This window comes from Niveispirillum sp. BGYR6 (genome assembly GCF_027568365.1).
Classification (GTDB): Bacteria; Pseudomonadota; Alphaproteobacteria; order Azospirillales; family Azospirillaceae; genus Niveispirillum.
Genome location: NZ_JANLNL010000006.1, coordinates 1 through 230,686, shown reverse-complemented (window position 1 = coordinate 230,686; position 230,686 = coordinate 1). Strand labels below are relative to the sequence as shown.

The window sequence follows — 230,686 nt, the reverse complement described above, 5'->3', positions numbered from 1 at the left end:
TGTCCAATTAGTAAATAAAAAAAATTATAATACATGTAATTATGTCATTCTATATCGGCATATTTGTCATTATATACTGATATGCTTCGTAACAAAACATATATAAATCGCAAATATCGCTCACCAAAGATTGATGTAATATACGAAATTTTAGTGATAGGGTTTTGCTAAAATTTTCAGAAAGCCGGGTTTGTGTTGTGCGTGTTGTCGCTGGCTTCATTTCTGCCGTTAGGGGCGCCATCAATCCATAAAAAAGTGTATAGGTAGCAAAAAACCACCACTATGCAGATAATATGGTATATGCTAACACGATGATGAAGAGCCGTCGAACAGGGGCGACGGGTGAGATGTGGGTGGGCTGATGGCACGGGATGGGGTTTATGCTGACCATTCGGTCGGTATAGTGGGTCGTTTGTTCGTGACGTCCAACGCAAAGTTGCGCTTGTCCACGGCCATTTCGTCCACATTATGGGGGCTCGCTACTCTGGCCGGTGCCGGCTCGCCGGTACATGCGCAGAATATTCCTTTCACCTATGCCGTGGGCGGTACTTCCGGCGGTGGGGGCGGCAGCGAGAATTATGATATCGATGACGCCTATGGTAGCGCGGGTGGTGGCGGCGCGAACTTTGGCAAGCCGCAATTCACGTTTACCGGCTCGGCCAGCAATGCGACCTCGGCCGTGGTCATCAGCACGACCGGTGGTGCCGGTGGCGGGGGTGGCTACGGCTGGTCGGGAACGGGCTCGGGCACAGGCGGCGCGGGGGGCGGGGGCGGCTGGGGGGGCTACACCGTTGTCACCGCCAACAACGTTACAGCCAGCACCAGCAACGATACGATCTCCATCCAGTCCATCGGCGGCGTTGGTGGTGGCGGTGGTTACGGCAAAAGCCGCACGGATTCTGCCGATGGCGGCGGCGGCGGGACAGGTGGCGGCGCCGGTGCGATCAACCTCACGGTCACCAGTTCAACGCTGAATTCCGCTTCACAGCAAGGTATTTCGCTGTTCAGTGCCGGGGGTTATGGCGGTGTCGGTGGGTGGTCCTATTCCGCTTTCGACAATGCCACCGGTGGCACCGGCGGTGCGGGGGGCATCGGCAACTGGGTCCGCCTCACCATGAGCGAGTCCACCGTGACCGGCGGCACCGGCGGCGACAATAACGCCATTTTCATGCAATCGGCCGGTTGGACCGGTGGCGCGGGAGGCGCGGGCACAACCGACACCGCCAATGTCTGGGGCGGCACGGGCGGTGCGGGGGGGCAGTCGAGCGACTTCTGGATTACTTACGGTTCCATCAGCAATTCCACCGTCACCGGTGCCGGCAACGGCATCACGACCTTGAGCACAGCCGGCTGGGGCGGTTTCGGCGGTGAAGCTTCGACCGGCACGGCAAGAGCATACGGCGGTGCCAGCGCCACCGGCGGCGCGGCTGGATATGCAGGGCTGAACATTTCCGGCGATAGCACCATCACCGCCAACAATGGTCAGGCCATCATCATATCCTCGATCGGTGGATTATCTCAGGCTGCGGGAGCGGCCGACAGCGATGGTGACACCGCCTATGGCGGGGCCGGGGGCGCGGGTGGCGCGGGCGGAACCGCAAAGTTGACCCTCACAAACGCCACTGCGTTCGGCACCGCTGGCGGCGCCGTCATCACTTCTGTGGGGGGGGCGGGCGGCGGCGGTGGCTATGGCCGCAGTGGCGGCGGCCATGGCAATGGTGGTAGTGGCGGTGTCGGCGGTGCCGGTGGTGGCGCCTATGCCACCCTGTCCGGCAGCACCATCAATGGTGGCGCCGGCACGGCCTTATCGGTGACGTCGGCGGGTGCCGTTGGCGGCACCGGCGGGGGCGGCCACTCCGACGGGGACAGTTCTGACGGTGGCGCGGGCGGCACAGGCGGGGCGGGAAGCACTGTCGGTATCACCATTACCAACGTACAGATCGGGACCGGTGGTATCAAAACCGGGGGCAATGGCGTGGTCGCAGCCTCGCTCGGTGGCGGCGGCGGCGCAGGGGGAGAAGGTGATTCCACCACCGTCAATGCCACTGGCGGAAATGGCGGTACCGGTGGTGATTCAGCCGCTGTTACCATCGCCGTGTCCGGCGGGAATATCCAGCCCTGGGGCAGCGCGCTTGTGGCTCGCTCCAACGGTGGCGGTGGCGGCACTGGCGGTTACGGCTATGGCGGCATCTCCGATTCATGGGGGGGCACCGGCGGTGCCGGCGGCAACGGCGGTTCTGTCTCCGTGTCGATCAGCAATGGCGCCATCCTCTCCGCCAGCGCTGCCAGCGCGCCTGCGGTGGCCCTGTACGCCAATGGCGGCGCCGGTGGGACCGGTGGATCCGCGCGCTCCGATGCAACGGCGCAAGGGGGCGCCGGCGGCATCGGCGGCACTGGTGGTACCGCGGCTTTGGTGGTCGGAGCGGACGTCAACATCTCGACCGGCGGCGCGAATGCCGTGGGGGCCCTGGTGGCGGCGAATGGCGGCGCCGGCGGGGCGGGTGCGACGCCCGATGATGCCCTGAACGAGGTGGGCGGCGCCGGTGGTACCGGCGGTAGCGCCGCTTCGGGCACCGCGGCGAGTGTCAAGATCGCAAGCGGCGCCACCATCACCACTTCCGGCTTCGGCTCCACCGGCATCGTTGTGGAAAGCCTGGGCGGGGCGGGAGCCAGCGGTGGCAGCGTCGGCGGCTTTTTCTCTGGCGATGGGGGGGCCGGCAGTGCTGGTGGCACGTCCGGCTATGTCTATCTGAACAATGCCGGCAAGGTCGCCACCAGCGGGGCAGCCGCCATCGGGATAGTGGCTCAGTCCGTGGCGGGCGGTGGTGGCAACGGTGGCTCGTCCGATTCCGTGACGTCGCCCCTGGGGGGCAACGGTGCGGCGAGCGGGGATGCTGGTGGCGTCACGGCCATCACCAGCGGCAGTATTCAAACCACGGGCGGCTATGCGCACGGGATGTTGGTGCAGTCGGTGGGCGGCGGTGGCGGCAGCCTGCTGGGCGGCGCCGGCTCATCCATCTCGGTGGGCGGCACCTCCTCCACGGGCGGCAAGGGCGGCGGCGCCCAGGTCCTGGCGCGCAACGATGGCACAGTTACCACACAGGGCAATTTCTCCGATGGCATCCTCGCCCAGTCCATCGGCGGCGGGGGTGGTAATGGCGGTGGCGCGGGCGGCATCGGTTCCCTTGGTGGTCAGGGAGCGTCGGGCGGCAATGCGGACAACACAAAGGTATACAACAGCAACCTGATCACGACGAACGGCTCTAACTCCATCGGCATCGCGGCTCAATCGATCGGCGGCGGTGGCGGCCGCGGCGGCGGCGCGATGAGCGTCAGCATCGTTGCCGCCGCTGCTATCGGTGGGGGCGGGGGCGGGGGCGGCACCGGCGACTATGTCTTGGTCAAGAATTCCGGCGCTACGGCTTCGACCATCACTATTTCTACCGCGGGCGACTATTCCACTGGTGTGCTGGCCCAGTCGGTGGGCGGCGGCGGGGGGGCCGGTGGTAACGCCCTGGCGGCGGATATCGGTATCGCGGCCCTGTCCATCGGCGGCACCGGCGGCGGCGGCGGTAGTGCCGGCATCGTCAATGTGGCCAATAACGCTGGCATCAAGACGACGGGCGACCGTGCCGACGCGATCATCGCCCAGTCGGTGGGTGGGGGCGGCGGCACTGGTGGCAGCGCCCATTCGGCCAGCGCTGGTCTCTATTTCAGCGCTGCGGTGGCGCTGGGCGCTAATGGCGGCGGCGGCGGCATCGGCGACACGGTCACCGTCACTAATGCCGGCAGCATTGCCACCTCGGGCACCGACTCTTTCGGCATCATCGGTCAATCGGTAGGCGGTGGCGGCGGTCACGGCGGCTCCTCCTCGGCCAAGAGCATAGCCGTATCCGTTGACGCACCTGCGGCCTCGGTGTCCGCCAGTCTCGGCGGCTCTGGCGGTTCAGGGGATGTGGGGGGCAACACGACTGTCGATAATACGGGCTCCATCGCCACCACCGGCCTGGGCTCGACGGCGATCCTTGCCCAGTCGGTGGGCGGCGGCGGTGGCGTGGGTGGCGATTCCAGCGCCCTGTCAGTCGCGGGCTCGCCAGAAGGGGCGCTTAACGTTTCCGTGGCCCTCGGCGGCTCCGGCGGCAGCGGGGCCAGCGCCGGCACGGTCGCCGTCAGCAACTCCGGCACCATCACCACGGCCAACGACTTCGCCGACGGGGTGCAGGCCCAGTCCATTGGCGGCGGCGGGGGCAATGGCGGGATCGGCACCACCTCGGGCGCTGCCGCGACCATGCCGGGCGCGATCAGCGCCTCCATTTCTCTCGGCGGCGGTGGCTCCGGTGGTTCGGCTGGCAACGGCGCCGGTGTGAGTGTCACCAACGCCGGCGTCATCTCAACGCAAGGTGCAGGTGCGCGCGCTGTGTTCGTCCAGTCGGTGGGCGGCGGCGGTGGCAGCGCCGGCGGCGGCACGGCGAATTCCAACGGTGGCAAGGTGAGTGTCAGCGCCACACTCGGCGGAAGCGGTGGCGGGGGCGGCAATGGCGGCGCGGCCAGCATCACCAATCTGGGCACCTTGTCCACCTCTGGTGATGACGCGGATGCCGTGCTGGCCCAGTCGGTGGGTGGCGGTGGCGGTGTCGGCGGTAGCGCCAGCAGCACCACCAAAACCGGTTCGTCCAGTTTTTCCGGCATGATTCCCGGTAGTTCCAATGCCAGCTTCGGCCTCACAGCGAGCCTGGGCGGCTCCGGCGGCGCCGGCGGATATGGCGGCAGTGTCGCCGTGACATCCGGAACGGCTGGGGCCGGCGCCAGCATCACCACTACGGGCGATCACTCCTCTGCCATTTTCGCCCAGTCGGTCGGCGGCGGCGGCGGTAAAGGTGGGGCGGCGGCTGGCGCGGAGAGCGGTGGCAAGGTCGGCCTCACGTTCACCCTGGGCGCTACTGGCGGTGGTGGTGGCGATGGCGGTAACACCAAGGTGAACACCTACGGCACGGTGAGCACGAAGGGCACGGACTCGGTTGCTATTTTTGCCCAATCGGTGGGCGGCGGCGGCGGCAGTGCCGGTAACACCAACAGCGCGACCACGGCCCATATCGCCCTTGGCGGTGCCATCGGTTCCAGCGGCGGCGCCGGTGGCTCTGGCGGCAATGTAACGGTCGATACGTCTGGCACCGTCGCGACGGTCGGCGCTCTCTCCGACGCCATTCTCGCCCAGTCGGTGGGCGGTGGCGGCGGCTCCGGTAGCACGGCGGGCGCGGATGATCATGCCTCCGGCACGGAAGCAGTGTCGCTCTCCGTCAGCCTCGGCGGCTCCGGCGGTGTGGGGGGGCAGGGCGGCCAGGTGGTGGTCGATAACAGCGGGACGGTCTCCACGGCGGACGCCCATGCCAACGGTATTCTCGCCCAATCCATCGGCGGCGGCGGCGGCAAGGGTGGCGCGGTTTCCGCCAAGGGCGCCGGCGGCTCCTATAACATCAGCGCTTCGCTGGGGGGCTCCGGTGGCAGCGCCACGCAAGGCGGCGCCGTCACCGTCTCCAATTCCGGTGCGATCCAGATCACCGGCGATCAGGCCATGGGAATCCTCGCCCAATCGGTGGGTGGCGGCGGTGGCACGGCGGGTGGCTCCGCTAACACAGCCAATGGCGGTAAGGTGGGCGTCAGTTTGGGCCTCTCCGGCTCTGGCGGCACCGGCGGCGACGGTCAGCAGCTGCTGATCTATAATAGCGGGAGCATTCAAACCAGTGGCGCCGGCGGTATCGCCGTCCTCGCCCAGTCCATCGGCGGCGGCGGGGGCAATTCCGGCAGTGCGTCGGACAGCGCCTCCAGCAAGATCGGCGTCGGCGCCGCTCTCTCCGGCACGGGTGGCGGCGGTGGCAATGGCGGCACTGTCCAGGTTAATCTGAAGGCACCGAACAGCGGCGCCGCGCAGATCGGCACCACGGGAGCCCATGCAGACGCCATCCTGGCGCAATCCATCGGTGGTGGTGGCGGCAACGCTTCCTCTGCCTCCAGCACGGCAGCGGGTGCCGGCAACAAGGGGGGTGGTGTCGCACTCGGTATGGGTGGTGCCGGTGGTGCCGGCGGCTCTGGCCAGAACGTTACCGTCACCAATGGCGGCAATGGCACCGCAATGACCATGATCTCCACGTCCGGCCTGATGTCGAGCGCCATCGTCGCCCAGTCCATTGGCGGCGGCGGCGGGCGTGGCGGCGGATCGTCCAGCGCCACCGACGGATCGGGCGTGGCGGCGGTTTCGGCCACGCTGGGCGGTTCCGGTGGTTCCGGTGGTGATGGCGGTCAGGTCAGCCTCACCAATGGCGGACAAGTTAAGACTGCGGGCCAGCACGCCATCGGGCTGCTTGCCCAGTCCGTTGGTGGCGGCGGTGGCAACGCCAGCGTCGCCAGCACGGCAGCGAAAGACAGCAAGGCTGACGCCAATGTCTCCGCCACGCTGGGCGGCTCGGGCGGCTCCGGCGGCAATGGCGGCAGCGTAAGCGTCACGCACTCCTCCACGCTCGTCACGCAAGAGGCCGCCGCCGTCGGCATCATTGCCCAATCCGTGGGCGGAGGCGGCGGCAATGCCGCGGCGAGCCAGGCAACTGCGACCGGCGGCAAGGTGTCGGTGGCGCTGGGTCTCGGCGGCTCGGGCGGCGGCGGCGGCGATGGCGGTGACGTGCAGGTTGATCTTGCCGGCAGCGTCGGTACCTCGGGCGCTCACGCCATCGGTGTCATCGCGCAATCTGTGGGCGGCGGCGGTGGCACCGGCGGCAACGCCGACAATGCGGCGACGGGCCATATCGCCCTTGGCGGCGACCTTTCAGGCGGCGGTGGCCAGGGGGGTGTCGGCGGGGATGTCACGGTTTCGCTCGACCAGCAGCCGAATCTTAAGATCACCACCAGCGGCCCGTCAGCCGAAGGTGTCCTGGCGCAATCGATCGGCGGCGGCGGCGGCTCCGCTGGGTCCGGCGCCGGCAAGGCGGATGGCGCGAGCGGTAGCGACGTGGCGCTCACATTGGCGCTTGGCAGTACGGGCGGCAGCGGTGCGACCGGTGGCACAGTGACCATTCAAGATGTCGCCAATGGTGGAACAATCTCGACCAGTGGCAGTGAGTCGGCAGGTGTGGTCGCCCAGTCCATCGGCGGCGGCGGCGGCAGGGGCGGTGCCGCGGCTTCAGGCTCCACCGGTTCCTCCGCCGTCGCGCTGTCCGCTTCGTTGGGGGGCACGGGCGGTACAGGTGGCGCCGGCGGTGCGGTCAATGTGACCGTCGCCAACAGCATCGTTACCCAGGGCGGCGGGTCCGACGGCATTCTCGCTCAGTCCGTCGGCGGGGGCGGCGGCAATGCGGCACTCACCAATGCCATCGGCAAGAGCGACAAGAGTGACGTCTCTCTCTCTTTCGGGCTCGGTGGCTCCGGCGGCACGGGTGGTACGGGTGGCCAGGTAACCGTCACCCAGTCCGGCAACATCGCGACTGCTGGTGAGGGTGCGGAGGGGGTGGCGGCGCAATCCATCGGCGGCGGCGGCGGCCGAGCGTCGGCGGTGGCGGCGCAATCCAATGACGGAACCGTCAAGGGGGCGCTCGCCGTCGGCGGCAGCGGCGGCAGTGGCAATGCTGGTGGCGCGGTGACCGCAACCGTGAACGGGAAGATCTCCACGACCGGTGTCAATGCCGATGGCCTCTTCGCGCAATCTATTGGCGGCGGCGGTGGCAACATGCTGGCGGTGTCTGCCGCAAGCACTGGCGATGCGTCGCTCGGCCTCACCATGGGCGGCGCCGGTGGAAGCGGCAACGACGGCGGTGCGGTGAGCGCGACCGTCGCCCAGGGCGCGGTCATCTCCACCACCGGCCGCAACGCCCACGGTGCGCTGCTCCAGTCCATCGGCGGTGGCGGCGGCAAGGTAGCCTCGGCCTCTGCCGATGCCTTCAGCAGCTTCGCTTTTGGTGGCGCCACGTCCGGGGCTGGATCGAATGGCGGGAAGGTGACCCTGGATTTCTCGGGGGCCGTGAAAACCACGGGCGCCGGTGCCAATGGCATTTTCATCCAGTCCATCGGCGGCGGCGGCGGTATCGCTGGCGACATGGCGAGCACGCTGTTCGGCTCCGCTTCCACCAAACCGGAGACTACGGGTGGTAACGGTAGCGGCGGCGACATCACGGTTACCGTGACTGGCGGCGTCTCCACTACCGGGGCCAACGCGGCAGCAATCAACCTCCAGTCCGTCGGCGGCGGCGGCGGCGTGGTGCAGGCCGGCGCCACCAGCTTCGTCGGCAGCGCCGGCGGCGCCGGCAACTCGGGGGCCATTAATCTGGGCGTCTCCAGCACGATATCGGCCAGCGGCAATAATGCGCCGGGCATCTATGCGTTGAGTGCAGTGAGCGGTGCCGGCAGCGCCGGGCCGATTTCCATCAGCCTTCTCAACGGCGCGAACGTTACCGGCGGCCTCGGTGCCGCGGCGGGCATCATGCTGTCGGGCAGCGGCACCAACACCGTCACGCTGGCTTCCGGTGCAAGCCTTCAGGCACTGAACGGTACCGCCATCAGCGTCGCTGCCGGCAATGCCAGTGTTACCAATATGGGCACGATCACCGGCAATGTGAAGCTGGGAAGCGGGGTCAGCAGCTTTACCAACCAGATGGGTGGTCAGTTCAACAGCGGTACGGCCGTGGGGTTGGGCGGTGGCGTGTTGTCCAATGCCGGCACGCTGGCCCCGCTCGGCACCAGCCAGATTGGCACGATGAGCATCACCGGCAGTCTGAATTCGACCGGTACGCTGCAATTCGAACTGGATGCCAGCAGTAACAGGGCGGATCTCATCCAGACGTCCGGCTCGGTCAATGTCTCGGGCACGCTGTTTGGCAATGCGCTCACCATCGCGCCGAACACGTCCTTCACCGTGTTCTCCGCGGCGCAAGGGGTCAACTTCTCGGCTCAGACGACAAGCAATTCCCTCATCTATGGCTGGAAGGCCACGCTCGGCACGTCGGGGGCGAACCAGACGCTGATGCTGTCCCCGACAGCGAACTTCATGCCTAACGGCGTGAGCCTTTCGGCCAATGCCCAGTCTGCCGCCCAACATCTGCAGGCGACGTGGGCGTCTGGCGGATCGCCGTCTGCGAACAACCTGTTCAACTCGCTCCTCGGCGTGACATCGGCGACGGACTATCAGGCGGCACTCGCCGACTTGTCCCCGACACTGCTCTCCGCGTCGGCTTCGACGCGGACGTCCGAAAGCCGGGCGGTGCTGAACCGCACCATGAGTTGTCCTGTCTTCGCCGAAGGCACCATGCTCGTGGTGGAGGATGCGTGCAGCTGGGCGCGCGTGATCCTGGGCCGCACCACGCAGGCCAGCAGCTCCAAGGACACTGCTACGTTCCAGGCCGGGGTGCAAACGGAGGTGGCGCAGCAATGGTTTCTTGGTCTGTCGGCGGCCTATCAGAAGTCCTGGAGCAACGGCGATGGCAACAGCGGCAAAAGTTCTGGCAACGGTTTCGATATCAGCGCCGCGATCAAGCATCAGTATGGACCCTGGTTGTTCGCAGCGGCGGTGGATTTCGGCTGGATCGGTGACGATAGCTCCCGCACCATCGGTATCCTGGGGGCAAGCCCGTCCTCCTCGTCGGACACCTACAATGTCACTAGCCGCGTGCGCATAGCCCGCGACCTGCCGTTCAACGATTTCTACCTGCGGCCCTTTGTCGACCTGGATGTGTCCCACGTGAAAGTGCCCGGACATGAGGAGACCGGCTCCAGCGGCGCTGAACTCACGATCCATGGGACAAGCCAGACCACTGTCCTGGCGTCGCCATCCATCGAATGGGGCACGCGTTTCGTCCTGAGTGACAACACCGAATTGCGGTCCTTTGCGGGGCTGGGCGTCACCTTCTCCTCGAATGACAGATGGACCACGCCGGCCAGCCTGACCGGTGCGCCGCCCGGCACCAATACTTTCGATACTGTGACCTCCATGCCCGGCACCACAACCAATTTTAACCTCGGCCTGCAGGCAGTGATGGCAAAGACCTGGGAGATCAAGCTTGACTATGGCCTGGGTTTTGCCAACAACTACAAGTCGCAAGAGATCTTTGCTCGTTTGGCGGTTCATTTCTGATGGATACACATCCCACTGTAGAAGACGTGCCGGCACCATCGCCGGCACCGCTGAAAACGGACCTCACCTGCTCGCGGGGCTTCTCCCAGTGGCTTGCTCAGCATCAGGTGAGTATCGCGTTCTCTTCCTATCAGACAGGTCAACTTTTCCTGGTGGGACGAATGCCGGATGGTACGGTCTCATTCCACCAGCGCGATTTTGAGCGCGCCATGGGTTTGTGGCATGAGCCCGGGCGACTGTTCCTTGCCTCGCTTGTCCAGATTTGGCGGCTTGAGAATGTGCTGGCATCCCATGAACGGGCCAACGGGCATTTCGACGGCCTCTTCGTTCCCCGCACGGCGCGGATCACTGGTGATGTGGATGCCCATGAACTCGTGGTCGAGGCTAGCGGGCGCGTGGTGTTCGTCAACACCAAATTTTCCTGCCTCGCCACCTATAGCCTGTCCCACAGCTTCAAGCCCGTGTGGAAGCCGAAATTCATCTCCCGCCTTGCCGCCGAGGATCGCTGCCACCTGAACGGCCTTTGCCTTGAGGATGGTGTGGTCCGCTATGTCACGGCCGCGGGGCGTAGCGATGTGGTTGATGGCTGGCGTGAAAGCCGTGTGGGCGGCGGCCTTGTCATTCGCACGGACGACGATGTCGTGGTGGCTGACGGCTTCTCGATGCCACATTCGCCGCGGCTATATAATGGAGCACTCTGGGTATTGGATTCCGGGCGCGGCTATCTTGTGCGCATTGATCCCGCGACCGGGGCGAAGACCGACGTCGCTTTCTGCCCCGGCTTCATGCGTGGCCTCGCCTTCCATGATGGCCACGCCATCGTCACTTTATCTCTGCCGCGCAATCTAAGATTCAAGGGGATGCCGATTGAGGACGAGATTGCGCGACGCGGCGGTCAGCCGTGGTGCGGTGTGCATATCATCAATCTCGCCACCGGCGACGTGGTCGAATGGATTCGCCTGGAGGGCGGCATCCGCGAATTATTCGACGTGACGGTGATACCCGGCATCGCCTGCCCTATGGCAGCACCGTTGCAGGGGCCGGACCTTGCAAACCTCCTCACTATCGAGGCATCCGACCGTCAGCTGGATTGAACGATGACGTGCTCCCTCGGAATGTGTTCAGCGTAAAGCAGGGTCCTCCCCATGGGAGGATGACCATGAAAGGCCTAGCATAATATACCCAAGTGCCGAATAAATTCGGCAAAATGTTCAAACGCCGCAATGGTTTAGATATACCCAGTTCGGGGGTTCTCCCGTCACTTGGGTATACCAACGGCCATAATTCATGACCGTTGGTAATGCTGCGACTGCCGACGCGCCGCACATGCCGCTGGTATAATACCAACCCGCCGGATGGCAGCGCCCTCCAGATGAGTTCAGATTTCAGTGTCTTGAAGAACGTTTCCACCATTGCGTTGTCATAGCAATTTCCTTTGCCGCTCATGGAAATCTGCAGACCATGATTTTCAGGATTTTCTGATACTCTTCAGAACAATATTGGCTTCCTCTGTCCGAATGGTGGATCAAGCCGGGCTTTGGTCTGCGCGTGGCGATGGCGCGCTGCAAAGCTGTTATCGCCAGATCTTTCTTCATTCGGTCACTGACCGCCCAGCCGACCACCCGGCGGGAGTAGAGGTCAATGACCACGGCCCGATACAGCCAGCCTTCCGCCGTCCAAATGTACGAAATCACGCTTCAATTCTGCCGTGACCTTCCCCTGCTTAACTCGAACCATCAAAACCTCCATCAATCCCAAATTTTAGGATGATGGCTCTCCACTTTGCCAGGGCAAGTCCAATGCCGGGGATGATGTGCTGCATGGTGGTGCCGGTGATGATTGGTTGCTGGGCGGTGCCGACAATGACCTGATCGGTGGCGGTGAAGGCAATGATCGCGGCTTCGGTGGTACCGGCAACGATACTTTGTTCGGTGGGGACGGTCATGACTGGCTGTATGGTGGCAGCGGTGCCGATACCCTTTTGGCGGGCACGGGAGATGACACCGGCCTGGGGGATGGGAACGACCTGGACGTGGGCGGTACCGGGACCGACCTGATCTTTGCCGACGGTGGCAGGGACACGATCTGGGGCGGTGCAGGCCGTGACACCTTCGCCCTGGGCGCCACCTCTAGTGGTACGGTCATTGCCGATTTCGAAATCGGCATTGATCATCTGGCGCTCTACGATACCAGGGTAAATCTGGGTACTGTCATTGCCACGGCGCGCGTCGTGGAGGGCAGCACGCTGCTGGATATGGGGGATGGACAGATCGTCACCATCCTTGGCCGGACCGGCGATGTCGCCAGCTGGTTCTTGGTCCCTGGGGACGCATAAGCAATGGCCCCCCAGCCGCTATCTGGCAATTCCAGACGACGGCTGGGGGGGCAGGTCTGATCATAAAGTACACCGTACGCCTGAAGTCACGCTCTCTGTCACAGATCGCTCTTCTTGAGATGATATTTATGCTTCGTGTATTTATAGACGCGGCAGTCGCCGTCGCTATTCCCTTATCTGCTTCTTCATTTGCGCGAATTCTGCTGGCATATTGATACAATCTGCGGAAATCAACCTGCCCTCCCGGAAATAACGCAGGGCAAATTTCCGCTCTGCTGGGTTGCCGATCATCTCGATCTGATCCCATCCCATATTCAACCCGGCGCTTTGCAGCCGAAGGTCATATTGGTTGGACCAGAACCAGGGAACGGAGGGGCTGGGGGCCGGGGTGCCGCAAATCGTTGCAGCAGCAATACGGGCTTGCTCCATGGCGTTGGGGACTGATTCCAACCGCACCGGCCGATCTGTGTAGGGGGACGGAAAAAGGGCGCAGTCACCGACCGCCAGAATGGCAGGGTCATTGCTTGTGCAGGTGGCGTCAACACGCACCCCGTTGGGACAGTCGATCCCGGCTTCTGCCAGCGGTTCAATGTTCGGTGTGATGCCGATACCAGCAATGACGATATCGGCCGCCAATACCTCGCTGTCAGCCAGAACCACGCCGTTGATACGGCCGGCCACGGCCCTCAGCCCTGACAGTGCCGTTCCCAGCCGGATGGAAACCCCTTCGGCGCGGTGAATGTCGCGGTAGAAGTCGGAAATCGGTGGGGCTGTGACACGGGCCAGAAGGTGATCTTGTGCCTCCAGCACGGTGACATCGTGCCCCAGCCCCCGCAGTACGGCGGCTGTTTCCAGCCCGATATAGCCACCGCCCACCAGCACAACCCGTTTCATGCCGCCGGCCAGCGCATCCGACAGGGCGGCTACATCGTCAATCGTGCGGATGTAATGCAGACCGGCCGCATCTGCGCCCGGACAGGATAGCCGGCGGGCTCGGCCGCCGGCTGCCCATACCAGCCGTTCATAGGCGAGATGGCTGCCGTCAGCCAGGTGAACCCTTCCTGCGCTCCGATCCAGCGATAGAACCCGCACCCCGGTTCGCAGGTCAATTCCTTGAGAGCTGTAGAAATCCGGCTTGCGCAGTGTCAGTTGTGCCGCCGTCCGTTTCCCGGCAAGAAATTCCTTCGACAATGGTGGGCGTTCATAAGGGGTGTGCCTTTCGTCACCCAGCAGGATGACGGGTTTGCGATAGCCGCCCTGGCGCAGCGCCACAGCCACCTGCAGCCCCGCCTGCCCAGCGCCGACAATAATGGTTCCGGACATGTGATCTGTTTCCCCTTTAACGCGGTGCCATGCGGATGGCGCCATCCAGACGGATGGTCTCGCCATTGATCATGCTGTTGGCGATGATATGCAGGGCCAGGGCCGCATATTCATCCGGTTTGCCCAGGCGGGAGGGGAAGGGCACCTGTTTGCCCAGACTGTCCTGGGCATCCTGCGGCAGGCCCAGCAGCATCGGTGTCAGGAAGATGCCGGGCGCGATGGTGGCGACACGGATGCCGCTGCGCGCCAGTTCCCGCGCGGCGGGCAGGGTCAGGGCATGGACCCCACCCTTGGATGCGGCATAGGCGGCCTGGCCCACCTGCCCTTCGAACGCGGCGACGGAGGCGGTATTGATGATGACGCCGCGTTCACCATCATCAGTTACCGGGTCCAGTCCGGCCATGCCGGCGGCGGCCAGCCGCAGCATGTTGAAGCTGCCGATCAGGTTCACCTCAATCACGCGGCGGAACAGCTCCAGATCATGCGGACCGTCGCGGCCCAGGATCTTGGCCGGCGGGGCGATGCCGGCACAGTTGATGGCGATGCGGGCAGAGCCATGGCTGGCCGCCGCCTCTGCCACCGCCTGCGCGGCGCTGTCCGCGCTGGTGACGTCGCAGCGTATGGCGATACCGCCAATTTCCGCTGCCACCGCTGCCGCCGCATCCGGATTGATATCCAGCAGCGCCACCTTCACCCCACGCGCCGCCAGCGCGCGGGCGGTGGCCGCCCCCAGTCCGGACCCACCGCCGGAAATAAGGGCGGCTGTCTGTTCATTGATCTCCATGGCGTCTCCCCGGTTTCAGGCGGTAAAAAAATCGGCCCGTGCCTGACCCTGCGGATCATAGACAGGTTCCACCAGATCGACACGGTATTTGCGCGCGTCCGCCGCCGTCATGCCAGCCTTTTGCAGCAGCCCGACCATGGTGCTGTAGGCGGGGGCCGCGAAATGGGCGCGCAGGGCGGCCTCGTCGCGCCATTGCTCGAAGACATTTACCCGGGCGGGGTTCTTATGGTCGGCACCCCAGCTATATTCGACACAACCATCCTCGGCCAATGCCTCTTCAATCAAGGGATCGGCCTCGGCCAGGAATTGCGCGCGCAGAGCGGGGTCCACGTCCAGCGTGGCCATGATCACGATGGTCATGATTGCGGTCCTTGATGGATTTTATCATACCAAGGGGCATGGGATATGCCCCTTGGAGGCCGGCGACCGCCGGCCCGCGGGCACGTGCTCGCGCAAGCCCGAGCTGCCGGAGGCAGCGCCCGGCGATTGAGGGAACGGGTAAATACCAAGAGTCATGATCCATGGCTCTTGGTATCAGAGGCGGGGCGGCGGGGCAGCCGGATCATCGGTCAGATAATGATCGACCCAGCGGTGGAAATATTGGTTGCCGCGTTCATTGCGGCCAAAGGTGACATGGTCCAGCGCGCCGGATTCCAGCCCCTTCTGGATGGACAGGCCCAGCACATAATCTTCCTGGTTGGTCACATCGCCGAAGAAGCTGGCCATCATGGCCATCTTCTCCCGCTCCGCCTCGTCTGCCGGGGGGCGGGGGGTGGCATAGGTCAGGATGGTGCGGTTCTGTCCCGGCGTCGGCCCTGGCAGCAGCAGGGCGATCTGGGCGATTTCCGGCGCCACGAAGATCGACAGGTTGGGGAACAGGGTGCGGACGAAATCATAGCCATCATTCTGGTGCCGATGCCAGTCGGCCGGCGGCACATCGCGCAGCTTGCCGATGCTGCGCTGGGGGAAGCCGATGCGCAGATGCGGGCCGAACCCTTCGAAATGCATGATGTTGGAGAAGGTGCGCGGATGCACTGTCTCCGGATGGGCCGCCGCGAAATGATAGCCCTCCAGATAGCCATCATAGGCAATCTTCCAGTTGGCACCCTGGATATCCCGGTTGCCGCAGAAATGCCAACGGCCGAAATCCAGGCTTTCCAGATCGTCCAACATGCCGCCGAGATAGGATTTCACGTCCATCGCCAGCCCCGGTGTCAGGATGACGAAGATCATACCGGCCAGTTCCTGACAGGGGAGTTGTTTCAGCCGGTGGCAATCCTTCTCCACCTCCCCGAACTTAGCCTTTTCCGCCACGGCAAACAGCCGCCCGTCATTCTGGAAGGTCCAGGCGTGATAGGGGCAGACGAAACGGCTGGCCGTTCCCTGGCCGGCTTTGACCAGCGGTGCACCCCGATGGGTGCAGACATTCAGCATGGCGTGGACCTGCCCGTCGCGGTCGCGGGTGATCAGAACGGGGATGTCCATCACCTCCATCGCCTTGTAATCACCGGGGTTCGGCAGCTCGATCGACAGGGCCAGCATCAGCGGCAGCCGTTTGAAGATGCGCGCCATTTCAAGCTCAAAGCGGGCAGGGTCCAGATAGTCGCGGGCCGGCACCTTCAGGATGTCTGCGGCCTGATCGGTGGTTTGTGTCTCCACATAGGTGAGCATCGCTTCCACCGAGCGGTTGATCTGCTCCGCAAGCGCCGTCATCTCAACTCTCCCTATTGTGCAAAGCAGGTTGGCAGTGCGCGGACCAGGCCGCCCGAAAAACCACCTGCAATGATTTATGATTCATTCATCATCGTTATCATCCACGCCGGCCTTGTCAAGGCGGGTTTGATTGCGTTTCAGCGATTTTGCAGAAAAGCGAAAGGGCGGCCGGATGGCGCTTGACAGCCCCGGCCGGTTGGGTCGAAATAATGACTAATGAATCATAAATCGCATTAAGGTCGGTCAGGCGGGTTTGCTGGGCGGGGGGATTTTCCCCGTCCCTGGCCATGTCCGCCGACCGGCTGTTGCAAAACGGGAGGATTGAAATGGGTCGAATGCAGGGCAAGGTCGCCATTGTCACCGGTGCCGCTTCCAACCCCGGCCTGGGCTATGCCACGGCGTTGCGTCTGGCGGCCGAAGGGGCGCGGCTGGTGGTGACAGACCGGGAGGAGGCGGGGGCCGAGCTGTGCGCCGCCGCCATCCGGCAGGCGGGTGGGGCGGCCATCCATCTGCGCCATGATGTGGTGTCGGAGGAAGATTGGGCCCAGGTCATCAACGAGACCGAAAAGGCCTTCGGCCGGCTGGATGTGCTGGTCAACAATGCCGGCATCCACCTGACCAAAAGCCTGGATGACACCACGCCCAAGGAGTTCCAGCGGCAGTTGGATGTCAATCTGGTGGGTTCCTTCCTAGGGGTGAAGGCGGCCTTCCCGCTGCTGCGCCGGTCGGGGGCGGGATCGATCATCAATCTCTCTTCCATCGCCGGCACGCTGGGCATCCAGGGCCTGTCCGCCTATGCGGCGGCCAAGGGCGGGGTGCGGTCCATGACCAAGACCATCGCCATCGAAGGGGCCCCCGATCATATCCGCTGCAATTCCATCCATCCCGGCATGATCTGGACCAACATGATGATGCAGGCCTCTGTCAGCGCCGAAGCGGTGAAGGATGCGCTGCTGGCCGCCGTGCCGCTGCGGCGCATGGGGGAACCGGATGATATTGCCAATGCGGTGCTGTTCCTGGCCTCCGATGAAAGCCGGTATGTCACCGGCATCGAACTCTATGTCGATGGCGGCATGTGGGCGCAGTGATCGGGGGACAGCATGGTTGAGCGTGGATTGCAGGATGCCCGTACCCTGGTGACCGGTGCCCTGCGCGGGATCGGGCTGGCCACGGCGGTGCGGCTGGTGGCGGAAGGGGCGCAGGTGCTGGTGACCGACCTGTCCCCGCCCGATGATCCGCTGGTGGGGCAGGTGCTGGGCCGGCTGGGACCAGCCGCGACATACCTGCCCCTGGACGTCACCGCAGAGGCGGATTGGGAACGTGCGCGCGGCTGGGTGGAAAGCCGCTGGGGCAGCCTGGATGTGCTGGTCAATAATGCCGGAACCGATCTGGTGGGGCCGGTGGATCAGCTGGACCTGGCCGCCTGGCACCGGTTGATGCGCATCAATGTTGACAGCGTGTTCCTGGGCGTTCGCAGCTTCACGGCCGCTCTGGCGGCTGGTGGGGCCGGGCGGCGCGGCGGTGCCAGTGTGATCAATGTTGCCTCCATCATGGGGCTGGTCGGCTTTGCCGAGACTTCGGCCTATAATACCAGCAAGGGGGCGGTGCGCCTGTTCAGCAAGGCGGTCGCCATCGAATTTGCCCAGGCGGGCAAGCCTATCCGCGTCAATTCCATCCATCCCGGCTTTGTGGAAACGCCGCTGCTGCATATCGGGATGCAGCGCTGGGTCGATCAGGGCAAGGCGGCCCGGGCACAGGATCTGCTGGACGGGATCGCCGCCATGACGCCGGTGAAGCGTCTGGCCCAGCCGGAGGAAATTGCCGCCGCCATCGCCTTTCTGGCCAGCACCGACGCCAGTTATCTGACCGGCTCGGAACTGGTGGTGGATGGCGGCTGGACAGCGCAATAGGGGACAGCAGAGCATGAGCGACGAACTGAAAGGGGCCGTTGCCCTGGTGACCGGGGCGGGCGGCGGTATCGGCCGGGCCATCTGCACCGCCCTGTCGGCCGCCGGTGCGCATGTCGTGGCGGCCGACCGGCACTGGCCCGCCGCCGCCGCCCCGGTTGCCGGCGAACAGGTGGTGCTGGATGTCTGCGATCCGGATGGCTGGTCCCGGTTGATGCAGGATATCCGCCAGCGGCATGGGCGGCTGGATGTGCTGGTCAATAATGCCGGCATTTCACTGGTGGCCAGCATCGCGGAGACCAGCCTGGAGCAATGGCGCCGCTGTCAGGCGGTGAATGTGGAGGGAACGCTGCTGGGCATCCAGGCGGCCCTGCCATTGCTGCGCGATGCCGGGGCCGACCGTCCCGGCGGGGCCTCCATCATCAATATCTCCTCCGTCGGGGGCTTGCGCGGGGCACCATTCAACGCGGCCTATTGCACCTCCAAGGCTGCTGTGCTGATGCTCAGCAAATCGGCGGCGCTGGAATTTTGTGCGCTGGGCTATCCGATCCGGGTGAACTCCGTCCATCCGGGGGCGGTGGGCACCGCCATGATGCAGGATATCATCCACCGTTATGTGGAACTGGGGGCAATGGCATCGCTGGAACAGGCGACACAGGCGGTCAATGCCATGCACCCGATCGGCCGCCAAGCCACACCGGCGGAAATCGCCGCGGGGGTACTGTTCCTTGCCTCGCCGGCCTCCAGCTATATGGTCGGGTCGGAACTGGTGATTGATGGGGGCTATACCAGCCGGTGAGGGATCAGGGCGCGGCCGGAAAGTCCCGCGCCCATTCAGCCGCCGCCGGCCCGGTCAGCCATGTCACCGCATTGGCGATCAACCGGCGATAGGCGTGGTTGTTATAGGCTGAGGGGCCGTCCCCGCACTGAATATAGACCACGGGCGCGTTGCCCGCACGCTTGGCCCAGGCGATCAGATTGCTGCCCGGCGGATGCTGCCAGTCCTCATTGCAGAACATCCGCCCTTGCACGGCCAGATCGGCGGAATAGAAGTTCTCGCGGGTGAAGCCGTGGTCGCTGCGCAGCAGGGGCAGCTTGTCGCCTTCATCGATCTGAACCAGATACAGTTCATCGGTAATGTCAAAGCCGGTCCCCAGACCGGCCGTCACCGGATGGTCCGCCACCACCCGGATATGATGGTCAACATCATGGCGATAGCCACTGTCGTGCCGGCCGCGTGCCGGATCGGGGCTGTAATGAAACTGCCCGCCGATGATCTGGGCCCAGCGGTTCCAGGCCGGCCAGCCGGCCAGGGCGTGGTGCAGGAACAGCATTGGCTTTCCCTGTTCCAGCAATCGCTCCACGCCGTGTTTCATCAATGCCGGCGGTTCGACCTCCCGGACCGGCTGACCGGGATGGAACAGCAGGCCCGGCATATCATAGAAAACCAGACCGTCGAATTCGACCAGCCGCTCCGGCTCCATCAGATAGGGGGCGGCGGGATGTTCGACATGGGCCCAGGCAAAGCCGTCCAACGCATCGAACAGGGCGAAGAAAGCGGGCTGGTCGAACGGGTGGCCCCGCGTGACCAGCAGTATTTTCTTCGGCGCATCATACCGGATGACCATGCCTGCCACCCTTGGGTTCAGTTGGGCCAGTCCAATGCCAGCACGGTTTTCCCGACCGTTTCCCCCGCCATCAGGCGGCAGAAACTGTCCGGCGCGTGGGCGATGCCACGGGTGACATTCTCCAGCGCCACCAGCTTTCCATCTGCTGCCCATTGGTGCAGATCGTGCCGGGCCTGTGGCAGGCTGTCTGTGTGAGAGAACAGCAGAAAACCCCGCATGGTCAATTGCTTGGCCACCACCTGCCACAGATTGTGCACGGGCGTGGGGCTGGCTTGATTGTTATAGTCGGAAATCATGCCACAGCAGATGATGCGGCCGAAATCCCGCATGTTCGGCAGCAGCGCATCCAGGGTGCGCCCGCCGACATTATCGAAATAGACATCGACCCCGGTGGGGCAGGTATCGGCAATGGCGGCCCGCAGATCATCCACCGCGCGGTAATTGATGGCGGCGTGGAAGCCCAGCCGGTCGGTCAGGATCGCCGCCTTTTCCGCCGAACCGGCCAGCCCCACCACCCGGGCCCCGCGCAGCCGGGCGATTTGCCCCGCCACACTGCCCACCGCCCCGGCGGCGGCCGAGATGACCACGGTATCGCCCGCCTTGATCCGCCCGATATCATGCAGCCCGACATAGGCGGTCAATCCCGATGGTCCCAGCGCCCCGACATAATGCGACAGCGGGATGTCGGGGCTGACCGTCAGCCGTTCCAGCAGGATCGTCTCGGCCGACAGGATTGAATATTCTTCCCAATGGGTCAGGCCCCAGACGTAATCGCCGGGCGTGAACCCCGCCAGGTTGGATTGTTCCACCACACCCAGGGAGGGGCCGCGGATGACGCCGCCCAGGGGGATGGCCTGGAAGTAATTATCCTTGCCATCCAGCCAACCGCGAATGGCCGGCTCCATGGAGAAATAAAGGTTGCGCACCCGCATCTGGCCCGGCCCCGGTTCAGGAACCGGCGCTTCGATCAGGGCGAAATCATCCGGCTTGGGATGGCCCTGGGGATGGGCACGCAAGGTGATGCGTCGGTTGACATGCATGGAACGGGCTCCCCGCTTGCAAGAAAATATCCCGGCCAGCCGAGTGGGCTGGCCGGGGCCGGCATCAGAACTCGTACCCGAGCTGGATGCCGAAGGTCCGCGGCTCACGCCCGGAGGAGAAGGACCAGAGACCGGCGACGGTGAAGGCGGCGTTGGGGCCGCGATCATCGAACAGGTTGCGGCCATAGAGCGTGACCTTGGCCTTGTTGCCGCCGAGATCGAATTTCATCGTTGCCGAGGCATCGAACAGGTTCTGCGCGTCTGACCGCACGCGCGGATCGTTGGAGAGAACCTTGACATTGCCCGACGCATCCACCTGCGTCGGCCCCAGCGAAATCTGTTGATCATAGGGGGCGACGTAACGATAGCTGCCGCTGAAGACCAGATCGCCGGCATCCAGCGGCACCGTATATTCCGCCGTCAGGGAGCCGGTGACATCCGGTGAATAGATCATGTTCACGTCGGAATAATCGAACTTCACCAGCTTGCCGGCGGCATTGGGGGCGGTGGTGATGAAGCCGTCGAAATTGCTCTTTTGCAGACCCAACGAGGCCGTGACCTTGAAATCATGGGTGACGCGGGCCGTGACATCCAGTTCCAGCCCCTTGATCTTGGCCTTGCCGACATTGGTGACGATGGTTTCATTGCCGGTGCCGACGGTGGTGGGGATGGTGGTGTTCTGCTGCAGGTCGCTGTAATTGGACAGGTAGGCCGCCAGATTGACCTGCAGGCGGTTATTTAACAGCGCGCTTTTGAACCCCGCCTCGTAGCTGTCCACCGTTTCCGGGCCGAAGGGCGTGGTGGAGGAAAGCAGGGTCTGACCCCGGCTGGAGAAGCCGCCGGAACGATAGCCGCGCGACCAGGATGTATAGAGCATGTTGTTATCGTCCGGACGGTAATCCAGCACGATCTTGGGCGTGAATTTGCTGCCGCTATATTTTGAGTTGGGGTACTGGGCGGTGCCGATCCGGTTGATCTGCTGCTTCTGATCCTTCGTCCAGCGGCCACCGCCCGACAGGCGCCACTGGTCCGCGAACTTCCAATTGAAATCACCGAACAGGGCGTAGGATTTGGCGCGGCCGGTATTATACTGGTCAGCGCCCGGATTGACGGCGCCGAACAGCCGGGTCGCCTGGAACAGGTTGAACTTGCTTTCATAATAGAAGCCGCCGACCACATAGTCGAAACTGTCGGTCAGTTTGCCGGCACCCCGCAGTTCCTGGCTGAACTGCCAGTAATCCTGAATGCGGTTGGTATAGTAGAGATCGGCCGACGAGGCGTCGAAATCCTGCGTCTGCGCCTCGTCGGAGGTGCGGTAGCCGGTAACCGAGGTGAAATCGATCCCGTCCGTATCCAGGTTCATCTCCAGCGTTGCCGCCGGGGATTTATAGTTGGAATGGGCCGGGCTGTTGAAGACAGTGTACAGGTCATCCCTGGTATTGCGGTTGCATTCGCGCGCCGGCGCGAAGGAACAGAAGACCTCTCCGGTCTTGGAGATGTTGGAATTGACCGGATCGAAATCCTGCACCTGTTTTTCCAGGGTCAGCAGGGCTTCGAAATTCTCGGTCGGGGTCAGCAGGAAGCTGGCGCCGAAATTCTCGTTATTATTGCCGCCAACCCGCTTGCCGGTGATGCCGTTACGGTAATAGCCGTCACTTTCATTGTGGAAATAGAAGAACTTGGCGGCCAGCTTGTCCGGGATCAGGTTGGCGTTCAGGATGGCGCGTGTGGCCCAGGTATTGAACTTGCCATAGCTGACTTCCAGCTTGCCGCCATTCTCCCCCGTCGGGCGCGACCGGCGGATATTGATCACACCGCCGATGGTGTTGCGCCCGAACAGGGTGCCCTGCGGGCCGCGCAGCACCTCGATACTGTCAATATCGAAGAAATCCAGGAAGGCGCCGGTGCTGGTGCCGATGAAGATGCCATCCACGACGATGGCCACTGTCGGGTCAAAGGATTTCTCCACATCCGCAAAGGACAGGCCGCGGATGGAGACGTTGGCGGCGGCGGCACCGGAATTCTGCTGCGTGATCAACACATTGGGGGCCGACCCCATCAGGTCGCCGATATTCAGCGTCGCCTTGCTTTCCAACTGGGCGGGCGTGATGGCCGTGATGGCCAGCGGCGTCTCCTGCAGGGTTTCAGACCGGCGGCGGGCCGTGACGACAATTTCTTCCAGCGCGTCAACCTGGGTGCCGGATGCGTCCCCGGCGGCCTGCGCCAGGGCTGGCGGGGTGCTGGTGCCGGTCAGCACCAGGGCGGCAGCCGCCAGCAGGGTAGAACGCAAGGTGGGTGCGCAAGCCATGATCGATATCCTCCCTGTGGATGTCTTTTTTTGTGGGCTTGTTTGCAGCGACTCTTTGGGCGGGGCACCGGTTCCGGTGTGGCAGGCGCTTTGTGCATTCCCGCTTGGAATGATGATTTGTGAGTCATTAATCACTATATTCGTGCCCTGAACCGGCGTCAATCCACCTTCGCTTTTTCACCGCTGAATTCCCCGTCACCATAGGGTGAATTTAGAGTGGCGAATGGCGTGCCGGATGGCCGTCGGCGGGGCTTGACAGAAGGGTGAGGGTCCGCGTTAATGACTAACGAATCATAAATCATAACGATGGTTGTTGGGGGGCATGGTGCCCACCCGTTGCCATCCCTTCATGGAGGAACAGGTGACCCATACAGACGCAGCCGCCCGCAATCTGGCCACCACAGAGGCGCTCTATGCCGCCACAGCCACCGGAAATTGGCCTCTGGCCGAAACCATGCTGTGCGAGGATCTGGTGATTACCGAGGCCGAGACACTGCCCTTTGCCGGCACCTATACCGGCAAGGGGGCGCTGCGCGACCTGTATGCCAAGGTGCTGGGCACTTCGCTGGGCCAGGCCACCATCGCGGTGAAGAACAAGATGGCCGCCGGCAACAACGTCGTCTATCTGCTGGAACTGGTGCCACCGACCGGCGATCCGCTGGAACTGGTGGAAGTGTTTCATTTCGCCGATGACGGGCGTGTGTCTTTGATCAAGCCCTATTACTACAACAGTGCTGCCGTCACGGCCGCTGTCGCCGCTGCCCGTGGCTGAATGAAGCGGGGCGGCCCATCCGGTGCCGCCCCGCTTTGTTGAACCGGTCAATCCGCCAGATATTTATCCAACGTGGCGTGCAGGTGCCGCACGCGGATTTCCTGGTAATTGCCCAATTGCACCTCGCCATTCTTGGAACATTTCAGCCCGTCCTGGACGAAGGGCAGGTTTTCCATATCCTGCTGAAACACATCGCCCAGCACGCCCAGTTCCTTGGCATCGGTCCAAGGCTGGTCCGGCCCCAGGAAGTTCATTTCCACCGGCGGCGGTTTGGGCGCATCGGCCGGCAGGCGGACCAGGATACGCACCTCCATCAGCGTCTTGTCCTGATCGGGCCAGGGGCGCCAGCGATAGACGATATTGGGCATGAACCCGCCCCAGGGCGCGAAATTGGGGAAGACATTATAGACAAAGGCGTCCAGCAACTCGGCATCGGTCACATGGCTGTGATCATAGCCGCTGTCGGCCTGGTACTTCTCCCGATTGGCGGCGGCCATGGCGCGCCGCGCACTCATGCCGTCCGGCACCTGCACCGACATGTCGGTACCGCCGGCCCGGCCATTATATTTCAGGAATTCATCCACGATCCATTGCTGGGGTTTGCCCGTGGGATCGATATGCGGGGACATGACGGCAAAGGGCGTCAGCGCCGCATTCACATGGTCGCCATACGTGCTGTACTGGGTATTGGCATCGCCCGTGAAGGGCAGGATCTGGGGGTGTGTTTCGATCGTGTGCCAGGCCTCCATGAAGGCTTCGGCCACGGCCTTCCAATTGGCATTCACCACCTTGCCAACCCAGATGACGGTCGTGCATTCCTCATGCCGCCAGCGTTGGAAGAAGTCGGGCAGGGGGGCCAGATACTCTTCCAGGCTGGGGCCTTCTGCCGCTTCGCGGATGAAGATGTACCCCGCCCAGCGGCCGACCTGCGCCTCTGGCAGGGCCATCTTCTCCTCCTTCAGGTGTGGGAAGTCCCAGCGGCAGGGGATGTTCTTCAAACTGCCGTTGGTGTTCCAGGAAAAGCCGTGGAAGGGGCATTTGAACTCCGCCGCCGATCCGCTTTCCAGCCGCAGCTTGCGCCCGCGATGCAGGCAGACATTATGAAAGGCGCGGACGGAACCGTCGGGCTGACGGGTCACCAGATAGGAACGGCCGGCATTCTCATAGAGCGCGAAATCGCCGGGTTCGGGGAGGTCCTCCTCCCGTGCCGCGAACTGCCAGACGCGGGGCCACATCTTGTCCAGTTCGCGGCGGAAGAATTCCGGGCTGGTATAGCGCTCGGCCTTCAGCGGCTCGCTGCCCATATAGTGGTAATTTTCCTGGCGCAGAAAGTCGGGCACGGGCCGCGTGTCCGTATCCATCAGGTCGTTCCACGACGTGCCGGGGCAACGGGCCTCGCCGGGTTTGGGTTGGGACGCAAGATCATCTGGCACGGCAACCTCCCTGAACCTGTTTGATTTGTTTGACTGCGTGGGTCTCGGTGACTGACCGGAAAGTTTTATGGTGTTTCAATGTTTCACACGATTTGACTTTCAGTATCACCGTCACCCCGGCGAAGGCCGGGGTCCAGAATCACAGGCACCTTGCTCTCCGAAACTGGACCCCGGCCTTCGCCGGGGTGACGGTGAGGATACAGTAATGTGTTGATAATAAACAAAAACTCCAGACAGACCCTCAAACCCCGACCAGCCCCGCCGTCGTGCCGCCATCGGCCACCAGTTCGGCGCCATTGATCAACGACGCGTCGGCGCTGGCCAGGAAACTGACCAGGGCCGCCACCTCTTCCACCCGGCCCAGCCGGCCCAGGGGGGAGATATTGCCCAGATAGGCCAGCGAGGCATCAGGATCGGGCGTATCGGCCACGGCGCGGCGGATGATCGGCGTATCGATGATGCCCGGATGCACGGAGTTGCAGCGGATATTGGTCCGGGTCCGCGCACAATGCACCGCCACCGACTTGGCCAGCAGCCGCACCGCCCCCTTGGAGGTGGTGTAGGCGATGTTGCCGGGCAGGCCCACCAGACCATTGATCGACGAATTGATGATGATCGACCCGCCCGACCCGCCGGGATTGGCCTTCATCGCGGCGATGGCGTGCTGACAGGTCAGCATCGTGCCGGTGACATTGACGGACAGGATACGGTTCCAGGCGGCCATGCCGATGGTTTCGATGCTGCCATCCCCCGTCTCGATCCCGGCATTGGCAAAGGCAATGTCCAGCCGGCCGAACCGGTCCGCAATGGCCTGCATCAGGGCGGGCCAGGCGGCCTCGTCCGTTACATCATGGGCGTGGAAATGCGCACCGGTTTCCTGGCACACCGCTTCCGCCGCCACCGCGTTGGAGCCGGTGAAGATCACTTGCGCGCCATCATCCGTCAGGCGGCGGACCGCCGCCGCGCCGATGCCGGCGGTGCCGCCGGTGACCAGGGCCACCTTGCCATCAAGCCTTGCCACTCTCGCCTCCCTGTTCTGCCGCGATCTGTGCCGCGATGCGTTGGCGCAAAAGATCCTTGCGCACCTTGCCCGATGCCGTGCGGGGCAGGTCGGTCACCAGCTCCACCCGTTCGGGGAATTTCTGCCGTGCCAGCCCGGCGGCGGCAACATGGTGGGTGATGCTGGCCAGATCGGGCTGTTCGCCGGGCTGCGGCACAACATAGACACACACGGTTTCCCCCAGCCTTGCGTGCGGCATGGACACGGCCGCCACCTCCTGCACGGCCGGGTGCCGGTGCAGCACATCCTCGATATCCTTGGCCGACAGGTTCTCCCCGCCCCGGATGATCAGGTCTTTCTTGCGGCCGGTGATGACAATGGCGCCGGCTGGCGTCAGGTGGCCGATATCGCCGGTGCGGAAATAACCATCGGCATCCATGGCCTCCCGCGTCTGCCCTTCATCGGCATAACCCCTGAACAGGGAGGGGCCGCGCACCAGGATTTCCCCATCCTGGCCCCGGTCCAACGCCCGCCCCTCCTCATCCACGATGCGGATGTCATAATCAATGACCTTGCCGTCGGTGGCGGCGGCCATTTCCCGCTCATCCGCCCCCATGCAGCCCTGGGTGATCAGCGGGGCTTCGGTGCTGCCATAGACGCGGAAGGCGCGGCCCCGCTCAAACAGGGCATTGGCGCGGCGGATCAGGTCCGGCGGCACAGCCGCCCCGCCACAGGCGAAGATTTTCAAGGAGGGCAGGCGGGAGCCGGCGCGTTCCGCCGCTTCCAGCAATTCCTGGAGGAAAGGCGTGGCGCCGATGGTGATATTCACCCCATGCCGGTCGATTAGGGCCACCGCTTCATCCGCGTTCCAGCGTTCCATGAACAGGGTGCGCGTGCCATCGGTGAAGGGCAGCTCAATCCCGTTCGAATAGCCGGTAATATGGGTGACGGGCGATGGCATCAGCATCAGATCGCCGGGCTGGAGCCCCCAGTATCCCATGAAAATATGCGAGACGCGGGCGATGGAGCGATGGTCATGCATCACCGCCTTGGGCCGGCCCGTCGTGCCGGACGTGTACATGACCAGTTTCAGCGCATCGGGGGCCACGGTCGGCCAGTCGATCCGCCGGCCCCGCCCCGTCTGCATCAACCCTTCCAGTGTCAGCGCCGCCGTGCCCGCCCGCACCTGCACCACATGGCGCAGGTCGGGCAGCGCGGGGCGCAGCGCCGCCAGCATGGCCGTGTAGTCGAAGCCGCGATAGGTATCGGGGATGAAGATCAGCCGGCTTTTGCAGTCAGCCAGGATCAGCCCGACCTCCGCCCCGCGATAAATCGGCACGATGGGGTTGCAGACCAGGCCCAGCAGGCCGGCGGCCATATCCACCAGCACCGCCTCCATCCAGTTGGGCAATTGGAAGCTGATCACATCGCCGGGGCGCAGGCCCAGATCCCACAGGCCCACTGCCAGGGCTTCGGCATCCGTCAGCAGGCTGGCATAGGTGCCGGGATGCTGATCCTGGTTCAGGAAGGCGACGGTATCGGGTGCGCGCTCGGCATGGTGGCGGGCCAGCACGGCCAGGGGCTGCGCCGTCCAAAGGGTGGGTGCAGGGTCCAGCGCCGTCACCATCAGGCCTTCTCCCCATCAATGCCGGCAGCCGTCCAGCCGCCCAACCGGTCCAGATGCCAGCCGGCCGCGCCGAACAGCGTTTCCAGCAGCATCAGACGCCGATAGTAATGCCCGATGACATACTCTTCTGTCATGCCAATCCCGCCATGCAACTGTATGGATTGTTCGCCGATCAGGCGGGCGGCGGCGGCGTTGCGGGCCTTGGCGGCGGCGGTCAGGACGGGTGTTTCCGGGGCGCCAATGCTGGCCGCCCCGATGGCGGCCCAGGTGATGGCGGCGGCCTCTTGCGCGGCCAGCGTCATATCCACCATCCGGTGCTGCAGCACCTGAAAGCTGCCGATGCTGGTGCCGAATTGGGTGCGGGTTTTCAGATAGTCCAGGGTCAGGCGGTTTGCCGCCTGCATGGCGCCCACCGCCTCGGCACAGACGGCCAGGGCCGCCATCTGGTTCAGCCGATCCAACAAAGCCGCGTCCCCCCCCGGCAGCCGGTCCGCCTCCGCCACCTGCACCCTGTCCAGCGTCAGGTCGGAGACGGGCCGGTCATCGATGCTGCGCGCAGGGGCCAGGGTAACGCCGGGGGCCGTGGGGGACAGCAGGAACAGGGCCGGCTGTCCCGCCCGTTCCGCCTTGACGATGATCCGGTCTGCGGCAGCGCCGTAGAGCACGAAGCCACGCCGGCCGGACAGGCGGTAGCCGTCGCCGGTTGCCTCTGCGATCACGGGTGCTTCATCCTGGGCGGCGTTGTCCTGGGCGAAGGCCAGGATGGCCCGCCCCTCTGCGATGGCGGGCAGCCATTCCGCCTGCTGCGCCGCGCTGCCGCCGCCCGCCAGGGCACCCGCCGCCTGCACCAGCGTGGGCAGCAGCGGTTCCATCAGCAGGCCGTGACCGGCGGCGCGCATCAGCACGGCCAGTTCCGCCAGCCCGCCGCCGGACCCGCCCTGTTCCTCGGCAATGGCGATGCCCAGCCAGCCCAGCTCAGCGTATGTCGCCCATTCCGTGCGGCCGAAACCGTCATCGGATGTCAGGATGGCCGCGCGGCGGTCCGGGCCATAGGCATCCGCAACGAAGCGGTTGATGCTGTCGGCCAGCAGGCTGCGGTCTTCTTGGGTGAATGCCGACATGATGCTCCCTAGAGGCCGAGCACGGCCTTCGCCAGGATGTTGCGTTGGATCTCGTTGGCCCCGCCATAAATGGTGGTGGCCCGGTCATGCAGATGTTCGCGGATCATGCCGGGCGCACCGGGCAGCCCGACCGGCGGCGTCTGCCAGCCCGGTTCCAGCCCCTCCGTCTGATAGACCAGCCCCTTCACGGCCAGCGCATCGACCATGGCACCCGTGATGCCCTGGATCAGTTCCGATCCCATGATCTTCAGGGCGGAAACCTCCAGCCCGGGGGTGGAGCCGGCCTCCGCGGCGGCCAGATATTCGTTGCACACGGCCTCCAGCGCCAGCAGGCGGGCCCGCAACTCCCCCAGCCGCCGCCGCCAGTGCGGATCATCCGACAGGGGGCGGCCGCCATCACGGATATCGGCGAGCGTCTGGCGCAATTGCTGCAATAAGCGGGTGGATTTCCCCACCTCCGCCCCCAGCAGCCGTTCATTGTTCAGCAGGAACTTGGCATAGGTCCAGCCGCGCCCTTCCTCCCCCACCAGATTTTCGGCCGGCACCCGGACATCATCCAGGAACACCTCGTTCAGGTGGTGGCATTTATCGATGCTGATGATGGGGCGGACGGTAACGCCCGGCGTTTTCATGTCGATCAGCAGGAAGGAAATGCCGTTCTGCGGCTTGCCGTCGCTGGACGTGCGGACCAGGGTGAACATCATGTCGGCCCATTGCGCCATGGTGGTCCAGGTCTTCTGGCCATTCACGACATAATGGTCGCCATCGCGCACGGCCCGCGTCTTGATATTGGCCAGATCGGACCCGGCGCCGGGTTCGGAATAGCCCTGGCACCACCAGGTATCGGTGCTGCGGATGCCGGGCAGGTACCGATCCTTCTGTGCCTGGCTGCCAAAGGTGTAGATGACCGGCCCGGCATAGCACACGCCAAACGGGGTCAGCCAGGGGGCGCCGGCCTTGCTGGTTTCATCATCGAAAATGGCGCGTTGCAAAGGCGTCCAGTCCTGCCCGCCATATTGGCGCGGCCAATGACCGACGATCCAGCCCTTGTCGAACAGAATCTTCTGCCAGCGCACATAATCCGATTTAACCAGATGCTGGCCCGCCAGCACCTTGTCACGGATATCGCGGGGCAGGTGCGTGGCGCAGAATTGCTGCACATCCGCCCGGAACGCCTGGATGGCCGGGTCGCGCATGAGGTCGATCCCCAACATGGCCTTCCTCCAGTTATTGTTATGATTGATGAGTCATAAATCAGGTTAGATCGGGTGGCGGGCGTCGTCAATGGTTGCGAACAGCGACGGGGGAATTTTTATGTTGACTGATGAATCAAGGGTCAATCATCATTCCGCCTGTAACCCCTTGTCCCGTGCCGCGCCTGTGCAGGATGGTGCCATGTCTGTTGAAAATGCCGTTGCCGATCTGACCTATCACGACCTGCTGTCCGCCGATGATCTGCCCCTGGGGCAGATGCGGCTTTTCACCCTGGCGGGGGAGGAGGTGTTGGTGTGCCATGCGGCGGGCGGCTTTTTTGCCGTGCGCAACCGCTGCCCGCACGCGGAATCCCCGCTGGTGGGCGGGCGGTTGCGGCAGAACAGCATTTCCTGCCCGCTGCATGGCGCCCGCTTTGATCTGGCCAGCGGTGGCGCGCTGGGCGGCACCGGCTACCGCCCGCTGACCTGCTTCCCGGTGAGGGTGGAGAGCGGGCGGGTGCTGGTGGGGGTGAAAGGGTAGGCGGCGGTTAGAACGCCGCCCCCATCGCATCGCGCCCCGTGGCCCAGCGGATGCCCCGGCGCAGCAGCTCATAGAAAACCGGGCTTTGCCAGGAACAGCGCTCGTTATGGGGATATTCCTCCATCAACGGGCGCAAATCATGTTTGCCCCGGCAATGGCCCAGCACCAGATACAGCACCTGTCCCGGCCCATGGTCGCGCAGATACAGCACGGGATGGTCGGCCTCCGGCCAATCCTCCTGCACGAAGGGGGCGCAATTGCCGCCCCAGCGTGTGTGCAGCAGGGTGCGGTTGCCGGGGCTGACACTGCCCAGATACAGCTCATCCTCCACCCAGAAATTCTTCAGGCCACGGGTCAGCGGATGGGCGCTGTCCGTCACCTGGATTTCATAGCGGCAGATGGGCGGATGGGCACGGAACTGGCTGCCCAGCATGTCCGACAGGTCGGCATCCAGATCGGGGCAATCGATGCGCCCATCGTCGAGAAATTTGATCACCGAGTTGGTGCCGTGCAGGGCGAACCATTTGCCGCCCTTGGCCAGAAACCGGCGCAAGCCTGCCTGCTGTTCGGCCGTGGGCACAACGTCGCAGGTATAGGTGACCAGCACATCCGCCGCTTCGATCTCATCAATGCGGCTATAATCCGGCCCGACCTCCACCCTGATATCCTCATGCTCGGCCAGCAGCTTCAACAGCTCCAACCGGGCGAAATTGATGTCGTGATATTTGCCGCCGGCCACCAGATAGACGTCGATCCTGCTGGACATGTTTTCCCTCCCGCCGTGCTCAAAGCTGAACCCGCTTGGTGTAGCCGCCATCCACCACCAGATTGACGCCGGTGACCCAGCTTGCCGCCGGGCTGGACAGGAAGGTGACGCAGTTAGCTACTTCCTCTGGCGTGCCCAGCCGGCCCGACGGTTGGGCGGCGACGGTGGCGGCATACAGGTCGGGTGCGCCTTCCCTGATGCCTTCCCAGGCGCCGCCGGGAAATTCGATAGGGCCGGGGGAGACGACATTGACCCGGATGCCGCGCGGCAACAGCGTTTGCGAAAGCTGCTTGGCATGGACGATCAAGGCACCTTTCATGGCGTTATAGGCCATGGGCGCCATGAAGGTTTCCACGGCCGCCGTCGTGCCGGTGATGGTGATCGCCCCCTGGCCGGAGGCTTCCAGCGCCGGCAGGGCGGCATCAATGGCGCGCAGCGTGCCCAGCACGTCGATCTGATAGGCGTCGTGCCAGCTTTGCTCCCCGTTCAGGCTGCCGCCGGCCGACACGTTGGGGATCAGGATATCGATGCCGCCCAGGGCATCGGCCATCTGGGCGACCCAGTTCTTGACCGAATCCGCATCGGCCGCATCCATGGCCGCCCCCACCACCTTCACGCCCAGGCCCGACAGGTCGGCGATGGCAGCATCCACCTCATCCGCCTTGCGCGCACCAATGGCGATGGCGCAGCCCTCCCGCGCCAGCGCCTCGGCAATGCGGCGGCCGATGCCGCGTGTGGAACCGGTGATCAGCGCCCGGCGACCGCTCAACCGAAGGTCCATCGGAACTCCTCCCGTTTATCGATTGTTTGTGGTGGGGCAGGGTAAGGCCCCCAGCGGAATTGACAAGCACCCGCCTTCATCGTCATTATCATGACTGATGAATCAAAAGTCAACGCATCCACACGGGTGGCAGCGGTGACCTTATCCCCAGGCGGCAGACGAACGGAGGAACCATCATGGCGATGGAAGGCAGACCGCTTGCCGACAATGTCTTCACTTGGCCCAGCGATGATCCGGCCCTGATTGGTGGGGTTGATGCGCGTGGGCGCCTCCGTTTCCCCTTCATGGGCCGTCCGGGGGAGCGGCCGGTGGAGTTGGCGCGCGCGGGCGTGTTGTGGAGCTGGACGGTCCAGCGTTTCCTGCCCAAGCAGCCGCCCTATCTGGGACGGGAAAACAAGGCGGAATTCCAGCCGTTTGCGCTGGGCTATGTGGAATTGCCGGGACTGGTGCGGGTGGAAACAAGACTGGTGGATTGTGACCCGGTGGATTTGCGCATCGGGATGCCCATGCGCCTGACCATCCGCCCGTTGTTCCGCGATGAACAGGGGCAAGACCTGTTGATGTACGCGTTCCAACCGGTGGTTTGAGAATAAACAGGGGAGGGTTTTGCCATGTCGGATGTGGCGATTGTCGGCATCGGTATCCATCCATTCGGAAGGACACCGGATCGCACTGGTCTGGAACAGGGGGCCTTTGCGGTGCGTCAGGCACTGGCTGATGCCGGCATCACCTGGGGCGACGTGCAATTCGCCTATGGCGGCAGCCAGGATGGCGGCAATGCCGACACGATGGTGGAGGAACTGGGCCTGACCGGCCTGCAATTCATCAATGTTGCCAATGGCTGTGCCACGGGGGGCAGTGCGCTGATCTCCGCCTATGGCGCCATCCGGTCAGGGCAATATGATCTGGGGCTGGTTGTCGGCTTTGATAAGCATGAACAGGGATCATTCCGCGTGCGTCCGGCCGATTGGGGCCTGCCGGAATGGTATGGGGAGGTGGGGTTTGCCCTGACCACCCAATTCTTCGCCATGAAGATCCAGCGCTATATGGCGCTGCACGGCATTACCGATGATGCCCTGATCCGGGTGGCGGAAAAGGCCTTTGCCAATGGGGCGTTGAACCCGAACGCCTGGCGCCGCCGGGCATTGTCCTATGAGGAGATTGCCCAGTCGACGATGATCAGCGATCCGCTGCGGCAATATATGTTCTGTTCCCCCGGCGAAGGGGCGGTGGCCCTGATCCTGGCCAGCCCCAAGAAGGCGGCACAATTGACCCGTCATCCCGTCTGGCTGAAGGGTGCCGCCATGCGCACCCGCGGGGCCGGATCGTTTGAGGTGTTCAGCCCCAGCCTGTCGGTGGAAGATGGCGAAGGTGCCACCCCCATCGCCGCGCGGGCGGCCTTCACCATGGCCGGCATCGGGCCGGAAGACATCGACATTGCCCAGCTTCAGGATACCGAAAGCGGGGCGGAAATCATGCATATGGCCGAAAACGGCTTCTGCCGGGATGGCGAGCAGGAAAAATGGCTACGGGAAGGATGGACCCGGCTGGACGGAAAGCTGCCCGTCAATACCGATGGCGGCTGTCTGGCCAATGGGGAACCCATCGGGGCGTCGGGCCTGCGACAGGTTTATGAGACGGTGCTGCAATTGCGCGGGGATGCCGGCGCACGGCAGGTGCCGAAGAGGGTTAGCACTGGTTACACCCATGTTTATGGGGCACCGGGGGTTTCGGCGGTGACGATCCTGGCGCGGTAGAGTAGGGGAGCGCCGGTTCCAATGCAGCCAACCGTCACCCCGGCGCAGGCCGGGGTCCAGTTCGTGGAGCAATATGCCCTGCAATCCTGGACCCCGGCCTGCGCCGGGGTGACGGAGTAAACAGATAATATGTTGATAATAAAAAACGTTTAGGCGTTCCACAGCCCATAAACCGCGTCCCCCGGCGCGTGGCCGCCCCTGTGCTGCATCAGGGCGAAGACGCCCTGATCCCAGCAGACGGTGCGCGCTGGGCTGGCGTTCCAGTCCAGCAGATACTGGCGATGGCTGAATTTCCACAGGCCCTCCCGCCGCTCATACCGGTCCAGATAGCGGCCATAGAGGATGCTGTCCGTGTCCGCCCCCGCAGCGGCGGCGAGCGTCAGGCTGTAGATTTCCCCCACCGCCTGATCGCCGCGAATGTCAAACCATTCATTGCCGGCCATGTGGAAGGACCGGGCCAGCCCGCCCGTCGCCCCCACCGCCAACCCGCAGAATTCCGCCGCCGGGCCGGTGAAATAGCCGAAATCAACGGTGGCATCGGGGTGCCAGAGGCTACGCAACAGCGCCTCATCCGCCCGATCCACCGCCCGGTTATAGGCCATGTTCAGCTCATGCAGTGCCTGCTTGGCCAGCAGCGTGTCCAGATCATTCATGGGCTGTTTCCTTATCAGCTCAACAATCCCAGCGGCTGTTCCAGATGCTGGCGCAGGGCTGCCAGGAAGCGCGCACCCACCGCCCCATCGATGGCGCGGTGATCGCAGGAGAGTGTCACCGACATCACCGACCGGAACCGCAATCCGCCATCGCTGGCTTCCTGCGCTTCCCGCCTTGTCGCCCCCACCGCCAGAATGGCAGCCTGGGGCGGGGCGATGATGGCCTGGAAATCCCGGATACCGAACATGCCCAGGTTGGAAATGGCGAAGGTACCTTCGCTTAAATCCGCCTGGGTCAGCCGCCGGTCGCGGGCGCGGGCGGCCAGCGCTGCCGCCTCCGCTGCGATGCTGCGCAGCGGCTTGGCCCCGGCATCGCGCAGCACGGGCGTGACCAGCCCGCCCTCGATCGCCACGGCGATGGCGATGTTGGCCTGGGTGAAGCGGCGCATCCCCTCTTCGGTATATTGCACATTCACATCGGGCACATCGCCCAGCGCCAGGGCAGCGGCGCGGACGATGAAATCATTGACGGAGATTTTTGGCCCCACCATGGCGTTCAACTGACCGCGTAAGCCCAGCAGATCATCCATCAGGATATCGGCGGTCAGATAGAAATGCGGCACATCCCGCTTGGCTGCCGTCAAGGCTGTGGCAATGGCGCGGCGCATGGCGCTGTGCGGCAGCAGATCGCTGGCAGCGGTCGGCGCAGGGGCTGGCGGTGGGGAGGCTGCGGCGTTGCGTACATCCTCCTTCGTTGCGTGGCCCTTTGGCCCTGTCGGCGTCACGCTGGACAGTGGGATACCTAAATCCGCCGCCAGCTTGCGCGCCGCCGGTCCGGCGGGTGGGGTGGGGGCTGCTGCCGGGGCCAAGCCGCTGGCGGCGGCGTGGCGTTCCACATCGTCCACATTCACCCGCCCGTTCCGCCCAGTGCCGGACAGGCGGGACAGGTCAATGCCCAGCCGGTTGGCCAGCCGGATGGCGTGGGAGGTGGCATGGATCGACCGGTTGTCGATGGTCGCGGGTGGGGTGTTTGCTGGCGCTGATGCGGGATGGTTGGCCAGATAGGCCTCCACATCCTCCTGATTGATGCGGCCATTGCGCCCGGTACCGGTCAGGCGCGACAGGTCCACCCCATGCCGATTGGCGATGCGCCGGGCGATCGGGGTAGCCGATACCGTCTCGTTCCGGCGTTCCAGATCGGGGGCGCTGACGGCCACCGGCTCGGCAACAGCACGTGCCGGGGTGTCAACCTGGGCCGGTTCCGCCGCTGGCGCGGGGCCTTCCCCCCGGATGAAGCGGTCGATATCGGCATCCGTCACGCCCTCATCGGCGACGATGGCGATCAAGGCACCCACGGGCAGGGTCTGGCCCACGGGGGCGACGAGCCGGCGCACCGTGCCTTCCAGATCGGATTCCAGCGTGTTGACGATCTTGGCGGTTTCGATATCGACGATTTCCATGCCGCGGGAAAGGGTCTGACCCTCTGCCACATGCCAGTTGGAAATCGTCCCTTCCGACATTTCCAGGCCCCATTTGGGCATGATGATCGGGGTGATGGCGTTCATCGCGTCGTTCCCCCTTTATCAGCGGCTGCCAAGCACTTTGCGGATGGCGGCTTCAATCTTTTCCGGCGACGGCAGATAGGCGGCCTCCAGCTCCCGCGCAAACGGCACGGGCGTGTGCGGGGCCGTCACCTGGATGATCGGGGCTTTCAGATGGTGGAAGGCCTTTTCCGCCACCATGGCGGCGATATCAGCGGCGACGGAGCAGCGCGGCGGGCTTTCATCCACCACCACCAGCCGGCCCGTGGCCCGCACGCTTTCCAGAATGGTTTCCTCATCCAGCGGGCTGGTGGTGCGCGGGTCGATCAGGTCGCAACTGATCCCCTCGGCGGCCAGCTTATCGACCACACCAATGGCCAGCGGCACCATGCGGGCCAGGGCGACCACAGTGACATGTTCCCCCTCGCGCACCATCGCGGCCTCGCCAAAGGGGATGGTGTAATCCCCGTCCGGCACATCGCATTCATCCATATAGAGCGATTTATGCTCGAAGAAGATCACCGGATCATCGTCGCGGATGGCGGTCAGCAACAGGCCCTTGGCGTCATAGGCGTTGGACGGCACCACCACCTTCAATCCTGGAATGCCGGTCAGCATGGGATAGATCGTCTGCGAATGCTGGGCCGCCGCATTCATGCCGCCGCCGCAGGTCATGCGGATAACCAGCGGTGTGCGCGCCTTGCCGCCAAACATATAGCGGAACTTCGCCGCCTGATTCAGCAACTGGTCCAGGCAGACGCCGACGAAATCGGCAAACATGATCTCCGCCACCGGGCGCAGGCCGGTCAGTGCCGCCCCATTGGCAGCCCCGACGATACAGCTTTCACTGATCGGCGTGTCGATCACCCGGTCTTCGCCGAAGCGGGGCAGCAATCCCTTGGTCAGGCCGAAGACGCCGCCGGCCGCCTCCCGCTCACCGGAGGTGCCGCCGGCCCCGCCGGACACATCCTCCCCCAGCACGATCACGCGGGGGTCGCGTTCCATTTCAAGATGCAGGGCGTCATTGATCGCCTGGCGCATGGAAATTTTGGGCATGGGTCAGGCTCCCGCTCAATAGCTGATATAAACGTCGGTCAGGACGTCGGCGGCGGTGGGGGCAGGGGCGGCCACCGCTTCACGCACGGCGCGGTCGATCAGGTCGCGGACCTCGCCTTCCACCTGATCCAGATCGCTGCCGGGCAGCAATCCTGTTTCCGTCACCCGCTGGCGGAAGATTTTAAGGCTGTCCTTCTCCGCCCGCAGCCGCGCCACCTCGTCCTTGGCGCGGTAAAGCTGGGGGTCGCCTTCGAAATGGCCGAAGAAGCGGGTGCATTCGGCATAGACGGCGCAGGGGCCGCCGCCATTGCGCGACAGTTCCGTCGCCTGACGCATCGCCTCATAGACGGAAAAGAAATCATAGCCATCGGCCTGGAACACCGGCATCCCGAAGCCTTCGGTACGGCGCACCATATCCCGGCTGCCCACGGCATAGCTGAAGCCGGTATGTTCGCTATAGCCGTTATTCTCCAGCACGAAGATTTTCGGCACTTTCAGCACCACGGCCATGTTCATGGCCTCGAACACGGTGCCCTGGTTGCTGGCACCATCGCCACTGAACGACACGGCGACGCCGCCGGTCTTCAGCACCTTGGCGGTGATGGCGGCGCCCACGGCGATGGGCGGGCCGCCGCCGACAATGCCATTGGCCCCCAACATGCCCTTATCCAGGTCGGCAATATGCATGGAGCCACCCTTGCCCTTGCACAAGCCATCCTGTCGGCCATAGATTTCCTTCATCATGCCAATGACGTCACAGCCTTTGGCGATGCAATGACCGTGGCCGCGATGAGTGCTGATGATCTTGTCCTTTTCCGTCAGGTGTTCGCACACCCCGACGGCCACCGCCTCCTGCCCCGCATAAAGGTGGGTGAAGCCGGCAATGCCACCGCGCTGGATATCGACATGGATCCGTTCCTCAAACTCCCGGATCGTCACCATCTGGCGGTAGGCCCGCAGCATCTGCTCGCGGCTGATCTGCATGGAAATCTCCCTGTTGCGTCAGGCAGAAGGGGCGGCTTTTCCCGCCATTTCCCGCTGCCCCGGACCTTGCCCGGCGCCTGAGCCGGTGGTCCGATCCTCCCGAAGAATGATTTTTGATTCACTAGTCATTGTATCTTTCCGTTATCCTTCCGTCAACGCCACTTTCCGATATTCAACAGCCGTCTGGTGGGGCAACAGCCCGGATTGCAGCGCGCCCGCAACTGTGACAAAATGATTATAGAGTCATTAGTCATGTATGCTGATGGCGCCTCCCTCCCGGACAAAAGCAAGGTTTGCCCGTGCCGCCCAGGAAAGCGAAAGCCTCCGCCCCGTCGGATGAACAGGAACCGTCCCCCGGCCGCCGCCGGCGGTCGGAAGCGCAGGTCCAGAAGAATGAGGAGACGCGGATGCGGCTGTTGAACGCCGCCGCCCGCGTTATCGGCAAATATGGCTATGCCGGCTGTTCCATCGCCCGTGTCGCCGCCCGGGCCAAGGTGGCGCACGGCACCTTCTATCTGCATTTCAAATCACAGCAGGATCTGTTCGACCAGTTGCTGCCGGCCCTGGGGGCGGAGATGCTGGAAGTGATCGGCAAGGCGGTGCGCGACAGCAAAAGCCTGATCGAGCTGGAACATCGCGGGTTGGTGGCCAATTTCGATTATCTGGTGCAGCATCCCTATCTGCACCGGGTCACGTCAGAGGCGGAGCTTTACGCCCCTGTGGCCTATCGCCAATATTTTGAGGAACTGGCCAAGCCCTACAAGAAGTCGCTGCGCCGATCGATGGCGGCGCAGAGCCAGCCGGCCTTCAGTGAAGACCAGTTGGATGCCGTCATCTCCATGTTGCTGGGTGCCCGCTATCACCTGCTGACCCGGTTCTGTGTGGAGGGCAACAGCCTGAAACCGCTGACCCCGGAACTGACGCAAACCTATCTGCGCTTCGTCGCCGAAGGTTTGGGCGTGAAGCTGGACATGCCGGCAGAAGCGCCAGCGGCACCGGCGGCAGAGGTGGTGCCGCTGGCGCCGCGTCGTAAGCGCAAGGTGGCGGGGCAGGGGGACGATTAGAGTTTGTCAGGTTTACGCTGAATCACTCTCTACCGCCACCCCGGCGCAGGCCGGGGTGGCGGTAGAGAAGGGACGATCGGTTCAATCTAAACCTGACACACACTAACCCCCCGCCGCCCGTGCGATCGATGCCGCTATCTCCTCCTTTGTCGGGTTGCGGCGCAGGGTCAGCCCGCCATTGACCTGGAGATTCTGGCCGGTCATGAAGCACTCGTCTGACGCCAGGAACACAGCCGCCGCCGCGATATCCTCCGACGTGCCGATGCGGCCCAGCGGATATTCCGGCAGGAACGCCTCTGTCAGGCCTGGAATGGCCATATGGCCTGCCGTCATCGGCGTGGCGGTCAGGCCGGGGGAGATGGAATTGGCGCGGATGCCGCGCTGCCCGAATTCATGCGCCACGACGCGGATAATATGGTCGGTCCCGGCCTTGGCCCCCATATAGGCGGCATGGTCGTTCAGCATGATGGTGGCGGTGGCGGAACTGATCTGGATGATCGATCCGCCCCGGTCCATGGCACCGATCACCGCCTGATAGAACATGAACGGCCCCTTGAACTGAAGCGCGCTCATCTGGTCGAACTCTTCCTCCGTCGTCTCCAGAAACGGCTTCAGCAGGCCCCAGCCGGTGGCGTTCAGGGCGATATCGACATGGCCCAGCTTTTCCTTGGCAAAGGCGGCCAGGGCGAAAACCTGTTCCCGGTCGGTGATGTCGCAAAGGGCGGCATGGCCGCCGATCTCCCCGGCCAGCCGTTCCAACTCCTCCCGCTTGCGGCCGGCGACCACCACGGTGGCCCCTTCAGCGGCGAAGCGGCGGGCGATGACCTGGCCCATATTGTCCCGATTGGCGGCACCGACGACGATGGCACCCTTGCCGGCAATACGTCCCATCATGCCCCCCTTAAACCCAGTAACGCACAGAGAAGGTGCGGGATTTGAAGGCCCAGTGGCCGTCGATCTTCACCAGGATATCGTCATATTGGCCATGGGTGCGGCGGGCCACGCCTTCGCTGTCGGTATAGGATTCCGCCGTATACATGCGCGCCGTGGCCTGCTCGCCCTCCACCACGATGGAGCCGGGCAGTACCAGAAACACAATGTCGGGATAATGTTTCATCGCCGCCACCCAGGCATCAACGATGGTTTGCTTGCCCGAAAGCTGTTCCATCCCCGGCACATGCGGCAGGCACCAGAAACTGTCCTCCGCCCAGGTGGAGGCCCAATCCTCGGCATTGTGCTGGTTGACGGCATCCGCATAGATTTCATTCAGCTCGCGGATGGCCAGACGGTCTTCCACCGGTCCCGTGAACGGCATTGTTTCCTCCCAATTTCCATGGATCACGGGGCCGGTTTGGCCGGTCGTGATGACATATTGTTGATTTATGATTCGTTAGTCAGAATGAAGCGCGGGTCTTGGCTTGTCAAGTCCGGGCGGCTGGTGAAATCCGGCTTCCTTTTGCCCAGTAAAGCCCGCAACCCCTCAGCAAACTCGGCACCGTCAGCACGGGCGGTGAACTGGTCCTTTTCGGCCTGCAACTGCGCCAGGAAGGCGGCGGTCAGCGGCCCGCGCAGCAGGGCCTTGGCGGCGGCATGGGCACCCCGTGGGCCCGTGGCCAACCGTTGCGACAGGGCGTCCACCGTATTGGCCAGCGCATCGGCGGCCACCAGCTGATTGACAATGCCCAGCCGGTGGGCCTCCGCGGCGCTGAACCGGTCACCCAGCATCACCAGTTCGCTGGCCTGTTTCAGGCCGCAGAGATGGGGCAGGATCAGGGTGGCCCCGCCATCCGGCGTGGCCCCCAGATGGCAATAGGCCAGGGAAAAGCCGGCCCCCTCTGCGGCGATGGAAAAATCGCAGGCGGCCGCCAGCCCGATGCCGAAGCCGGCCACCGGCCCGTTGATGGCGGCGATCACCGGTTTCGGCATCCGCCATACCCGCTCCACCGCGCCATGGGCATGGTCGATCAGGCGGCTGAAATAGGCGCTGCGGGCGGCGGCCGGGCCGTCCAGCGTCTGGGCGAATTCCCGCACATCGCCGCCGGCCATGAAGGCGCGGCCAGCCCCCGTCAGCACGATGGCGCCCACCGTTTCATCCACTGCCAGCCGTGCCAGCGTCTGATCCAGGGTGCTGGCCAGCGCCATGTCCAGGGCGTTCAACGCATCGGGGCGGTTGAAGGTGACATGCGCCACGGCCCCCCGCTGTTCAACGCCGATCACATCTGCAATCGTCATGTCCCCTGCTCCTCCCTTTTGCCTTTGTCCACATGCACCAGACGGCACTTGACCTTAATCCCTGTCGATATGATTATGATCAATGAATCATAAGTCAATAAAGGAAGCGCCATGACCCTGATCCAGGTAACCGACCGTGATGGAACCCGGCACAGCCTTGACGCCCCCGATGGCGACAGCCTGATGGTGGCCCTGCGCAATGGCGGCCTGTCGGTGGAAGGTCTGTGCGGGGGGAATATGGCCTGCGGCACCTGCCATATCCATGTGCTGAATGCCAGGGAGGGTCAGTTGCCGCCAGTCAGCGCGGATGAGGCGGCCTTGCTGGCCGACCTGCCCGATACCATGCCGCAATCGCGTTTGGCCTGCCAGATTCCGGTCGGCCCGGTGCTGGAAGGCCTGTCCATCGTGGTGGCGCCGGATGACTGAACCGCCTTATTGGGCCGCCCCCGGTTGAACCGCGGCCCCTTCCGTTGCTATCATCGCCTTGAAATCAGCCTCGGCCGGCAGTCGTCCGGTGGCGAAGCAGGGTCAAGGAGTGGGGACGGTGGCGGTCAGCGCACAGGGGCGGAAACGGAAGCCATCTGCCGAGAAGGTGGAAAAGAATGAGGCCACGCGCCTGACTTTGATTGAGGCGGCGGCCAAGATCGTCGGGCGTTATGGCTATTCCGGCTGTTCCATCGCGCGGGTGACGGCCAAGGCCAAGGTGGCGCACGGCACCTTCTATCTGCATTTCAAATCACAACAGGAACTGTTCGACCTGCTGCTGCCCACCCTGGGGGCCCGCATGTTGGACAAGATCAGCGACGCCGTGCGCAACGCCACCTCCCTGCTGGAGGTGGAGCGGCGGGGGCTGGAGGCGAATTTCGCCTATCTGGTGGCCCATCCCTATATGTACCGCCTGATGATGGAGGCCGAGCTTTTCGCCCCCACCGCCTTCCGTGCCCATGTCGACATGCTGCTGGAACGCTATGTCCGGTCGCTGCGGCGCAGCCTGAAGGACCAGGAACCGCCGCTCTATAGCGAGGCGGAACTGGAACAGGTTGCCAGTATGCTGATGGGCGCGCGCTCCTATCTGCTGATGCGGTTCTGTGCGGTCGATGGCAAGATCCGGCCCCTGTCGCCGGAGATGCTGGATACCTATCTGCGCTTTGTCGCCAATGGCCTGAAGGCCGGGCCGCTGCCCCCGATGCTGGCCGTGCCGGAAGCGGTCGCACCAGCGGCAGAGGCAGCGCCCAAACCCGTCCGCCGCCGCCGGGTCACGGCGGTGACGGACGCATAGGGCATCAGCGCCGGCCCTCAATATAATCATTGATCATCTCGTGGAACCGGCGGACCCGCGCTTCCTGCCCGGTCAGATAGGCATCCTTGAAGCCACGGGAGCGCAGGCCCCGCTGCTGTCCCACGGCGATGGAGAGATCCTGATCGGCGACAAAGCCCAGGCTCTGATCGCCATGGCTGAAGATTTCATGTTCTGCCTCGGCCAGGGGGCGGGGGCCCACGGGGGTCATCGCCTCCGTCTGGCCCGGCACCACCGGCACCATGAACCAATGGTCGAACAGGCATTTCTCCGGATCGGTCGGGTGCGGCTGCGGCCGCAGCAACTGGAACCCGTCCGCACTCATGGTCAGGGAGACATTGGGGAACAGGGTGTAATGGTGATAGTCGGTCAACTGGTCATCATCCAGCAGATCATAATGGGCAAAGCCGCGCTCCCGGCCCAGGCGTCGTTTCTGTTCCTGCAAGGCCCGGCGGGCATCGCGGGCATGGCCCTGAAAGGCGGCGGGGTCCAGATCCCAGGCGCGCAGGATATCATCCAGCGGCTGGGCCACGTCGGTGACGCTCTGCGCCCGTAATGAAGGCATCCCGCCCTTCATCCGCATCCGGTTATGGCCGGACGGGTAAAGGTCGAACAGCGTGTCCTGATAGGCATCCTCAATGAAGGTCGACAGTTCGGGATGCAGGGTCGGCAGATGGTAGCTTTCATTGAAATTGTCGTGAATGACCTTCCAATTGCAATTGACCTCTGCCGTCAGGTACAGCACGCGAACCTGCTGATCCATGCTGTATTTTTCAAATTGTGCGGCCACAGGGTCGAGATAGTGGCGCAAGGGTGGGGCTGCCGGGTCCATGTTGAACCAGACGAAACCGCCCCAGACCTCGCATTTTATGGCGGACAGCTTGACCTTGCCGCAGGGGTTTCCCTGGGGGAAATCATCGGGGTCTTGAACCCGGCAGGTGGTGCCGGCCCGGTCGAACTGCCAGGAATGATAGGAACAGGTAAAGACCTTGGCATGGCCCAGATCGCCATGCACCAGCCGGTTTCCCCGGTGGGGACAGACATTGTAGAAGGCGGCGACCGATCCATCCTCCTGCCGGACCATCAGGATGCTCTCCTGCCCGATCTCGTGGGTGATGTAATCGCCCGGTTCCGGCAGGTCCGCCGCCCAGCCCCCGATATGCCAGATGCGCGTCCACATCCGGTCCCATTCCAGGGCCATGAAGTCCCGGCTGGTATAACGGCTGCCGGTGATGGGATCGCCGCGCAAGGGCGGCGGCGTGGGGGAGGGCTCGACGGCGGGCTGGGGCGGCTGGCTGTTGATCACGGACATGGGGTTGCATCCTCCGCTGTTCGATTGCGGCCGGGTGCCGCTTATTTGTGATTAGTGAGTCATTGATCAATGTATGGCCGCGCGAACCCGTCGTCAACGACCCTTGCAGGGCCGTTAGCCCAATGCCTTCGGATTGCTGATCGACAGGCGGGCGCGGGTGATGGTCAGCAGGGCCTGCCGCAAGGTGGCATCCTGTGCGGCGGCGTCGAACGTGCCGGCGTCAATGGCGGCACACAGGGCCGGGGCATCATCCCGGCCGATCAGGCCGGTCAGCGTCGCGGTGATATGGCTCCGCGCCTCCGCTGCCCGCAGGTCGCGCAACACGATGGTCAGGGCGTTGGCCACCATCAGCCCGGTATAGCGGGCGTGATCGGGCAGGTTGGGCAGCAGCTCCGCCCGCAGGCTGGCCAGCGCGGTTTCCAGCAGGTTCTGGGTGTCTGGCAGGTCACGGATCATGCGGCCGCCTCCATCTGGTCGATTTCCCGCAGCATGTCATAGGCGATCTCCGGCAGCATCCGGCCGGTCAGCGCCAGTTCCAGTGAAGGCTCCGCACCAGAGACATGGCGCATTGCCTGCTGTACCGCGATGGCGGCCCAGCGCAGATGGGCCATCACTTCCCACCAGCGCACGGCCTGATGGTCGACAGGGCGGCCGGCGGCCGCTTCATAGCCGGCATAGAAATCGGCGCGATCGCCGATGCCGCCGGCTTCCTGGTCGCGCCGGCCGAAGCGCCAGCAGGCGGCACAGAACCAGCCAATATCCTCCATCGCGTCGGACCAGCCGGCAAATTCCCAATCGATGATGGCGGTCAGCTTTCCCCCCTCCACCAGATAATTGCCGGTGCGGTAGTCGCGGTGCGACAGCACCAGATCGCCCACTGCCGGCCGCCGCCGATCCAGCCAGCGCAGCCCATAGGCCAGCGCCGGATCAAGCCCCGCCATTTCTCCCAGCCAACCACGATAGGCGGTCAGACATTCATCAATCAGGTCAGCCGCCGGCAGGGGCAGGAAATCCAGCCCCGGCGCACCGGGGCGGAGACGGTGCAGCCGGCCCAGCTGTTGCCCCAGATCATGGGCCAGGGCGGGGGAGGGGGGCGCCTTCACCAGCCGATGGCCGGCAGCCATCCCGCCCGCCCGCCGCATGATATAAAAGGGGCTGCCCAGCAAGGCGCCTTCCCCATCCACGAAAAGCGGTTCCGGGGCGGTGACGCCGGCATCGAAGGCCGCGCGCAGCACGGCCGCCTCCTGCGCCTTGGACAGGCTGGCGGAGACACCGCTGGGCGATCCGGCGCGAAACACCACCGGCTGACACCCGGTGAGCGGCCCGCCGTCAATGATCAAATCCATGGAAAGATTGACGGAGATGGCACCACCCGACAGGCGGCGCACATTTTCCAGCCGCACCGTTGCGGCCCCGGCCTGCCGGGCCAGCCAGTCGGCCAATGCCTGCAACTGCTCTGGCGACAGGGGGGCCACGCTCATGACCACCCCCAGAACGTATCCCCTTCGGCCAGATAGGACCGGCTCAGTACCATCTTGTGCACTTCTGAGGCGCCATCGACCAGCCGCGATTGCCGCGCATAGCGGTAAATCCATTCCAGCACCGTATCGCGGGAATAGCCGCGCGCGCCGCACAGCTGGATGGCGGTATCCACGCTGCGCGACAGCGTGTCGGCCACCTGTACCTTGGCCATCGACACTTCCTTGCGGGCGAACTGCCCACGATCCAGCGCGGCGGCGGCCCGCATGGTCAGCAGGCGGGAAATCTCGATCTGCATCGCCGCTTCGCCCAGCATCCACTGCACCCCCTCATGCTCGGCCAGCGGCATTCCGAAGCTGTGGCGTTCCTTCACATAGGCACCGGCAATTTCCAGGCAGCGCTTGGCAAGGCCGGTCCAGCGCATACAATGGGTCAGCCGGGCGGGGCCCAGGCGGATCTGCGTGGCTTTCAGCCCGTCGCCGACATTCATCAGCACGTTTTCGTCGGCCACCTCCAGCCCGTCGAAGATCAGCTCGCAATGGCCGCCATGTTCCTCCGGTCCCATGATGGGGATGCGGCGTTCAATGCGCCAGCCGGGCTGGTCGCGGTCGAACAGGAAGGCGGTCAGGCCCTTGCGCGGATCGTCAGAGGTGCGGGCCAGCAGGATGAAATGCTGGGCGACACCAGCCCCGGTGATGAACCATTTATGGCCATGGATCACCCAGCGCCCGTCCCGGCGTTCCGCCCGGGTGCGCATCATTGACGGGTCGGACCCGCCGCCCGGATGCGGTTCGGTCATGGCGAAGGCGGAGCGTACCCGCCCTTCGACGATGGGGTCCAGCCAGCGGCGCTTTTGCGCCGCGGTGCCCACCTGATTCAACAGCCGCATATTGCCATCATCGGGGGCGGCAGCATTGAAGCAGACGGGGCCGAAGATGGAGCGGTTCATCTCCTCATAACAAGCGGCAAGGCCGGTGAAGGGCAGGCCCTGGCCACCGGCTTCCGGCGGCAGCTGCAGGGTCCACAGGCCGGCCGCCTTGGCCTTGGCGCGCAAGGCGGCCAAGGGCCCGTCGGCAATATTCTCATGCGCGTCCCATTGGCTGCGGTCCGCCTCCACCGGCAGGATTTCCGTTTCCACGAAATCCCGGATGCGGCGGCGATAATCCTCCAGGGCGGGGGGCAGCGTGAAATCCATGTCGGCGGGCTTTCAAAAAAGAGCGAGCGCTCGTTTTATATCGCCTTTCGGCTTCGCCGGCAATGGCCGTTCATGCTATGTCGGGCGGCGAAGGGGGCCGGTATGGACAGTTACAGCACGTTCCAGCAGGAATTCGACCTATCGATGGAGGCGCTGTGCCGCCGCATTCTGGAGCGGCATCAGGCCACCATCCGGGTGCGCAAGGCCGAGACGGCGGTGGCCAATCTGGCGCGGATCATTGAGACTACCCTGGTCCTGTCCAACCGCAACGGGTTCCATCCCATGTCGCTGCGCGACCTGTCGGAACAGTCGGGCCTGTCGATGGGCGCGCTCTACAGCTATTTCGACAGCAAGGACACGCTGCTGCTGATGATCCTGGGGCAGGTGGTGGATGCCATCGGTCTGGTGCTGACCGCGCCGGATGTTGCGACCGGTGATCCGCTGACGCGGCTGCGCGCCTTGATGGCGCGCCACGTCTATCTGACCGAGGCCATGGGCCCCTGGTTCGTCTTCGCCTTCATGGAGGCCAAGGCCTTTGGCAAGCAGGGGCGGGCGATGGCGGTGGAAAGCGAATTATGGACGGAAGCGCTGCTGCGCGATGCCATCGCCGATGGCATCAATACCGGCCGCTTCCGTCCCGTCGATCCGACCATGGCGGCCGCCCTGATCAAGCCGATGCTGCAGGATTGGTATGTGAAGCGGGCGAAATACCGCAAGCGCGGGGTAGAGCCCGAGGCATTCATCAACCTGCTGGGCGACATGGTGGGGGCGATGTTGCGCCCCTGATATCTGCACTCCGGGTTCGGTCCGTCATTGTGCCTCGCAACGGTCATCGTTCGTTACGTTGACTGCCCCGCCATGGGGCAGCCGGTCAATTGCTGCGTCAGCGAGCGCTGGCGGATGTCGGGCTGATCCGCAGCAACAGGCTGTCGCTCTCATCGGTCAGGGCATAGAGCAGCCCGTCAGGCCCCTGGCGTACGTCCTTGAAGCGCTGGCGCAGCCCATCCAGCAGAATCTCTTGCCGCATTTCCTGCAACTTCTCATTCAGGACCACCCGGATCAAGGCGCCGGTTCCATTGATCTGGCCCCGCCGGGCGCTGGCGATGAACAGGTTATTTTGCCATGCGGGCACCTTGTCCGCATTGTAAAAGGCAATGCCGCTGGGGGCGATGCCCGGCGTCCAGATGGTCAGGGGTGGCTCCGTATCCGGCCCCACAGGCTTTGTCGGCAGCGGTGAGCCGCCATATTCGGTCCCATAGGTGAAGCGCGGCCAGCCATAATTGCGGCCCGGCAGGATGTGGTTGATCTCATCACCACCCTGCGGTCCATGTTCCGAGGCGATGATCGCGCCAGAGCGGGGATCAACGGCCAAGCCCAGCACATCACGATGGCCCAGCGTATAAATTTCCCGCCGGGCACCGGCTACCTTAATGAAGGGATTGTCTTGGGGAATTTTGCCGTCAGCATCGACCCGCAGAACCTTACCATAGATGTTATCCGTGCGCTGGGACGCATCGATATCACCCCGGCTGAGCCCGCCAACGCCGACATAGACCATCCCGTCCTTGGTGACCAGGATGCGGGAGCCGCCAGCACCTTGAACCGCTTCGCCAACCCAAAGGTCTTTTGCATCGACCAGCCGCATATCCAGCAGCCGGGCGCGCGCCAGAACAGTCGTGACGAGCAGGCGGCCGGACCCGGCATCAAAGCCGGCCGGCCGGTTGTAGGTGACGTAAACAACCTGATTCTTTGAGAAATCAGGATGAAGCGCCACATCCTGAAGGCCCAGCATATCGTCGGGCACGGCATGGTCGACATTGCTGAAGTCCGGAACGCCCGCGATCGCGGCGCTGACCAGTTCCGGGTTGGGGCCGGTGGCGTTGCGCAGCAGCCGTAGCCGGACACCCCGTTCAACAATCAGGGCATCATGATTGGGCAGGAAGGCGACGGTGAACCCATGTGCCAGACCCCGGGCCAGGATATCCACACGGATGTCATGTTGTTCAGCGGTATCAAACTGGAACGGGCCGGCCCCCACAGCCGGCGGCGTGATGCCGACTTCGATCTCTTCCGCAGCCTGGACGGGCAGGGCGGAGGAAACAGAAAGAAACGCCACGGAGGACAAGAGAAAGATATTTTGAAAAAAGGACCGCCGGGCGGTCACGTTGCGACATTGCATGTCAATTCTCCAGAAACCAGAGAGAAATTCCGGTCGGTATGTGAAGAAAATTCGCCGGGATCAGAACGATTTTTCAAACGAAAGCCCCAGAGTGCGCGGCCGGATATAGTTGAGCCAGTAACGATTGAAGGTCGTCTGGTTATTATAGCCACCACCCGTCACGCCCCGTCGGTTGGTGACGTTCTGGATCGACAGGTTGACTTTCCAATCCTCCGACTTCACCCCCAGATGCAGGTCGAGCTGGGCATAGCCGGGATAGGTCTGGCGCAGGGGCGCCTCTTGCCGGGTCGGAACAAACTCGCCCTTGCGGTTGCCGACATAGCTGACAGAGCCGCCCATGAGGAGCTGCAGATCTTCGGTGAGTGCGGATTCGTGATCCACCGAGAAGCGGGCAGAGAAGCGATTGGAATAAGGCAGCCGATCCCCGGCTGCGGCGTAAACAGCACTCGGTTCCGAAAAACCGGCCCGCAAGGTGGCATCCGTCCATGCCCCCCACAGTGCCAGGGTCAACCCATCGGTCGGCCGCGCTTCCAGGGAAAGTTCGATGCCGCGGCTGCGGGCGCGGCTGGCATTGGTGTTGTAATTATAGGTCGCATCGGGGGAAACCTGGGTCAGCTGAATGTCCCGCCAGTCGATATGGTAGAAGGAGAGATCGTAAGACAGCAGGCGGCCATAGAAATCACCCTTCGCACCGATCTCGTAATTCTTGGTCTTGTCGGAACGGTATTGGCACGGTACCCGGGCATCGTTACACACGGCATTGGGGCCACCCGGCCGATAGCCGGTAGCCAGCCGCCCATAAAACATATGGTCGGCGGATAGCTTGAAGCGTGGCGTCAGCAGATAGGTAAGCGCGTGATCCTTGGAGGTCGGATCGGTGAACAGGCCGGCCGGCTGATCGAAATTCCATTGGCGATGGCGGAGATCCTGCTTGTTCGAACTCCACCGCGCGCCGACCTGCACATCAAACTGGTCGGTGAAACGCACCGTCACATCGGTGAAGCCGGCATATTCGGCGAATTCAAGCTTGTCCCGCCACAGGATCGGCACGCCATGAACAGTGCCATTGGCAGGATCAGTTGCCCGTGCCTGGATCATGTAATGGCTGTTTTCGTTCGTATAGAACGCCCCCACCAGCCAATCCACATTGTCACCGATCGGCGTCATCAGGCGCACTTCCTGCGTCAGCTTCTTGGTGCTGTATTCCTGATGCAGAAGGGCAGCCATCGGGTTGATGCCCACCGGGTAGATCAGCGGCAGGGCGGCCGTAAGGCCCGAGGCCGAGAAATCAACATTATCGACACTGGGATTATAGATATAGGAGGTCACCGACGTCAGTTGGGAATCGCCCAGATCGGCATTTACCACGGCGCTGTATATCTGGTTTTTCCACCGGCTGGCGCCGGCACCGATCTGATCGCTTTGCCGGTTGTACCGCGGCAGCGCGGTATCGACATTGGAGGAGCCGTTAATGTCGGTATCCTGGTACAGGGCGGACAATTCAACGGACAGCGCGTTCGATGGCTGCCAGAGGGCGGACAGGCGGCCACCGCTGACATCTGATTGATTCACCCCGCGTTTGCCGGTGACGACATTGTCGATATATCCCGCATCCCGGCGGGTAAAGGCGCTGGCACGGACGGCGAAGACATCGCTCAACGGAATGTTCAGGTTGCCGCGCAGGTTGTATCCGGGCCGATGACCACCGGAAACAGTTTGCAACCCGCCCCCAACGGTGCCGGCAAAATCAGTCATGGACGGTTTGACCGTCACATATTTCACCAGACCGCCGATGCTGCTGGCGCCATATAAGGTCCCCTGCGGACCGCGCAGCACCTCAATCCGCGCCAGGTCACCCGGATCCAGATCGGGGGCGGCACCGAACAGGCCGGCAATGCCGACGGAAGACCCATAGGGGACATCGTCGATCGTATAGCCGACGGTGGGATTGCCGGTGGCCGGCCCCGTCGTCACCCCGCGGATCGTCAGGTTGGAGCGGCCATTCATGAACTGAAGCCCCAGCCCCGGAACACTGGAAAAGAAATCCTGCGCCCTCAGTTGATTTTGGTCCAGAAGTGCGTCACCCGACACCGCGGTGACCGGCACAGGCACGTCCTGAAGGCGTTCGGCACGCTTCTGAGCCGTAACGATGATTTCTTCCAGAATTTCCGCCCCGGCATTGCCAGCCGATGGCCCTGCCACGGGTTGTGCCAAGGCCGAAGCCGATGCCAAGGTCAGTGCGATCAGCGCCAAGCCCCGTGCGCCGGCCCTGTTCCGGGCCGTGAACAGGGAACCCATTTTAAAGGCCATCATTTCCCGTACCCTTCCCTGAAAATATTTTTGATTAAGATTCCCGCATTTCTTGCAGTGCACGGGTTGTCTCAATGGTCGTCCGGCCGGGCGTGTCTGTTGTCGACGCCGCTTATCCTCCGCCACCGGCATACTATAAGTCTCACCCTGGCCCGGTAAAATTGCCGAACTGGAAGCGCCATTTGCAGAATCGGCCAGTCGGACGTTTGCGATAACCTGTCCCGATCAACCGCCTGACAGCTTCGTTCTGACGGTTGATGGGCAAATATTTGATATAATATATGTTTACCCGGAATTTTCTCGGAGGCCGGGCGGGGAAGCGACTGGTTGCAGTTTCACCTCCACGCCGGAGAAGGCGGGGAGCCCAGGCTGCTATAATCAAAAATAGGTGACACAGTAGTGCTATGGCACCAATGCCTGATTGGCCGCCATCACCCGTAGCAGATTGCCGGACCAGATCTTGGCCAGGTCCGCTTCCTTGTAGCCGGCGGCCAGCAGGGCGGCGGTGATGCGGGGGATGGCGGCGACATCTTCCATCCCTTGTGTGCCGCCGCCGCCATCCCAATCCAGCCCGATGCCGACATGGTCCGGCCCCACCACCTTCAAGGCGTGCAGCAGATGGGCCATGAAATCATCGAACCCGGGCGGATCGGTATCCGGATAGAGCCGATCGATCTCCCGCCTTTTTTCCAGGAACGCCGTGCGGGCGGCGGCATCCTTGGCCCCTTCGCGGTAACTGGTGTAAAGGGCGCGTTGGGCCTTTTCCCGCTCCGGGTTGGGCTTGGCGGCACGCAGATAGGCGCCATAGGCATTCATCATGATGACGCCACCCTTGGCAGCCAGGGCGCGCAGCCGGTCATCATCGATATTGCGCGGATGGTCATAAACCGCCTTGCAGCCGGAATGGGTTAACAGTACCGGCCCTTTCGACAGGGCCAGCAGATCATCCAGCACCGTATCGGAACTGTGGCTGGCATCGGGCACGATGCCCAGCCGGTTCAGTTCCGCCAGCAACTGCTTGCCCAGCGGGCTCAGGCCCCCCCATTTCGGCTGGCCGGACGGGTCGGTGGAACTGTCGGCAAACTGGTTATGGGCGAAATGGGCAAAGCCGATCACCCGCACCCCGATCTTGTGGAACAGATTGACGAGGCTGACATCTTCGCCCAGCGGATAGGCGTTCTCCATGGAGATGAACACGACACGCCGGCCGGCGGCGGCGATAGGGGCGGCATCACCGGGCTTTGTCGCCAGGGTGAAATCCGCCGGCGATGCGGCCACCATTTCCCGGATGGACAGGCCGCGCAGCACGGCGAAATCCCGTGCTGCGCGATATCCCTCCGGCGTCAATGGCCCCTGTGGGGTGTAGATGGCCCAGAGGCCGCCATCCAGCCCGCCCGCCTTCAACCGGGGCAGATCGACCTGGGTGTAATCATCATGCACATGATGTTCATCCAGGATCGACCAGTCCGGCAGATCCAGTGAGGCGGGCGTATCCATATGCCCGTCCAGGGTCAGCAGCTTTTCATGCAACTGCCGTGCGGCGGCGGACACAGGCAGCGGGTCCGCCGCCTGGACCACGGGCGGTGCCAGCAGACAGGTGAACAGCAGCGGCAGCAGCAGGGGTTTCAGCGGGCGGCGCATGGCTTAAAACTCCCCGGAGATGGTCACCTGGATGGTACGCGGGGAGAGCGGGCGGAAATTGCCGTCACCGCTGACGGCGGGGGAGATGAAGGACAGCGTATCCTTGTCGAAGATATTGTCGATATTGACGCGGGCCTTGATGTTCTTCAGCGGCCCATAATCCCAGCCTTCGCCGACATCGACATAGGCGCTGAACACCGTATAGCCGGGCAGGCTGGAACCGGGCGTGTTGGTGAAGGTGGACCAGCGTTTGCCGACATAACGCCCGCTGAAATTCGCCACCAGCCAATCGGTCGGCTCCACCGTGATGCCGCCGCCGATGATCCATTTCGCACTGTCGGGGATGAACTTATCCGCAGTCGGCGTGACCGGGCTGGTCGGGATATTATCCAGGAAGGTGGCATGGTTATAGGTGACGCTGAAATTGGCATAGGCGTAATCTTGCAGGAAATCCGGCTTGAAGGTGCCGGTAAATTCCGCGCCATAGGCCTCCACCCGGCCGACATTGGCATAGAAGGTTTCTGTTGTCGCCACCGTGCCCGGCAGCAGGGTGGTGATGGATTGGATGCGATTGGCAAAGCGCGTGTAATAGCCTGACAGGGCGGCATAGAATTGCGCCTGATTGGTGCGGATGCCGATTTCCACATTCTTGGCCCGCTCCGGCGCCGGGGCGGGCACGGCCGCACTGCTGCTGGCCAGGGCGGTGGCGAAAATATCATCCATGCCCTTGGGCAGGGCCATGTTCTCCGAGTAGGAGGCGAAAAGCTGTGTCCGCCCGTCCAGCCGATAGACCAGCCCGACCTGTGGCAGGAACCCGTCATTGTAAGAGGCGCTGTTGCGCTGCGGGCCATAGCCCGCCACCGGCCGGCCACCGACAATTCGGTAATAATCGGCAAAATCGCGGTAGCCGTTGAAATCATAATCCAGGAACAGGCCCTTGGCGCCGATATCCAGCGTCAGGTCATCATCCAGCAGGGCGATGGAATCCTTCAGGAAAATCTGGATCGTATCGCGTTCGGAGCGATAGTTGCGGCGCAGATAGACCAGTTCGTTCAGGTTGGGTGCGGCCTCCGGTGAGCCATCCACCGTATTATAGCGGGCCTGGGTGCGGTGATACTTGTCATGCTCCACCCAGAAACCGGCCTCCAGCGTGTGGTTATCCAGCTTGGCCTGCAGCTTGTTGGTCAGGCCATAGCGATCGCCCCCCACGCCTGACAGCCCATATTGCACCCCGCGCGGCGCGGTCACCGGCAGGCCGACGGCAGCTTGCGGGGTGTAGCGTGACAGGCTGTTGGCATAGCCGTCGGGGGAAACCCCGTACCCGTCCTTATCTTCCCAATAGGCGGTGCTTTCCAGCCAGGCATCCTCCCACAGGCCCAGATGCGTGGTGGCGCCATAAAGCTTGTCATTGCGGACATTGACCGCCAGTGCGTAATCATAGGTGTAGTTGGGGTTGGAATAGGGCACCCCGGCCACGGTCGGCGTGAAGCCCGGCGTGCTGTTGGGCACCAGCCGGATATAGCCGCGATCCCGCCCGCTTTTCCCGCCAACATCGCTGCCGCTGTGATATTGCGCCCGGCTGAGGGTCGGGGAATCATAATCGAAGAAATCATTGGAAACGAATTTCAGCTTGGCCCAGCTTTCTTCACCCAAGCTGACATGGGCCTGGGCCTCCCAATGTTCGCGGTCGATGGTGCCGGCCCCGCGCCACAGGTCGCTGTCCAGCTTGGTGCGGCTGACATAGGCCTTTACCGGGCCGATCTGCCCGGTCGAAGCACGGATGAAGGTGCGGCGCGTGCTATCCTCCCCAAAGGTTTGGGAGATAAAAACCCCGGCCTCCTCCTGCGGTGTGATGGAACGGTACTGCACCAGCGGCCCCAGGCTGGAATAGCTGGGCAGGCTGACATCACCCGCCCCGGCGGACGCCTCCACCACGCCCAGATTTTCATTATCGACATAGCGGAAGACGGGTGAACCGCCAAAGGCATCGCTCCGCCCGGTGGGAATGCCATCCACCACAAAACCGATCTGGTCCAGGTTGAAGGCGCGCGTCTGCACGGAATTGCCGAATTCATACAGCCCCAGCGCGCCGTCGGTCTGCACATTGAAGCCCGGCAGGTTTTCCAGCATCTTCAGGCCGGAAATACCCGATGGCGCCGATAACAGCGCTTCCCGCGTTACCGCCACCGTGCTGGTGGTCTTGTCCAGGCCGATCGCCTCATCCGATTGGGAAACGCGGCGGCCGGTGACGATGATTTCTTCCAGGGCCACGCTGTCATCGGCCAGGGCCGGGATGGTGGCAACAGTCCCCAGCAACAGCGCCGGCAGAAGCCGGCGGGTATGGAACGTCATCTCTTACCCCTTCTGTACAGAAATCGGATTATTGTTCGTTCATTCCGGCTGATGAAAATGTGGTGAAAGCAGCCGGAAATGGGCGCGGACAGTCATTCGCAGAAATTATTTTCTGCGGGATAGAAGTCAGGCGTTGGAAACGCCGATGGCTATGACTGATCCGACCCCGAGATCCCCGTTATCCTTGACAACACCTTTCAGGTGCCGCCGGTATCGGGGCTTTGGCCTTTATTTGGCCTTCGTGTCGATAGAATGACCTGAAAAATAACTGCATGGCAAGCCTTTGTTGCGATGCATCATGTGTCGGGCGAAGCATCGCCCGACACATGATTTTCCGCTTATTCCGCCGCCTGGGCCAGCCGGGCCAGGGTATGGCGGTTTTCCGGCACCGGCAGGCCCAGATGGCCGCGCAGGGTGCGGGTGGTATAGTCGGTGCGGAACAGGCCGCGCTGTTGCAGGATCGGCACCACCTTCTGGGTGAACAGGGCGAAATCGCGCGGCTTGGTGACCTGCACATTGAACCCGTCGGCGGCCCGGCCGGTGAACCAGCGCTCAATCTGATCGGCGACATGTTCCGCCGTGCCGACGAAATCCGACCGCCAGCGCCCAAAGCGCCAGGCGGCTTCGCGCAAGCTCAGCTTGTCGGCCTTGGCCTCCCGGATGATGCGCTCGGCATGGCCCTTGTAGCCGTTCAGGCTGACATGGGATAGGTCGGGGAAAGGGGCATCCAGGTCATATTGCGTGAAATCATGGTAATTGAACGGGCGGCCCAACTGCACCAGCAGCTTATCCAGGCTGAGATCGGCATCCTGGGCGGCGCGCAGTTTTTCCGCCTCTTCCTGGCTGTCGGCAATGGTGACCGACAGGCCGGGCAGCACGAAAATCTCATCCGGGTTGCGGCCCAGCGCGGCGGCGCGGGATTTCAGATCGGCGTAATAGGCCTGTGCCGCCTCGAAATTATCGGCGGTGGTAAAGGTGGCATCGGCGATCAGGGCGCCCAGCGTGCGCCCGGCATCGGAATCGCCGGCCTGGAAGATCACCGGCTGGCCCTGCGGCGACCGGGTCAGGGCCAGCGGGCCGGCGACGGAGAAGAAGCGGCCCTTGTGGTTCAGCGCGTGCTGCTTGTCCTTATCCAGGAAGATGCCGGCCTGCTTGTCCCGCGGGAAGGCATCGTCCTCGTAGCTGTCCCACAGACCCTGCACCACATCGACGAATTCGCGCGCCCGCTGATAGCGTTCGCCGTGATCAAAATGTTCCTCGCGGCTGTAATTGCGCGCCGCCCCCTCCAGCCCGGTGGTGACGACGTTCCAGCCGGCCCGCCCGCCGCTGATATTGTCCAGCGAGCCGAACTGGCGGGCCACATTATAGGGCTCCCAATAAGAGGTGGTCAGCGTGCCCACCAGCCCGATCCGGCTGGTGGAAACGGCCAGGGCCGACAGCAGCGTCAGCGGTTCCAGCCGGTTCAGGAAATGCGGGGCGCTTTCCTTGGTGATGTAGGGGCTGTCGACGATGAAGACCAGATCGAACTTGGCCGCCTCCGCCTGACGCGCGGCCTCAATATACCAGTCGATATTGATGCTGGCATCACCGGGAAGGGCCGGGTCGCGCCAATCATCATGGCTGGTGCCGACACCGGCCAGAATGGCGCCCAGATGAAGCTGGCGGGGGGAAGTCATGGGGTCTCTCCATCACGAAGGGAAATTTTGGGGGAAGCTTGGGTTGGGTGTGATGGTATGCGGGCGGATAAGCGTTAACAAATTCAGAAGTCTCAAGCTTTTATTTGGGGAAAGTTGATGGGTTGGCGGGCGAAGCTTTTTCATGTCGTCTGATCAAGTCATTCTTTAAAATAACTTTATGGTTTGGCTGAACGGCGCCCCCTATTTTCTCCCCATCTTTTGCATGTTCCCATGGGGAGAGTTGTTTTGTTGCTGGAAAAGCTGAACTGGCGCTATGCCGCCAAGAAACTGGACCCTGCCCGCCCGGTGCCGGCCGATGCGGTGGACCGGATTGTGGAGGCGATCCGCCTGGCCCCGACCTCCAGCGGTCTGCAGCCGTTTGACATCATCGTGGTCAGCAATCCGGCGCTGAAGGAACAAATCCGCGCTGTCGGCTATAACCAGCCGCAGATCACCGAAGGGTCGCACCTGCTGGTCTTTGCCGTCTGGGATGATTACACGCCGGCCCGCATCAACCAGATGTTCGATCTGGTGAACAGCGAACGCGGCTTCACCAATGAAGGGTGGGAGAAATACCGCGCCCAACTGCTGAAAACCTATGGTGCCCGCGATGCGGAGGCCAATTTCCAGCACGCGGCCCGGCAAGCCTATATCGGGCTGGGCATCGGCGTCACGGCGGCCGCCTTTGAAGGGGTGGATGCCACGCCAATGGAAGGGTTTCAGCCGGATAAGCTGGACGCCATTCTGGGCCTGCGCGAACGTGGCCTGCGGTCGGTGCTGATCATGCCACTGGGCTACCGCGATGAGGCGGGGGACTGGGCTGCCAAGCTGAAAAAGGTGCGCCGGGCCCCGGCGGACTTTGTGACGTCGGTGGTTTGACAATCATGAGAACCGGGGGGCGATGTGTGCCCCCCGGCTTTCTTGGGGTCAGCCCTTGAACAGGCCCGGCTCGATCAGGGCGGCAATATTCACAGGGGCGGGCAGCACCCCTTCGGTGGCGAAATCATCCGCCACCTTTTGCAGCTCGGCCGCGATGCCGGCATCGGCGGCCTGCAGGCGCGGGTCTTCGCGGCGGGTCACCAGTTGCGCCACTTCCAGCGGCACGCCGGTTTTCTGCGCATAGATGGCGGCATAGGCATCCAGGTTGGCCAATGTCCATCGGTTGGCGGTCGCCAGCCTTTCCAGAAAAACCGTCAATGATGCCCGCTTGGCCTGGCTGGCCAGGGTTTTCACTGACGCGGTGATCAGGCCGATGCCGGAACTGATGCCGATGCCATTGCGCAGCACGCGGGCCCCCCGCACCTCTGCCACCGCTTGATAAATGCCGAAGGTGGCCCAGGCTTCGACATTGCCGCCTTCAAACGCGGCAGCGGCATCGTTGGGCAGCATGAAGCCCATCTTCACCTCGGCCGGCGCTACGCCCACTTCGCGTAAGGCCGCCAGCAGCAAATGATGGGCGATGCTGCCCCGTGCGCTGGAAACGATGACGGTGCGGCCGCGCAATTCCTGCACAGTCTGAATGGGGGAATTGGCCGGCACCAGCAGGGCCAGATTGCCGCCGCCGGACCGGGCGGCGGCGATGATGCGGATGGGCACCTGCTGGCTGGCCGCCATGATAGTGGGCGTGTCACCGGCAGGGCCGGTATCAACCGCGCCGGCGGCAATCGCCTCGAACAAGGGCGCGGCGCCGCCGAAATTGGCCCAGCTATGCGGGAAAGGCAGATTATCCAGCAGGCCAGCTGCTTTCAGCTTGGCCTGCAACAGCCCGGCCTGATCGCCCAGCACCAGCGCGCCATCATCCCCACCTTGCCCGCAACCGGCCAGCGCCGTGGCAAGGGCCAGACCGGTGCCGCCGGCCAGGATGGCGCGGCGGCTGACCAGGGAAACGGGTTTAGAAATCATAGCTGATCCTGGCGTAATAGGTGCCGCCGCTGGGGGCGAAGGGGGGCGAACCGTAATAGAAGGAGAAACCGCCGCTGACCGGATCGCCCGGCCCGTTCTTGTCCGGCCGCACATCGAAGATGTTGTTGGCGCCGACATTGACGCGCAGCCCGTCGGTCAGTTCCACACCGACATCCAGATCGGTCAGCCATTTGGCGCCGAATTTCACGTCCTGCGCCACATTCTCCGTCCGCTGCCAGATATAGGAACCATAGCGGGTGACGCGGCCCCCCACGGTGAACCGATCCCAGGTCCAGGTGCCGCTCAGGATCAGCTTGGTTTCCGGGTTGGCGACGGTCAGGTCGCCTTGGGCGCTGCGACCGAAGAAGATCAGGTTGCCACCGGGATTGCTGCCCAGACCCAGCAATTGGGATGGCGTATTGGCAATATGGGTGATCTTGGTCTTGTTGTAATTGAAGGCGGCTTCCAGCTTCAGATCGCCGAACGCTTCCAGATCCAGTTTGGTATCGGCCACCACATCCAGGCCGCGCGTGCGCGTATCCACGGCATTGGCGAAATATTGCACCCATTCCGTGCCCGACAGGCCATTGGCCAGCAGCAAGCGGTTCAGGGCGGGGCCATAAAGATAGCCGGTGCGGACGATGCGGTCTGTCACCTTCACCTGATAGCCATCCACCGTCAGGTTCACCTGATCCAGCGGGCGCAGCACAAAGCCCAGGCCGAAATTCACCGACTTTTCAGGGTCCAGATCCTTGCCGCCCAGTGCCTCGGCCAGGGCACTGCCGGTACGGGCCAGCTTGGACAGGCTGGGCACGACATTGCCGGCGGCATCAATATTGGTGCGGTTATCGGTCTGGGCATAACCAAGCTGGGTCAGCGACGGCGCGCGGAACCCGGTGCCCACCGTGCCGCGCACGGCGATGATATCATTGAAATCATAGCGGGAATTGATCTTGCCGCCGGCTGTGGTGCCCGAACTGTCATCATAATTCTCCACCCGCACAGCGACATCGACGAACCAGTCCTTCACCGGATAAAGGCCCAGATCGGCATAACCGGCGACCGACCGGCGGACCAGCCGCGCCTCATCCGCCTTGGACAGCGTCACGCCGGCCTGCGCGCCCACGGAGGCGGGCTTGCCGACATTGGGGTTTCCTTCCTGGTCACCGGGTTTGAAAATATAGCCGCCATTGACCGATGCGCGCGGGTCACCGGCATATGTCGCAAACCGGTCGATCCGGCCTTCCGCCCCCCAGGAGAATTGCAGCGGTTCCGGCAGCCCCACCGCGAACCCGCGCGTCACATCCAGGTTCGCGACACTCTGTTCAAACTGATAGGTCGCCAGACTGTCGAAGCGGGTGGGGGTGGACGGCCCCAGCGAGGGGTTGATGGTGAAATCGCTATATTGCTGGTTGCGGTTGCGGCCATAGGAGGCAGACAGATCCCAGTCCCATCCGGCCCATTCGCCCTTGGCACCCCAGACGGATTGCAGGTCGTTTTCGTTCGTATTGTTCAGCGGGAAATAACCATCGGGGAACAGGCTGGCAATATTGGCCGCCGAATTGGGTCGGCGGAAATTATTCCCGATCACGGTTTCCCGCAGCCCGCCGGTGGTGAAGGAATAGAGCGTCACGCCGTTCTGCAACGGCAGTTCGGCATTATAGGACAGGTTATAGGCTTTGATCTCCGGGTCGCCATTATGGGCGCCGTCACGGTTCCAGGTGGCGTTCTTCGGGTTGCTGGCCGGCGAATAGGCCACAAGGTTGGTGGCCGGGAAATTCCACCAGGCCATGCCGCGCTTGCGCGCATCACCGCTGACATGGATGAAGCCTTCCTCGCCCAGGGGCAGAGCGAAATCAGCTTCCAGTTTCTTGGTCTGCAGGTCGCCTTCGCCATCATAGAGGCTGCCCCAGGTCAGGCCGATATGGCCGCCCTCGCGCCGGGATTTCAGCTTCACATTGACCACGCCGGCCACGGCGTCGGAGCCATATTGTGCGGCGGCGCTGTCCTTCAGCACCTCAAAACTATCCACCGCCGACAGGGGGATCAGATCCAGATCGACGGGGTTGACGCCGCTGGTATCGCCGCCGCCATTGGTCAGCAGCGCGCCATTATGGCGGCGCTTGCCATTGACCAGCACCAGCGTATAGGCCGGCCCCATGCCCCGGTTGGACACCGGGCGGACGATGGAATTGATGCCCGCGACGTTGGTGCCGAAATTGAAGGAGGGAAGCTGGGCCGCCAGCGCCTCCCCCAGTTCCGCCCGGCCGGCGCGCTGGAACCCTTCTGCCGACAGAACATCAATGGGGGCGGGGCTGTCCGCCACGGTCCGCGGCTTGCCGCCACGCACGCCGGTGACGATGATGGCATCCTGTATGGAGGTTTCCGCCACCTGCACCTGTTGCGCCAGCGTCGGGGCGGTGAACAGGGTGGAACTGGCCAGCAGGCCGGCGGTATAAAGGGAAATTCGGGAGCGCATGTCTTTGACCGGAAATTGAATTCGATTGCGTGCAGTTTATGGGGTGGGGCGGATAAGTATATTTCATAAGGTAAAAGGTTATGTTTGCGAGGGCTGTAGGGTTTTATCTGATTATTATATATTTCACTGTCATTACCGTCATCCCGGCGAAGGCCGGGATCCAGGGCCGCCAGCGCTTCGCTTTACGAAACTGGACCCCGGCCTTCGCCGGGGTGACGGTAGCGGCAGGTGCTACACTCCCTTTACCCCACAAAAAGCGGCCCACCGGAAATCCGGCGGGCCGTCAGTCAGCTTCAGGGAAAACCCCGGGGCGCCACCCTTGCCCCAGGGCCTGAGCCGCCTCAGTTCGCCACGGCAAGCGGCGGACTGCGGCGTTCCGCCACCAGGCGGCGGAAGGCGGGGATCAGGTCGCGGCCATAATGCAGCGCGTCCTCATAGGGATCGAAACCACGGATCAGGAAGGTGGAAACCCCCAGATCGTAATAATCCAGCAGGGCTTCGGCCACCTGCTCGGGCGTGCCGACCAGGGAGGTGGAATTGCCCTGCGCGCCGGTCACGGCGGCAACGCCGGTCCACAGGCGCTTGTCCACCCGGTCGCCTTGCGCTGCGGTCTGCAGCAGGCGCTGGGAACCGGCATTGGGTGGCGTGTGGCCACTGGTGGGTAGGCCCGCCTTCTGGCGCAGTTCGATGGTGCGCTGGCGGATGGATTCCGCCCGTGCCCAGGCCGCCTCTTCCGTGTCGGCCAGAATGGGGCGCAGCGACAGGCTGAAACGGATGGTACGGCCATGCTTGGCGGCAGAGGCGCGGACGGCGCGGATGGTTTCCCCCACCTGCTCCAGCGTTTCACCCCACAGGGCGAAAATGTCGGCATGTTTGCCGGCCACCTCGATGGCGGCGGGGGAGGAGCCGCCGAAATAGATCGGGATATGCGGCTTCTGCACCGGCTTCACATCACCGAACGCCTGTTCCACCTTGTAGAACTTGCCCTGGTAATCGAAGGGACGGTCGCTGGTCCATTCCTGGCGGACGATATCCAGATATTCCGACGTGCGGGCGTAACGTTCATCCTTGGTGGTGAAGTCACCATCCTGGCGCAGTTCCTCGTCACTGCCGCCGGTGATGATATGCACGGCGGCGCGGCCACCGCTGAAATGGTCCAGCGTGGCGAACTGGCGGGCGGCCACGGTGGGGTTGATGAAGCCCGGCCGGTGCGCCACCATCAGGCCCAGCCGGCTGGTCTGGGCTGCCACCTGATGGGCGATCACCAGACTGTCGGGGGAGCGGGAATGGAAGGCGATCAACACCCGGTCGAAGCCGCCATCCTCATGCGCCTTGGCCACCTTGCGCACATAATCCAACTGGATCAGGTCGCCCTGGGGCGGGTGGATTTCGGATGCTTCACGGGTATTCACGAAACCGATAAATTCAACGCTCATGGCTTGGTTCCTATCTATCAGGCGGCGGCTGACTGGAAAGCGGCTTCGGGAGCTTGGCCTTCCTGGGCGAGTGCGGTCAGGACGGAGGGGCGGACGTAGAGGCGGCGGACCTGGGCGGTCCAGCCGGGGAAACTCTGCTGGTCGATGGCAAGCCGGGGGGCCCAGCGATAGACGACCAGCGCATAGGCATCGAGGACGCTGAAGGTATCGCCCAAAATCCAGGGGCGGCCATCGGCGAACAGGGCCTCAATCTCAGCCAGATTGCGCTGGAAGCGGATGGTCCCGTCGGTCTTCAGCGCTTCCTTGGCGCTGGGATCATCGGTAAAACGATCGCCCCGGAAAATCTGCGCGAAGCTGGGATGCACGGTGCTGGCGATCCAGCTTGCCAGTTCCAGTCCCTTGGCGGCGGCGAACGGATTGGCCGGCAGCAGGCCCGCTTGCGGGAAGCGCTGGGCCAGATAGGCCAGGATGGCCGGCACCTCTGTCAGCGGCTTGCCATCCACCAGCAGGGTGGGGACGCGGCCACGCGGGTTGATGGCGCGGTAATCGGGCTTGTGCTGCTCCCCTTCGGACAGCACCACCCGGACCAGATCATAATCAGCCCCAGCCTCGGCCAGCGCGATATGCGGGGCGAGCGAACAGGCACCGGGGGCATAATAGAGACGCAGTGACATGGTTGATCCCCAATCACAGATCAAATGACGTAGAAACCGTGGGTGCCGTCGCGGCGGAGCTGCTCCACCAGGCCGAACTCCCAGTCCAGGTACGCCTGCATGGCGCTGACCGGGTTGTCCGTGCCCTCATAAGGACGGCGATAGACATCGTCGAAGGCGGAAAGCGGCGCGCCGGTGCCACTGGTCAGCGGCTTGCCGGCGGCGGCCCAGGCCTGGGTGCCGCCTTCCAGCACCAGCGGGGGTTTACCGGTCAGGCTTGCCACCTCTGCTGCCGCGAACCGCGCCAGCAGCCCGTCGGGGGAGGTCAGCACCAGGGCACCGCGCACATCGGCGGGGGAGAGATCCTGTTCCAGCCGGGCGCGGATGATGAAGCGGGCGCCGTCAATATGGCCCCGGCGATAGGCGGGGCTGGGCGCGAAATCCAGCAGCGTCACCGGCCCCTCGGCCAGCAGGCGGGCCAGATGATCCGCGCTGATCTGGGTGACGTGGCCGGGATCGGGGTGGTGGATACGGTTGGGGCCAACCTCGCTCAGCGCGTCTGCCGGCACATTTTCCAGCACCAGCACATCCCATCCCAACTGCGCCAGCCAGGAAGCCGACATGTCGGCCCGGCTGGACAGCGTGTCGAACAGCACGATCCGGGCACCGCGTACCGGGGCGGAATGGTCGGTTTCCTGCACCAACTGGCCGCCCGGCGCATTGCGGAAGCCCGGCAGGTGGCCATCGGCATATTCCTGCGGCGTGCGCACATCCAGCCGATAGGTGGTGCGGGTGCGGTCAGCGGACAGCACGGCCAGTTCCGCCGGGCTGATCCAGCGCACCCCGGCGCGATAGGCGACATCACGTGCCCGTGCCTTGGCCTGGGCAACCGCTTCCCCATCAGCTTCCGGGAAGCTGCGTTCCTGGCCATGCTCCAGGGTCTGCCCGGCCAGTGTCCAGCCGATGGTGCCATTGCGCAGCGCATAGACCGGGTTGGGCAGGCCGGCATTGCGCAGCGACTGCGTGCCGATCAGGCTGCGGGTACGGCCGGCGCAATTGACGATGATGGTGGTGGCCGGATCGGGAGCCAGCAGCGGGGCGCGCAGCACCAGTTCCGCCCCCGGCACGCTGATGCCGGTGGGGATGCTCATGGTGCGGTATTCCTCAAACCGGCGGGCATCCAGCACCACCACATCGGCCCCGCTATCCAGCAAAGCCTTTACCTCCGGTGCGGGCAGGGAAGGGGTGTGAACGCGGGATTCCACCAGTTCGCCGAACGCCTTGGACGGGACATTCACGTCGCGGAAAATCTCCCCACCGGCCGCACGCCAGCCATCCAGCCCGCCTTTCAGCACCCGCACATCCAGATAGCCCAGCCGTTCCAGCACATCCACGCCGCGCCCGCTCAGGCTGCCATCATCGTCATAAACGACGATGGGGGTGTCCCGGCGGGGGATGCGGTCCCAGGCTTCCAGTTCCAGCCGTGACAGCGGGAAATTGGCGGCAAATAGCGGGTGCGCCTGGGCAAAGGCATCCTCTTCCCGCAGATCGATCAGGGCGATTTCCTGCCTTGCCAGCAGGGCCAGCCTGATATCGGCGGGCAGGGCGGTGCGGGGGGCGGTCATCGGGCAAGCTCCAGCGGGCGATGGGAGGATAGGGTGAAGGGCGGTGTCAGATCATTGTTGGAATAGCCGGAGATGAAGGGCTTGCGCGGCTGCCCGTCGCCCGGATAGGTCCAGCGCCGCACCGCCCCGATATCCGCGCCATAGACATGGATGCTGATGGAGGTGCGGTCGGCCTCTGCATTGATGACGCGGTGGATATCGCCTTCCAGGGGGGAGAGTTTTTCCACATCACCGGGCTTCAGCCGGTGCGGCAGCCCCTTGGTCACCAGCGGCCCGGCCGGGCCGGGGGCGAAACCCTGGGAGATTTCCGATCCGCGCAGCACCCCGACCAGACCCCAGACCGTATGGTCATGCACTGGCGTGCCTTGGTTCGGCCCCCAGACGAAGCTGACGACGGAAAAGCGCGCCTGCGGGTCGCGGTAGAGCAGGAATTGCCGGTAACGTTCCGGGTCCGGTACGGTATAGGCCTCGGGCAGCCAGTCATCCTGGGCCACCAGATCGCCCAGCAGCGGGGCGGCGGCGTCCAGCAAGGCCGCCTCCGGACGCGGTGTCTCCAGCAGCCGGGTCAGGTCCGTGACGAAACGGGCCAGGCGCTTGGGGATGGGGGGCTGTTGGCTCATAGGGTCTCTCCCCGCTCACAGCCGATAGCGCAGCGTGACCAGCCAGGTCCGCGGATCGGCGATGTTGACATAATTGATGCCAACGGACGGGGTGTAGCCGACGCCGACCACATGATCCTCATCCGTCAGGTTCTTGACCGTCGCCCCCAGCGACCAGGGGCCGCCATTCTGTGCCCAGTTGATGCCGGCATTGAGATAGCCCTGGTTGGGGATCTTCTCCTGCTGCCGGTTCAGGGCGGAGGCATAGTTCTTTGTCTGGTACTGGCCATTCAGATTGCTGGTCAGCGTGCCACCCGACAGATCATCGCTGATGGTCCAGGTCACGCTGCTGGACAGGGAAAGGCGCGGGGCGCTGGGCAGATCATTGCCATCGGCATTCACGCCATTGCCGCCGGCCCCCTTGTAATCCTGGTATTTGGCATGCAGCCAGCCGGCCGATGCCTGCCAGGACAGGCTTTCCAGCAGCCGCGCTTCCAGCTCCAGCTCCACACCGTAGGTTTCGGCAGAGGCGGCGTTGCCCCGCCGCGACCGGAACACATCCGGATCATAGGCGGTGACCTGCAGGTCGGTATAATCATTGTAGAAGGCGGCAAGGTTGGTGCGCAGCCGCTTGTCCAGCCAGTCGGCCTTGATGCCGGCCTCGTAATTCTTCACCTTTTCCGGGTCAAAGCCGCGCTCGGCATCCACCACCAGGGTGGCGCGGTTGTCGAAGCCGCCGGCCTTGAAGCCCTGGGCGTAGGTGGCATAGACCAGCGCATGGTCGGTGGCCTGATATTCCACCGTCAGCTTCGGGGTCAGCGAATTCCACCGCCGCGTGGCATCGCCGGCGATGGATTGGCCGATGATGCGGCGGTCAGCATCGATCAGCTTGTTATCAAAGTTGAAATTCTTCTTTTCCCGCGTATAGCGCAGGCCGGCGGTCAGGTTCAGCCGGTCGGTGGCGTGCCATGTCGCCTGCCCAAACAGGGCCGCACTGTTGGTCTTGGTGATATTGTACGCCCCTTCGCGGCGGATGCTGGAGGTGGCAAGCGGCCCCTGGCGGGTGAACCCGTCCCGCTCCACATCAAACCGCTCATAAAGATAGAAGGCGCCGGTGGTGAAGCTGACCTTGTCGTAATCGCCATTCAGTTGGAATTCCTGGGTGGCGTACTGGTCATTATAGGTGATCAGGTTCTTCTGGATCAGGGCGGCGGTGCCGTCATTCTCGTAATCCACCGGCTGGTTGAAGCCGCGATAGGCGGTGATGGATTTCAGCGACAATTCATCCGACAGGGCATAGGTCGCGCGCAGCGATCCGCCGCCCTGGTCCAGCTTGTTATAGGGCTCCACCTCGGAATAGGTGCGATAGGGGTTGAAGCCGCCGGGCTGGTTCACCGGCACATATCCCCGCGTATCGCTGCGGTCGCGCAGGTAATCCAGGGTCAGATCGATATCCAGCTTTTCCGTCGGCGTGGCCCGCAGCTTCAAGCGCACGGCGTTGACATCGATATTGTTGACGTCCTTGCCCAGGGTGGCGTTGTAGGTGACGCCGTCGCGGGAATTATGCAGGTAGGACAGGCTGGCATAGAGCTTGTCCTGTACCAGCGGGCCGCTGACCGTGGCGCGGCCCTGTACCGCGCCGTAATTGCCGGCCGACAGTTCGGCGGCGACATGGGCGTCATTGTCCGGCTGGCGGGTGATAACGCGCAGGGCCCCGGCGGAACTGTTGCGGCCATACAGCGTGCCCTGCGGCCCGCGCAGCACCTCGACCCGCTCCACATCGTTGAAATCGGTCATCGATCCGATCTGGCGCGGGATATAGACATCATCGACATAGACGGAGACGGCGGGCTCCGAAATCGGATCGGGCTCCCCGATGCCGCGCAGGGAGAAGGTCTGCGTGGTGTAACCGATGGTGACGCGGGCGACGTTGAAATTGGGGATCTGGCCGGCCAGATCGCGGATGGACCGTGTGTCCCGTTCCTCCAGCCGCGTGGCGCTGAAGGCGGAAATGGCGATGGCTGTCTTCTGCAAATCCGCCGCACGCCGCTCGGCGGTGACGATGATTTCCTCCACCCCGCCTGCCGCATCCGCCGTCTGCACGGGCACGTCCTGGGCCTGGGCACAGGATAGGGCGAGCAGCGAGGCAGAAGTGCAGAGAATAAAGGCCCCGGAAATACGGGCAATGGGGCGGGTGGCGGGATAGGCGGAAGACATTGAAGCCTCAACAGGAAATGATGATGGTGAGAGTGTGGGGCAGGGGGTTGACGATTAAAATCGAATAAGATTTTAGGGTTTGTTTGGGGGGATTAATGGGTTTTGTTTGTTGATGTTTTTACGGATACTGTTTTCTATGGTTCACTACTCTCAGCCGTCACCCCGGCCGCAGCATGGGTGACGGCTGAGGTGGCAGGAAACTATCGGCTACCCCTGGGACTGCTCATCACCCCGCCAGCAACCCGTTCAACCGGTCGTCCCACAGCTTGGCCACGTCGATTTTGGCCGGGATCAAGCCGGCATCGGCGAAGGCGTCGGCCACCTGCTGTTGCGACTGGATGGCTTCCGGTTCAACCTTGGCCAATTCATAGGGCCGATCCCGTTCCCGGTGCTGCAGCAGGAAAATTTCTGCTGCCACGCCGGTTTCCTTGGACAGGCGGGCGGCCCAGGCATCCGGGTTCTGGTCGGCCCACTGATAGGCGCGGGTGACGCGGCGCAGGAAATCGGCAATGGCCTTGCGCTTGCCTTCATCCGCGAGCGCGGTGGTGGAGGCGGCAAAGACGTAATTGCCCGACAGGCGGCCCCGCCCGTCGGTCAGCACCCGCGCCTTGTAGGTCAGGCGGGCCTGGCTGCCCTGCACGCCATAGACAATCCAGGCATCCAGATCGCCTCGCCCGAAGGCGGCCAGCCCATCCTGCGGTGACAGGGCCACGGGCGTGATATCGCCCCAGCCGATGCCGGCTTCCTGCAACAGCCGCAGCAGGATGTAATGGGAGGTGGTGGCGCGGACATAACCGATGCGCTTGCCCTTCAGCTCTGCCACCGTGCGGATGGCGGAATTCTCCGGCACCAGCACCACCTGCGACGTCACTTCCCCCTTGATGGTGGCAACCAGCCGCATCGGCGCGTTGGCCGATGCGATGAAAATCGGCGGGATCTCACTCATGCTGCCAATATCGATGGAGCCACCATTGATTGCCTCCGCAATCAGGTTGCCGCCTGCGAAGTAGGAATAGCTGACGCCATAGGGGAATTGATCAACCCCGGCTTCCTTGAAGAATTCCTGATACTGGCCGCGATAGGTGCCGATGCGCAGGGTCGAAGCAGCCGCGTCGGCACCACCGCCGGCTGTCTTCTCATTCTGCGGTGACTCCTTGCCGCAGCCGGCCAGCGCCAGCAGCGACAGGCCACCCAGCAGCACCGACCGGCGGGGGAGAATGAAGGATGCCGTCATTCGAACAGGTCCGGTTCTTCGCGGGCAACCAGATCGAACAGCGGCTGGAAGGAGAACCAGGAGCCGGTTTCCTTGCCCACCTGTCCGTTGGTGTGGCTGGCCACCTCATGCGACAGCACCTGCGGCTTGCCGGCGGCTTCGGCCAGCAACTGGGCATGGGCGGCATTTTCAAAGGCGATATAGCGCCAGACGGCGCCATCTACGCTGTTCCCCACGGTCAGGAAGCCATGGTTCTGCAAGATGGCGGCAGACTTGTCGCCCAAGGCTTCGGCAATGCGTTCGCCTTCGCTGCTATCCAGCACCACGCCGCTGAAATCGCGGAAGATCACATGGTCCTGATAGAAGGCGCAGCTATCCTGCGTCAGCGGGTCCAGCAACCGGCCCAGGCTGGACCAGGCCTTGCCATAGATGCCGTGGCTGTGCGCGGCGGCAATGACGTCGGGCCGGGCCTTGTGCAGTTCGGAATGGATGGCAAACGCGGCGCGGTTCAACAGACCCTTGCCCTGCACGATCTCGCCATGATGGTTGACCAGCAGCAGGTCGCGCACCCGGACATGGCCGAAGAACACGCCCGCCGGATTGACCCAGAAATGGTCGGGATGTTCCGGGTCACGCGCGGTGATATGCCCGGCCCCGCCCATGTCGAAGCCATAGCGGGCGAACAGGCGGAAGGAGGCGGCCAGCCGCTGCTTGCGGTAAAGCCGTTCCTGTTCGATATCCGGGTAGCGCGGTACGGCGCTGCGCCAGTCCAGATTGGTCAGCTCCACCGGGCGCGGCAGGATGAAGGGGGCCTCTGGGCTGGTGTCAGCCGGACTGTTGCGCCGGGCGGCGAGGCGAAGGCTCATGGCGGGGGGCTCCATCAATAGCCGCGCTGGCGGTCGACAAGATCGGCCAGCGGCTGGTTGTTCGTGAAACGGATCAGATTGTCGGCCACCTTGGCGGCCAGATTGTCGCGCTGGTCCGGCGTCAGCACGGAGGTGTGCGGCGACAGGCGGATGCGCGGATGGTGATAGAAGGGATGGCCAGCCGGCAGCGGTTCGGGATGGGTGACATCCAGCGTGGCGCGCGACAGGCGGCCATCTTCCAGGGCGGCCAGCAGGGCATCGTCATCCACCAGGGCACCACGGGCGATGTTGATCAGGTGCAGGCCCGGCTTGGCATGGCGCAGCAGCGCATCATTGACCAGATGGTGGGTTTCCGGCGTCAGCGGGGCGGCCAGCACCAGATGGTCGGCCTGGGCGAACAGGCTGGGCAGGTCGGCGGCCAGTTCCACCCCGGCCACCGGCGACGGCCGGTCGGAGCGGCGCACGGCCAGCACCCGCATTCCCAAGGCCAGGGCGAGACGGGCCAGCGCTGATCCCGCCGCCCCCAGCCCGACAATCCCCAGCACCGACCCGCGCACCGTGGCCAGCGGCTGATGCGCCCAGCGGTCGGGATGGTCGATCCAGATATCCGGCAGCCGCTTGGCCGCGGCGAAGATGCCGGCCAGGGCGAATTCCGCCAGCGCATTGGCAGAGGTGCCGCGCGCAGAGGCCACGGCCGTCCCTTCGAACAACCAGTCGGGATAGAAATCAATCCCGCTGGAGGCCAGTTGCACCAGTTTCAGATTAAAGGGCCAGCCGGCGGGGCGGGGCGGAAAGGGCTGGCCTGCCTTGCGGAAGGGCAGGGCCACCAGCACGCGCGCCGTTTCCGGCACATCATCCGGTACGCCGGGGGCCAGCGACTGAATGGTGGCATCAGGGAGGCGCTGGGCCAGCAGGGCGTTGAACTGGTCGTTCAACTGGCTGGCAACAACCAGACCGGACATGGGCATCAACCTTGGGAAAAGGGCGGGGGGAGGGGGCAGCCCCCTCACGCAAAAGCCTTGCGGCCGGCGGCGGTCAGCACCACATCGGCCTGGGGCATGTGGATGCGGCCACACAGCACGTCGCGGTAATGGCGTTCCAGCGGATTGGCGCGGGTCAGCGCCGGGTTGCCGCCGATGGCAATGGCCTTTTCCACCGCCGCGATGGCGTTTTCCGTCACCAGATGCTTGATCAGGTTGGCTTCCACCGTGCCCAGATCCTGGGCGGCGGCCGATTGCAGCAGCAGGCGGTTGGTCAGCAGCAGCCCGTCAATGGTGCCCAGCGTTTCCTGATAACGCGGCAGGCTGGACAGGGGCGCGCCCAGATTGGCCGGCACGCGGGACTTGGCCCAGCCGATGAACCAGTCCCGCGCCGCCTGGGCCACGGCATCATAGATGCCGGCCGTCAGCACATTGGCCCAGCGCAGGAAGCCCGGATCGAAGGCGGGCGGGCCGCCCACCGGCTGGGGCGACAGCGCATGGTCGGCCGGCACCCAGACATCTTCCAGCACCACATCATGGCTGACGCTGGCGCGCAGGCCGTGATGGTCCCAGGTTTCCTCAATCCGGATGCCGGGGGCCTTGGCCGGCACCAACCAGCCACCGACCAGCGGCGTTTCATCATCGCTGCGGGCCCAGACGACAAACCAATCCAGCACCGTGCTGCCGGTGGAATAGAGCTTGCGCCCGCTGATGCGCCAGCCATCGGAAACCCGGCGGGCGACGGTGGCGGGCAAACCACCCCGCGCCGGCGTGCCCAGGTCCGGCTCCACCCGCAGGGAATTGATCAGCGCCCCGCGCTGCACGGCGTCGCCGACAACATGGCGGGCCAGATGTTCCGGAAAGCCGGCATCCTTGATGCGGGCATGGTGCAGATACTGCATCACCAGCACCAGGGCTGTGGCCGGCTCGCCCTTGGCCACGGCCTGCACCACTTTCAGGGCGGTGGCCAGATCGGCCTCCCGCCCGCCCCATTCCCGCGGGGCGGTCAGGGCCAGCAGCCGGTGTTGATGCAGCAGGGCGATATTCTGGCTGGGGAAGGTGGCGTCGCGGTCATGCTGGCCGGCGGTGGCGGCGAAGCGCTGGGTCAGCTCGGCCAGGATGGCGTCATCCACCGGGCTGGTGGCGCTTTCGCGCGGGAAACGGGTGATGGTGGCGCCGGTCATGGCCGGTCCTCTCCCTTGGGGGTGACGCCCAGCCGCGCCAGCAGGCGGGTACGCTGGGCCTGAATCTGCGGGTCGGCCAGGGTGCGGGGGCGGGCGGCGGCCACCGGTTCATCCAGGGTGATGCGCCCCTGGTCCAGCATCAGCACGCGGTCGGCCAGCAACAGCGCCTCGTCCACATCATGGGTGACGATCAGCACGGCGGGCCGGTGCGCCCGCCACAGCGCATCCACCAGCCCATGCATCCGGATGCGGGTCAGCGCGTCCAGGGAGGCAAACGGCTCGTCCAGCAGCAGCAGTTCCGGTTCGCGCACCAGGGCGCGGGCCAGGGCCGCCCGCTGCGCCTCTCCCCCCGACAAGGTGCCGGGCCAGGCATCCACCCGATGGGCCAGCCCCACCTCTTCCAGTGCCTGCAGGGCGCGGGTGCGGCCTTCGTTGCCCGGCAGCCCCAGGGCGACATTCTCCCACACCTTCTTCCAGGGCAGCAGGCGCGGTTCCTGGAACACGACGGTGCGGTTGGCCGGGGCGGTGAATTCCCCCCCATCGGCCTGATCGATCCCGGCCAGCAGCTTCAGCAGCGTCGTCTTGCCGGAACCGGAGCGACCCAGCAGGGCGATGAATTCGCTCTTGCCGATATCGAGGTCCAGATCGCGGAGAATGTGGTTCTTGCCGAAATGGCGGTTTAACTGGCGCAGGCGGACAACGGGTTCCACAGCGGTTTCGCTGTCATTCACCAGACGCAGGCGGGGATTGGCGACCGACATGGTTCAATTCTCCAGGAAAGAGGGACGCCAAGCCAGTGCGCGCCGCTCCAGCGCCCGCACCAGGGAATCGGCGGCCAGCCCGATGCCGGCATAGACCAGCAGGCAGAGCACGATCACATCGGTGCGCAGGAAATCACGGGCGCTGTTCACCAGGGCCCCCAGGCCGGAGGCGGCGTTGATCTGTTCGGCCACCACCAGGCAGAGCCAAGCCACCCCCAGCGCATAGCGCAGGCCCAGCAGGAAACCCGGTGCCGCACCCGGCAGCACGACATGGCGGATCAGTTCCTGCCGCGACAGGCCAAAGACCCGCGCCGCCTCAACCAATTTGGCATCAACGGAGCGGATGCCATTAAAAAGGTTCAGATAAACCGGAAACAGTGCGCCGAGCGCGATCAGCCCGATCTTGGGCGTTTCGCCAATGCCGAACCAGACGATGAATAACGGCACCAGGGCCAGCAGCGGCAAGGTGCGCAGCATCTGCAAGGGCGGGTCGACCAGCACTTCGCCCCGGCGGGTCAGACCTGCAGCCAGCGCCAGGGCGGCACCCGCCGCCACCCCGATGGCCAGCCCGGCCAGCACCCGCAGCAGGGAGACGCCCAGATGCCAGGGCAGTTCCCCTGACAGGGTCATGTCCATGAAGGTGCCGACCACCGCCGACGGGGCGGCCAGCACGCGCGGCGGGATCACCCCGGTGCGGGCGCCGATTTCCCACAACAGCAAGAGCAGCAAGGGGGAGGTGGCGCGGGGATTCCAGAGCTTGGAGGCGATACGCTTCAGGCTGCGCACCGGGTCACCCATGCTGCCACGCGCGACGCTGTCGGAGGAGACGATGCTGGTCATTGGCTTCACCACACAGGATTTTGTGTATAAAAAAGATACTCACACATTCGATGATGTATGATATCCATACAAAATCCATAGGGTAAATGGAAATCCGCTCAAGCCGCCCTTAAATGTCGCTCATGCATGATGGAGCCAGGATGATGCCCCCCAATCTGCCCACCGATCTGTTGCGCAGTTTTGCCGTGATCGTGGATGCCGGCACCCTGCAAAAAGCGACGGAACGCATCTATCTCACCCAATCCGCACTCAGCCTGCAGATGAAGCGGCTGGAGGATCTGGTGCAGACGCCCCTGTTCGTGCGCGACGGGCGGCGGCTGGCGCTGACACCGGCCGGCATCACCCTGCTGGGCTATGCAAGGCGGATGTTGAGCCTGAATGACGAGGCGGTGGCGGCGCTGGCCGGGGATGATTTCGCCGGGCCGGTGCGGGTGGGCATGGTGCAGGATGTCTCTGAAACCCTGCTGACCGGTGTGCTGGCGCAGTTCGCCAAACTGCACCCAAGGGCACAGTTACAGGCCCGCGTGGCGGGCACCCTGGAATTGCTGGAGATGCTGGAGGGCGACCGGCTGGATATTGTGGCCGGTTTCGGCCCCGCCGGCGATCCCACCACGGTTCGGACGGAACCGATGCGCTGGCTGGGGGATGCCGAGTTGCTGGCCGAACCGGTCTTGCCGCTGGCCGTGCTGGAAAAACCCTGCCGTTTCCGGGAAGCGGCCATCGCCGCCCTGGATGCGGCGGGCCGCCCCTATCGCGTGGTACTGGAAACGCCCAACCTCTCCACCTTGCGGGCGGCAGTGCGGGCCGGGTTGGGCATCACTTGCCGCACCGTTTTGTTCGGCACCATGTCCCCGGTGCTGGAGGAGGGTCTGCCGGCGCTGCCCGATGTCTCCATGACCCTGGCCAGCCGGGCCGGCGGCACCGCGCCGATCAACAGCCTGATCGGCCTGATCCGCAGCGCGGTGCTGGACCTTGCCCCCGTGGAGGAAAAGGCGGAAGCGGCATAGGATAAGGATGCTGATTTTTGGTCCGGTGGCTGGTCCGTTATTGATTCCACGGGACAGCCACCGGCCAGCCTTGCGGCCATTACCGGCGCTTCGAACCGCGCTCATCACGCATTGCTGTCAAGCACGACGGCTTTCAGTACCGCAGCTTTCCGCTGCATATAGGAGCGCACAATCGCGGCATGATCATAACGGGACCAGTCAATGCTGAATGCTTTCTCAAAATGGTTCATCGCATCCACGGCATGAAAGAAATGCCGTTTCTCAGTCCCGCCACAATGCACCTTGATCCATCGCACCGCCCGGTCCAGCTCACGTTCACCAAAACCATAGGTGTCCCGCAGCCAGTGTGTGAAAAGTGGCAGGATAAACTCCACCTCGCCATGTGTGTAAATCTCATGAACCAAGGTCGTAATCAAAGCCAGGGCAAGATCGCTCTCGCGCAAGGACATGTGATCCTTCCATTTCTTGAACTCAACGGCACTTTTGTCGATATAATGGGTTTGCAGCCAGGCATCATCCCCGACAATGCCAGTGGCCATTTCGTGGAACAATTGAGCGTGCAGAATACGGTGCGTCACCGCCAGATCTTCGTCCGTGATCCGGTGCAGACAGGTCAGTGTCTGTAACAGCTCCAGCTTGTCGCCCGCAAATTCCCCACGATGCAGCGTCAATGTCAGGCGATTGCTGATGCCAGAAACCGTCATGGCACTGTTATTGGTCTGGCTCCAGCTTGCAAAAAAACGTCGAAGATATTCCCGATCCTGTTCACGCGACGTGAGGGTACGAAATCCCTCCTCAATGATATTAAAATCATGATGGGAACTGTCGAAGGTCTCTATAAGAGATTTTTTTGCTAATATGTCCGGCATTGTTTGCAGAACAGGCAAAATGAGCGAAGCAAGGCTCGTCATTTTTCTCACTCCACTGTTATTTGTTTATCACCAGGGGCATAGTTCTATGCTGATAACCCCTTCCACGGATGCAATTCTGATAATTGTCTGCCCAAGGGAGAAAGTCAACCAAATGACGCACGTTTAAATAAAATTTCATAGTTATTATATTCTATTATGCTGAACTGAGATTATAATAATATGGAGTATTATTTTGTATTTGATTTGGAGTTATGTAAATTAATAATATGAATTTTAATTAACAATTGGAGAATTCTACACCTAAGAAATTATATATTAATCATATTTTTCTTTATTATTTGAATTAATATTTGGCAGCTTTAATTTAATAATTAATACAATCTATTATCAAGATATAAAAGAGATAAATACTATATTATCATCAGATAATTCTCTTGTAATTGTATTTTGGCTGCATTTTTTGCACTCAACTTGCTTTAAAGCGTCAAGCTTGCTGCTGAATGCCGATTGCTGATCTGAGGATTTGTTGATCTCACGGTGGATCGTCCCGCGATGCCGTCCAAGCCACGCCGCGATCTCCCGAACTGGGATCGAAGCCTGGAACATCTCGTCAATCCGGCGCCGTTCCGCCAAACTCAGGTGTGAATAGTGCTCTCCCATGGCAGCCTCCGTTACTAACTATCTGATTATAAAAGAGAGTCGCACTTCAAAAAAATAGAATCCACCCCGCCTACAACAAAATTATCAATAAGTTATATTATGGAAATTAATCATGACAAATTGCCGGATATCACGGAACTGTCATCCAAATATTGTCTTATGCCGGCCTTTGGTTTCCTTGGTCTCTGGAGTGGTGTCCCATGCGTACGATTGTCTGTTCCCTGCTGCTGGCGGGTCTGCTGGCTCCCCCTGTGATGGCGGCTGATCTGCCGGCGGGGCGGGCTTTGCAGGACAATCACCTGCATATGAATGACATCGTCGCCATCGGCACGCATAACAGCTACAAAAAGCCCCTTTCACCGGCTGAATGGGGGCTGCTGGCCAGCCGGAACCAGAAGGCGGCGGATTCCATCGATTACGGGCATCGCAGCCTGACGGAACAGCTGGATGCCGGTGTCCGCCAGCTGGAGCTGGACGTTTATCATGATCCGGCCGGCGGGCGTTTCACCGATCCCAAGGGGCCGGCCCTGGCGGGGCAGAGCCTGCCGGACGGTTTCAAGGAGGCGCGGTCGCAGCCGGGCCTGAAGGTGTTTCATATCCCCGACATTGATCCCTATAGCCAGTGCCAGCCCTTCACCGCCTGTTTGGCGGAAATCCGCCGCTGGTCGGATGCGCATCCGAACCATCTGCCCTTGATGATCATGGTTAACACCAAACAGGATCGCTCCCCCGTGCCGGGCGGTACCGACGCCCTGCCCTTTGACGAAGCAGCCTTCGATAATTTCGACCGGGAGGTGCGCAGCGTGCTGCCGCCGGAAAAGCTGGTCACCCCGGATGTTGTTCAGGGCCGCTATCCCACCCTGCGCGCGGCGGTGCTGGCCGGCAACTGGCCGACGCTGGCACAGGCGCGCGGCAAGATCTGGTTTGCCCTGGACGAAGGCCCGGCGGTGGTGGCCGTCTATCGCGGCAAGCGGCGGTCGCTGGAAGGCCGGGTGATGTTCATCAATACGGATGAGAAATCGCCGGCCGCCGCCTATCTGACCCTGAATGAACCGCTGAAGGATGCCGCCCGCATCCGTGCGGCTGTCACCGCCGGCTTCATGGTGCGGACCCGTGCCGATGCCAATACGGTGGAGGCGCGCCGCAATGATACCGCCCCCCGCGACGCTGCCCTCAGCGGGGGTGCCCAGTATATTTCCACCGATTATATCTGGCCGGACACCCGCTTCAGCAATTATCAAGTCCAGCTGCCGGGTGGTGCCGTCGCCCTGTGCAACCCCGTCCGTGCGCCCGGTGCCTGCGGTGGCATGGCTGTTGAGTAAAGGTTTCCGCGTGATGCGCCCCTCCCTGTTTCTGGCCCCGCTGCTGGCCTTGATCCTGACCCCGGTGGCGGGGGCGACGGATTTCAAGCTGGCCTTCATGCCCGACGTGCATTTCCACGATATTTACGGGCAGTTCGGGGACAATACCTTTACCGGCGTTCCTGATCCGGCGGGCGGGCCGCCGGCCACGATCCGCACCATGGCGGCCCAACTCACCTCCACCCGGCTGTTCAACGAGAATTACTTCGCCTTCCGCGCCGCCCTGGACGATGCCGCCCGGCGCGGGGTCAAGCTGGTGGTGATGAACGGGGATTTCAGCGATGATGGTCAGCCCGTGCATCTGCGCGGGCTGAAACGGATTCTCGATGAATATGAAGCGCGGCACGGGATGCGCTTCTTCCTGACCAATGGCAATCATGATCCGGTAAGGCCGGGTGACACGCCCTTGGGCAAGGCGGATTTCCTGGGCCGCGACGGGCGGCCGCAGCCGATCTTCAGCCCTGGCACGGCTGAATGTCCCCGCGACGGGGCGCCCAAGTCCGGCACCATCTGCACCCCCGATATCGCTGCCATGGGGTATCAGGGCATTCTGGACCTGTTCGCGCGGGACGGGTTCGCCCCGCGCGCCGATGATCTTTACTGGGAAACCCCCTTCTATCGCCCACAGGGTCGCTTCGATGCCGCCGCCGCGGCCCCCCACGCGGCCCCGGCCGAGCGGCAATATCAGGTCTGTGTGCCGGAGAAGACGGATTGCCGCCCGGTGATCGACAGTTCCTATCTGGTGGAACCGGTGGCGGGTCTCTGGCTGCTGGCCATTGATGCCAATGTCTACCGCCCCACCCCGGAGGGCGGTTTCAAAGGTTCCGGCGATGCCGGTTGGAATGAGATGGCATCCTGGAAGCCGCACCTGCTGGCCTGGATCGCCGACGTGGCCAAACGGGCGCAGCAGCAGGGCAAGGTGCTGGTGACCTTCAGCCATTATCCGGCGGTGGATACCAATAACGGCACTACGCCGGAGATCGCCACCCTGTTCGGCGCCAAGAAGCTGGACCTGCACCGGATGCCGACGGCGGACACGTCCCGCCGGCTGGCGGAGGCCGGCATCCGCTTCACCGTGGGCGGTCACCTGCATTTCAACGATACGGCGGAATGGCGCGGGGCCGATGGCCGCTATCTGGTGAATATCCAGTCACCGCCCCCCGCCGCCTATATCCCCGCCTATAAGCTGATGACGGTGAATGGCCAGCAGGTGGAGGTGGAAACCCCGCGCCTTTATGATGTGCCCAACTTCAACCGGCTGTTCGGCCTTTACCGGATGGAATGGCAGCGGTTGAAGGATGATGGTGCGGCGGATATCTGGAATCCCGCCATTCTGGAAAGCCGCGATTATCGCCAGTTCACCGACTGGCATCTGCGGGAACTGGTGCGGCTGCGCTTCCTGCCCCATGACTGGCCAGCAGACCTGCGTGACCTGCTGCTGGCGCAGGATGCGGCGGGGCTGGGCACGCTGGCCGGGGTGAAACTGACCGGCGGTTGGCAAGGGCTGGATCTGGCGGTGGATTTCCACCGCCTGCTGAATGACAGTGATCTGGCCCTGGCGGATATCCCGCCGGCCCGGCGGGCGGATTACCAGACGCTGCAACAGGCCCTGGCGCGCAAAGGCGGGCCGGAAACGCTGGAGGGGCGGCTGGCCCGCCTGCTGGCCGTAATGCAAAGGCTGGCCGACGGCCCGCCCAGCGACCATTTCCGCTTCGACCTGAAAAGCGGCACGCTGACCAATCTGGTGGGCACGCCATAAGTCAACGGCCGACACCCTGACAGGTGCCGGCCGTATCGCCTTTGCGCTTAACGTTCCAGGCTGACCAGCTCGTACCAGGTCATCATATAGCCGCCGACGCCGCCCTGGACGAACAGGCTGTCTTCATCCTTGGTGACCCAGACATCATAGACCGGGTGGGCACCATCCTTGGAGACCATGCCGCCATCTTCATCAGAGAAGCGGAAATGCCGGCAATCGAAGGTGCCAGCGGCCACCGTCACCGTCTCTTCCCCGACATATTCCATATAGAGCCGGCTTTCCGCCGCCAGCGGCGGGGTGGCGCCGCGATGGTCGACAGAGGGCAGGAAAGCGCGGATTTCGCGCTTGTGCGGCCCGCGTGACAGGTCCATGCAGCGGGTCATATAGGCATCGCCGATGATCGGATGGGTGCCGAACCCGTCATAATGGCCTTCCACCGGCATCACCTGCGAGACGCGGCCAATGGACGGGCCATAGCTTTCGCATTCGATGCTGTTGGGCGTCATGCGGAACCAGCCGGACCCCATGAACTTGTCGCCCACGGTCAGGCGGACATGGCAATCCATCGGCCGGTCATGTTCGTCCAGCGAATAGATCACGTCGCGCAACACGGTCGGCGCCGGCTCTTCAATCTCGCACTGAGCGCGGATGGTCAGCTTGCCGTCGCTATGGCGGGTCATGGTGAAGAATTCACGCCCCCGCTCCTGCCCATGACGTTCCGGCTTGCGGGAGGTATAGCGGATGGTGCCGCGAATGGTACGGTGTTGCATCGTCTCAAGCACTCCTGTTCCAATGATTTTTATCAGGTGGGGGTGGCGAGCCCCAGGAAAGCCGCCCCCAGCAGCAGCAGCCAGAGCAGCATCACCACCGGGCGGGAGCGGGCGAGCACGCCCTTGATGGCTGCATCGGTTTCGGGCGTGGCACCGCTGGCCATCATCTGCGCGAACGGGGCCATCAGCGGGCGCAACAGCACCCGGATCAGCAATCCTAAGGAAATGGCCCCAGCCAGGATCAACAGCTTGCCGGCGATGAACAGCGGCAAGGTCAGCAGGCCGGCCAGCCCCGCCAGCCCCATGCCGGCACAGATCAGCAGGGCGGACCAGCGGATCACCATGTCCGCCTGCTTGTAGAGGGCGACCTTGCCATGGGTGGCGTGGACACCCCAGGCCAGCGCCAGCCAGACCAGGCCGATGGCCCAGGTGGCAGCCACCGCCACCCCCGGCATTGCCCCCAGCCAGCCCTTGACGAAGGCCAGGGTCAGACCGGTGGGCAGCGCCAGGATCAGCGCCGTGCGCGGTGCCATATCCACCGCCATCAGGATGCGCAGCGCCGTGGCGCGCTGTGGCGCGCTGCATTTGCTGTCGGTCAGAATGGTGGAGGAATGAAAGGCCCCCAGATCGCCGCCCAGCCAATAGACGAAGATCAACAGATGCAGCAGGGTGACGAGCGGCTCGATCAGCATCGGGTTTCCCTGATTTGGTATAATGATCCATTCATAGAGCATTTAATGGATCGGGGAAACCCTTTACGCGTGGAGCAGATGCGCCCAATCCGCTGCAGGCCCCTGCCCCTCTGCCAACAGCCGGTGCCGGCCGCCCAGCCCTTCGAACAGGCCCGCCACATCCATGGCCGCATGGGCCTGTAGGGCGGCCGGCCAGTGCGCCCCGGCACGCAGCAGGGAAAGGGCACGGGCCTGAATGCCGGGCAGGTCCAGGCTGGGCTGGGGAAGAATCGCCTGTGATTGTTTGCCATCGTACCAGGGGGCGAACAGCCGTTCCCGGCGGGCGATGCGGAAGGCCCTCAGCAGATGCGCCCCATCCCATTCCGGTGCCAGGGATGGGGCTCCCCGCAACGGGTCCATCGCCGGGGCGGGCATTCCCAGGGCGATGCTGTCCGCCGCCACACCACTGGCGGCCAATTGCGCGGCCAGCACGGCACCGAAGCCATGCCCGGCCACCCGTGGGCGTTCCAGGCCCAACCCGCACAGGGCCGCCGTCAGTTCTGCGGCGATGTCCATCACCGCGGTCAGCGGCTGGGCGCGGCTGGAAAGCCCGTGGCCGGGCAGATCCAGCGCCAGCACCAGCCCATCGATCAGGCGCAGGGCCGGCCGCATGTCCAGCGCATTGCCGCCGGCATCATGCAACAGCACCAGCGGCCGGCCGGTGCCGCTGCGGCGACCCAGCCAGCCGATGGGGCCCGCGACACCTTGCACCTGTCCCCGGCCGAGGCCGAACGCGTCGGTATTCTCCACCGGGCTGGGTGCGATGCTGCCGGGCCGGGCGGCCAGCCAGCCCATGGCGGCCTGCTGCAGGGCCGGGCTGTCGGGCAGGATGTTGCTGTTCGCCCGCATCAGGCCCGGCCGGCCCAGATGCGGGCAAAGCGGGTCTTTCGCCGTCACCAGAATCAAATGCTCACAGCGCAGCCGGGGCAGCCAGCGGGCGGGATCAAAGACGAAGGCGGCGCGATAGGGCTTGCGATAGGCATCGCCTGCTTCCAGCATCTCCAGCGCATTTTCATGCAGATGCGGCGGTTGGGGCAGATCGTAATCCATGCGTGCCGCCGGGCTGGGCAGGTGCCAGGGGAAGAAGATCAACTGTTCTTCCATCCGGGCCCAGACCCAGGCCATGTGTGATCCGTCCCAGTGGGGGCGCAGCGGCGGCAGGTAATCGGCCAGGAAATGCGCGCGTTCATCGGCAGTCCAGCACGGCAGCCCATCGAACAGCACCCCCGTCACCCGTTCTGGATACAGGGCGGCGAAGGCGCAGGCCGTGGTGGCACCGGTATGGAAACCATAGAGCCCGAACCGTTCCAGCCCCAGCGCGTCGACAAACTGTTTTAGGGCCAGCGCATAGGCATCTGTTTCCGGGCAATCATCCGCCAGGGGACTGGAAAGCCCGTTGCCAGGCGTGTCAGGGGCGATGACGCAGAAACCCCGCGCGGCCATCCCCTCCCCCAGCGCCGTCATGGTGCGGGAGGATTGCGGGGAACCGTGCAGCGCCAGCACCACCGGCCCCTGCCCCCAGCGCCGGTAATGCACCGTGCGGCCGTCAATATGGATGAAGTGGCGGGTGGCGACAGGGCGCTGGTTAAGGGGGCTTTGGGTCACGGGCGGGATGCTCCTGCAGGCGTGAAGATCATCGGTTGGTAAGCATTCCCCTGTAACCAGATACGGCTTGCCAAGGGGGAAGACCCATGAAATGGTATAAACACATATCAATAAGAGTGGTAGCGATTCCGCGACGGTGTCGCCCCCTCACCGGTTCCGCGAAAGGAACATGATCATGGCCCACGCGATTTCCGCCTTGATCCGCGCTGCTGTCTTCGTGCGCGATCTCGACCGGTCCACCGCCTTTTATCAGGCGCTGGGGTTCGATGGCGTCTATTTCGATGGCATGTTGGACGGCCCGTCTGCCGCCGGCGTGCTGTTCATTCCCGACAGCAGCAAGGTGCGCTGTCGGATATTGAAGAAACAGGGTGGCCCCAATTTCGGCATGGTCGGCCTGTTCGAGGTGACCGACCCGGTGCCGCCTGCCCTGCCCCCCAGCGAGGGCCCGCCCCGGATTGGGGAAGTGGCGCTGGTCATCTATGCCAAGCCGGTGGCGGACGCCATTGCCGCCGCCCGCGCTGCGGGTGCCGTTTGGGCGCCGGATGCCATTTCCTTCAACATGCCGCATCGCCAGCAGATGGAAGTCTGCCTGCGTGATCCGGACGGGGTGCTGATCAATCTGGTGGAACGCGACCCGGCGGAACAGCACAACACGGAACCCGTGGTGCTGTGAGCGAAACGGCTGACTAGAGGTAAGCCACTGAAAAATATCGAAGAATACTTGTATCGCCAAAAAACAGTGGTGTCGGCAAAAATAAGTCTTTCACATGATATAATGTTATACCAATATCACACAAAACGCGGCCCTGGCATGAACCGGGTCGTATTGAAGGAAAACAGGAGGCTGGAGACCATGAACAGTTCACATCTGAAATCCGTCCGTATGCCGTTGGCCCTGAAGCTGGGCGCTTCGCTGGCCCTGTTGGCGGCCGCGCTGCCGGCCCTGGCGCAGGATAATAGCGGCCTGCAACTGGAAGAGATTGTGGTGACGGCGACCCGCCGTACCGCCAGCCTGCAGGATGTGCCGGTGGCGGTTTCCGCCTTCACGGCGGCCGATCTGGAAAACCGCCAGATCACCTCCACGCTGGATCTGGTGCGCTCGGTGCCGAACCTGTTCGGTTCCAACAATACCGGCGTGCCCAGCGCCAATACCTATTATATTCGCGGCCTTGGCTCGACGGAGCAGATCGCCACCATCGACCCCGCCGTCTCCACCTATGTGGATGATGTGGTGGTGCCGCGTCAGAATGCCAATAATTACGGCTATTTCGATGTGGAACAGATGGAAGTGCTGCGTGGTCCGCAGGGCACGACCTTCGGCCGCAACTCCACCGGTGGTGCCATTTCAGTCAAGTTGAAGAAGCCGAGCGATGAGCTGGGCGGCTTCCTGCAGACCAGCTATGGCAACTATAACCAGGTGGTGGTGCGCGGGGACGTGAATGTTCCGGTAAGCGAAAAAGTACTGACCAAGTTCACCGGCTTTTATGCCGATGACAGTGGCTGGACGCGCAATGTCGCCAATGGCGAAAAGCTGAATGACCTGACCAACTGGGGCGGCCGTGGCGCTGTCCGCCTGCTGCCCAATGATGATGTGACCATCGATCTGTCGGTGGAACATATGGATGGTGCCGGCCTGTACCTGCGTACCTTCGCCAATGAAACGGGCGAAACGCGTGCGGCGGCGACCAAGCATGGCGGCACCAGCGATCTGGTGGCCGATGCCCTGAATAATCGTGGCTTGCGCACCGAATATAACACCACCGCCGCCACTGCCGATATTGAATGGCGTCTGGATGGCGTGTCGCTGGAAAGCATCACCGGCTATCGCACCATCGATCAGCAATTCGTTGTCGATTTCTCCAACCCCGCCTCGCGCACCAGCAACCCGGTGCCGTTCTATCTGACGAATGATGGCGGCTATGACATGGTCAGCCAGGAATTCAAGGCGGTCGGCAATCTGTTTGATGACCGGCTGAGCTATGTGGCGGGTCTTTATTACTTCTATGAAGATAACAAGACCCTGGCCGGGCAGGTGCTGGGCGGCACCGTTTCCTGTTCCAACGGTCTGTTCGGTGATGGCAACATGAGCTGCAATGGCCGTCGCGGCTATTCCAGCGTGCGTGACATCCGCAACACGACCAGCTCCTACGCCGCCTATGCACAGTTTGACTATAAGCTGACGGATGAGCTGACGGCCGTGGTCGGTGCCCGCTTCACCAACGAGGTGAAGAAGCTGGACCTGAAGCCGACCGCCTATGGTGGCATCACCACCAAGGATATTGTGGCTGCCGGCATCAAGACGCGGCTGGAAACCAACAAGGTGACCCCGAAATTCGGTCTGAACTACAAGATCGATCAGGACATCATGCTGTTTGCCAGCGCCACCAACGGCTACAAGTCCGGCGGCTGGAACAGCCGTACGGCCTATCTGCCGCAGAGCTTCCAGGACATGCGGCCGGAAATCGCCTGGTCTTATGAGGCGGGCGTGAAGAGTGACCTGTTCGACCGTCGGGTCCGCTTCAATGTCACCGGTTTTGTTACCAATACCGATAACCTGCAGCTCTCCTACACCACCCCCGGCCCGCTGCCCGGGACCACGCTGTCCACCCAGAACAATGCCGGCGACATCCAGGTGAAGGGGCTGGAGTTCGAATTCACCGTGCGTCCGGCCGCTGGTCTGGATGTCTTCGCCACCCTGGGCCTGCAGGAAGGCAAATATACGGCTGTCAACCCGTCGGCCCAGTCCTTCACCAACGCCGCCGGCGTCTTCGTCAATGCCATCGACCCGTCGGACGAGCTGTCACGCTTCCCCAAGCGGTCTTTGGCCATTGGTGCCACCTATACCGTGCCGGTGGAAACGCTGAACGGCTCCTTCATCTTCACGGGTGAGGCCAATTATACCGGCGGGTTCTGGACCACCGCGTCCAACACCACCCCGTCCAACCCGCGCACACCGACGGCACTGGAAACCTTCGCCCGCTCCTACACGCTCTATAATGTCGGGGCCAGCTACCTGTCTGATGACGGGAACTGGCGGATGGGCTTTGAGTGCAAGAACTGCTCCAACAAGCTGTATCTGACCTCGGTGTTCAATGGTTATTATTATGGCGAACCGCGCCGTTACCGCGTGTCGCTGACCCGCAAGTTCTGATGCGGCGGCGGGACTGAACCCCCGCTGAAAAAAAAGCCCGGCCGCGCGTTTACCCGCGCGTGGCCGGGCTTTTCCATTTTGATGGTCACCCTTGCCAAAGCGTCGCAATAACATCCCGTTGACCGCGCGCGAGGGAACCGCCAAAAGGAAAGGTATGAACAGGGGTGGATCAGCATTCAGCGGAATGGTGACACGTCGCTTTGCGGCGTGGCTGCTGCTGGCTGCCCTGGTGCTGCGCGGGTTGATCCCGGCTGGCTTCATGCCCAACCTGGAAACCGGTAACGGTCAGGGCTGGCTGGTCATCTGTACCGGCGCGGGTGAACGCAGCGTCAAGCTGGATGATGGCAGTGGCCAGCATGGCCCGGTGGACCAGCACCAGCAGGGGCTTTGCCCCTTTGCGGCCTTGGTGGGCTTCACCCCCATCCTGTTCCTGGCGGCCCTGTTGCTTCCTTTGCTGCCATGTCGGCTGATCCGGCCGCTGGCGGTTTGCGTCCCCCTCTCCCGTCTTCTGGCCTGCGCCCCACCGGGCGCCAGGGCGCCGCCACTGGCCATCTGATCCCCCGTTTCAGATGTCCCGCCGGCCGTTGGTGCCGGTGGTTACGGTTTGCCCTGACATAGAGGCAGCGGGGATGGCCCCGCCTGCCGGAGGACGTGAAATTGTCCCCTCTCTCCCTGCGCGCCCGGAGCCTGGCTTCCGTGGCGTTGTTCGCCCTTGCGCCCCCCACCCTTGCCGAAACAATGGAGGTGGCGGATGCCACCGGCCAGATGGCGGAAGTGATCGTGGTCGGCCAGCGTGACGCGCCGATTAGCATCGAACCGCGTGGCCTGTCGGTCTCCCTGGGCGAAGAACAGTTTGCCGCCATCAATGCGGTCAATGTCGAAGATTTGATGAAATACGCGCCGAATTTCTTCGTGCGCAAACGCTATATCGGCGACGCCAACGGGGTGCCCGGCTTCCGGGGCACCCATTCCACCCAATCGGCCCGCACGCTGGTGCTGGTAGATGGGTTTGTCATCTCCAATTTCCTGGGCAACAGCTTTGGTTTCCCGCCCAAATGGGGCGTGGTGGGGCCCGGGGAGGTGAAACAGTTCGATATCGTCTATGGCCCCTATTCGTCGCGCTATGCCGGCAATTCCATGGGCGGCATCATCTCCATCGCCACCAAACCGCCCGCCGACGGTGTGGAGAGTTTTGCCACCGCGCAATATTTCGTGCAGCCCTATAAGCAATACGGCACCGACAAGAAATTCCAGGGCTATACCGGGGAGGCCGGTTTCAGTTGGAAGCAGCAGGATGGGCCGTGGAGCGCCCGGCTCTCCTATCGCCGGCTGGAGAATGAGGGCCATCCCCAGCAATTCTATCAGTTGAACGAGGTCAAGGGCGGGGCCGCCGGCACGCCCGTCACCGGCGCTGTCACCGACCCGGAGCTGATCACCAAGACGCCGGTATCGGGGGCCTATGCCACCGATGACACCGCACAGGATCAGCTGCGCGCCCGCATCGGCTATGATTTCGCCAATGGCTGGAACGCCACGGCCATGCTGGTGGCCTGGCTGTCGGATGGCGACGGCACCAATCCGCAAACCTATCTGCGCGACGCCAATGGCAACCCCGTCTTCACCACGGCCAATAACCGGGTGCAGGTGGCTGGCAAGACCTACACACTGCCCGCCCTGAACCTGTCCTTGTCGGAGAAGCGGGAATTTCTGGGCGGGTTGCGGCTGGCCGGCCCGCTGGCTGACTGGAATGTGACGCTGAACCTGTCGCATTATCTGGTCGACAAGCAGCGCAGCCGCGCCTCCACCGGCTATGACAATGGCATCAGGAACGGGGCCGGCACCGATACAAACCAGGGCGATACCGGCTGGTGGACGGGTGATTTGCTGCTGGAACGCCAGTGGGGCCGCCATGATCTGGCGGTCGGCATCAACAGCAACCTCTATTACACCGATCAGATCACCAACAATGTGCAGAACTGGCGCGCAGCCAGTGCGCCCAGCTTCTCCAGCCGCACCCAGGGCAAGACGCGCCAGCTTGGCCTCTTCATTGATGATGAATGGCAGGTGGCCGATGCGGTCTGGCTGACCGGCGGTGCCCGGCTGGACCAGTGGCGTGCCTTTGACGGTTCCATCGGCACGCAGAGCAAGACCGGGCCGCGTTTCCAGGATTATGCCAGCCGCCAGAAAACGGCCGTGAACCCCACGCTGGGCATCCGCGCCGAACTGGCGGAAGACTGGATGGCCCAGCTCTCCCTGGCCACCGCCACCCGCTTCCCAACCGTGGGGGAACTGTTCCAGGGCAAGTTTGACAGCAACAATAATTTCGATTTCGGCAGCTTCGATCCCAACCTGAAGGCAGAGACATCGCGCGATGCCAACCTGATGCTGCATCACAAGATGGGGGATGTCCGCCTGACCGGCAGCCTGTTCTATCAGCGGGTGGAAGACGCCATCTTCAGTATGCAGGGTTTCAACCAGTTCAACGCCATCACCACCTCCTTCAAGAATATCGATCTGGTGCGCCAGTGGGGGATGGAAGGGATCATCGAGGCGGTGGATGTCGGCCTGGACGGGCTGGATCTGGATTTCAACGCTGCCTGGATCGATGCCCAGACCGTGCGCAACCGCTCCGTTCCCGCCTCCGAAGGGGTGCAGTTCCCGCGCATCCCGAAATGGCGGCTGAACGGCAATCTGCGCTATCGGCTGGCGGAGGATTGGAAATTCTCCACCGGCTGGCGCTATGCCTCGCGCCCCAACACCAATCTGGAAGGCACCCAGCGCGGTGACACCTATGGCTATACGTCGGAACTGATGATTTTCGACGCCAAGCTCTCCTGGCAGGTCACCGACCAGACGGAGTTCAGCTTTGGCGTCGATAATATCGGCAATGACAAGGCCTGGGTCTTCCATCCCTATCCGCAGCGTACCTTCACCGTCGAACTGAAATGGAAGGGCTGATCCGATGAGCGTGGCGAGCCTAGAAAGGCCGGCCCGGCAGGGCTGGCTGGATTACCGCACCATCTGGCGCTGGCATTTCTATGCCGGGCTGTTCTGTGTGCCCTTCATCATCATCCTGGCCATCACCGGGATGCTCTACCTGTTCAAACCGCAGGTGGAGGCCTGGATCGATCGGCCCTATGACAGGCTGGCCCTTGCCGGCCCCGCCGCTGATGCCGATGCCCAGGCCGTGGCGGCGGTGGCCGCCGTGCCGGGGGGACGGCTGCAAAGCTATATCCTGCCGGAACCGGGCCAGGCGGTGCGGGTGCTGGTGCGGGACAAGGGCGGCACGCTCTGGCGCGTCTATGTCCACCCGGAAAGCCTGGCCATCCTGCACAAGGTGGCGGAAGAAGACCGGCTGATGCAGCAGATCAAGCGCATCCATGGCGAGCTGCTGATGGGGGATCGCGGCTCGCTGCTGGTGGAACTGGCGGCCTGCTGGGGCATTGTCATGCTGGTCAGCGGGCTTTACCTCTGGTGGCCGCGCAATGGCCAGGGTTGGGCCGGTACTGCCTATCCGCGCCTGCGGGCGGGCGGGCGGACCTTCTGGCGGGATATCCATGCCGTGGTCGGTTTCTGGATTTCGCTGCTGGCCCTGTTTCTGCTGCTGACCGGGCTGCCCTGGGCCACCGTCTGGGGGGCGGGGTTCAAGATGGCGCGGGAAGCGACCGGCACCACCGCCGGCCGGCAGGACTGGACCACCAGCCGGGCGGCGGAAAAGGCGGCCGATGCGGCGGAAGATGCCGCCGCGTCCCATGCCCATCACCATGACCCGGCCATGATGCTGGCGGGCGCCGTCGGCCTGACGGAAATCGCGGCACGGGCGGCCGACCTGCATATTGCCGGCCCGGTGCTGATCAACCCGCCCAAGACCGCCGATGGCCCCTGGGCGGTGCGGGGGATGAGCCAGAACCGGCCGGAACGCGTCTCCGTGGACCTGGACGGCATGACGGGTGCGGTGCTTTACCGCCAGGATTTCGCCGACCGGCACATCATCGATCGTGCTGTCGGCATCGGTGTGGCCGCCCATGAGGGCCAGTTGTTCGGACCCTTTAACCAGGCGCTTGGCGTGCTGGCGGCACTGGGTTTGGTGCTGCTGTCGGTCAGCGGGGCGGTGATGTGGTGGAAGCGCCGGCCGGCGGGGGCCCTGGGTGCCCCGCCGGCCCTGCGGTTCCGGGGCAGTGCCGCCCTGATGACAGGCCTGTTGCTGGTCTTCGCCCTGTTGCTGCCGGTGCTGGGGGCATCCCTGATCATCATCGGCTTGCTGGACCTGTTGCTGTTGCGGCGTCTGACGGGCGCGCGCCGCTGGCTGGGGCTGCGGCCGGCTTCTTGACGGGCTGCTGGCGGATGCCGTGCTGCCGCCTGCCGGCGGCAGATGATGCCACGGCCCCGCCCGTGAACAGTGCCGGCGGGTGGCAGGGGCCCGTTATCCTGCCGCTTTCATATTGTCAGGGTGACAAAGATGCAGGACGGCAGGGTTTTCAGCTTCTTCGATTTGCGCAGCTTCGCCACAGAGGCCATGGCGAGCTTGGCCCCCGGCGGCTATCTGCAAGCCCGCGTGGCGCTGGATCTTGCCCCCGGCCCTGTCTCCGTTGCCGCCCTGTCACTGGCAGCGGGGGCCGGGGTGGTGACCGCGCAGGCGGGGGATGAGTTCATCATCCTTTTGCAAGGCGATCTGACGATCAACGCCGCAAATGCCAGCATCGCGCTAGGCCCCGATGCCAGTGCCGTCATTCCGCGCGGGCGGGCGTTCCACTATTCCTCCACCGCCGGGGCGCAGGCGATCATCATGCGCTGCGCCGAACCGGGGGAACCGGGTGCCGATCAGCCCCTGGCCATCGACCATGACGCGGCGCTGGAACCATCCGGCGCGCCGCTGGCTGAACTGCTGATCTCCCCCACCCCATCCTGCCGCAACCATACCAGCTATAAATCCGCCAGCGGCACCTTCATGTGCGGCGTCTGGGACAGCACGCCTTATCACCGCCGGTCGATGTCCTATCGCCATTATGAGCTGATGCACCTGCTGGCCGGCAGCGTCACTTTTGTCGACGGGGCTGGGCGGGAAGGCACCTTCCATCAGGGCGCTGTCTTCCTGGTGGAGCAGGGGGCCGACTGTTCTTGGGAAAGCCGGGAGCCTGTGGCCAAGGTCTATGCGATCTATCGCCCGGCCTGATCTTTGGCCCCCACCTCTATAAGGGGTTGAGCGCCCCCGGGTTGATGGATTAGCATGGTATAAAGATATACCATCTATCTGCCCAACAGGGGGCGCTGAAAGGGTCTGGCGATGCGTTTTGAATCGACCATGGTGCGTGAGGAAAAGACGGCCCGCGAAATCTATCAACGGGTGAAGGCGAACCCGACGCGGGCCAAGTTCGGCTTTGGCCAGCGGCTGGCCATTGTGAATGTGGATTTCCAGCAGGCCTATACCAGGCCCGACCTGTTCCCGGTATCGGCCTATGTCACCGACCCGGACCAGATTGCCCATGTCAACCGCCTCAGCGCGGCTGCCCGCGCGCTGGGGATGCCGGTGGTCTGGACGCGTGTGTGTTATAAGGCAGATGGCGGCGATGCCGGCATCTGGGGAACGCGCACCAACACGCCCGACAGCCTGCAGAACATCCGCAAGGATAGTGAGCGCCACGCCTTTGATCCGCGGGTGGAGATCGATGCAGCGGTGGACCTTGTTTATGACAAGCGGATGCCGTCCGCCTTCCATGAAACGCCGCTGCAATCCTATCTGGTCTGGCACAAGATCGACACGGTGGTGGTGACCGGCGGCAGCACGTCCGGCTGTGTGCGCGCCACGGCGGTGGACAGCCTGTCGCGCGGCTATCGCACCATCGTGCCGGAAGAATGTGTGGCCGATAAGCATGAAAGCTATCATTTCGCCAACCTGACCGACCTGCTGCTGAAATATGCCGATGTGGTGGGCGTGGCGGAGGTGGAGGCGCATCTGGCCGCCCTTGCGGTGACGTAACCGCGTCTGCAGCGCCAACCGCCCTATCGATATCGCATCCTTCCGGGAAACCAAGCCCATGCACCGCGATCCCAATCTGTATGATTTCTGGCCCTATCAGGACCGGCCCAAGATTGTCTGGCCGGGGGAAAAGAAGCTGGCCTTCTGGGTCGCCCCCAATATTGAGTTTTACGAGCTGGACCCGCCCATCAACCCGTCGCGCAAGCCCTGGGGCCGGCCGCACCCGGATGTGGTGCCCTATTCCGCGCGCGACTGGGGCAACCGGGTCGGCCATTGGCGCTTGATGGAGGCGATGGATGAATGCGGCGTGCGCGGCTCCATCAGCCTGTCTTGCGCCATGCTGGACCACCACCCGGAAATCATTCAGGCGTGTGTGGACCGGAATTGGGAATTCTTCAGCCACGGCATCTATAACACCCGCTATTCCTATAATATGACCGAAGCGCAGGAACGCGCGGTTATCGAGGACAGCATCAAATCGGTGCTGGATGCCACGGGCCAGCGTATCCGGGGCTATCTTGCCCCGGCGCTGACCCATACCGAACGCACCATGGACCTGCTGGCGGAATATGAATTCTGGTACAGTTGCGACCTGTTCCAGGATGACCAGCCGCAGCCGATGAAGGTGAAGGGCAATAACCGCCTGATCTCCATGCCCTATAGTCTGGAGGTCAATGACGTCATCACCTATGGCGTCTATCATCAAAGCCCGCGCGCCTATGCCGACGCGCTGATGCGCCATTTCGACCAGTTGCTGGAAGAAGGCGCGGAGACGGGCACGGTGATGTGCATCCCGCTTCACGCCTATCTGGTCGGCCATCCGCACCGGATGGGGCCGTTCCGCGAGGCGCTGCGCTACATCACCAGCCACCGCGATGATATCTGGGTGACGACGGCGAAGGAAATCGCCGAGTTCTATCTGGCCAACCATTACGACCAGTCCCTGGCTGACATTCAGGCGCGCGGCTGCGCCCGGCCCGGCACCGGTTTTAATCCCGCAGGAGATGCGGCATGAGCACCCTTCCCGACAGCTATCTGGTTTATCCGCAGCGCAAGGCCGGGCCGGACCATGCCCATTATCCGGCGGCCCCCCTGCCCGACCGCCAGCCCATCGCCCTGCCGGGCGGGTTGAAGCTGGGCCTGTGGGTGGTGGTGCCGCTGGAATTCTTCCCGCTGAACCCGTCCGGCCAGCCCTTCAAGGCGCCGGGGGCGATGCAGACGCCCTATCCTGACCTGCGCCATTACACCACGCGCGATTATGGCAACCGGGTTGGCGCCTATCGCCTGCTGAAACTGTTCGCCAAGCTGGGCGTGAAGGCCACCTTCGCCGTTCAGGGTGCTGTGGCGGAGCGTTACCCGCAGCTGGTGCGCGATGTGGCGGCGGCCGGGCATGATATTTGCGCCCATGGCTGGGATACCGATGCCCTGCACCATTCCGGCCTGTCAGCGGAGGTGGAAAACCGCTACATCGCCGACACGCTGTCCGCCATTGAAACAGCCAGCGGCCAGCGCCCGACCGGCTGGATCAGCCCGGCCCGTGCGGAGGGTTTCCAGACCCCGGCCCGGCTGGCCGCTGCCGGCCTGCGCTGGTTTGCCGATTGGGCGCATGATGATCTGCCCACCCGTTTTGCCACGGAGTCGGGCGATCTGACGGCGCTGCCGCTGTCCAACGAGCTGGATGACTGGCAAATCCTGATCGGCTATTCCCGGCCCGAGCATGAATGGGTGGCGCAGGTGGGCGATGCCGCCGACTGGCTGCTGGACGAGGCGGCGCGGATGCAGAGCCCGCGCCTGCTGACGCTGACCATCCGGCCCTATGTCAGCGGTCTGCCCTATCGCATCAAGCCGCTGGGCGACAGTCTGGCCGGCGTGCTTGCCAGGGCAGGTTGCGGCTGTGTGCAGCCGTCTGAATTGACAATCATTTGATTGTCAATGACCTATCAGGCAGGCTTGCGCGACGGCGCGATCCGATATAGCTGAAATATCTACCCTAGAACAGGCGAGCCGGCGGAGATCGATGGACCAGCCCAACACCCATACAGGACTGAGCCCGGACCAGTTGGATCATTCCGCCCCGACCCCGCTTTACCACCAGATCTTTCTCGTGCTGCGGGAAAAGATCAGGACCGGGGAATTTCCGGCCAATTCGGTCATTCCCGGTGAGCAGGAACTGGCGAAGCTGTTCGATGTCTCCCGCATCACCGTGAAGCGCGCGCTAAATGAGCTGGCGGCCCATGATCTGGTCAGCCGGCATCGCGGGCGCGGCACGGTGGTGACGGCATCGGCCGCCCTGCCCCAGGTCCATGGCAGTTTCGACAATCTGATCGAAAGCCTGAAGACCCTGGGTCTGGAAACGGAAGTGGAGATACTGGAGACCAGCGACGGCCCGGCCTCCAGCATCGTGGCCGATCTGCTGGATATTGAACCGGGCAGCCCGGTGCAGCGCGCTGTGCGCCTGCGCAAATTATCGGGCGAGCCCTTCTCCTATCTGGTGCAGTATATGCCGGCCGATATCGCGGCCCGGATCAGCCGGCAGGATATGGAAACCACCCCCACCCTGGTGCTGCTGGAACGGATCGGTGCCGCGGCGCATGAGGCGGAACAATGGATCACCGCTGTGGCGGCCGAGCCGCCGCTGGCCGCACATCTCGGCCTGGACCCCGGCGCGCCGCTGCTGCGCATTGAACGGGTGATGCGGGACAAGTCAGGCCGGGCGGTGCAGTTGCTCTATGCCCATTACCGGCCCGACCGGTTCAAATACCATATGCGCTCCAACCGCAAGGGCGGCAGCAGCGCCTGGAAATCGGAAGGGTAAGCGGGGGGGGCGTTCCCCCCGCTGGCACCCCATCCTGATCAGTGCGGTTCCTCACCGCCGGAGACATTCATGCTTTCGGCGGTGATATAGACCGCCTCGTCGGAGCAGAGGAAGGCCACCGCATTGGCCGTATCCGCTGGCACACCGGGGCGGCCCATGGGGATACGGCCCTTCATGGCATCCAGATATTGCTCCATCGTCATGCCAAGCTGCTTGGAGAAATATTCATTCTGCCAGGCGCCCAGCCCGGTGGTGACATGGTTGGGGCAGACATTATTGACGGTGATCTTGTGGCGCCCCAGCTCAATCGCGGTGGAGCGCACCAGCCCGACCAGACCATGCTTGGAGGAGCAATAGCCGGCGGCGAACGGGAAGCCTGACTTGGCGGCCTGGCTGGCGATATTGATGATGCGCCCGCCCTTGCCGGCCGGCACCATGATTTCAGCCGCCGCCTTGATGCCGTTGAAACAGCCGGTCAGGTTCACATCGATGACCGCCTGCCATTCCTCGACCTCCAGCTCCAACAGCGGCTTCATGATGTAGCCGATGCCGGCATTGTTGATCCAGAAATCCAGACCGCCCAGCTTCTCCACCGCAAAGGCGGCCATGGCGCGCATAGACTCGATCTTACGCACATCGCAGACGAAGGTTTCCACCCGCGATCCGGTGCTGGCGGCAATGTCGGCGGCTAGGGCCTGCATCTCCGACATGCCGCCGATCATGCTGTCGGGCGTGGCGGCATCGGCGGAACGACCGATATCGGACAGCACGATGCTGGCCCCATCAGCGGCCAGCCGGCGGGCAATCGCCTCCCCCAACCCGGCCCGGCGGCCGGACCCGGTGACAACCGCAACCTTGCCGGCAAAGCGGCCTGTGTTCTGCGACATGATGTGAAGTCTCCCTGTTTTTGTGGGGATGGATGGTGGTTTTTTTAGTCGGGTGGGGTGGGGGCTAAGGTTTTCACACGAAGCCGCTTTCTCCCACTTGTACAATGCACCCTTCATTATGAGCCCTCTCCCCCGTCACCCCGGCGAAGGCCGGGGTCCAGTTTCGTAGAGCAATGCGCTTGTGGCCCCTGGACCCCGGCCTTCGCCGGGGTGACGGTGGAGCAGGGTGGAATGGTTGAGCGATACGTCCGCAAAAGCCCGGCCAACCCTTTGTCGGGTGGCTCACCCCTTCACCGCCCGCCCCGCTGCCCGCCCGGCCAGCCGGCCCAGCGTTACGGCCATGCACAGCCCGGCGCCCGGCAGATAGCCGGACGGGCCGGGGCCGCCGATGGAACGGGCGGCCCCGCCGCCGGCATACAGGTTGGGCAGCAAGCCGCCATCCGCCCGGCGGACCTGGGCATTTTCATCCACCAGCAACCCGCCCTGGGTGTGGAATAGCGCCCCGGTGACACGGGCGGCGTAGAAGGGGGAGGCCAGCGCCGGGCTGGGGAAGGCGCGGCCAAAGCCATCCTGCTCCCCGCTGGCGACGAACCCGGCCACCTCCGCCATGGTACGCGCCAGCCCCGCCGGATCGATGCCTGCCTGTGCCGCCAGCCCTTCGATATCGGGGGCAGACCGGATACCACCCAGGCCCGATAGCACCTTATATTGCGGCAGTTCCTTGCAGTTCTGGTGGATGCGGTCGTCATAGATCACCCAGGCCACACCACCCGGCTGGGCGATGACGCGGGCACCGGCACCGGAGACATCCTCCAGCTCATGCCCGAAACGCTCGCCCCGCTGGTTCACCTGCACCCCGCCTTCGATCAGCAGGCGGGGATTGACGTCGATCCCCTGCGGATCGGCCAGCAGGCCCAGGCCCTGATAGGCATCCATGTCGCCCAGCCCGGCCCCCAGCGCCTTGCCCCACAGGATGGCGTCGCCCTGGTTGCCTTCCCAGCCGAAATAGCGGGCATGGGCCATGGAGGGGATGTTTTCCGCCACCATCTGATGATTGCCGCCAAAGCCGCAACTGGCCAGCACCAGCGCGTCACAGCCGATATCCTCTGTGCTGCCATCGGGGCGCTGCAGGCGCACGCCCGTCACCCGCTCCCCATCGGCATAAAGCGCGGTGACATGCGCATCGGTCAGGATATCGGCCCCTGCCCGCTCACACGCCGCCACCAGCCGTTCCATCAGGTCGGCGCCGGTGCGGCCGGGGGTGACATGCATCCGCATCACGCTATGGCCGAAGGCGGGCTTCCAGCCGGTTTCCAGCACCAGTTCCACCCCATGGCGTTCGGCCAGCCAATCCAGCGCCGGGCCGGATTCCGCCCCCACCACGCGGGCCAGCAGCGGGTCGGCCGTGCCATGGGTCTTTGCCATGACATCCTGGAAGAAGCGTTCTTCGCCATCATCCACGCCATGGCGTTTCTGTTCAGTGGAGCCGGAGGCGCAGAGCGCGCCCAGTGACATGGAGGTGCTGCCCTGCGGCAGGGGATCACGTTCCAGCACCACGACCTCGACCCCCTCGTCACGGGCGGCCAGCGCCGCCGTCAGGCCACAGGCGCCGCCGCCCACGACCAACAGGGGGACGGTCGCCTCAAAAGGCGTGTCACGGGTCAAAATCACCGACATGCTGCTTCCCTATCATTACCCGGATCTGGATTTTGAATGGTATAATGACATACCATTATGTAGGTTTGAACCGGAATCAGCATCCGTCTCAGGAGTTTCCGCCTTGCCCAACGCCGCTGAAATCCTTGTCGATCATGTCCTGTCGCTGCGCTGGGCCGATCTGCACCCGCACACGCGCAGCATGGCCGCCACCTTCCTGCATGACAGCCTGTGTGTGGGCATTGCCGGGGCTAAGGCGGCCCATGCCGATGATGTGCTGACAGCCGCCCGCCTGTGGGGGGAGCCGGGGGCCGATGGCGGCGGGCGGGTGCTGGGCCGGCCGGGCCTGCGCCTGCCGGCCCCCCATGCGGCCTTCATCAATGCTTTTCAAATCCATTCCCAGGAATTTGACTGTGTGCATGAACCGGCGGTGGCCCATCCGTTGGCCACGGTCGCATCCGCCCTGCTGGCCGAAGCCGACCGCAGCGGTCCCTATGATGGGCAACGGTTCCTGACCGCCCTGGTGGCGGGGGTTGATGTCGTGGCCGGGCTGGGTATGGCGGTGACAACACCGCTGAAATTCTTCCGCCCGGCCACGGCCGGCATTTTCGGCTGTGTCGCCGCCATCGCCAATCTGCGCGGCCTGTCGAAAGAGGTGACGCTGAATGCGTTCGGCTATGCGCTCGCCTATGCGTCCGGCACCATGCAGGCGCATGTGGAAGGCAAACCCACCCTGCCCTTGCAGATCGCTGGTGCCGCCCGCTCTGCCCTGCAGGCGGTCGATCTGGCGATGGCCGGACTGCCGGGACCGCTGGGTTCCATCGACGGGCCGTTTGGCTATCTGGCGCTGTTTGAGACAGGCCATGATATCAACCGGCTGCTGGATGGTTTGAAAGGCCCCCACCGGATTGAGGAGGTGAGCTGGAAGCCCTTCCCCACCGGCCGCGCCGCCCATGGTGCCATCGTCGCCACCCAGATGCTGATGCGCGAACAGGGGGTGACGGCGATCAACCTGAAAAAGCTCACCTACCGCGCCCCGCCCTTGATCGCCCGCTTGGTGGGCCGACCGCCCAAGGCGGAGATGGCGCCGGCCTATGCACGGCTGTGCTTTGCCTATCTGGGCGGGGTGGTGCTGACGCGGGGCACGGTGGGTTTGGCCGATTTCGGGCCGGAACGGCTGAACGATCCCGATATTGCCGATATCGCCCGGCGGATCGTGGTGGAAGATGATGGCAACCCCGATCCCGCCGCCTTTGTGCCGGCCCGCGCTATTGCCACGCTGGTGGACGGGCGCGAAGTGTCGGTGGACGTGACCGCCCAGTTTGGCGCCCCCACCTGGCCACTGTCCCGCCAGGAACATCTGGAAAAGGCCCGGCGTTGCCTGGAATTTGGCGGCGCCATCGGTCGGCATGAGGAGGTGGCGGCCCTGTTTGACCGGTTGGCAGAAGAGACGGACGCCGCTACCGCCATCTGGGCCGCACTGGAGGGCTGACATAAAAAGGGGCGGCGCCCTGCGGCACCGCCCTTTTTTATGTCTTATACCAATCCGCCTTGAGCTTGACTCATGGTGGATTGGTATCGGCGGCGACTGCCGCCGCGCGGCTCGTGCCGCGTTAGCCAAGCCAACGGATGTTGGCGCCGGCGCCTGAGGCCGCCGAAGGGTTGACCATAGGTCAATCATTCGGCGGATTGGTATTACGTTGATCAGCCCAGCTTGTCCGTGGTCAGGAACACCACGTCGGCCAGGGTTTGGAACTCGGCCGCGATGGCCTGCATCTTTGCCGTGGCAATATCCTGACCGAAAGCTTCCATGTCGGCGATATCGATGATTTCCACATATTGATAGGGTGCCGCCCCGCCCGTCAGGGAACCGGTGACGCGAAACACCTCAAAGCTGTCAATGGACTTCAAGCCATTGACCACCGGCAAATCCTTTTCCTTCGCCCAGGCTTCATATTGTTCAACGCTCACACCCGGCTTCAGGTTGAACAGGGCGACGATGCGGCTGGACATGGAATATCCTTTCTTTCTCTCAGGCTGACTTAACGGTGGGGAAACTGGTGGGGTAGCGACCCAGCAGCATCAACAGAATCGCACCGACGACAAACATCACCGCCGATGCGATCAGGATCGGCGTGTAATTGCCATGGGTGGCGACCACATAACCATAGAGCGGCGGGGAAATGGCCGACCCGCCAGCAAAGGCGGCATAGAGCATTCCATAGATGCGGCCATAATAGGCCATGCCGAAATAGCGCCCGGCCAGATAGGCGATCAGGTCGGTTTCCGCCCCGGCCGCAAAGCCCAGCATCACGGCGGCCAGCACGATCAGCGCCAAAGGCGGCGCATCGGTGATGAAGATGCCACAGGCCAAGGCCGGCATGGACAAAAGCGGCAGCGCCACCAGCGGGGCCCAGAACCGGTCCACCAGCAGGCCGGTACCAACCCGGCCGACAATGATGGACAGGCCGACGCAGCCAGCGATCAGGGCGCCGGTGCCGTCACTGATCCCCTTCAGGCGGATCATGTTCTGCAGGTTGGTATGGAACCCACCATAGGCGATGGAGACCAGTATGAAGGAGACGGCCATGATCCAGAAACGCCTGTCCCGCAGCGCCGCCGCCAGGGTGAAGCCCGTCTTGGTGCTGGCGCCGACATCGGCGGTCGGCACCTCCCCCGGCTTGGGCTCGCGCATGAAGGCGATGACGATGGGCAGGGCCACCAGCAGCGGCAGCAGGGCGATCAGGCCATAGGCCCACCGCCAGCCGGCATGATTGATCAGATAGACGGTCAGGCTGGGCAGGATAAAACCGGCCACACCGGTGCCCAGCAGCATGATGCCCAGGGCCAGCCCGCGGTTCTGCACGAACCAGAGATTGACGGCGCGCGACCAGGTGATCGGCGTGGAACCGATCCCCAGTAGCCCGACCAGCAGATACAAAGCATAAAACATTGGCAGGCTGCTCACCAGCCCGACACTGGCAAAGGCCAGGCCGAAGCCGAGCAGCGACAACATGCCGACACGCCGGGCACCATATTTATCGGCCAGTGCGCCGATGACGGGCGCCATGACACAGCCGGACAGGCCATAGCACATGATGCCGATCATGATCTGGCCAGGGTTCCAGCCAAACTCCGCCGAGAGCGGCTTCAGAAACGAACCGATCGTGTTGAAGGGAACGGGCGAGGCGCCGCACATGGTGGCCACCAGGGCCGCCAGCAGTACCGTCCAGGCGCGGGAAAATTCCCCTTTACCGGCATCACGCATCACACGCCCTTCCCTGTTTCGATCAGTTCAAAAATCTCGCCATCCGGCCCCAGCACCGTTGCCACCCGGCGACCCGCATAAAGCGGCCCGTCACGCCGGGCCGGTGGCGACAGAAGGGGGGCCGTCACCTTGTCCAGATCATCGATATTGAAGCTCAACACCGCATTGCCGGGGGGCAAGCCACCGTCCGGCCGGGGGCGGGTGATGGTGCCGGCGGGGTAAAGGTCGATCTCCGCCACCGGCAGCCGGTCCACCTTGGTCATGGTGATGGTGGTGCGGTTGTCGGCCGGCAGGCCAAAGGCATTGTTGATGACGCTATAGGGGATGTTGTAGGTGCCGCCCTCGGCAAAGCCCAGCTTTTCCACCTGAAAGGCCAGCGACGCCCTGATATCAGAGGCCGCCAGGATGGCGATGAAAATCGTGTCCACCCCGGACCCGGCCATGGGCAGGTCCAGGTCGCTCATCGATTTCAGCACCTGATTGAGATAGACGATCTCCCCACCCCGGCCGATGGCTTGCATGGGGATGAAATTGCTGAAACCCTCCACCAACTTGGGCGGGCCGATGATGGTGAAGCCGCTGTCCTTCAGCCGTTCATGCAGGGCGAAGACATCTTCCACGGTGATTTCATAGGCAACCCAGCCATAGGAGCGGGCCGGCCGGTAATCCGGCGTCGGCGCAACCTCCACCAGCCGGTAATAACAGCCATTGCCGCTGGTCGGGCGCAGCAGGGCGGTGCGGGCACCGGCCACGGCGGGGGCGCCCCAGCTGGCGGCCAGATCGGCGGAAACCTGCCCCTGTTCCAGCAGTTCCAGCCCCAGCACATCGCGGTAATCGGCGAGCGAGGCATCGAAGACCGGCGTGGCAATGGTGCCGCACTTGATCCGTCCGTGACGGTCGAAGGATTCTGTCATCAGGTTTCACCCGGCCAGGAAGGAAAGGAAAAGGGCGGCGCGCGCGGTTATATCCGCCGGACGCGGCTGGATATTGGCCTGGGCCAGCATCCGCGCCGCCGCCGGCACCTGTGCATAAAGCGGGTCGCCCGCCACGTCCGGCAACAGGATCGGCATCGGTACATCCGCCAGACGGACAGCGGCATCATGATCAAAGGCGGCCCGCAGGGCATCGCCCTGGTGCGTGGGCTGCTTCAGCATGTCCAGCAGACGTGAGAACAGCGATTGCCCGTCCAGCGCCGCACTGTCACAGCGCACGGCATGGATGTCGCCATCCTGCGCCGGGAAGCTGGCCGCCGCATCGCGCAGCGCGTGCCAGCCGCGCAGCACATGCGCCCCCGCCCGATCCGGTGTCAGCGGGGCCGCCAGATAATCCAGCATCCCGGCACGGGCTTCCGTTGCCAGCAGCGGCATCCCATCCAGCACAGCCCGCTGGATCGGCAGGCCCCCGCGCAGCAGCGCCAGGGCCAGGGGTACGGAAAGCCCATTTGCCACCAGATCGAACGGCCCCAGTTCCAGCACCTTTACCGCCTGGGCCAGGGCCATGGCATAGGCGTCTGCGGTGGCCACCGGCAGCGGGTCGGACTGGCCGCAGCCCGGCAGGTCGGGGGCATGAACCGGCCGGCCAGCGGCTGCCAGGGCTGCCTGCAGCCCAGTCTCCGCCGCGGCACCGCCGGGCAGATCATGTAGCAGCAGAAGCGGCCGGCCGATGCCGGTGATGGAGCGCACCCGCATCTGGCCATGGGGGAGGTCGATATACTGGCTGAACGGGCCACCAATGGCCACCACCGGGGCCGGACCCGCCCGCATGTCGGCGCTATAGGTTTCGAACTGGTCCTTGATATGGGCCATCCATTGCCGGCGGTCGGCCGACAGGCGCGTCACCGACAGGGCAGCCGGGCCGGGGCTGGGCAGCAGGTCCAGGCAACCGACCAGCACATCATCCGCACGGGCAAAAATCTGCGTCGGGGCGGTGATGCGGCGGACATTATCCAGTGGCTGATATTCCATGGCCGCCCGGTAGGCCCCGGTATAGTTCGGGCCAGCCATGGCATAATCCAGGAAATAATCATGGATTTCCGTCAGCGGCGGCTGGGCGATGGGCATCCGGCTGGCGGGGCGGGTGGCAAACCAGGGAAACCAGCGCCAGGTGTCGCGCACCCGCGTCCATTCCCGCGCCAGGAAAGCGCCATCCGCATCCACCGTGAAGGGGCGCATATAGGCATCAATGAAGGCGGGATCGGGCGCGCCGCCGGGGGCGATGGACAGGCCATCCAGCAGCGCCACCGCCACCTTCTCCGGGTGGCGGACGGCGAAATCCAGCAGAATCTTGGAACTGGTATGGAAGCCGTAGAAACCCGCCTTCTGCAGCCCCAAGGCGGCGACGGTATCGGCCAGCGCATCGGCGAAATCCGCCACCGCCAGCGCCCGCCCCGGGGGGCTGAGCGGGGATGATTCCCCGTAACCCGGCGTATCCAGCGCATAAACCGTAAAGCGGTCCGCCAGATGGCGGATCAGGTCCAGATGCAGCAGGGATGAACGCGGGCTGTCATGCAACAGCACCAGCGGCGGGCCGGAACCGGCGCGGCGATAATGCACCTGCCCGCCGGCAACTGCGACATAGGCTTTACAGATTTGTGGTTCCGCCACACCCTGCACTCCTGTTCCGTCCGATTTTTGCTGCCGTTGTTTTTGTCGCACGGCTTTCTGTTGGAAATATGGTATATAGGTATATAAATAGATCAATACAAAAAGCAGCGAAACAGAAGGTCCGGGTCAATGAACATGGTTTCCGCTACTATCCCCACCCCGCCGACGGGCAGTGAAGCGCTGGCAACGCGGCTGGCTGCCATCGTCGGTGCCGACAATGTGCGTCGGGCTGATCCAGTGCGCGAGCTTTTTTCCCAGGATATCTATAGCCGTGGCAACGAAGCCGCCGCCCTGATCGCCGCACCCGCTGACACGGCCCAGCTGGCCGCCACCATCGTGGCGGCGCGGGAAGCCGGGTTCGATTGCGTGCCGCGCGGCGGCGGGATGAGCTACACCAAGGGCTATCTGCCGCAATCACCCAACAGCGTTTCGCTGGACCTTTCCCGCACGGACAAGGTGCTGGCCGTGCGGGCCGACGATATGGTGGTGACGGTGCAGGCCGGCTGCACCTGGAAGACGCTGTATGAAACGCTGGCCCCGCTGGAGCTGCGCACGCCCTTCTGGGGGCCGCTGTCGGGCCTGATCTCCACCATCGGTGGTGGCCTGTCCCAGGGCAATGCCTTCTTCGGCGCCGGGCACCATGGCACGGGTGGGGAAAGCGTAGTGGCCTATACGGCGGTGCTGGCTGACGGGCAGATTCTGCGCACCGGTGCCCGCGGGGCCGATGGGGACAGCCCCTTCTATCGCTTCTATGGCCCGGATATAGCCGGCCTGTTTAATGGCGATTGCGGGGCCTTCGCCATCAAGGCGGAAATCACCCTGCGGCTGATGCCGCTGCCCAAGCATGAGGCCTATGCCTCCTTCTCCTTCAAGACCGATACCGACATGTTCGCGGCCCTGACCGGCATGACCAAGGCCGGTATTGCCAGCGAACTCTGCGGTTTCGATCCGCGCTTGACCCGCATCCGGCTGAAGCGCGCCTCGCTTTCCGCCGATCTGGGGGCGCTGAAGAATGTCGTCGGCAAGCAGGGATCGCTGCTGAAAGGCATGAAGGAGGCGGCGAAGATCGCGCTGGCCGGCCGCAGCTTCATTGATGACGGCGATTTCGCCTTGCATGTGGTGTGCGAAGGCCGCTCGGCGGCCGGGGTGGCCGACGATCTGGCCGAGGCACGGCGCATTGCCGCCGCCTGCAACGGGGTGGAGGTGGAAAACACCATCCCGAAAGTCATGCGCGCCCAGCCCTTCATGGCGCTGAATTCCATGGTCGGCCCCAATGGCGAACGCTGGGTGCCGATCCATTGTCTGGTGCCGCTGTCCCGCGCCCACGCGATTTTCCAGGCCATTGAAGCGGAATTCGACTCCATGCGCGCGGAGCTGGATGCGCATGGGGTGGAAAATGCTTTCCTGTTCAGTGGCATGTCCACCAATGCCATCCTGATCGAGCCCACCTTCTATTGGCCCGATGCCATGCTGCCGGTCCATCATGCCTATGTTGAACAGGGGCATATGGCCAAGCTGCCGGTGAATCCGCCCAATGCGGAAGCCGCCGCTGTGGTGGAGAAGTCCCGCCAGCGCCTGCTGGCCCTGTTCGCCCGCAACGGGCTGGGCCATTTCCAAATCGGCCGCACCTATCCCTATTATGACAGCCGCGATGCCGCCAGCCGCACCCTGCTGGCACAGGTCAAGCACACACTGGACCCCGATCGGCGGTTGAACCCCGGCGTGCTGGGCCTGTGACAAGCCGCCCGGCCTGAGAGAAGCCACCACCAGATCGACAATTCCAGTATCAGCCCCTATAGCTGGCGGGATTGTCGATCTGGTGGTGGTTCCCGTGCAGAAACGTCCTTCGTACCCCGCCCGTCAGCGCCCGGCCCTTCCCCTGATCGCGGGGGCCGGACGATGAGCGCGCCGTTGCCGCCACTGACCAGCATTCCGCCCGATGTGGCGGCCGTCAGCGATTATGAGCCCCTGGCCCAGGCACGGATGAGTGCCGCCACCTGGGCCTATTTCGCTGGCGGGGCGGGGGATGAATGGACCCTGCGGGAGAATGTGGCGGCCTTTGCCCGCCATCGCCTCTGCCCCCGTGCGCTGCGCGACCTGCGCGGCGGCAGCACCCGGACCCGGCTGCTGGGGCTGGATCTGGCGGCGCCGATCCTGCTGGCCCCGATTGCCTTTCACCGTCTGCTGCATCCAGAGGGGGAATTGGCCACCGTGCTGGCGGCTGGGGCCATGGAAACCGCCATGGTGGTCAGCACCCAGGCCAGTGTGCGGCTGGAAGATATCGCCGCCCGCGCCCAGGCGCCGCTCTGGTTTCAACTCTATATCCAGCCCGACCGGGCATTCACGGCCGATCTGGTGCGCCGGGCGGAACAGGCCGGTTATCGCGCACTGGTGGTGACGGTGGATGCCCCGGTGAACGGGGTGCGCAACCGGGAACAGCGGGCCGGCTTCGCCCTGCCGCCGGGTATCGGTCCCGTTAACCTGCAGGGGATGCGCCTGCCGCCCGCCGGGCCGCCGGGCGCGCTGCTGTTCGGCAGCCCACTGTTGGAAATGGCCCCCCGCTGGGATGATCTGGCCTGGCTGCGCGGGCTGACCCGCCTGCCGATCATCCTGAAAGGCATCACCCACCCGGATGATGCCAGACAGGCTGTGGCGGCAGGGATGGATGGGCTGATCGTCTCCAACCATGGCGGGCGGACGCTGGACGGGGTGCCAGCCAGCATCGACCTGCTGCCACCCATCGCGGCGGCGGTGGGCGGACAGATCCCCATCCTGATGGATGGTGGCATCCGCCGGGGCACCGATGTGCTGCGCGCCCTTGCACTGGGCGCGCAGGCGGTGTTGATCGGCCGGCCCTATATCTTCGCCCTGGCGGCGGCCGGGGCGCCGGGCGTGGCCCATGTCATCCGCATCCTGCGGGCGGAACTGGAACTGGCGATGGCCCTGACCGGCTGCCGGGATGTCAACGCCATCGACGGTTCCGTGCTTGTTGCATAAGTAAATCTGAGCTGTTTCCCGCTGCCCGTCTGAAAAACTCTATATCGCCTCACTGGCATCCTCCTGATGCCGGTTCACCAACGATGGCAGCAAAAATTTAACCATGTAGATGGTGGCTGAAAAAATAAGCAGACGTGGGAGAACCCTAACGTAAATATTGCATTTTTCTACGATTGGCCCTTGTTCGGCCGGCGTCGATTAGTGTCAAGACCCAAAAATGGGCGTAGAATATTTTTTTTCTTTATTTGTTTTTTAATCGGAATAAATCGGAAAAAACTCCTAAAAATTCTTCACCTTCTTGCCATTTATCAGATAAAAATTTGCATACTTATGAATTTGGTTGAAGTTTATATTTCAGATTCCCCTTATTTCTTTATTGGAAATCGCCGATCTGTGCGAAAGGGTCAACAATACGACCTTCCGCATAGCATCATTTAGTTGCCCTGTTGACGTCGTGCACGTATGATGCCTTAAGGGTTACTACTACTATTATTAATGTATTAACGTTGATCCGGAAGTGCCGGGCCTGGGTGGGGAAAGATGAAGAAAATTGCTGAACGCACGCTCCTGGGGCGGCGGTATCGTAAAGGAGCGTCCGTCATCGCCCTGGAAACGGCAGCACTTTTCTTAACATTGTCGGCGGTGACCCTGCCGGCGCAGGCCCAGCAGGTTCAGCCGACCCTTCCAACGGGGGCAGAACCGGGCCGTGGGCTGCCACAGCCAGTCCTGCCTACGCCATCGGCCCCTGGTCAGGCCATCGCGGTGCCCCGCGCCTCCGCCGCCGAAGCCCCTGCCGGAGCGGAAAATTTCAAACTGGTCCTGAACAGCGTGCTGGTGGAGGGCAATACGGCCTTCGACACCGAATCGCTGCGACCGCTTTATGCCGGGCTGATCGGCAAGGAAGTGACGGTGCGCGACCTGTTCACCGTCGCCAATGAAATCGAACTTCGCTATCGCAATGCCGGCTATGTGACCAGCCGGGTGATCGTGCCGGAACAGACGATCGAGGATGGCAGTTTCCGCATCAGCGTGGTGGAAGGCTCCATCTCGGATATCGTTTATGCCGATGATATCGGCCCGGCGCGGGACACCGTAGAACGGCTGCTGGAGCCCTTGCGTGGCATCAAGCCCATCAACATCGCCGCCATTGAACGCCGTCTGCTGCTGGCCAACGACCTGCCGGGCATGACGGTTCGCGGCAGTCTGGAACCGTCCCCCACGGTGCTGGGCGGCTCTGTCATTGTGGTGAAGGCGGAACGCAAGCTGATCGATGCGTCGCTGATCTATGATAACCGCAACTCCCCCTATCTTGGCAGTTCGGAGCTGATTGCATCCGTCAGCGCCAATTCCATCGCCAGCCATGCCGACCGGGTGGGGCTGACCGCCAAGATGTCCACCCCGGCCCGCCGATCCTGGACGGTGGCGGGCAATTATCAGGCTACCCTGGGCAGCAACGGGCTGACGGTTGGCCTTGTCTCCTCCTATGCCAGTTCCTCGCCGGGGCGGGAGTTGAAGCCGCTGGAAATTGACAGCGAAGTGGTGGCCGAGGTGGCCACCATCGCCTATCCGCTGATCCGTTCCCGGTTGGAAAATCTGCGGCTGGTGGGGGAGTTCGAATATCGCAACGTCAAGACCGACCTGTCTGACAAGGCCTTCAACGAAGACCGGCTGCGCATTCTGCGCGCCGGTCTTTCCTATGACAGGTCGGACAGCTGGGATGGCATCACCGCCGCCCGCATCACGCTGCACCAGGGGCTGGATGTGCTGGGGGCGACCGACCATAAGGCGCCGCTGGCCTCGCGCGCGGCAGGCCATACCGAATATCTGAAGGTCACGGCCGATCTGACCCGTGTGCAGCAATTGCCCAATAATTTCAGCGTCCTGGCAACGCTGACCAGCCAGTTCACCAAGACGCCGCTGCTGGCGTCGGAGGAAATCGCCCTCGGCGGCCCCAATTTCGGTCGCGCCTATAATGAGGGGGAGATTTCCGGTGATAATGGCTGGGCCGGCTCGCTGGAGCTGCGCTACTCCCCTGCCCTGGCGATCCTGCCGCAGGGTGTGCAGTTCTACGCCTTCTATGATGGCGGGCAGGTCTGGAGCCTGTCGAACACCAGGCCGTCCGGCCATGTCACCCTGGCCTCTACCGGTGGTGGCGTGCGGGCCAATCTGCACGAAAATCTGTTTGCCACGCTGGAAGTCAACAAACCGCTGAACCTGGATGTGGCGACCGAGAAGGGCAAGCCCACCCGCGTCTTTTTCAGCCTGACCGCGCATTATTAAGGGATTGGGAAACATCATGAAGAACCATCGCTTTTCCCGTCCGCTCTCCGCAACCGACCTGCCGGGCTTCCAGCGCCAGCGGCATAATCTGCGCGAAAATCTGCTGGCATCGGCTGCCTCCCTGCTGGCGGCCGCCCGCAAGGCACCGCGCGGCAACCGGCGCCAGCGCCGTGCCGGTCTGGTGGCGACCATGGGCGGCTTCGCCTATGCGCTGTCTTCCATTTTCGCGCAGGCCGCCTGGGCAAACCCCACCGGCGGCACCGTGGTGGCCGGTCAGGCCAGCATCGTCGCGGCCACACCGCAGACCCTGAACATCATCCAGGGCAGCGACAAGGCCATCATCAATTGGCAGGGTTTCTCCATCGCCGCGGGCGAGACGGTGAATTTCCTGCAGCCCAATGCCCAGTCGGTGACACTGAACCGGGTGGTCGGTTCCGATCCCTCGGCCATTTTCGGTTCCATCACCGCCAATGGCACGGTGATGCTGGTCAACCCCAACGGGGTGTTCTTCGGCAAGGGGTCGCGTGTTGATGTCGGCGGGCTGGTGGCTACTACGGCCAATATCAGCGATGCTGATTTCCTGGCCGGCAAATATGCTTTCAATCAGGCTTCCACCAACCTGAATGCCGGCATCGTCAATGAAGGGCTGATCTCCATCAAGGATAGCGGCCTTGCCGCCCTGGTGGCCCCGTCTGTGCAGAATTCCGGCGTCATCCAGGCCCGGCTGGGCAAGGTGGCCCTGGGGGGCGCACAGCGCTTTACGCTGGATTTCCAGGGTGACGGGCTGTTGAGCTTCAATGCTGGCTCCACCGTCACCGATCTGGCGCCGGGGGCCGATGGGGCCGCCAAGGCACTGGTGGTCAATTCCGGCCAGATCGCCGCCGAGGGCGGCACCGTGGTGCTGTCGGCGCGGGCGGTGAAGGGCGTTATTGACAATGTCATCAATACCGATGGCGTGATCAGCGCCACCAGCATCAGTGGCAGCAGCGGCAAGATCGTGCTGTCCGGCGGTACCGGCAAGGTGCAGGTCGCTGGCACGGTTGATGCCAGCGGCGCTAAGGCGGGCCAGACCGGTGGCACGGTGATCGTGGATGCCGCCGATATTCAGGTGGCCACCGGTACGCATATTGATGCGTCGGGCGACCAGGGCGGCGGCACCATCGCCATCGGCAGCAATGGCGACCGCAAGGGCGCCTGGGCGGCCGGTCGCGTCGGCATCGCCGAAGGGGCAACCATGGCGGCCGACGCGCTGAGCCATGGCAATGGCGGCACGGTCACCGTTCTGTCGGAACAGCGCACCGATTTTGCCGGCAGCATCAGCGCCAAGGGCGGCGCCAAGGGCGGTAATGGCGGCTTCGCCGAAGTATCCAGCCATGACACCATCACCCTGACCGGCCGTGTCGACCTGTCGGCCCCGCAGGGCGATACCGGCACCTTCCTGCTGGACCCGGCGACCTTAAAGATTGTCTCCAGCGGGTCGGGCACGCTGGATGGCAAGATCAGCAGCGGTACGTTGTCCAGCTCCACCGCCGATAATGGCGCCAACACCGTCAGCGCCAGCACGCTGCAGGCCATCAACGCTACCACCAACATCGTGCTGGAAGCGACCGGCCTGATTACGGTCGACACCAGCCTGAACCTGAAGACGGGGAGCAGCAACAGCTTCACCCTGCGTTCCACCAAGGCTGGCGGCGGCATCACCTTCACCAGTGCGACGCATGAGATTGCCACCGCCGGCGGCGCCATCACCCTGGACGCCTCGCTGACCGGGTCCAGCCTGACCAATATCGGCAAGCTGACCAGCAATGGCGGCAATATCACCCTGCTGTCTGGCAATGGTGTCAGCCTGGCCGGCAATATCAATGCCGGTGCGGGTACCATCAAAATTGATAGCATTACCGGCAATATCAGCAACGTTTCCGGTGCCACCCCGACATTGAGCGGCGCCAGCATCGCCCTGTCGGCGCTGGGGGGCCAGATCGGCGCCAGCGGTGCAGCCATCGCCACCAGTGTGTCCGGGCTGACCCTGAAGAGCGGCGGCGACATCTTTGTTGCCAATGACAAAGCTTTGAGCAGCCTGTCGCTGACCACCGCCCATGTGTCCGCCACGGCGACCAACAGCTACAGCATCGCTGCCACCGGGCTGACCTTCACGGCGACGGATGGGGCCAGCGACCTGACGCTGACCAATATTTCCAGCACCGGTAATCTGACGCTGGACATTGCCGCTGATCGCGGCCTGGCGGTCGGCATCATCAATGCGGGCACCGGCGATATCAGCCTGACGGCCAATGCCGGCAACATCACCAGCACCGGCGCCAGCCCCCGTATCACCGGCAACAGCCTGACCATGGTGGCCAAGGGCAGCACGGGCAGCAACGGCACCATCGGGGCCACCGGTACCGCCCTGCTGACCACGGTCAGCAGCCTGTCGGCAGAGGCCGGCACACTGGTTCTGGTTGATAATACGGGGGCCCTGGCCCTCAACCGCCTGCAGGCGGCCAGCGGCAGCGCCACCATTACCGCCAGCGGTACGCTGACCGTGGGGGATGTGGCTTTTACCAGCGGCGGCAGCCTGACCCTGACCAGCGCCGGCGGGGCCATTCTGGATGATGGCGTTGCCAGCACCAAAATCCGCGTCGGCACGCTAACCTTGTCGGCGGCCAGCAATATCGGCACGTCCACTGACCCGCTGCTGGCCAGCACAGCCAGCACCGTCACAGCGACCGCATCCAAGGGCGGCGCCTTCATCTCCACGGAAACGTCGACCAGTTTCACCGTTGCGGCGAATGGGGGCGACATCTCCCTGAAGACGACCGATAGTGCAGCCCTGGCCGATGTGACGATTGCCAGTGGCACCGGTAATATCGACGTCTCTGCCGGGACCGGCATCGCGTACACCAAGGTCAATGCCGGCTCCGGCAATGTCACCCTGACGACAACGACCGGCACGATTGCCAAGGCAGGCGGCAACAACCAGCAGATCACTGGCGATAATGTGACCGCCACGGCCACCGGCGCTGGCGGCACGGTGGAACTGCTGACGACAGCCAACAAGATCAGCGCCAGCACAGTCGGCGCCCTGACGGTTACCCAGAACGGTGCTGTCACCCTGAAGGACATGAGCAGCAGCACAGGGTCCATCACCATCAATGTCCAAGGTGGAACCACCACCCTGGATGGGTCGGTTAAGGCTGCCAGCAGCGGTGCTGCAACCCTGGACCTTTCCGGCGCCCTGGTGACCAAGGCGGGCAACCTGCTGTCCGCCGCTGTTATCACGCTGAAGGTTGGCGGCGCCATTGGTGACAGCACCACGGCACTGAAAACGGCTGGCCAGACGATGAGTGTCACCAATACAGGTGACATCTATATCAACAATACCGGTTCGCTGCTGGCCTCCCTGACCATCAACAACAAGCATAATGGCACCACGCCGAATGCCTTGTCTCTGACCTCCAGCGGTCAGATCTTTACCGTGTCCGATAATGGTACCACGGTGACCATCAGCGAGCTTTCCAGCACCTTCATCACCAGTTTCAGCTTCACCAGCGACAAGAATCTGGTGCTGGGCCGGTTGGATATTGAAAACGCCACCAAGGCCACAATCACCACCACGGCCGGCGCCATTCTGGATGATGGCCGCAGCGACAGTTTCCTGAATGCCAAGTCGATTGCCTTGACCGCAACGGAGGGGGTCGGCGCATCCGGCCAAGCCCTTGGTATCAAGACAACAGAGCTGGCTGTCGTTACGGCGGGCGATCTGGTCATTGCCAACGAAGCGCACTTCAACAGCCTGACCATTACCAGCACGCATAAGGACAGCAGCGCCAATTACACCTACGCCATCACGGGTCAGCACCTGGATTTCCGGGTGACGGACAGTGCCAGCGGCTATCTGTTTGAACGCCTGATCGATACCGGCTATGCCCAGGATGTCGGCGGGCTGAACATGTTCGCCTTCACCGGTGACCGCGACATCACCCTGGGCGCCGTCAATACCGGCGCCTTCGACTATAGTTATATGCCCGTCGGCACTCAAATCAGCACCACGACCGGTAATGTCGTCGGCTTCAAGACAACGAATGGCGCTATTCTGGATGATGGCAATGACAGCACCGGCGTGCTGGCAAGCTATCTGCGTCTGGACGCCACGCGCAATGTCGGTGCGGTTACGGCCAATGCGGATATTGATGTCACCGCCAAGGGTCTCTCCGTTCTTGCCGGTACTGCGAGTGATCTGACCGCCGGGACCGGGGGCATTTATGTCACGGTTCAACGCCCAATCGGTGTCGATAATGTCGGTCTGTTGAGCATCGGCAATGGCGACCGGATTGGTACTGGTTTCGGCACAGTTTCCGGCGATGTGGTGCTGAAGCTGCTGTCCGGCAATATGCTGGCCTCCAGCAGCACTATCGGTACCCAGGCGGGCGCGGTGACGCTGGAAGCGGTCTCCGGATCAATTCTGGGCACCAACCAGATTGCTGCCACCGGCAAGGTCACCTTGAAGGCCAGTGACAGTATCGGCTCTGTCACGAACAACAGTTTCCTTGCCGTCCGTGCCGGTGAACTGGATGCCATCGCCACCACGGGCGAGGTGGCTGTTCAGTTTGCCGCCAGCAGCGGTAACAGCTCGGTCAAGTTCAACGAGGTGACGGCCGGCGGCGATATCGCGCTGTACGTCACCAATTCCAATGCTGTTCTGGGCAAGGTCATCGCCAATGGCGGCAATGGCACCATCAGCATCAGCAATACCTCCAGCGGCAGTGCGATCAATGATGACGGCGATACGAATACCGTCATCAAAGGATCAAAGATCACCATCAGCGGCCAGGGTGCAGTCGGTAATAATAACCAATTGATGCTGGACACCGCCAAGCTGGATGTTACCGCCAGCGGCACGACCAGCATTGCCGGCGCCCAGGCCTTCACCGATCTGAAAATCACCCGCCCCAGCAACAGCACGTCGCTTACCATCACTGGCACCGGTCAGACGGTGAAGCTCAGCGACAGTTCCTCCAGCAGCACCATCTCCACTCTGACCAGCGCGACGGACCTGAACTTTACCCTGGTCGCCGGCGGCGACCGCAGTGCGGTGGTGGGGGCGGCTGATGTTGGCAAGGGCACCTTCACCGTCAAAGCGGATCGCAACATCACCTACAGTGGCAGCGGCGCCATTACGGCGAGCACGGTCAGTCTGACGGCGGGCACGCTTTATTCCATCGGCACCAGCGGCAACAAAATTCAGGTCAATACCAACAAGATCAATGTGACCGCTGGGCGTAACATTTATGTGAACAGCACAACATCGCTGACGCATGTTGATGTAACCAGTACCAACAGCACGACCGGCGCCGACACGTCCAGCCTTTTCGGCATCACCGGCGCTTCCGGTCCGGTATATAGTTTGACTGACAGTGGTACAACTGTTTCGGTTGACGTTACCGGATCGGCGACCGATTTCAGCTTCACCGGCAAGAAGAACATTTACGTCAGTGAAATCGTTGCAACGGGTGCGGTGACGCTGAAGACGGAAGGCGGTGGCGCCAATTCCAACATGACGATGAGCGCTGGTGGCGCCATCCTTGGCGGTTCCGTGACCCTGTTTGCCACGGGTACCGGCACCGGCAATGGCTCAATCGGGACTGACAGCCAGGCTGTTAAAACCAACACCGCGACGCTGAACATTACCAGCAACGGCAATGTTTACATTAATAACAGCTCCACGAATCTGACGACGCTGGGTCTGGTGCTGACCCATAAGACACAGGCAACCACCGATAAAAACAGCTATAGTTTCAGCAACCTGGGTACAGGGCGGGCCGTTACCCTCACCGACAATGGATCCTCTGCCAGCATTGCCAAGACCGGTTCCGGCGTGATGGATTTCAGTCTCTTCATGGACCGTGCCCTGGTCACGGGGGGAATTACGGCCGGAACCAACTCTACCGGCAAGATCAACCTGACCTCCACCGGTGGTGCAACTGGCAATACCGGCACCATTATCCAGGGCAACGGTACCTTGACGGCAGGCGAGATCATTCTGTCGACCAAGGCGAATTCCGGGGCGGCGGTTGGTAACAGCGGAACGGCGATCAGCACCAGCACCAAGAAGCTGACAATCGCTACGGGCGGCGATTTCAATGTCAGCAATGATACCAGCCTGACCGATCTGACGCTGGATCTCACCTTCACGAAAAACATCACCAGCTACACCCACTCGCTGAGTTCCACCGGCCTGACCTTTACGGTTGATGAGGTGGTTTCGAATAAGTCTATCACCGCCCTTGAGTTGAGTAGCATCAGCCAGAGCGGCCTGAACCTGACCGTCAGTTCCACCAAGGCCTTGCGGGTGACCAATGTCAATGTCGGCTCCGCGACGGTGAAACTGACAGCCGGCACCTCCTCTGGAAGCAATTTCAGCGGGTCGGGTGTTGATGCCACCAAGAGCAGCAGCGTTATCACGGCTGGTCGTTTGGAGATTGCGAGTGCTGGCGTTGGCAATTCGTTGGACGGCCAGGACACATTCTTCGGCACCGTCGGTACGCTGAAAATCGATGCCAGCGGCAATGTCAACTATCAGAATACCGGCAATCTTGCCCTGGACGGTATCAAACTCAGCAACCCCAACTCGTCAAACGGTGGGACAGGTTTAACGCTGCTGGTCAATAATGGTACTCTCACGCAGGCCAGCGGGTCGATGGCGGCCATCGTTGCCGATACGCTTGTTCTTTCCGTCGCTGGTGGTTCCATCGGTACCAGCAGCGACGCTTTGCAGATTGACGCCAAGACCCTGGATTTGACCAGTGGCGGTAGTGTCTATTTCAACAATGCCGCTGATCTTTCAAAATTCGATTGGGTGCTGAAGCATAGCTCCACTAATAGTTATGGCATCACCGGCAAGAACCTGACTGTCGACATGCCGTCCAGTAAGGCTGCCGGCAGCACCACCATCACAAAATTCATTGACACCACCGGCCTTGATCTGACGATCAAGACCGATAACAATCTGGTCCTGGGTGATATCAACGTCCAGAAAGGGCGTTTGCTCAACCTGACCACCACCGGTACCACCAAGAACATCACCACCACCGGCAGCAGCGCCAGGGTGACCGCGGGCCAGATCACCCTGACGGCCACGGGTGGTATTCTGCAAAATGGCAGCGACAGTCTGCAGACCGATGCCAATGCATTGATCATCGACAGCCGGGACAGCGTCTATATCGACAACCACGCCGACCTGCAGACGCTGTCCATCAAAAACAGCAGAACTTCAAGCGATGGCGCGGCCAGCTATAGCCTGACCTCCACAAATGCCACCATCGCCATCACTGGCAGCTCCAGCTATGCCGTTGCACTGACAGATACGACGGGCCTGAACTTTACCTTTGATACCCAGATCAGCCAGGTGCTTGGCATCATTGATGTGACCAAGACGGGCAATTTGACCCTGAAATCCGCCGCCTCCATCTTTGGTGGCGCCAATAGCTCGCTTTCCCATATCAAGGCGGGCGTCCTGTCGATGGACGCCATCAATCTGGGGACAAGCGGAAACCGGTTTTATATCGATACGCCGACGGTGACCCTGAAGACACAGGGCGATATTTACGTCACCTCCGGAACTCATATCGATAGCCTCGCGCTGACCAATGCCAGCGATAAAAGCACGGCGAACCGGACCTTTGATATTGTCAGCGCCGCTCTGGATGGCACAGCCAGTGCTGTGCAGATCCAGGCGACGCACACCAACGCTGCCGGCACGCAATTCAGCCAGATCCGTGACCTGTCCGGCATGGATTTCAGCTTCAAAAGTGACCGCGCCATCATCGTGGATGAGGTGGAGATCGGCGGGGCAAGCCAGTTTGCGCTTAAAACGTCCGCCAATATCCAGGAGCTTGACGGCTCATCCTTCATTAAGGCTGGACGCGTCACCCTGACTTCCAGTTCCGGTATGGTTGGCCAGGCCAGCGGCACTGGCGGCGGATTGCTGGACATCACGACGACCCAGCTTAAGGTGGCGGCCAACAGTGGCGCCTATGTTGACCTGAAGCAATCGGCCAAGATTTCTGGCTTCGAGGTTGGTAACACCAGTGAAATCAAGTTCAGCAGCGGTGACCTTCAGATCGGTGCAGCCACCGATCCTGATGGTGGCTTGAGCCTGAACGGTGCTGCCCTGACAATCAATGTCACCAACGGTTCCATCCTGGGGGGTGGCCAGATCTCCGGCTCGGGTACCCTCAGCCTGACGGCGTCGGGTTCCATTGGCAGTGCCGGCAGGGCACTCTCGACCAGTGCCAACAACAGCGGCACCACCCTGACCGCTAATGCAAAGGGCGGCGGCATTTATATTCAAGAAACCAATGGGTTGACTATTTCCAGCCTGAGCGCCAAAGGGGACGTGGTGCTGAGTGGCAGTAACGGTCAGACGGTAACGGATGTCATCCTGGCCGGCGCACTGACCGCCACCGGCAATAAGGTCACCATCAGCGCCAGCAAGGGCTCCATCAAGTCCACCACCGCCAGCATGATTGATGCCGCGGAGGTCGTCTTGTCAGCCACGGCTGGGTCGATTGGTGAAAGCACCAGCAGCGATACCCGGGTGAAGACAAAAGCCACCAAGCTGACCCTGAACACGGCCGGCAATATTTATGTCGGCAGTGATCAGGATCTGACCGACCTGATTATCGACCGCGGCGCCGCCAGTTCGAGCACGGCATCGAATGGCAGCCTGTCCATCACGGCGACAAACCTGACCTTTACCGCTTCGGATACGTCCGGCAGCGTGTTGACCAATGTGACCGACAAGACGGGGCTCAATTTCTCTTATTCCACCTATGGCAACAGCCTGTCGGTGGGGACCATTTCTGTCGGTGATGGGGCCGTGACGCTGGCCGTCAAACCCATGCTTGGCCAGTCGACGCCCGATAGCATCACCATGGCGAAAGGCGGTGAGGGCATCACGGCCAAAAACCTGACCCTGAGCAACAGCAACAGTAAATCCGGCAGCAGCATTGGCGCCAGCGATGCCGCCCTGCTGACCAATGTTGATACGCTGACGTTGTCCACCACCACCAATGCCTATATCGCCAACAGCAAGGCGCTGACGACCGGCAGCCTGAGCACCGGCAGCGCGCTGTCCGTGGTGACCACCAAGGGCGATCTGACCCTGAATGGGTTTGTCACCTGGGGCAACAACACGTTGACGCTGGAAGCCGCCGGCGCGCTGAACAGCAACCGGATCGCGCTGTCCGCCAACGGCACCAGCGCCGCGATCAATCTGAAGGCTGGTACGGGGATCGGCAGTGCCAGTAGCCCGCTGAGCATCGCACCAGCGGTCAGCGGTTCCAACGGGTCCACGGTGGCGGCTACCGTAACCGGTGATGGCTCCGCCCATCTTGCCCTCACCAGAGCCCTGGTGGGCGGTTTGACGGTTGGGGTGAAGAATGGCTCCATCAATGTGACCAGCAGTGCGGCACTGACGCTGACCAATCTGTCGATCACCGATGATACGGCCGGCAATGCCATCAACGTCACTGCCAATGGCAACATCACCATCGGCAGCAGCGGTACGGCCGGCACGGTCAGTGCCGGCATGGCCAATGGCGGGGTGGTGCTGACCAACCGCAGCGGCGCGATCATCCAGGGCAACAGCAACAGCGGCATCAGCGGTGGTACCGTGCTGCTGAATACCAGCAGCAATATCGGCTCCAGCGTTGCCGCCCTCGGCGTAAACAGCCGCGGCCTTCAGGCCAGTTCCACCACCAGCGGTGCCGGGGTCTATCTCAAGACCTCTGGCACGGAACTGGCCATCACCAGCCTGTCCAGCAATAACGGCATCATCAATATTGCCGGCGGGTCCGGTGTTTCCCTTGATCTGGGGCTGGTGACCTCGGGCGGTGGCGCCATTACTGTTTCGTCCAGCGGCACCAGCCTGATCCGTGTGGGGATGGTGGATGCCGGCAGTGGCGACGTCACCCTGAATGCCGGGACTGGTAACATTGTCGATGACGGGATTGCCACGACCAGTATCACCGGCACCAGCCTGTCGCTGACCGCCGGCACCGGGATCGGCACCTCCAGCAGCGGCATGAATACCAAGGTTGCCACCATCACTGGCGGTACCAGCGGTGCGGGGTCCGTCTATATCACTGACAGCAACAGCAGCGGCATTGCCCTGGGCACCAGCAGCACGGCGCTGACCGCCGCCAATGGCGCGCTCAGCGTTTCGGCGGCCGGTCCTGTAGCGGTGGTGAATGTCACCCAGGGAACCGATGGGCTGGACAAGGATGTCACCATCAGCACCAGCAGCGGTGCTGTCACCGTCACCAAGCTTTATGCCGGCACCACCAGTTCCTCCGGCAGCCCCAGCAACAGCAAGGCCAGCATCACCGCCGCAACCAATATCCTGATCAGCGGCACCGATACGCATATCATTGCCGGCAAGCTGTCGCTGACCGCCACCAATGGCGATATCGGTGCTGTGACCGACCTTGCCACCGGTGCCGGCTCGCCCGTGCTGGTCAAGGTTTCCAGCATTGCAGGCCTGTCGGCTGCCAAGGCGGGGGCCGTCGTCTCCATCTCCAACAGTGGCACCGGCAGTTCCACCCTGTCCAACGGTGCCCTGACCCTGGGCACCGGCGCATCGGCCTTCATCAAGACCGCGGGTGACCTGTCCATTGACAGCCTGTCGCTTTCCAGCGGCAGCCTGCTGCTGGAAAGCGGCGGGACGCTCACCCTGCCCTCTTCCGGCAATTTCAGCACCACCGGCACCATCACGCTGAAAGGCACCACCGACATTGTTACCGGCGGCGGCGGGCGCGCGCTCTCCATCACCGCGGCGGAACTGGTTCTGGTCAGCGGTTCGGCCGGGGGCAATACCAGCCTGACCACCAATGCCGGCAAGCTGAATATCAGCCTGACCGGTACCGACAAGAACCTGACCGTCAGCAATACGGGCACCGTCAGTGCCCTGACGCTGGGGGCCAAGGGCGATATCAGCTTCACCAATAATCTGGCCTTCACCGCTGACAGCGTGGTGGCCACCGGCAAGAACCGCACCATCACCCTGACGGCGACGACCGGTGATCTGACGCTGGATACCATCAATGCCGACAGCACCGGCACGCTGACCCTGAATGCCGCTTCGGGCAAGATCCTGTCGGCCAGCGGTGGCTCCACCCTCACGGGGCTGGCGCTGAACATGACCACGTCCAGCGGGGTCGGTACCGCAGACAAGGCCTTTGCCACCACCTTCACCAAGGTATCGGCGACCGTCACCGGAACCGGCGGCATCTATCTGTCGGGCAGCAAGTTCGAACTGGGCGACCTGAAGACCAAGAATGGTGATATTGAGGTCACCACCACCGGCACGATCACCGATGAAAACATGGTCGATGGCTTTGTCGCCGGTAACAGCGGCAATGTGAAATTGTCGGCAGGTGGCGATGTCACGCTGACCAAGGCCTATACGACCAGCGGCAGTGACAGCAGCCGTTCCGGCTTCTCCGTGCAAGGCGCCACCATCACGTTGGGCGGCTCCATCACCACCACCGGGGCGCAGAGCTATAAGGGCAATGTCACCACCGACGGCAGCTTCACGGCCAAATCGCTGACCGTCAGCGGCGACCTGAACCTGGGCAATGCCACGGTGCTGGCCCGCAGCATCAATACGACATCCGGCAATGGCGATGTGTCCATCACCGGCAAGCTGGATGCCGGCACCGGGCTGAAGGAGGTGACGATCACCGCCGGCACGGGCGCGGTGGCCCTTGGCGGGGCCGCCAGCGGGCTGGGCAGCCTGTCGGTCACGGCGGCCAGCATCAATCTGGCGGGTGTCGCCACCACGGCGGGCCAATCCTACACCGGCGCGGTCACCACCAGCGGCACCTACTCGGTTGGCACCAACAATAATCTGACGATCACCGGGGCCACTACCCTGGCCGGCGATACCATCTTCTCGCTGGGTACCGGCACCGCCACCCTGTCCGGTACGGTAAATGGTGCCCATGCGCTGACCTTCAACAGCACCGGTTCTGTCGTGGTCACCGGCACGATGGGCGGTACCACCGCCCTGACCAGCCTGACGACCGACAAGGGGGGCACTGCCTCCTTCAAGTCGGTCACCACCACGGGGGCGCAGACCTATGGCGATGCCGTCACCCTGAATGGCAACTATGCCAGCAGCAATGCGGCGATAACCGTAACCGGTGATGCCACGCTGGCCGGGACCACCAGCATCAATGCCGGCAGCGGCAATGTCGGCTTTGGCGGCACGGTGAACGGCGGCTATGCGCTGACCGTCAACAGCAGCGGGACCACCAGCTTTACCGGTGTGGTGGGCGGCACCACCGCCCTGACCAGCCTGACCACCGATAAGGGCGGCAGCCTGACGCTGGCGGCCGTCACCACCACGGGCGCGCAGACCTATGGCGATGCGACCGTCACGCTCAATGGCGACCTGACCAGCAGCACGGGCAACGGGGCCATTGGCTTTAACGGTGACGTGACGCTGGGTAGTGATGTCACCATGGCTGCCGGCAGCGGCGCCATCAGCGTGACCGGCGCCATCAATGGCGCCCATGCCCTGGCTCTGAACAGCACGGGTGCCACCACCCTGTCCGGCATTGTCGGCGGCACCACGGCCCTGGCCAGCCTGACCACGGATAAGGGCGGCACTGCCAGCCTGAAGTCGGTCACCACCAGCGGCCTGCAGACCTATGCCGGCAGCAGCGTGACGCTGGATGGCACCTATACTGCCGGGGCTGCCTTCAGCCTGTCGGCCCCGGTGATCCTTGGCGGCGATACGGTGATCGATGCCGGCGCCAATGGCATCAGCATCAGCGGCACGGTCAATGGCGCCCAGGCGTTGACGCTGAACAGCAGCGGCGCCACGGCCATCACCGGTGCCATTGGCGGCACCACCGCCTTGAAGAGCGTGACCACCAACAAGGGCGGCACGCTGACGCTTTCCGCTGACGTCACCACCAGCGGCGCCCAGTCCTATGGTGAGGATGTGACGCTGGGTGGCGGCACCCTGACGACCAACGGGGGCAGCTTCAGCATCGCCGGGGCCACCACATTGACCGGTGATACCACCATCGCTGCCGGGGCCGGCGATATCACCCTGTCCGGCACGGTGAACGGGGCGCAGACGCTGACGCTGAACAGCAGCGGCGCCACGCAGATCGCCGGCACGATCGGCGGCACCACCGCGCTGAAAAGCCTGACCACCGATGCCGGCGGCACCAGCACGCTAGGGACTGTCACCACCAGCGGGGCGCAGACCTATAACGATACGGTCACGCTGAACGGTGCCGCCTACAGCACCGGCAATGGTTCCTTCACCATCGCCGGTGCGGCCACGCTGGGGGCGGATAGCACCATCAATGCCGGCACCGGGAACATCACCGTGTCCGGCACCGTGGACGGGGCCAAGGCGCTGGTGCTGAACAGCAGCGGGGTCACCAAGCTGACCGGTGCCGTCGGCGGCACCACGGCCCTGACCAGCCTGACCACCGACGCCGATGGCAGCAGCATTCTGGCGAATGTCACCACCAGCGGAACCCAGACCTATAATGACACGGTGACCCTGGCCGGTACCTATACGACCACGAACAGCGCGTTCACCACCAAGGGGGCGGTGACGCTGGCCGCCGACACTGTCGTGTCGGTCGGCACCAGCACCATTGATTTCGCCACGATTGATGGCACCTTTGCCCTGACGGTAAACAGCAGCGGCACCACCCGTTTCAATGGCGTCATCGGCGGTACCAAGGCCCTGGCCAGCCTGACCAGCGATTTCGGCGGCAAGACGGAGATCAGCAAGGCTGTCACCACCACCGGCAACCAGACCTATAATGACGATATCACCCTGACTGGCGGCAGCCTGACGGCGGCGGGCGGCAATATCACCATTATAGGGGCGCTGAAACTGCTCACCGACAGCACCATCAGCAGCGGTGCCGGCGATATCACCCTGTCCAGCACCGTCGATGGGGCCCAGGCCCTGGTGCTGAACAGCAGCGGCACCACCAAGGTTGATGGGGTGGTCGGTGGGGCAACAGCCCTGACCAGCTTCACCACCGATGCCAATGGGGCCGTCAACCTGAAATCCGTCACCACCACCGGCGCGCAAAGCATCGGCGGCAGCAGCGGCTCCCTGGTTGGCAGCTACAAGGCGGGCGGTGCCTTCACCCTCTCCGCACCGGTGACCCTGGCCGGCGCCACCACCGTCGATGCTGCCAGCATCGCCATCAGCGAGACCATCAACGGGGCACAGACCCTGGCCCTGAACAGCAACGGTGCCACAACGGTCAGTGCCGATCTGGGCGGCACGACGGCGCTGACCAGCCTGGTCACCGATGCCGGCGGCACCAGCAGCTTCCGGTCCGTCAATACCAGCGGCGTGCAGACCTTCAACGATGCTGTCACCCTGAATGGTGCCTACAACACCGGCAGCGGCAATTTCAGCGCTGAAAAGACGGTGACGCTGACCGGCGACACCAGTGTCACGACCGGAACCGGTGCGGCCGACTTCAAGGACACGGTGAATGGGGCCTACAGCCTGACCGTCAACAGCAGCGGGGCCACCCGCTTTGCGGCGGATGTCGGCGGCACAACCGCCCTGAAGGGGCTGACAACCGACGCCGGTGGCACCGTCACCCTGTTCAATGTGACCACCAATGGCACCCAGACCTATAATGATGCGGCCACGATCGGCGGTACCTATGCTTCCGGCAATGGTGCGGTGACCTTCAATGGCCCCGTCACGCTGCGGAGCAATACCATTGTCAGCAGCGGCACCGGTGCCATCCGCTTTGCCGGCACCATCAACGGGGCGCAGTCGCTGACCCTGAACAGCAGCGGTGTCACCAGCATTACCGGCATCATCGGCGGCAGCCAGGCCCTGACCAGCCTGACCAGCGATGCCGGTGGCAGCATCAGCGTGCTGTCCGTCAGCACCACGGGCAGCCAGACCTATGGCGACGCGGCCACCATCAATGGTGCGCTGACCACCAGCAACAGCGCCATCAGCTTTGGCGATGCGGTGACGCTGACGGGCGACAGTACCGCCACCAGCGGCACCGCCGATATCAGCGTTGCCGGCACCATCAACGGGGCCTATGCCCTGGCGCTGAACAGCACCGGGACCACCAAGCTGTCGGGCGATGTCGGCAACAACCAGGCGCTGACCCGCTTCACCACCGATGCCGGTGGCAGCAGCAGCGTCCGCTCGATCAGCACCAAGGGTGATCAGACCTTCAATGATGCCGTGACGCTGAACGGTGTCTACAGCACCGGCAATGGTGCCTTCACCGCAGCGACCACCGCAACATTGGGTGGCAACAGCACCATCAATGCCGGGACCGGGGCGATCAATTTCCAGGGCAGCGTGAATGGCGGCTTTGCCCTGGTCGCCAACAGCCAGGGTGCCACCAGCTTTGCCACCGCCGTTGGCGGCACCGCGGCGCTGGCCAGCCTGGTCACCGATGCCGGCGGCACCAGCACTCTGCGCGACGTCACCACCACCGGCATTATTAATATCCAGGACAATGCCACCATCGGCGGCAATTACATCAGCACCGGCAATGGTGCGGCCAGCTTTGCCGGTGCGGTCACGCTGGTGGCGGATACGCTGGTCTCCACCGGGACGGGTGCCATCAGCTTCACCGGGGCGGTGGACGGCGCCAGGGCACTGGTGCTGAACAGCGGCGGTGCGACCAGCCTGTCCGGGCCGGTCGGCAGCAACAGCGCCCTGACCAGCCTGACCACCGATGCGCCGGGCAGCAGCACGCTGGCCAATGTCACCACCAGCGGCACGCAGACCTATAATGATGCCGTCACCTTGAACGGCACCTATCGCACCAGCAACGCCGCCTTCAACGCCAATGCCGCGGCCACACTGGCCGGCAATATCCTGGTCAGCACCGGCAGCGGGGCGATCCGCTTTGCCGGTACGGTCGATGGCGCGCAGGATCTGCGGCTGGAAAGCAGCGGGGCGACCAGCCTTGCCGGCATCGTCGGCGGCACCAGCGCGCTGAAGAGCCTGACCACCGATGCCGGTGGCACCACCACGGCCCTGTCTGTCAGCACCAGCGGCAACCAGTCCTATGGTGATGATGCCACCCTGAACGGCACCTACAGCACTGGTGGCGGCGCGTTCACCACCAAGGGCACGCTGACCCTGGCGGGCGATACCAGCGTTACCAGCGGCAGCGGGAATATCGGGTTTGAGGCAGCCGTCAACGGGGCGCGGACCCTGGCGCTGAACAGCAGCGGCACCATCACGGCCAAGGCTGCCATCGGTGCCGGCACGGCCCTGACCAGCCTGTCCACCGATGGCGGCGGGAGCATCAATTTCCTGTCCGTCACCACCAGCGGGGCGCAATCCCTGGCCGGCAGCGCTGGCAGCCTGAATGGCAACTACAATGCCAGCATTTTCACCCTGTCCGCCCCGGTCACGTTGACCGGTGCCACGACCATCAATGCTGGCAGCATCAGCATCAATGCGGCGATCAATGGCGCCCAGGCGCTGGCGTTGAACAGCAGCGGTGCCGTCACGGTCAGCGCTGCCCTGGGCGGCAGCACCGCCCTGGCCAGCCTGACCACCGATGCCGGTGGCAGCAGCAGCTTTGTTGACGTCAGCACCAGCGGGGCGCAGACCTATAACGATGCCACCACCCTGTCGGGCAGCTTCACGGCCGGCGGTGGCTTCACCAGCAATGGGGCCGCGACACTGGCAGCGGCCACCCTTATCAGTAGCAATGGCGGGGCCATCACCTTTAATGGCAGCCTGGATGGTACCCAGGCGCTGACCATCAATGCCGGGGCCGGCAATGTCAGCTTCAATGGTGCCGTGGGTGCCCGCCAGGCCCTTGGCGTGCTGGTGATCAACAGCGGCGGGCTGACCAAGCTTTCCGCCATCGGGGTGAATGCCTTCTCCATCCAGACCGACAGCGCCGGGACGCTGGATCTGGGCGGGCCGACCATGACCACGGTCGGCACGCAAAATTACGGGGAGGTGCTGGTCCTCAGCGGGGATACCTCTCTCACCGGCAGCACCATCACCCTGGTCCAGGGGGCCCAGGGGGGCCATGCCCTGGCCATCAAGGGCGATCTGGTGATGCAGTCCACCGTCGGCAACAGCTCTGCCCTGGCCAGCCTGACCGTCAGCGGCACCACGGTGCTGAGCGGTTCCGTCACCACCAAGGGCGATCAGAAATATCAGGGCGGCGGCACCATCGGTGCTTCCACCATAATGACCGCCGGCGGCGGGGTTGAGTTCGGCGGGACGCTGAATGGCCCCGGCACCTTGCGGGTGAACAGCAGCGGCGTCACCCGCTTCGGCGGGGCGGTGCAGATTGGCGGTCTGGAAACGGATGCCGGCGGCACCGTGGATATTGCCAGCCGCGTCACCACCACCGGCAGCCAATCCTATGGGGAATTGCTGCGGCTGGATGGCACCAGCATCACCCTGACCGGCACCAGCGTCACACTGGGCGCAGGCGCCGATGGTAAGGGCAGCCTGATCATCAACGGCAATGCCGTGATCAACGGCAATGTCGGCGCCAGCAATGCGCTGATCGATCTGGCCATCAGCGGCACCACCAATCTGCTGGGCGGCACGGTGAAGACCAGCGGCAGCCAGAGTTTCGGCGGGCTGCTGACCCTTTCCGGTGACACGGGTCTGACCGGCAGCACGGTCAGCCTGCGCAACGGGGCCACAGGCAACCAGGCCCTGACCATCACCGGCGATGCCGTGCTGGAAGGTGGGGCCGGTGCGACCCTGGCCAGCCTGACGGTGACCGGCGGCACCACGCTGAATGGCGGTGCCGTCACCACCACCGGCGGCCAGTCCTATGGCCGGGCCGTCACCTTGAACGGCAATCAGGTGCTGACCACCACGGGCGGGCGGATCAATTTTGCCGGCACCATCGATGGCACTTCCGATCTCACCATCAATGCCGGTGCTTCGGATGTGGTCTTTATCGGTGCCGTGGGCGGCACCAGCCGCCTGGGTACCCTGACCATCAACAGCAGCGGGCTGACCAGCTTCGCCGCCGCCGGCATGAACATGGCGGCCGTCATCACCGATGCGGCCGGCACGCTGAACCTTAATGGCGGCACCATCACCACCAGCGGGGTCCAGACCTATGGCGAAGCCATCAGCTTGGCCGTGGCTACGAACCTGACGGGCAGCACGGTGACCCTGGGCCAGGGCGCCACCGGCGCCCATGCCTTGACCGTCACCGGCAATGCCCAGTTGGGTGGAACCAGCAGCCTGTCCGGGCTCTCCGTCAGCGGCAGCACGCTGCTGTCCGGCAAGTCTGTCACCACCAGCGGCACGCAGACCTATGTCGGTGCTGTCACCCTGGCCAGCGATACGCAACTCACCGGGACGCTTGTTTCCCTGGGCAGCACCGTGGATGGGGCCTTTGCCCTGTCCATCCGCGGCGATGCCAGCGTCACCGGCGCGGTTGGCGCCGGTAAGGCCCTCACCGGGCTGGATGTCAGCGGGGCAACGGCGCTGAATGGTGGCAGCATCACCACCAGCGGGGCCCAGCGCTTCGGCGGGGCGGTGACGCTGGGGGCCAACAGCCTGCTGAGCGCAGGTTCCGTTGACCTCCAGGGTGCCTTGTCCGGTCCGTTCGGCCTGACGGTGAACAGCGCCGGCTTGACCCGCCTCGGCGGTACCATCAGCGTCGCGTCGCTGACCACCGATGCGGCGGGCAGCCTGTCGCTGGCCAGCAGCAGCATCACCACTACAGGTGCGCAGAACTATGGTGAACGCCTGACCCTGGCGGCCGATACTACCCTGACCGGCAGCACCGTCACCCTGAACCAGGGCGCCGACGGTGCCTTCGGCTTGACCATTGCCGGCGATGCCGCCTTTGGCGGTGCGATGGGGGCCAACAGTGCCCTTAGCTTCGTCGATGTCAGCGGCAACACGGCGCTGAATGGCGGTAGTGTCATCACTAGCGGGGCGCAGACCTATGGTCGGACGGTGACACTGAATGGCGGCACGCTGGTGTCGGCCGGCTCGGTGAATTTCAAGGATGCCGTGACCGGCTCGGCCGGGTTGACGGTGAACAGCGCCGGCGTCACCCGCTTCGGCGGGACGGTCACGCTGGGTTCCTTGACCACCGATGCGGCGGGCAGCCTGTCGCTGGCCAGCAGCAGCATCACCACCACCGGCGCGCAGAACTATGGTGAACGCCTGACCCTGGCGGCCGATACCACCCTGACCGGCAGCACCGTCACCCTGAACCAGGGCGCCGACGGTGCCTTCGGCCTGACCATCAAGGGTGATGCCGTCATCGCCGGGGCGGTGGGCAAGGCGGCCGCCTTGACTGGCCTGGAGGTCAGTGGGGCGGCCACCATCAGTGGCGGCACGATTAACACCAGCGGGGCGCAGACCTATGGCGGGGCCATCACCCTGGCCAGCAATACGGAACTGACCGGCGGCAGCATCAGTCTTGCCCAGGGGGCCGATGGCGCCTTCAGCCTGGGCCTGAACGGCAATGCCTTGATCGGTGGCACCGTGGGGGACAAGGCCGCGCTCACGTCCCTCACTGTCACCGGCACCACCAGCCTGAATGGCGGTCGTATCACCACCAGCGGGGCACAGACCTATGGCGGGGGCGTTGCCCTGGCGGGTGCCACCCTGCTGTCCGGTGGATCGGTCGACCTTCAGGGGGCGGTGACCGGCTCGGCCGGGTTGACGGTGAACAGCGCCGGCGTCACCCGCTTCGGCGGGACGGTCACGCTGGGTTCCTTGACCACCGATGCGGCGGGCAGCCTGTCGCTGGCCAGCAGCAGCATCACCACCACCGGCGCGCAGAACTATGGTGAACGCCTGACCCTGGCGGCCGATACCACCCTGACCGGCAGCACCGTCACCCTGAACCAGGGCGCCGACGGTGCCCGCACCCTGACCATCAAGGGTGATGCCGTCATCGCCGGGGCGGTGGGCAAGGCGGCGGCCCTGACTGGCCTGGAGGTCAGTGGGGCGGCCACCATCAGTGGCGGCACGATTAACACCAGCGGGGCGCAGACCTATGGCGGGGCCATCACCCTGGCCAGCAATACGGAACTGACCGGCGGCAGCATCAGTCTTGCCCAGGGGGCCGATGGCGCCTTCAGCCTGGGCCTGAACGGCAATGCCTTGATCGGTGGCACCGTGGGGGACAAGGCCGCGCTCACGTCCCTCACTGTCACCGGCACCACCAGCCTGAATGGCGGTCGTATCACCACCAGCGGGGCACAGACCTATGGCGGGGGCGTTGCCCTGGCGGGTGCCACCCTGCTGTCCGGTGGATCGGTCGACCTTCAGGGGGCGGTGACCGGCCCGGCCGGGTTGACGGTGAACAGCGCCGGCGTCACCCGCTTCGGCGGGACGGTCACGCTGGGTTCCTTGACCACCGATGCGGCGGGCAGCCTGTCGCTGGCCAGCAGCAGCATCACCACCACAGGCGCGCAGAGCTATGGTGAACGCCTGACCCTGGTGGCCGATACTACCCTGACCGGCAGCACCGTCACCCTGAACCAGGGCGCCGATGGTGCCTTCGGCTTGACCATTGCCGGCGATGCCGCCTTTGGCGGTGCGATGGGGGCCAACAGTGCCCTTAGCTTCGTCGATGTCAGCGGCAACACGGCGCTGAATGGCGGTAGTGTCATCACTAGCGGGGCGCAGACCTATGGTCGGACGGTGACACTGAATGGCGGCACGCTGGTGTCGGCCGGCTCGGTGAATTTCAAGGATGCCGTGACCGGCTCGGCCGGGTTGACGGTGAACAGCGCCGGTGTCACCCGCTTCGGCGGGGCGGTCACGCTGGGTTCCTTGACCACCGATGCGGCGGGCAGCCTGTCGCTGGTCAGCAGCAGCATCACCACCACCGGCGCGCAGAACTATGGTGAGCGCCTGACCCTGGCGGCCGATACCACCCTGACCGGCAGCACCGTCACCCTGAACCAGGGCGCCGACGGTGCCTTCGGCCTGACCATCAAGGGTGATGCCGTCATCGCCGGGGCGGTGGGCAAGGCGGCCGCCTTGACCAGCATCATCGTCAGTGGAGCCACCCGTCTGGCAGGCGACACCGTCATCACCTCCGGCGCGCAGAACTATGGTGGTGCCGTCACCCTGGGAACGGATAATCTGCTGGCAGCCGGCGGCGATGTCCGCTTCAACGGCACGGTGAACGGCACCGCCGCGCTGACGGTCAATGCCGGCGGGCAAACCCGCTTCCAAAATGCTGTCACGCTGGCCAGCCTGACCACCGATGCGGCAGGCAGCCTGTTCATTGGCGGTTCCGCCATCACCACCAGCGGTGCGCAGAGCTATGGCGAGCGGGCTGTGCTGGCGGGGGATACCGTTCTGACCGGCAGCACCGTCACCCTGAACCAGGGCGCCGACGGTGTTGCCGTCGCAACAGCCTCCAATGGGGCCTTGGCGGCACCGGGGGAAAGCGCCCTGACCATCATGGGCGATCTGGTCAGTGGCGGGGCCCTGGGCGGTGTCACGGCGCTGAAATCCCTGTCCGTTTCCGGTACCAGCCAGCTGGGCGGTGCAGTCATCAGCAATGGCAGCCAGCGCTTCGACGGCAAGGTGACCCTGACGGGGGCTACGAACCTGACGGGCAGCACGGTGACCCTGGGCCAGGGCGCCACCGGCGCCCATGCCTTGACCGTCACCGGCAATGCCCAGTTGGGTGGAACCAGCAGCCTGTCTGGGCTCTCCGTCAGCGGCAGCACGCTACTGTCCGGCAAGTCTGTCACCACCAGCGGCACGCAGACCTATGTCGGTGCTGTCACCCTGGCCAGCGATACGCAACTCACCGGGACGCTTGTTTCCCTGGGCAGCACCGTGGATGGGGCCTTTGCCCTGTCCATCCGCGGCGATGCCAGCGTCACCGGCGCGATTGGCGCCGGTAAGGCCCTCACCGGGCTGGATGTCAGCGGGGCAACGGCGCTGAATGGTGGCAGCATCACCACCAGCGGGGCCCAGCGCTTCGGCGGGGCGGTGACGCTGGGGGCCAACAGCCTGCTGAGCGCAGGTTCCGTTGACCTCCAGGGTGCCTTGTCCGGTCCGTTCGGGCTGACGGTGAACAGTGCCGGCTTGACCCGCCTTGGCGGTACCATCAGCGTCGCGTCGCTGACCACCGATGCGGCGGGCAGCCTGTCGCTGGCCAGCAGCAGCATCACCACTACAGGTGCGCAGAACTATGGTGAACGCCTGACCCTGGTGGCCGATACTACCCTGACCGGCAGCACCGTCACCCTGAACCAGGGCGCCGACGGTGCCTTCGGCTTGACCATTGCCGGCGATGCCGCCTTTGGCGGTGCGATGGGGGCCAACAGTGCCCTTAGCTTCGTCGATGTCAGCGGCAACACGGCGCTGAATGGCGGTAGTGTCATCACTAGCGGGGCGCAGACCTATGGTCGGACGGTGACACTGAATGGCGGCACGCTGGTGTCGGCCGGCTCGGTGAATTTCAAGGATGCCGTGACCGGCTCGGCCGGGTTGACGGTGAACAGCGCCGGCGTCACCCGCTTCGGCGGGACGGTCACGCTGGGTTCCTTGACCACCGATGCGGCGGGCAGCCTGTCGCTGGCCAGCAGCAGCATCACCACCACCGGTGCGCAGAACTATGGTGAACGCCTGACCCTGGCGGCCGATACCACCCTGACCGGCAGCACCGTCACCCTGAACCAGGGCGCCGACGGTGCCCGCACCCTGACCATCAAGGGTGATGCCGTCATCGCCGGGGCGGTGGGCAAGGCGGCAGCCCTGACTGGCCTGGAGGTCAGTGGGGCGGCCACCATCAGGGGCGGCACGATTAACACCAGCGGGGCGCAGACCTATGGCGGGGCCATCACCCTGGCCAGCAATACGGAACTGACCGGCGGCAGCATCAGTCTTGCCCAGGGGGCCGATGGCGCCTTCAGCCTGGGCCTGAACGGCAATGCCTTGATCGGTGGCACCGTGGGGGACAAGGCCGCGCTCACGTCCCTCACTGTCACCGGCACCACCAGCCTGAATGGCGGTCGTATCACCACCAGCGGGGCACAGACCTATGGCGGGGGCGTTGCCCTGGCGGGTGCCACCCTGCTGTCCGGTGGATCGGTCGACCTTCAGGGGGCGGTGACCGGCTCGGCCGGGTTGACGGTGAACAGCGCCGGTGTCACCCGCTTCGGCGGGGCGGTCACGCTGGGTTCCTTGACCACCGATGCGGCGGGCAGCCTGTCGCTGGTCAGCAGCAGCATCACCACCACCGGCGCGCAGAACTATGGTGAGCGCCTGACCCTGGCGGCCGATACCACCCTGACCGGCAGCACCGTCACCCTGAACCAGGGCGCCGACGGTGCCTTCGGCCTGACCATCAAGGGTGATGCCGTCATCGCCGGGGCGGTGGGTGCAGGTACGGCGCTCTCCGGTCTTTCCGTCAGCGGCGGCACCGCCCTGAACGCCAATGTGACCAGCAGCGGAGCACAGACCTATGGCGGGCTTGTGACCCTGGGCAGTGATATCGCCCTCTCGGGCGGGACCATCAGCTTCAACAATAGTGTTGAAGGGGCACACCGACTGTCCGTAACCGGTCCGGTCAGCTTCGCCGGCACGGTGGGTGCCGGGACGGCGCTGACCGGGCTGGAGGTCAGTGGCGCGGCAACCATCAATGGTGGGGCCATCACCACCAGCGGATCGCAGCGCTTCAATGGGGCCGTCACGCTGGGGCGGGCCACCCGCTTTGCCACCGGCACTGGCGACGCGCTGTTTGCCGGACCGCTGACAGGCGCTTTTGCCGTGACGGTGGACAGCGCCGGCCTGACCCGCTTCGGCAGTGCCACCAATCTGACCAGCTTGGTCACGGATGCAGCCGGAACACTGTCTCTGGATGGCGGCACGGTTACCACCAGCGGGGTGCAGACCTATGGTGAACGCGCCGTGCTGGGAGCGGATACCGTGCTGAGCGGCACTATCGTTACTCTGAATCAGGGCGCTGACGGGCGGGCCTCTGGTGCTCAGTCCCTGACCATTACAGGCGATGGCATCATCCGGGGCGGAGTTGGTTCCGGCACCCTGTTGAAGTCGGTGGCGGTCAGCGGCCGCAGCACGCTCAGCGGCGCTGTCAACAGCACGGGCGCCCAAATCTATAACGGTCCGGCAACCCTGGTCGGGGCCACCAGCCTCAGCAGCAATGCCGGTTCGCTGACCTTTGGCGGCACGGTGGACAGCAATGGCGGCGCCAGCCTGACACTGACCACTGCCAATGGGGGGAATATTGCTTTCAACGGTGCCGTGAGCGTTGGCAGCCTGCGTGCTACAGGCGGCAATATCACCTTCAACGGCCTGACCACCGCCACCACCGGCGCGATCAGCCTGACGAGCAACAGCAGCACGGGCGTCATCAGCTTTGCCACTGCTGCCGCTGTGCAGGCCGCCACCGGCTTCACCCAGGCGGGTGGGGTACGCGTATTGCTGCCGTCCAGCGTGGTGGTCACGGTGGGCGACATCAGCTTCGCTGCACCGGCGGAGCTGCCGGCCGGGGCGGCATCGATCAGCACCAGCGGTACGATCACCATGCCGGGTCTGACCGGTGCCAGCACCAACCTGACGTTGTCGTCGGGCACCGGTGCGCTGGTGATCGGTGTCAGTGGCGGTGCGCCTGCCCAGACCATCCAGGTACTGACGCTGGCCGTGCCAACGGCCGGATCGGCCAGCATGTTCGGCAGCATCGGTGCCAGCAGCGGCGCCCAGGCGGCAACGGTGATCAACAGCCCGCTACGTTCTGCGCCCTATTTCATCAATGGTACGCCATGGGGTCAGGTGGACGCGGTGACGCAGGTTGTTTCCGTCATCGTGCCGAAGACCCCGGTTCCCAGCACGCCCACGGTCACGGCGCTGTTCTCCGGGACCGTCACCAGCGCCGGTGTCACCCCTAACGCGCTGGCAGCTTACCAGGCCCCGCAGGTTCTCACCTCTGTCAATACGCTGGGTGCCGGCAGTACCCCGCAGGTGCTGGAAACCACCAGCGGTAACGCACCGGTGGTCAGCAATGGCGGGTCCATCGGAAGTGGCGTACAGGGGGCCGCCAGCCCATCCGTTCTGACAAATGCACCGGCTCCAACGGCTCCGGCGACGGGTGCCGTATCCGGCCAGGCGTCGGGCGGGGCTTCAACCGGCGCCGGGCCGGCCCAGGGGGAGACAACAGGCCAGAATGGTGGTTCGACCCCTTCCAGTTCCGTGACGGACGAGGAAAAAGGCAAGAAGAACTAAATTACCCTGTATCGACCACCAACCGATGGTATAAGGGCGATCAGTAGCCTGTTCGCATAAGTCGAATAAAAGATGGGCTGAAAGCCGATACTCTTTCTGCCCGTCTGCCTCTTGATCCACAGAGAGTTGACACTATGAGCAATCCTAAGCTGCCCGTGATGTATCAGCGCCCCCGTCCGGTCATGGCGGAACGAGATGCCAGCACCTCGTTGGCTAGCAGCGGCGATTTCGGTTTTGCCGCCAAGACCAATTCGGTGCCGGTGATCGCCACTGAATTCACCCTGCTGTGCAAGTTCTTCCCCATCCTGTTCGCCGATGCAGAATTCCCGCAGCCGGTCGCCCTGTTGGGGCTGCGGGATGAAGAAAACCTGTTCGTGAATGCTGACAGCCAGTGGGAAACCGACATTTATGTGCCGGCTTATGTGCGCCGCTATCCCTTCATCTTCCTGGAAGACAAGGAACGCGGTGAATTCGTGCTGTGCCTGGATGAAGCCAGCCCCGCGCTGGTGAATGACGATAGCAACCCGCTGTTCAAGGATGGCAAGCCGACGGAGCTGGCTGATCGCGCCCTGGAATTCTGCCGTCAGTTCCAGGCCCAGCACGCCGCTACCGCCGAATTCGTGAAGGCCCTGGTGGATAATGATCTGCTGGTGGAAAACCGCGCCGATATCACCATGCTGAATGGCGCGAAGCTGAGCCTGAACGGTTTCAAGGTGATTGACGAAGCCCGTTTCAATGCCCTGCCGGAAGAGGAATTCCTGCGCTGGCGCGAGCGTGGCTGGCTGCATCTGGCCTATTGCCACTTCATCTCGATCAGCAATTGGGCTGGTTTGATCGAACGCGTCGCCAAGCGCTGATGGCCTTCTAAGGGAATGGAGGCGGCGGCCAACATTGGTTTAGGTGAGCCCCTCCTCCATACCTGACCGACATGGCGAGCGACGGCAATTGATGTCACTGAACCACGGATGCCGGTGACCGCCACAAGGCCCAGGCACATGGTATAGAGGGGCCAATCAACCTATATCCCGATCGGGGAAAAGCACCGGCTGGGCAATCCCGGCCGCATCCCGCTGCACCTGATCGAGGTGCGTTCAGGCAGTTATCTGGGCGAAGATGATATCATCCGCTTTGAGGATAAATACACCAAGCTGTAGCCCCCTGTCCAAAAGGGACCAGACCAGGACGTGACAGACCTACGCCGTGCTGCGATAAAGAAGGACATCTGATGCAATCAGGATGGTCCCTTCCGACCAGGACGACAGTATGAACCATCGGCAAATCCTTGATCAGGCCCTGCGCGAACTACCCGCTGCCCGCGCTTCCTATATGCGCAAGGTTGCTGACGCGTTGAATGGGGTGCCGGCGCTGGAGGAACGGGAACATCTGATGTTTCCAGTGCTGGCTGCGGCGTCATCGGGAATAGAACCGATCCTGGCGCCTGCAGATTGCGCCCGTCAGGTTGTGGCCTTCATGCAGCGTCATGCCGAGGGCGTGGCCCACACGCTTTATTCCGCTGCCTATTTGCAGAACCAGAAAGCCGCCATGGCACCCTGGGCCGCACGCTTGCAGGCGGATATTGCCATTACCATCATGGATCAACTCTCCAACGGGCAGGTGAGCTTGAACGAACCGAAGGTCTGGCGTTTCCGTGCCGACGGGCCGGGCGGCGGCACTATGGCCGGCGCCCCCTTCCCCTATGGGGATGAAGAGGAGATGTGAGCCCCTTAAGAGGAAGATTTTGCTGGTCGGCAATTTCTGCCGACGCAAATCTTCCCTTTGCGTCGAACCAGACATCGAAAAGGCGGCGCGAATGGCATGAGACCATCCGCGCCGCATCAAGGTGGTGCTTTCGCCCTGAACCGAAAAATGGGCCCGGCAGCACAGAGGCCGGTTTCCTGGGTATGAGCCGAAGGGATGGAGCGTCCCTATCGGCGGGTAATCCTCGGAGAGGAAATCACCTGCAAAGGTACAAGCAATTTTCGCGCCAACTCGTCCTATTAAGTTTCCATTGAGGGGCGTTGGAAGCGCCTGTCATTTCCGGTTGGAAATATAATGAAGACAACAGATAGGCGGTGCATTTTGCAAAGTTTTGTGGCGTATCGCATCATTATCGTTGCTTTTCGCATGAGCTCCATGCGAAACTCCTGTTGATGAATAATAACAATCTCAACCTTCTTGTTGTTGAGCCAGCTCCTTCCTTGGCATTGGCTTATGTCAACGCTTTGAAGCGGGATGGTCACAACATCGCCGTGGTGGATACCGCCTCCGCCGCCAAGCGGGCGCTGGCGGCGGAGGCTGCTGATCTGGTGCTGGTCAATCTTCAACTGCCCGATCAGCCGGGGACGGAGCTGGTGCGTGACCTGCTGGCGGCCGGCACGGCGGCGCGGGCGATCGCCTTGACGGCCCAGGGGTCTGTGCAGGTGGCGGTGGAGGCGATGCGCGCCGGTGCGGCCGATGTGCTGCTGTTGCCCGTCGGCACGGAGCGATTACGCGGCGCCGTGGCTGCCGCCCTGGCGACCCGCCCGGCCGAGGAAAAGCCGAGCACCACCAAGCGCCCCACCAAAGCAGCGAAGGCCGACAGCAAGCCCGAAACACCCGATGGCAGTGCCTTCATGGGCTTCATCGGTGCCTCACCCCCCATGCAGGCGGCCTATCGGCTGATCGATGCCGCCGCCCCCTCCAAGGCCACCGTCTTCATCACCGGCGAAAGCGGGACGGGCAAGGAGGTCTGTGCCGAGGCCATTCACCGACGCAGCCCACGCGGCGGCGGCCCCTTCATCGCCATCAATTGCGCCGCCATCCCGAAAGACCTGATGGAGTCGGAGATTTTCGGTCATGTGAAGGGTGCCTTCACCGGGGCCACCACCGACCATTCCGGTGCCGCCCTGCAGGCCGATGGCGGCACCCTGTTTCTGGATGAAATCGGCGAAATGGACCTGTCACTGCAGGCCAAGCTGTTGCGCTTCCTGCAGACAGGCATGGTGAAGAAGGTCGGCTCGGAAAAGTTGGAACCGGTGGATGTGCGCATTGTCTGCGCCACCAACCGCGATCCCTATGCCGAGGTGCAGGCCGGCCGCTTCCGGGAGGATCTGTTCTATCGCCTGCAGGTGATTTCCATCGAACTGCCGCCCCTGCGGGAGCGGGGTGACGATGCCCTGCTGATTGCTCGGCATTTCCTGACCAAGTTTGGCCGGGAAGAGCGCAAGGATTTCAAAGGTTTCAGTCCGGAAGCGGAACAGATCATCCGCAATTACGCCTGGCCCGGCAATGTGCGCCAGCTGTTGAATGTGGTGCGCAACGTCGTGGTGCTGAATGATGGCGACATCATTCAGCCCTTTATGTTCCCGCCGCCGTTGAACAAGCCGACCATGATCGTGCCGCCCCTGCTGCAAGACCCACGCTGGGCCGCGATGATGGGGCCGCTTGCACAGCCGCCGGGCACGGTTGCCGCCGGTGCCAATCCTTTTGCCAGCCTGGGCATTCCCGGCCTGTCGCTGCCACCGACCGCAACGGTTGTCGGGGTGCCCACCGCCCCGGTGGCCGCCCCTCCCCCCGCCACGCCACCGGTTGCGGAAATGTCAGAACGGCATATTCGTCCGCTCTGGATGGTGGAGGAAGAAGCCATTGATGCGGCAATCCAGGCCTGTGGTGGTAATATAACCCGTGCCGCCGCGTTGCTGGAAATCAACCCCTGCACGATTTATCGTCGTCGGCAGAAAAAGAAGACGGGCTGAGGCGCCGGAGGCAGAGAGAGCCATGATCACCGAAATCCGTCACATCATTTTCTCCAACGATGAGCTGAAGCTGGTCTTCCAGACCGTGCCGCTGGAGGGGTTTGATCCCAGCCGCCGCATCATGCGCGTGCAGGTCGTGGAAGGCCCCCCGCCCTCCGTCCGCCTTCAAAGCGACGGGGTCAGCGGTCCGCGCGGGGAGCTGGAGGTCGAAAGCTACCAGCTGGCGCGGCTGATCGTCGCCTATTGCCGGGAAAAGCGCATCCCGCTGCCCAAGGATGCGCTGAAAACCATTCACGCGCAGGGCGATGCGCTATGCTTTTCCATCATGAGCACGCTGGGATGAAGCCCCCTGGCGGGAAGACCCGGATCGGCCTATAATCCGTCCATAACCAGGAAGGATTACTGCGATGGAAGTCGGCTCCTCCGCCGGGTATGCCTCGGCCGTCAATGTATTGCAGACCCGCAGCCAGCTGCAGACTGGTCAGCTGAAACAGAATGCCGACCAGGAACAGCAAGCTGCCCAGGTGCTGCAAACCGGCACCACCGCCGGAACGGAAGCTGGCAGCGGTGCCAATGGGCGCGGTGCTTTGGTCGATATCAAGGCCTGAGCGACAGCAAAGGCTGTTCAGCCCCAGCGTAACCCGTTATCCTGCCTCGCATTTGGCAGATCGTACCGCCCCGGCCCTGACGGCGTCGGCGGTGGTGGAGCGGGGGACGAGATAGATGAGCGATAGCGCCAGCGGCAGCCCGGTGGAATTGGGGCGCGTCGCCCTGGATAGTGGCCGGTTCGCCGATGCCGTTCCCCTGCTCCGCGAAGCCGTTCTGGATGATCCCGGTGATGCGACCATCCGGGCCGATCTGGGGATCGCCCTGGAAAATCTGGAAGATTATCCCGCCGCCGCCCAGGCCTATGCGGCAGCGGCGGCGCTGGATCCGCAAAACCCGGTCTATCATTTCAATCAGGGTGCCGTCGCTCAGGCCCAGGGAAGGGCGCATGAGGCTGCCGGCCATTATGTCGATGCGCTGGAACGCGAACCGCTGTTCGCCGAAGCCTATTTCAATCTGGGCACCCTGTTCTTCGAATCCGGCCATCTGGAAATCGCCGCCGAGCATTATGGCAATGCCCTGAAGGCGCGGCCGGACTATGCCGAAGCCGCCTCCAATCTGGGACTGACGCTGCGGCGGCTGGGCAAGCCGGTGGAAGCGGTGGAACAGTTCCGGCTGGCCCTGGCCCTGCGGCCGGATATGGGGCAGACCCATGCCAATCTGGGTATCGCCCTGATGGAGATCGGGGAGTTTGATGAGGCGATCGCCTGTTACGGGCGGGCCATGTCGTTCGATCCGACCAACCCCAGTATGCATATCAACCTGTCCCTGGCCTGGCGCGGGCGAGGGCGCACCGATCTGGCCGCTGAATCGGCCCTGCGCGCCCTGGTGCTGGCTCCGGAATCCACCCAGTCCCAGGTGGAACTGGGGTCCGTCTGTGCGGCCCTGTTCAACGAAGGCAAGGCCGATGCGCTGGTTGATGTGCTGGACCGGTGGCGCAAGGTGGCCGGCGAAACGGCCATCCTGAAACATACGCGCGCAGCACTGGGGCTGGAGCCGGTACCGGAGCGGGCATCGGATGCCTATCTGTCCCAGACCTTCGACGCCTCGTCCAAGCGGTTCGATGAGATGATCCTGAGCCTGGGCTATCAGGTGCCGGTGCTGATTGCCGAGGCGCTGCAGCGCCATCTGGGCGATCCGGCCGGGACGCTGGAGATTCTGGATGCCGGCTGCGGCACCGGCCTGACCGGCCTGGCCCTGCGGGACTATGCGCAAAATCTCACCGGTGTTGATCTGTCATTGGGAATGCTGCAGCAGGCCTCGCGCCGGGGCATTTACAACCGCCTGGATCAGGCCGAACTGACCGCTTATCTGATCGCCCAGCCCCATCATTTTGACCTGATCGGCTTTGGCGAATTGTTCAATTATTTCGGTGATCTGCAGGCGCCGTTGCAGGCGGCGGCGGGCAGTGTCAAGCCCAGCGGCCTGATCGTGGGCACGGTGGAGGCACAGACCAGCGAGGCACCCTTTGTGCTGGGCCCGGCCGGCCGTTATGCCCATCGCGCCGATCATGTGCAGCAGGCCCTGGCGGCCGTCGGCTTCAGCCCGCTGGAAATCACCCCCGGCATCCTGCGCTATGAGGGCGGGCAACCGGTGCCCGGCCTGCTGTTCGTCGCCCGGCGCGGTTGAGCCACGATGCGCCCGGATCGCCGCCAGCTGCTGGCCAGCTTGGCCGCCCTGCCCCTGCTGCTGCCAGGTACCGCCCTGGCGGCCGGCAGTCTGCTGGACCGCATCCGGCAGCAGGGAACTATCCGGGTCGGAACCACGGGGGATTACTTCCCCTATAGTTTCCGGGATGTGAAAAGCGGCGGCTTCAAAGGTTATGAGATCGAGGTGGCCAACCGGCTTGCCGCCGATCTGGGGGTGAAGCTGCAATTGGTGCAGGCAACCTGGCCGACCCTGGTGGCGGGGTTGCTGGCCGGCAAATATGATATCGTGGCCTCCGGCGTGACCATCACGCCGGAGCGGGCAAGGGCGGTGGGGTTCAGCACCCCTTATCTGCGCCCGGCCTTTCTGCCGATCATCCAGAAAAAGGACGCGGAGCGCTTTCGCAGCTGGGACGATATTGACCAGCCGGGCGTGGTGATCGCCGTGCAGCAGGGCACGGCCCCGGAACAGATGGCGCGGCGCAGCTTCACAAAAGCCAAGCTGTTGAGCGTGGCCGACCCGGTGATCGATTTCACCGAAGTGCTGGCGGGACGGGCCCAGGCGGCTTTCACCGACAATCTCTATTTCATGACCAAGATCGGGCGGGAATATCCGCAACTGACCATGGTGCAGGCCGGCGCCCGGCCAGGGAATGAAACGGAAAATGCCCTGATGACGGTGAAGGGCGATATGGTTCTGCTGGACTGGCTGGATGAATGGGTGGAAGCCCGGCTGGCCGACGGCTTCTTCACCGGCCTTTATCACCAATGGTTTGAGTTGGCGACACAGCCGTGAGACGTCTGGCCCCTGTCCTTCCCCTGGCGGTGCTGCTGCTTCTGACAGGGTGCAGTGCGGAGGGCTGGCATATTGTCAATCCGGCTGATTCTGAAGGTTGGGCCAATCTGCGGTTTCTGCTGGAAGGGGCATGGCTGACTCTGGCCCTGTCGGCCATGGCCCTGCTGTCGGGCGTTGCCATCGGGTTAGGGACGGCTGCCTTGCGCCTGTCACGTCACCGGCCACTGCGGGCGGTGGCGGAAATCTATGTCGAGCTGGTGCGGACGCTGCCGCTGTTCGTGCTGCTGCTCTGGGTTTTCTATGCGCTGCCAATCATGGTGCAGGGGCTGGACCGGGAGGGGTGGGGCTTTGCCCTGGTGGGCTGGATCGCCGATCTGACACCTTTCACCGCCGCCGTGATCGCGCTGGCGCTGAATGCCGGCGCCTTCCTGTCGGAGATTTTCCGGGCGGGTATTGAGGGGGTGCCGCGCGGGCAGGTGGAGGCGGCGCAGTCGCTGGGCATGGGCCGCTGGCTGACCCTGCGGCGGATCATCCTGCCCCAGGCCCTGCGGCGCCTGTTGCCACCCACGGTCAGCCAGTTCATCCATACGGTAAAGGACAGTTCCCTTGCATCTTCCATCGGGCTGGCGGAACTGACCCGGCGGGCGACGGAGCTGCAGACGCAGACCTATCGCCCGCTGGAACTCTATACGCTGCTGGCCTTGGAATATCTGATCATTCTGTTACTGCTCTCCCGGCTGGCGCGCTGGCTGGAGCGGCGCTGGGGGGCGCCGCCTTGAGCCGTCATTTTCTGCCGAACAAACTCTTCTCCACTTCCGCCGCCATGGCAGCGTAGCCGGCATCGCTGGGGTGCAGCTTGTCGCCCACATCATAGGCGGGCAGCAACTGCGCCGGGTTGGCGGGATCGCGGGTGGCGGCGTCGAAATCCACCACACCGTCAAAACCCTCATTCCGGCGGATCCAGTCATTCACCTCCCGCCGGATGGCATCGCCTTCCGGCGAATAATAGCCAGCACCGGCATAGGGCATGATGGTGCCGATGTATAACTGCACCCCTTGGGCGTGGGCGCGGTCGCGCAGCTGGGACAGGGCCTGGATCAGCTCCCGCGCGGTCACGGCCTCTGCCGGGCGGCGGGTGCCATTGCCGATATCATTAACGCCGATCAGCAGCACCACACGGCTGACGCCGGGCTGGTCCAGGGCATCGCGGTCAAAGCGGGCCAGCAGATTGGCCCCGGCCTGATCGCGCAGCAGCCGATTGCCAGAAATGCCCTGATTCAACACGGCCACACGGGCGGCGTCATCCTTGCGCGCCGCCAGCAGGGCCGCCAGCTTGGCCGGATAGGTGCCGGCAGGCTTGGCGTGGCTGACATCACCTTCGGTGATGCTGTCACCAATGGCCACCAGCACGGGGGCGGGCTGGGCGGCCAGCACCTCCACCGCGCCGACCAGGGTGGGGGCGCGCTTGGTTTCCCCCTGCAACACGGGCGCGGCGGTGAGGTCGCCGGGGCCGGCAATGGTGACCAGGGGTTGATGGCCGGCGACAAAGGTGGGGCCCGGATAATGAATGGAGATCACCAGCCGGTCGCCCGCCGCCACCTTGACGGGCAGCGCGTCGCTGAGCAGGGGCGCACCGGGCGGCAGCACGGCACCCGTCTGGCCACCGAACAACAGCGGCCGGTCACAGCCGGGGCGGATGCTGCCATCGGCATTCGCAAGGGCCAGCCGGGCCGCCCCGATCAGGACCGGCCGCGTGCCCAATTCATTGGACAGCCGCACCCGCACAGCCTCCCCCGACGTCACCAGCGGCACAATCTGGCGGACGGTTTGGTTATCGAAGGAAGGGTTATTACCAGCCGGCAGCGGCGACAAGGCCCAGGCGGGTCGCCAGGCCGGGGCGGCGGTTTCCGCCACCGACGGCTTCATCCCCACCCCACCCGGGTGGGCGGCACATCCCCCCAGCAGCAACAGGCCAGCCAAGGTCGCGGCAATCAATCCTTGCCGGTGCCATGATGTGGGCATGAAAGCTCCCTCCCCCCTTTATGAAAGAGCAGAGGGTATATTATCAGACAAATCATGCCAAGTCCTTGTGAAGGATCAGATACCCGTTTCTCCCCCACTGCCGCCAAAGGCATCAATCGCCACCATCATCTGGGCATAGGCCTGTTTTTCAGCCTCCGTCAGGCGGGGATGCCAGATGTCGAAGATCAGCACCACCCGCGTTTCATCGCTGTCATTCCAGGCCTCATGTTCGATTGTATCATCGAACACCCAGGCCTCCCCCACTTTCCATTCGCGGGTTTCGTTGCCAACGCGGAAGCCGCATCCGGTCGGCACCAGCAGGGGCAGATGCACCACCAGCCGGGTATTGGCGACGCCGGTATGCGGTGGTATGCGGGTACGGGGCTTCAGCACCGAGAACATGCCAGCAGGCGAACGGTTGGGAACCGAGGGCTGCGGCATCTGCGCCAGGATTTCCATGGTGCGGGGGCAGCGGTCGGCATTGCCAGGAACAGGGCGCCCTTTCTCCAGCAGGTGAAAGACGCTCCAATCCTTGGAGTTATTCAGCGGGCGCCATTGATCCAGCGGCATCCAGTCGGGGTAGTGGATATAGGGTTCAAAGGCGCTGTCGAGACTGCGATCCGCCATGACGGCGGCCATTTCCCGCTGAATGTCACGCGTGGCGGATTCCAGCAGGGGCAGCCAGGAAAACTCCTCCCGATCAAAAAACTCAATCGCCGGCAATCCGGGCAGATGATAATGGGTCGGCTGCTGGTGATAGATTTTGCGGCGCCCCATCATCTGATCAATCAGCTGGTTAACACGGCGCAGCTCCTTGCTGCCATCGGCGGTACTGGCCAAGGCGCCGCGCAAGGTCGCCTCCATCTCCCGCTGATAGGCGTCATGCACCTGCTGGGCGCGGGCCACGGCGCGGCGCGTCGGTTCATCTTTTACGGTTTCCGGGCGGTATTGGGAGAGGGCCACCCCATAGGCCTGACCAGCCTGACGGGCATCACCCAGCTGGTCAAAAATGGACGCGCGCATCAGCAGGGCCAGAAAACAGCGCGGGTCCACCCGCAAGGCCCCCTCCAGGGCGCCCAGGGCGCCGGTGGCATCCCCTAAGACCCGCAAGGTCACCGCATAATTGAGCCAGAGCGAGACATCCTGGCCATCGGTTCTTAAACGATCTTCAAGTAATTCCCGCGCCTCGCCAAAACGACGCGCCTCCAGCAGGCGCATGGCGATCAGATTGGCATCTTGTGCTTTGGACCCGGTTGCCGGCTGCATATCGATGGTTTTCCAGGGCTGTGCAAACGCAACGTTACTGCTTTGTAACAGCGTGTCACAGAAGCGCAGCCCCTGGAAAGGGGGTTTCGACAAAGCATGAAGATTTCGTTGAAGAGGAGATGGTTTCTAATCATGCTTGACTATATTTTTCTCTTCATTTCCTTTGGGAAATCCAAAAATAAACTTCATTGATTAAGTATTTTGCAGACTCTGCCAAAATCATGGGCATCCGCCGGATGGCCGATACGGACCAGACCCGGCCGATCCGGGAATCGCCGGGTCCAGATGCCGACCGCCGCCAAATCCGCCCATAGATCCCGCCCGGCGGGGGAGCGGACGAGCTGGAACAGGTCGGTGCTGCCCACCGGCACTATCCCGGCACCGGTCAAAGCCCGTTGCAGGGCTTGGCGTGCGCTGGCGAGGCGGGCACGGGTGGCCGCCTGCCAGTCGATATCCGCCAGGGCCTGACTGGCTACCAGCATGGCCGGCCCCGCCACCCGCCAGGGGCCGAGCCGGTCGGCCATGGCGGCAACCAGACCGTCCGGACCCAACAGGAAACCCAGCCGCAGACCGGCCAGCCCATAGAATTTGCCAAAGGAGCGCAGCACCAGCAGGCCGGGCCGGCCGATGCGGGGGGCAAGGCTGAGTGCCGGCATGAGGTCGCAAAACGCCTCATCCACCACCAGCCAGCCGCCACGCGCCGCCAGCGCCTCAGCCAGGGCCAGCAGGGGGGCCGGTGAGATGATCCGACCATCGGGATTGTTGGGGTTGACCAGCAACAGCACCTCCGGCAGCGGTCCCTGCGGGTCGGGCAGGCCAGCCACCTGTTCCACCTGATGGCCAGCGCGAGCCCACGCGGGCGCATGTTCGCCATAGGTGGGGGCCAGCACCTGCACATGGCCCGGCGGGCGCAGGAAGGGCAAGGTCTGGATCAGGATTTGCGAACCGGGGGCCGCCACCAGCAAGGCCGGATCGGCCACACCATAAGCGGTGGCGGCCGCCGCACACAGGGCGCGTTCCTGCCCCGGTTCCGGCAGGCGTGTCCAGGCATTGGCCGGAATGTCGGGCAGCGGATAGGGCCAGGGGTTGATGCCGGTGGACAGATCGATCCAGGGCCGGGGCGCCTGGGGAAAAAGGGCGGATGCCGCCGCCAGATCCCCGCCATGGGGCTGCACTGCACTGGCTTCCATGCTATTGGCTGGCACCATCATGATCGACCCGACCTCACCTTATCTTTTGCTGTCACTGGCGTTGCTGCTGGAAGCGCTGCTGGGTTACCCGGATGGGCTTTACCGCCTGATCCGCCATCCGGTGGTGTGGATCGGTGCCGTGATTTCCCGGCTGGACCGCTGGCTGAACCGCCCGCATTGGCCCACCGTCTGGCGGCGCGCCGGGGGCGTGCTGACGGTGCTGATCCTGCTGGGCGGGGCTTTGGGCATTGGCGGGGCGCTGCAGATATGGCTGTTGCGCTTGCCCGGCGGGGCCTTGATCGTGGGGCTGCTGGCCAGTTCGCTGCTGGCGCAGCGCAGCCTTTACCGCTTTGTTGCCGCCGTGCCGGCAGCGCTGCGGCGCGAGGGGCTGGCGGGGGGCCGGGCGGCGGTGGCGCATATTGTCGGGCGTGATCCCAACAGCCTGGATGAGGCCGGCGTCAGCCGTGCCGCCATTGAAAGCTTGGCGGAAAACTTCTCCGACGGGGTGACGGCCCCGGCTTTCTGGCTGGCGGTGGGCGGGCTGCCAGGTATTCTGGCCTATAAGGCGATCAATACGGCTGACAGCATGATCGGCCACCGCACACCCAAGCATGAAGCGTTCGGCTGGGCCGCGGCCCGGCTGGACGATCTGGTGAACCTGCCGGCCTCGCGGCTGACGGCCCTGTTGCTGGTGGCGGCGGCGGCGGTGACGCGGGGCGCACGGGCCGGGGCTGCTGCCCGTGCGGTGTGGCGCGACGCCGGCAAGCATCGCAGCCCCAATGCCGGCTGGCCGGAAGCCGCCATGGCCGGTGCCCTGGGCCTGCGGCTGGCCGGCCCCCGCCGCTATGCCGGCGTGGTGGTGGATGATCATTGGATGGGCGATGGCCGGGCCGAGGCCGGTGCAGCGGATATTGAGGCGGGGTTGCGGCTGTATCGGCGGGCGCTGGCGGGGCTGTGGCTGCTGGCCGGGATGTGGGCCTGGGCGATGGGATGAATTCGGAGCTGGACGGGGGCCTGCGCAACAGTACGCAACAGATTTACGCGTTTTGTTGCGTAGGGGGTGCGGAGAAGTTTTTTGTAAAATCAATTGGTTAGCTGGTAGGGGCGGCGGTGTGGGGGGGGCGAATGAAGGCTGGGTAACTCCGAATGCGTTAGTTTGGCATAAACTAACCGTCACCCCGGCGTAGGCCGGGGTCCAGTATCGTAGAGCGAAGCGCGTGGGTCTCCTGGACCCCGGCCTACGCCGGGGTGACGGTAAGAGAGAGCGAACCTTTTCGAAAATGCCGGATACCGGGTGAACACGGAAAACAGGGTAGCGCAAAGAAAACGCCGCACCCTTGTGCATCGCCCTCTGCATCGCCCCCTCCCGCCTCCGGTTCAAATTCCGCACCCTAACAAAAAATAGGAAATAATTCCAGATCACCCGGCGCAGCGCAGCAGCCCATCCAGGTCCAGATGGCGTTCGCAGGCGGCGGCTAGTTCGTCCAGGGCGGCGTCCACCGTGGCGTCATAGGCAAGGTCGGAGCCGGCGCCGAAGCCGGAGAGGAAATGGCGGCGAAAAGCATCATGGCCGAACAGGCCGTGGATATAGCAGCCGGCAATGCGGCCGTCCGGGGCAATGGCCCCTTCCCCCGCCGGGCCGGTGGGGCCATTCAGATACAGCATCGGCCGGTCACGGCCGGGGCCGCTGGTGATGCCGACATGCATTTCATAGCCGGTGAAAGGAATATCACCATCAACAGCGCAACCGGTCACGGCTGTCAGGGTTTTTGAACCGGTCAGCACTGTTTCCACATCCAGCCAGCCCAAACCGGCCACGCTGGCGGGCGGGCCTTCGATGCCGTCCGGGTCGCTGATGCGCGTGCCCAGCATCTGATAGCCGCCGCAGATGCCCAGCACCCGCCCCCCCCGGCGGATATGGGCGTGCAGGTCAATATCCCAGCCCTGGGCGCGCAAGAAGGCCAGATCGGCGATGGTGGCCTTCGAACCGGGCAGGATCACCAGATCGGCATCGCCCGGCAGGGGCTTGCCCGGCGGCACCATGGTGACGGCCACACCCGGTTCCAGGCGCAAAGGATCAAAATCATCAAAATTGGCGATGCGGGACAGCATGGGCACGGCAATGCGCAAGGCCCCCTGCCCGCCCCGCCAATTGTCCAACGCCACCGCATCTTCCGCCGGCAGGCGGGAGGCTGCCGGCTGGAAGGGCAGCACGCCGAAGCTGGGCCAGCCGGTGCGGCGGGTGATTTCCACCAGCCCCTCATCGAACAGGCGGATATCGCCGCGGAATTTATTGATCAGATAGCCGCGGATCATGGCGCGGTCGTCGGCATCCACCACATTATGCGTGCCGACGATGCTGGCGATCACCCCGCCCCGGTCAATATCACCGGCCAGGATGACGGGCACGCCGGCCGCACGGGCAAAGCCCATATTGGCAATGTCGCGGGTGCGCAGGTTGATTTCCGCCGGGCTGCCCGCCCCTTCCACCAGCACCAGATCGGCGCCTTGGCCGATGCGGGCGAAACTGTCCAGCACGGCGGCGAGCAGCTCCCCCTTGCGGGTCTGATAATCCGCGGCGCGCGAGGTGCCGATCATCCGGCCCTGGACAATGACCTGGGCGCCGATATCGCTCTGTGGTTTCAGCAACACCGGATTCATATGCACGGACGGCAGCACCCGGCAGGCGCGGGCCTGCAGCGCCTGCGCCCGGCCGATCTCCCCGCCATCGGGCGTGACGGCAGCATTGTTGGACATGTTCTGCGGCTTGAAGGGCCGCACCACCAGCCCCCGGTTGCTGTAGGCGCGCGCGATGGCCGCCACCAGCAGGGATTTACCGACATCGGAGCCGGTACCTTGGATCATCAATGCGCGGGGGCGGGGCATGGGCGGGACCGGGTTGGGGGTGTTAGGCGTCCGACGCCTTCTAAACCGTCACCCCGGCGAAGGCCGGGGTCCAGATTACAGGGACCAGTGCTCTACGAAACTGGACCCCGGCCTTCGCCGGGGTGACGGTGAGTGTAGAAACCAACGACGCCCCCTAAAACTCAATCCCCGCCTGGGCCTTGATGCCGGCATTGAACGGGTGTTTGACGTTCTGGAATTCGGTCACCAGATCGGCCGCGTCGATCAGCGGCTGTTTGGCGTTGCGGCCGGTGACCAGCACATGCAGGTCGGGACGGCGTGACACCAGGGTGGCCACCACCTCATCAATGTCCAGATAATCATAGCGCAGGGCCAGGTTGATCTCGTCCAGCACCAGCAGGCGGTAACGTGGGTCCGCCATGATCTCCCGCGCCTTGTCCCAGGCGCGGCTGGCGGCGGCAATGTCGCGGGCCTTGTCCTGGGTTTCCCAGGTGAAGCCCTCGCCCATGGTGTAATGGTCGATCAGATCATCAAACCGTTCCAGCGCCACCTGTTCACCCGTGGCCCAGGCCCCCTTGATGAACTGGATGAAGCCGACGCGGAAGCCATGGCCCGCCGCGCGTAGCATCAGGCCCAGGGCGGCAGTGGATTTGCCCTTGCCGGGGCCGGTATGCACCATCAGCAGCCCCTTTTCATGCTGCCGTTCGGCAACGCGCCGGTCCATCAGGGCCTTGCGCTTTTCCATCTTGCGGCGGTGGCGCTCGGCCTCGGCTTCGCTGATGTCAATCGTCATGGCGCTTCCCCCTTCAATGCCAGCGGCAAGCCTGCCGCCATGAACAGAACCCGGTCGGCGATACGGGCAATATCCTGATGCAGACGGCCGGCATGGTCGCGGAATTCCCGCGCCAGTTTATTTTCCGGCACAATGCCCAGCCCCACCTCGTTCCCCACCAGCACAACGGGGGCGGGCAAGGTGGGCAGCAGGGCCAGCAGGCGGGCGCGCTCAGCGGGGATATCCCGCTCGGCCAGCATCAGGTTGGTCAGCCACAGGGTCAGGCAATCCACCAGCACCGGGCCGGCGGCGGCGGCGCTGCCCAGGGCGCCGGCCAGATCCATCGGCTCTTCCAGCGTCTGCCAGCCGGGCACGCGGTCGGCCTGATGCTGGCGGATGCGCTGACGCATTTCCGCATCAAAGGCCTGGGCGGTGGCGATATAGGTCCAGGGGCCGGGCAGGTCGGTCACCAGCCGTTCGGCCATGGCGCTTTTGCCGGAACGGGCCCCGCCCAGCACCAGGGTCAGCCGGGCGGTCATGCCTGTTGCTCCCGCACCGGGCGCTGGCGCCAGGGCAGCACATAGGGCACGCCATCCCGCTCCCCGCGCAGCAATTCCACGCCATAGACCCGTTCCATCACCCCATCGGCCAGCAGGGCGGCGGGCGGGCCGGATGCGGCCACAAGGCCCGCCTCGTCCAGCAGCACCAGATGGGTGCAATAACGGGCGGCCAGGGCCAGATCATGCAGCACCACCACCACGCCGGTGCCGGCGGCGGCCAGACCGGCCAGCAGTTCCATCACATGCAACTGGTGGTGCGGGTCCAGCCCGGCGGCCGGCTCATCGGCCAGCAGCAGGGCGGGTTCCCCCGCCAGGGCGCGGGCCAGCATCACCCGCGCCCGCTCCCCGCCGGACAGGTGGGTGACGGTGCGGGCGGCCAGATGCGACACCTCGCACTGGTCCATGGCGCGGGCAATGGCGGCGCGGTCAGCCGGGCCTTCGCCGCCCCAGGGGCTGGCATGGGGCAGGCGGCCCAGGGTCACCACCCGATCCACGCGCAGCGGCCAATGGCAGGCGGCCCCCTGTTCCAGATAGCCGATGCGCCGGGCCCGGTCGGCCCTTGGCACGGCGGCCAGGGGCGTGCCATCCAGGCTGACCTGGCCGCCGGATGGCTCCAACAGCCCGGCCAGCACCGACAGCAGGGTGGATTTGCCGGCCCCGTTGGGGCCGATCAGGCCGACACATTGGCCGGCGGTAACGGCGAAATCCACCCCGGCCAGCACCGGACGGGGACCGCGTGACAGATGGATCTGGGTGGCTTCCAGCCGGCTCATCGCACATCCGCCCTTGTCCGCAGCCGCCATCCGAGACAGGGCCGCCCGCTGCATCAGAAGCGCACCTGCACGCCGCCATAGGCCGAGCGGCCGGGCGCACGATAGTTCAGCACTTCCTGATAATCCGCATCCAGCACATTATCGATGCGGCCGAACAGGCTGACCTGCTCCCAGGCCTGCCAGCGCACGGTGGCATCCAGCACGGTGGAACTGTCCAGCGTGGCGCTGCGGGCGGATGCCGTATCCAGCTGTTTGCCGGTATAGCGCAGGGCCGTGCCCAGCATCAGCGCATCGGTGACGTTCCAGTCAATGCTGGCATTGACGGTATGGTGCGGCCGGCGCGGCAGATCCCGACCGGTCACCCGGTCGGTGGCATCCAGATAGGTATAGTTGGCGGACAGCAGCAGGCTTTCCACCGGACGGGCCTGGAAGGTCAGTTCCACCCCTTGCGTCCGTGCCTTGGCGACATTCACATAGGCCGAGGTAAAGCCGATGAGATTGTCATACAGGTTGCGGAACAGGCTGGCCCCTAGCGTCACCTTGCCATCCAGCAAGGGCTGTTCAATGCCGGCATCCATGCCCTTGGCTTCCTCCGGCCGCAGCTTGGCATTGCCATAGCTGGGCTCGTAAAGCTGATAGAGCGTCGGTGCCTTGTGGGCCGTGCCATAAGACGCGCGCAGGATGGTGCCGCTCTGCGGTACCTGATAGGCGCCGGTCAGCCGGTAGGTTGCCTTGGAGCCAAAGGCGTCGTGATCATCCACCCGGCCGCCGGCGGTGACGGTCAGGTTATCCAGCAGTTCGGCCTGATATTGCAGGAAGGCCGATTTGGTGGTCACCTTGTCATCGATGCCGGGTTCCAGACCGAAGGCGGTGGTATTGGTGGTCTTGGCGGTTTCGCTATCCACCGACAGGCCGAAGGTGGCGACATCGCGGCCCAGATGCAGGTTGCCCTGGTAATCCAGCGCCTCCCGCCGGCTGTCGAAGGTGGATTTCATGTACCAGCCCGTCGGCTCGTCGAAATCACGCTGGGTGCTGGCGATGGAGGCGGCAAAATTGTTGGTGAAGCGGCCATCCAACAGGGAGAGGTCGGCGGCAGCGCGGCCCTGCCACATTTCCTTTTCCTGGGAGGCGGCACCATCGGCGCCGAACGGATCGTAATCGCTATCCAGCCAGGACCAGCCGCCGCTGACATCGAAGCGCAGCACCTCATTGGCCTGCACCGCCAGCTTGCCGCTGACGGCGCGGGCATCGCTGCCATCCTTCTCCGGCCCGATAAAGGTGCGCGAGAAGCCATCGGTATGCAGGTTGGAGGCGTTCAGCGCATAGGAAGTGCCGTTGCTGGCCCCGCTGATCCCTGCCTGCTGGCGGAAGGTGCCATAGGAACCGGCCTCCGCCAGCGCCGTGACGCGGGGGGCACCACTGCCCTGGCGGGTGATGATATTGATGACGCCGCCCATGGCGTCATTGCCATAAAGCGCGCTCTGCGGGCCTTTCAGCACCTCGATCTTCTCGATATCGCCGGTCAGCAGGCTGTTGAAATCGAATTCGTTGCCGGTGCTGGCAGCATCGTTCACCTCCACCCCGTCCACCAGCACCTTCACCATGCCGGATTCCGACCCGCGCAGCCGCACGGTGGAGGTGGCCCCAAAGCCGCCATTGCGGGAGATGGAGACGCCGGGCAGCCGCTTCAGCAGGTCCAGGGCCTGCACCTGCTGGCGGCGATCAATCTCCGCCCGGTCAATGACATCGACAGAAGCGCCGACGCGGGAAGCCTCTGTGGGCAGACGGTTGGCGCTGACGACCAGTTCCGCCAGCTCCGTGGTGGGGGCCGATTGAGCCGCCGCCGGCAGGGTGGCAAGACCAGCCAGCAACAGCGGGCCGAAAAGGGAAAGAGAGGGACGCGACATTTCTGGTTTCACTCCGCTTCGCAAAAACCTGGGTCCGGCGGAGCCTGAACCGGCGCGAAGCGGGGAACAGGAGCCTAAGCCCCGGAAAACCGCCCCAGCCGGCCCGTCAGGACCGCCGAAGCGCCAACGCGAAACGGAAAACCGTCCCACCGGGGCACCCCGCCCAATGGCCGCGCGACGCATTGCCGATGGCAGGTCTCCTGGCTTGCGGGTCGTCGCTTCCGCCCGGCCTTCCCAGTTTCCCAGTGGCCATGATGGGCATCGCTCGCCGCTTACAGTTGCGGGGGCAGCCGCGGCTCCAGGCTGTGACCAGCCCTTGCCCGCGTTCCCTTTTCACCCCCTGTTACGGGGGAACCATCGATAAGGCCGTCATACGCCGGTCATGCTTGGCAATCAAGCCACCGCACCGCCGCGCATGGCAAGGCGGCGACCGACGCATCCTATCCAAAAGATAAAACGCACACGTTGCATTGGGGCTGGTCTCTCCATGCAAAGACCGTCACAATCGGCTGACATATTGCAATGCGGAACAATCCAACACCCCGTTTCTCCCACCTTGTGCGCAGGAGACGAAATGGTGATGCTCACATTGCTCAAGTCATCCCTGAAAGCGCGCCTGGTCGTTTCAGGCATCGCTGTCTGCCTGTTGCTGGGGGCCAGCCTGATCGGTGTCACAGGATATTTGACCTACCAGGACACCAAACACCGGGTGGAAGAGACGGTACAGGAAAACAGCCAACAGTATGGGCTGATTGCCGCCGACATCATCAATCAAGCACTGCACAATGCCAATTTGATCAATGGCTTCGTGGAAGGGGCGCTGGATTCGGCCCGCCCGTCGCGGGAGATGTTGTCGGCCCAGGCCATGGGGATGGTGAATGCCAATCCGGGCATTGTCGGCGTCACAATCGCCTTTGAGCCCGACGGGCTGGATGGCAATGATGCCGGCCAGCTGGGCACACCGGGCGCCGATGCCAAGGGGCGCTTCGTGCCCTATTTCTTCCGCAAGAGCGGTGGGGGTGTGGGCATTGATGTGCTGGTGATGACGCTGGAGGCCGGGATCAAGGAATGGTACCTGGACCCGCTGGAACAGAACCGCACCCTGCTGACCGCCCCCTATATCTATCCGGTGGAAGGCAAGGATGTGCTGATGGTGACGGCCAGCGTGCCGATCCGGCGCCAGGGCAAGGCGGTGGGTATCACCACCACCGATCTGGCACTGACCGCCTTGCAAAAGCAGTTCGCCAGCTTTCGGCCGATGGGCGTGGGTGATGTGCGGCTGATCGCCCATAACAACCATTGGGTGGTGCATCCGGCGGCCGACAAGCTGAACGCCAAGGTGGAGACGCCGGGCCTCGCCCCGCTTCTGGCGGAAGCGGCCGGCAACGGCCGACCGGCCACGGCCCGGCTGACCCTGGACGGGGTGGACCGTATCGCGGTGGCCCTGCCCATCCGTTTTGCCGGTGCCGCCGAACAGTGGAGCGTGCTGGTGACGGTACCCACCGCCGTGGTGACCCAGGCGGTATGGGACAATGTGCTGCCGATGGTGTTGACCGGGCTGGTGCTGGTGGGATTGGCGGCGGCAGCCTTCGCCTGGCTGGGCCACGGACTGGCCACCCCTATCCTGAACCTGACCCAATCCATGGGCCGCATGGCCAAGGGTGATCTGGGATCAGAAATCCCCTGCCAGGGCAATGGTGACGAAATCGGCCAGATGGCCAAGGCATTGCGGGGTTTCCGGGATGGGTTGGCAGAGGCCGAGCGCCTGCGGGAAGCCGCCACCCGACGGGAAGAGGAAATGGCTGAACGTCAGCGCAGCGACCGGCTGGCCCTGGCCGACCAGTTCGAACGGGAGGTGGGCGCCCTGCTGCGACAGGTGAATGAAGCTGCCGGCCAGTTGGTCGACCAATCCAACCTGATGTCCAGCGATTGCAACGCCACCCAGCACAGTGCCGCGCTGGGGGCCGCCGCCGTGATGGAAGCCGCCTCCAACGTGCAGACGGTGGCGGCGGCGGCAGAAGAACTGCGCGCCTCCATCGCTGAAATCGGCAATCAGGTGCAGATGTCGGCCGGCGTGGCCGCGCGGGCCGCCGACGAAGCGGGTGCCGCCACCGAGACGGTGGACGCCCTGAACCAGAGCGCCGACCGCATCGGTGCCGTGGTCGGGCTGATTTCGGAAATTGCCAGCCAGACCAACCTGTTGGCGCTGAATGCTACCATTGAGGCGGCGCGCGCGGGAGAGGCCGGCAAGGGCTTTGCCGTGGTGGCGGCAGAGGTGAAGAATCTGGCGACCCAGACCGCCAAGGCGACGGAGGAAATCGCCGAACTGGTGGCCAATATCCGCAGCAGTTCCGGCGAAGCCGTGAAAGCCATCCAGGGCATTGCCGCCACCATCCGGTCGATTAATGAGACCTCCACCGCCATTGCCGGTGCCGTGGAGGAACAGACGGCGGCAACGCAGGAGATTGCGCGCAATGTGACGGAGGCATCACGCGGCACCGATGATGCCTCGCGCGCCATCCAGGGTATTGCCGACAGGGTGGTGCAGGTGACGGAGGCCGCGGCCATGGCGTTGAGCAGCGCCACCGATGTGCGTGGGCACGCCACCCAGGCGGATGGGGAAACCCACGGCTTCCTGCGCCGCATTCGGGAGGGGTGACGCCAAGCGGGACTGGACCGGGGGCCTGCTTGCCGTTAAGCAAGGGGGCCCCTTGTCCATCACCGGTTGGGTCCGATGCGCTTTCTTCACGCCGCTGATATCCATCTCGACAGTCCGCTGCTGGGCCTGGCCGGGCGCGCCGGGGCGCGGGCGGATGAGCTGGTGGGGGCGACAAGGCGGGCGCTGGTGCGGCTGGTGGATGCAGCATTGGCCGAACCGGTGGCCTTTCTGATCATCGCCGGCGATCTGTATGATGGCGATTGGCGCGATTTCATGACCGGCCTGTTCTTCGCCGGCCAGATGGCCCGGCTGGAACGGGCGAACATCCCCGTCATCATCCTGCGCGGCAACCATGATGCCGAAAGCCTGATGACCAAGCAGTTGAGCCTGCCCGGCAATGTGCGGGTATTCTCCGCCCGCAAGGCGGAAACCATCCGGCTGGATGATCTGCGCGTGGCCCTGCATGGCCGCAGCTTCCCCAGCCGGCATGTGACGGAGAATATCGCGCTCTCCTACCCGCCGCCGGTGGCGGGGTATCTGAATATCGGCGTGCTGCATACGGCCCTGGAAGGAAGGCCGCCGCACGCACCCTATGCCCCCTGCTCCATCGCGGACCTGATGGGCAAGGGCTATGATTACTGGGCGCTGGGCCATGTGCATGAACGGGCCGTGCTGGCGCAAGACCCCTGGATCATCTTCCCCGGCAATCTGCAGGGCCGCCACGCCAATGAAACCGGGCCGAAAGGGGCCACGCTGGTCAGCGTGGAGGAAGGCCGCATCGCCAAGGTGGAGGCGCTGGCCCTGGATCAGGTGCGTTGGGCAAAGCTGGTGGTGGATGCCAGCGATTGCGCCGATGAGGCCGCCCTGGGCGACCGCCTGGCGGCAGCATTGACAGCGGCCAGCACGGAGGCCGAGGGCCGAACCCTGGCCGTGCGCCTGTGCCTGACCGGTCGCACCGGGCTACATCGCTGGTTAAAATCGGATACGGAACGATTGGCGGCAGAGGTGGAGCTGGCGGCCAGTCGGGCCGGCGGGGATATCTGGATCGAACGGATCGTTATCGAAACGACTGACGCGGTGGCGGTTCCGGCGGCGGCGGGCGATGCCTTGGCCGAACTGGCCGCCGCGATTGCCGAACTGCGCGACGATCCCGCCGCGCGGGGGCTGCTGGCTGACGATCTGGCGGCCTTGCGCCACCGGCTGCCCCCCGGCGCGCTGGAGGCGGCCGGGCTGGCGGGAGAGGATGAGGCGGCGATGCTGGAAGCCGTGCTGGCGGATGCCGAATCCCTGTTGCTGAACCGGCTGGCGGGGGAAGCGTGATGCGGATCGACCGGCTGGACCTGGAGCGTTACGGGCATTTCACCGACCATCGGCTGGATTTTTCCGGCGCGGATGTGCGGCTGCATATTGTGCATGGCGCCAACGAGGCGGGGAAATCCACCGCCCTGTCGGCCATTTGCGACCTGCTGTTCGGCGTGCCGGAACGCACGCGGCTGGGTTTTCGCCATGGCAACAATGCCTTGCGCATCGGCGCGGTGCTGCGCCAGCCGGATGGCAGCCTGCTGGAGGTGAAGCGGCGCAAGGGGCGGCAGAACACGCTGCTGGCCGCCGATGGCAGCACAGCCCTGGGTGATGGTACGCTGGCCCCGTTGCTGGGCGGCATCGACCGGGTGCAGTTTGAACGCCTGTTCGGGCTGGACCATGCCCGGCTGCGTGCGGGGGGAGAGGCGATGCTGGCGGCCGGCGGCGATCTGGCCCGCACCCTGTTCCAGGCCGGCAGCGGGCTGACCGGTATTGCCGATCTGATGGCCGGACTGATGGCCGATGCCGACCGGCTGGGCAGCCCGCATAAGCGCCAGGGCAGCAAGCCGCTTTATGAGGCGTTGGACGCGCATCAGGCGGCATCGGCCCGGATGCGAAACGAGGCCACCAAGGCAGAGGCCTGGGAAGCGGCAGAGAAAAGGCTGGCCGATGCGCGGGCGGCCCTGGCGGGGTTGCAGGCGGAACTGGAAAAGGCGCAGCGGGCACAAAGCCGGCTGGAACGTATCCGCCGCGTGCGGCCGCTGCTGGCTCGGCTGGAGGCGCTGGCCGCCGAACGCGGCGAGCTGGGCGAGGGGCCGGACCTGCCGGCCGCCCTGGCGGAACTGTGGAACGCGGCGGCGGCCCGATTGCTGCAGGCCGAACGCCATCGCCAACAGGCCGCCCAGCAGGTGGAAACGGCCTTGGCGGCGCTGGCCGACGCCGGGGAGGCCCCCCGCCTACCCGAACTGGCGACGGAGATCGAGGCGCTGTTCCAGCGTGCCGGCAGCGTGGAAAAGGCCCGGGCCGACCTGCCCCGCCGCCAGCGGGAACTGGAAATGGCCGATGAGCGGCTGGCCCTGCTGGCTGGACGGCTGGGGCGGCATGATGCGCCCGACGCCCTGGAAGCGGCCCAGCCGGGCCGTGTGCTGGCGGCCCGCATCCGCGAGAAAGCCGCCGCCCATGGCCGGCTGGATGGGGCACGGGACGCGGCCGGCAAACGCGAAATGCTGGCCGCCCGCAGCCTGGCCGATCTGGCCGATGGCGCCGGCGATGGGGAGACGGCCGGCGATCCGCTGGCCGCAGAGGCAGCATTGGCCGCCGCCCTGCGGTTGGGGGAGGTGGAAACGCGGCTGGACGAGGCGGCACGGGAGGCCGATGCCCGCACCGACGAACTGGCCGATGCGCTGTCGCGGCTGGGCCGGTTCAGCGGCGGGGCCGAGGCCCTGGCCCGGCTGCCCCTGCCCGATCTGGCGGTGATTGAGAGCTGGGCCACGCGGCTGGGCGATCTGGCGCAGCAGCGCGCCAAACTGCGCGATGCCCTGGCCCAGGCCGAGGCAGACGCGCGCAAACATGCCGCCACCCTGGCCGAACTGGCCGCCGATGGCGAGGTGCCAACCCTGGCCGCCATTGAGGAGGCACGGCGGCTGCGCGATGGGGCCTGGCAGGCCATCCGCCGCCGGATGCTGGAAAAGCTGGACGTTCCGGATGTGGAATGGTCTGCCCTGGGGTTGGGGGAGGCCCCGGCCCCACGCTTTGAGGCGACGATACGGACGGCCGACCAACTGGCCGACCGGCGCGACCGGGAGGCGCAGCGGGTCAGCCGCCATGCCCGCGCCAGCAGCGATCTGGCCGAGGCTGAAGCGCGGCTGCAGGCATTGGAACGGGACCGGAATGACCTGGAGCAGCAGGGTCGGACGCTGGAAAATGACTGGCAGTCCCTGTGGCGGGAAAGCGGGCTGACCCCGGCCGAACCGGCCCTGATGGCCGGCTGGCGGCGGCAGGTGGAAAATGTGCTGGCGCTGCATCGCCAGGGGCGGGAGGCGGCGCGCAAACAAGCGGGGCTGGCGGAAGAGGCGGCGCGCTGTGCTGGTCATCTGCGTGATGCCATGGCGCTGGCCGGCCTTCCGGCCGCGGCGGGGGAGACGGAGCTTTCCCGCCTGCGTGCCCGCGCCGATGCGGCGGTGAAGGCCTGCCGGGAGCAGACAGACAAGGCGGAGAAGCGCCGGCAGGAACAGGCCCGCGCCGAACGGGCGCTGCGCGATGCCCAGCGGGAAAAGGCTGAAGCGACGGAGGCACTGGAAGCCTGGGCGGCGGGCTGGGCCGGCGATATGGCCGCCCTGGGGCTGCCTGCCGGCACCAGCCCGGCCGAGGCGGAAGCGGCGCTGACCGCCTGGGAAGATATCGGCCAGGAATTGCGGGCGCGGCATGATCTGGTGCACCGTATCGACCGACTTTCCAGCGATATCAAGCAGTTTCAAGATGATCTGGCGATATTGGTTGAAAAGGCGTTGGCCCTGGACCCTGCCTTGCCGCTGGATGCCACGGCACCGGATGCGGCCAACCAATTGCTGATGGCGCTGGATGAGGCGCGGCGGCGGGAGACGCGGTGCGGGTTGCTGGCAGAGGCAGCGGAAAAGGCCCGGCGCAGTGATGCCGAAGCGGCCGCCGAGCTGGCCGAGGCACAGGCGGAACGGGATGATCTGAAACGGCTGCACGGGCTGGGGCCGGCGGATGATGTGCCCGCCCTGGTGGCCCTGGCCAGCCGGCGGCGGGAGTTGCAGCGGGCCGAACAGATGGCACTGACCGAACTGGCCCAGGCCGGCGACGGGCAGGGTCGGGCGGCGCTGGCGACGGAAATGGACGGGCTGGACCCGGATGGTGTGGCCGCCGAACTCGCCACCGCCGGGCAGGAGATCGCCCGGCTGCAGGCGGCCCTGCCCCAGGTTTCCGCCGACCTGCGGGATGCCGAACGGCTGCTGGAGGAATTGCGTCAGCGCAGCGGTATCGGCGAGGCGGCGCAGGAAGCAGCGGCGGCCGAGGCCAAGGCGGCCCAGCACGCCGCCCGCTGGCTGCGGTTGCGTGCCGCCGGGCTGTTGCTGACGCAGGCGGTGGAACGGTATCGCAACCGGAATGAACACCCGCTGCTACGCCGGGCCAGCACCATCCTGGCGCTGATGGCCGCCAGCGGCGGCAATCCGGTGACGCATCTGAAGGTGGATTATGGCGATGGCGACCATCCGGTGCTGCTGGGCGTGCGCCGCGACGGCAGCGACGCCCAGGTGCAGGATATGAGCGAGGGCCTGCGCGATCAGCTGTTCCTGGCCCTGCGCATTGCTGCCGTGGAGGCACATGTGACCCAGGCCACCCCCCTGCCCTTCATCGCCGACGACCTGTTCATCACCTCTGACGAGCCGCGCACGGCGGCTGGGTTGGCGGCCCTGGCGGAACTGGGGGCCAGCACGCAGGTAGTGCTGTTCACCCACCACCGCTATGTGCTGGAGGTGGCAGAGGGGCTGGAGGGGGTCAGGATTCACCGGTTGGGGGGGATTAATACTCATTTACCATGATCAGAACTGATCAGTTCTGATCATGGCTCTCAACGCCGGCGCCAACATGGCGATAGATTTGATTGCGCGCACATGTTTGCACAGGCGCTTGTACGGCGCCCACTGAATTGCAGTGGGCCCCACCTACCGCTGCGGGAGATCACCTGGCTGAACGGGAAGCGTCATCAATGATATAGCGCCAGCCACCATCGGCCTGTTTGCGCATGACCTCGATCCCGCCGCCGGTCAGCTCCTGACTGGCCCCATTCTCACCCTTCATCGTCAAGGTCCAATGGTTGGTTGTCAGGGCAGTATCCCGGTAAACCAGATGCCGGCGGTCGCGCAGCACAATCTGCGGCTTCAAGGCCAGCAGGCCCTGGAAATCCTCCCGCACACGGGCTTGTCCAACCATCTCTTTACCGTCGGGATTAACGTAAGTGACGTCGGACACGTAAAGATCAACCAGCCCATCAAGATCGGCCGCGTTGAAACGCGCCTGCCAGACATCATACAGCTTATCAAGGTCGGTTACCGGGGCGATGACCGACGAACGGGCGGCCATCGCCCGGCCGGCGCTGGCAACCACCCCGGCCGACAGAACCCCCACGGTCACGGCGCGCAGGAAGTTTGACCGTGTCAGGCCCGGTTCCTCTCCATCAACCGCCAACCGTGCGGCGACTTCCTGGCGACCGGCCGATTTCCAAGCCGTGATGATGGACCCGATCACATTTCCTCCTTGCACAGGCGCTGATGGCACATTTGCGGGCAACTGTGACGGCCATAAGCGGGCCTGTCCATTTCATCTTCGGCCGTTTTATCGGCGGTTTCGGCCAGCGCCCCCCCTTTTCGTCAACATTTATGTATTCGACATTCCATAGAGCGGCGGGTCGTCATGGCGGCACAGCTGGGGGGTAACCGCCGCCCATCCCGGCGCTTGCGCCACGGCATTGCCAATCAGGATAAGCGAGGGGGCGGTGCCGTCGATCAAAACTGACCCGCCTGCCAGGGCCGTAAGAGGGGCGAACTGCACCTGCATATCCGGCCGCGTTGCGTTGGCCACCAGTGCCGCTGGCGTCTGGGCGGGAAGGCCGGCCCCGATCAGGTTTTCGGCAATGGTCGATAACCGATCGCGGCCCATATAGAGTGCCAGGGTGGTGGAGGGATCGGCAAGGCTGGCCCAGTCGATCAGGTCGGTTTCCGCTTCCGTCCGGCAATGGGCGGTAACGATGCGCAGCGACCGGGCGACACCGCGATGGGTAAGGGGGATGCCCAGCTGCGCCGCCGCCCCCATGGCGGCGGTGATGCCGGGCACGATCTCCACACCCACGCCCTGTTCGCGCAGGAATGCCGCTTCCTCCCCGGCCCGACCGAAGATGAAGGGATCGCCGCCTTTCAGCCGCACAACGCGCTGGCCCCGCCTGGCCTCACTCACCATCAGCCGGTTGGTGAATTCCTGCGGCACTGACCGGCAGCCGGCCCGCTTGCCGACGGAGATCAGCCGGGTTTCCCGGCGGGCCAGCGCCAGGATGCTGTCGGGCACCAGCGCGTCATGCAAGATGACATCGGCCGCGGCGATGGCCTGCACGGCCTTTACGGTCAGCAGGCCGGGATCGCCGGGGCCGGCGCCAACCAGGGTGACCGATCCGGTGGGAGGCTGTTTTCTCGGCTTTGCCAGGGCCGTTTCGATGGCCTCAATGGCGGCGGCTTCCGGCAAGCCCATAAGCTGGTCATCGGTAAAAAGCGCGTCCCAGAAACGCTGACGGTCGCGGAACCCCGCCAGGGCCGCCCGCACCTGCTGGCGACACCGCGCCGCGGCACGGGCGATCCCAGCATAAGAGGCGGGAATGGCCAGTTCCAGCCGCTGCCGGATATTCCGCGCCAATGCCGGCGCACCGCCCCCGGTGGAAATGGCGATGATGAGCGGCGACCGGTCCAGGATGGCCGGAACAGTGAAATCGCACTGGTCCGGCACGTCGATGACATTCACCAACACATTGCGGGAAAAGGCAGCAGCGCGGAGGCGATCCGTCAGTTCAGCATCACCAGCCCCGTCGAAGGCGAGCGTGGCACCGTCCAGCAGGCCGGGGCGGAACTGCCGTTCGATCCGGGAAATGGCACCCTGGTCCACCAATTCGGCCATCTCAGGCGATAAATTTTCTGCCACCAGCAGGATATCCGCACCGGCTCGGGCCAACAGCCGCGCCTTGCTGGCAGCAGCCTCCCCACCGCCGACCAGCAGCACAACCCGTCCGCGCAGGTCCAGAAAGATGGGGAAATAGGGCATGGGTTCGGCCCGGTCAGGCAGCGGCGACAGGTGCGACATGGCGCAAAATCTCCTTGATCTCGGGCAGGCAGGAACCGCAGCCGGTGCCGGCCCCGGTCAGACGGCCGATATCGGCTGCTGAGCAGGCGTTCCCGCTGCGGATGGCGGCGTCGATGGCATGGCGGCCAACATTGTTGCAGGCGCAGATCAGCGCGCCTTTCGTGGCACAGGCATCGGCCTCTGGCCGACGTCCAGCCAGCAGCCGGGCGCGATCCGTTGGTGACAGGGTGGGCTGGGTGAACAGGCCGGTCAGCCAGTCGGTGGCAAGGCTGGGCAGATCGGGGGCGGCGAACAGGCAGGCCACCAGCCGCCCCTGATCCAGCCAGGCCCGGCGGACCAGGAAGCGGCCCGGATCGGTGAATTCCACATGTTCGCAATCCGCCAGCTCTGCCAGTACCGGCAGGGTGTCGCCCGCCAGCCGGTAATGCTGGCACGGGCCGGCATCCCGGCGCACCCAATAGGGGATGTTGGACAGGTCCAGCGGGCGGCTGGTCATCAGCAGGGCCTGCCATTGGGTGACCAGCCGTTCCACCCGCACCGACACATGCTTGCTTTCCGGCTGGCCGGAGATGGGGTCGACATGGCCAGCGATCAGCCGTCCGATCCCGCCATGGCTGGCAAAATTGTCGTTCCAGTGCATGGGCAGGAAGATCTGCCCCTGGGCTTGCGCCTCCGTCACCGCCACCCGCATCAGCACAGCGCCCTGCAGGCTGGTGACGCGGGCGATATCGCCCTCCATCAGGTCGGCGGCCAGGGCATCCTGCGGGTTAATCTCCAGCAACGGTTCAGGCCGGTGGGCCGACAGGCGGGGGGCCAGCCCGGTGCGGGTCATGGTGTGCCATTGGTCGCGATAACGGCCGGTATTGGCGATCAAGGGGAAGCGCAGGGAAGGCCGTTCCACCGGCGCCTGCTGGCGCACCGCCACCATGCGGGCCTTGCCATTGGCATGGCTGAACCGCCCGTCGCCATAAAGCCGGTCTGTTCCCCGCTTGGCCCCCGCCGGCAGGGGCCATTGGAAGGGGGCCATCTGCTGGTAATCGCCGTCCCGTACCCGCGCCATGGCGCCGATATCAAAGGCGCGCAAGCCATCATTTTCAAAATCCGACAGGGCGGCATGTTCGCGGAAAATCTCCACCGCCGTGCGATAGGAGAAGGCCGCCGCAAAACCCATGGCCCTGGCCACCTGGGTCATGATCCACCAATCCGGTTTCGCCTCCCCCGGTCCGGCCCGGAAAGCGCGCTGGCGGGAAATCCGCCGTTCGGAATTGGTGACGGTGCCGTCCTTCTCCCCCCAGCCCAGCGCCGGCAGGCGGATATGGGCATGGCGCAGACTGTCGGTATCCGTGACGATATCGGAAACAATCACCGTGGAGCACAAGGCCAGCGCCTCGCGCACCAGATCGGATTCCGGCAGGCTGACGGCGGGGTTGGTGGCCATGATCCACAAAGCCTTGATCCGCCCGTCGCGGATGGCGCGGAACATGTCCACCGCCTTCAACCCCTGGCCGCCCTTCAGCGCCGGTGCCTTCCAGAACCGGCGCAGCCGTTCCACATCCAGCGGGTCATCGGGGTTCATATGGGCCGCCAACTGGTTGGCCAGCCCCCCCACCTCCCGCCCGCCCATGGCATTGGGCTGGCCGGTGACGGAAAAGGGGCTGGAACCCGGCTTGCCCACCCGGCCCGTGGCCAGATGCACATTCAGGATGGCATTCACCTTGTCCGTCCCGCGTGAGGACTGGTTGACCCCCTGGCTGAACACAGTGACGGTGCGCGGCGTGGCGGTGAACCAGTCGTAGAAGGTGGTGAGGTCGGCGGGGTCCAGGCCGCAGCTTTCCGCCACATCGGCGGCATCGGCGTATGCTGCCTCCAGCGCTGCCTCCAGCCCCTGCACATGGCGGAGCGCATAGTCGCGGTCGATGGCACCGGCCTGTTCCAGATGGGCCAGCAGACCGTTGAACAGGGCGACATCGCTGCCGGGTTTCAGGGCCAGATGCAGATCGGCCAAGTCCGAACTGGCCGTGGCGCGCGGGTCGATCAACACCACGCGGGTGCTACGCTGCTGGCGCGCCGCACGCAACCGCTGGGCCAGCACCGGATGGCACCAGGCGAGGTTGGAGCCGACCAGCACCACCAGATCGGCCAGTTCCAGATCCTCATAACATCCCGGCACCACATCGGCCCCAAACGCGCGTTTGTGCCCGGCGACGGTAGACGCCATGCAGAGCCTGGAATTGGTGTCGATATGCGGGCTGCCGATGAAGCCTTTGATCAGCTTGTTGGCGACATAGTAATCCTCCGTCAGCAACTGGCCGGAGACGTAGAAGGCGACGGCATCCGGCCCATGGTCGGCCAGGGTGGCCAACAGCCGGTCAGCCACGGCGCGGATGGCGCTGTCCCAGGGGATGGGCTTGCCATCCACCATCGGCTGGGTCAGGCGTACATCGCCCTTGGCCTCCGCCGTGACGGTATCAATCAGGGCCGCCCCCTTGGAGCAGAGGCGTCCCTTGTTGGCAGGATGGTCGGGATCACCACCCACAGCCCAGCCATCGCGCGTGGCACTGACGATCACGCCACAGCCAACGCCGCAATAAGGACAGGTGGTGCGGATTTCGGGGGTGGACATGGGGGCTCCGGGTTGGGGGGAGTCTGTCGTGAACATCGAGCCGGACAGCGCCGCTTGCTCTTTCCTGCCTCCCCCGCGAAAGCGGGGGTCCAGGGCCATCAGAACAACGCTTTGGTGCCCTTGGCCCCTGGACCCCCGCTTTCGCGGGGGAGGCAATTAAGATGGAATTGCGAAAGAGGAATGCCCCCCTACCCCACCAACCCCAGCAGCACCCGATCCCCCTCCACCCGCACCGGGATATGGCCGGTGCAGCCTTCATCCGGGCCGGTCGCCGCACCGGTGGCAAGGTCGATCACCCAATTATGCAGCGGGCAGGTCACGGCATGGCCGTGGACAATGCCTTCTGACAGAGGCCCCTTCTTGTGCGGGCATTCATCGCGCAGGGCGAAGACCTGATCATCGATGGTACGGAACACGGCGATACGGCCAGCCGGGTGTTCCACCCGCCGCGCGCCCTGCACCGGAATGTCGCAGAGCTGGCCAATATCTTTCCAATCAAGCGGACGGTGCATGATGGTCACTCCACAGTAGCAAGCGTGCGGAAGTCACGGGCGGCGGCGGTGCCGGGGGCGCGTTCGGCCCAGGGGTCGACCTGGGCATGGCGCTGGCTGGCCAGGAACCGTTCATGCAGGGCACGGCGGTTTTCTGAGTCATCCACCACCCGCGCCTTCACAAAATCCAGCCCCACCCGCTCAATCCAGGGGGCCGTGCGTTCCAGGTAATGTGCTTCTTCGCGGTAAAGCTGCATGAAGGCGGCGCAATATTCCTGCACCTCCGCTTCCGTCGTCACCTTGGCCAGCAGGTCGGTGCCGCGCAGCTTGATGCCACCATTGCCGCCGACCAGCAGATCGAAGCCGCCATCGGTGGCGATGACGCCGAAATCCTTGATGGTGGCCTCTGCGCAATTCCGCGGGCAGCCGGAAACGGCCATCTTGAACTTGTGTGGCGTCCAGGAACCCCAGGTCATGCGTTCCAGATTGACGCCGACCTCCAGCGATTTCTGCGTGCCAAAGCGGCACCAGTCCGACCCGACACAGGTTTTCACCGTGCGCAGCGACTTGCCATAGGCGTGGCCGGAGACCATGCCCGCCGCATTCAGGTCTGCCCAGACGGCGGGAAGATCATCCTTCTTCACACCCAGCAGGTCGATACGCTGGCCACCCGTGACCTTCACGGTGGGGATGTCAAACTTCTCCACCACATCGGCGATGGCGCGCAACTCGCTGGCATTGGTCAGCCCGCCCCACATGCGCGGCACCACGGAATAGGTGCCGTCCTTCTGGATATTGGCGTGGACCCGTTCATTCACGAAGCGGCTGGCGGCGTGATCGATATAGTCACCGGGCCAGGAGGCCAACAGATAATAGTTCAGCGCCGGGCGGCAGGAATGACAGCCATCGGACGTCTTCCATTCCAGCGCCTGCATCACATCGGGGATGGATTTCAGCCCCTGCACGCGGATCAGGCGGCGCACGCTGTCATGGTCATGGTCCGTGCATTTGCACATCGGCTTGACGCCGGCGGCCTGATAATCCCCGCCCAGCGTATGGGCCAGCAAGCCCTCCACCAGACCGGTGCAGGAACCACACGAAGCCGATGCCTTGGTGCAGGCCTTCACCGCATCCAGCGTGGTCAGGCCCTTCTCATTGATCGCCTTGACGATGGTGCCCTTGCAGACGCCGTTGCAGCCGCAGATTTCCGCCGTATCAGGCAGCGCCGCAACGGCGGCGGTAGGGTTTGCCGCACCGCCTTCCGTGGGTGCGAAACCCTGACCGAAGATCAGCGTATCACGCAGCGGGGAGACATCCTCCCCCGCCTTCAACAGTTGGAAATACCAGCCACCATCACCGGTATCGCCATACAGCACCGCCCCCTTGATGCGGCCTTCTTCCAACACGATCCGCTTATAGATGCCGCGCCCGGCATCGCGGAACACGATATCTTCGGTCCCCGGACCGCCGCTGAAATCGCCGGCGGAGAACACATCCACGCCGGTGACTTTCAGCTTGGTGGAGGTGACGGAGCCGGCATAGCCAACGCCCTTGCGCCCGGCCAGATGGTCGGCCAGCACCTTGGCCATCTCAAACAGCGGCTGCACCAGGCCGTAGCAGGAGCCACGATGCTGCACGCATTCACCCACCGCCATGATGGCGGGGTCGCTGGTGACCATATGGTCATCCACCAGGATGCCGCGCCCCACCTCCAGCCCGGCGGATGTGGCCAGCCTTGTATCCGGGCGGATGCCGACAGCCATCACCACCAGATCGGCGGGCAGTTCGGTGCCATCCTTCAGGGCCACGCCGGTGACATGGCTGTCGCCCAAAATGGCGGCCGTGTCAGCCCCGGTCAGCACGGTCAGCCCGCGCCGTTCCAGTTCCTTGGCCAGCAGATGGCCGGCAGAGGCATCCAACTGGCGTTCCATCAGATGGCCGGCCAGATGCAACACCGTCACATCCATGCCGCGCGCCTTCAGCCCGACAGCGGCTTCCAGCCCCAGCAAGCCACCGCCGATCACCACGGCATGGCCGCCCTTGGCGCTGGCGGCCAGCATGGTATCCACATCATCCACATCGCGGAAGGTGACAACGCCGGGCAGGCGGGCACCGGGAATGGGAATGACGATGGGCATGGAGCCGGTGGCGATCAGCAGCCGGTCATAGGGGCATTCCAAGCCGGATTTTGTGATGACGACCTGCCGCTGGCGATCAATCATCTCCACCGCGTCGCCGGCATACAATGTAATGCCGTTGTCGCTGTACCAATCCCGATCATTGATGACGATCTGGTCGAAGGTCTTTTCCCCCGAGAGCAGCGGCGACAGCATGATGCGGTTGTAATTGACCCGTGGTTCGGCGCCAAAGACGCTGATGTCATAAAGGCCGGGAGCCCGGTCCAGCAATTCTTCCACGGCGCGGATACCGGCCATGCCGTTGCCGATCACGACAAGGCGGGGCTTGGGGGCGCCGTCGGGGGGAGAAGAATGGTTGGTCGTCATGTCGGTCCATCCTCGCTCGCGCAAAAAATGCGCAATAAAAAAGGCGTCCGACCATGCAGCCGACCCGCAAGGGATCAGTCACATGTTCGGACGCCATTATCCGGTGGGGCCCGGCCTTGGGCACCCTATGGTGCCACCCCTTCCAGGGCGGCAGGGGCCAGCAGCGTTGCTGGCCTGCCCTGATCTTAGCGAAAGCCGTGCCAACCGGGGCACAGGACGCTAACCGTTTGATAAGGCTTGAACCTTAAAATATGAGGCTGAAAGCAGGACAAGGAGCGCGGATAATTATTGCGCAAAATCAAGGCAGCTGCCGACGGAAGCCTTTAATTTGTGCAACAGCGAACAGTCCTCCCTTGCACCGATCCAGGGCCAAAAGCGTGATTATCCTTATTCATCAACCCCCTACCGCATTGCACCGGAATTGGCATGACCGTTGCTGATAGTGCAGCGCTCCCGACGCAGGGAGAGAAACGACATCGTCCAATGGCGGACGACCAGGCAATGGCGCCTGAAACCGATCACACGGCCCCCCGGCCGGATCGGCGACAGGTGCCTTATCGCATGGCCGCCCGCAGCGTGGATGATATCGTGTTGGATATCGTGACGGTGCGGATGGCCCGACGGGTGAACTCAAGCGGCCGCGCGCGGACAATCAAGCGCCAGCGGCCCGGGACGTAGGGGCTCGCACGATGGAAATCCGGCATAAAGCAACGCGCATCGACCTGTTCTCCTTGAAGACAGTGCAAATGCGCGCCTTTCACCTGACGTGGTTCGCGTTCTTTCTCTGCTTTTTCGGCTGGTTCGGCATCGCCCCCCTGATGGCGGTGGTGCGGGAGGATTTAGACCTGACCAAGGCCCAGATCGGCAATACCATCATTGCCTCGGTCGCCATCACGGTGCTGGTGCGGTTGTTGATCGGGCCGCTTTGCGACCGGTTGGGGCCGCGTAAAACCTATACGGGGCTGCTGGTGCTGGGCTCCATCCCGGTGATGTGCATCGGGCTGGCCCATTCCTATGAAACCTTCCTGCTGGCCCGGCTGGCGATTGGGGCCATCGGTGCCTCTTTCGTCATCACCCAGTATCATACCTCGGTGATGTTCGCGCCCAATGTGGTGGGCACGGCCAATGCCACCACGGCCGGCTGGGGCAATCTGGGCGGCGGGATCACCCAGATGATGATGCCGCTGATCATGGCGGCCATCGTGTCGCTGGGCGTGGAACAGACCATGGGCTGGCGTCTGGCCATGGTGGTGCCGGGGCTGGTGCTGCTGGCGGCGGCCTGGCTTTACTGGAACTTCACCCAGGATTGCCCGGAGGGCAATTTCGCTGAACTGCGGTCCAGCGGTGCGCTGGCTGCCGGGCGCGATGGGCTGGGCGGCCTGCAGAGCTTCGCCGTGGCCGCCCGCGATATCCGTGTCTGGGCGCTGTTCATCGCCTATGGTGCCTGTTTCGGGGTGGAACTGACACTGCACAATATTGCGGCGATCTATTTCTTCGACAAGTTCAAGCTGGATCTGGCCACCGCCGGCATGATTGCCGGTCTGTTCGGTGCCATGTGCCTGTTTGCCCGCACGCTGGGCGGCTTCATCTCTGACCGGTTGGCAACCAAATCGGGCCTGCGGGGCCGGGTGCTGCTGCTGTTTGCTGTGCTGTTCCTGGAAGGGCTGGCGCTCATCCTGTTCTCCCAGATGGGGGTTTTGGTCGCCGCCGTAGCAGCCATGATGATGTTCTCCATCTTTGTGCAACTGGGCTGTGGTGCCACCTTTGGCATCGTCCCCTTCATCAACCGCAAGGCACTGGGGGCCGTGGCCGGCATTGTTGGCGCCGGCGGCAATATGGGTGCGGTGGTTGCCGGGTTCCTATTCAAATCTGAAAGCCTAAGCTATCAGCAAGGACTGTTCTATCTGGGGATCGGCGTTACCGTTGCTTCTTTCGCGGCACTGGCCATCCGCTTCTCGCCCGAGGTGGCGGCGGAGGAAAAGCGCCGGCTGGAAGCGGCATTGGCCGAACGGGATGCAGCGGCACGGCAGACGGGTGGCGTGGTGGTGGCCGCGGAGTAAGGGGAATGGGGTGGCATCGGCGGGTGCCACCCCATACACGGATAGCCCATCGTCACCGTCACCCCGGCCTGTGCCGGGGTGACGGTGGAGAGGAGTGGAAGGTTTCCCCTCAAGTCATCCGTACCTTACTGCACCCGAAACTCTCTACGATCTCCGCAAACAGCCAACGAAACAGGCACCAAAAAACCGACCATGGGCAATGCCGATCTTTCCATCCTGATCATTGATGGCAGCCCCGACCGGGCGGCGGTGGTGGAGCGTGGGCTGGTGGAAGCCGGTTGGGTGCGCGTTTCCACCATCGGGCCTTCGGTCAATCTGCTGGCCCGCATCCAGGCGCTGGCCCCGGATGTCATCATCATTGATCTGGAAAACCCAGACCGCGACACGCTGGAACAGATGTTCCAGGTCAGCCGGCTGGTGCAGCGGCCCATCGCCATGTTCGTGGACCAGAGCGACAGCCAGATGATCCATGCCGCCATTGAGGCTGGCGTCAGCGCTTATGTGGTGGATGGCTTGCGGCAGGACCGGATCAAGCCGATTGTGGAAACGGCGGTCAGCCGCTTCAACGCCTTTGACCGGCTGCGCCGGGAACGGGACGAGGCGCAGGCCAAATTGCAGGACCGCAAGCTGGTGGAACGCGCCAAGGGCCTGCTGATGAAAAACCGGGGCTTGTCGGAAGAGGATGCCTATACGCTGATGCGGCGCACGGCCATGAAGCAGAACCGCAAGCTGGCCGATATCGCCCAGAGCGTGATCACCGCGTTCGAGATGGAGTTGTGAGGATGGCCGACATCGTCAAGCTGGGCTTCGCGCCGCTGGTGGATTGCGCCATTCCCGTGGTGGCGGCGGAACAGGGGTTCGCGGCAGCGGAAGGTATTGATCTTGTGCTGGAGCGGGCAAATTCCTGGGCGGCCCTGCGTGACAAGCTGGCCTTTGGCTTGGTGGATGGCGCCCATCTGCTGGCACCGCTGGCCCTGGCCATGCATCAGGGCATCGCTGGAATACCCGCTGTGCCGCTGGTGGTGCCGATGACATTGGGCCTGGGCAATAATGCCATCACCCTGTCAGCAGCACTCCACGCCCGCATGATGGCCGTGGCACCAGCAATCATGGCCGGCCCCCCCGCGCAGCGGGCCCGCGCGTTGCGGCAGGTTATCGATGCTGACCGGGCGCGCGGGCTGGCACCATTATCCTTTGCAACGGTCTTCCCCTTCTCCTGCCATCATTATGAATTGCTGAACTGGCTGTCCGACGGCGGGATCGATACGCGGACGGACGTCAATATCGGCATCGTCGCCCCGCCGCGCATGGTGGAAAGCCTGACCAGCGGCTGGATCGACGGCTATTGCGCCGGGGAACCGTGGAACGCACTGGCGGTGGCGCGCGGCGCCGGCCTTATCGTTGCGACCAAGGCCGATATCCGGCCCGGTGGCGTGGAAAAGGTGCTGGCCTTGCGGGCGGACCAGGCCACGCCGCACCGGGATCGAACGGTTGCCCTGGTCCGGGCCATGGTGCGCGCGGCAAGCTGGTGCCATGACCCGGCCAACCATGGGGCGCTGGCGCAGCTGCTGGCGGAACCCTGCTATGTCGGCCAGCCGGCCGAACTGATCGCCACCACCTTGGTGAAGGCAGAGGCAGCCAAGGCGGCGGACAGCCGTCCCCATCTGGCGCAGGCGCAACAGCTGGTGGCGGATATGGTACGTGCCGGCCAACTGGCTCCGGATACCATACCCGATGCCGATATGTTGGGCGCCCTCTGGACCCCCACCTATCACGATCTGGCCCAAGGCACTTTCAACGCGGGCTGATCCTGAAGCCCCCTTTTTCCTGTCAACGGCGGTTTTTCCCATCTGTCATGTCAGTGCTTTTTTGGATTCATATTGAAATATTTTTGGATGCAATAATATAGTGACATGCGTTTTCCCAGATTATGAGCCGATCCCATGTCATCTCCTGCGAACCGGAAAATTGTCGTCACCCAGCGCTTCTTTGATGATCGTTCCCGCGCCTATCTTGAGACACATGGTTTCACTGTTGAGGTTGTGCCGCTGCCGCCGGGCCTGGGCGACGGTGATCTGGACAGCGGTACCCTGTGCCAGAAACTGGATGGTGCCGTCGGCTGGATCGTTGGCCATGCGCGGGTCACCCGGGATTTGCTGCAGGCCCTGCCCGGTTTGCAGGTGATTGCCCGACGGGGGGTTGGATATGACCGGGTGGATGTGGAAGCCGCGCGCGAACTGGGGCGCGTCGTGACCATCGCCGCAGGCGGTAATGATGCGTCGGTCGCTGACCACACAATCGGCCTGATGCTGGCTGTCGGCTGTCGTTTCCGGGAATCACAAGCCCGCATGGTGGCTGGCGACTGGTCGATCCGCAGCGGCAGCGATCTGTGTGAAAAGACCGTCGGGCTGGTGGGTTTGGGCCGGATCGGCAAAAGCGTCGTGCGCCGGCTGTCTGGCTTTGACACCAAAATCCTTGTCCATACGCGCACCCCTGATCCCGATTATGCCAGCCAAGCGGGGGTTCAGTTCACCGACCTGGATCAGATTTTGCTAGAGAGCGACTATATCAGCCTGCACGCCCCCCTGACGCCCCAGACCCGGTTCCTGATCAATGCCGCCGCCATCGCTGCCATGAAGCAGGGTGCCATCCTGGTCAATACCGCCCGCGGCGGGCTGGTCGATGACGCCGCCTTGCTGGAGGGATTGCGCAGCGGCCATCTTGGGGGGGCCGGGCTGGATGTCTTTGTCAGTGAAGGTGATCCAACCTATCGGCCCATCACCGATGCGCTGCTGGCCTTGCCCAATGTGGTGGCCACCCCGCACGCTGCCGCTTCCTCCCATGAAGGGCTGGCACGGACCAATCTGGTCGCCGCCCGCTCCATCGTCGCCGTGTTGAAAGGGGAAACGCCGCCGCCCGGCAGCATTGTCGCCGATGGTCGCTGAGCGGGATCGGGGCTTTCAGGTTGCATGATGCCGGGACGATTGCTTTAACAGAGGCAGGATGACGCCGGCTTGGCGGTGACTATGGGGGCTTTTGTGGGCGAAACCGAAATGGTGACGATGGATGGGCCGGAGCAGGAGGATACCCTGGCCGATCCGCAGCAGACCGAGCCGGCCACCCATTCCGTCCTGATGCGCCTGCGCGAGATGATCGTGACCGGCAAGATCGCGCCGGACAGCAAGCTGCGCGCCGAGGCGCTGGCCACCCTGCTGGACGTATCGCGCACCCCCATCCGCAGCGCATTGGCCGTGCTGTCGGCAGAGGGTTTGGTGAAGTACAGCGTCAATCGCGGCTATACGGTTCGTGCCGTGACCATCGGTGATGTGTTCGACAGTATCGAGGTGCGGGCCACCCTGGAAGGCATGGCTGCCCGCGCCGCCGTGGAACTGGGCTGGGAGCCCGATGCCTTGCAGCGCTCCGCCGATCTGGTGGCGCAGGCCCGCGCCATTCTTGATCGGGGTGAATGGTCCGAACCGATTGAATGCGCTTGGTACGAGTTGAACCGTCAGTTCCACCGCTCGATCATGATTGCGTCACGCAACGAGGTTTTGCGCAATGCCGTGCGCATGACCCTGATCTATCCCATCCTGGGTGATGCGGCACGCCTGTGCCCCAGCCTGGCCGCCAGCATCGCACCCCGGCACCGGCAATTGCCGGCTACGCCACCCGCCCATATTCTGGAATCCCAAGCGGAACATGAAACCTTGCTGACCGCCTTCCGGCAGGAGGATGCCGCTCTGGCCCAGCGCCTGATGGTGGACCATGTCCTGACCACAAAGCGCCGCCTGCACGCCATCGTCATTCCCCGCTGACAGGTGGAATAGAAAGCGCCACCGCCGATAGGGAACCGGCGATGGCGCCCGAAGGCGATGATCAGAAACGGTAGCCGATGGCGATCGCACCGGAGAGCTGGCTGGCGCTGCCTTCCAGATCCACGATGGGGCTATCCTTGAAATCGCCCATCAACTGTTTGTAATTGCCCAATAACTGCACACTCCAGTTTTCGCTCAGCGCGTAACCCACCTTGGCGCTGATACCGACATCGCGCACGCCACCGCCAGGATTGTAGACAGGAAGACCGCTGACGGTGGATGCCGCCGGGGTGATGCCGAAATAGGTTTTGGCGTATTTATCATCAACATAGGTCAGGCGTACGCTGGTGCCCACCGACCAGCGGTCCCCCAGCTTGCGCCCATAGGTCAACCCGACCGAGCCGATGGCACCATCATGGGTGTCGGAAACATCCACCTGATATGTCGCATCCAGGGTCAATTCGTCCCGGCCGCTGAAGATGCCCTGCCAGCCATAGCGGATAAAGCCGCCGGTTTCGACCGCATCATCAATTTCCGGCAGCAGGGCGACGCGGTCATTCTTGACCTTGTCGTCGCGGCCATTGGCAAAATCCACCATCGGCCCCAAGGCCAGATGCGGGGTCAATTCCATACCAAGGCTAAGCTTCATGCCTTGGGCTTCCAGGAAATAGCGGTCATAGGCAAACCGGCCCTCGACATAGGGGGTCAGCTCCATATCGTCGGAGCCGAGATAATCCGGGCGGGCACCAACGCCCGCAACCAGTTCAGCTGACCATTGCCGCGCCGGTGCTTCATCGGCAAGCACCGGGGTGCCGGCCGCCCAGGCAGCCAGCAGGAAAGGGAGGCGGAGGCCTCGCATGATCAATTCTCCTCGTGAAAGAAGGACGTCGTCCCTCCCAGGGACGGGGGCTGCGGCGATCTTGCTGTCGCGCTCAAGCCACCCTTATTGATTGCCACCTGTTCGGGCTCATCAGGCCCGGAGGCTCCCTTTAACGGGCACTGGCTGGAACGATGCCGTTCCAATAGCCGCCCGGAACTCGAATAAATTAGGCCAGCTCGACATCCAGCAGCCGCACGAACTGCTGACCGCAATGCATGTCGCGCTCCACCATCCCCCCTTGCGGGCTGGTTCGGGCGTGGGAGATTTTCACCATATTCAGGCTGGGCACCGGGTAATGCTGCACCAGCGCCGGGTCGGCCCCATAGAGGCGCTGGAACGTGTCCGGCCCCAGGGCGGGATGGGCGTGATAGGCGCGGAATTTTTCCGCCCCATCGAAAAACAGATCAAAGGTAACCCAGAAGGGACCGGCATTCTTCGACCGGACATGGCGGCAGACATCTTTAAGCTTGACCATCACACCGCCTCCTCTTGGGCCATGTCGATCCACACGGTGCGCACCAGTTCCATCGGGTCATCCAGCGCCACCACATGGTTCAGCAGGAACTCGTAGACCGGGCCGCGATCAATATCCGCCGGGCTGAAGGCAAAGCCGTAGCTGGGCAATTCCTCATCCATCAGCACGGGGAAATGGAAGAAATAGGGGTTACAGGCCTTGGCGATCTGCGCGGCCATTTCCTGGCTGTCGGCGGTGGCGACGAACAGCACGCCGATTTCCCGCGGGGCCGCCGTGCCCGGTGGCGGCCTGTCACCGGAGACCGCGTTCCAACCATAGAGGCGCAGGGAGATATGGAAATCGCCCGCCGCCGGGCCAATGGTCTTGTGAACCCGGTCATAAAGGGCGGCCAGCATCCGGTCGTGAAACGCATCCACATTCGCCAGGACGTGCGGGTCCTGGATGCCGATCAGCATGATGGTCTGGAACCGCCGGCTGCCCGCCCCTTCCAGCTTCATTGTATAGGGCTGCGGTCTCCAGACCGATCCGGTGACCGCCACCGTTCTTGCATCGCGCTGGCGATAGACCGCTGCCGTCACATCCAGCACGCCGCCGGGTTCGGTCAGCAGGAAGGGATTGCTGTTTTCATACAGCATGTGAGCGGAAACGCTTTCCGGGCTGCAGCGATTGTCCGGGGACAGCGGCTCCACCTCGAACCCACCGGCACCGATACTGATCAGGACGCCGGCGCTGGCAATGGGGGAAACGGTGCATTGCGCCCCGCATTCCGCGATTTTCGCCGCGTGCCACGCGGCACCGACATCGGCCCCCTTCAGCAGGGCGAAACTGGCCAGCACCGCCGTGTCGGTGGTGCGCCCCCCCAGGATGATATCAGCACCGGCGGCCAGGGCGGCCATATAGGGTTCTGGGCCCATGACGGCGACGATATGGTCGCAGGCGTCTATGGTCGCATCCGCAAGCGGACCCAGGGGCGGCAGCGGGCTGACCTTCCCCGTCTTGTTGTAACGTTTCAGCGTTTCCTTCTCCTGCTCGCAATAAAGCAGGGCGATCTTGGGACGCAGGCCCAGTTCCTGCGCCACCTCCAGGGCGATATCGCGGGTCCAGTCCAGGTTGCGGTCGCCGCCGGCCTGGCCGCTGGTGCCGACAATCAGCGGGATACCCGCATCCGCCGCCGCCCGCATCAGGATGGTCAGGTCGCGCTTCACGGAGCCGCGATTATTCTTGGAGATACCCAGCGCCAGATAGGCCGCCCCGCTGTCGGTGGAGCCGGCATCGGTGGCGATGGCATGGGCACCACAGGCGATGCCATAGCGCACCTCATCTTCACGCGCGCCAGCGCCCAGCGACCCGGTGGGGACCAGGATTTTGATCGGACCGTCCATCATGCTCAATCCAGGTGATTGGGGCCTTCATCAAGGCCGTGGAAGGGAGAGTGGTTTATTGAATTCATTAAGTCAAGTTTTTGGATGCAAAATTTGACTCAGACGCACAAGTTCCCTTCGCCTGCCTGATTGACAGACGGCAGGGCTTGATCAGGTCAGGGAGGAAAGCCCTTCAAAATTAAGGATTTCGATCCGCCCATGGACGGTGCGGATGAGGCCGCCCTGTTCTGCCATCTCCAGCAGCCGGCTGAGCCGATCGCGCGGCATCCCGATCCGGCAGGCCAGTTCCTCGCGGTTGATCCGCACCAGCTGCTGGCAAGGGGCTTCGCCGGCCATTCTTAAAAGCACATGCGCCAGCCGGGCGGGTGGGCTGCGCAGCAGCATCAGCCCGATATGGTCAATCGTGGCGCGATGCTGCTGGCAGGCCAGCAGGGCGATATGCTGGTAAAGGGCCGGATTGGCCCGGCCCATGGCCTGGATGTCGGCCAGGGGAATATGCAGAACAAGGGAGCGGCCGGCGGCAATGGCATCATGCGGGCGCGGCCCGCCATCCAGAATGGACAATTCGCCAAACCAACAGCCCGTTCGGGCGGCGAGATTGATTAATGGTCGCCCGGTTTCCGGGTATGAAACCAGCCGCACCTCCCCGGACAAGACCCGAAAAAGACCGCTGGGCGGATCGCCGGCCCGGTAGACACACTGGCCATCCACCAGTTTTTCTTTGCGCGCGGCGGCTGCAAACCAACCCCGGCAGCCCGGCGGCAAGCCGGCGAACCAGGGGTCAACTTCCAGAAGCCTGACCACACCCAGCATCGGCCGCCCCCCGATCAGCACCGGAAACCGGGATTGGCCCGGTCCAGCCGGCGCAGCAAGGCCGGCCAGGCCAGCCTTTCCGCCGCCATGTCAACCATGGGACCGGAGGATTGCTGGCGCACCTTGTCGGCGACGCCCGCCGGCGGCGGGTACAGGTTATCGCGCCCGGCGGCCAGCATATGCACCTGCGCCTCGCACGCCCGTTCCAGGAAATAGATGCGCAGGAAGGCAATGGCGATGGAGGCACCGACGGCCAGCGTGCCATGATTGCGCAACAGCATCAGATTATGGCCGCCCAGATCCGCCACCAGCCGCGCACGCTCAGCCAGATCGGTGGCGATCCCTTCATATTCATGGAAGGCGAGATCGTGATGGGCGATCATCGCCGTCTGGGTATAGGGCAGCAGCCCGTCGCGCATCGCCGACACCGCCTGACCGTGCGGGGTGTGCAGATGGATCACCGCCTGCGCATCCTCTCGCGCCATATGGATGGCGGAATGGATGGTGAAGCCGGCCGGGTTGACCATATGCGGCGTGGGATCAACTGCCCTGCCCTCCACATCGATCTTCACCAGGGAAGAGGCCGTGATCTCCTCAAACATCAGATTATAGGGGTTGATCAGAAAATGATGGTCCGGACCCGGAACGCGCACGGAAAGATGGGTGAAGATCAGGTCATCCCAGCCATAGAGCGCCACCAACCGGAAGGCGGCGGCCAGATCGACCCGCAGCCGCCATTCCGCCGCGGACATGCCGTCTGGGATATTTTCAATATCAGACATGGTTTTCCTCCCATTTTTTTGATGATCGTATCATCGGTCAAAATTTTTGACCGATGATACGGCGGCGACTGCCGCCGCGCCGCTCATGCGGCAGAAGCCCGAGCCCACGGATGTGGGCGCTGGCGATTGAAGGGCTTGGAAGCGTGACCATCGGTCACACTTCCAAGCCACTGGTATCAGTTGACGTGGCGGGCGACATAGGTGGCGAGTGCCGGCCCGACCAATAGAACCAGCAAGACCCGCAGCACCTGCGCCGACAGGATGAAAGGCAGATCAACCGGTACCGTGGTCCCGATGATCAGGATGGCATCGATGCCGCCCGGTGTCGTGGCCAGATAGCCGGTCAGCCAATCGACATCGCAGATCAGGCTGACCAGAACCCCCAGACCGGCACAGAGACCGATCAGCAACGCACAGGCCAACAGGATGCGCGGCAGGGCGCGGGCACAATCGGTCAGCGTGTCCCGCGTGAAACTGAGCCCAATATTCCAGCCGATGACGGCATAGGCAGCGGCGGCCAGCAGGGGCGGCACGGCCGGGCTTGTCCAGCCGGCGGCAATAAACGCCGCACCGATCAACCCCGGCACCAGAAAGGCACCGGCGGGAAAACGGAACAGCCGGGCCGCCACCACGCCCAGGCTCGCCAAACCCAGGGTTTCCAGCAATCCCGGCAGGTCCGGGGCGGGCAACCAGCTTGCCAGCGGCGGCGTGGCGGCGGATCCGGTGAGCATATGGGCCAAAGCGATGGCCGAACCGGTCACCAGCAATATCCGCAGATATTGGATGATGGCGACCATCCGGCCATCGCCCCCCTGTTCCTGCGCCAGGGCCACCATGCCCGCCGCCCCGCCGGGGGACAGACCCCAGACGGCGGTCGTGCCATGGAACCAGCCCCACCGGGCCACCAGCCAGCCCAGCCCGCCACTGGCCAGCAACGTGGCCGCCCCCATCGCCAGCAGCAGGGGCAACCGTGCCAGCATCGCCGGCCCCACCGCACCACCCAGCGCCACCGCGACCAGACAGCCGATAATGGTGTAGCTACATAACAGGCCAAGCTTGGGGGGACGGATGGCAAAACCGGCCAACCCGCAGGCGATGCCCGCCAGCAGCGGCCCCAGCAGCAGGGCCGCCGGCACCCCGGCCAGTTTCAGCCCCGGCACCAGGGCGGCGGTAGCCAGCCCCAGCAGCAGCCACTGGCCTGCCTTTGCCCCTGCCTTTGCCATCGCCGACATGGTCGCTCACCCTGCCTGAAGGGGAAAAGCCCCGGTGGCCAGGGCTGCCGCCAGCACCACCAGGGAGATCAGCGCCGCCCATTTCAGGGCGAAACGCTGTACATCGGCGACATCCACACCCAACAAGCCGCAGGCCAGATAGATCGGTGCCAGCAGCGGGCTTAACGTATGGACCGGCTGACCGATCAGGGAGGCGCGGGCAATGGCGTCCGCCTCGATCCCATAGCCAGCGGCGGCACTGGCTATCACCGGGACGACGCCGAAATAATAGGCATCGTTCGACATCACGAAGGTGAGCGGCATACTGACCAGGGCCGTGATCGGTGCCATATAGCGGCCGATGGAAGGCGGGATGACCGACAAAGCGGCGCTGGCCATGGCATCGACCATGCCGGTGCCGTTCAGGATGCCGGTGAAGGCACCCGCCGCGAAGATCAGCACAACGATATTGACCACATTGTCGGCATGGGCGGTAAGGCGCGCCTTCTGGTCCCGCAGCCGGGGATAATTGACAGTGGCGGCGATGGAAAACGCCCCCATCATCATCACCGGCAAGGGTGCCAGCCCGAACGCCATTCCCAACACCAGCCCCATGGTCAGGGCTAGATTGAACCAGAACAGACCGGGCCGGCGGATATCGGGTTCAGCATCTGCCATGAAGGGGCTGACCGGTTCCACACTGCCGTCACTAATCGGGCAACCGCTGGCCGCCAGCCGCCGCCGCTCCGACTGGCCAAGGAAGAACGCCAGCAGCAGGGTGGCCAGAAGCCCCGCCAGCATTGCCGGCACCAAGGGTCCGAACACCTGCCCCACATTCACGCCGACAGCAGCGGCGGCGCGGGCAGACGGGCCGCCCCAGGGCAGGTAATTCATCAGCGAATTGCACAGGCCCAGCAAGGTCGCAAGGATCAGCGGATTCATCCCGACACGGCGATAGACCGGCAGAAAGGCGGTGATGATGATCAGCGCCGTCGTCGTGCCATCCCCATCCAGGGAGACGATGCTGGTCAGCACCGCTGTACCCAGGGCAATGCGCACAGGATCATTGCCGACGGTCGCCAGCACGCTGCGCACCAGCGGGTCGAACAGGCCGGCATCCATCATGATGGCGAAATATAATACGGCGAAGGTCAGCATCAGCGCCGTCGGCGCCACCTGGATCACCCCTTCCAGGATCATGTCGCCCAGCCCGGCACCGGCACCCGCCAGCACACCGAACAGGATGGGAACCGCCAGCAGCGCGGTGACCGCCGACATCCGCTTGGTCATGATCAGCACCATAAAGGTGGCGATCATCAAGGTTCCCAGCAGCGCCGGCGAAAGCAATGTGTCGATCAACGTGTTGTCTCCCGGCAACCACGGCAAACCCGCTTTGGCCTGATGTCCAGACACGAAAGGGGGCCGTTTGCATCAGTGAATCCCATCCGCAGATAGCGGATGCAGGAAAGGTGGGGCCAACCGCGCAGCCGGAACCGGCGGCGGAACCTGACCCCGACCGCACCGGCCCATCCTTCAGCGCAAGCCGCCATCGTTCGTCCAACGCCCTTATCCTGTGCAGTTGGCGTCGGCCCGTCAAATAAAAACATCCATATTCATAAATTTTTGCATCCAAAATATTGACCATCGACATCCAATGCGCATAGGTTGTTTCCATACCCGGAAAAACCGGGGCTAACCGGGAGGAACAGATGAGAATGATCAGCCGCTTGGCTTTGGCCGGCGGAACCATCGCCATGACCCTGGCGTCGAATAATCTTGCCCAGGCCCAGGCGGCGGATGCGGTTGGAGAGATGGAGGAGATCATCGTCACGGCCCAGCGCCGCAGCGAACGCCTGCAGGATGTACCCGTCACCGTCACCGCCTTCGGTGCTGCGGAAATCGAGCAGGCGCGCCTGCGTCAGATTGATGATATTGCCGGGCGCACACCCGGCCTGAATTTCGATGCCTTCCCCGCCTCCCAGCCCCGCATCAGCATTCGCGGCATCGGCTCCAGCGACCGGGGGGCCGCCGGTGACCCCAGTTCCGCTGTCTTCCTGGATGAAATCTATCTGGGCCGGCCGGCCGCTGTGGCCTTTGATGCATTCGACGTGTCACGCATTGAGGTGCTGAAAGGCCCGCAAGGCACGCTTTATGGCCGCAATGTCGTCGGCGGTGCCATTAATGTCGTCACCAGCCGCCCCTCGCTTGACGCGGTTGACGCCGCCGTGGAAGCCACCGTCGGCAATCATGAACGGTTGGAAGCCGCCGGCTTTGTCAATGTGCCCCTGGTGGAAGGGAAATGGGCGGCGCGTGCCAGCGGGGCCGTCCGCAGCCATGACGGCTACACCCGCAACAGCTTCACCGGCAACCGGGTGGATGATCAGGATATACGCAGCGGTCGCCTGCATCTGGCCGGCGAACCGTCGGAAACGCTGCGCGTGCTGCTGACGGTGGATGGCACCCGCGATCGGGCGACGGGGCCCGCCCAGCATGTGCTGGACCTGGACACAGAAGACCCCCTATCCGCCCTCTGGACCGTCAACCGCGATCGCCGACACATTGCCAGTTCCACCGATGGCCATCAGGACCGCGACACCTGGGGGGTGCGGGGGCAACTGGATTGGGATCTGCCTTTTGCCAGTCTCACCTATCTCGGCTCCCACCGCGATCTCGACTATCGCGCCTTCTATGATGTGGATGGCGGTAATGAGACCACAAATCCTCTGAATATCAGTGGCGGCAATGATGAGGTCAGCGACTTTTCCAGCCATGAGCTGCGTCTGAACGCCCTGCCTGACAGCCATATCCAATGGGTGGCCGGGCTTTACAATTTCAACAATGACACTGACCGCACAGATACGCTGATCATTGATATGGGCGGCCCGGCGACGGAAATTTATACCCAGGCCGCCAAGCTGCACAGCTATGCCGCCTTCGGCGATGCGACCCTTCCGCTGGGCGGGCAACTGTCCCTGATCGGTGGCCTGCGCTATTCCCGGGACAAGAAAGAGTACCGGGTTTCCAACATGACCGGCGACGCGGTGCTGCGCGGGTCGGAACGGTTCAACGTCACTACATCGGACACATACGAAGCCTGGACCTGGCGGGGCGGCGCGCAATACAAGCTGGACCGCGACCATCAGCTTTACGCCATGGTTTCCCGTGGTTTCAAAAGCGGCGGCTTCCAGGACACGCCCGGCAACGCGGCGGAAGCCGCCGACGGCTTCGAACCAGAATATGCCACCCAGTATGAACTGGGCCAGAAAAGCAGCTTCCTGGATGGCCACCTGATCTGGAACAACACCCTCTATGTCATGAAATATACCGACCTGCAGACGCGGCGGACCCTGCCCAACCTGTCCATCGTCACGGAAAATGCCGGCAAGGCCACCATCCAGGGTTATGAGACCTATCTGCAATGGCGTCCTTTCACAGGTGCCAATCTGACCGCCAGTTATGGCTATACAGACGCCACCTTCGACGAATTCGCGCCGGAACCGGGGGAGGATTATGCCGGCAACCGCCTGTCGCGCACGCCCAAGCACAAGCTGGTGATCTCCCCCTCTTACGAGACCGTGCTGGAAAACGGTCACTCTCTGCTGTTCGCCGCGGATTACCGGTATGAAAGCATGATCTTCGACGATAATTCCAACGAGGGACCGGAACGGCGGGCCCCCACCCATTTCGTCGATGGGCGCATCGTCTTCACCGATGTGACGGGACGCTGGTCGCTGTCACTGTGGGGCAAGAACCTGACCAACGAGCTGACGCGGACCAACCAGCTGGTTTTCCTGGGGGCCAATTTCGGTGCCTATAACCCGCCCCGCACCTATGGGGCAACGCTGGGCTGGCGGATGTAGGCATGATCACCTCGCAGCAAAACCATTTGCGCCTGTTGTTCGAGGCGGCTTTGGCCGCCGCCTCGCCAGCATCATGCCTGCCCCCCCACCTGCCGCCCCCGCCCAAGGGGCGAACCCTGGTGATCGGGGCCGGCAAGGCCGCCGCAGCCATGGCGGCCACGGTTGAACAGCATTGGCCAGGCTCCTTGTCGGGGCTGGTCATCACCCGCTATGGCCATGGCGTGCCCTGCTCTGCCATCCGCGTGGTGGAGGCGGCCCATCCCGTGCCCGATGCCGCCGGCATCCGGGCCACGCGGGAAATGCTGGACCTGTTATCGGGGTTGACGACCGATGATCTGGTGCTGTGCCTGCTGTCCGGGGGCGGATCGGCCTTGCTGGCCGCCCCGGCACCCGGCCTGACGCTTGCCGATAAACAGGCGGTCACCCGCGCCCTGTTGAGGAGCGGGGCCACCATCGCGGAGATGAACTGCCTGCGCAAACATCTCTCTGCCGTCAAAGGCGGCCGTCTGGCACAGATGGCGGCCCAGGCCCGTACCGTCACCCTGTTGATCTCCGACGTGCCGGGGGATGATCCGAGTACCATCGCTTCCGGCCCCACCTTGGCCGACCCCACGACACGCCAGCAGGCCCTGGCGATCCTGGAACGCTACAAGATCACGGCCCCGCCTGCCGTGCTGGCCTGGCTTGCCGATCCGGCCAGTGAAACGCCAAAAGGGCCGGACGCGCTGCCCTCCGGTCATCACCGGATCATCGCCACCCCCGCCGCCGCCCTGGAAGCCGCAGCGGCGCGGGCGCGCGAACTGGGCCTGACGCCCCTGATCCTGGGCAGCGATATCGAAGGCGACGCGGGAGAGGTCGCCCGGCACCATGCCGCCACAGTCCGGGAAATTCTGCGGGGCGAGAACAACATCGCGCGTCCCTGCGTCCTGTTGTCGGGCGGGGAAACCAGCGTCACCGTGCGCGGACAGGGCCGGGGCGGGCGCAATGCGGAATTCCTGCTGGCGCTTGCGGTGGAACTCGCGGGCCAACGCAGCGTCCATGCCCTGGCCGCTGACACCGATGGTATTGACGGGTCGGAAGATAATGCCGGGGCCTGGATCGACCCCGACATCCTGCACCGGGCAGAACAGGCCGGCCTTTCCGCCACTTCCCTGCTGGCAAACAACGACGCCTACAGCTTCTTCAAGGCCATGAATTGCCTGCTGATGACCGGGCCGACACGCACGAATGTCAATGATTTCAGGGCCATCCTGATTGATTGAGGATTGGAGAATGATGATGAAACGACCCTACCGCATCGCCGTCATCCCCGGCGACGGGATTGGCAAGGAAGTGGTGCCGGAGGGCCTGCGCGTGCTGGAGGCTGTGGCGGCGCGCTATGGCTGCACGTTCGCCTTCGACCATTTCGACTTCGCAAGCTGCGACTATTACCAACGCCATGGCAAGATGATGCCGGACGACTGGAAACAGCAGATCGGCAGCCATGATGCCATCTTCTTCGGTGCCGTCGGCTGGCCAGCGACCGTGCCCGACCATGTCTCCCTCTGGGGATCGCTGATCCAGTTCCGCCGGGAATTCGACCAATATGTCAATCTGCGCCCCGTGCGTCTGATGCCCGGTGTGCCCAGCCCGCTGGCCGGTCGCGCCCCGGGGGAGATTGATTTCTACGTCGTGCGGGAAAATACCGAAGGGGAATATTCGTCCATCGGCGGCCGCATCTTCCCCGGTACCGAGCGGGAAGTGGTGATGCAGGAAACGGTGATGACCCGCATCGGCACCGACCGTATCCTGAAATACGCGTTCGATCTGGCGCAACGGCGGGAGAAGAAGCACCTGACATCGGCGACCAAATCCAACGGCATCGCCATCACCATGCCCTATTGGGATGAACGGGTGGAGGCAATGGCGGCGCATTATCCCGATGTGCGCTGGGATAAATACCATATCGACATCCTGGCCGCCCATTTCGTGCAGCATCCGGACTGGTTCGATGTGGTGGTGGCGTCCAACCTGTTCGGCGATATCCTGTCCGATCTCGGCCCCGCCTGCACCGGTACCATCGGCATCGCACCGGCCGGCAACATCAACCCGGATGGCAAATTCCCGTCTCTGTTCGAGCCGGTGCATGGTTCTGCCCCGGATATTGCAGGCAAGGGCATCGCCAACCCGGTCGGCCAGATTTGGTCTGCGGCCCTGATGCTGGATCATCTGGGTGAACATGCCGCCGCCGCCGCCATCCTGCGTGCGATCGAGATGGTCCTGGCCCAACCCGCCCTGCGCACCCGCGACCTGGGCGGCCCCGCCGATACGATCACCTGCGGTCGGGCCATTGCCGAGGCCGTGGCGGTGGCACCGCGAAATTGACCTGCTCCCTGGAAATGTGCCCGGCATAAAGTAGAGTCCTCCGATCGAAGGAGGGCTATTTGAGGAAGAAGAGCCGTTTCAGCGAGGAGCAGATCATGGGGATTCTGCGGGAGCAGGAGGCTGGGCATAAGACGGCGGAGATTTGCCGCCGGCATGGGATTTCGGAGGCGACATTTTACGCCTGGAAATCGAAATATGGCGGGCTGGAGGTGTCGGAGGCCAAGCGCCTGAAGGGCTTGGAGGAAGAGAACAGCCGCCTGAAGAAGCTGCTGGCCGAGGCGATGCTGGACAACGCCATGCTGCGCGAGGTGGCGGGAAAAAAGTGGTAAGGCCCGCCGCCAGCCGCCGGACGGTTGCTCATCTGCGGGCAACGTTCGGGGTGAGCGAACGGCGGGCCTGCTCTGTCTGGAAGGTGCATCGGCGGACGATCCGCTACCGGTCGCGGCGCCCTGATGACGGTGCCTTGCGGCAAAGGCTGCGGGAACTGGCATCGGAGCGACGGCGTTTTGGCTACCGGCGTCCGGGATGTCTGCTGGCCCGGGAGGGGATGGCGGTGAACCATAAGAAGCTGCTGCGGATTTACCGGGAGGAAGGGCTGGCGGTGCGCCGGCGGCGGGGTCGCAAACGGGCACTGGGCACACGGGCGCCGATGAATGTGCCTCAGCGGCCCAACCAGCGCTGGAGCCTGGATTTCGTGTCGGACGCATTCAGCGATGGCAGGCGGTTCCGCATCCTGGCCGTGGTGGATGATTTCTCACGCGAATGCCTAGAGCCTGATGCGTTTAATCGTAAACGCATCAGGCTCTAAGCTCTTGTTCAGCGAGCAGATTCACGCTGCAAAGCGATTCCGCTTTTCCGCGATCTGCTCTAGCCCTGGTGGCCGACACCTCGCTATCCGGCAAGCGGGTGGCGCGGAAGTTGGACGCGCTGATCGCCACACGCGGCAAACCGCTGATGATTGTCAGCGACAATGGCAGTGAGTTCATTTCCAGGGCGATCCTGGCCTGGACGCAAGCCAATGGGGTCGAATGGCATTACATCCAGCCCGGCAAACCCACCCAGAATGCGTTCGTGGAAAGTTTCAACGGACGCTTGCGCGATGAATGCCTGAATGAAACCCTGTTCCACGGCGTGCGTCACGCCCGACAGGTGCTGGCCGACTGGCGGGACGACTACAATAATATTCGACCTCATTCCACCCTGGGCGGGATGTCACCCGCCCAGTTCGCAACGTTCAGGACCGGGGGCATGCCCCCGGTCCTGAACGTCACTCAACCCCAATACCAAACCAGAGGTCTCTGCTTATAAACGGGGATGTTTTGGGGAGGAGGTCATATACTGATATTTCGGTACCAGTTTAACGGCTGCCCGGTCCGGATGCAGAGGTGACCCCGCTAAAACGCCCCCTTGACGCTAAGAACCTGATACAAACAAAGCAGAAGTCCAGACGCGTGACTGATCACGTTGCCGGGCCGTCAGGAACAGGGGATGTTCACGTCCCTTCTCAAGCCCCAGATCGGCAAGGTCAATGCGGCCCGCCACCTCCCGCGGCAGGGCGGCGGCGGTGATGCGTTCCAAGGATACTTCCAGTTCCGTCCCCGACAGAACGCTGCTGACACGCCCCGCCGCCAACAGGTCCGCGCCTGAGACCGCCAGCACCGCCTCTGACGCATGGGGGTTGACGGGCGGGTTCAGCGGATCCCCCACCTTCACATAGGTGCCGATCCCCAGATCAACACGAAGTTGGGCGTCGGCCAGATTGGACAGGGTCAGTTCGATCGCGTCCGTATCGCCATGGGTAACGGTCCGCAGTGCAACACTGGTTGCGCCATCGCGCCAGCAGGATTGTTCGGGATGATCGAAACCAAAACTCTGGATATGGCGGATGCTGGCCCCCGTCACGGTCAAGGCACCGTTCCAATAGGCGCCGCGATAGCGGTCTTTGATGCGGGCTCCCCCCAGGCGCAGGCGCACATGCTGGTCGGACAGCCCCGCCTCCCGGTGCAGATCGCGTTCCCACAGCAGCCTGTCGCCATCATAGAGCTGCAGGCTTTCCCAGCCATGATCCCCCAGCAGACGATAATCCAGGGTCCCTGCCCCGGCCGTCACCACCTCCCCCATCCATTGATCGCCCAGCCGCAGCAGCGCAATGCTGCGTTCACCCGTGGTGGCAAAGGTTCGCCGTGCGCGCAGGGCCCGGCCCACCTGGGCCCGGTCCACACCATCGGACAGCACCCCCGTCAGCCCGCCGCGCGAACCGAACACCGACGTGGCCGGGTTGCCGCCACCGCAGCGCCCCTGATGCTCATCACTGCTGGCTGACGCCCCCAGCCGGTATCCGCGCTTCAAGGCATCGGCATAAACCCAATGGAACTGCCCCCAGGCGGAACTGATTTCAACCAGCCGTTCCAACTCTGGATGATGCCAATCCAGATTGCAGCGCCGCCCGCCCACATGCGGGATCAGCAAATGCCCCTCCGGATCATCGGCATAGGCAGCATAAAGATCATCCAAAGGCCAGGCGCCGGGGCGAAGGGCCCCACGGGTACTTTCATTCCATTCAAAGGACCGTACCGGATTACCCCGTGCATCGTGGGGGAAACGCGGCGGGGCATCGCGCAGGAACACGACATTATGGTCGCCACCCGCCGCCGAATTGCCGCACCATTCCGTGCCTGGATAGCAAACGAAACGCCCCGGCTGGTTGAAGCGGTCGATCAGCGCCACCGCTTCCTTCCAGGCCGTCTCCGTGACGTTGAAATCATTGGCCGTATAGCCCAGCACATCCAGGCCCGCCACGTCACGGCCATAGGACAGGTTATAGAATGTATCATTGGTGCCAACCGTGTCGTTGGAATGGACATGCAGGTCGGCATACAGAACGCGTGGTGCTTGTTCGTCGATGCTGACGAAGGCGAAGGCGGGGCTCAGGCCCGGCGCATCCGCATCGACCCGCCATTCGCCCGCTTGGGACAGAGCCAGATCATCCCGGCGCAGCACCGCCCAGCCCTTCGCTGACAGGGTGATGGGATGCGCCGCGACGGTGCCATCGGGGGCCGTCAACCGCAGGGAACCAGACACATTCTCATGCTCGACCGTATTGCCCCACTGATCCTCCGCCCGTATCAGCACAGGCACCGGCCCCGGCACGATCAGGCGCGGGGTGACCAGGCGCAGGGCATGGGGCGGACCGGGCACCACATCCAGGGTGCAATCGCCGGGCACAGCGGCATATTTCTGGCTGCCCAACGGGTCGATGAAAACGCGGAACCGGAAGGACTTTTCGACAAAGGTCTGCACCCGCGTGCCAGGCCCGCCCTGACGCCGGTCGCCCAGACGCACGATGATACGATCACCGGGGTTCAGATAGCCGTCGATGACGTCGATAATCACCGACTTTTGAAAGGGCCGCTCATGCCCCTTCTGGTCAAACCGGACCTTCAGCGCCTGCACCGTTGCCGGGCTTTGTCCCGGCACCAGATCGCCCGCCTGATATTCGGCAGAGACATAGTTCGCGGCCCGGGGGTCGCTGGTCTGAAACAGGGCCCAGTCGGAATAGAATTTGATGGCCAGCTTGATAGCGGCACCATCGGCCAGACCGGAGCCACCGACTTCGTAAACCAACTGCACCTCTGTCCATTCGCCGGCCACCAGACGGCCATGTGAACAGGTGGTGCGCCCCAGGAAGGGGCGGGCGCGATTGCGTTCATACAGACCCAGGGGCGCGATATGCCCCAGATTGGCGGCAATGTCGGTCACGAATAGGTTCCTTCGTTCAGATGCCAGGTGCGGTATAGCCAAGGGCCGCCATTTCCGGATGAACCGGCTGACCATTGATGGTGACGGAACCGACCTGCGGTGCCAGGAAACCCGACAGCAGGTTCATCGATGCGGTCTTGCCACACCCCGAGGAACATGGCGCCGGCCGAAGCGAAACCAATAACAACGCCATATTCAGTGTTCATTAGGTTATTTCACGATGAGTTTACGATAATACATTACAATACATGTTGGCAACCCCCCGGCTTGAAATCGTTGAAACGACCCCGCCCGGGTGGCATCAAGGACGCCGTCTGGTGAAGGCGACAGGGGGCGGCGGTGAGTTTGGTGCGGGAAAATGCGACGGCGATGTACCGCCAGATCGCGGTGCGCCTGCGCGATGAAATCGCCGCCGGGCTGTTTGAACCGTCAGGCCGCCTGCCCGGCGAAGCAGAAATCGGAAACCGTTTCGCGGTCAGCCGGGTCACCGTGCGCCAAGCGCTGGACCTGCTGGAAACCGAGGGTCTGATCGTGCGGCGCAAGGGCAAAGGCACGTTTACCGCCGATACCAGGATGCGCCACCCGCTGGACACGCTGCGCAGTTTTCACGAATCCCTGAAGCTGCAAGGGCTGAACGCCACCATGCGGCACCTGCGGGCCGATCTCACATCCACCCCGCGTGAACTGCGCGACCATTTTGGCGAACATTGCCTGGTGGCTGTGCGCCTGCATCTGGTGGATAACAGCCCGGTTGCACTGGGCCGCAGCATTCTGCCCTCAGCCCTGGCACAGTATGACTGGACGAATGCCCAGCATACGCCCATCTATTCCATTCTGAATGACGTGGTCGGCAAGCCCGTCTGCGGCGCCGATGTGGAGATCAAGGCCACCGCCGCAGAGGGCGAGGCGGCGGCGATGCTGGAGGTGCGGCCCGGCACACCGCTGCTGGTGATGGACCGCCGATCCTATTTCGCGGACCAGTCGACGGCGGTGCAATCCACCTTCTTTGTACGCCCGGAACGGTATAGTTTTATTCTGTCCCATCGCTGGGGTGGGTAATGCAGCGACCCTATGCCCTGACGCCGGACCTGCCGCTGTTAACCCGCGATGGGCTGCTGCAGACAGATCCGGCATCCAGGCCGACAGTCCGCCGATCATTCCTTTTTCTTGCACGCGGCAAGGTCGGCATGTCCGTCATTCTGAATCTTGTCGGGCGATTCCTGGATACGCTTTGATTTTTCTGCTTTTATGGCGCCCTCCAACGGCTGCAACAGGCAGACTGATGAATCCGCGTCCCGGCCCCCGCAACAGCATCACCGATATTGAAGGCTTGCTGGTTGGCCATGCCACCGATGAGAAAATCGGGTCCGGTGTCACCGTCATCCGCTGCGGCGGCCCATGGGTGGCCGCTGTCGATATAAGGGGCGGCGGCCCCGGCGTGCGGGAGACGGAAACCCTGTCGCCGGAAAATGTGGTGGGGGGTATCCATGCGCTCTGCCTGTCCGGCGGGTCGGTCTTCGGGCTGGCAGCGGCGGATGGGGTGGTCGGATATCTGTCGGAACGCGATGTCGGGCTGCGGCTGCGCCCCGGCGGGCGGGCCATCCCCATCGTGCCCGCCGCCGTGCTGCATGATCTCAACAACCCCGGCGACAAGGATTGGGGTGAAATTTCTCCTTACCGCGCCCTGGGGGCGGCCGCGATTGCAGCGGCGGGGACAGAGGTGACGCTGGGTTCCGTGGGGGCCGGGCGCGGCGCCATGGCCGGTTACATCAAGGGCGGGATCGGCACCGCCTCCCTGGATTTGGGCGATGGCTTGATGGTCGCGGCCCTGGTGGCGGTCAACCCGATCGGGTCGGTGCTGATGCCTGACAACAGCACCTATTGGGCCTGGCCCTACGAGATTGAGGGGGAGTTCGGCAACCGGCGGCCCGATCCGGCGGCCCCGCCGGTGACCGATCCGACGCCCGATGTCACCCGGCTGCGAGAGCTGGGCCGGCTGAACCCTGGGGCCAATACCACCCTGGCGGTGGTGGCCACCAATGCCGCCATCGACAAGCTGGAGGCCAAGCGCATTGCCATCATGGCGCATGATGGCATGGCCCGCGCCATCCGCCCCGTGCATACGCCGTTCGATGGCGATCTGGTCTTTGCCATTGGCAGCGGGGCCGTGCCGCTGGGGGATGATCGCACCCGGCAATGGCAGGCGGCCCGTATCGGGTCCGCCGCCGCCGATGTGCTGGCCCGCGCCATCGCGCGGGGCGTTCACCAGGCCGGGGAGTGAACCATCCCCCCCCTTTTTCTTACGCCCCCGGCAGTTGCGGGGTGGCGGCCAGCAATTGCGCGGTATAGGGATGCACGGGTGCTGACAATACCTTTGCCGTCGGCCCCTGTTCCACGATCCGGCCCTGGCGGATCACCAGCACCCGGTCGGTGATTGCCCGCATCACCGAGAGATCATGCGAGACAAACAGATAGGCCAGCCCCAGTTCCGCCGAGAGCCGGGCCAGCAGGTCAAGGATATCGGCGCGGATGGAGACATCCAGCGCCGACACCGCTTCATCCAGCACCACCAGCCTGGGCTCCACAATCAAGGCGCGGGCCAGGGCGATCCGCTGGCGCTGCCCACCGGAAAACTGGTGCGGATAGCGCGTGGCATCGGCGGCGGACAGGCCGACCCGTTCCAGCACCTTTTCCACCCGCTGCCGCCGGTCCGCCGCCGTCAGGGGTTTATCCAGCAGGTGCAGCGGTTCCGCCACAATGGTTTCCACCCGCTGACGCGGGTTGAAACTGCCGGCGGGGTCTTGGAAAACCGCCTGCATCTGCCGCCGCAAGGCGCGTTGTTCAGGGGCCGTGCGGCCATGCAGGGGCTGCCCGTCCAGCAGGATCTGGCCGGCCTGCGGCAGGTCCAGCCCCAGCACACAGCGCAGCAGGCTGGATTTGCCGGACCCGCTTTCCCCCACCACCCCCAGCGTTTCGCCGGGGGCGATATCAAAGCTGACATCCGCCACCGCCCGCACCGGCTCCCCCCGCCGGAACAGTCCCTGGCGGGTGCCGGGATAGACCCGCGACAGGCCGGAGACGGACAGGATGGGCGGGCGGGCCCGATCAATGGCCGGTGACCGCAAGGGCTGGTGCCGCGCCCGTTCCAGCAGGGAACGGGTATAGGGGGCGGCGGGGCGGGTCAGCACGGCCTCGGCCGGCCCCTGCTCCACCAACTGGCCATCCTTCAGCACGGCAATATGGTCGGCCACCTGCCCCACCAGCCCCAGATCGTGGCTGACCAGCAGCAGGCCCATGCCCTCTTCCCGCACCAGCCGCACGATCAGGTCCATCACCTGGGCCTGGGTGGTGACGTCCAGCGCGGTGGTCGGTTCATCCGCGATCAGCAATTTTGGCCCGCCGGCAATGGCGATGGCGATCCCCACCCGCTGACGCTGCCCGCCGGAAAGCTGGTGCGGGAAGCGATGGGGGGAGAACTGGGCCGGGTCCAGCCCCACCCGGTCCAGCAGGCCAAGCGCGCCGTCCCAGGCGGCCCGCCGGCCCAGCCCACGCGCCGTCCGCACCGCCTCTGCCACCTGGGCGCCGATGGACAGGATCGGGTTCAGCGCCGTCAACGGTTCCTGGAAGATCATGCCGGCCACCCGCCCGCGCAACCGGTCCCCCTGGGCAGGCGTCAGCGTGGCCCAATCCTGCCCGTTCAGCAGCACCCGGCCCGACAGGACCACCCCATCAGGCAGCAGGCCCATGGCCGCCAGGGCGGCACTTGATTTGCCGGACCCGGATTCCCCGATCAGGCCGACAATCTGTCCCGGCGCGATATCCAGGTTGAAACCGGAAAGCGCCACGCGGTCGCCATAGTGAATGCCGGCATTCTGGAATGACAGGATGGTCATGCCCCTTCCCCCCGGCGGAAATGGCGGCCCAGCCCGTCACCGGTCAAAGTCAGCCCGAACACGGCCAGCAGGATGGCCAGCCCCGGCACGATGGCCAGCCAGGGGGCCGTGCCGATCAGCGTCTGGGCATCGGCCAGCATCCGCCCCCAGCTTGGTGCTGGCGGCTGCACCCCCAGCCCGACATAGGAGAGGCCGGCTTCCGCCAGCAGGGCGAGCGAGAACTGGATCGTCGCCTGTACCGACAGCGGGCCGGACAGGTTGGGCAGGATATGTTGAAGGGAGATCAGTCCCCTTCCCTTGCCGGCCAGCCGGGCCGCCGCCACAAAATCCAGTTGCCAGAGGCGTTGGGCCTCCCCCCGCGTCAGCCGGGCAAAGACGGGAATATTCAGGATGGCGATGGCCAGCACGGCATTCATGGCCCCCGGCCCCAGCGTTGCCGCCAGCAGGATGGCCAGCATCAGCCAGGGAAAGGCGAAGACCAGATCGCCGGTGCGCATCAGCCCTTCATCCACCCAGCCGCCACGCGCCGCCGCCAGCAGCCCCAGCGGCACCCCCACCACCAGGGCCACCCCTACCCCCAGCAACGAGACGGAAAGCGACACCGAAGCCCCGGCCAGCACCATGGACAGCAGGTCGCGCCCCAAATGATCGGTGCCGAGCAAGTGCGTGGCAGAAGGCGGCAGCAAACGGCTGCCGACATCCAGGACCGCCACGTCAAAGGGCGTCCAGACCAGGGAGAGCAGCCCCGCCGCCACAAACAGGCCCGTCAGCAGCAACCCCAGCCATAGCGTCACATTGCGCCCCTTTCTCATGACGCCCCCCGATCCCGTAGGCGCGGATCAATCCAGGCGGCGGCCATGTCAACGGCCAGGGAGGCGACGACGGTGAACCCGACCAGCAGCACCACGACAGACTGCACAACGATCAGATCGCGCTGCGCGATGGCCTGCAGGACCAGCCGGCCCAGGCCGGGCAGATAAAACACATTCTCCACAATCGCTCCACCGGCCAGCAGGAACGGCACCTGCAGGCCCAGCAAGGTCAGCACCGGCCCCATGGCATTGGGCAGGGCGTGGCGGCGGATGGCCTGGCCCCGGCTCAACCCCTTGGCGCGGGCGGTGCGGACAAAATCCTTGTGCAGGGTTTCAATCAGGCTGCCGCGCGCCACGCGGGCCAGGATGGCCGCCTGGGGCAGCGCCAGGGCCAGCACCGGCAGCACCAGCGCCGACAGGGCCGGGCCGATGCCCGCCCCCCAGCCGGGAAAGCCCCCGGCGGCAAACCAACCCAAGCCAAGTGCAAAGACCAGCACCAGCAGAATGGCCAGCCAGAAGCCCGGCACGGCAATGCCCAGACGCATGATCCAGGATAGCAGCCCGTCCACCCAGCCGCCCTGCCGCACCGCCGCCAGATAGCCGGCAGGCAGCCCGATCAGCAGGGACAGCAGCGTGGCCAGCAAGGCCAGCGGCAGGGACAGCGCCAGCCTTTCGCCGATCAGGTCCGCCACCGGCACGCGATAGGTATAGGAAATGCCGAAATCGCCCCGCAGCAGCCCGCCCAGCCAATCCAGGTAACGGGCGGGGATGGAACCCTGCAGCCCCAATTCCCGGTGCAGATTGGCAATCGCCTCCGGCGTGGCATTCAGCCCCATCATGAAGGCGGCAGGATCGCCCGGCACCACCTGCACCAGGGCGAAAATCAGGATGCTGGCTGCCAGCAGGGTGCCGGCCAGCACTGACAGCCGGGCCAGCACATAGGCGGGACCAAAGCCCCAGACCGCCAGCCCCAGCAACAGCACAAGCACCCCCAGCAGCAGCCAGCCGCCCCCACCAACAGCGGCAGCGGCCTGAACCGTTTCGCCCGCCGCCGCAGCACCGGCGGTGAAATGCGCCCGGCTGTAATCCAGCATCTGGTTGGGGCTGTTCAGCCAGATATCCGCCAGATCGCGGTCCTGCACGCCCAGATGCGGGAACTGGTAGAGATAGGCATTGACCGCATCCTCGGCCAGCTTGCGCTGCAGATCACCCAGGATGCGATGCCGGGCCGCCTGATCGGGGGCCGCCTTCAGATCAGCCAGCAAGGCGCGATAAGCCGGGCTTTCATAGCCGAAATAATAGCCGGTGCGGCCATAGATTTCGTAATCATAAGGCTCGGCATGGTTGATGACGGTCAGATCAAAATCATGCCGTTTATAAACCTCGTCCAGCCATCCCGCCCATTCGACATTGACGATCCGGGTGCGGATACCCACGGCGGCCAACTGTGCGGCCACAATCTCCCCGCCCCGGCGGGCATAGGCCGGTGGCGGCAATTTCAAGGTCAGGTCCAGACCCTCTGCATAGCCCGCCTCTGCCAGCAGCCAGCGGGCGGTGACCGGATCGTGCGGGGAAAGGCCGGTCAGATCGACATAATCCGGATTATGCGGCGGGAAATGGCTGCCGATCGGTGTGCCATAGCCGTACATCGACCCATCGATGATGGCTTGCCGGTCAATGGCCAGCGCGATGGCGCGGCGCACCCTGATATCGGCGAGGGGGCCCTGGCGCTGGTTGATCGCCAGGATCACCTCCCCCTCCGACGGGGTGACGGCCAGTTTCAGGCGCGGATCGGCGGCCAACTGGCCCATCACCTCCGGTGCCGGGAAGTCCGGGAACAGGTCCAGGTCGCCGGCCCGCATGGCGGCGTAGGCGGCGTTGGGATCGGCAATGAAGCGGAAAACCAGCCGCGACAGGCGGGCCGGCAGGCCCCAATAGCCATCGAAGCGCTGCAAGCTCACCGCATCGCCACGCCGCCATTCGACAAAGCGGAACGGGCCGGTCCCAACCGGGTCCGTGGCCAGCCGATCCGCCGACAGGCGGGAGACGATCACCGCATCGCCCAGGCTCAACAGGGTGGTAAAGCCGGAATTGCGTTCGGCCAGTTCGATCCGCACCTGCAACGGGCCGGTGGCCGTGACCGAAACGATGGCGCGCAGGGCCTGCGCCTGGGCATTGGTGGAATTGGGGGCGATGGCCCGCGACAGGCTGAACACCACATCATCGGCACTCAACGGGCTGCCATCATGGAACTGCACACCGGGCCGCAGATCGAACAGATAGGTGCGCCCATCCGCCGAGACCGTCCAGCCGCTGGCCAGCAGGGGCTGGACGGAACCATCGGCGGCAATGCGGGTCAAACCTTCAAAGATGGTGCCATAGGTCACATCATCGGTGGGGGTGGCCGCCCCGCTGGTCGGGTCCAGATTGGGCGGTTCCAGCTGCAAGCCGACGCGCAGCGTATCGCGCAGGGCGGCGGGGGCAGCGACCGGCAGCAGCAGAAAGGCCAACAGGGCAAGAAAAGCGGCAAACAGCCTCATGCCGTCGCCCGCCCGTCGGCCCGCGCGGCCGCTTGTTCGGCCAGTTGCGGCAAGCCCAATTGGCGATAAAGGGCGGCCAGCGCCCGGTTCAGCGGCACATTGCCGGGATCGGACGCGCGGCGCAGTTCCAACGCCTGCTGTGCTTCCACCCAGGCACCGGCCTTGATCTGCGCATCCAGCAGGAACTGGGCGAACAGGTCGCGCTGCGCGTGGCTGCCGCCCAACCGGGCCAGCCGTGGTACGGCATCGGACAGCAGCGGCAAGGCCTCTGCCGCCTGCCCGCGTGCCAAGGCCACCAGCCCGCGCGCCAGCGGCAAGGCGGCATCCCGCCAGGTGGCGCGGCTATGGTCCTGGGCCGTCTGTGCCGCCTCCGCAATGGCGGCCAGCAACTGATCCGCCTCCGCCCGCCCAGCCCGCGCCAAACCATAGGCGTATTGTACCGACAGGAAAGGCTGCACCACATCCGTGGCGCGGGCAGCCAGATAGGTGCCCACATCCGCCCAGCGACCGCCCACGCTGTAACCGGCCAGTTCCAGCCGGGCCAGCAGGGAGACGGCCCCCACCTGATCCTGGGAATAATCACGCGCATGGGCCCAGACCTGGGCATCATAGATGGCCAGCGCCGCCGGGGCATCACCCCGGCTGAGATGGAACAGGGCCAGATGCCACCAGAGATGGGTGACCATGAAGCTGTTCAGCCCCTGCCAGCCCGGCGACCATTCAATCAGCGCCGCCAGCCCCTCATCAATACGGCCCTGGGTCAGCCAGACATGGGCCAGTGCGTGTTGGGCCCAGGGGTCGGTCGGCACGATGGCAAGGCCGGCGCGGGCCGCCGCCTCCGCCTCTGCCAGCAGATGCAACTGCTCATAGGCGAAGGCCAGACAACCGCCCAGATAGGGCAGGTCCGGGGCCACGGCCGCCACCCCCTGCGCCGCCCGCAGCATGGCGGGAAAGTCACCATGGTTGAACAGGTGATAATGCAGCAGCTTCAGCGTTGCCAGATCGCGCGGATGATCGGCCAGGATCGCCGACAGGATGGCCACCGTACTGTCAATATCATCGGCGATCCAGGCGGCCAGGGCATCCGCCAGCCGCCGCTCCCGCTCATTCGCCGTGGCCAGCCGCAGCCGGGCGGCATCCAGATGCGGCCGGGCCGCCTCTGCCGCCCCCGGCGCCTCTGCCAGCAGGTTCAGGAACCCGGCATAGAGATGCACCAGGGCCGGCGCATCGGCACCCTGCGCCGCTGGCAGGATATTCAGCGCCCGCGCCTCATAGGCGATCATACCGCCAACGAAATCATTGATGGCGGGCAGGCTTGCTTCCGGAACCGTAACAGGATTGCCCAGCAGATCCCTTGGCATCATTCACCCTTGCTGCTGTCCAGGAAGCGGGCCACATCGGCGGCGGAGCGTGCCGGGATTTCCCATTGCGGCAGATGGCCGACATTGGGATAGATCACCAGTTCCGCCTGGGGAATGGCCGCCTTGAACTTCTGCGCCGCCGCCACCTCAATGATCTGGTCGGCCTCCCCCCACAGGATCAGGGTGGGTATCTTGATGCCCGCTAGCAATTCGTTGGAGACAGCCAGCGATCCGGGGTTGAGCGACATCAGGATGGGCCGGTGGCCCGGCAAGCGCTGCAGGTCGGCCCAACGCTGGATGAAGGCTTCCGTCAGCACCGACTGATCCACCACATCGCGCTTCAGCCCTTCGCGGATCAGCGGCTTGTTATCGATGGAGGCGATCAGGTCGCGCCCCCATTGATAGCGCATCAGCTTGAAGGCCAGCGGCGGGTCCTGCAAGCTGACGGTCGGCCAGCCGGCAGCATCCACCAGGATCAGCCGCGACAGCCGGTCCGGATGGCGCACGGCCAGTTGCCAGGCGACACCACCACCCAGGGAATTGCCGGCAATGGCGATGCGGCCCAATCCCAGCTTGACCGCCAGTTCCTCCACCAAATCGGCATAGCGGTCGGGGGCGGCGGGGAAATCGGCCGGCGCCTCCGTCAGCCCATGGCCCGGCAGGTCCAGGGCAATCACCCGGTGATTGGCTGACAGCACCTGCGTCCAGCCATCCCAGGAAAAGCCATTGTCACCAAAGCCATGTACCAGGAAAAGGACCGGCGCATCCGCCGGCCCGCTTTCCAGATAATGCAGCCGCACCCCACCCGACAGATCGGCATGGCGGGAATTGGCGCGGCCATACTGGGCCTGCAAGTCGGCCACCGGAATGTCGGGTGCGCGCAGATAAAGCCAGCCCCCGCCCGCGATCAGCAGCAATACCAGTATCAGGCCCGCAATCACCGCCACGATCTTCATTCCCCGTCTCCTTCGGTAGACTTGTATCAGGCGGGGCCGATCCCGCCCACCGGCTCAGCGTTGCGCCGGCCCTTACAGTTCATAGGTCAGGCGCACGCCATAGGTGGCAGGGCGGCCCGGCGAGGCGATATTGGCATTGGGCAGGAAGAAGTTACGGGTGTTGTCATAATCCGTATTGAAGATGTTGCGGCCATAAAGCCCCGCCGACCAGCCCCCTTCATCGGGATGCAGGGTCAGCGTGGCATTGGCGATCCAGCGCGACGGCAGGTCATAGGTGGTGCCCAGGAAAGACGGCAGCTTGTCGCGATAGGCATAATCGGCCTGCGCCTCCACCGCAAAGCGGCCCACCGGGATGGTATAGGCGACGGAGCCCTGATAGGACCAGTTGGCCAGCGGAATGGCGGTGCCCGACAGGTCAATCGTGCTGGCCGAATAAAGGCCGGTAACCGGATTGCGGGTCAGCGAGCCGGTATTGATGTTGCTGTAATCTTTATATTCCCCCTTCTTGAACCCGACCGATTGGGTCAGGCGCAGATTGTGCAGCGGGGTGACGGTCAATTCCAGCTCCCCACCGTAAATTTCCGATTTGGGCGCATTGACGATACGGCCGATCAGGCCGCGCTGGGGATTGACGATGGTGCCCAGCACCTGCTGGTTCCGATAATCATAATAATAGGCGGCACCGTTCAGCCGGACCGACTTTCGCAGGTCGGATTTGAAGCCGATCTCATAGGCATAGAGCGTTTCCGGCTTGAACGGGTCGATCTGCTCGGCATTGGGGGAATTATAGACGGTGAAGCCGCCCGATTTCACCCCGCGGCTGGCATTGGCATAAAGCAGCAGATTTTCCTGCGGCCGGAATTCCAGCCCGATCTTGCCCGTGCCCTCATTCAGTTCCTGATCGCGGTTGCCATTGCTGAAAGTGGGGGCGCCGCCGATGGCGGTGCGGAAATCACGCAGCTTGCGCTTTTCATTTTCATAGCGCAGGCCGGCAACCAGCTTCACCTGCTCCGTCAGCGCATAGCCCACCTGGCCAAAGCCGCTGATGGAATCCACCTTCTGGCGATAGGCGGTGTCGGTGACGATGCCCAGGCTCTGGCTGAAATCGGTCAGGAACTTCTCATCCTGATCCTGATGCGAGTAATAGGCCCCGGTTACCCAGGAGAGCGGCCCCGTATCCGTGGAGGACAGGCGCAGTTCCTGGGAGAAGACATCAATATTGCTGGCCCAGTAGGTGTCGGATTCATGGCTGGCGGAGGCGTCCCAGTCCCCCAGCTCACGACGGTCCAGATGGTCAAAGGCGGTGATGCTGGTCAGGCGGACCTGCTCGCTCAGGTCCGATGCCGCGGTCAGGCTGCCGCCATAGCTTTCATTATCCTTCTGCGGCTTGGCATCGGCTGCAAAGCCGATCAGCCCCGCAAAGCTGGGCGAAAGCCCCCAGCCCGTGGTGCGCCGACCGGTATCGGCGGGGATGACCGGGCCGGGTTTCGCCCCATAGCCCTGGGTGGTGAAGGGGCGGAACAGGTAAAGCCCGGTCTGTTCCGACTGGTCGCGCCCGCCATGCAGGTTCAACGTCACGGTGGTGGTTTCCGACGGCGTGAACTCCACCAGCGCCCGGCCGAACAGGCGGTCAGCATCGCCCAGATGCTGGCCAGTAACGCGGTTCTTCTGGAAACCACCACCCTGTTCCGTCACGCCGGAAATACGGAAACGCAGCTTGTCATTGATGGGGCCGGAAACAAAACCTTCCGCCTTGAATTCATCAAAGCGGCCATATTGCGCATCGATCCCGGCACTGAAATCGGCCGTGGGGCGGCGGGAGATGAAGTTGATGGCACCACCGGTGGTGTTGCGGCCATAAAGCGTGCCCTGCGGCCCGCGCAGCACCTCCACCCGGTCAATATCAAACAGCACACCCTGGGTCGCCACCGGCACCGGATAGGCCACCTCGTCCACATAGACGCCGACGGTGGGGGTGTTGTTGGTGGCGTAATCCTCAAACCCCACGCCGCGCAGGCGGAATTGTGGTTGCCCACCCCCGAAGGCCGGCACCACCTCCAGGCTGGGCGTCTGGTTTTGCAACTGGTTGACGTTGGACAGGCCGCGCTTGGCCAACTCATCCCCGCTCAACACCGACAGGGCAACACCGACATCCTGGGCAGATTCAGACCGGCGCTGGGCGGTGACGATGATGTCTTCCACCTGGCCGCCCTGCCCTCCGGCTGCCGGGGCTGTCTGTGCCAAGACAGAAAACGGAGATACCAGGGATCCGAACGCCAGCGCGGTGGTGACGGAAAGGCGGAATTTCATATTCTTAAGCTCCCCAAAGGCAGTGGCGTTCATCGGGCTGATGCGAATGTGGTTCACCGCCGCGATGAGGTCATCGTCGAGGAATATTATCTACTCGTATTGTAGGAATTACAAAACCAAATTTCACACATATGTGCGAAATAGAAAAATTATACAAATTTAAAATGTTATATAGTACCCTGCCCCGCCGAAATAGCGGGCAAGGGTGGGAAGGGTCTGCCAGGAGAGCTGGTCGCCGGTGAGCGGACAGTTTTTGTTCGGCGTTAAGCTTGGTCCTGATCAGTTCACGCTGCCTGACCTGCTCCCCAAAACATCACCGTTTATAAGTAGAGACCTCTGGTCTGGTATTGGGGTTGAGTGACGTTCAGGACCGGGGGCATGCCCCCGGTCCTGAACGTTGCGAACTGGGCGGGTGACATCCCGCCCAGGGTGGAATGCGGTCGAATATTATTGTAGTCGTCCCGCCAGTCGGCCAGCACCTGACGGGCGTGACGCACGCCGTGGAACAGGGTTTCATTCAGGCATTCATCGCGCAAGCGTCCGTTGAAACTTTCCACGAACGCATTCTGGGTGGGTTTGCCGGGCTGGATGTAATGCCATTCGACCCCATTGGCTTGCGTCCAGGCCAGGATCGCCCTGGAAATGAACTCGCTGCCATTGTCGCTGACAATCATCAGCGGTTTGCCGCGTGTGGCGATCAGCGCGTCCAACTCCCGCGCCACCCGCTTGCCGGATAGCGAGGTGTCGGCCACCAGGGCCAGGCATTCGCGTGAGAAATCATCCACCACGGCCAGGATGCGGAACCGCCTGCCATCGCTGAACGCATCCGATACGAAATCCAGGCTCCAGCGCTGGTTGGGCCCCTGAGGCACATTCATCGGCGCCCGTGTGCCCAGTGCCCGTTTGCGACCCCGCCGCCGGCGCACCGCCAGCCCTTCCTCCCGGTAAATCCGCAGCAGCTTCTTATGGTTCACCGCCATCCCCTCCCGGGCCAGCAGACATCCCAGACGCCGGTAACCAAACCGCCGTCGCTCCAATGCCAGTTCCCGCAGCCTTTGCCGCAAGGCACCGTCATCAGGGCGACGCGACCGATAACGGATCGTCCGCCGATGCACCTTCAAGACAGAGCAGGCCCGCCGTTCGCTCACCCCGAACGTTGCCCGCAGATGAGCAACCGTCCGGCGGCTGGCGGCGGGCCTCACCACTTTTTTCCTGCAACCTCGCGCAGCATGGCGTTGTCCAGCATCGCCTCGGCCAGCAGCTTCTTCAGCCGGCTATTCTCATCCTCCAGGCCCTTCAGGCGCTTGGCTTCCGAGACGTCCAGCCCGCCATATTTCGACTTCCAGGCGTAAAATGTCGCCTCCGAAATCCCGTGTCGCCGGCAAATCTCCGCCGTCTTATGCCCAGCCTCCTGCTCCCGCAGGATCCCGATGATCTGTTCCTCGCTGAAACGGCTCTGAACCGCGCCGTGATTGTCGGCGGCTCCAACTCCTGAGAGGATGGAGCTACGAAGTGCCGAGACAACGAACAAATTTTCAGCTGAGGTCCGCGAGCGGGCTGTTCAGCTGGTACTGGATCACGAGAAGGATCACCCGTCGCGATGGGCGGCGGTGTCACCCGTGGCGTCCAAGATTGGCTGTTCGGCCCACACGGCACGAACGAATGGGTCAGATGAGCCGAGGTGGAAAGCGGCAACCGCGCTGGTATTCCGCTGGATGTGCTGGAGAAACTGAAGGCGCAGGAGCGGGAGATCCGGGAACTGCGCCAGGCGAATGAAATCCTGCGCAAGGCGTCGGCATATTTCGCGATGGCGGAGCTCGACCGCCGACTGAAATGATGCTGGGTTTTGTTGATGCCCACCGCCAGGAATACGGGGTCGAGCCGATTTGCGACGTTTTGCCAATCGCCCCGTCGACTGTGCGTCTGCATGCGGCTCGCAAGACTGATCCGGCAAAACTATCGGCGCGTGCACAGCGCGATATCGGCCTTAAGGCCGATATCCGGCGGGTGTTCGATTAAGAATTTCCAGGTCTATGGGGTGCGCAAAGTCTGGCGGCAGTTGCAGCGCGAAGGCATCCAGGTGGCACGCTGCACGGTCGCGCGGCTGATGCGGGAGATGGGCCTGCGGGGTGCCATCCGCGGCAAGTCGGTGAAAACTACCATTGCCGACAAGGCCTTACCCTGTCCGCTGGACCGGGTGAACCGGCAGTTTCGGGCTGACCGGCCCGATCAGCTGTGGCTTTCCGATTTCACCTATGTGTCCACCTGGAGCGGGTTCGTCTATGTGGCTTTCATCATCGACGCCTTTGCCCGGCGGATCGTCGGCTGGCGAGTGTCCCGGACGGCCGACGCCGGCTTTGTCCTGGATGCACTGGAGCAGGCCCTGCATCAGCGCCGACCGGCGGGGAAATCAGGACTGGTTCACCATTCGGACCGGGGCAGCCAATATTTGTCCATCCGATACACCGAGCGGCTGGGCCTGGCCGGCATCGAACCGTCGGTCGGCAGTGTCGGCGATTCATACGACAATGCCTTGGCCGAGACCGTCAACGGCCTCTACAAGGCGGAGGTCATCCACAGGCGGGGACCGTGGAAATCCTTTGAAGCCGTGGAATATCCAACCCTCGAATGGGTCGACTGGTTCAACAACCGCCGCCTGCTCGAGCCTATCGGAAATATCCCGCCCGCAGATGCCGAACAACGCTATCATGACACTGTGAGCGCTCAGAAATTGGCGGCGTGACTCACGAACCTTTGCCGCCGACAATCCCGGCGCGGTTCAAAGCGCCTGGATCAGGACGGAGGTACCGGACCTGAGGATCATCGATAATGAGCTTTGGCAGGCAGTGCGCAAGCGCCAGCAGGCGCTGGCCATCCAGTACGAGCCAGCCATTACCGCCGTCCGCCAATCGCAAGCCAACCGGCTGAACGACCGGCACCGTCCCAGCTTCCTGCTGTCCGGCCTGCTCAAATGCGGCCGCTGCGGCGACAATTACGGCATCATCACCTATGATCGCTACGGCTGCCTCAACCGGTACCGGCGCGGTACCTGCGAGAACAGCCACACCGTCAAGCGCCAGGAAATCGAAGCCCGTGTGCTGAACGGGCTGCGCCACAATCTGGTTTCTCCCGAAGCCGTCGAGACAGCCATCCGGAATAGGGTTGAACTGGTCAACCGTTCCAATCGCGAGCTGCGCGCCCGGCAGCTGGATGATCGGCAGGCCCTGGCCAAGGTGCAGCGCGGCATCGACGCCATCACGGCGGCCGTCGAGGACGGGCTTTACCAGCCTTCCATGAAGGCCCGATTGGCGGACCTGGAGCAGCAGAAGGAGCAGCTTGCGGCCCGGCTTTCGGAAGCGCCGGCCGTCATGCCCGACATCCATCCCAATGTCGCCGTCCTCTACGCCAGGATGATCGAGCGGCTGACGACGGCCCTGGAGGATGCCACCACGCGTGGCGAGGCCATGGAGGCGATACGGTCGCTAATCGACAAGGTGGTGATCACGCCTGGCGCTCGTCGCGGCGAGGTACAGGCGGAGCTTCACGGCAAGTTGGCTGAGATCCTGAAAGCAACAACCCGTCCAGCGGGGGCTGGACGGGTTGTTGTAACGTCGGTGGATGCGGGGGCTCGCCTTGGCCGATGGTATGACAATCTTGAAGTGTCCATTTAAAATGGATTTCAGCCTAATTATGGGAAGGCACTTCGAGCATAGATCGCTCTTCATTCATGCTCGGCCGTGCTGGCAAATTGTTCCTTAACCCTGTGAACATCTTGATAGGAGGATCGGATCAGATGGCCAACTATCTCAACTGAGGAAACGCCGAGACTGGCCAGGCGATGGCACCAGGCACAAGTCACGCTTGCCGAACAGGCGATAGCGGTTGTCGGCAAGCCGGTCATAAAGGCAATCCGTTACCCTTGTCGGCAACAGCCTGAACAGGCTCACCCACGACCAGGGCGCCCGCAACCGTCGGGCCAGCCGGAATGCCGCCATGGACCGCAAGGAAACCACGCCATCATCGATATAGACAAAGCTGTTGGTTAGATGCGGCATGCCAATGGCTTCCAGAACAGCCCTGCCCAGCGGCGACTGTATAGCCGTGAACAGGATTTCGTGGTCAGCCTCCGTCGCCAGGATGAAGCGCACCGACCCGTTACACAGGATGCAAACGCCATCGAACAGGCAGGTCGGCCCCAGCAAAAGCCGCTCCAGAATGGCTGGGGCTGGCACGGCATGGTTCGCGTCGCTCATCGCAGGCCCATCCTGTCCATTTTCTTCAGCAGACCCACCCGCGACAGCCCCAGAAGCCTGGCCGCATGGGTGTGGTTATGCCCCGTTTCTTCAAGCGCTTGAATGATCAGCCGACGTTCCAGCACCGCCACCTCCTGCTCCAGCGTGCGGCGGCCAGTCGCCCCGTTATCCACGGCCGGTACCGCCATCTCCCCGTTCGCCGCGAAAGCCAAATCAGCCGCATCAAGCAATCGCTCTCCGGCCTCTGCCGGACCTGCCAGGGCGGCGGCGCATTCCACCAAGACCCGCAACTCACGCACATTGCCGCGCCAGTCGCGGTCGACCAGCCAGTCCAGCGCATTCTGGGTGAAACGGCCCACCCCACCCGATGCCCGGCGCAGGAACAGTGTGGCCAGCACGGGCACATCCTCCGGTCGTTCCGACAAAGGCGGGGTGCGCAGCACCATGCCTTTCAGCCGGTAATAGAGATCCTCACGGAAGGTGCCCTCCCCCACCATCGCCTCCAGGTCGCGATGGGTGGCGGCGACGGTGCGGACATCGGCCTTGCGCGTCTCCCGTCCGCCCACCGGCTGATAGGTGCCTTCCTGGAGGAAGCGCAGCAGCTTTACCTGCATGGGTGGAGGCATCTCCCCTACCTCATCCAGAAACAGGGTACCGCGATGGGCGGTTTCCACTAGGCCCGGTCGGTCGGCATGGGCGCCGGTGAAGCTGCCCCTCAGATGGCCGAACAGCTCACTTTCCAGCAATTCGGCGGGAATGGCACCGCAATGAACGGTGACAAAGGGTTGGTCACGCCGGGAACCGCCATCGTGCAGGGCACGCGCCACCAGTTCCTTGCCGGTCCCGCTGGGGCCTAACACCAGAACAGGAAGCTGCGTCGGCGCGATACGGCGGACCAGATCACGCAGGCGGGCCAGGGCGGCACTGGTCCCGACGATGCCCAGATCATCGGTCGCCCCCGCCACCGCACGCAGGCGCCGCAGTTCCGCCGCCAACCTCCCGCGTTCCAGACCCCGCGCGACCACGACGCGCAGCAGGTCAGGGTCCAGCGGCTTGCCCAGGAAATCCCAGGCACCGCGCTCCACCGCCTTCAGGGCCAGCGCATGGTCGGCATGACCGGTGATCACCACCACGGGTGCCGGCGCAAAGCCGGAGATCAGTTCCAATCCCACCACGGGATCATGGTGCGGCGGCATGGACAGGTCCAGCAAAACAAGATCAGCCGGCTGCTGACGGAAGGCGACCAGTGCCGCCTCCCCGTCGCCCGCCACCTCTACCTCATGGCCGGCACCGCGCAGCCAAGCGGCACCCAGGCGCTGAAAGGCCGGCTCGTCATCGACCAGAAGAATGCGCGACGGGTTCATGCCCGGTTCTCCACACGATCAGGAAAGGTCAGGGTGAGGCAGGTTGACCAGCCGGACCGCTCGCCCAGCGCGACCGTTCCACCATGGGCTTCCATGACGCGGGCGACGATGGCCAGTCCCAGACCTGTGCCACCGGGCCGGCGCGACACGAAGGCCTGGAACAGCCTGTCGCGGATATCAGGCGGAACACCCGGTCCATCATCACAGACATGGATGCGCACGTCGTTCCGCACCCGCTCCGCCATCACAGCCAGCCGCTGGCCGTGGGCGGCGGCATTCTCCAGAAGATTGACCAGAACCTGACGCAACCGGCGGGGATCGGCATGAACGGCCAGTTCCGGATCGATATTGGTCTCCACCTTCCGGCCCGACAGCCCGGACAAGGCCAGCGCCACCGCATCGGCCACCGACAGTGTACTGGGTTCAAGCCGGGCAGTGCCGGCATAATCCAGGACGTCGCGGACCAGCATTTCCATGCGCCCCACCTGCTCGGCAATCTCCGCGCGCACTTCCGGGGGGGCACCGGTGGCGGCCATGGTGATGATGTTCAACGGGTTGCGCAGATCATGGGCCACCGTGGCGGCCAGTTGACCAAGCTCGGCCAAGCGCGCTTCCCGCTGGCGCTCCCGCTCCGCCCTGGCCAGCGCCTCGGCCCGGTCCAGCCGTCCCGCCGCCTCGGCCAAGCAGCCAGCGAACAGGCCCGCCGCATGACGGGGCCCAGGCGGGGCATCGTCCCAGCCGACCAGATCGCAGCGCCAGCCCTGCACATCCCGCGACAGGGCCAGGGCCGGCACCGGCCCGTCCGCTTCCGCCCCCCGCACGGCAACCGGCAGGCCCAGGCGCCCACCGATCAGCGCGGAAGCGCGGTCCAACAGTGCCGGCCAATCGGCAGGCCCTGCCAAAGCCTCCCGCCAGCTCCCCAGATCAGCCGCCGAAACCTCCCCACCGGGAAAGACCAGACGATCGGCAATGAAACGCAACGGCTTCCAGATGGCCAGCGTGATGAAGGTCACCGCCGTCATCAGCAGCCACGTCTCCAACCCCACAAAGGGGGTGCCCGCCGCCAGCGGCAATGCCATCACCAGCGTCGCCGCCGCCGCCATCAACCCCATCAGCAGCAGCCAGACCAGCATCCGCCGGGCCCACAGGTTCACATCCATCAACTGATAGCGCAGGATGCCATAGACCAGCGCCACCGAATAAAGCGGCAGGCCCAGCATGGGCCAGGGATAGGCATCAATGCCCAGGGGTGCGAAGGCGAAACCCGTCAGGCTGACCAGCCCGATCAGGCTGGAACAGCAGATGGCCGCCGCCTGACGCCGCCGCAGTCCCGTCAGGTCCAGCCAGCCCTTGAACAGCCGCAGATGCCCCGCAACCGACAGCAATCCGCAGACACTGATCACCACCCAGCCCGCAGCGCTGGGGATGAAGACACCACGGAAGTCACGCCACGCCACCACCTGCCCTGGATCAACAATCAGGCCCAACATTGTCGCCGCCACCGCCAGCCCATAGGCAACGCGGACCAGTGGCCCCGTGGCACCACAGCGCACGAAGGCCAGGACCAGATGCACAAACACGGCAGAGGGCAGCGGCGCCAGCGCCAGCAAGATGCCGACCACCCCGTCGCTGGCCGGTCCGAACAATGGCGGCAGGGCCTGCCCGCCGCTCCAGACCGCCACACCGGTCAGGAACAAGGCAAGCAGTCGCGCACCCGGCACCGGGGCCGCCTTCAACAGCAGCAGCAGGGCCAGCCCGAAGCCGGCCAGCGCCGACAGTGCCAGGGCGCCGGTATAGAACAGGATGGGGGTCATGGCTTCTGTAAACATCGTTAACAGCATCCTAGCAGGAACTGTTCACGCCGTTAACGCCGCTGCCGCCCTGGACAGGGCCAAAAGCGCCGGAAACCGGCCTTCACACCGCCGATACAGCACATGGCATGCCAATCGCAAGACGGTCTCAGGCGCCCCTTCCGGCGGTGCCGACACGGACAGAACGGAGATTGGCCATGGCCTCGCTTTCTTTGACCCTGATGGGTTGGTTCATCACGCTGACCCTGTCCTCCATCGCTGCCGCAGCCTTGTGGCGGCCGCTACTGGTGCTGCTGGGCGATCTGTGCGGCACCGAGCAGCGGTCACGCTTCTGGACCATCTGGTCAGTGGCGATGGTGATTCTGGCGCCGCTGCTGGCGGTCTCCGCCGTCGACCTGAACGGCGATGCCGTGCGCGTGCTGCGCGGCGTGGTTTTCTATGCCGTGGGTGGCATCGTGACGGCCTTGCTGGGCATGGGTTACGCCATCTGGACGCGCACGCCGCGCGGTAACGATCTGCCGATACGGCGGGAGGTGATGTGATGCGCATCCTGATCATCGGTGCCGGCGGTTTCGTCGGTCGGCACCTGCTGGCACGGCTGATGGACGGGAATGACACGGTCATCGCGGCGGGCCGCAATCCCGACCGGTTGCGTCGCCTGTTCCCGGATATGCCCACCATGGAATGCGACCTGGGCCGCGACACGGCGACCGATTGGCGTCCAAGGCTGGCCGGCATCGATACCGTCATCAATCTGGCGGGTCTGATCCGCGATGGGGCCGGCGGTTTCGATGCCGTTCATGAGCAGGGAGCCAAGGCGCTGTTCGATGCCTGTCTGGCCGCCGGTGTCCGCCGCGTTATCCAGTTCTCGGCCCTGGGTGCCGACGAGACGGGGAGCAGCCGCTATCACCACAGCAAGAAGGCGGCCGACGATCATCTGGCCGCCCTGGACCCAACCGGCCACCGCATGGACTGGGCCATCCTACGCCCGTCGCTGATCATCGGACACGGCGGGGCTAGCACAGAATTGTTTTTGGCCCTGGCCGCCGCCCCTCTGCCCCTGCGGCTAGGTTCTGGCACCTGGCGGGTGCAACCGATCCATGTCGATGATGTCATCGATGTGATCGTTCGCCTGCTGCACCGTTCCGAGCCCTTCGCCCGCCGGCTGGACCTGACCGGGCCGGTGCCGATGACGACGGATGGGATCACCCTGGCGCTGCGCAACTGGCTGAGCCTGCGCCCCGCCCCCTTTCTGCCCCTGCCCCGCGCCTTGCTGATGTTGGGTGCGGTGCTGGGGGACCGGTTCGGGCTGGGGCCGGCCTCGCGGGACAGCCTGGCCATGCTGGCAGCCGGCAATGTCGGCGATGACGGCCCGATGCGCGACATCTTGGGTCGCCCTGCGCGGGCGCTGTCGGCGGCATTGGCCCGGCATCCGGCAGTGGCGGCGGACCGCTGGCGGGCACGGCTGCTGCTGCTGGCCACGCCGCTGCGCCTGCTGCTGGCGGCAATCTGGATCTGGACGGGCGTCGTCTCACTGGGGCTCTACCCGGTGGCGGACAGCTACGCCTTGCTGGCGCCGCTGGGGTTGACGGGAATGTCGGCCGGCATGGCGCTTTATACGGGGGCCGCACTGGATCTGGCTCTGGGATTGGCCCTGCTCTGCCGTTGGCGGCCCGTGGCGGTGGGTACAATACAACTAGCCTTGATGGCCGGGTACACGATCCTGATCAGCCTGTACCTGCCCGACCTGTGGCTACACCCGTTCGGGGCGATTACCAAGAATCTGGCGGTCGTCGGCGCCACGCTGGCCATGATGGCGATGGAGGCAGAAAATGGATGAATACGTCCTGCTAAAATATGCCCATATCCTTAGCTCGACGCTGCTGTTCGGCACGGGCCTGGGCACGGCGTTCCATGGCTGGCTGGCCAACCGTTCAGACAACCTCTCGGTGGCCGCTGTGGTCAACCGCAATGTCGTCTGGGCCGACTGGCTGTTCACGACGCCAGCCGTCATCGTGCAGCCGATAACCGGCGTCTGGCTGGCCCACATCACCGGCTATCAGATGGATAGCGGCTGGCTGCTGGCCGCCATCCTGCTCTATCTGCTGGTGGGGGCCTGCTGGCTGCCCGTGGTCTGGCTGCAGATCCGGATGCAGCACTTGGCCGAGGCAGCACTGGCCGCCGGCGCAGATTTGCCGCCGCTCTATCGCCGCTATGCCGCCATCTGGTTCACCCTGGGCTGGCCCGCCTTCATTGGCGTGCTCGCCATCTTCTATCTGATGATCGCCAAGCCGGAGTTCTGAGCCATGAGCCAGCAAGACACCCCCCTCTTCCGCCGCCTGCTGGGCCCATCTATGGGCCTGCTGCCCCGGCTGATCTGCACCCTGATGGGATTACCGAAGCCTGGACGCGACGTACCGGTCACCGTGGTCTTCGACCGCACGCCCTTAGCCGAACATTGGCAACGCCGCTTCGGCGACCGCCGTTATGCCAGCAGCCTGCGGGCCGGCACAGGCGTCGAGACGGGCCTGCTGATCGAGCACATGGGCATGATCACCAACGTCTTCCGGATCGAGGCGACCATCGACACACTGTACCTGACGGTAGTGCGTTGCCGTTTTCTGGACGTGCCTATGCCCGGCTGGCTGGCGCCACGGTGTGCGATAGCGGAGCGGCAGGAGGATGGGGAATTCACCTTCGATGTACCGATAGAGCTACCGTGGTTGGGGCGCCTGATCCATTATCGAGGGCGAATTCGGAACCTGAAACGCTGTGCAACGTGCCCAGCCCAAAGCTGTCCCGCCCCAACCGCAACCGCCCGACATCGCCATCCCGGTCTTTGGCTACGCCATCCCGGTCTTTGGCTACAAGGCGCATATCGCCATCGACCGGCGGCATGAGGTGATCCGGCGCCGGCTGGTCAGCGATGCCGCCGCCCATGACGGGGCGCGCCTGCGCGAGGGACTGATCGACCCGGACAATACGGCGTCGGGCGTGTGGGCCGACACGGCCTATCGCTCGCAGGCAAACGAGGACTTCCTGCGCGAAGCTGGCAAGGTCAGCCATATCCATGTCAAGAAGCCCAAGGGCCGACCAATGTCCAATCGTACGGCCAAGGCCAATGCCCTTAAAGCCGCCATCCGCGCCAAGGTCGAGCATCCGTTTGCCATGCTGAAGGGACCGATGAAGCTCTTCATCCGCACCATCGGCATCAAACGCGCCGAAGCGACCATCACGCTGGCCGCCATGGCCTACAACATGAAACGATGGGTCTGACTCAACGGGAGAACTGCGCCCGCTTGACGCCAAAGCCGCCCGTTCGGGCGGCTTTGGGTAGGCCATGATATGCCGAAAGCTGACACCACGGTGCCGGGATACCCGATTCTGCTCCGGTCACGGCATCACACAGGGTTACCGGAGGTGTCGATCTACACTCGTCATTACAACCATAGTCGCGTACTGTCGCTGATTGAGTCTGGACCCTAATAAAAATTTCTCAATACAAAATCACAAAACCGATTCCAAAAGGCCATCTGAATGGTAATTCTGCGCATACCATGCAACCTTGAGAGCCAATGTGGTCAACACAAAAATCGAAATATCCACCCTGTCTTTGCCTGCGGGTGATCTGGAGATTGCCGTCAACCGGTCGTGTGCGCCGCTGGAGGCGCTGTGCGGATTCGCTGCCCGGCTTAATCCCAAGCGTGGTTTTCTTTTCGTCAGCAAGGTGCTGGGCCGTCATATCCCGGTACGGCCGTCCGTGATGCGCCGGACCTACCGCGATCTGTCCGCCATGGTCGCGGATGATTTGCCTGGCCCGGTCTTGTTTGTAGGCATGGCAGAGACAGCCATTTGCATGGGGACGGGCGTCTTTGACGAATGGGTGCGTCGGACCGGTCGCCACGACGCGCTGTTCGTGCATACCACCCGCTATGCGTTTGATGCAGCGCCAGCTTTTGCGTTCCGTGAAGAGCATAGCCACGCTACGGGACACAATGTTTGCGTCCCTGTCGATCCGCGCGATGCCGACCTGATGCGCTCGGCCCGTACATTGGTGCTGGTCGATGATGAAGCCAGCACGGGCAAGACCTTCGGCAATTTTGTTCGTGCCGCTGGCAGTTTTTGTGTCGATGTCGAACGTCTTGTCTGCGTGGTCCTGACAGACTGGAGCGGCGGTCGTGCGAAGACGGCGGCGGCGGTGGCGGCAGGCGTCCCTGCCGATCTGGTGTCCCTGCTTGAGGGTGAATACCGTTTCGAGCGCAACCCGGATGCCCCCACGGTCAAGATGCCGAACCTGGAGGGCGATGGGCGCTCCCGCTCGGCTGTGCTGCGTACCAACTATGGCCGCTTTGGCATCCGTAAAGACCCTTGCACCCCCGCAGAGATAGCCGACAATCTCGCTCTGCGGACCGGGGAGAGAGCCCTGGTCCTTGGCACCGGGGAGTTTGTCTGGGCGCCCTTCCGGCTGGCCGAACTGCTTGAGGCGCGCGGCGTGGACGCTTGGTGTCAGGCCACGACCAGGTCACCGATCATGGTCGGCCATGCGATCGCCAATGCCCTGACTTTTCGGGATAATTACGGCGATGGCATCCAGAACTACCTCTACAATGCCATCGGCTGTGGCTACGACCGCGTTGTGCTTTGCCTCGAAACCCCGGCGCACTCGGCCGATCCTGAACTCGCAGCGGCGCTCTCCGCTGACATCGTCTGCTTCTGAAGGCTGCCATGACCGTTTATGCCTTTGTCGACCTTGACGATTCTCTGTTCAACAGTGACCGGAAGGCCGGACCCGATCGCTCGCGGGTCGCTGCCGTCGACCGCCAGGGCACGCCGCTTTCCTTCCAAAGCGCGCGGCAGGAACGGTTCTTGTCCCATGTCCTGGGCAACGGTGCTGTGATCGTCCCGACCACCGGTCGCAACGAGGCCGCCTTCCACCGGGTCCGCCTCAGTCTAAGACACAGCCATGCGATCTGCTCCTTCGGCGGCCTGCTGATCGGCCCCGATGGAAGGCCCGAACCGCGTTGGCACGCCTTCATCTCCGCCGAGGTGGAGCGTGAACGTGCCGCCCTGGAAGGCATCCTTGACGAAATGGTCCGTATCGCCACCGCCAGGGGGGCGGATGTGCGCCACACCATCGTGTCCGATGCGGGGCTAGATCTCTACCTTTCCGTCAAACACAACGCCCATGATGAGGAATGTTTGGCAGGGGTGGCGGCGGAACTTGGACAGGGTCTGCCGGATGGTTGGTATCTGCACCTGAACGGCAACAACCTCGCGGCGATGCCGGGGTTTCTCGGCAAGGCCAGGGCGGTGCGCTGGTATCTGGACAATGTGGGTACGGATTCCACCCTGACGCTCGGTATCGGGGACAGCTTCACCGATCTTTCCTTCATGGGTCTGTGTGATTACGCGATCACCCCAACCTCCCACTCGCAGATATTCAACGCCTTGATGAAATACGCCCGATGAGCTTCTCTGGCAGCTACCTTCCTGAGGATGTGACGTTCCTGTTGAAGACCGTCGACATGCCACCAACCGAGATCGAGGCGAAGGAGCGCCTGATCCAGGCCGGTCGCCGCCATTATTCGGAAATGTTGAGTGCGGAGAGGGCACCGGACCCCGCTTATATGGACCTATTCTGGGCCGTTTTCCGACGCAACCGGAACCGTTTTGCAGCCGATATGGCAGCCCTTGCGAAGGGCATAGCGGCCCGCAAGGACGGCACGATCGCCGTCACAAGCCTCGCGCGTGCCGGAACCCCCGTTGGCGTCCTGCTGCGGCGCGCCCTGCGTGCCCTGGGTCGCGAGGTTTTCCATTACTCGGTTTCCATCATCCGTGACCGCGGTATTGATGAAGTCGCTCTCGACCGTATTGTGGCCGCACATGGTGACGGCTCCATCATGTTTGTGGACGGTTGGACGGGAAAGGGGGCCATCACGGCCGAACTGAAGCGCTGCGTGACGTCCTACAATACCTCGCGCGGTGTCGCCGTGGATCCCTCGCTCGCCGTGGTCGCCGACTTGGCAGGGGTCGCGGCCCTGTCTTCCAGCTATGAGGATTACCTGATCCCGTCCTCTGTGCTGAATGCGATCGTTTCCGGCCTGGTCAGCCGCACGGTGCTGAATGCTGAATATGTCGGCCCTGGCGACTTTCATGCCTGTGTCTACTATACCGGTCTTGAGCCGCATGACATCTCCCGCCGCTTCGTTGATGAGGTGACCAGGCCGATGTTGGATGCACTTTTTGATCCGGCCTGCCTGCCGGTCGGTAACTCCTCGGACAGGCTGGCCGACCTGCGGGCCGGTTGCGAGGCATTCGTTGCCTCCTGCATGGAACGCCATGGTGTGGCTGACCGCAATCGCATCAAACCGGGCATCGGCGAGTCCACCCGGTCGCTGCTGCGGCGTGTGCCGGAAACCCTGATCGTGCGAGAACCTGATCACCGCGATGTGGCGCACCTGATGCAACTGGCACGCGGGCGCGGCGTGAGGGTGATTGTGGACCCGACGCTGGCCCGCCCCTATAGGGCAGCCGCCATCATCAAGACCCTGGGCGAGGGCTGACCTCGAAACGAACGTCTTTCAACCATCGACCTCACCCCGAAGCCCGGCCAAGCGGCAAGGAATTCACCATGGAAGTCCAGGATAATCGCTATCTCCACCTTGGCGCGTCCCTGTATGTCCCCGCGACCCGCGGTGACCTCGTTGAGATCGGCAACCGAGAAAAGCATAAAGGCTTGCGTTCGGTTATTTTCTGCACCGAGGATGCGGTGCTGACGGATGATGTCAGTCAGGCGCTGGACATCCTGGAAAATGCCCTGCCATTGATGCAGGCCTCGCCTGGACTGCTTCGTTTCATCCGGGTGCGCAACCCCCACGTCATGGGCCGCGTGCTCCAGATGCGCGGGATCAGCAAGATTGATGGCTTCGTCTTGCCGAAGATCACGACCGCAAACCTTGGCAACTATCTGGACCAGATTTCTGGCCATGACAGCCCGTTCGTCGTCATGCCGACACTGGAGACAGCCGAGGTGTTCGACGCTGTCGAGATGCGTCGCCTGCGCGAATATATGTCCGATAGCGCCGTGCGCCCCCGCATCCTGGCGTTACGCATCGGCGGCAACGACCTGTTCAACCTGCTGGGCGTGCGCCGTCCCCCGAGCCGGACCATTTACGAGACGGTGATCGGCCATACCATTGCCATGCTGGTTTCAACCTTCAAGCCGCACGGCTTCAACCTGACGGCACCGGTCTGCGAGGCCATCGACTGCCTTAAGGTACTGGAGCGCGAGGTCGTTCAGGACCTTGATCACGGGCTGTTTGGCAAGACGGCTATCCATCCGCAACAAGCGAAGATGATCGAGAGCCTCTATGCCGTGCGGAACGAGGATGTGGACATGGCCCGCGAGATTCTGCGGTCTGATGCGCCGGCCGTCTTCAAGATGCACGGCACCATGTGCGAGCCGGCCACCCACCGCAAAGCCGCCCAAACCCTCCTGGAGCGCGCGGCCCTCTACGGCGTCACGGTCGGGCTGTCGGTGCATGAAGGGGAGTTTGATATAGGGGCAGGTCCGCGTCTCTTCGTTTCCGCCTGACGTTTCCTTGTAGTCAAAAGACTCTGACAACACCCTGGATGGGGGCAACCACGCCTGATGTGGGCAAAGGCACGTCCTCCGGTGAAGCGTCGCCCAACGCCAGCAATATGGCCCAGTAGGGCAGATGCAGACCGGTCTGGCAGCTATAAAGCGTGCCACCCGACATCCGGGGGTTTACCTCAAGAATATAGGGTGTGCCCTCGTGGTCCTTGGTCTGCACATTGACCACACCGTTGAGGCGGTATCGTTCCACAAGCGCGTGCGCGATCCGGATGGCCGCATGATCTGTTTCGATATGCTGTGTACGCCCCCGCTTCACGCGGGAAACGGCGGCGACAAGGTGCCCTTGATGCGCCACGCAATCCACACTCCGCTCCTCGCCCTCAAGCGTGCGCATAAGCATGAATGGACGATGTTTGTGCCTGCTTGCAAGCAGTCGTCGGAATTCGTTGAGACTAATCTTGTACTGGTCGTTGGAGACGAAACGGCCCCACTCATCATCGTCCTCCACGATCCGCCGAAAACCCAGCGCGAAGATCGACACAGTCGGCTTGACACACAAGGAGGGTACGAACGGGCGAAGCGTGGCCCAGGCGTCATCAAATTCTGCCAGCGTAGAAAATTCCATCCATTCCGGGATCGGCAGGCCGGTACCAGCCAGATCGCGGTAGAAAGCCGCCTTATCGTCCAACAGCGCATGGGTCACTGAGTCGCTTGCAAGCAGTGTGCGGATGCCTGCTGCGTCGAATTCCGCTTTCCGGGCCATGATGTCGGGTGCACCCTTGCCGGGCCACAACAGATCAATGCCCAACTCCTCACATTTTGCCAGGGCGTAATCGGCAAAACCACCGCCTTTATATAGATCCTCCGGTTCCACCCAGTACCGGTCGGCGAAGGCGAAACCCGGAAAGTCCGCCTCGGTGTGGCTGACCAATATCTCCAGGCCGCCAGTCCGATCAACGGTGCGGGCAATGTCCGTTACGTTCGACAGGCCGCGGCTGAACCAAACCCGCCGGCTTTGCGTGGTCATGAATATTCGCCCTTCGGTCAAATGGCAGGATGGCACATGCACACAGTCGGCCTTCTGGAGTTTTACGAAAAATCCAGAAAAACCAAATAAAAAGCACCATATGTCATAATTTTGTCCCTTTATATTTTAATATTGCAAAAATGTAAATACGATTGATTAATATCTATCAATATCATATTTTTACCACCCTGGGCATTACCCTACCGCGCATATGGCCATTGATATAGGTGCTGAAAGGGAGAGTCGATGGTATCGTTGACGAACTTTGACATTATCACACGCCTTCAAGGATATGGCGGACAGCATAGCCGCGACATTTGAACGCCACCCAAGCTCTTGATCTGGTATTAAATGAGGCTGTCTCCATGAAGGCCCTGACCCAAGGCGGCAATACTGCCATCCCCGCGTCCCATACACGCGTTACCGTCGGCTGGGCCCCGGCACGCATCGGCAATCTGGATGTGGATGCGTCCGCCTTTCTGATTAAAGCGGATGGCAAGGTCCAATCCGACGACGACATGATCTTTTATAATCAACCTGCCTCCAGGGATGGCAGCGTGAAACTGGCTGACGGCAGGTTCACCATCGACCTTGGCCAGGTGCAACCCGATGTGGTGCGGATCGCGTTCGCCATCACGATCCATGAGGCGGAGGGTACCGGCCACAGCTTCGCTGAGGCCAGCGCCGCCTTTATTGAGGTCGAAAACGTGGCCAGGTACGATGCTGCGACCGCTGGCATGTCCGAGACGGCGCTGATCATCGGTGAGCTCTATCGCCGGGGCGGCGAGTGGAAAGTGAAGGCCGTTGGCCAGGGCTTCGTGGGGGGACTGGCACCTCTGGCGCGCCATTTCGGCATCGTTGTGGATGAAGCCCCGATCCCGCCCCCGGTCCCCGATGCCACCCCCCTGTCCAAAGCCGGTGCCAGCCGGGTAAGCCTTGAGAAAAGGCTTGTGAACCTGGAAAAAAAAGATCAGCAGCTCGTCAGTTTGATCAAGAAGGTGCAGGTCAGTCTTGAAAAGAAGCGGTTGGTCACGGATCGGGCCAAGGTCGCCCTGGTGCTGGACATTTCCGGTTCCATGCGCAGTCTCTACCGATCTGGCAAGGTCCAGCACTTTGTCGAGCGTGCCATGGCGATTGCCTATCGCTTTGATGATGATGGCGAGATTGATGTCTTTCTGTTCGGGGCACGCGACCATCATTACGGCTCGCTGAACGTGGACACCTATCGTGGCTTCGTTCCCGCCATGCTCGGGCAGTACAATCTGGAAGGCGGAACCAGGTACGGTCAGGTCATGCGCCGGATACGAGCGTTTTACGCCAGCCAGTCGGATTGGGGCCAGATGCCGGTCTATGTCATGTTCCTGACGGATGGTGGCACAGAGGATCGCGCACTGTCAGAGAAGATGATCGTGGAGGCATCCCGAGAGCCCATCCATTGGAGTTTCATTGCCATTGGCGAACGGCCTGCAGGTGGCCTCTTGGAACGGGGCAAGAAATCCGGTCGTCTGCCGCGTGGCTTTGATTTTCTTGCTTATCTTGACGATATGCCGGGACGGCTGGTGGATAACGCGAATTTCTTTGCCGTGGACGATCCATCCAAACCGAGTGACGAGGAAATTTTCGAGCTCCTGATGGAGGAGTTCCCGTCCTGGCAGGAGGCCGCGCACGAAGCTGGTCTCTTTCGCGGCTGACTAAACACCCCCTACAAAGCGGTCGCTTGCCAAGAGCCAGGTGGCCGCTTTGTCTTCACGCCCAATGCCAAAAAGGGAAGTCCCATGAGCTTTTGGAACAAGCTGAAAGCCAATGCCGCCTCCATTCAGAAAGGGTTGGCCGATGAAGTCACCAAGTTCAAGAATGATGCCTTCATGCATGCCGTCACAGCGGGCTGTGCGATGATGGCGTCGGCCGATGGGGAGATCTCATCGTCGGAAAAGCAAAAAATGGTCGGCTTCATTCAGAATTCCGATGCCCTGAAGGTCTTTGACCTTCAGAAGGTTATCACCAGTTTCAATGCCATCGTCACAAAGTTCGAATTTGACCGGACCATCGGCGAGGGTGAGGCGCTTGCTCTTGTCTCCAAGATCAAGGGCAAGCCCGAGGCCCATATTGTCGTCGCCGTTGTGCTGGCGGTCGCAAATGTGGATGGCAATTTTGACCCGAAGGAACGCGAGGTTGCACGCAAAATCGCTTCTGCTGCCGCCGTCGATCCCGCTGAATTCAACATTTGATATCCGGTTACCAACCGGTCTTCTCTACAGGAGCCGAAATGTCATCCAAGCCTACGCTCAGCTATTTCAACTGGTCCTTCGCCTTTACAATCCTGGGTCTGCTCGCGGGTGCTTGGCTCGGTTATAATGCTACCGGCACCGTCGCCGGCGCGCTCGGCACCGCGTTTATCGTGGCGGTCCTGTGCGTCCTGGAAATATCCCTGTCCTTTGACAATGCGGTCGTGAACGCGACCATCCTGAAAGACATGAACGCGGTCTGGCGCCGCCGTTTCCTGACCTGGGGGATTCTCATCGCCGTGTTCGGGATGCGTATCATCTTCCCACTGCTTATCGTTGCAATCGCGGCCAGCCTCGGCCCGATCGAGGCCGTTACCCTGGCCATCAACGAGCCGGAGCGCTATGCCCAAATCCTGACCGATGCCCATGTCGGCATCGCGGCTTTCGGTGGCACTTTCCTGTTTATGGTCGGGCTGAAATTCTTCTTCGATGCAGAGAAGGATACCCACTGGTTCCACGTCCTGGAAAGCCGCCTTTCCAAGGCAGCCAGCATTGAATCCATCGAGATCATCATTGTCCTGCTCGCCATCTACGTGCTGAGCCTGTTCCTTGGCGATCATGCCCATGAGTTCATGGTGGCCGGGGTGCTGGGGCTGCTGTGCTTTCTTGCGGTCAAGGGCGTTGGTGCCGCCATGGAGGCCAGCCAGGAGACCATGGAAGGTGCGTACAAGTCGGGGGCTGCCTCCTTCATGTATCTGGAACTGCTGGATGCCAGTTTCTCGTTTGACGGTGTGATCGGCGCGTTCGCCCTTTCGAACAACCTGTTTGTCATTGCCTTGGGCCTGGGGGTTGGCGCCTTCTATGTCCGTTCCATGACCATCATGCTGGTGGACAAAGGCACATTGGCGGAATACCGCTATCTGGAGCACGGCGCCTTCTATGCCATCCTGGCGCTGGCGGGCATCATGTATGCCCAAACCTTGACCCACATTCCCGAGGTTCTGACCGGTCTGATCGGTGCGACCTTCATCGGCCTCTCTGTATGGTCTTCCATCCGCCATAGCCATGCCGAGGCGGCACTTACGCCGTCTGAGAGCAGCGAGACGGGTACTGCCGCTTAGGCAGGTCGGTTCATCGGCGCAGGCTCAGTACAGGCGTCGTGCGCTGGGAAACATGGCGCTGCGCCTGTACCCGGATGTCCTGACACTGAATCGACGTTGTTCGATCGTGGATTGCCACCGCCAGTCGAAGGGCGGTGGTGCTCTCAAGCCGCTCAGCGCCCCACGGGGCAAGCTGGTCCCGTCCGTCCAGACAAGAGGGGAAGATGAAAATTATATAATCTACTTCAACGCGTATGTCGCTTGACTTTATTACCTTGTTTGCGAGACGCTGGCGCCGAATTTTCTGCTACCATCTGCCACTTACCGCAATGGGACAGGTTTGGGGGAGAATGTATCGGAATTAATTCTGTTTATTATCCAAGTTACCGTTTCAACGACAATATCGGAGCGATCTAATGGCCGTTTCTCTGTCCAAGGGGGGGAATGTCTCCCTGAGCAAGGAGGCCCCGGGCCTTACCGCCATCATTGTTGGCCTGGGTTGGGATGCGCGGGTCACCGACGGTTCCGCCTTTGACCTGGACGCCTCGGTATTCCTGCTGGATGAAGGCGGCAAGGTGCGCAGCGATGCCGATTTCATATTCTATAACAACAAGACTTCTGTCGATGGTTCGGTGGTCCACCAGGGCGACAACCAGTCTGGTGTCGGTGAGGGGGACGACGAGACCGTTGTGATCGATTTGTCCAAGGTGCCCGCCGATGTCCGTAAGGTCACCTTTTCGGTTACGATCCATGAGGCAGAGGCCCGCCGACAGAATTTCGGACAGGTTTCCAACGCCTATATCCGTGTTCTGAACAAGGCCGACAGCAAGGAAATCGCCCGTTACGACCTCTCCGAAGATTACTCCACGGAGACGGCGATGATCTTTGGTGAGATCTATCGGAACGGTGCTGAGTGGAAGTTCAAGGCTATCGGTCAGGGTTTTGCTGGTGGCCTGGGGCCGCTGGCCAAGAATTTCGGGGTTAATATCGGCTAAGGTAAGGGGATCGGGATGTCCGTCTCTCTCTCAAAAGGCCAGAAGGTCAGCCTCTCGAAAGATGGCGCCTCTCTGACACGCATATACATGGGGCTTGGCTGGGACGTGGCCAAGAAGGGGGGGCTGCTTGGCGGGCTGTTCGGTGGTGCGCCCGATAATATCGATCTCGACGCCTCCTGCCTTGTCTTTGACGAATCCGGCAAGCTGGTGGCTGAAATCTGGTTCCGTCAACTCAAGGGGATGAACGGCGCCATTATTCATACGGGTGACAACCTTACCGGCGCCGGCGACGGCGATGACGAGACCATCAAGGTCGACCTGTCGAAGTTGCCAGCTAGCGTCAGGGCGCTGGTCTTTACCGTCAATTCCTTCCGCGGACAGACCTTCGACAAGGTGGCCAACGCCTATTGCCGCGTGGTTGACGAGGTGTCAGGGAAGGAACTGGCGAAATTTTCTCTCGGTGAATCGGGCGGTCATACCGGTTTGGTGATGGCGAAGATCTATCGCCACAACGGGGAGTGGAAGATCCATGCGATCGGCGAAAAGACGATCGGTCGCACCTTCCACGACATGATGCCGGCGATTCAGGCCGCCCTTTAACATCTAATCCCGAAGAGGTTACCCCGATCGGGACGGAAGCGGCAGGTGACTGCCGCTTCCGCGCATATGGCTTCTCGCTGAGCCCATCGATGATGAGCCCGGTGATTTGTAATTGTCGCGGGGAATTGACAAAAGAGATCGCGTAAGGGGATAGGGGAATGGGTGTGGCTGTTCTGACACCAGGCGCGAATGCGGGTATTCCGTCTGCCCCCCGCGTTGTTGTTGCGGTCGGGTGGAACCCGAAATCCATCGCAGGGATGGAGATTGATGCCTCCGCCTTCATGGTCAAGGCAGATGGAAAGGTGCCGGACGACGCGCATTTCGTCTTCTATGGCTCTCAATCCTCACCGGATGGTTCTGTCCGGTTTCAACCCTCCCCCCAAACGGGTTCCCCGGCCGATATGCAGGTATTTGAGGTCGCGTTGACCCAGGTACCCTTGGTTGTGGACTCCATTGATATCTGCGTCACCATTCACGAAGGTCAGGCGAGGGGGCAGAGTTTCGGCAGCCTGAACGGCATGTTCGCCCGTCTGCTGGACCCTTCCACAGGTGAGGAGGTTGCCCGTTTCGACCTGCCTGTGGCGGGGATGAAGGAGACGGCGATCACCCTTGCCAAGGTCTATCGCCGGAATGGCCAGTGGAAAATCCGTGCTGTCGGACAGGGTTTCAGCGGTGGGCTGGCACCGCTGGCCCGTCAGTATGGCGTCGATATTGCGGATGAGCCGCCGGCATCATCATCGCCTGCTCCCGTGCAAGCAAAACCACCTGCACCGCCGCCGCCCCCACCGCCGGTGGTCAAGCCGATCAGCTTGACCAAGGTGACGCTGGAGAAGCGGGGGCAATCCGTCTCGCTGGAGAAGAAGCCGGGCGAAAGCTTTGGTGAAATCATCTTCAATCTGAACTGGAATCAACGACCGGAGAAAAAGGGCGGTCTGCTAGGCGGGTTGTTAGGGGGCAACAAGGGAATCGATCTGGACCTCGGCTGTCTCTGGGAACTGGAGGACGGCTACAAAGGTGTGGTCCAGGCACTTGGCAATGCCTGGGGGAATTATCAAGACGAACCCTTCATCAAGCACGCTGGCGATGATCGTACCGGGGCCATGGCTCAGGGGGAGAATATCCGCATCAATGGCGACAAGCTGGCGAAGATCAAACGCATACTTGTGTTCGCCTTCATTTATGATGGCGTGCCGAACTGGGCTGCCGCCGATGGTGTCGCCACTGTGAAGGTACCGGGCCAGCCCGATATCGAGGTCCGGCTCGACAATCCGACCTCTGGCCAGGGGATGTGCGCCATTGCCCTGATCGAGAGTGACGGGGGCAAACTGAAAGTCACCAAGGAAGAGCGCTATTTCCGGGGGCATCAACCCATGGATAAGGCCTATCACTGGGGTCTCCGCTGGGCAGCCGGCAGCAAGGATTGAAAGGGAAGAGCAATGTCGTTCACGGATTGGCTGAAGAAGAACGTCACCGAGGCCCGCGAGGCTCTCAACACCGAAATCACCAAGTTCAAATCGAAGGATTTGCTGGAGGCGGTTGTCGCGGGTAGTGCTTTGGTTGCTTATGCCGACGGCAGCATCACATCTGAAGAAAAGCAGAAGATGATGGGTTTTCTGCGCACGTCCGACCAGTTGAAGGTCTTCGATTCCGGGGACGTCATCAAGATTTTCCAGAAATATGTGGAGAAGTTCGAGTTCGACGCAATGATCGGTGTTGGCGAGGTGATGCAGGCCGTCGGCAAGTTTCGCGGCAAACCACAGGCCCAACTGGTTGTCCGTGTCTGCTGCGCAATTGGCGCTGCTGACGGCAATTTCGATGAGAAGGAAAAGGCAGCCGTCCGTCGCATGTGCTCCGAACTCGGCCTCTCCCCTTCCGACTTCAACCTCTGAGTGGAGGGATTTGGAAGTCAGCCTGGGTGCACGGTCGTGCGATGCCCTCTATGGGCGCATCATCGCACGGCCACCCGCCGGGCCGCATTCCTACTTATAGATAGACATAGAGGAAGACCATGACCATTTCTTTGAGCAAAGGCGGTAATGTCAGCCTGTCCAAGAGCGAACCCGGTCTGAAGCGGATTTTGATCGGACTGGGCTGGGACGCCCGTTCCACCGACGGTGCCGATTTCGACCTGGATGCCTCTGCGTTCCTACTCGGTGCCAATCATAAGGTGCCGGACGAAAAGGCCTTCATCTTCTACAATAATCTGAAGTCTGCTGACGGGTCGGTCGAACATACCGGTGACAACAAGACTGGTGCCGGCGAAGGTGATGACGAGGCGATCAAGGTCAATCTTGGCCTTGTTCCGACAGATATTCAGACCATTGCCATTATCGTGACCATCCATGATGCCGAATCTCGCCGGCAGAGTTTCGGACAGGTCCGAAACGCCTTCATCCGTATCGTCAATGATGAAACAGATAAGGAAATCGCCCGCTATGACCTATCGGAAGATTATTCAACCGAGACGGCGATGACTTTTGGAGAAATCTACCGACATAATGGGGAGTGGAAGTTCCGGGCCGTCGGTCAGGGCTATGCAGGCGGGCTGGCCGCCATGTGCGGCCAGTACGGAATCAACGTGGGCTGACCAGAATAGCAGGAGAAAAGCCAATGCGTCGTCTTCCCGTCTATCTGGTTCTTGATGTCTCTGGCTCCATGCATGGAGAGCCCATCGAAGCCGTCCGCAACGGAATGCAGATGCTGGTCAGCACCCTGCGAACCGATCCCTATGCCCTTGAAACGGCCTACCTCTCGGTAATCGTGTTCGACAGCAAGGCCCGCCAGGTTGTGCCGCTGACCGAACTGATGGCGTTCCAGCCCCCAACCTTTGATGCGGGTTCCACCACTTCCCTGGGCGATGCCTTGAAGGTAACGAAGGAATGTATCGAGCGGGAAGTCAAGAAGACCACGCCTGAGGAGAAGGGCGACTGGAAGCCGCTTGTCTTCATCATGACCGACGGCCAGCCGACCGATGACTGGGAAAAGGGCCTGATCGAATTCAAGCAGGTGAAGACTGGCATGGTTATCGCCTGCGCCGCCGGCCCACAGGCCGATACCACGGTGCTGAAGAAGATCACCGAGGTGGTGGTGTCGCTGGATACGGCTGATAACAGCACCATCGGAGCTTTCTTCAAGTGGGTGTCTGCCTCCATCTCTACCTCGTCCAAGAAGGTTGATCTCACCAAGTCCGACTCCAGCGAGATCAGCGAGCTTCCACCGCCGCCGCCCCAGATCACCCTGGTCTGAGCAAAGCTGCCTGAGGAAGAGGGGAGGGACGCGTGCGAAGGCTTCCTGTTTATCTGCTGCTCGACACGTCCGGCTCGATGCGGGGAGAGCCGATTGAAGCCGTCAATACGGGTATCAGGGTCATGGTCAGCGCTTTGCGCCAGGATCCGCACGCCCTGGAGACGGTGCATGTCAGCATCATTACGTTCGATGCGGACGCAAAGGTACAGGTGCCGCTCACAGCCCTGGACGAGCTGCAGGTGCCCGTGATCACCACCCCTCAATCCGGCCCCACCCATCTGGGGCTAGCCTTGGAAACCCTGGGAGCGCGCATTCGCCAGGAGATCAGGCATACCACGGTGGAAGAGAAGGGGGACTGGGCCCCCTATCTATTCGTGATGACCGACGGCAAACCGTCGGACACCCAGGTTTTCGAAGAACAGTGCCCCTGTATTCGGTCCATCGGGTTTGCCAGCATCATCGGCTGTGTGGCTGGCCCGAAGGCGCGCAAGGAGGATATCCAGCCCCTCTGCGATCATGTCGTGTCGCTGGACACGATGGACAGCGCCGGCTTCACCAGCTTCTTCAAATGGGTAACCGCCGCAATTTCGGGGGGGAACAGATCGATGGGGGCGGCCGGCACCGCTGCCTTGCCGCCGCCGCCGCCCGAAATCCAGGTTGTCCTGTAAGGGGAACCGACGATGCGCCGCTTGCCGATCTTTTTTCTTGTTGATGTTTCAGAATCAATGGTCGGGGAGAAGCTCTACAAGCTTGAGGAGGGGATCGGGGCGGTTGTCTCCACCCTCCGCAAGGATCCCTATGCGCTGGAGATGGCATTCCTCTCGGTGATTGCCTTCGCCGGGAAGGCGAAGACGGTAACCCAGTTTACCGAACTCTTCGCCTTCCATCCACCGGAACTGCCGGTCGGCGGCGGTACGGCCCTGGGGGCGGCCCTGTCGCACCTGATGGATGAAATCGACCGCACCGTCGTGACCACGACGCCCGACCGCAAGGGAGATTGGCGGCCCATCATTTTCCTGCTGACCGACGGGTACCCGACGGACAATGTGACACCCGCCCTTGAGCGCTGGAACCGCTCATACCGGCACCGGGTGGGTTTGGTGGCCATATCCATCGGCGGTGGGGCTGATCACACCCTGCTGAAGCGGCTGACCGATGATGTGGTCGTTTTCAACGACAGCGCGCAGGACGCGTTCGCCCGTTTCATCCGCTGGATATCCATGTCGATCCAAAGTCAGAGCCGGAGCGTCAGCGCAGGGCAGGATGGCAAGGTCAACCTGGCCAAAGCCGAACCCGGTCTGCTGGTGCCCGTGGAATCGGCGGCGGGCTTGGCCCCCTTTGCCGGGGTGGATGATCGCTACGCCGTGTTTGTCGGCAAATGCGCCAAAAAGAAGCTGCCCTATGTGGTGAAGTATGAACGGCATATGGGGCGGATGGAGGCGTCGGACCCGGTTCTGGCCAATTTGCTCAAGACCCGCCGCTATGCCCTGGATACGGCTGTTCCGGTGAAGCACAGCTATTTCGACCTGTCGGATACGGTCGGCAGTGGTCAGTCCGTCTATTCCGAGGATCTGATCGGCCAACCCAACTGCCCGCATTGCGGCGCGCGCTTCGCCATGGCGGTCTGTGGCTGCGGGAAAATTCATTGCGTGGAGGGCGAGGGCGAACAGACCTGCCCCTGGTGCGACAAGATCGGGATATATGGCACGGCGGAGGCCGGTGACGGTTTCGATATCGGACGGGGGCGAGGATGACCGACGATTTCAAGTTCCCCAGCACCATCCGCGTCGCGATGGCTGATTTGGCCAGCATCGTTACTGAGGAAAAAGTCCCGGACCCGGGGGATGGTTACCGCGACTTCTTTGGCCTGCCGCCGGAATTACGTCGTATTCTTTTTGTTCTTGATCGCATTGCCATCAACCGGCGTCGGAAGCAGTTGGAGGAACGGACTGCGGTTGCCGACTCGCGAATCCCCGAGCCTGCGGCCCCACAGGCTCCTTCGGTTCTTCAACCCCCGTCCAAATCCGTTTTCTCTTCCGGTCATGAACTTCAGAAGTATGTGCCGACTGAAGAGTTCGACGCCCCCTCCCCTTCTTTAAAGGCTCCGATGACCACGCCTACGCCTCCCCGAGATCCGGTGGCCAAAGCTGCACCATCCTCTGTCCAGCCCGCCCAAGAAACACCGCCGGTTCCGGCCCCATCCATGGACACAGCACGTCCGCAGGCCGCTCCAGCCGGTCCTGTCTCCCAACCGGAGGGGGCAGCCCGCCCACCAGCCTCTGGGAACCCGACCATATCGCCCATCGAAATGGTCAAGAAGACGGTCTATCTGAAGAATGCCAGGGCCAATGAAGCCTATGAGGGCGCAGTCGAGATTGAGGGGTTCAAGGATATTAAACTGGAGAATGCTGGTGGCTCCGGATTGACCCTGGACCCAGTATCCGGACTTTTGAAGGGGACGCCCGCGACCAGCGGCGACTTCGTCATCCGCCTGCTGGGGCTCTTCCATGGCAAGCGCTGCGAGGTCACAGCCAACCTTGCGGTCATCGCCGATCCCAAGTCGCTGTGGGTTTCGAAGGATAGCGACCGCAACGACTCGTTCTGGAAACCCGACCAGGCCTTCCGCCGGATTGAAGGCGATCTGCTCTGTGTGGCGGCCAGCAAGCGTGGACGCTCCCACGCCAAGGATGGTGGCTTTCGTGACGATGATTTCGGTCTCCTGGCCCATGGCCCGGGGGGCTGGCATATCGCGGCGGTGGCTGATGGTGCCGGTAGTGCCAAATACTCCCGCCGTGGTTCCAAAGTTGCCGTCGACTGCGTGCTACAGGGCCTTCCCGGTCTGCTGGATGAACATCTCACCCCACATCTGGCCAAGCTTGTCCCCGCCCATCAGCAGGGTAACCCCGACGCGACCGGGCAGATAAAGAGCCAGCTTTATCAGTCGCTGGCCACCGCCGCCTTCCAGGCGGCCAAAGCGATTGAGGAAGAAGCTGCCTCTCACGACGCGAAAGCATCCGCCTTCTCGACCACTCTTATCGTGGTGGTGGTTCGGCAGATACCGGGAGGTTGGTTTATTGCTGGCTTCTCAGTTGGTGATGGTGGGGCGGCAGTATTCGATATCCGGGACGGTTCCCTGACCCCACTCACACTTCCCGACAGCGGTGAATTTGCTGGCCAAACCCGCTTCCTCCAGAGGTCGGAGTTCGCGGGTGGGTTCGAGGAGGTAGCGAAACGGATATTCTTTGACGTCCGCAAGGAGTTCACGGCCATCGCTCTGATGACCGATGGCATCTCCGACCCGAAGTTCCCGACCGACGCCGTTTTCGCCACACCCGCCAGATGGGCGACATTCTGGAACGACGATCTGGCAAAGGCGGTCGATTTCTCCCGCACGAATAATGCGATTGAAGCCCAATTCCTGGAATGGCTGGACTTCTGGTCCCCCGGAAATCACGACGACCGGACCCTGGCGATCCTGGTGCCCTGAAGGAACATGGCATGACCATTGTTAAGCTCACCACCCTTGATGGGCAGCAGGTTGAATATAATGATGTCATCATCGGCCAGGGGGGCATGAAGGATGTCTATTTCAGCCCTGACCGCTCCTATGTCGTCGCCTTCTTCCGTGACCCGCTTGATTTTCAAGGACGCGAACGCCTGAAATCCATCGTCGGCACCTATCGTGAAGGCATTTTTGCAAAGGAAGGCGGGGATTACTGGCGGGATTTATATTGCTGGCCGACTAGTATTGTTGAAAAGGACGGCCGGATGGGGATTGTCGCGCCGGCCTACAAGTCACATTTCTTCTTCGCCCATGGGTCGGTCAACAATGACATGTTGGGTATCAGGGGTAAGGAAAAGGAAGGAAAGTGGTTCGCCAGCGCCTCCAATCGTACCAAATTTCTTGCCCAGGAGGAAAAGGGGTCATGGCTGACCCATCTCCGGATTTGCCTGATGATCAGCCGGGCGGTTCGTCGCCTCCATGCGGCCGGACTCGCCCATTCGGATCTTAGCTATAAGAACGTGTTGATTGATCCGACTACCGGCAATGCCTGCGTGATCGATATTGACGGCCTAGTTGTCCCCGGCCGCTTCCCACCAGATGTCGTCGGAACGCCGGACTTTATCGCCCCCGAGGTGATCGCCACCCAGCATTTGGACAAGAGCGACCCCAATCGCAAGCTGCCATCGGTATTGACTGACAGGCACGCTCTTGCAGTCCTGATCTACATGTATCTGTTCTACCGCCACCCTTTGCGGGGCGGGAAGGTCCATGACATGGATGCGACTAAGGATGAGGAACTGGCAATGGGTACCAGGGCTCTGTTTGTCGAGCATCCCACCGACGCCAGTAATCGGGTAAAAGCCGTTCAGCTTTCCAAAGCCCAGTTACCCTGGGCTGATCCGTCCACCATGCCCTATACCATCGCCGGGCCGCTGCTAGCCGATCTGTTCCGGAAGGCGTTCGTCAACGGCCTGCATGATCCTCAGAACCGCCCGACAGCTTCGGAGTGGGAGAATGCCCTGGTGCGCACCATTGACATGATCCAACCCTGCTCTGCCAAGTGCGAGATGGGTTGGTATGTGTTCGACAACAGCACCAAGCCAAAATGTCCCTGCTGCGGTACTGTTTATCAAGGAAAACTGCCGGTCCTGAATCTTTATTCCAGCCGGCACAGCGGGACCTACCAGTCTGACAACCACCGGGTTATGGTCTGGGACGGGCAGTCCCTCTTCTCCTGGCACGTCAACCGCAAGATTTTCCCCAATGAGCATCTGCTGCCTGATCAAAAGAAGCGGGTGGGTTATTTCCAGCGCCATCAGGGGGACTGGTTCCTTGTGAACGAGGGGATGCCCGAGATGTACGATGTCATCGCCAAGAAGGACGTGCCGATCGGCGGACATGTGAAACTGACCGATGGCAGTCAGCTTCTGCTGTCCCGTACCGACGGTAGCAGATTAATCCAGGTACAACTTGTGAATGGCTAGGCCCTGTTGACAAAGGTCTTTCCAAACGTTCTGTGACGTGATTCAACGCTGACCTTTACCGGAGGTCAGTTGATGCGCGGTGACGTTACAGACGCGGAGTGGAAGATCATCGGTTCGCTGTTGCCGGCCGAACGGGGTCGGGGCTGCCGCCCCGCCCATGACAATCGTCGTTTCCTGAACGGGATGCTTTACGTTCTCCGGGTTGGCTGTCCATGGCGCGATATGCACGAGCGATATGGCAAATGGAACTCGGTCTATGTGCGGTTCCGACGGTGGGCGGAGCAAGGCGTATGGGACGCCTTGCTCCAGACACTGGTCGATCTCGGCTTGACCGACGACTGGCAGCATATGATCGACAGCACCACCATCCGGGGGCACAGTCAGGCCGCCGGCGCAAAAGGGGGACCCATAAGGAAGGCTTTGGTCGAAGCCGCGGCGGCTTTACGAGCAAAATCCACGCCCGTGCGGACGGTCAAGGACGTCCTCTCGGCTTTATCCTGACCGGAGGAAACGCGTCCGATTATGAGGCCGTCCCAGACCTGTTTGACCTGGATGTTCCCAAACCCAAGCTGATGTTGGCTGACAAGGGCTATGACGGTGACGACGTCAGGCAGAACCTGCTCATCCACGGCATCCTACCCGTTATCCCCTCAAGGGCGAACAGGCGTGAGCCCATCCCGCATGACGTCGAAAGCTACAAAGACCGAAATCTGGTCGAGCGCATGTTCAATCGCCTCAAGCAGTTCAGGCGTATTGCTACCAGATACGACAAAACCGCCATGTCATTTCTCGCCTTCCTTAACATCGCCGCCGCAAAACTATGGTTGCCATCCTTTGTCAACAGGACCTGGCCCTGGTGGCCGACACCTCGCTATCCGGCAAGCGGGTGGCGCGGGAGTTGGACGCGCTGATCGCCACACGCGGCAAACCGCTGATGATTGTCAGCGACAATGGCAGTGAGTTTATTTCCAGGGCGATCCTGGCCTGGACGCAAGCCAATGGGGTCGAATGGCATTACATCCAGCCCGGCAAACCCACCCAGAATGCGTTCGTGGAAAGTTTCAACGGACGCTTGCGCGATGAATGC

The 230,686-nt window shown here is 63.5% G+C and carries 165 protein-coding genes, 7 pseudogenes, 1 riboswitch and 1 other annotated feature; of the genes and pseudogenes, 84 read left to right on the top strand and 88 right to left on the bottom strand.

Translation table 11 applies throughout. The annotated features are described in order from the left end of the window. The first annotated feature begins 442 nt into the window (after positions 1–442). Positions 443–10,111, top strand: coding sequence for an autotransporter outer membrane beta-barrel domain-containing protein (locus tag PCJ49_RS14880; protein WP_269911599.1), 9,669 nt, complete (start codon positions 443–445; stop codon positions 10,109–10,111). Then, complete coding sequence (locus tag PCJ49_RS14875) at positions 10,111–11,205, top strand: TIGR03032 family protein (RefSeq protein ID WP_269911598.1); 1,095 nt, start codon at positions 10,111–10,113, stop codon at positions 11,203–11,205. Before PCJ49_RS14880 ends, PCJ49_RS14875 begins: the two co-directional genes overlap by 1 nt. A 271-nt stretch (positions 11,206–11,476) precedes the next feature. Here the strand turns inward: PCJ49_RS14875 and PCJ49_RS14870 are convergent. Beyond that, positions 11,477–11,805, bottom strand: a pseudogene (locus PCJ49_RS14870) (IS3 family transposase); the annotation flags it as partial. A 116-nt stretch (positions 11,806–11,921) separates the two neighbouring features. On the opposite strand from PCJ49_RS14870, the pseudogene PCJ49_RS14865 reads away from it, so the two are divergent. Next, a pseudogene (locus PCJ49_RS14865) lies at positions 11,922–12,104 on the top strand (calcium-binding protein); the annotation flags it as partial. Further along, positions 12,093–12,446, top strand: coding sequence for a hypothetical protein (locus PCJ49_RS14860; protein ID WP_269911661.1), 354 nt, complete (start codon positions 12,093–12,095; stop codon positions 12,444–12,446). The pseudogene PCJ49_RS14865 and the gene PCJ49_RS14860, both read left to right, overlap by 12 nt. A 165-nt stretch (positions 12,447–12,611) precedes the next feature. Here PCJ49_RS14860 and PCJ49_RS14855 read toward each other — a convergent pair whose 3' ends face one another. The 4 genes from PCJ49_RS14855 to PCJ49_RS14840 form a co-directional block, all read right to left on the bottom strand. Further along, positions 12,612–13,769 (bottom strand): FAD-dependent oxidoreductase, encoded by a 1,158-nt coding sequence (locus PCJ49_RS14855; protein WP_269911597.1) that lies wholly within the window; start codon positions 13,767–13,769, stop codon positions 12,612–12,614. Positions 13,770–13,785: 16 nt separating this feature from the next. After that, positions 13,786–14,553, bottom strand: coding sequence for an SDR family NAD(P)-dependent oxidoreductase (locus PCJ49_RS14850; RefSeq protein WP_269911596.1), 768 nt, complete (start codon positions 14,551–14,553; stop codon positions 13,786–13,788). A 15-nt stretch (positions 14,554–14,568) separates the two neighbouring features. Next, positions 14,569–14,913, bottom strand: coding sequence for a putative quinol monooxygenase (locus PCJ49_RS14845; protein WP_269911595.1), 345 nt, complete (start codon positions 14,911–14,913; stop codon positions 14,569–14,571). A gap of 174 nt (positions 14,914–15,087) precedes the next feature. Beyond that, positions 15,088–16,266: an SRPBCC family protein gene (locus tag PCJ49_RS14840; protein ID WP_269911594.1), complete on the bottom strand. Its 1,179-nt coding sequence runs from the start codon at positions 16,264–16,266 to the stop codon at positions 15,088–15,090. A gap of 326 nt (positions 16,267–16,592) precedes the next feature. Here PCJ49_RS14840 and PCJ49_RS14835 point away from each other — a divergent pair, with 326 nt between their 5' ends. The 3 genes from PCJ49_RS14835 to PCJ49_RS14825 are packed head-to-tail and all read left to right on the top strand — an operon-like array spanning position 16,593 to position 18,972. After that, a complete protein-coding gene (locus PCJ49_RS14835) occupies positions 16,593–17,354 on the top strand; it encodes an SDR family NAD(P)-dependent oxidoreductase (protein ID WP_269911593.1) in 762 nt (253 codons plus the stop codon). A gap of 12 nt (positions 17,355–17,366) precedes the next feature. Beyond that, positions 17,367–18,176 carry an SDR family oxidoreductase gene (locus PCJ49_RS14830; protein WP_269911592.1) on the top strand — a complete coding sequence of 270 codons (810 nt, stop codon included), beginning with the start codon at positions 17,367–17,369 and terminating at the stop codon, positions 18,174–18,176. Positions 18,177–18,189: 13 nt separating this feature from the next. Then, positions 18,190–18,972: an SDR family oxidoreductase gene (locus tag PCJ49_RS14825; RefSeq protein ID WP_269911591.1), complete on the top strand. Its 783-nt coding sequence runs from the start codon at positions 18,190–18,192 to the stop codon at positions 18,970–18,972. A 4-nt stretch (positions 18,973–18,976) separates the two neighbouring features. Here PCJ49_RS14825 and PCJ49_RS14820 read toward each other — a convergent pair whose 3' ends face one another. The 3 genes from PCJ49_RS14820 to PCJ49_RS14810 all read right to left on the bottom strand — a co-directional run bounded on the left by PCJ49_RS14820 (position 18,977) and on the right by PCJ49_RS14810 (position 23,149). Continuing rightward, the gene (locus tag PCJ49_RS14820) at positions 18,977–19,801 is read right to left on the bottom strand and encodes a ThuA domain-containing protein (RefSeq protein WP_269911590.1); all 825 of its coding nucleotides are present in this window, start codon (positions 19,799–19,801) and stop codon (positions 18,977–18,979) included. 17 nt (positions 19,802–19,818) lie between these two features. Next, complete coding sequence (locus tag PCJ49_RS14815) at positions 19,819–20,841, bottom strand: NADP-dependent oxidoreductase (RefSeq protein WP_089290542.1); 1,023 nt, start codon at positions 20,839–20,841, stop codon at positions 19,819–19,821. Positions 20,842–20,905: 64 nt separating this feature from the next. Next, positions 20,906–23,149, bottom strand: coding sequence for a TonB-dependent receptor (locus PCJ49_RS14810; protein WP_269911589.1), 2,244 nt, complete (start codon positions 23,147–23,149; stop codon positions 20,906–20,908). A gap of 322 nt (positions 23,150–23,471) precedes the next feature. Between PCJ49_RS14810 and PCJ49_RS14805 the strand changes: the two genes are divergently transcribed. Next, the gene (locus tag PCJ49_RS14805; RefSeq protein WP_269911588.1) at positions 23,472–23,921 is read left to right on the top strand and encodes a nuclear transport factor 2 family protein; all 450 of its coding nucleotides are present in this window, start codon (positions 23,472–23,474) and stop codon (positions 23,919–23,921) included. Between the two features lie 47 nt (positions 23,922–23,968). Here the strand turns inward: PCJ49_RS14805 and PCJ49_RS14800 are convergent, their stop codons facing one another. The 5 genes from PCJ49_RS14800 to PCJ49_RS14780 form a co-directional block, all read right to left on the bottom strand. Beyond that, positions 23,969–25,282: an aromatic ring-hydroxylating dioxygenase subunit alpha gene (locus PCJ49_RS14800; RefSeq protein WP_269911587.1), complete on the bottom strand. Its 1,314-nt coding sequence runs from the start codon at positions 25,280–25,282 to the stop codon at positions 23,969–23,971. A gap of 313 nt (positions 25,283–25,595) precedes the next feature. Next, positions 25,596–26,375, bottom strand: a complete 780-nt coding sequence (locus PCJ49_RS14795; RefSeq protein ID WP_269911586.1) for an SDR family oxidoreductase — start codon at positions 26,373–26,375, stop codon at positions 25,596–25,598. Next, complete coding sequence (locus tag PCJ49_RS14790) at positions 26,362–27,981, bottom strand: AMP-binding protein (protein WP_269911585.1); 1,620 nt, start codon at positions 27,979–27,981, stop codon at positions 26,362–26,364. The genes PCJ49_RS14795 and PCJ49_RS14790 overlap by 14 nt, the downstream gene beginning before the upstream one ends. After that, a complete protein-coding gene (locus PCJ49_RS14785) occupies positions 27,981–29,102 on the bottom strand; it encodes an acyl-CoA dehydrogenase family protein (RefSeq protein ID WP_269911584.1) in 1,122 nt (373 codons plus the stop codon). Before PCJ49_RS14785 ends, PCJ49_RS14790 begins: the two co-directional genes overlap by 1 nt. 8 nt (positions 29,103–29,110) lie before the next feature. After that, positions 29,111–30,316, bottom strand: coding sequence for an acyl-CoA dehydrogenase family protein (locus tag PCJ49_RS14780; RefSeq protein WP_269911583.1), 1,206 nt, complete (start codon positions 30,314–30,316; stop codon positions 29,111–29,113). Between the two features lie 181 nt (positions 30,317–30,497). On the opposite strand from PCJ49_RS14780, the gene PCJ49_RS14775 reads away from it, so the two are divergent. Beyond that, positions 30,498–30,836 (top strand): Rieske 2Fe-2S domain-containing protein, encoded by a 339-nt coding sequence (locus PCJ49_RS14775; protein ID WP_269911582.1) that lies wholly within the window; start codon positions 30,498–30,500, stop codon positions 30,834–30,836. 7 nt (positions 30,837–30,843) lie between these two features. Here PCJ49_RS14775 and PCJ49_RS14770 read toward each other — a convergent pair whose 3' ends face one another. Further along, positions 30,844–31,602 carry a ThuA domain-containing protein gene (locus PCJ49_RS14770; RefSeq protein ID WP_269911581.1) on the bottom strand — a complete coding sequence of 253 codons (759 nt, stop codon included), beginning with the start codon at positions 31,600–31,602 and terminating at the stop codon, positions 30,844–30,846. 19 nt (positions 31,603–31,621) lie between these two features. Beyond that, complete coding sequence (locus PCJ49_RS14765) at positions 31,622–32,383, bottom strand: SDR family oxidoreductase (RefSeq protein WP_269911580.1); 762 nt, start codon at positions 32,381–32,383, stop codon at positions 31,622–31,624. A gap of 176 nt (positions 32,384–32,559) precedes the next feature. Between PCJ49_RS14765 and PCJ49_RS14760 the strand changes: the two genes are divergently transcribed. Beyond that, positions 32,560–32,970, top strand: coding sequence for an OB-fold domain-containing protein (locus tag PCJ49_RS14760; protein WP_269911579.1), 411 nt, complete (start codon positions 32,560–32,562; stop codon positions 32,968–32,970). 24 nt (positions 32,971–32,994) lie between these two features. Beyond that, the gene (locus PCJ49_RS14755; RefSeq protein ID WP_269911578.1) at positions 32,995–34,140 is read left to right on the top strand and encodes a thiolase family protein; all 1,146 of its coding nucleotides are present in this window, start codon (positions 32,995–32,997) and stop codon (positions 34,138–34,140) included. 149 nt (positions 34,141–34,289) lie between these two features. On the opposite strand, the gene PCJ49_RS14750 is transcribed toward PCJ49_RS14755, so the two are convergent. From PCJ49_RS14750 to PCJ49_RS14735, 4 genes are read right to left on the bottom strand one after another with little or no spacing between them, the layout of a single operon-like run. Continuing rightward, positions 34,290–34,793 carry a nuclear transport factor 2 family protein gene (locus PCJ49_RS14750; protein WP_269911577.1) on the bottom strand — a complete coding sequence of 168 codons (504 nt, stop codon included), beginning with the start codon at positions 34,791–34,793 and terminating at the stop codon, positions 34,290–34,292. A 14-nt stretch (positions 34,794–34,807) separates the two neighbouring features. Continuing rightward, positions 34,808–36,358, bottom strand: a complete 1,551-nt coding sequence (locus tag PCJ49_RS14745) for a 2-oxo acid dehydrogenase subunit E2 (protein WP_269911576.1) — start codon at positions 36,356–36,358, stop codon at positions 34,808–34,810. Positions 36,359–36,376: 18 nt separating this feature from the next. Continuing rightward, positions 36,377–37,390: an alpha-ketoacid dehydrogenase subunit beta gene (locus tag PCJ49_RS14740; RefSeq protein WP_269911575.1), complete on the bottom strand. Its 1,014-nt coding sequence runs from the start codon at positions 37,388–37,390 to the stop codon at positions 36,377–36,379. 15 nt (positions 37,391–37,405) lie between these two features. Beyond that, a complete protein-coding gene (locus tag PCJ49_RS14735; protein WP_269911574.1) occupies positions 37,406–38,374 on the bottom strand; it encodes a thiamine pyrophosphate-dependent dehydrogenase E1 component subunit alpha in 969 nt (322 codons plus the stop codon). Positions 38,375–38,673: 299 nt separating this feature from the next. Between PCJ49_RS14735 and PCJ49_RS14730 the strand changes: the two genes are divergently transcribed. Then, positions 38,674–39,438, top strand: a complete 765-nt coding sequence (locus PCJ49_RS14730) for a TetR/AcrR family transcriptional regulator (protein ID WP_269911573.1) — start codon at positions 38,674–38,676, stop codon at positions 39,436–39,438. Positions 39,439–39,540: 102 nt separating this feature from the next. Here the strand turns inward: PCJ49_RS14730 and PCJ49_RS14725 are convergent, their stop codons facing one another. The 3 genes from PCJ49_RS14725 to PCJ49_RS14715 form a co-directional block, all read right to left on the bottom strand. Beyond that, a complete protein-coding gene (locus PCJ49_RS14725; protein ID WP_269911572.1) occupies positions 39,541–40,332 on the bottom strand; it encodes an SDR family oxidoreductase in 792 nt (263 codons plus the stop codon). A 7-nt stretch (positions 40,333–40,339) separates the two neighbouring features. Beyond that, entirely contained in the window at positions 40,340–40,753 is a 414-nt protein-coding gene (locus PCJ49_RS14720; RefSeq protein ID WP_269911571.1) for a nuclear transport factor 2 family protein, read from the bottom strand. Between the two features lie 65 nt (positions 40,754–40,818). Continuing rightward, positions 40,819–41,670, bottom strand: coding sequence for an enoyl-CoA hydratase-related protein (locus PCJ49_RS14715; RefSeq protein WP_269911570.1), 852 nt, complete (start codon positions 41,668–41,670; stop codon positions 40,819–40,821). Positions 41,671–41,781: 111 nt separating this feature from the next. Between PCJ49_RS14715 and PCJ49_RS14710 the strand changes: the two genes are divergently transcribed. Next, positions 41,782–42,096, top strand: a complete 315-nt coding sequence (locus tag PCJ49_RS14710; RefSeq protein WP_269911569.1) for a 2Fe-2S iron-sulfur cluster-binding protein — start codon at positions 41,782–41,784, stop codon at positions 42,094–42,096. Between the two features lie 118 nt (positions 42,097–42,214). Further along, entirely contained in the window at positions 42,215–42,949 is a 735-nt protein-coding gene (locus PCJ49_RS14705) for a TetR/AcrR family transcriptional regulator (RefSeq protein WP_269911568.1), read from the top strand. Positions 42,950–42,953: 4 nt separating this feature from the next. On the opposite strand, the gene PCJ49_RS14700 is transcribed toward PCJ49_RS14705, so the two are convergent. The 4 genes from PCJ49_RS14700 to PCJ49_RS14685 form a co-directional block, all read right to left on the bottom strand. Continuing rightward, positions 42,954–44,279 (bottom strand): aromatic ring-hydroxylating dioxygenase subunit alpha, encoded by a 1,326-nt coding sequence (locus PCJ49_RS14700; protein ID WP_089290523.1) that lies wholly within the window; start codon positions 44,277–44,279, stop codon positions 42,954–42,956. 114 nt (positions 44,280–44,393) lie between these two features. After that, entirely contained in the window at positions 44,394–44,735 is a 342-nt protein-coding gene (locus tag PCJ49_RS14695) for a DUF6285 domain-containing protein (RefSeq protein WP_269911567.1), read from the bottom strand. Beyond that, positions 44,732–45,760, bottom strand: coding sequence for a phosphotransferase (locus tag PCJ49_RS14690; RefSeq protein WP_269911566.1), 1,029 nt, complete (start codon positions 45,758–45,760; stop codon positions 44,732–44,734). The genes PCJ49_RS14695 and PCJ49_RS14690 overlap by 4 nt, the downstream gene beginning before the upstream one ends. Continuing rightward, entirely contained in the window at positions 45,757–46,953 is a 1,197-nt protein-coding gene (locus PCJ49_RS14685) for an acyl-CoA dehydrogenase family protein (protein WP_269911565.1), read from the bottom strand. Before PCJ49_RS14685 ends, PCJ49_RS14690 begins: the two co-directional genes overlap by 4 nt. 102 nt (positions 46,954–47,055) lie before the next feature. Here PCJ49_RS14685 and PCJ49_RS14680 point away from each other — a divergent pair, with 102 nt between their 5' ends. Next, positions 47,056–47,739 carry a TetR family transcriptional regulator gene (locus tag PCJ49_RS14680; protein ID WP_269911564.1) on the top strand — a complete coding sequence of 228 codons (684 nt, stop codon included), beginning with the start codon at positions 47,056–47,058 and terminating at the stop codon, positions 47,737–47,739. 97 nt (positions 47,740–47,836) lie between these two features. Here the strand turns inward: PCJ49_RS14680 and PCJ49_RS14675 are convergent, their stop codons facing one another. The 5 genes from PCJ49_RS14675 to PCJ49_RS14655 all read right to left on the bottom strand — a co-directional run bounded on the left by PCJ49_RS14675 (position 47,837) and on the right by PCJ49_RS14655 (position 57,111). Next, positions 47,837–49,069: a PQQ-dependent sugar dehydrogenase gene (locus PCJ49_RS14675; protein ID WP_269911563.1), complete on the bottom strand. Its 1,233-nt coding sequence runs from the start codon at positions 49,067–49,069 to the stop codon at positions 47,837–47,839. A gap of 123 nt (positions 49,070–49,192) precedes the next feature. After that, positions 49,193–51,445, bottom strand: coding sequence for a TonB-dependent receptor (locus PCJ49_RS14670; RefSeq protein ID WP_269911562.1), 2,253 nt, complete (start codon positions 51,443–51,445; stop codon positions 49,193–49,195). Positions 51,446–51,844: 399 nt separating this feature from the next. Beyond that, positions 51,845–53,083, bottom strand: coding sequence for a dipeptidase (locus tag PCJ49_RS14665; RefSeq protein ID WP_269911561.1), 1,239 nt, complete (start codon positions 53,081–53,083; stop codon positions 51,845–51,847). A 3-nt stretch (positions 53,084–53,086) separates the two neighbouring features. Beyond that, positions 53,087–55,435: a TonB-dependent receptor gene (locus tag PCJ49_RS14660; protein WP_269911560.1), complete on the bottom strand. Its 2,349-nt coding sequence runs from the start codon at positions 55,433–55,435 to the stop codon at positions 53,087–53,089. 338 nt (positions 55,436–55,773) lie between these two features. Then, a complete protein-coding gene (locus PCJ49_RS14655) occupies positions 55,774–57,111 on the bottom strand; it encodes an LLM class flavin-dependent oxidoreductase (protein ID WP_269911559.1) in 1,338 nt (445 codons plus the stop codon). Between the two features lie 231 nt (positions 57,112–57,342). Between PCJ49_RS14655 and PCJ49_RS14650 the strand changes: the two genes are divergently transcribed. Continuing rightward, a complete protein-coding gene (locus tag PCJ49_RS14650; protein ID WP_269911558.1) occupies positions 57,343–57,990 on the top strand; it encodes an NAD(P)H-dependent oxidoreductase in 648 nt (215 codons plus the stop codon). 48 nt (positions 57,991–58,038) lie between these two features. Here the strand turns inward: PCJ49_RS14650 and PCJ49_RS14645 are convergent, their stop codons facing one another. The 13 genes from PCJ49_RS14645 to PCJ49_RS14585 all read right to left on the bottom strand — a co-directional run bounded on the left by PCJ49_RS14645 (position 58,039) and on the right by PCJ49_RS14585 (position 73,866). Further along, positions 58,039–59,013 carry an ABC transporter substrate-binding protein gene (locus tag PCJ49_RS14645; RefSeq protein WP_269911557.1) on the bottom strand — a complete coding sequence of 325 codons (975 nt, stop codon included), beginning with the start codon at positions 59,011–59,013 and terminating at the stop codon, positions 58,039–58,041. Continuing rightward, positions 59,003–61,492 carry a TonB-dependent receptor gene (locus PCJ49_RS14640; protein WP_269911556.1) on the bottom strand — a complete coding sequence of 830 codons (2,490 nt, stop codon included), beginning with the start codon at positions 61,490–61,492 and terminating at the stop codon, positions 59,003–59,005. Before PCJ49_RS14640 ends, PCJ49_RS14645 begins: the two co-directional genes overlap by 11 nt. A gap of 341 nt (positions 61,493–61,833) precedes the next feature. Continuing rightward, positions 61,834–62,928, bottom strand: coding sequence for an LLM class flavin-dependent oxidoreductase (locus PCJ49_RS14635; RefSeq protein WP_269911555.1), 1,095 nt, complete (start codon positions 62,926–62,928; stop codon positions 61,834–61,836). 17 nt (positions 62,929–62,945) lie between these two features. Further along, positions 62,946–63,602, bottom strand: a complete 657-nt coding sequence (locus tag PCJ49_RS14630) for a glutathione S-transferase N-terminal domain-containing protein (protein WP_269911554.1) — start codon at positions 63,600–63,602, stop codon at positions 62,946–62,948. Between the two features lie 20 nt (positions 63,603–63,622). Next, positions 63,623–65,206 (bottom strand): rhodanese-like domain-containing protein, encoded by a 1,584-nt coding sequence (locus PCJ49_RS14625; protein WP_269911553.1) that lies wholly within the window; start codon positions 65,204–65,206, stop codon positions 63,623–63,625. Continuing rightward, positions 65,203–65,826, bottom strand: a complete 624-nt coding sequence (locus PCJ49_RS14620; RefSeq protein ID WP_269911552.1) for a cysteine dioxygenase — start codon at positions 65,824–65,826, stop codon at positions 65,203–65,205. Before PCJ49_RS14620 ends, PCJ49_RS14625 begins: the two co-directional genes overlap by 4 nt. Positions 65,827–65,841: 15 nt before the next feature. Further along, on the bottom strand, positions 65,842–68,022 hold the full coding sequence (locus PCJ49_RS14615; RefSeq protein WP_269911551.1) for a TonB-dependent receptor: 2,181 nt from the start codon (positions 68,020–68,022) through the stop codon (positions 65,842–65,844). A 226-nt stretch (positions 68,023–68,248) separates the two neighbouring features. Next, positions 68,249–69,256, bottom strand: a complete 1,008-nt coding sequence (locus PCJ49_RS14610; protein WP_269911550.1) for an ABC transporter substrate-binding protein — start codon at positions 69,254–69,256, stop codon at positions 68,249–68,251. Beyond that, positions 69,253–70,101: a class II aldolase/adducin family protein gene (locus PCJ49_RS14605; RefSeq protein WP_269911549.1), complete on the bottom strand. Its 849-nt coding sequence runs from the start codon at positions 70,099–70,101 to the stop codon at positions 69,253–69,255. Before PCJ49_RS14605 ends, PCJ49_RS14610 begins: the two co-directional genes overlap by 4 nt. A gap of 14 nt (positions 70,102–70,115) precedes the next feature. After that, positions 70,116–71,063 (bottom strand): D-isomer specific 2-hydroxyacid dehydrogenase family protein, encoded by a 948-nt coding sequence (locus tag PCJ49_RS14600; RefSeq protein ID WP_269911548.1) that lies wholly within the window; start codon positions 71,061–71,063, stop codon positions 70,116–70,118. Positions 71,064–71,107: 44 nt separating this feature from the next. Next, a complete protein-coding gene (locus PCJ49_RS14595) occupies positions 71,108–72,265 on the bottom strand; it encodes an acyl-CoA dehydrogenase family protein (RefSeq protein WP_269911547.1) in 1,158 nt (385 codons plus the stop codon). After that, positions 72,262–73,026, bottom strand: coding sequence for an ABC transporter ATP-binding protein (locus PCJ49_RS14590; RefSeq protein ID WP_269911546.1), 765 nt, complete (start codon positions 73,024–73,026; stop codon positions 72,262–72,264). The genes PCJ49_RS14595 and PCJ49_RS14590 overlap by 4 nt, the downstream gene beginning before the upstream one ends. 3 nt (positions 73,027–73,029) lie before the next feature. Then, entirely contained in the window at positions 73,030–73,866 is an 837-nt protein-coding gene (locus PCJ49_RS14585; RefSeq protein ID WP_269911545.1) for an ABC transporter permease, read from the bottom strand. A gap of 140 nt (positions 73,867–74,006) precedes the next feature. Here PCJ49_RS14585 and PCJ49_RS14580 point away from each other — a divergent pair, with 140 nt between their 5' ends. Continuing rightward, positions 74,007–74,873, top strand: coding sequence for a LysR substrate-binding domain-containing protein (locus tag PCJ49_RS14580; protein ID WP_269911544.1), 867 nt, complete (start codon positions 74,007–74,009; stop codon positions 74,871–74,873). Between the two features lie 104 nt (positions 74,874–74,977). On the opposite strand, the gene PCJ49_RS14575 is transcribed toward PCJ49_RS14580, so the two are convergent. Together PCJ49_RS14575 and PCJ49_RS14570 are read right to left on the bottom strand one after the other, a co-directional pair. Continuing rightward, positions 74,978–75,784, bottom strand: a complete 807-nt coding sequence (locus tag PCJ49_RS14575; protein WP_269911543.1) for a hypothetical protein — start codon at positions 75,782–75,784, stop codon at positions 74,978–74,980. A 483-nt stretch (positions 75,785–76,267) separates the two neighbouring features. Next, positions 76,268–76,405 (bottom strand): annotated as a pseudogene (locus PCJ49_RS14570) (helix-turn-helix domain-containing protein); the annotation flags it as partial. A gap of 200 nt (positions 76,406–76,605) precedes the next feature. Here PCJ49_RS14570 and PCJ49_RS14565 point away from each other — a divergent pair. After that, on the top strand, positions 76,606–77,727 hold the full coding sequence (locus PCJ49_RS14565; protein ID WP_269911542.1) for a phosphatidylinositol-specific phospholipase C1-like protein: 1,122 nt from the start codon (positions 76,606–76,608) through the stop codon (positions 77,725–77,727). A gap of 13 nt (positions 77,728–77,740) precedes the next feature. Further along, on the top strand, positions 77,741–79,525 hold the full coding sequence (locus PCJ49_RS14560) for a metallophosphoesterase (protein WP_269911541.1): 1,785 nt from the start codon (positions 77,741–77,743) through the stop codon (positions 79,523–79,525). A gap of 47 nt (positions 79,526–79,572) precedes the next feature. On the opposite strand, the gene PCJ49_RS14555 is transcribed toward PCJ49_RS14560, so the two are convergent. From PCJ49_RS14555 to PCJ49_RS14545, 3 genes are all read right to left on the bottom strand, one after another. Then, positions 79,573–80,295, bottom strand: a complete 723-nt coding sequence (locus tag PCJ49_RS14555) for a hypothetical protein (protein WP_153203364.1) — start codon at positions 80,293–80,295, stop codon at positions 79,573–79,575. A 32-nt stretch (positions 80,296–80,327) separates the two neighbouring features. Further along, the gene (locus PCJ49_RS14550) at positions 80,328–80,987 is read right to left on the bottom strand and encodes a hypothetical protein (RefSeq protein ID WP_269911540.1); all 660 of its coding nucleotides are present in this window, start codon (positions 80,985–80,987) and stop codon (positions 80,328–80,330) included. A 63-nt stretch (positions 80,988–81,050) separates the two neighbouring features. Next, positions 81,051–82,631, bottom strand: a complete 1,581-nt coding sequence (locus tag PCJ49_RS14545) for an alpha/beta hydrolase (protein WP_269911539.1) — start codon at positions 82,629–82,631, stop codon at positions 81,051–81,053. Between the two features lie 175 nt (positions 82,632–82,806). On the opposite strand from PCJ49_RS14545, the gene PCJ49_RS14540 reads away from it, so the two are divergent. The 10 genes from PCJ49_RS14540 (at position 82,807) to PCJ49_RS14495 (ending at position 94,574) form a co-directional block, all read left to right on the top strand. Further along, the gene (locus PCJ49_RS14540) at positions 82,807–83,304 is read left to right on the top strand and encodes a VOC family protein (protein ID WP_269911538.1); all 498 of its coding nucleotides are present in this window, start codon (positions 82,807–82,809) and stop codon (positions 83,302–83,304) included. Positions 83,305–83,484: 180 nt separating this feature from the next. Continuing rightward, a complete protein-coding gene (locus PCJ49_RS14535) occupies positions 83,485–85,782 on the top strand; it encodes a TonB-dependent receptor (protein ID WP_269911537.1) in 2,298 nt (765 codons plus the stop codon). A 184-nt stretch (positions 85,783–85,966) separates the two neighbouring features. Beyond that, positions 85,967–86,338, top strand: a complete 372-nt coding sequence (locus tag PCJ49_RS14530) for a DUF2946 family protein (RefSeq protein WP_269911536.1) — start codon at positions 85,967–85,969, stop codon at positions 86,336–86,338. A 140-nt stretch (positions 86,339–86,478) separates the two neighbouring features. Then, complete coding sequence (locus tag PCJ49_RS14525) at positions 86,479–88,740, top strand: TonB-dependent receptor (protein ID WP_269911535.1); 2,262 nt, start codon at positions 86,479–86,481, stop codon at positions 88,738–88,740. Between the two features lie 4 nt (positions 88,741–88,744). Next, positions 88,745–90,112, top strand: coding sequence for a PepSY domain-containing protein (locus tag PCJ49_RS14520; RefSeq protein WP_269911534.1), 1,368 nt, complete (start codon positions 88,745–88,747; stop codon positions 90,110–90,112). Between the two features lie 129 nt (positions 90,113–90,241). After that, positions 90,242–90,955 carry a cupin domain-containing protein gene (locus PCJ49_RS14515; RefSeq protein WP_269911533.1) on the top strand — a complete coding sequence of 238 codons (714 nt, stop codon included), beginning with the start codon at positions 90,242–90,244 and terminating at the stop codon, positions 90,953–90,955. A 111-nt stretch (positions 90,956–91,066) separates the two neighbouring features. Further along, positions 91,067–91,759, top strand: a complete 693-nt coding sequence (locus PCJ49_RS14510; protein WP_269911532.1) for an isochorismatase family protein — start codon at positions 91,067–91,069, stop codon at positions 91,757–91,759. 58 nt (positions 91,760–91,817) lie between these two features. After that, positions 91,818–92,774, top strand: a complete 957-nt coding sequence (locus tag PCJ49_RS14505; protein WP_269911531.1) for a polysaccharide deacetylase family protein — start codon at positions 91,818–91,820, stop codon at positions 92,772–92,774. Further along, positions 92,771–93,685, top strand: coding sequence for a polysaccharide deacetylase family protein (locus PCJ49_RS14500; protein WP_269911530.1), 915 nt, complete (start codon positions 92,771–92,773; stop codon positions 93,683–93,685). The genes PCJ49_RS14505 and PCJ49_RS14500 overlap by 4 nt, the downstream gene beginning before the upstream one ends. Positions 93,686–93,776: 91 nt before the next feature. Continuing rightward, entirely contained in the window at positions 93,777–94,574 is a 798-nt protein-coding gene (locus PCJ49_RS14495) for a GntR family transcriptional regulator (protein WP_089289979.1), read from the top strand. Positions 94,575–94,612: 38 nt separating this feature from the next. Here PCJ49_RS14495 and PCJ49_RS14490 read toward each other — a convergent pair whose 3' ends face one another. Further along, positions 94,613–95,461, bottom strand: a complete 849-nt coding sequence (locus tag PCJ49_RS14490; RefSeq protein ID WP_269911529.1) for an SDR family NAD(P)-dependent oxidoreductase — start codon at positions 95,459–95,461, stop codon at positions 94,613–94,615. 282 nt (positions 95,462–95,743) lie between these two features. Next, on the bottom strand, positions 95,744–97,138 hold the full coding sequence (locus PCJ49_RS14485) for an FAD-dependent oxidoreductase (protein ID WP_269911528.1): 1,395 nt from the start codon (positions 97,136–97,138) through the stop codon (positions 95,744–95,746). Positions 97,139–97,241: 103 nt separating this feature from the next. On the opposite strand from PCJ49_RS14485, the gene PCJ49_RS14480 reads away from it, so the two are divergent. After that, positions 97,242–98,609: an MmgE/PrpD family protein gene (locus PCJ49_RS14480; RefSeq protein WP_269911527.1), complete on the top strand. Its 1,368-nt coding sequence runs from the start codon at positions 97,242–97,244 to the stop codon at positions 98,607–98,609. Between the two features lie 212 nt (positions 98,610–98,821). Here the strand turns inward: PCJ49_RS14480 and PCJ49_RS14475 are convergent, their stop codons facing one another. From PCJ49_RS14475 to PCJ49_RS14460, 4 genes are read right to left on the bottom strand one after another with little or no spacing between them, the layout of a single operon-like run. After that, positions 98,822–99,130 carry a hypothetical protein gene (locus PCJ49_RS14475; RefSeq protein ID WP_269911526.1) on the bottom strand — a complete coding sequence of 103 codons (309 nt, stop codon included), beginning with the start codon at positions 99,128–99,130 and terminating at the stop codon, positions 98,822–98,824. 19 nt (positions 99,131–99,149) lie between these two features. Continuing rightward, positions 99,150–100,385 carry an MFS transporter gene (locus PCJ49_RS14470; RefSeq protein ID WP_269911525.1) on the bottom strand — a complete coding sequence of 412 codons (1,236 nt, stop codon included), beginning with the start codon at positions 100,383–100,385 and terminating at the stop codon, positions 99,150–99,152. Next, the gene (locus PCJ49_RS14465; RefSeq protein WP_269911524.1) at positions 100,385–101,299 is read right to left on the bottom strand and encodes a VOC family protein; all 915 of its coding nucleotides are present in this window, start codon (positions 101,297–101,299) and stop codon (positions 100,385–100,387) included. Before PCJ49_RS14465 ends, PCJ49_RS14470 begins: the two co-directional genes overlap by 1 nt. Before the next feature lie 6 nt (positions 101,300–101,305). Further along, on the bottom strand, positions 101,306–102,988 hold the full coding sequence (locus PCJ49_RS14460) for an alpha/beta hydrolase (protein ID WP_269911523.1): 1,683 nt from the start codon (positions 102,986–102,988) through the stop codon (positions 101,306–101,308). A 129-nt stretch (positions 102,989–103,117) separates the two neighbouring features. On the opposite strand from PCJ49_RS14460, the gene PCJ49_RS14455 reads away from it, so the two are divergent. The 13 genes and pseudogenes from PCJ49_RS14455 (at position 103,118) to PCJ49_RS14395 (ending at position 141,096) form a co-directional block, all read left to right on the top strand. Next, positions 103,118–104,725, top strand: a complete 1,608-nt coding sequence (locus PCJ49_RS14455; RefSeq protein ID WP_269911522.1) for an FAD-binding oxidoreductase — start codon at positions 103,118–103,120, stop codon at positions 104,723–104,725. Between the two features lie 162 nt (positions 104,726–104,887). Further along, positions 104,888–105,985 (top strand): alpha-hydroxy acid oxidase, encoded by a 1,098-nt coding sequence (locus tag PCJ49_RS14450; RefSeq protein ID WP_269911521.1) that lies wholly within the window; start codon positions 104,888–104,890, stop codon positions 105,983–105,985. Between the two features lie 540 nt (positions 105,986–106,525). Next, on the top strand, positions 106,526–108,265 hold the full coding sequence (locus tag PCJ49_RS14445; protein ID WP_269911520.1) for a ShlB/FhaC/HecB family hemolysin secretion/activation protein: 1,740 nt from the start codon (positions 106,526–106,528) through the stop codon (positions 108,263–108,265). Between the two features lie 16 nt (positions 108,266–108,281). Further along, positions 108,282–133,535 (top strand): filamentous hemagglutinin N-terminal domain-containing protein, encoded by a 25,254-nt coding sequence (locus PCJ49_RS14440; protein WP_269911519.1) that lies wholly within the window; start codon positions 108,282–108,284, stop codon positions 133,533–133,535. Positions 133,536–133,669: 134 nt separating this feature from the next. Further along, complete coding sequence (locus PCJ49_RS14435) at positions 133,670–134,392, top strand: SapC family protein (RefSeq protein ID WP_269911518.1); 723 nt, start codon at positions 133,670–133,672, stop codon at positions 134,390–134,392. A gap of 153 nt (positions 134,393–134,545) precedes the next feature. After that, positions 134,546–134,689, top strand: a pseudogene (cpsB, locus tag PCJ49_RS14430) (mannose-1-phosphate guanylyltransferase/mannose-6-phosphate isomerase); the annotation flags it as partial. A 109-nt stretch (positions 134,690–134,798) separates the two neighbouring features. Further along, positions 134,799–135,254 carry a hypothetical protein gene (locus PCJ49_RS14425; RefSeq protein WP_269911517.1) on the top strand — a complete coding sequence of 152 codons (456 nt, stop codon included), beginning with the start codon at positions 134,799–134,801 and terminating at the stop codon, positions 135,252–135,254. Between the two features lie 431 nt (positions 135,255–135,685). Beyond that, entirely contained in the window at positions 135,686–137,269 is a 1,584-nt protein-coding gene (locus PCJ49_RS14420; protein WP_269911516.1) for a sigma-54 dependent transcriptional regulator, read from the top strand. Positions 137,270–137,291: 22 nt separating this feature from the next. Further along, positions 137,292–137,612 (top strand): hypothetical protein, encoded by a 321-nt coding sequence (locus PCJ49_RS14415; protein ID WP_089289338.1) that lies wholly within the window; start codon positions 137,292–137,294, stop codon positions 137,610–137,612. A gap of 64 nt (positions 137,613–137,676) precedes the next feature. Continuing rightward, the gene (locus PCJ49_RS14410; protein WP_089289339.1) at positions 137,677–137,877 is read left to right on the top strand and encodes a hypothetical protein; all 201 of its coding nucleotides are present in this window, start codon (positions 137,677–137,679) and stop codon (positions 137,875–137,877) included. Between the two features lie 115 nt (positions 137,878–137,992). Then, the gene (locus PCJ49_RS14405) at positions 137,993–139,504 is read left to right on the top strand and encodes a tetratricopeptide repeat protein (protein WP_269911515.1); all 1,512 of its coding nucleotides are present in this window, start codon (positions 137,993–137,995) and stop codon (positions 139,502–139,504) included. A 6-nt stretch (positions 139,505–139,510) separates the two neighbouring features. Continuing rightward, complete coding sequence (locus tag PCJ49_RS14400) at positions 139,511–140,317, top strand: transporter substrate-binding domain-containing protein (protein ID WP_269911514.1); 807 nt, start codon at positions 139,511–139,513, stop codon at positions 140,315–140,317. After that, positions 140,314–141,096 (top strand): amino acid ABC transporter permease, encoded by a 783-nt coding sequence (locus PCJ49_RS14395; protein ID WP_269911513.1) that lies wholly within the window; start codon positions 140,314–140,316, stop codon positions 141,094–141,096. The genes PCJ49_RS14400 and PCJ49_RS14395 overlap by 4 nt, the downstream gene beginning before the upstream one ends. 4 nt (positions 141,097–141,100) lie before the next feature. Here the strand turns inward: PCJ49_RS14395 and PCJ49_RS14390 are convergent, their stop codons facing one another. The 3 genes from PCJ49_RS14390 to cobD form a co-directional block, all read right to left on the bottom strand. Then, a complete protein-coding gene (locus tag PCJ49_RS14390) occupies positions 141,101–142,339 on the bottom strand; it encodes an SGNH/GDSL hydrolase family protein (RefSeq protein WP_269911512.1) in 1,239 nt (412 codons plus the stop codon). A gap of 75 nt (positions 142,340–142,414) precedes the next feature. Next, positions 142,415–143,605: an aspartyl/asparaginyl beta-hydroxylase domain-containing protein gene (locus PCJ49_RS14385; protein WP_269911511.1), complete on the bottom strand. Its 1,191-nt coding sequence runs from the start codon at positions 143,603–143,605 to the stop codon at positions 142,415–142,417. 185 nt (positions 143,606–143,790) lie between these two features. Next, positions 143,791–144,795 carry a threonine-phosphate decarboxylase CobD gene (gene cobD / locus PCJ49_RS14380; RefSeq protein WP_269911510.1) on the bottom strand — a complete coding sequence of 335 codons (1,005 nt, stop codon included), beginning with the start codon at positions 144,793–144,795 and terminating at the stop codon, positions 143,791–143,793. Between cobD and cbiB the strand changes: the two genes are divergently transcribed. Then, on the top strand, positions 144,794–145,789 hold the full coding sequence (gene cbiB / locus PCJ49_RS14375; RefSeq protein WP_269911509.1) for an adenosylcobinamide-phosphate synthase CbiB: 996 nt from the start codon (positions 144,794–144,796) through the stop codon (positions 145,787–145,789). The genes cobD and cbiB overlap by 2 nt on opposite strands. Positions 145,790–146,214: 425 nt before the next feature. On the opposite strand, the gene PCJ49_RS14370 is transcribed toward cbiB, so the two are convergent. The 5 genes from PCJ49_RS14370 to PCJ49_RS14350 form a co-directional block, all read right to left on the bottom strand. Then, positions 146,215–147,681 carry a cobyric acid synthase gene (locus PCJ49_RS14370; protein ID WP_269911508.1) on the bottom strand — a complete coding sequence of 489 codons (1,467 nt, stop codon included), beginning with the start codon at positions 147,679–147,681 and terminating at the stop codon, positions 146,215–146,217. 154 nt (positions 147,682–147,835) lie between these two features. Next, the gene (cobO, locus tag PCJ49_RS14365; RefSeq protein ID WP_269911507.1) at positions 147,836–148,453 is read right to left on the bottom strand and encodes a cob(I)yrinic acid a,c-diamide adenosyltransferase; all 618 of its coding nucleotides are present in this window, start codon (positions 148,451–148,453) and stop codon (positions 147,836–147,838) included. Then, positions 148,450–148,971 (bottom strand): bifunctional adenosylcobinamide kinase/adenosylcobinamide-phosphate guanylyltransferase, encoded by a 522-nt coding sequence (cobU, locus tag PCJ49_RS14360; protein WP_269911506.1) that lies wholly within the window; start codon positions 148,969–148,971, stop codon positions 148,450–148,452. The genes cobO and cobU overlap by 4 nt, the downstream gene beginning before the upstream one ends. Then, the gene (locus PCJ49_RS14355; protein WP_269911505.1) at positions 148,968–149,765 is read right to left on the bottom strand and encodes an ABC transporter ATP-binding protein; all 798 of its coding nucleotides are present in this window, start codon (positions 149,763–149,765) and stop codon (positions 148,968–148,970) included. Before PCJ49_RS14355 ends, cobU begins: the two co-directional genes overlap by 4 nt. Before the next feature lie 53 nt (positions 149,766–149,818). Then, positions 149,819–151,672 carry a TonB-dependent receptor gene (locus PCJ49_RS14350; RefSeq protein ID WP_269911504.1) on the bottom strand — a complete coding sequence of 618 codons (1,854 nt, stop codon included), beginning with the start codon at positions 151,670–151,672 and terminating at the stop codon, positions 149,819–149,821. A gap of 172 nt (positions 151,673–151,844) precedes the next feature. After that, a riboswitch (cobalamin riboswitch) is annotated at positions 151,845–152,046 on the bottom strand. A gap of 206 nt (positions 152,047–152,252) precedes the next feature. On the opposite strand from PCJ49_RS14350, the gene PCJ49_RS14345 reads away from it, so the two are divergent. The 3 genes from PCJ49_RS14345 (at position 152,253) to PCJ49_RS14335 (ending at position 159,199) form a co-directional block, all read left to right on the top strand. Next, positions 152,253–154,331 (top strand): methyl-accepting chemotaxis protein, encoded by a 2,079-nt coding sequence (locus tag PCJ49_RS14345; RefSeq protein WP_269911503.1) that lies wholly within the window; start codon positions 152,253–152,255, stop codon positions 154,329–154,331. Positions 154,332–154,406: 75 nt separating this feature from the next. Next, complete coding sequence (locus tag PCJ49_RS14340) at positions 154,407–155,651, top strand: DNA repair exonuclease (RefSeq protein WP_269911502.1); 1,245 nt, start codon at positions 154,407–154,409, stop codon at positions 155,649–155,651. Further along, positions 155,651–159,199: a YhaN family protein gene (locus PCJ49_RS14335; RefSeq protein WP_269911501.1), complete on the top strand. Its 3,549-nt coding sequence runs from the start codon at positions 155,651–155,653 to the stop codon at positions 159,197–159,199. The genes PCJ49_RS14340 and PCJ49_RS14335 overlap by 1 nt, the downstream gene beginning before the upstream one ends. Before the next feature lie 139 nt (positions 159,200–159,338). Here the strand turns inward: PCJ49_RS14335 and PCJ49_RS14330 are convergent, their stop codons facing one another. The 5 genes from PCJ49_RS14330 to nirB form a co-directional block, all read right to left on the bottom strand. Further along, positions 159,339–159,905 carry a nuclear transport factor 2 family protein gene (locus PCJ49_RS14330; protein WP_269911500.1) on the bottom strand — a complete coding sequence of 189 codons (567 nt, stop codon included), beginning with the start codon at positions 159,903–159,905 and terminating at the stop codon, positions 159,339–159,341. A gap of 129 nt (positions 159,906–160,034) precedes the next feature. After that, the gene (gene cysG / locus PCJ49_RS14325; protein WP_269911499.1) at positions 160,035–161,501 is read right to left on the bottom strand and encodes a siroheme synthase CysG; all 1,467 of its coding nucleotides are present in this window, start codon (positions 161,499–161,501) and stop codon (positions 160,035–160,037) included. Then, positions 161,476–164,124: a nitrate reductase gene (locus PCJ49_RS14320; RefSeq protein WP_269911498.1), complete on the bottom strand. Its 2,649-nt coding sequence runs from the start codon at positions 164,122–164,124 to the stop codon at positions 161,476–161,478. The genes cysG and PCJ49_RS14320 overlap by 26 nt, the downstream gene beginning before the upstream one ends. 188 nt (positions 164,125–164,312) lie before the next feature. Beyond that, entirely contained in the window at positions 164,313–164,636 is a 324-nt protein-coding gene (gene nirD / locus PCJ49_RS14315) for a nitrite reductase small subunit NirD (protein WP_269911497.1), read from the bottom strand. A 5-nt stretch (positions 164,637–164,641) separates the two neighbouring features. Then, a complete protein-coding gene (gene nirB, locus PCJ49_RS14310) occupies positions 164,642–167,119 on the bottom strand; it encodes a nitrite reductase large subunit NirB (RefSeq protein ID WP_269911496.1) in 2,478 nt (825 codons plus the stop codon). 689 nt (positions 167,120–167,808) lie between these two features. On the opposite strand from nirB, the gene PCJ49_RS14305 reads away from it, so the two are divergent. The 5 genes from PCJ49_RS14305 (at position 167,809) to PCJ49_RS14285 (ending at position 172,994) form a co-directional block, all read left to right on the top strand. After that, positions 167,809–169,179, top strand: coding sequence for a NarK family nitrate/nitrite MFS transporter (locus PCJ49_RS14305; RefSeq protein WP_269911495.1), 1,371 nt, complete (start codon positions 167,809–167,811; stop codon positions 169,177–169,179). Positions 169,180–169,371: 192 nt separating this feature from the next. After that, a complete protein-coding gene (locus PCJ49_RS14300) occupies positions 169,372–169,959 on the top strand; it encodes an ANTAR domain-containing protein (RefSeq protein WP_029013390.1) in 588 nt (195 codons plus the stop codon). 2 nt (positions 169,960–169,961) lie between these two features. Continuing rightward, complete coding sequence (locus tag PCJ49_RS14295; protein ID WP_269911494.1) at positions 169,962–170,987, top strand: CmpA/NrtA family ABC transporter substrate-binding protein; 1,026 nt, start codon at positions 169,962–169,964, stop codon at positions 170,985–170,987. A gap of 135 nt (positions 170,988–171,122) precedes the next feature. Then, positions 171,123–172,124, top strand: coding sequence for a phosphoglycerate dehydrogenase (locus PCJ49_RS14290; RefSeq protein WP_269911493.1), 1,002 nt, complete (start codon positions 171,123–171,125; stop codon positions 172,122–172,124). 93 nt (positions 172,125–172,217) lie between these two features. Then, positions 172,218–172,994 carry a GntR family transcriptional regulator gene (locus PCJ49_RS14285; protein ID WP_269911492.1) on the top strand — a complete coding sequence of 259 codons (777 nt, stop codon included), beginning with the start codon at positions 172,218–172,220 and terminating at the stop codon, positions 172,992–172,994. Between the two features lie 61 nt (positions 172,995–173,055). On the opposite strand, the gene PCJ49_RS14280 is transcribed toward PCJ49_RS14285, so the two are convergent. From PCJ49_RS14280 to PCJ49_RS14250, 7 genes are all read right to left on the bottom strand, one after another. After that, entirely contained in the window at positions 173,056–173,853 is a 798-nt protein-coding gene (locus PCJ49_RS14280) for a MipA/OmpV family protein (protein ID WP_269911491.1), read from the bottom strand. Between the two features lie 187 nt (positions 173,854–174,040). After that, entirely contained in the window at positions 174,041–174,349 is a 309-nt protein-coding gene (locus PCJ49_RS14275; protein WP_269911490.1) for a DUF4387 domain-containing protein, read from the bottom strand. Continuing rightward, positions 174,349–175,734 carry an acyclic terpene utilization AtuA family protein gene (locus tag PCJ49_RS14270; RefSeq protein ID WP_269911489.1) on the bottom strand — a complete coding sequence of 462 codons (1,386 nt, stop codon included), beginning with the start codon at positions 175,732–175,734 and terminating at the stop codon, positions 174,349–174,351. The genes PCJ49_RS14275 and PCJ49_RS14270 overlap by 1 nt, the downstream gene beginning before the upstream one ends. 147 nt (positions 175,735–175,881) lie before the next feature. Further along, positions 175,882–176,544, bottom strand: a complete 663-nt coding sequence (locus PCJ49_RS14265; protein WP_269911488.1) for a Crp/Fnr family transcriptional regulator — start codon at positions 176,542–176,544, stop codon at positions 175,882–175,884. Positions 176,545–176,558: 14 nt separating this feature from the next. Continuing rightward, positions 176,559–177,326, bottom strand: a complete 768-nt coding sequence (locus tag PCJ49_RS14260; protein ID WP_269911487.1) for a class II aldolase/adducin family protein — start codon at positions 177,324–177,326, stop codon at positions 176,559–176,561. Positions 177,327–177,502: 176 nt separating this feature from the next. Then, entirely contained in the window at positions 177,503–178,558 is a 1,056-nt protein-coding gene (locus PCJ49_RS14255) for an AbrB family transcriptional regulator (RefSeq protein WP_269911486.1), read from the bottom strand. A 6-nt stretch (positions 178,559–178,564) separates the two neighbouring features. Then, positions 178,565–179,896 carry a citrate:proton symporter gene (locus PCJ49_RS14250; protein ID WP_269911485.1) on the bottom strand — a complete coding sequence of 444 codons (1,332 nt, stop codon included), beginning with the start codon at positions 179,894–179,896 and terminating at the stop codon, positions 178,565–178,567. Between the two features lie 356 nt (positions 179,897–180,252). Between PCJ49_RS14250 and PCJ49_RS14245 the strand changes: the two genes are divergently transcribed. The 4 genes and pseudogenes from PCJ49_RS14245 to PCJ49_RS14230 all read left to right on the top strand — a co-directional run bounded on the left by PCJ49_RS14245 (position 180,253) and on the right by PCJ49_RS14230 (position 186,069). Continuing rightward, the gene (locus tag PCJ49_RS14245; RefSeq protein ID WP_269911484.1) at positions 180,253–182,397 is read left to right on the top strand and encodes a TonB-dependent receptor; all 2,145 of its coding nucleotides are present in this window, start codon (positions 180,253–180,255) and stop codon (positions 182,395–182,397) included. Positions 182,398–182,399: 2 nt separating this feature from the next. After that, positions 182,400–183,659, top strand: a complete 1,260-nt coding sequence (locus PCJ49_RS14240) for a glycerate kinase (RefSeq protein ID WP_269911483.1) — start codon at positions 182,400–182,402, stop codon at positions 183,657–183,659. Positions 183,660–183,675: 16 nt separating this feature from the next. After that, positions 183,676–184,761, top strand: a complete 1,086-nt coding sequence (locus tag PCJ49_RS14235) for a tartrate dehydrogenase (protein WP_269911660.1) — start codon at positions 183,676–183,678, stop codon at positions 184,759–184,761. A 95-nt stretch (positions 184,762–184,856) separates the two neighbouring features. Further along, positions 184,857–186,069, top strand: a pseudogene (locus PCJ49_RS14230) (IS3 family transposase). A 105-nt stretch (positions 186,070–186,174) separates the two neighbouring features. Here the strand turns inward: PCJ49_RS14230 and PCJ49_RS14225 are convergent. Continuing rightward, on the bottom strand, positions 186,175–188,520 hold the full coding sequence (locus tag PCJ49_RS14225; protein WP_269911482.1) for a hypothetical protein: 2,346 nt from the start codon (positions 188,518–188,520) through the stop codon (positions 186,175–186,177). A 16-nt stretch (positions 188,521–188,536) separates the two neighbouring features. Then, a complete protein-coding gene (locus PCJ49_RS24775) occupies positions 188,537–188,713 on the bottom strand; it encodes an ATP-binding cassette domain-containing protein (RefSeq protein ID WP_347710437.1) in 177 nt (58 codons plus the stop codon). 146 nt (positions 188,714–188,859) lie between these two features. Between PCJ49_RS24775 and PCJ49_RS14220 the strand changes: the two genes are divergently transcribed. Together PCJ49_RS14220 and PCJ49_RS14215 are read left to right on the top strand one after the other, a co-directional pair. Further along, entirely contained in the window at positions 188,860–189,579 is a 720-nt protein-coding gene (locus tag PCJ49_RS14220; protein WP_269911481.1) for a GntR family transcriptional regulator, read from the top strand. 223 nt (positions 189,580–189,802) lie between these two features. Continuing rightward, positions 189,803–190,801 (top strand): P1 family peptidase, encoded by a 999-nt coding sequence (locus PCJ49_RS14215; RefSeq protein WP_269911480.1) that lies wholly within the window; start codon positions 189,803–189,805, stop codon positions 190,799–190,801. A 19-nt stretch (positions 190,802–190,820) separates the two neighbouring features. On the opposite strand, the gene PCJ49_RS14210 is transcribed toward PCJ49_RS14215, so the two are convergent. The 7 genes from PCJ49_RS14210 to PCJ49_RS14180 form a co-directional block, all read right to left on the bottom strand. Further along, the gene (locus PCJ49_RS14210; protein WP_269911479.1) at positions 190,821–192,413 is read right to left on the bottom strand and encodes an ABC transporter ATP-binding protein; all 1,593 of its coding nucleotides are present in this window, start codon (positions 192,411–192,413) and stop codon (positions 190,821–190,823) included. Next, complete coding sequence (locus PCJ49_RS14205) at positions 192,410–193,225, bottom strand: ABC transporter permease (RefSeq protein ID WP_269911478.1); 816 nt, start codon at positions 193,223–193,225, stop codon at positions 192,410–192,412. The genes PCJ49_RS14210 and PCJ49_RS14205 overlap by 4 nt, the downstream gene beginning before the upstream one ends. Continuing rightward, positions 193,222–195,765, bottom strand: coding sequence for an ABC transporter substrate-binding protein (locus PCJ49_RS14200; RefSeq protein ID WP_269911477.1), 2,544 nt, complete (start codon positions 195,763–195,765; stop codon positions 193,222–193,224). The genes PCJ49_RS14205 and PCJ49_RS14200 overlap by 4 nt, the downstream gene beginning before the upstream one ends. Beyond that, positions 195,762–197,129: a tetratricopeptide repeat protein gene (locus tag PCJ49_RS14195; protein WP_269911476.1), complete on the bottom strand. Its 1,368-nt coding sequence runs from the start codon at positions 197,127–197,129 to the stop codon at positions 195,762–195,764. The genes PCJ49_RS14200 and PCJ49_RS14195 overlap by 4 nt, the downstream gene beginning before the upstream one ends. Then, positions 197,126–198,082: an alpha/beta hydrolase gene (locus tag PCJ49_RS14190; RefSeq protein ID WP_269911475.1), complete on the bottom strand. Its 957-nt coding sequence runs from the start codon at positions 198,080–198,082 to the stop codon at positions 197,126–197,128. The genes PCJ49_RS14195 and PCJ49_RS14190 overlap by 4 nt, the downstream gene beginning before the upstream one ends. A gap of 72 nt (positions 198,083–198,154) precedes the next feature. Beyond that, positions 198,155–200,392 (bottom strand): TonB-dependent receptor, encoded by a 2,238-nt coding sequence (locus PCJ49_RS14185; protein WP_269911474.1) that lies wholly within the window; start codon positions 200,390–200,392, stop codon positions 198,155–198,157. 320 nt (positions 200,393–200,712) lie between these two features. Beyond that, positions 200,713–201,893 (bottom strand): IS3 family transposase gene (locus PCJ49_RS14180; RefSeq protein WP_269911659.1). Its coding sequence is split into 2 segments (ribosomal slippage): positions 200,713–201,599 and positions 201,599–201,893, totalling 1,182 coding nucleotides; the frame shifts between segments, so codons are not numbered across the junction. Here PCJ49_RS14180 and PCJ49_RS14175 point away from each other — a divergent pair. Together PCJ49_RS14175 and PCJ49_RS14170 are read left to right on the top strand one after the other, a co-directional pair. Next, a pseudogene (locus tag PCJ49_RS14175) lies at positions 201,892–203,135 on the top strand (IS3 family transposase). The gene PCJ49_RS14180 and the pseudogene PCJ49_RS14175 sit on opposite strands and share 2 nt — an antisense overlap. After that, positions 202,187–202,303 (top strand) — a sequence feature (AL1L pseudoknot). Its footprint overlaps the pseudogene before it by 117 nt. Positions 203,136–203,238: 103 nt before the next feature. Beyond that, positions 203,239–204,063: a recombinase zinc beta ribbon domain-containing protein gene (locus PCJ49_RS14170; RefSeq protein WP_269911473.1), complete on the top strand. Its 825-nt coding sequence runs from the start codon at positions 203,239–203,241 to the stop codon at positions 204,061–204,063. Between the two features lie 135 nt (positions 204,064–204,198). Here the strand turns inward: PCJ49_RS14170 and PCJ49_RS14165 are convergent, their stop codons facing one another. The 3 genes from PCJ49_RS14165 to PCJ49_RS14155 are packed head-to-tail and all read right to left on the bottom strand — an operon-like array spanning position 204,199 to position 207,838. After that, positions 204,199–204,645, bottom strand: coding sequence for a DCC1-like thiol-disulfide oxidoreductase family protein (locus PCJ49_RS14165; RefSeq protein ID WP_269911472.1), 447 nt, complete (start codon positions 204,643–204,645; stop codon positions 204,199–204,201). Next, positions 204,642–206,009 carry a sigma-54 dependent transcriptional regulator gene (locus PCJ49_RS14160; protein ID WP_269911471.1) on the bottom strand — a complete coding sequence of 456 codons (1,368 nt, stop codon included), beginning with the start codon at positions 206,007–206,009 and terminating at the stop codon, positions 204,642–204,644. Before PCJ49_RS14160 ends, PCJ49_RS14165 begins: the two co-directional genes overlap by 4 nt. Further along, positions 206,006–207,838 (bottom strand): sensor histidine kinase, encoded by a 1,833-nt coding sequence (locus PCJ49_RS14155; RefSeq protein WP_269911470.1) that lies wholly within the window; start codon positions 207,836–207,838, stop codon positions 206,006–206,008. Before PCJ49_RS14155 ends, PCJ49_RS14160 begins: the two co-directional genes overlap by 4 nt. A 179-nt stretch (positions 207,839–208,017) precedes the next feature. On the opposite strand from PCJ49_RS14155, the gene PCJ49_RS14150 reads away from it, so the two are divergent. From PCJ49_RS14150 to PCJ49_RS14110, 9 genes are all read left to right on the top strand, one after another. After that, on the top strand, positions 208,018–208,362 hold the full coding sequence (locus PCJ49_RS14150) for a hypothetical protein (RefSeq protein ID WP_269911469.1): 345 nt from the start codon (positions 208,018–208,020) through the stop codon (positions 208,360–208,362). Next, positions 208,362–209,660, top strand: a complete 1,299-nt coding sequence (locus PCJ49_RS14145; protein WP_269911468.1) for an NAD(P)H-binding protein — start codon at positions 208,362–208,364, stop codon at positions 209,658–209,660. Before PCJ49_RS14150 ends, PCJ49_RS14145 begins: the two co-directional genes overlap by 1 nt. Then, positions 209,653–210,123, top strand: a complete 471-nt coding sequence (locus tag PCJ49_RS14140) for a DUF2269 domain-containing protein (RefSeq protein WP_269911467.1) — start codon at positions 209,653–209,655, stop codon at positions 210,121–210,123. Before PCJ49_RS14145 ends, PCJ49_RS14140 begins: the two co-directional genes overlap by 8 nt. Positions 210,124–210,126: 3 nt before the next feature. After that, the gene (locus PCJ49_RS14135) at positions 210,127–210,720 is read left to right on the top strand and encodes a DUF4166 domain-containing protein (RefSeq protein ID WP_269911466.1); all 594 of its coding nucleotides are present in this window, start codon (positions 210,127–210,129) and stop codon (positions 210,718–210,720) included. Between the two features lies 1 nt (position 210,721). Beyond that, on the top strand, positions 210,722–211,096 hold the full coding sequence (locus PCJ49_RS14130) for a transposase (RefSeq protein ID WP_269911465.1): 375 nt from the start codon (positions 210,722–210,724) through the stop codon (positions 211,094–211,096). Positions 211,097–211,397: 301 nt separating this feature from the next. Further along, positions 211,398–212,537, top strand: a complete 1,140-nt coding sequence (locus tag PCJ49_RS14125) for a phosphoribosyltransferase domain-containing protein (RefSeq protein WP_089290762.1) — start codon at positions 211,398–211,400, stop codon at positions 212,535–212,537. A gap of 8 nt (positions 212,538–212,545) precedes the next feature. Continuing rightward, on the top strand, positions 212,546–213,289 hold the full coding sequence (locus tag PCJ49_RS14120; protein ID WP_089290761.1) for a hypothetical protein: 744 nt from the start codon (positions 212,546–212,548) through the stop codon (positions 213,287–213,289). Next, positions 213,286–214,383 (top strand): cysteine protease StiP family protein, encoded by a 1,098-nt coding sequence (locus PCJ49_RS14115; RefSeq protein WP_269911464.1) that lies wholly within the window; start codon positions 213,286–213,288, stop codon positions 214,381–214,383. Before PCJ49_RS14120 ends, PCJ49_RS14115 begins: the two co-directional genes overlap by 4 nt. Before the next feature lie 68 nt (positions 214,384–214,451). After that, positions 214,452–215,414, top strand: a complete 963-nt coding sequence (locus PCJ49_RS14110; RefSeq protein ID WP_269911463.1) for an HpcH/HpaI aldolase/citrate lyase family protein — start codon at positions 214,452–214,454, stop codon at positions 215,412–215,414. A 13-nt stretch (positions 215,415–215,427) separates the two neighbouring features. On the opposite strand, the gene PCJ49_RS14105 is transcribed toward PCJ49_RS14110, so the two are convergent. Next, positions 215,428–216,444: an ATP-grasp domain-containing protein gene (locus tag PCJ49_RS14105; protein ID WP_269911462.1), complete on the bottom strand. Its 1,017-nt coding sequence runs from the start codon at positions 216,442–216,444 to the stop codon at positions 215,428–215,430. Positions 216,445–216,809: 365 nt separating this feature from the next. On the opposite strand from PCJ49_RS14105, the gene PCJ49_RS14100 reads away from it, so the two are divergent. The 15 genes and pseudogenes from PCJ49_RS14100 to PCJ49_RS14030 all read left to right on the top strand — a co-directional run. Continuing rightward, positions 216,810–218,135 (top strand): VWA domain-containing protein, encoded by a 1,326-nt coding sequence (locus PCJ49_RS14100; protein WP_269911461.1) that lies wholly within the window; start codon positions 216,810–216,812, stop codon positions 218,133–218,135. Between the two features lie 84 nt (positions 218,136–218,219). After that, the gene (locus PCJ49_RS14095; protein ID WP_269911460.1) at positions 218,220–218,672 is read left to right on the top strand and encodes a TerB family tellurite resistance protein; all 453 of its coding nucleotides are present in this window, start codon (positions 218,220–218,222) and stop codon (positions 218,670–218,672) included. Positions 218,673–218,710: 38 nt separating this feature from the next. Then, positions 218,711–219,790 carry a DUF475 domain-containing protein gene (locus PCJ49_RS14090; protein WP_269911459.1) on the top strand — a complete coding sequence of 360 codons (1,080 nt, stop codon included), beginning with the start codon at positions 218,711–218,713 and terminating at the stop codon, positions 219,788–219,790. A 395-nt stretch (positions 219,791–220,185) separates the two neighbouring features. Next, on the top strand, positions 220,186–220,764 hold the full coding sequence (locus PCJ49_RS14085) for a TerD family protein (RefSeq protein ID WP_269911458.1): 579 nt from the start codon (positions 220,186–220,188) through the stop codon (positions 220,762–220,764). A 15-nt stretch (positions 220,765–220,779) separates the two neighbouring features. Further along, positions 220,780–221,364 (top strand): TerD family protein, encoded by a 585-nt coding sequence (locus tag PCJ49_RS14080; protein ID WP_269911457.1) that lies wholly within the window; start codon positions 220,780–220,782, stop codon positions 221,362–221,364. A gap of 158 nt (positions 221,365–221,522) precedes the next feature. Next, positions 221,523–222,788 (top strand): TerD family protein, encoded by a 1,266-nt coding sequence (locus PCJ49_RS14075; RefSeq protein WP_269911456.1) that lies wholly within the window; start codon positions 221,523–221,525, stop codon positions 222,786–222,788. 12 nt (positions 222,789–222,800) lie between these two features. Continuing rightward, positions 222,801–223,253: a tellurite resistance TerB family protein gene (locus tag PCJ49_RS14070; protein WP_089290751.1), complete on the top strand. Its 453-nt coding sequence runs from the start codon at positions 222,801–222,803 to the stop codon at positions 223,251–223,253. A gap of 119 nt (positions 223,254–223,372) precedes the next feature. Further along, on the top strand, positions 223,373–223,951 hold the full coding sequence (locus tag PCJ49_RS14065; protein ID WP_269911455.1) for a TerD family protein: 579 nt from the start codon (positions 223,373–223,375) through the stop codon (positions 223,949–223,951). Positions 223,952–223,974: 23 nt separating this feature from the next. Continuing rightward, complete coding sequence (locus tag PCJ49_RS14060) at positions 223,975–224,610, top strand: VWA domain-containing protein (RefSeq protein ID WP_269911454.1); 636 nt, start codon at positions 223,975–223,977, stop codon at positions 224,608–224,610. Between the two features lie 32 nt (positions 224,611–224,642). Beyond that, positions 224,643–225,278 (top strand): VWA domain-containing protein, encoded by a 636-nt coding sequence (locus PCJ49_RS14055; RefSeq protein ID WP_269911453.1) that lies wholly within the window; start codon positions 224,643–224,645, stop codon positions 225,276–225,278. A 12-nt stretch (positions 225,279–225,290) separates the two neighbouring features. Next, the gene (locus PCJ49_RS14050; RefSeq protein WP_269911452.1) at positions 225,291–226,364 is read left to right on the top strand and encodes a TerY-C metal binding domain-containing protein; all 1,074 of its coding nucleotides are present in this window, start codon (positions 225,291–225,293) and stop codon (positions 226,362–226,364) included. Beyond that, on the top strand, positions 226,361–228,097 hold the full coding sequence (locus PCJ49_RS14045; RefSeq protein ID WP_269911451.1) for a protein phosphatase 2C domain-containing protein: 1,737 nt from the start codon (positions 226,361–226,363) through the stop codon (positions 228,095–228,097). The genes PCJ49_RS14050 and PCJ49_RS14045 overlap by 4 nt, the downstream gene beginning before the upstream one ends. An 11-nt stretch (positions 228,098–228,108) precedes the next feature. Continuing rightward, positions 228,109–229,599, top strand: a complete 1,491-nt coding sequence (locus tag PCJ49_RS14040) for a lipopolysaccharide kinase InaA family protein (RefSeq protein WP_269911450.1) — start codon at positions 228,109–228,111, stop codon at positions 229,597–229,599. A gap of 72 nt (positions 229,600–229,671) precedes the next feature. Beyond that, the gene (locus PCJ49_RS14035; protein ID WP_269911449.1) at positions 229,672–230,100 is read left to right on the top strand and encodes an IS5 family transposase; all 429 of its coding nucleotides are present in this window, start codon (positions 229,672–229,674) and stop codon (positions 230,098–230,100) included. Between the two features lie 337 nt (positions 230,101–230,437). Beyond that, positions 230,438–230,686 (top strand): annotated as a pseudogene (locus PCJ49_RS14030) (integrase core domain-containing protein); the annotation flags it as partial.

What these genes read in the sequence shown, in the direction of transcription:
- PCJ49_RS14245 (WP_269911484.1), top strand. Translation starts at nt 180,253, where the DNA reads ATGATCAGCCGCTTGGCTTTGGCCGGCGGAACCATCGCCATGACCCTG.
- PCJ49_RS14340 (WP_269911502.1), top strand. Translation starts at nt 154,407, where the DNA reads ATGCGCTTTCTTCACGCCGCTGATATCCATCTCGACAGTCCGCTGCTG.
- PCJ49_RS14260 (WP_269911487.1), bottom strand. Translation starts at nt 177,326, where the DNA reads ATGTCTGATATTGAAAATATCCCAGACGGCATGTCCGCGGCGGAATGG.
- PCJ49_RS14155 (WP_269911470.1), bottom strand. Translation starts at nt 207,838, where the DNA reads ATGTTTACAGAAGCCATGACCCCCATCCTGTTCTATACCGGCGCCCTG.
- PCJ49_RS14140 (WP_269911467.1), top strand. Translation starts at nt 209,653, where the DNA reads ATGGATGAATACGTCCTGCTAAAATATGCCCATATCCTTAGCTCGACG.
- PCJ49_RS14415 (WP_089289338.1), top strand. Translation starts at nt 137,292, where the DNA reads ATGATCACCGAAATCCGTCACATCATTTTCTCCAACGATGAGCTGAAG.
- PCJ49_RS14555 (WP_153203364.1), bottom strand. Translation starts at nt 80,295, where the DNA reads ATGCAACACCGTACCATTCGCGGCACCATCCGCTATACCTCCCGCAAG.
- PCJ49_RS14290 (WP_269911493.1), top strand. Translation starts at nt 171,123, where the DNA reads ATGTCATCTCCTGCGAACCGGAAAATTGTCGTCACCCAGCGCTTCTTT.
- PCJ49_RS14205 (WP_269911478.1), bottom strand. Translation starts at nt 193,225, where the DNA reads ATGAGAAAGGGGCGCAATGTGACGCTATGGCTGGGGTTGCTGCTGACG.
- PCJ49_RS14615 (WP_269911551.1), bottom strand. Translation starts at nt 68,022, where the DNA reads ATGTCTTCCGCCTATCCCGCCACCCGCCCCATTGCCCGTATTTCCGGG.
- PCJ49_RS14075 (WP_269911456.1), top strand. Translation starts at nt 221,523, where the DNA reads ATGGGTGTGGCTGTTCTGACACCAGGCGCGAATGCGGGTATTCCGTCT.
- PCJ49_RS14670 (WP_269911562.1), bottom strand. Translation starts at nt 51,445, where the DNA reads ATGATGGCCTTTAAAATGGGTTCCCTGTTCACGGCCCGGAACAGGGCC.
- PCJ49_RS14785 (WP_269911584.1), bottom strand. Translation starts at nt 29,102, where the DNA reads ATGTCGGCATTCACCCAAGAAGACCGCAGCCTGCTGGCCGACAGCATC.
- PCJ49_RS14455 (WP_269911522.1), top strand. Translation starts at nt 103,118, where the DNA reads ATGAACATGGTTTCCGCTACTATCCCCACCCCGCCGACGGGCAGTGAA.
- PCJ49_RS14355 (WP_269911505.1), bottom strand. Translation starts at nt 149,765, where the DNA reads ATGAGCCGGCTGGAAGCCACCCAGATCCATCTGTCACGCGGTCCCCGT.
- PCJ49_RS14585 (WP_269911545.1), bottom strand. Translation starts at nt 73,866, where the DNA reads ATGACCAGCATCGTCTCCTCCGACAGCGTCGCGCGTGGCAGCATGGGT.
- PCJ49_RS14445 (WP_269911520.1), top strand. Translation starts at nt 106,526, where the DNA reads ATGAAGAAAATTGCTGAACGCACGCTCCTGGGGCGGCGGTATCGTAAA.
- PCJ49_RS14685 (WP_269911565.1), bottom strand. Translation starts at nt 46,953, where the DNA reads ATGGATTTCACGCTGCCCCCCGCCCTGGAGGATTATCGCCGCCGCATC.
- PCJ49_RS14070 (WP_089290751.1), top strand. Translation starts at nt 222,801, where the DNA reads ATGTCGTTCACGGATTGGCTGAAGAAGAACGTCACCGAGGCCCGCGAG.
- PCJ49_RS14215 (WP_269911480.1), top strand. Translation starts at nt 189,803, where the DNA reads ATGAATCCGCGTCCCGGCCCCCGCAACAGCATCACCGATATTGAAGGC.
- PCJ49_RS14475 (WP_269911526.1), bottom strand. Translation starts at nt 99,130, where the DNA reads ATGTCCAGCCGCATCGTCGCCCTGTTCAACCTGAAGCCGGGTGTGAGC.
- PCJ49_RS14400 (WP_269911514.1), top strand. Translation starts at nt 139,511, where the DNA reads ATGCGCCCGGATCGCCGCCAGCTGCTGGCCAGCTTGGCCGCCCTGCCC.
- PCJ49_RS14120 (WP_089290761.1), top strand. Translation starts at nt 212,546, where the DNA reads ATGACCGTTTATGCCTTTGTCGACCTTGACGATTCTCTGTTCAACAGT.
- PCJ49_RS14295 (WP_269911494.1), top strand. Translation starts at nt 169,962, where the DNA reads ATGGCCGACATCGTCAAGCTGGGCTTCGCGCCGCTGGTGGATTGCGCC.
- PCJ49_RS14590 (WP_269911546.1), bottom strand. Translation starts at nt 73,026, where the DNA reads ATGTCGGTCGCCAATCCCCGCCTGCGTCTGGTGAATGACAGCGAAACC.
- PCJ49_RS14760 (WP_269911579.1), top strand. Translation starts at nt 32,560, where the DNA reads ATGGCGATGGAAGGCAGACCGCTTGCCGACAATGTCTTCACTTGGCCC.
- PCJ49_RS14755 (WP_269911578.1), top strand. Translation starts at nt 32,995, where the DNA reads ATGTCGGATGTGGCGATTGTCGGCATCGGTATCCATCCATTCGGAAGG.
- PCJ49_RS14335 (WP_269911501.1), top strand. Translation starts at nt 155,651, where the DNA reads ATGCGGATCGACCGGCTGGACCTGGAGCGTTACGGGCATTTCACCGAC.
- PCJ49_RS14825 (WP_269911591.1), top strand. Translation starts at nt 18,190, where the DNA reads ATGAGCGACGAACTGAAAGGGGCCGTTGCCCTGGTGACCGGGGCGGGC.
- PCJ49_RS14775 (WP_269911582.1), top strand. Translation starts at nt 30,498, where the DNA reads ATGTCTGTTGAAAATGCCGTTGCCGATCTGACCTATCACGACCTGCTG.
- PCJ49_RS14535 (WP_269911537.1), top strand. Translation starts at nt 83,485, where the DNA reads ATGAACAGTTCACATCTGAAATCCGTCCGTATGCCGTTGGCCCTGAAG.
- PCJ49_RS14385 (WP_269911511.1), bottom strand. Translation starts at nt 143,605, where the DNA reads ATGCAGCCGGCAACCGGGTCCAAAGCACAAGATGCCAATCTGATCGCC.
- PCJ49_RS14280 (WP_269911491.1), bottom strand. Translation starts at nt 173,853, where the DNA reads ATGCGAGGCCTCCGCCTCCCTTTCCTGCTGGCTGCCTGGGCGGCCGGC.
- PCJ49_RS14790 (WP_269911585.1), bottom strand. Translation starts at nt 27,981, where the DNA reads ATGGTGACGGCGCTGGACCCTGCACCCACCCTTTGGACGGCGCAGCCC.
- PCJ49_RS14650 (WP_269911558.1), top strand. Translation starts at nt 57,343, where the DNA reads ATGGGGAGAGTTGTTTTGTTGCTGGAAAAGCTGAACTGGCGCTATGCC.
- PCJ49_RS14095 (WP_269911460.1), top strand. Translation starts at nt 218,220, where the DNA reads ATGAGCTTTTGGAACAAGCTGAAAGCCAATGCCGCCTCCATTCAGAAA.
- PCJ49_RS14690 (WP_269911566.1), bottom strand. Translation starts at nt 45,760, where the DNA reads ATGAGCGTGGCCCCCCTGTCGCCAGAGCAGTTGCAGGCATTGGCCGAC.
- PCJ49_RS14270 (WP_269911489.1), bottom strand. Translation starts at nt 175,734, where the DNA reads ATGATGGACGGTCCGATCAAAATCCTGGTCCCCACCGGGTCGCTGGGC.
- PCJ49_RS14060 (WP_269911454.1), top strand. Translation starts at nt 223,975, where the DNA reads ATGCGTCGTCTTCCCGTCTATCTGGTTCTTGATGTCTCTGGCTCCATG.
- PCJ49_RS14620 (WP_269911552.1), bottom strand. Translation starts at nt 65,826, where the DNA reads ATGAGCCAACAGCCCCCCATCCCCAAGCGCCTGGCCCGTTTCGTCACG.
- cbiB (WP_269911509.1), top strand. Translation starts at nt 144,794, where the DNA reads ATGCTATTGGCTGGCACCATCATGATCGACCCGACCTCACCTTATCTT.
- PCJ49_RS14505 (WP_269911531.1), top strand. Translation starts at nt 91,818, where the DNA reads ATGCACCGCGATCCCAATCTGTATGATTTCTGGCCCTATCAGGACCGG.
- PCJ49_RS14470 (WP_269911525.1), bottom strand. Translation starts at nt 100,385, where the DNA reads ATGCGTGATGCCGGTAAAGGGGAATTTTCCCGCGCCTGGACGGTACTG.
- PCJ49_RS14190 (WP_269911475.1), bottom strand. Translation starts at nt 198,082, where the DNA reads ATGAAGATCGTGGCGGTGATTGCGGGCCTGATACTGGTATTGCTGCTG.
- PCJ49_RS14660 (WP_269911560.1), bottom strand. Translation starts at nt 55,435, where the DNA reads ATGACGTTCCATACCCGCCGGCTTCTGCCGGCGCTGTTGCTGGGGACT.
- PCJ49_RS14640 (WP_269911556.1), bottom strand. Translation starts at nt 61,492, where the DNA reads ATGCGCTCCCGAATTTCCCTTTATACCGCCGGCCTGCTGGCCAGTTCC.
- PCJ49_RS14425 (WP_269911517.1), top strand. Translation starts at nt 134,799, where the DNA reads ATGAACCATCGGCAAATCCTTGATCAGGCCCTGCGCGAACTACCCGCT.
- PCJ49_RS14530 (WP_269911536.1), top strand. Translation starts at nt 85,967, where the DNA reads ATGGTGACACGTCGCTTTGCGGCGTGGCTGCTGCTGGCTGCCCTGGTG.
- PCJ49_RS14550 (WP_269911540.1), bottom strand. Translation starts at nt 80,987, where the DNA reads ATGCTGATCGAGCCGCTCGTCACCCTGCTGCATCTGTTGATCTTCGTC.
- PCJ49_RS14510 (WP_269911532.1), top strand. Translation starts at nt 91,067, where the DNA reads ATGCGTTTTGAATCGACCATGGTGCGTGAGGAAAAGACGGCCCGCGAA.
- PCJ49_RS14780 (WP_269911583.1), bottom strand. Translation starts at nt 30,316, where the DNA reads ATGTTGGGGATCGACCTCATGCGCGACCCGGCCATCCAGGCGTTCCGG.
- PCJ49_RS14820 (WP_269911590.1), bottom strand. Translation starts at nt 19,801, where the DNA reads ATGGTCATCCGGTATGATGCGCCGAAGAAAATACTGCTGGTCACGCGG.
- PCJ49_RS14350 (WP_269911504.1), bottom strand. Translation starts at nt 151,672, where the DNA reads ATGTCGCGTCCCTCTCTTTCCCTTTTCGGCCCGCTGTTGCTGGCTGGT.
- PCJ49_RS14635 (WP_269911555.1), bottom strand. Translation starts at nt 62,928, where the DNA reads ATGAGCGTTGAATTTATCGGTTTCGTGAATACCCGTGAAGCATCCGAA.
- PCJ49_RS14135 (WP_269911466.1), top strand. Translation starts at nt 210,127, where the DNA reads ATGAGCCAGCAAGACACCCCCCTCTTCCGCCGCCTGCTGGGCCCATCT.
- PCJ49_RS14725 (WP_269911572.1), bottom strand. Translation starts at nt 40,332, where the DNA reads ATGATGGGACGTATTGCCGGCAAGGGTGCCATCGTCGTCGGTGCCGCC.
- PCJ49_RS14410 (WP_089289339.1), top strand. Translation starts at nt 137,677, where the DNA reads ATGGAAGTCGGCTCCTCCGCCGGGTATGCCTCGGCCGTCAATGTATTG.
- PCJ49_RS14800 (WP_269911587.1), bottom strand. Translation starts at nt 25,282, where the DNA reads ATGGATACGGACACGCGGCCCGTGCCCGACTTTCTGCGCCAGGAAAAT.
- PCJ49_RS14300 (WP_029013390.1), top strand. Translation starts at nt 169,372, where the DNA reads ATGGGCAATGCCGATCTTTCCATCCTGATCATTGATGGCAGCCCCGAC.
- PCJ49_RS14050 (WP_269911452.1), top strand. Translation starts at nt 225,291, where the DNA reads ATGCGCCGCTTGCCGATCTTTTTTCTTGTTGATGTTTCAGAATCAATG.
- PCJ49_RS14115 (WP_269911464.1), top strand. Translation starts at nt 213,286, where the DNA reads ATGAGCTTCTCTGGCAGCTACCTTCCTGAGGATGTGACGTTCCTGTTG.
- PCJ49_RS14735 (WP_269911574.1), bottom strand. Translation starts at nt 38,374, where the DNA reads ATGCAGATCAGCCGCGAGCAGATGCTGCGGGCCTACCGCCAGATGGTG.
- PCJ49_RS14830 (WP_269911592.1), top strand. Translation starts at nt 17,367, where the DNA reads ATGGTTGAGCGTGGATTGCAGGATGCCCGTACCCTGGTGACCGGTGCC.
- PCJ49_RS14645 (WP_269911557.1), bottom strand. Translation starts at nt 59,013, where the DNA reads ATGATTTCTAAACCCGTTTCCCTGGTCAGCCGCCGCGCCATCCTGGCC.
- PCJ49_RS14440 (WP_269911519.1), top strand. Translation starts at nt 108,282, where the DNA reads ATGAAGAACCATCGCTTTTCCCGTCCGCTCTCCGCAACCGACCTGCCG.
- PCJ49_RS14210 (WP_269911479.1), bottom strand. Translation starts at nt 192,413, where the DNA reads ATGACCATCCTGTCATTCCAGAATGCCGGCATTCACTATGGCGACCGC.
- PCJ49_RS14345 (WP_269911503.1), top strand. Translation starts at nt 152,253, where the DNA reads ATGCTCACATTGCTCAAGTCATCCCTGAAAGCGCGCCTGGTCGTTTCA.
- PCJ49_RS14485 (WP_269911528.1), bottom strand. Translation starts at nt 97,138, where the DNA reads ATGTCGGTGATTTTGACCCGTGACACGCCTTTTGAGGCGACCGTCCCC.
- PCJ49_RS14090 (WP_269911459.1), top strand. Translation starts at nt 218,711, where the DNA reads ATGTCATCCAAGCCTACGCTCAGCTATTTCAACTGGTCCTTCGCCTTT.
- PCJ49_RS14625 (WP_269911553.1), bottom strand. Translation starts at nt 65,206, where the DNA reads ATGACCGCCCCCCGCACCGCCCTGCCCGCCGATATCAGGCTGGCCCTG.
- PCJ49_RS14575 (WP_269911543.1), bottom strand. Translation starts at nt 75,784, where the DNA reads ATGACGAGCCTTGCTTCGCTCATTTTGCCTGTTCTGCAAACAATGCCG.
- PCJ49_RS14435 (WP_269911518.1), top strand. Translation starts at nt 133,670, where the DNA reads ATGAGCAATCCTAAGCTGCCCGTGATGTATCAGCGCCCCCGTCCGGTC.
- PCJ49_RS14265 (WP_269911488.1), bottom strand. Translation starts at nt 176,544, where the DNA reads ATGCTGGGTGTGGTCAGGCTTCTGGAAGTTGACCCCTGGTTCGCCGGC.
- PCJ49_RS14540 (WP_269911538.1), top strand. Translation starts at nt 82,807, where the DNA reads ATGGCCCACGCGATTTCCGCCTTGATCCGCGCTGCTGTCTTCGTGCGC.
- cobU (WP_269911506.1), bottom strand. Translation starts at nt 148,971, where the DNA reads ATGACCGCCCGGCTGACCCTGGTGCTGGGCGGGGCCCGTTCCGGCAAA.
- PCJ49_RS14770 (WP_269911581.1), bottom strand. Translation starts at nt 31,602, where the DNA reads ATGTCCAGCAGGATCGACGTCTATCTGGTGGCCGGCGGCAAATATCAC.
- PCJ49_RS14145 (WP_269911468.1), top strand. Translation starts at nt 208,362, where the DNA reads ATGCGCATCCTGATCATCGGTGCCGGCGGTTTCGTCGGTCGGCACCTG.
- PCJ49_RS14665 (WP_269911561.1), bottom strand. Translation starts at nt 53,083, where the DNA reads ATGCGCCGCCCGCTGAAACCCCTGCTGCTGCCGCTGCTGTTCACCTGT.
- PCJ49_RS14165 (WP_269911472.1), bottom strand. Translation starts at nt 204,645, where the DNA reads ATGAGCGACGCGAACCATGCCGTGCCAGCCCCAGCCATTCTGGAGCGG.
- PCJ49_RS14390 (WP_269911512.1), bottom strand. Translation starts at nt 142,339, where the DNA reads ATGCCCACATCATGGCACCGGCAAGGATTGATTGCCGCGACCTTGGCT.
- PCJ49_RS14560 (WP_269911541.1), top strand. Translation starts at nt 77,741, where the DNA reads ATGCGCCCCTCCCTGTTTCTGGCCCCGCTGCTGGCCTTGATCCTGACC.
- PCJ49_RS14855 (WP_269911597.1), bottom strand. Translation starts at nt 13,769, where the DNA reads ATGTCCGGAACCATTATTGTCGGCGCTGGGCAGGCGGGGCTGCAGGTG.
- PCJ49_RS14490 (WP_269911529.1), bottom strand. Translation starts at nt 95,461, where the DNA reads ATGTCGCAGAACACAGGCCGCTTTGCCGGCAAGGTTGCGGTTGTCACC.
- PCJ49_RS14105 (WP_269911462.1), bottom strand. Translation starts at nt 216,444, where the DNA reads ATGACCACGCAAAGCCGGCGGGTTTGGTTCAGCCGCGGCCTGTCGAAC.
- PCJ49_RS14710 (WP_269911569.1), top strand. Translation starts at nt 41,782, where the DNA reads ATGACCCTGATCCAGGTAACCGACCGTGATGGAACCCGGCACAGCCTT.
- PCJ49_RS14515 (WP_269911533.1), top strand. Translation starts at nt 90,242, where the DNA reads ATGCAGGACGGCAGGGTTTTCAGCTTCTTCGATTTGCGCAGCTTCGCC.
- PCJ49_RS14565 (WP_269911542.1), top strand. Translation starts at nt 76,606, where the DNA reads ATGCGTACGATTGTCTGTTCCCTGCTGCTGGCGGGTCTGCTGGCTCCC.
- cobD (WP_269911510.1), bottom strand. Translation starts at nt 144,795, where the DNA reads ATGGAAGCCAGTGCAGTGCAGCCCCATGGCGGGGATCTGGCGGCGGCA.
- PCJ49_RS14750 (WP_269911577.1), bottom strand. Translation starts at nt 34,793, where the DNA reads ATGAATGATCTGGACACGCTGCTGGCCAAGCAGGCACTGCATGAGCTG.
- cysG (WP_269911499.1), bottom strand. Translation starts at nt 161,501, where the DNA reads ATGTCGCACCTGTCGCCGCTGCCTGACCGGGCCGAACCCATGCCCTAT.
- PCJ49_RS14495 (WP_089289979.1), top strand. Translation starts at nt 93,777, where the DNA reads ATGGACCAGCCCAACACCCATACAGGACTGAGCCCGGACCAGTTGGAT.
- PCJ49_RS14185 (WP_269911474.1), bottom strand. Translation starts at nt 200,392, where the DNA reads ATGAAATTCCGCCTTTCCGTCACCACCGCGCTGGCGTTCGGATCCCTG.
- PCJ49_RS14740 (WP_269911575.1), bottom strand. Translation starts at nt 37,390, where the DNA reads ATGCCCAAAATTTCCATGCGCCAGGCGATCAATGACGCCCTGCATCTT.
- PCJ49_RS14305 (WP_269911495.1), top strand. Translation starts at nt 167,809, where the DNA reads ATGGAAATCCGGCATAAAGCAACGCGCATCGACCTGTTCTCCTTGAAG.
- PCJ49_RS14160 (WP_269911471.1), bottom strand. Translation starts at nt 206,009, where the DNA reads ATGAACCCGTCGCGCATTCTTCTGGTCGATGACGAGCCGGCCTTTCAG.
- PCJ49_RS14520 (WP_269911534.1), top strand. Translation starts at nt 88,745, where the DNA reads ATGAGCGTGGCGAGCCTAGAAAGGCCGGCCCGGCAGGGCTGGCTGGAT.
- nirD (WP_269911497.1), bottom strand. Translation starts at nt 164,636, where the DNA reads ATGCACCGTCCGCTTGATTGGAAAGATATTGGCCAGCTCTGCGACATT.
- PCJ49_RS14420 (WP_269911516.1), top strand. Translation starts at nt 135,686, where the DNA reads ATGAATAATAACAATCTCAACCTTCTTGTTGTTGAGCCAGCTCCTTCC.
- PCJ49_RS14850 (WP_269911596.1), bottom strand. Translation starts at nt 14,553, where the DNA reads ATGGAGATCAATGAACAGACAGCCGCCCTTATTTCCGGCGGTGGGTCC.
- PCJ49_RS14810 (WP_269911589.1), bottom strand. Translation starts at nt 23,149, where the DNA reads ATGGCTTGCGCACCCACCTTGCGTTCTACCCTGCTGGCGGCTGCCGCC.
- cobO (WP_269911507.1), bottom strand. Translation starts at nt 148,453, where the DNA reads ATGACGATTGACATCAGCGAAGCCGAGGCCGAGCGCCACCGCCGCAAG.
- PCJ49_RS14320 (WP_269911498.1), bottom strand. Translation starts at nt 164,124, where the DNA reads ATGTCCACCCCCGAAATCCGCACCACCTGTCCTTATTGCGGCGTTGGC.
- PCJ49_RS14200 (WP_269911477.1), bottom strand. Translation starts at nt 195,765, where the DNA reads ATGAGGCTGTTTGCCGCTTTTCTTGCCCTGTTGGCCTTTCTGCTGCTG.
- nirB (WP_269911496.1), bottom strand. Translation starts at nt 167,119, where the DNA reads ATGACGACCAACCATTCTTCTCCCCCCGACGGCGCCCCCAAGCCCCGC.
- PCJ49_RS14065 (WP_269911455.1), top strand. Translation starts at nt 223,373, where the DNA reads ATGACCATTTCTTTGAGCAAAGGCGGTAATGTCAGCCTGTCCAAGAGC.
- PCJ49_RS14085 (WP_269911458.1), top strand. Translation starts at nt 220,186, where the DNA reads ATGGCCGTTTCTCTGTCCAAGGGGGGGAATGTCTCCCTGAGCAAGGAG.
- PCJ49_RS14840 (WP_269911594.1), bottom strand. Translation starts at nt 16,266, where the DNA reads ATGACGGCGCTTGCGGAGCAGATCAACCGCTCGGTGGAAGCGATGCTC.
- PCJ49_RS14405 (WP_269911515.1), top strand. Translation starts at nt 137,993, where the DNA reads ATGAGCGATAGCGCCAGCGGCAGCCCGGTGGAATTGGGGCGCGTCGCC.
- PCJ49_RS14150 (WP_269911469.1), top strand. Translation starts at nt 208,018, where the DNA reads ATGGCCTCGCTTTCTTTGACCCTGATGGGTTGGTTCATCACGCTGACC.
- PCJ49_RS14370 (WP_269911508.1), bottom strand. Translation starts at nt 147,681, where the DNA reads ATGCCCCGCCCCCGCGCATTGATGATCCAAGGTACCGGCTCCGATGTC.
- PCJ49_RS14465 (WP_269911524.1), bottom strand. Translation starts at nt 101,299, where the DNA reads ATGACAGAATCCTTCGACCGTCACGGACGGATCAAGTGCGGCACCATT.
- PCJ49_RS14080 (WP_269911457.1), top strand. Translation starts at nt 220,780, where the DNA reads ATGTCCGTCTCTCTCTCAAAAGGCCAGAAGGTCAGCCTCTCGAAAGAT.
- PCJ49_RS14745 (WP_269911576.1), bottom strand. Translation starts at nt 36,358, where the DNA reads ATGAACGCCATCACCCCGATCATCATGCCCAAATGGGGCCTGGAAATG.
- PCJ49_RS14500 (WP_269911530.1), top strand. Translation starts at nt 92,771, where the DNA reads ATGAGCACCCTTCCCGACAGCTATCTGGTTTATCCGCAGCGCAAGGCC.
- PCJ49_RS14240 (WP_269911483.1), top strand. Translation starts at nt 182,400, where the DNA reads ATGATCACCTCGCAGCAAAACCATTTGCGCCTGTTGTTCGAGGCGGCT.
- PCJ49_RS14600 (WP_269911548.1), bottom strand. Translation starts at nt 71,063, where the DNA reads ATGTCCGGTCTGGTTGTTGCCAGCCAGTTGAACGACCAGTTCAACGCC.
- PCJ49_RS14835 (WP_269911593.1), top strand. Translation starts at nt 16,593, where the DNA reads ATGGGTCGAATGCAGGGCAAGGTCGCCATTGTCACCGGTGCCGCTTCC.
- PCJ49_RS14035 (WP_269911449.1), top strand. Translation starts at nt 229,672, where the DNA reads ATGCGCGGTGACGTTACAGACGCGGAGTGGAAGATCATCGGTTCGCTG.
- PCJ49_RS14845 (WP_269911595.1), bottom strand. Translation starts at nt 14,913, where the DNA reads ATGACCATCGTGATCATGGCCACGCTGGACGTGGACCCCGCTCTGCGC.
- PCJ49_RS14580 (WP_269911544.1), top strand. Translation starts at nt 74,007, where the DNA reads ATGATGCCCCCCAATCTGCCCACCGATCTGTTGCGCAGTTTTGCCGTG.
- PCJ49_RS14110 (WP_269911463.1), top strand. Translation starts at nt 214,452, where the DNA reads ATGGAAGTCCAGGATAATCGCTATCTCCACCTTGGCGCGTCCCTGTAT.
- PCJ49_RS14045 (WP_269911451.1), top strand. Translation starts at nt 226,361, where the DNA reads ATGACCGACGATTTCAAGTTCCCCAGCACCATCCGCGTCGCGATGGCT.
- PCJ49_RS14695 (WP_269911567.1), bottom strand. Translation starts at nt 44,735, where the DNA reads ATGATCCGTGACCTGCCAGACACCCAGAACCTGCTGGAAACCGCGCTG.
- PCJ49_RS14605 (WP_269911549.1), bottom strand. Translation starts at nt 70,101, where the DNA reads ATGAGCCTTCGCCTCGCCGCCCGGCGCAACAGTCCGGCTGACACCAGC.
- PCJ49_RS14450 (WP_269911521.1), top strand. Translation starts at nt 104,888, where the DNA reads ATGAGCGCGCCGTTGCCGCCACTGACCAGCATTCCGCCCGATGTGGCG.
- PCJ49_RS24775 (WP_347710437.1), bottom strand. Translation starts at nt 188,713, where the DNA reads ATGGCGTTGTTATTGGTTTCGCTTCGGCCGGCGCCATGTTCCTCGGGG.
- PCJ49_RS14610 (WP_269911550.1), bottom strand. Translation starts at nt 69,256, where the DNA reads ATGACGGCATCCTTCATTCTCCCCCGCCGGTCGGTGCTGCTGGGTGGC.
- PCJ49_RS14875 (WP_269911598.1), top strand. Translation starts at nt 10,111, where the DNA reads ATGGATACACATCCCACTGTAGAAGACGTGCCGGCACCATCGCCGGCA.
- PCJ49_RS14715 (WP_269911570.1), bottom strand. Translation starts at nt 41,670, where the DNA reads ATGACGATTGCAGATGTGATCGGCGTTGAACAGCGGGGGGCCGTGGCG.
- PCJ49_RS14655 (WP_269911559.1), bottom strand. Translation starts at nt 57,111, where the DNA reads ATGACTTCCCCCCGCCAGCTTCATCTGGGCGCCATTCTGGCCGGTGTC.
- PCJ49_RS14720 (WP_269911571.1), bottom strand. Translation starts at nt 40,753, where the DNA reads ATGCCGTTCACGGGACCGGTGGAAGACCGTCTGGCCATCCGCGAGCTG.
- PCJ49_RS14815 (WP_089290542.1), bottom strand. Translation starts at nt 20,841, where the DNA reads ATGCATGTCAACCGACGCATCACCTTGCGTGCCCATCCCCAGGGCCAT.
- PCJ49_RS14275 (WP_269911490.1), bottom strand. Translation starts at nt 174,349, where the DNA reads ATGGTCAAGCTTAAAGATGTCTGCCGCCATGTCCGGTCGAAGAATGCC.
- PCJ49_RS14700 (WP_089290523.1), bottom strand. Translation starts at nt 44,279, where the DNA reads ATGTCCGTGATCAACAGCCAGCCGCCCCAGCCCGCCGTCGAGCCCTCC.
- PCJ49_RS14255 (WP_269911486.1), bottom strand. Translation starts at nt 178,558, where the DNA reads ATGTCGGCGATGGCAAAGGCAGGGGCAAAGGCAGGCCAGTGGCTGCTG.
- PCJ49_RS14630 (WP_269911554.1), bottom strand. Translation starts at nt 63,602, where the DNA reads ATGTCACTGCGTCTCTATTATGCCCCCGGTGCCTGTTCGCTCGCCCCG.
- PCJ49_RS14235 (WP_269911660.1), top strand. Translation starts at nt 183,676, where the DNA reads ATGAAACGACCCTACCGCATCGCCGTCATCCCCGGCGACGGGATTGGC.
- PCJ49_RS14040 (WP_269911450.1), top strand. Translation starts at nt 228,109, where the DNA reads ATGACCATTGTTAAGCTCACCACCCTTGATGGGCAGCAGGTTGAATAT.
- PCJ49_RS14195 (WP_269911476.1), bottom strand. Translation starts at nt 197,129, where the DNA reads ATGATGCCAAGGGATCTGCTGGGCAATCCTGTTACGGTTCCGGAAGCA.
- PCJ49_RS14680 (WP_269911564.1), top strand. Translation starts at nt 47,056, where the DNA reads ATGGACAGTTACAGCACGTTCCAGCAGGAATTCGACCTATCGATGGAG.
- PCJ49_RS14765 (WP_269911580.1), bottom strand. Translation starts at nt 32,383, where the DNA reads ATGGACCTTCGGTTGAGCGGTCGCCGGGCGCTGATCACCGGTTCCACA.
- PCJ49_RS14805 (WP_269911588.1), top strand. Translation starts at nt 23,472, where the DNA reads ATGGTGCCCACCCGTTGCCATCCCTTCATGGAGGAACAGGTGACCCAT.
- PCJ49_RS14595 (WP_269911547.1), bottom strand. Translation starts at nt 72,265, where the DNA reads ATGACCGGCGCCACCATCACCCGTTTCCCGCGCGAAAGCGCCACCAGC.
- PCJ49_RS14100 (WP_269911461.1), top strand. Translation starts at nt 216,810, where the DNA reads ATGAAGGCCCTGACCCAAGGCGGCAATACTGCCATCCCCGCGTCCCAT.